This is a genomic window from Frateuria sp. GZRe14 (genome assembly GCF_051900395.1).
Lineage (GTDB): Bacteria > Pseudomonadota > Gammaproteobacteria > Xanthomonadales > Rhodanobacteraceae > Frateuria_A > Frateuria_A edaphi.
Genome location: NZ_JBHZGJ010000001.1, coordinates 333541 through 562981, shown reverse-complemented (window position 1 = coordinate 562981; position 229441 = coordinate 333541). Strand labels below are relative to the sequence as shown.

The window sequence follows — 229441 nt, the reverse complement described above, 5'->3', positions numbered from 1 at the left end:
CGTTGCCCGTGCCGGAATTGTTGTTGGCTCGCTCGATGGCCAGGCTGCCCGCACCGTTGGCGCCGCCCTGCGGAGCGGTGGTGATCACGTTGCCGCCGCTGGTGGTGTGCAGAGCCTGCACGCCCCACTTCACGCCCAACTCGCGGGTGAAGTCGTCGGTGGCCACCACGATGCGCGACTCGATCAGCACCTGCTGGACCGGCCGGTCGAGCACGCCGATCAGCTCGCGCAGCTCGCGGATCTTGTCCGGCGTTTCGTTCAGTAGCAGGGTATTGGTGCGCTCGTCGAACGACACGCTACCGCGCGGCGACAGGAAACCGTGGCTGCCGCCACCACCACCGCCGCCGCCAGCAGCGCTCTTGCTGCCAGTGGTCAGCAGCTTCGCGATGTCGGCCGCCTTGCCATAGCTGATCGGCACGTAGTCGGTGACGAGTTCGGCGGTGTCCTCGGCCTTAAGGCGCGCCTCGGCCAGGTTCTGCTCGTAATTGGCCAGTTCCTGCTGCGGAGCGATCCAGATGACGTTGCCGTCACTCCGCTTGTCCAGCCCCTTGGCACGCAGGATCACGTCCAGCGCCTGGTCCCACGGCACGTTCACCAGCCGCAGGGTGACGCTGCCACCCACGCTGTCGGCCACGACCAGGTTCTTCTTGGACATTTCCGCAATGAACTGCAGCGCGGCTCGCACCGGGATGTCCTGGAAGTTGAAAGTCACGCGGGTGCCGTTGTAGGCCGGCGGCTGGCCCTTGGCCAGCTTGCCATCGGCGGTCGCGGCATCCTTCTTGGGCGCGACCTCGACCACGTACTGGTCGGCGGTCTGGTAGGAGGAGGTCTCCACGTTGCCCTTCAGGCCGATCTCCATGTGCGCACCGCCGCCCATCCCGGCGCGGGTGGTGATCGACTGCACCGGCGTGGCGAAATCGAGCACATCCAGGCGCTGGGCCTGTTCGGCCGGCAGCTTCACGTGGCTCAGGTTGACGATGAGCTTGTCGCCCTCGCGGTGCATGTCCACATCCGCGCCAGCGCCGGTGAAGCCGACCAGCACGCGGCCTTCGCCGTTTGGACCACGACGGAAGTCGATGCCGGATACCGACGGGCCGTTCATGCTCGAAGGCAGCGCCTTGGTCGGGTCGATCGTCGAGGCGGTGGTGGTGGTCTGTGCCGCGGTGCCGTTGTCGACGGTCATCACCAGGTCGTTGCCGTCCACGCGCGTGTCATACGAGGCATCGCGCATCAGTTCGACCACCACGCGGGTGCGACCGCCGGCGGAAACCGCCGACACGCCGGAGGTCGAGCCCTTGCCGATGTCCAGATGACGCGGAGCCGCGTTGGTCGTGTCAGCGAAATCGACCGCGATGCGCGGCGGATTGCCGGTGGTGAAGATGCGCGGCTGCGGCGGCGGGCCGCCAGCGAAATTCATGTGCAGTTCGACCTTGCCCCCCGGCAACGTGTCGTAACTGATCCCCTTGAGCGTGTTGGTGGCTGCCATGGCATCGCCCGCCCATGCGGCTGCGGCCATCAGCAGGCCCGTCAACAGGCAGCGGCGTGCTTGGCGCATGGCTCGGCCCCGGACAGGTTGGATGTGGTTGCTCATTGCGTCAGCCCCTGTGTTCATTTGTCGCCGAGCCCGATGCTGGCCGAACGTTCCATCCAGCCGCCATTGCCATTGGAGACCAGTTCGACCAGGTCGACGTGGTCTTCCGCGATGTCGGTGACCCGACCGTAATTCTGTCCCATGTATTCATTGACGTGGACGCGATGGATAACGCCACCGGGGTCCTTCACCAGCGCCTCGATGCCGGCGCCGTTGCCGACCGTGCCCACCATCTTCAGGCTGTCCAGCGCGAACATCTCAAGTGGCTCTTTGGGGCGGCCCTCGTCCGGACGCGGGCCGTTGGACGGACCACTGGGCTGCGTCTCGGCGGTGCTCGCGCTGAACGGGTCGCGCTTGCCCTCGTCCGAATACTGGAAGGTTTCGAACGTCTTGATGACCGGCAAGGGGGGGATCGGCGCACCCTTCTTGCTCTTTTCCTGGGCGACCCAGTCACGCAGGTCGGACATGCCGCGGGTGCAGCCGGCCAGCAGCGCAAGCGCGGCGAGCATCAACAGCAGCCGCGCCACGCGGGCGGGCCTGACGGCATTCAAGCTGCTCATTTGCGCCCCCTCGCCTTGCCCTTGCCCTTCGTGGCCTTGCTCTCGGCGCTCTCGTTGTCTTCCAGGTAGCGGTAAGTCTTGACCGTGCCCTGCAGCACGAGCTGGCCGCCGGCCGGCGGTTCCCCGTTGGGACCGACCGGAAGCTGGGTGGACAGCGAAACGTCATGCATCGTGAGGATCACCACGCGCGGCAGCGAGGCCACGCCGCTGATGAAATTGCCGAACTGGTGGTAGGTTCCGACCATCTTCAGCTCGATCGGCTCCTCGGCGTAGAAATCCTTGGGTTTCTCGGTGCCGGGATCGAATACCTGGATCTCCAGGCCCGCCGCCAGCGCGGTCTGCGAAATGTCCACCAGCAGCTCCGGCATCTCGGTCTTGCTGGGTAGCTGGCGCAGCAGCTGGCGCAGCATGTCCTGCATCTCGTCGAGCTGCTGTTGCAACGCCTCGAGATTGACCGCCTTGGCCTGCTTCTGGGTGAATTCCTGCTTGAGCGAGACCTCCTTGGAAGCCAGGCTCGCCAGCGTGTCCTGCTGGTCGCTGACGTGCAGGTACCAGCCCAGGAACATCACGATCAGGAAGACCAGCACGGTGAAGAAGATCTTGACCGACCGGGACCAGCCGCCGATGTTGTTGCGGTCCAGGCTGCGCAATTCATCGAAGAACTTCATTTGCCAGCCCCCCCGCTGACGGCCGAAGCCGAGGATCCCCTCGAGGGCGTGCCACTGTCATCCAGCAGCACTGGCGTCTTGCCCGGCTCCTCCGCATTTGGCTGGCTCAGCTTGACGCGCAGGCCGAACGTGTACGGCATGCGCCCGGCGCGGTACTGGATCTGGGTCTTGTCCAGGTCGGCATTGCCCATCCAGGGCGAGCCATCGAGGTTGCGCATGTATTCGGCCACGCTGGCGTTGGACTGGGCCACGCCGGAGAGCACCATCGAATCCGAGTTCTGCTTCATGCTCGTCAGTCGCACACTGGCCGGGATCGTCTTCACCAGTTCGTCGAACAGGTGGACCATCTGCGAGCGGTTGGCCTGCAACTGCTCGATGATCTGCTTGCGGGCGAGCAGGCGCTGGCGGACGTTCTCCAGGTCCTTGATCTTGGCGATGCGCTCATCCAGTTGCTTGATCTCGCCCTGCAGGTAGGCGTTGCGCTCGTTCTGGTTGTCGATGCGCATGCCCATCCAGAACGACCACAGGAACAACGCCAACAGCGCCGCCCCGAAGGCCGCGCCGAGCTGCATGAAGAATTCGCGCTCGCGCTGCTTGCGCCGTTCGGCACGCCAGGGAAGGAGGTTGATGTGTGCCATCAGTCGAAACTCCTGAGCGCCAGGCCGACGGCGATCATCAGCGCGGGGGCATCCTGCGCCAGCGATTGCGCCTGCACCTTGGGCGCCAGCGACATGCGCGCCAGCGGATTGGCCACCATGCACGGCACGCCCAGCTGTTCCTCCAGCATCGGGCAGAGGCCCTCGATCGAGGCGCAACCGCCGGCCAGCACCACCTGGTCGACCTTGCTGTACTCGCTGCCGGCGAAGAAGAACTGCAGCAGGCGGCTGATCTGCTGGATCAGCGCTTCCTTGAACGGCTCCAGCGCCTCGGTCTCGTAGGACTCGGGCAGGCCGCCCTTGCGTTTGGCGCGACCGGCCTCCTCGTAGGAGAGGCCGTAGCGACGCATGATTTCGTCAGTGAGTTGCTTGCCGCCGAAGACCTGTTCGCGCGAATAGATGGTGCGCTGGTGGCGCAGCACCGACAGCGTGGTCATGGTGGCGCCGATGTCGACCACGGCGACCAGCGCATCGCGGCTGACGTTGAGCTGGTCGACCAGCATCGCGAAGGCGTTCTCCATCGCGAAGGCTTCCACGTCGATCACCTTGGCGGCGAGGCCACCCAGGTCCAGCGCGGCGACGCGCATGTCCACGTTCTCGGTGCGCGAGGCGGCCAGCAGGACGTTGTTCATGTCCGGGTTGTCGCGCACCGGCCCCATTACCTCGAAATCGAGGCTGACCTCGTCGATCGGGTAGGGAATGTACTGGTTGGCCTCGACCTGGATCTGGCCCTCGAGGTCTTCCTCGGAAAGATCCCCGGACATCGGCACGATGCGCGTGATCACGGCCGAGCCGGCCACCGCCGCCGAAGCGTGCTTGAGTTTGGAACCGGACCGCGCCAACGCCCGTCGGATCGCCTCGCCCACCGCCTCGACCTCGACGATGTTCTTCTCGACCACGGCGTTGGGGGGCAGTGGCTCGACCGCGTAGTGCTCCACGCGATAACGGCCACCGGCCTGGCTCAGCTGTAGCAGCTTGACCGCGGTCGAACTGATGTCGACGCCGATCAGCGACGGCTTCTTGGGTGTAAACAGACCCACGATTTTCCCCCTTGGCCCCTGGCGTCCGGGCCGGAAACCGGCGGATGCGCGAAGGCATTAGATCGAAAAATTAACGCTATGGCAACGGCCTACGGCAACTTTCTCAACAAAATGGCGTGATGGCCTGCACATTTGGTTGACACCGCCCCTGGTGGGCCGTTTTCGCGATCCAGCCCCGGTTCGGGCGGGCGATCGATAGTGCAACATCTATACTCGACAGTGTTTTGACTTGAGTCTCGCTCTTCCAAACCATGCAAATTTTTAAGCGTCTGCTGCGCTGGGCCTTGATCCTGGCCTTCACCGGTGTGTTCCTGGCCATCGCCGCCGTAGGAGTCGCCTACTGGCTGGTTTCCCCTCGCCTGCCTTCGGTGGCGGTGCTGAAGGACTACCACATGCAGGTGCCGCTGCGGGTGCTCAGCGCCGACGGCAAGCTGATCGCCACGTTCGGCGAGACCCGGCGCATCCCGGTCGACATCGCCAACGTGCCGGACAAGCTCAAGCACGCGGTGCTGGCGGCCGAGGATGCCGATTTCTACAACCACCCGGGCGTGGACTGGCACGGCATCGCGCGCGCCGGCTGGCACGTGATCATCTCCGGCGGCGACAAGGGTTCGGGCGGCTCGACCATCACCCAGCAGGTGGCGCGCAACTTCTTCCTGAGTCCGGAGAAGCTTTACTCGCGCAAGCTGATCGAAATCTTCATCGCGCTGCGCATGGAGAACGAGCTGACCAAGGACCAGATCCTGGAGCTCTACCTCAACAAGATGTTCCTGGGCCACCGCTCCTACGGTGTGGCGGCCGCCGCCGAGTATTACTACGGCAAGACGCTGGACCAGCTGACGATCGCCCAGTGCGCGACCATCGCCTCGACCTTCCAGTTGCCCTCGCTGGTCAATCCCATCAACAGCCCCCAGCGCATGCTGGCGCGCCGCAACTGGGTGCTCGGCCAGATGCAGGAACACCGCTACATCAGCCAGGCCGAGTACGAACAGGCGGTGGACGAGCCGAACAACGCCTTCCCGCACGAACAGCCGATCGAGGTGGATGCGCCGTACCTCGCCGAGATGGTGCGCCTGCAGGCGCTCGACCGGCTCGGCAATGACGCACTGACCGAAGGCTACGTGGTCCGCACGACCGTCACCAGCGCCCGGCAGCAGGCGGCGGTGGAAGCCATGCGCGACGGCCTGGTCGCCTACGACCGCCGCCACGGCTGGCGCGGTCCCGAGGCACACCAGGCGTTGGCGCCCGACGCAGGCAACGCCGATCTGGACCGACTGCTCTCCGGGTATACCGACATCTCCGGCATGCAGCCGGCGATCGTCACTGCCGTGGGCGACGGCAAGGCCGCGCTTTACCTGGCCAGCCGGCAAACGGTGGAACTGGGCCTCGAAGCGGTCGCGTGGGCGCGCCCCTATCGCAACGAGAACCACACTGGCGCGACGCCCAAGAGCGTCGACGATGTACTCAAGCGCGGCGACATCGTGCGCGTGGCGCGCAACGACAAGGGCGACTGGGAACTGGCCCAGCTCCCCAAGGTGCAGGGCGCGCTGGTTTCGGTGAACCCGGAAGACGGCTCGGTGCAGGCGCTGGTCGGCGGCTACAGCTTCCTGCGCAGCAAGTTCAATCGCGCGGTGATGGCTGCTCGCCAGCCCGGCTCCAGCTTCAAGCCGTACCTTTATTCGGCGGCGTTCGAGCGCGGCTTCACCCCGGCCTCGATCGTCAACGACGCGCCGCTCGCCCTGCCCGATCCTTCCAAGCCCAACGGACTGTGGACGCCGGAGAACGACGACGGCAAGTTCGACGGTCCGATGCGCCTGCGCGAGGCGCTGGTCGAGTCGAAGAACCTGGTCTCGGTGCGCCTGCTCGACGCCATCGGCGTGCGCTTCGCACGCGACTACATCACGCGCTTCGGCTTCCCGCCCGATGCGTTGCCGAAAAACCTGTCGCTGGCGCTGGGCACCGCGTCGGTCTCGCCGATGGGCATGGCGCGCGGCTACGCGGTGTTCGCCAACGGCGGCTACCTCGTCTCGCCTTACTTCATCAAGGAGATCGATGGCCGCGACGGCAAGCCGGTCTATGTCGCCAACCCGACCCGCGCCTGCCGCACTTGCCAGGAGCGCCTGCTCGACACCCGCCCGCCTGGCCCACCGCCAGCGGACATCGGCGGACACCCGGCGAACGCGATCGCCGCGGTGCCGGCCGGTGCCAGCACGGTGGCGGGCGTGGGCGATGCCGTGCTGCCGGCCGACGCCCATGGCGAGGGCGCACACCCGCCGTTGCTCGCGCCTCAGGTGATCGATGTACGCAACGACTACCTGATCACCTCGCTGATGAAGGACGTGATCCTGCGCGGCACCGGTTATGCGGCCAAGGCGCTGGGCCGCGATGACCTGGCCGGCAAGACCGGCTCGACCAACGACCACCGCGACGCCTGGTTCGTCGGCTTCAACGGCGACGTCTCGACGTCGGTGTGGGTCGGCTTCGACGATTTCAGCTCGCTCGGTCGCGCCAACGGTGTCGGCGAATTCGGCGCACAGGCCGCGCTACCGATCTGGATGGGGTACATGGGCGCGGTGCTCAAGGACATGCCGTCCAACGCCTTGCCGATGCCGCCAGGTATCGCCACCGTGCAGATCAACCGCCAGAGCGGCCTGCCCACGGCCCCCAACGATCCCAACGCGATGAGCGAGATCCTCAAGGTCGAAGACGTCGACCGCCTTCGCGCCCAGGCGGCGCAGCAGCAGCAGAACCAGGACGAGCAACACCCGTACGACATCTTCTGACGGCCATTTGCGGCGACGCACCGCTCACGCCGGATCGGCTTTGCTGCCGATCCGGCCCCACGGAGGAACGACATGGCACGCGGCGATCACCATCGCATCCATGCCCAGGACCGCCAGCAGCGCAACCGGCTGCGCGTGGCCCAGGAGGCCGCCCGGCTGATGAGCGAGCACGGCATTCGCGACTTCCACCACGCCAAGCTCAAGGCCGCCGAGCGGCTGGGCATCCATGACGCTCAGGCGTTGCCGCGCAACCAGGAAATCGAAGACGCACTGCGCGAGCGCCAGCGTCTGTTCGACGCGGACAGCCAGCCGCAGCAGCTGAAGGCACGGCGCGAAGCCGCGCTGGAGGCGATGCGCTTTCTTGGACGCTTCGACCCACGGCTGGTCGGCCCGGTGCTCGAGGGCACGGCGGACGCGCATTCGGCCGTCTGCCTTCACGTATTCAGCGATGATCCCGATGCGGTGATGCTGTTCCTGCACGAGCATGGCGTGCCGGCGGAAGTGCAGACCCGTCGGCTGCGCCTGGATCGCGAGGAGCAGGCCGACTATCCGGTGCTGTTGTTCGCCGCCGACGGACTGCCCTTCGACCTCACCGTGATGCCGCGCGATGCCTTGCGCCAGGCACCCCTGGATCGCATCGACGAGAAGCCGATGCGACGCGCTTCGTTGGGCGCGGTCCAGGAATTGCTGGCCGAGCCTACCGCCGAAGACGAGTTCGAACGCATGCTGGCCGCGGTTCGCCGCTGAGCACCTCACATCGCGGCGCAGCGCACCTGAGCGCGACCGCCACGTGCCTGTCGGCCGCGCGGTCGTGCACAGCTGGGCTCCTGCCAGTCAACGCAAACGAAAAACGCCCCGGCATGCCGGGGCGTTTCGGGTCGGCAAAACGCTTTGATCAGCGCTTGTCGAGCGCCGTGTAATCGCGCACGTCGGCGCCGGTATAGATCTGGCGCGGGCGGCCGATGCGCGAACCCGGGGTCTCGTGCTGTTCGATCCAGTGCGAGATCCAGCCGGCCGTGCGCGCGATGGCGAACATCACGGTGAACATCTCGGTCGGAATGCCCAGCGCCTTGTAGATGATGCCCGAGTAGAAGTCGACGTTCGGGTACAGCTTGCGCTCGACGAAGTAGTCGTCCTTCAGCGCCGCCTCTTCCAGCTTCATCGCCACGTCGAGCAGCGGGTCGTTGACGCCCAGCTCGGCGAGCACCTTGTGGCACATCTCGCGGATGATCTTGGCGCGGGGATCGAAGTTCTTGTAGACGCGGTGGCCGAAGCCCATCAGGCGGAAGTTGTCGTTCTTGTCCTTGGCGCGCTTGACCGCGGTGTCGACCCGATCGGGCGTGCCGATCTCCTGCAGCATCTCCAGCACCGCCTCGTTGGCGCCGCCGTGCGCGGGACCCCACAGCGCAGTGATGCCTGCTGCGATCGAAGCATAAGGATTTGCGCCGGTCGAACCGACCAGGCGGACGGTCGAGGTGGAGGCGTTCTGCTCGTGGTCGGCGTGCAGGATGAACAGCAGGTCCAGCGCCTTGGCAGCCACCGGGTTGAGCTGCAGCGGTTCGCTCGGCACCTCGAACATCATGTGCAGGAAGCGCTCGACATACTCGAGGTTGTTGCGCGGATAACGGAACGGCCAGCCGATCGAATAGCGGTAGCAGGCCGCGGCAATCGTGGGCATCTTGGCGATCAGGCGAATCGCGGCGAGCTTGCGGTCGGCCGGATCATCGACGTTGAGGTCGTCGTGGTAGAACGCCGAGAGCGATGCGACCGAGGCGGCAAGCATGGCCATCGGGTGCGCGTCGTGGTGGAAGCCCTGGAAGAAGTTCTTCAGCGACTCGTGCATCATCGTGTGATGCGTGATCTGGTGCTCGAAGGACGCGAAATCGTCCTTCTTCGGCAGTTCGCCGTTGAGCAGCAGGTAGGCCACCTCCAGGAACGTCGACTTCTCGGCCAGCTGCTCGATCGGATAGCCGCGGTACAGCAGCACACCCTTGTCGCCGTCGATGTAGGTGATCGCGCTCTTGGTGCTGGCGGTCGAACCGAAGCCCGGGTCGTACGTGAAGTGGCCGGTGTCCTTGTACAGCGTGCCAAGGTCGATGCACGAGGGCCCCAGCGTGCCGCTCAGCAGGGGCAGCTCGGCGCTGCGGTTGCTCGATTCATCGACGAGCTTGACGACCTTGGAATCGGACACGGGAACCTCCTTCTCTAAAGACGTACCGGAGGCGTCCGCGAAAAGGCACCGCCCGGCAAGGGAATGGCATCGCGCTTGGGGAAAGCGGCCGATGCAACCGGCGCATTATCGCACATCGGCCGGCGCACATCCGCCCGCGGATGGACCGTACGGACACGCAAAAGGACACGGGGCGAGCCAGTGGCCCGCCCCGTGTCCTGGAATGTCAGACCCGCCACCGCCGCGGCGGCGGGCGTGCAGCGACCTTCGCTTACTTCTGGCCGTAACGGCGGCGGAACTTGTCCACGCGGCCGCCCACGTCGAGGGTCTTCTGCTTGCCGGTGTAGAACGGGTGCGACTGGCTGGAGATATCCACCTTGACCAGCGGGTACTCGTTGCCGTCTTCCCACTTGACGGTTTCCTTGGTGGCGATCGTCGAACGCGTCAGGAACGCGAACTCGGACGACAGGTCCTGGAAAACGACCGGACGGTAGTTGGGATGGATATCGGGCTTCATGACGGGCTCAAAGCGGCGGGTGAAAAGAGCGGCATTGTAGCTGCCAGGTGACGGCACGGTCAACTTGACCCAAGGTGACGGGGAACGGCCGAATATCGCGGAGCGCTTCAGCTGGCGCCGAGCGCCCGCCGAACCATCGCCGCGAACCGATCCTGATCCAGTTCCAGCACCACGTTGGCGTTGGCCGGGCGGCCCAACCGGCCGGCCCAGTCAACCACGGTGGCGCCGCGGGTCAGCCGGCCGTCAAGTTCCACCGCTACCGCACGCCGCTCGCTGCGCACCACCACCGCCGGATCGATTGCTACGGCCATCGCCAGCGCGTCCGCGGCGATGATCCCGCGCCGGCCACGCTCGCGATTGGTCTTGCGAGCCACCTGGCAAATGTTGCCGTAAAACGCCGCGCGCCGGTCGCCGGCGGCGAGCCAGCCATCGAACGCATCCTCGTCGAAGGCGTGGCGCAGGGTCAGCTCCCAGTCGACCAAATCGAAATCCGCGAACGCTTCGAACACCACGTGCGCGGCCTCCGGATCGAAACCGATGTTGAATTCGGCCGGCACGCGACTGGTATTGCCCTGCCCGGTCACCGCGCCGCCCATCACCACCAGTCGCTTGACCCGTTGCGGCAGGGTCGGGTCCAGCCGCAGCGCCAGCGCCACGTTGGTCAGCGGCGCCAGCGCGACCAAGGTCAGTTCGCCGGGCCGCTCGCGGGTCAGCCGCAGCAGTGCCAGCGCGGCCGCCTCGTCTTCCGCAGTGGCCGCGGGCTGCGGAAAGCCCACGTCGCCGAAACCGTCGCGACCGTGCACGAAGGCGGCATCCTCTTCCGGCAGGCGCACCAGCGGCGTGGCACAGCCCGGGAACACCGGCGTCGCGGCGCCGAGCAGATCGACCAGCACGCGCGCGTTGCGCACCGTGTGGTCAAGGCCGACGTTGCCCGCCGCAATGGAGAGGCCGGCGACATCGGCGTGCGCATGAGCCATCAGGATAGCCAGCGCGTCATCCACGCCGGGGTCGGTATCGATCAGGAGTTGCGGTCGGGTCATGCGGAGCCTGCGGCAAAACCATAGCTTAGGGGATCGGGGCTTTCGATTTTTGCGGAAGCCCGCCCGCGTGGCGACACTCCTTCGCGAAGCCGATAAGCATCGCCTGCAGACCGCTCCCCCGAAGAGGCCTCAGGCGTGCGCGTAGCGCGCAGCGGCGCCAATCCACCGTTCGATCAGCCGTTCGGCCGCGCGCGGGTGCTGGCGCAACATCGCTTCGCCGACCTGCTGCACTGCCGGCAGCAGGTGTGCGTCACGCGCAAGATCGGCGATGCGGAAGGCGAGCTGGCCGGTCTGGCGCGTGCCGAGCACTTCGCCAGGGCCGCGCAACTCGAGATCCTTCTCGGCGATGCGGAAGCCGTCGCAGGTCTCGCGCATCACATTGAGGCGCTCGCGTGCGAGCTGGCCCAGCGGCGGCTGGTACAGCAACACGCAATTGGAAGCGACCGCGCCGCGGCCCACGCGCCCGCGCAGCTGGTGCAACTGGGCAAGGCCCAGGCGCTCGCTGTTCTCGATCACCATCAGGCTGGCGTTGGGCACGTCCACGCCCACCTCGATCACGGTGGTGGCGACCAGCACGGCGAGTTCGCCGGCCTTGAAGGCGTCCATCACCGCCTGTTTTTCTTTCGGCTTCATCCGCCCGTGGACCAACCCCACGCGACAGCCTTCCAGCGTCGCGGAAAGCTCCGCATGCGCCACCTCGGCCGCCTGCGCGCGCAGCTGCTCGGATTCCTCGATCAGCGTGCACACCCAGTACGCCTGTCGCCCTTCCGCGCACGCGGCGTGGATGCGTTCGATGACCTCGGCGCGGCGCGCATTGGACACCGCCACGGTCTGCACGGGCGTGCGTCCGGGCGGCAATTCGTCGATGGAGGAAACATCCAGGTCCGCGTACGCGCTCATCGCCAGCGTTCGCGGGATCGGCGTGGCGGTGAGCACCAGCTGGTGCGGGACCAGATCGCCTTCCATCCCCTTGTCGCGCAGTGCCAGCCGCTGCTGCACCCCGAAGCGATGCTGCTCGTCCACGATGACCAGGCCCAGGCGGGCGAATGCCACGCCTTCCTGCATGAGCGCGTGCGTGCCGATCACCACGGACGCGCCTGCGGCCACGCGCGCTAGTGCCTGCGCGCGAGCCTTGCCCTGCTGCTTGCCAGCGAGCCATTCCACCGCGACGCCCAGCGGCTCCAGCCAGTGCCGGAAATTGCGCAGGTGCTGCTCGGCAAGCAGTTCGGTCGGCGCCATCAGCGCCACTTGCCAGCCCGCTTCCACGGCAGCCAGCGCCGCCAGCGCGGCGACCGCGGTCTTGCCGCTGCCCACGTCGCCCTGCACCAGCCGCAGCATCGGCTTGGCGCACGCGATATCGGCAAGCACGTCGTGCGTGACGCGCTGCTGCGCGCCCGTGAGCCGGAACGGCAGGCCGCCGACAAAGCGGCCGCGCAGTTCGCCGTCCCCATCCAGCTCCGGCGCTCGCCGACGGCGTACGGCCGCGCGCATGCGCTTGAGGCTCAGGTGCTGGGACAGCAGCTCCTCGAAAGCGAGCCGCTGCTGCGCCGGGTGGCGGCCGTTGACGAGGTCCGTCAGCGGCGCATCCGGTGGAGGGCGGTGTGCATAGAGCAGCGCATCGCGCAGCGAGGTCAGCCCGTGCGTCGCGCACAGCGACGGTGGAATCAGCTCCAGCGCCGCATCCGGCGGCAGCAACGCCAGCGCCTTGTCGATCACGCCGACCAGCCGCTTCTGACCCAGCCCCTCGGTGGTGGGATAGATCGGGCTCAGTCGCTCGTCCACCGCCACGGCCTGGTCCTCGCCCACGCGCTGATACTGCGGATGCACCATCTCCAGGCCCTGGGCGCCATGGCGTACCTCGCCGTAGCACAACAGCTTCTGGCCAGGCTTGAGCTGCTCGGCCTGCGCGCGGTTGAAGTGGAAGAAGCGCAGCAGCAGGGTCTGGCGCGAATCGTCGCCGATCGCGACCTTCAACTGCGGCCGGTAGCGGAAGCCGCGCTCGACCGCTTCCACTATGCCCAGCACCTGCGCGCGTTCGCCAGGCCGCAGGTCGCCAATGGCGGTCACGCGGGTCTTGTCTTCGTAGCGCAGCGGCAGGTGGAACCAAAGGTCCTGCACACGCTCCAGCCCGAGCCTGGCAAGCGTGGCGGCCAGCGCCGGACCGACGCCCGGCAGCGCACCGACCGGCGACAGGCCGGGATCGGCGGCAGGCGGGGTGGCGACGCTGGCGCTGCGGGCGGGCATGAGTCGCTAGCCTAGCCCAGCGCCCCGCCAGGATGCAGCAGGGTGATGTCGGTGCAGGCCGCGCCGGGCGGTCAGTCCGCGGCGCAATGCGACCGATGGATCAATCCATGACCATGATCGCGTCGACTTCCACCTGCGCGCCCTTGGGCAGCGCCGACACCTCGATGGTGGAACGCGCCGGGTACGGCTGCTGGAAATACTCGGCCATCACGGCATTGACGGCGGCGAAGTTGGCAAGGTCGGTGACGTAGATACCCACCCGCACGAACTGCGACAGCGAGCCGCCGGCCGCCTTGGCTACTGCCGTGAGGTTGTCGAACACGCGGCGGGTCTGCGCGCTGATGTCGCCCTCGACCAGGTTGCCACTGGCCGGATCCAGCGGGATCTGGCCGGAAAAGTACACGGTTTTGCCGGCACGCACGGCTTGCGAATAGGGACCGATGGCGGCGGGAGCCTGGCCGGTGGAGACGATGCTGCGGGACATGGCGTGGCCTTGTAGAGGGGGAAGGCCAAGTCTAGAGCGGTGCGGGGTGGCCGGCGAGTGGGCAGGCTTCGGCCCAGCGGCCATCGCGCGAGGCGGTCGATGGGCGGAAGCCCGCCCTACGCGTTACAGCGGATAACGGTAGGCCCCGCTCACTACGCCAGTGCGCCGCACGCGACGGATCACGTCGGCCAGGTGCTTGCGGTTCTTCACTTCCATCGCGAACAGCAGGGTGGCCGCGGCAGCGTCACGCTCGACGTATTCGACGTTCTCGATGTTGGAGTCGGCCGCGGCGATGGCGGCGGCCACGGTGGCGAGCACGCCCGGGCGGTTGATGACTTCGATGCGAAGTTCCGCGCGGTAATCGCCCTGCACGTCACGATCCCATTCGATTCCCACGCAGCGCGCGGGCGACTTGCGGAACTCGGCCACGTTGGGGCATTCCACGCGATGCACGACGATGCCCTTGCCCGAAGACAGATAGCCGATGATCTCGTCGCCCGGCAGCGGGTGGCAGCAGTTGCCGAAGCTCAGCACGCCGCGCTCGGCACCGGTGATGCGTATGTTTTCGTGCGTGTGCGGCGCCTCGGTCGGGCGACCGCCACCACGCAACGCGACCAGATGATGCGCGACCTGATCGGGCATGCGGTTGCCCAGCGCGATGTCGGCCAGCAGCTCTTCCAGCCGGCGCAGCTTGGCCTCTTCAAGAAAGCGTTCGAGCACCTTGGCGGGAATCGCGTCGATGTTGGTGCCCAGTGCGTCCAGCGCGCGGTCGAGCATGCGATGGCCGAAGTCCACCGCGTCCTCGTGCTGCAGGTGCTTGAGGTACTGCCGGATCGCGGTGCGCGCCTTGCCGGTGACCACGAACTCGAGCCAGGCCGGATTGGGTACCGCCGAGGGCGCGGTGATGATTTCCACCAGTTGGCCCGACTCCAGCCGCGTGCGCAGCGGCAGCAGCTTCTTGTCCACCCGCGCGGCGACCGCGTGGTCACCGACATCGGTGTGCACGGCGTAGGCGAAGTCGAGCGCGGTGGAGTTGCGCGGCAGCGCCAGGATGTCGCCGCGCGGCGTGAACAGGTAGACCTCGTCCGGGAACAGGTCGATCTTGACGTTCTCGATGAACTCGGCCGACGAAGGCGTGTGCGCCTGGCTGTCGGCCAGCGCGGAGAGCCATTCGCGCGCGCGTGCCTGCGCGCTGTTGGCCGGGCCCGAATCGGTCTTGTAGGCCCAGTGCGCGGCCACGCCCCGCTCGGCCACCGAATCCATCTCGGCCGTGCGCACCTGCACCTCGATCGGCGCGCCAAATGGCCCCAGCAGCACGGTGTGCAGCGACTGGTAGCCGTTGGCCTTGGGGATCGCGATGAAATCCTTGAAGCGGCGGTCGACCGGGCTGTAGAGCGAATGGACCGCGCCCAGCGCCATGTAGCAGCTCATCGCGGTGTCGACCACCACGCGGAAGCCATACACGTCCATCAGCTGGGCGAAGCTCTTGTGCTCGTTGCGCATCTTCGAATAGATGCTCCACGGCGACTTGATGCGCCCCACCACTTTGGCCGGCAGGTGCTCGGCGGCCAGCCGGGTGGCGAGCGCGTGCTCGATCTTGCTCATCACTTCGCGGCGGTTGCCAAGCGCGGCGCGGATACGCTCGCTGATGACGCGGTAGCGATCCGGGTAAAGCGCGCGAAAGCCCAGGTCCTGCAGCTCCGCCTTGAACTTGTTCATGCCCAGGCGCTGGGCGATCGGCGCATAGATCTCCAGCGTCTCGCGGGCGATGCGCCGGCGCGCGGACGGCTCCTTGGCGCCGAGCGTACGCATGTTGTGCAGGCGATCGGCAAGCTTGATCAGGATCACGCGGATGTCGCGCGCCATCGCCAACAGCATCTTGCGGAAACTTTCCGCGTCGGCCTCCTGGCGACTGGAGAAACGCATCTTGTCCAGCTTGGTGACACCATCGACCAGATCGGCCACGACGTCGCCGAACTCCGCCGTGATTTCCTCGCGGCTGAGCTCGGTGTCTTCCAGCGTGTCGTGGAGGATCGCCGAAATGATGGTCTCGGCGTCCAAGCCGAGCTCCGCCAGGATGCCGGCGACCGCGACCGGATGGGTGATGTACGGCTCGCCGCTCTTGCGCTCCTGGCCGCGGTGCGCATGCGCGCCCACCTCGTAGGCGCGCAGCACGCGCGCCACCTGGGCTTCCGGGAGATAGGCAACGCGCTCCTTGAGCGCCAGCACGTAGGGGGGCAGCACGGACGGGTCCACGGGAGCGGAAGGCGTGGTCGCCGTCATGGGTTCGCGATCCCCGTTCAGACAGTGCTTCCGTGCGGGTTATGGCCAGGTGTGGCGAAGGCGCCGGCGATGCCGGCAAGGCGACTGCGCGAGCGGCAGCCGCCGGCGTGCATCAGTCGTCGCCGCCCTTGGAAAGGTCGTCGTCGACCTCGGCCGCGGCCCACTCCAGCGCCTCGCGCTCGGCGCGCTCGCGCTCGGCCTTGTCGATCTCGTCGATGGTGGCCTGGTCGATGCGGCGATCGGCGATCTCGCGCAGGGCAAGCACGGTCGGCTTGTCGTGATCCGGATGGACCGCCGGCTCGGCGCCCTTCTCCAGCTGGCGGGCGCGCTTGGTCGCCATCAGCACCAGCTCGAAGCGGTTGTCGACCACCTCGAGGCAATCTTCCACGGTAATGCGGGCCATGCGAAATCCTCAAGCACAAAGGCAACTTAGAGACCGGCAAGTGTAGCCGAGCGCCGGCTTGGCTGGCAATGCGGCATGCGCGTATCATGCGCGGTTCGATCGCCGACCGACCGGCGCCGATCCGCCTGACTGCAAAAATATAAAACCAGGCGGTACACTTTTGTGGTGCCCGTAGCGGATCCCTTCAGCCGATGCTTTCCCTGCCCCGTTTCTCGCCCAGCCGCCTGTTGCCGCTGGCTGCCCTGGCCCTGCTGGCCGGTTGCACCATTGCCAAGCCGCGTACCGACGATCCGCTGGAGAAGTTCAACCGCAAGGTCTACACGTTCAACAACACGGTGGACCAGGCGGTGATCCGCCCGGTGGCGGTGGGCTATCGCAAGGTCACGAACCCGCCGGTGCGACGTTCGGTCAGCGACTTCTTTACCAACATCCGCATGCCGATCACGGTCGCCAACGACCTTCTGCAGGCGCGGCCGAAACAGGCGCTGCAGAGCACCGGACGTTTCCTGGTCAACCTGACGCTGGGCCTGGGCGGCTTTTTCGACCCGGCCAGCCAGCTCGGCATTCCGCTGGAAGACAACGATTTCGGCGTAACCCTGGCGCGTTGGGGCGTGCCCGATGGCGATTACCTGGTGCTGCCGCTGATCGGGCCGACCACCGTGCGCGACGTGTGGCGCATGCCGGTGGACAGCTATTTCTTCGATCCGCTGTCGATCTACGCGCACAACCACGACTACAAGTACGGCCAGCAGTTCCTGCCGCAGATGATGTACCTGGTGACCCTGCGCTCGCGCGGCATCGATGCGGAGAGCTTCCTGGAGTCGGCGTACGACCCGTACGTGTTCATGCGCGACGCGTACCGCCAGCGGCGCCTGTACCAGATCTACGACGGCAACCCGCCGGCCGAGGTCATCCAGCAGATGCAGGGCCTGAACGACGACAACTTCGACCCGGAGCAGTTGCTGGACGAGCAGCACCAGTGGGAGAACAAGCATCCGGCCGACGATCAGAAGCACCCGTAACCGGCTCGACCGGTTTCGGCGCCTGGTTTGAGCGCACAAAAAGGGGCCTGCGGGCCCCTTTTTCATGCCTGCACCGCAAGCTCAGTCGACCAGTGCCTCCACCTCGCACACCTGCGCCAGCGCGCGCATGCCGGCGGGCATGTTCTCCACGACCAGCTCGCGGCCGAGCCGACGGGCCTCGGCCTGGGCCGCCAGCACGCAGGCCAGGCCCGCGCTGTCGGCGCGCTCGATGCCGGCCAGGTCCAGCCGGGTCACCGGCGCGGCCACCAGCGCCGCGCCGATCGCCTGCAGCGCGGCGGCGGCGGTGTCGAAGCTCAGCACGCCGCTGACGCCGAGCGTGCCCGGCATCTCGCGATGGAGCTGGAAGGCGGGCACGCTCACGGGGCCTTGCTGTCCTTGTCCATCGACTCCAGCGCCTTCTCGCCCTGGTTCTCGAGGTTGGCGATCAGCTTCTCGATGCCGACCTTGCGGATCTCCGCGTCGACCTGGTTGCGGTAGTTGGTGACGTAGGAGATGCCCTCGATGATCACGTCGTACGCCTTCCAGTCGCCGTTCTTGCTCTTGCGGAAGGCGTAGTCGACCGAGAGCTTCTTGCCGTCGTCCAGCACCACCTGGGTGCGCACCACGGTGCGCTTGTCGTTCAGGTCGCCATTGAACGGCAGCACCTGCACCGCGCCCTTGGTGTAGTTGAGCAGGCCTTCGGCGTAACGGTGAGTGATCGAGTTGTAGAACGCCTTGGCAAAGCGTTCGCGCTGCTCGGGCGTGGCCTCGCGGGCGTGGCGGCCAAGCACCAGGATCGAGGCGTAATCGATGTCGAAGTGCGGCAGGAAGACGTCGTCGATCACCGAGATCAACTTTTCCTTGTCGTTCTTCAGCTCGTCCCGGTGACCGGCGATGGTGGTGTCCAGCTGGTGGGCAATCTCCTGCACCACCTGCTCGGGGTTCTGCTGGGAAGCCGGCGCCTGTGCGGCCGCGTCCTGGGCGAGCACGGGCGAGGCGGCCACGGTGCCGAACGCGATGGCCATGGCGAAAGCCAGAGTGCGCAACATGGGGAAACTCCTTGTGGGATACCGGCTCATTGCTTGCCGGCGGGGGATTCGTTGGCGGCGTCCTTCTTCTCGGCGGGCGAGCCGTTGACCAGGAATTTGCCGATCAGGTCTTCCAGCTGCATCGCCGACTGGGTCAGCACCATTTCGTCGCCGTTCTTCAGGAACTCCGGCGAGCCGCCGGGCTGGATCGCAACGTACTGGGTGCCGATCAAACCGCTGGTGAACACTGCAGCGGCCGAATCGTCGGGAATCTGGTCGTACTTCTTGTCGATCGACAACTCCACTTCGGCGTCCAGTTTCACCGGATCGGCGTGCACCGCGGCCACGCTGCCGATCGCCACGCCGGCCATCTTCACCGGGGCACCGACCGAGAGCGTCCCGACGTTGCTGAAGCGCGCCTTCACCGTGTAGCTGCCGCCCAGGTTGTCTGCCACGCCGCCGGCGCCGAAGAACTTGCCGAGCATCTCCTCCAGCTGCTGCGCGGGCTTGGTGCGTGCCAGCGTGCCACCGTCGGCCAGATCCTTCGTCGAATTGCCGTACTGGATGCCCACATACTGGTCGCCGAGCAGGCCGCTGGTGAAGATCGTCGCTATCGAGTCATCCGGAATGTGGCTGTACGCCTGGTCGATGGACAGCTTGACGTCGGCGGCTTCCTGCTTCGGATCGAGCACGATCGAGCTCACCTGGCCCACGCGCACGCCGGCGATCTTCACCGGTGCGCGCTCCTTGAGCTGTCCGATGTTGGCGAAGTGCGCCTCGACGGTGTAGCTCGCGCCCTGGTGCGTATTGGCCACCGAGGTGGTCTGCGTCGCCAGGTAAGCCAGCGCGGCAAAGCCGAGCACGATGAACAGGCCGGTGCCCACGGCGTAGGAATGTCTCTGGCTCACGGCTCAGGTCCTCAGGGAATCACATCAAAAAGGCGGTCAGCACGAAGTCCAGCGCAAGGATCGCGATGGACGAGGCGACCACGGTGCGGGTAGTGGCGTAGGCCACGCCCTCGCTCGTCGGCGGCGTGGTGTAGCCCTGGTAGACGGCAATCAGCGAGACCACCGCGCCGAAGGCAAGGCTCTTGACCAGGATGCCGTTGACCACGTCCTTCCACACGTCGACGGTGGCGGTCATGTTCGACCAGAACGTGCCATTGTCGATGCCCAGCCAGGTCACGCCGACCAGGTGGCCGCCGAAGATGCCCAGCGCGCAGAACACCGCGCAAAGCAGCGGCATCGCGATCAGCCCGGCGAGGTAACGCGGTACGGCGACGTACGCGATCGGGTCGACCGCCATCATCTCCATCGCGGCCAACTGGTCGGTCGCGCGCATCAGGCCGATCTCGGCCGTGATGGAGGTGCCGGCGCGACCGGCGAACAGCAGCGCGGTGACCACCGGGCCGAGCTCGCGGTAGATCGCGATCGCCACCACCGTGCCGCTGGCCGCGGTGCCGCCGAAGATCGACAGCACGTAGTAGAGCTGCAACCCCAGCACCATGCCGACGAACAGGCCGCAGACCATGATGATGGTCAGGCTCATCGCACCGACGAACCACAGCTGGCGCACCGTCTCGCGCGCGTGCTTCATGCTGCGCGGCACCGCCGCCAGCAGGGTCAGCAGGAACAGGCCGGCTTCGCCGATCTGCGCCAGCGCGTTGAGGATCACGTTGCGTTGCGGCTGCGCGCTCATGCCTTGTCTCCGGCCAGGCCCAGCGCCTGCGCGTAGTCGCCGGCGGGGTACTGGAACGGCACCGGACCGTCGATGTCGCCGCCGAAGAACTGGCGGGTCCAGGGCGAACCATCGCCGGCGATGGTCTTGGGGTCGCCCTGCGCCACCACCTTGCCGTTGGCGATCAGATAGACCAGGTCGGCCACCTGCTTGATCGCGTCCAGCTCGTGCGCCACCAGCACGCTGGTGATGCCGAGCGTTTCGTTGAGCGTGCGGATGAGCTTGAGCACCTGGCTCAGCGCGATCGGATCCAGGCCGACGAAGGGCTCGTCGTAGAGGATCAGCATCGGATCGAACACGATCGCCCGCGCCAGCGCCACGCGCCGCGCCATGCCGCCGGAGAGCTCGGCCGGCATCAGGCCCGCGGCGCCGCGCAGGCCCACCGCCTGCAGCTTGGTCAGCACGATGTTGCGGATCAGCACTTCCGGCAGCTTCGTGTGCTGGCGCAGCGGGAAGGCGACGTTCTCGAACACGTCGAAGTCGGTCAGCAGCGCCGAGTTCTGGAACAGGTAGCCGATCTTCTCGCGCAGCCCGAACAGCTTCTCGCGCGAAAGCCCCGGCACGTTCTGTCCGTCGACCAGCACCTGGCCGCTGTCGCCGCGCATCTGTCCGGTGATGTGCTTGAGCAGCGTGGTCTTGCCGGTGCCACTGGGGCCCATGATGGCCGTCACCTTGCCGCGCGGGATGTCCATGTCCAGCGCATCGAAGATGGTCTTGCCGTTGAGCACCGTGGTCAGGCCACGGATGCGCACCAGCGGTTCGGGAAGGGCGGCGGGGGCGGTCATAAGCGGACTAAGGTAGCCGAGCGTCGGATGCAGGCCAAGCCGCGCGCCCAGCGCCCCGCTGCCTTCCGGGAAAAGGGCTGGGGTGAGGGGTCGGGCCTCGCCTGGAAGACCGTTCGCGCGATCCCGGTAATTTCCGCTCCGCGCGGCCCTGGCGCCTATTCGTTTCCCGGAGGGAGAAGGAAGCTTTCAGGCCAGCAGTTCGGCAATCAACGCCTCGTGCCGCTGCCACTGCAGCTCACTGCGATGACGCACCGCCCGCACGATCGCCCGCAGGTCGCCCAACGCCTCGTCGAACCCGTCGTTGACCACGATGTAGTCGAACTCGTGGGCGTGGGCGATCTCCTCGCGCGAGTTGTGCAGGCGCCGCTCAATCACTTCCGGCGCATCCGACCCGCGCCCGCGCAACCGCCGCTCCAGCTCGGCGCGCGAGGGCGGCAGGATGAACACGCTCACGCAGTCGGGCTTGGCGCGGCGGATCTGCGCGGCACCCTGCCAGTCGATCTCCAGCAGCACGTCGCGGCCCTGGTCCAGCAGATCCTGCACCGTCGCGACCGAGGTGCCGTAGAAATTGCCGTGCACTTCGGCATGTTCGAGGAAGGTGCCGGCGGCGATCTGCCGCTCGAACTCGCCGCGCTCGACGAAATAATAGTGGCGCCCGTACTCCTCGCCCACCCGCGGCGGCCGCGTGGTATGGGAGATCGACAGCGAGATCGTCGGCTCGCGTTCCAGCAGCGCGTTGACGAGCGTGGATTTGCCCGCACCCGACGGCGCGGCGACGATGAACAGTGTGCCGGCCATGGGCGCGCTCATTCGATGTTCTGCACCTGCTCGCGCATCTGCTCGATCAGCACCTTCAGTTCCACCGCGGCGTTGGTCGAACGCGCATCGACCGACTTGGAACCGAGCGTGTTGGCCTCCCGATTGAACTCCTGCATCAGGAAGTCCAGGCGGCGCCCGACCGGTTCCTTCAGGCCCAGCACGCGGCGGGTCTCGGCCACGTGGGTGGCCAGGCGATCGAGTTCCTCGTCGACGTCGCTGCGGGTGATCTGCATCACCAGCTCCTGCTCCAGCCGGCCGGGGTCCGCGGGCTGCTTGAGGTCGGCCAGCCGCGCCTCCAGGCGGGCGCGCAGTGCGGTGCGGATTTCCGGCATCCACTCGCGCACCTGGCCGACGATGCGGTCGATCGCATCGAGTTTGTCGCGCAGGATCGCTTCCAACTGGGCACCCTCGCGCTCGCGGGTGGCGCTGAGCGCATCGAGCGCGCGGTCGAGCACCTCGAACAGCGCCGCCTGCTGGGCCTCGGGATCGGCCTCGGTCTGGCGCAGCACGCCGGGAAAGCGCAACAGCTCGGTCAGCTGCACCTGCATGCCCGGAAAGCGTCCGGCCAGTTCCCGGTTCAGAGTCGCCAGGCGGCCGAGGGTCACTTCGTCGACCTCCAGCGACTCGCCGCGCGCCTCGTTGCCGCGCAGGCGCACGGTCAGGTCGACCTTGCCGCGCGACAGCCGCCCCGCCACGCGCTCGCGCAGTGCCGACTCGAAGCTGCGCAGCTCCTCGGGCAGGCGCGGGCTGAGTTCCAGGTAACGGTGGTTGACGGTGCGCAGCTCGCAGCTGAGCGTGCCCGCGGGGCCCTGGGTTTCGGCGCTGGCGTAGGCCGTCATGCTGCGGATCATGCGTCGAGCCCTTGCGGTCGGTGGAAAGCGGCAATGGTAAACTCTCGCCTCCCGCCTTGCCCAACCCAGGCCCCTCGCATGACCATGACCCGCCCGAGCGGCCGCGCCAGCGACCAGCTGCGTCCGGTGACCCTGCAACGCCACTACACCCGCCATGCCGAGGGCTCGGTGCTGGTGAGCTTCGGCGACACCCGCGTGCTGTGCACCGCCAGCATCGAGGACCGCGTGCCGCCGTGGCTGCGCGGCAAGGGCGAGGGCTGGGTCACCGCCGAGTACGGCATGCTGCCGCGCGCCACCGGCACGCGCACCCAGCGCGAAGCCGCGCGTGGTTCGCAGGGCGGACGCACGCTGGAGATCCAGCGGTTGATCGGCCGCTCGCTGCGTGCCTGTGTCAACCGGCAGGCGCTGGGCGAGCGCGTCATCACGCTCGACTGCGACGTGATCCAGGCCGACGGCGGCACGCGCACCGCGGCGATCACCGGCGCTTACGTAGCACTGGTCGACGCGGTCAATTTCCTGATGCGGCGCGAGAACCTCAAGCGCAGCCCGATCATCGGCGCGGTGGCCGCGGTATCGGTCGGCGTTTACCAGGGCGTGCCGGTGCTGGATCTGGACTACGCCGAGGATTCGGCTTGCGATACCGACATGAACGTGGTGATGAACGACGGCGGCGGCTTCATCGAAGTGCAGGGTACCGCCGAGGGCCACGCGTTCCGCCGTGACGAGATGGACGCCATGCTGGCGCTGGCCGAGAAGGGCATCGCCGAACTGGTCGCGGCACAGCGCGCGGCGCTGGCGGAGGGCTGATCCGTGCGGCGCCTGGTGCTCGCCAGCGGCAACCGCGGCAAGCTCGCCGAGTTCGAGGGCCTGCTCGCCGGCAGCGGTTTCGAGGTGGTGACCCAGGGCAGCCTGGGCGTGCTCGACATCGAGGAAACCGGCACCACGTTTGTCGAAAACGCGCTGTTGAAGGCGCGCCACGCTGCCCGCATCACCCGGCTGCCGGCGCTGGCCGATGACTCCGGCCTGTGCGTGGAACACCTGGACGGCGCCCCCGGCCTGTTCTCGGCGCGTTATGCAGGCAGCCATGGCGACGCCGCAGCCAACCGCGCCAAGCTGCTGCACGCGCTCGACGGCGTGCCTGCCGAGCGGCGCGGCGCCTTCTTCATCTGCGTGCTGGTGCTGCTGCGCCACGCCGACGACCCTGCTCCGCTGATCGCCGAGGGCCGCTGGCACGGCCGCGTGCTGGACGCCGAGCGTGGCGACCGCGGCTTCGGCTACGACCCGGTGTTCCTGCCGGGCGGCCAGTCGTTATCCGCGGCCGAGCTCGACCCGACGCTCAAAAACCGCCTGAGCCACCGCGGCCAGGCGCTGGCCCAGCTGCACGCCCAGCTCGACGCGCAGCATTAGCCATGCCACTGGTCGCGCCCCCGCTGGCGCTGTACGTGCACATGCCCTGGTGCGTGAAGAAGTGCCCGTACTGCGACTTCAACTCGCACGGCGTGCGCGGCGAACCGCCGCCGTATGCGGCTTATGTCGACACGCTGCTGGCGGACCTGGACGCGGACCTGGCCGATTTCGGCGCCGCCGTCGAAGGCCGCCCGATCGTCAGCGTGTTCTTCGGCGGCGGCACGCCCAGCCTGTTCGCACCCGAACACATCGCCCGTTTCCTGGAGGGGGCCCGCGCGCGGTTGCCGTTCGTGGAGGACTGCGAGATCACGCTGGAGACCAACCCCGGCACGGTCGAACACGGCCGCTTCGACGGTTACCTGGCCGCGGGCGTCAACCGGCTCTCCTTCGGGATCCAGAGCTTCGACGACGACAAGCTGAAGCGGCTGGGCCGCATCCATTCGGCGAGCGAGGCCGAGGCGGCGGTGAAGTCGGCGCAGGCCGCCGGCTACGCCAACCTCAACCTGGACCTGATGTACGCGCTGCCGCAGCAATCGCTGGAAGGCGCGCTGGCTGACGTCGAGCGCGCGATCGCGCTGGCGCCGACACACGTCTCGCACTACCAGCTCACGCTCGAACCCAACACGGCCTTCGCCGCCAGCCCGCCGCCGCTGCCCGACGACGATTCCGCCTGGGCCATGCAGGAGGCCTGCGAAGCACGCCTGGCCGAGGCCGGTTACGGTCAGTACGAGGTGTCCGCCTACGCGCGGACCGACCGCCGCTGCCGGCACAACCTCAACTACTGGGAGTTCGGCGACTACTTCGGCATCGGCGCCGGCGCGCACGGCAAGATCACCGACGCGGCCGCCGGCGCCGTCATGCGGCGCTGGAAAAGCCGCCATCCGCGCACCTATCTGGACGCCGCAGGCGGCCCCGCGCGCATCGGCGGCAGCGGGCCGGTCGAGCCGGCCGAGCTGCCTTTTGAATACATGCTCAACGCCCTGCGCCTCTACCAGGGCGTGCCGCAGGAAGCATTCGCCCAGCGGACCGGGCTGTCCGCGGATCGCATCGCCCCTGCCCTGGCCCAGGCCCAGGCCCGCGGCTGGCTGCAGGACACGCCCGGCCGGCTGCAGCCTTCCCTGCTCGGCCAGCGGTTCCTCAACGATTTGATCGAGCTTTTCCTGGCCTGATTCGCGGGTGAAACCCGGCCTATGGCGGACCGGACCGCGGGCGCATACACTGACGAACGTCAAAAATCCGAGAACTGCGTCATGGATGTCGAGCAAAGGCAGCACCCAGCGGCCATGCACGGATTGGACGGCCCGGCCACCCTGCAGCAGATGCCCATGCGCGTCCAGCGCCTGGTGGCGGCTCTGCATGGGCTCTGCAGCAGGCGCCTGGAGCCCGCGCTGGTCGATGCGCTCGACGCACTCGACGAGAGCCTCTACCAGCAGGCCGAGCGCTCACGCGGCCATCTCGAACAACAGCGCTGCTTCGACAGCCGGGCGATGGTCCGCTGCAATCGTTCGGCGTTCCTGCGTCGGATTGCCGAGCACGTCGCCGGCAGCTTCGCCCGTCTCGGCGAAGCAGACGAAACCGGCGGTACCCCCAACCCCGTGGCCTCGCTGAGCCTGCTCGGGCGCGAGGAACACGAACTCAACGCCGCGCTGGAACAACTGATTTCCCGCGGCGAAGCCCACACCGGCCCGGTGCTGGCCGAACTCTCCTATCGCATGGCCGTATTGGTCGGCGCGCCGCCGCTGGAAGGCCAGGCGCTCCCCACCTCGCCGCCGAACCTGGCGGCCGCGGTGCGCCATGCCATCCCGGCGCTGGACCTGCCGGCGGACCACCAGGTCCTGCTGGTGCAGGCGCTGGAGCGCAAGCTGGCGCCGGTCCTTCCGGCGCTCTACGAAGCTGCCAACGCGCATCTGGTGACGGACGGCATCCTGCCTCACCTGCGCGCCTTCGCCGGTGCGCGACCGGCCAACGCGCCACCGGCGCCGCCATCGATGAAGGCACCGGCATCCACACTCGAGCCCGCCAGGTCCGCGCCGGCCGCCGGCCACGAACCGATCGCCGTGCTGGAGAACCTGCGCGACCTGCTGTCGCGCCAGCGCGCCAGCGAGGCAAAGGTGGCCACCGGCCACGCCGCCAGTTCGGCGGAGCTGGAGGCGGCCCTCGGCGCCCTGCAGCAGCACCTGGCCCAGGTGACCGACCGCGCCAGTCGCGAATTGCGCAGCGCACAGCGCCTGCGCGAGGAATTGCTGGCCCACCTCAATGCGGGCAAGCCCGCCGGCGCCGCCCGCACCGGCCTGAGCCCCGAGCAGGACGACACGGTGGAACTGGTCGCGCGGCTGTTCGAGCAACTTGGCCAACAGCTTCATCCCGGCCCAGGCGCGACCGCCCTGCTGGGTGACCTGCAGGTGCCGATCCTGCGCGTGGCGATGAGCGATCGCGGCTTCTTCGAGCAGGCCGAGCATCCTGCCCGCCACCTGCTTGGCACCCTGGCCGAAGCGACCAACGACTGGGGCGACGGCAAGGACATCGATCCCGACCTCGCCACACAGCTCAGCCGGCTGGTGGCCCGCGCACAGCGCGAAGCGCCCAGCGCCGGGTTGTACACCAGCCTGCTGGCGGACATCCGCCACCATCTCGCCCAGCTCAGCCGCAAGGCGCAGGTCACCGAACGACGCCAGGTCGAAGCCATGCAGGGCCGCGAGCGCCTGCACCAGGCACGCGAGCGCGCAGCCGAAGTGCTGGCAGCACGCTTTGCCGAAACCACACCGCGCGGCCTGTTGCGAGCCCTGCTCGACCGTGCCTGGTCCGATGTGTTGGCACTGGCGTTATTGCGCCACGGGGAGGACAGCGACGCCTTCAACGAACGGCTGCGCCTGACCGACCAGCTGCTGGGCCGGCTGCCGGTGGACGACTCGCTTGGGCTGCGCCTGGCAGTGGAAGACCACCTGCAACAGATCGGCATGCAGGCCGAGGAAGCGGAGCAGGTGGCTCAACGGCTGATCGGTGGCGAGGCCGCTCCCGGCAAGTCGTTCGAACCGGCCGGCACCCCTGCTGAGGCTCCGAGCGTCGCGGACATGCCCGCGCTGGCCGCCTATGTGTTGGCCGCCGAGCCGCCCAGCGCGACCGACCTGGCCCTGCGCCTGAAGCAACGCCAGCGGCTGGGCGAACAGCGTGGGCAGGAACCGCGTCCGACGGCCCCGCAAACGCCCGAGGCCCCGCTCGGCCCGCAGGAAGCGCGCATCCACAACCGCCTGCGGCAACTGCCCTTCGGCAGCTGGTTCGAATTCATCGATCCGCAGACCGGCGCCATCGAGCGGCGCAAACTGGCCTGGTTTTCGCCCCTGTCGGGCAACACGCTGTTCGTCAACCGGCGTGGCCAGCGCGCGACCGAGATGAACCTGCGCGAGCTGGCCGCGGCCATCGCCAGCGGCCGGGTGCGTGAACAGGTAACGCCGCGCGACGGGCTGTTCGACCGCGCCTGGCGCGCCCTCACTGGCAGCCTGCAGCGCCCGACCGCACGCGCATGACCGCCCAGGTCATTCCGTTCGAGCAGCGTCGCGCGCCGCGCAAGCGCGCGGCCGCCTCGCCGCTGGTGACCGACACCATCAGCGCGCGGCCGCTGGGTCACCTGTGCAACCTGTCGGCCAGCGGCGTCCTGCTGATCGCTCCCGAACGCCCGCGCAGCGAGGCGGTGTTCCAGGTACGTCTGCCGTTGGCCGATGCACGGCAAGGTCCCGCGGCGATCGAACTCGGTCTCCAGGAGCAATGGCACCAGGCAGCCAACGCCGGCCAGGTGTGGGTCGGCTACCGCATCATCGCCATCGCCCCGGAAGACGCGCTGACGCTGGTGCATTGGCTGCAACGCGCCTGAACCGGTCACCGTGACGCGCCTGCGCCATCGGCATAGACTCGCAGGCATCGTGGTAGAGCAAGGCTTCCCATGGATGTCGAACAACCGGACCCGTCGCGTTCGAGCACAGTCGCCCCACCGGCGCACTGGCCGGCGAAAACGCGCCGTCTGGTCGACGACGTGCGCCAGCTCTGTCGCGAGTGGCTCTCCGAACCGCTGAAGCTGTGTCTGGCGGACTTCGACCGCGCCCTGCACGAGCAAGCGGCCAACACCCGCAGCCACATCGAACAGCAGCGCTACCAGGCGACCCGCCAGCGCCTGGTGCAGGAGCGCCAGGCCTTCGAGCAACGGTTCATCGAATGCATCGACCGGGCCTTGCTGGAGCTGGGTGCGCAGCCCGCCGCAACAAGCGCGCCAGCCGCGCGCCTGACCCTGAGCCTGCTCGACCCGATCGAACACGAGATGACCGCGGCACTGGACCAACTGGTCGCCCGCAGTGCGGCACGCGGCGGACCGCTGCTGGTGGAGCTCAGCTACCGCCTGGCGGTATTGATCGGCACTCCGCCGCTGGAAAGCGATGCCATGCCGCTGGGGCCGCAGGCGATCGCCAAGGCATTCCGCGATTCCAGTGCGGCGCTCGGACTGCCAGCCGAGCACCACCTGCTGTTGCTGCAAGCCGTGGAGGGCAAGCTGATCCAGGGCCTGACCCCGCTGCACGAAGTGGTCAACAACCATCTGGCCGCCGCCGGCATCCTGCCGCGGCTGCGACCGTTTCCGCTGCCGCGTTCGCCGCGACCACGCGGCCGGCCACGCCCGCTGCCGGCGGCTCCCGCCCCGGTGCCCGAGGCGCCCGACGCGCCGGCACGCCCCTCCGGCGTGCGTGAACTGCTCACCCGCCAACGTGGCCCGCGCCCGGTATCCGATCATGCACGCTTCGCCAGTGCTGGCGAGCTGGATGCCGCGCTCGCCGCCTTGTCGCGGCGGCGCGCGGACCCGGACATGCTCCGGCGCGCCCAACGCCTGCGCGAGGCGCTGGTCGACCAGCTCAATGCCGGCCAGCCGCTCGACGCGGTGCCGATCCTCCCCGGCCCGGACGCCGACGACACACTGGAGTTGATCTCGCGGCTGTTCGATGCGTTGCGTCGCCCACTGCCGCCCCCGGCGCTTGCGCACGGTCTGCTCGACCGCGCCCAGTTGCCCATGCTGCGCGCTGCCCTGGCCGACGAGAGCTTTTTCGAGCGTCGCGAACAGCCGGCCCGCCAGTTGCTGGACCACCTCATCGAAGCTGCCCGCGACTGGCTGGAAGGTGGCGACGGCGGCCTGCTCGCTCCTGTGGAACAATTGCTCGAGCGCCTGGACCGCGAGCCGCCGACGCCCGCCCTGCATGCCGAGCTGGCGGCCGAACTGGAACGCCAGGTTGCCCAGCTTCAGCGCAAGGCGCAGGTCACCGAGCGACGTCACGTCGAGGCGATGCAAGGCCGCGAGCGGCTGGAACAGGCTCGCCAGCGCGCCACCGAATTGCTCACCGGCCTGCTCGCCAAGGCGCCGCCGCGCGCCGCGCTGCGCGCGCTGCTCGAACACGCCTGGTCGGACGTGCTGGCATTGACCCTGCTGCGCCACGGCGAGCAGAGCGAAACTTTCGCGCGCCGACTGGTGATCACCGACCAGCTGCTGGGCCGGCTGCCGCCCGGCAACCTGGAAACCCTGCAGGCCGAAGTGATCGCCGGACTGCAGCAGATCGGCATGCATGGTGAGGAAGCCACCGAGATTGCCCAACGGCTGATCGGCGCCGGTGCCGTCATGCAGGAAGGCGACGGACCGGGCCTTACCGGATTGGCGATGCGCCTCAAACAGCGCCGTGGGCCCGGCGACTCGCCCGAGGCGACCCCGGCCACGCCGGCAGTACCCTCGGCCGAGGCGCTGCGCCTGCACCAGCGCCTCAGCCGGCATCCCGGCGAGTGGTTCGAGTTCGTCCAGGCCGATGGCGGCCGGGTCCGCCGCAAGCTGGCCTGGTATTCGCCGCGCGCCGCGCGCGGCCTGTTCGTGACGCGCCAGGGGCAGCGCGCCGATGAGATGAGCCTGGCCGATCTCGCCCAGGCGATCGCCGCGGGTAAAGTTCGCGAGGTACCGGCCGTTAACGAGAGCGACCTGGACCGTGCCTTGCGCGCGCTGACCGACAGCCTGCGTCAGGCGACCCCGATACCCGGAGCCCGTTCGTGACGCCCAATCCGCAGGAAAGCCGCCGCGCCCATCGCAAGCCGGTCAACATCGCCGCCGAAGTGATCGATGCGATCAGCGGTCGGCGCATGGGCCAGCTGGGCAACCTGTCGGCCAGCGGCATGCTGCTGATCGGCAGCGAGGCACCGCGCAACGAAGCGATCTACCAGCTGCGCCTGCCGCTGCCCGGGCTGGGCGAGACCACGGCGATCGAAGTCGGCGTGCAGGAGCAGTGGCACGAGGAAGCGGCCACGCCCGGGCAGTTCTGGGCCGGCTACCGCATCATCGCCATCGGCGACCAGGAGTCGGCGCAGCTCCAGCGCTGGCTCGACATGCCCGGCTGAGGTTTTTTCCACGGGTGGCCCTCGGCGGCCCACCGCGCGATCATGGGCAGCTCCCCACCGGCGGAACCGCCTCGCGCCCGCCGCCCGACGAAGGACGCCGCATGACCGAGAACCTCGCCCCGCTCTACGCCCAGCATCTGGCCACCCTGCGCGAACGCGCGGACAAGGCACTCGCGCTGGGCGGCTTCGACCGGTTGCTGATCGCCGCGGGCAAACCCCTGAACAAGTTCCTGGACGACCAGGACTTCCCGTTCGTCTCCAATCCCCACTTCCGCCACTGGCTGCCGCTGACCGACGCGCCGGGCAGCTGGATCGTTTACGCCCCCGGCACGAAGCCGAAACTGATATTCGTGCAGCCGCGCGACTACTGGCACGTGGTGCCGGCCGCCCCGAGCGGCTACTGGGTGGAGCATTTCGACATCGACGTCGTGCGCAGCCACGCCGACGCGGTCGCCGCACTGCCGAAGCAGGGCCGCAACGCCGTCATCGGCCCGGCCTGCCCGTCCATCGAAGGCGTGGGAGCGAACAACCCCGAGCCGGTGATGAACTACCTGCATTGGCATCGCAGCTACAAGACACCTTATGAACTCGCATTGATGCGCGAAGCCAGCCGCATCGGCACGCGCGCGCACCGCGCGGCGGAGGCGGCCTTCCGCAGCGGCGAGAGCGAGTTCGGCATCCACATGGCCTACCTCGCCGCCGCGCGGCAGATCGACGCCGAGCTTCCCTACTCCAGCATCGTGGGCTTGAACGAGCATGGGGCGGTGCTGCACTACACTCATTTCGACCGCCAGCCGCCGACCGTGCACCGCTCGTTCCTGATCGACGCGGGTGGAAGCTGCGCCGGCTACGCCAGCGACATCACCCGCACCTACGCCGCGGCCGGCGCGGACGAATTCCAGGCGCTGATCGACAGCATGGACGTGGCCCAGCGCGAGCTGGCCTCGAAGGTGCGCGCGGGGCAGAGTTACCCCGAACTGCACATCCACGCCCACCACCTGGTCGCCGGCGTGTTGCGCGAACACGGCATCATCCGCATGGACGCCGAGGCGGCGGTCGCCAGCGGCGTGACCTCGGCATTCTTCCCGCACGGCCTTGGCCACCCGATCGGACTGGCGGTGCACGACGTGGCCGGCTTCCAGCAGAACGAACGCGGCGGCAGCATCCCGCGGCCGGAGGGACATCCGTTCCTGCGCATGACCCGCGTGCTCGAAGCCGGGATGGTGGTGACCATCGAGCCAGGCCTGTACTTCATCGACATGCTGCTGGACGAATTGCGCGCCAACCCCGCGGCCAAGGATGTGGACTGGGCCCGTGTCGATGCCTTCCGTCCCTATGGCGGCATCCGCATCGAGGACGACGTGGTGTGTACCGACGGCGCGCCGGAGAATCTCACCCGCGACGCCTTCGCCGCCCTCTGACGCGCGCGCCGAGAGCCGACAAGCCGTTCGGGGGCGATGCTCCCGTCCCGGTCCTGGCGGGAGCATCGCTCACACGCGGGCATCTGCTGCGGCGGGCGCGCTAGTGATACCCCTCGCCCGCCAGCACCTTGCCGCGGAACACGCGGTACGAATACACCGTGTAGGCCAGCACCGCCGGGATCAGGAACGCCGCGCCGACCAGCACGAAACCCTGCGAGGAGGGCGGCGACGCGGCCTCCCAGATGCTCATGCTCGGCGGCACGATGTTCGGCCACATGCCGACCACCAGGCCGACGAAGCCCAGCGCGAAGAAGCACAACGCCAGTACGAACGGCTGCACCTCGCGGTTCTTCAGCACCGCGCGCCACAACAGGATCGCATTGAGCACGGTAAGGATCGGCACCGGCGAAAGCCAAAGCATGTGGGCGCCGGTAAACCAGCGCTCCATCAACTGCGAATCGAGGAACGGCAACCACGCGCTCACCATCAGCATGAAGCCGATCACCGCCAGCATCAGCGGCCGGGTGAGGTCGAAGGCGATGCGCTGCAATCGGCCGTCGGTCTTGAGGATCAGCCACGTTGCGCCCAGCAGCGCGTAGCCGAACACCACCGCCACGGCGGTCATCACCGCGAACGGGCTGAACCAGCCGAACGCGCCCTGCACGTACTTGCCGCCAGTCAGCGGCATGCCCTCCACCAGCGCGCCAAGGATCAGTCCCTGCGCCAATGCCGTCAGCACCGAGCCCACGCTGAAGGCCAGACCCCACAGCCAGCGCGAGCGGTGCGCCTTGAAGCGGAACTCGAACGCCACGCCGCGGAAGATCAGCGCGATCAGCATCACCAGGATCGGCAGGTACAGCGCCGAGAGCACTACCGCATAGGCCTTGGGGAAGGTCGCCATCAGGCCCGCACCGCCGAGCACCAGCCAGGTCTCGTTGCCGTCCCATATCGGCGCGGCGGTGTTCATCATGTGGTCGCGCTGGTCCTCGTCGTCGGCAAACGGCAGCAGGATGCCCAGGCCCAGCACGAAGCCATCCAGCAGCACGTACATGATCACGGCGAAGCCGATGATGAAGAACCACACCACCGGTAGCACGGTTGGCCAGTCCATCGTCAGTCTCCCATCGGGTCGTCGGGCGCCGACAGCGGACGCGCTGGCGTGCGGCGGCGGTTGCCGTGCACCGGCGTGACCGGCCGTTCGCGTTGCGGCGCCGGCAGGGGGCCGTCGCGGAACAGTTTGAACAGGTACCAGATACCGGCACCGAAGATGCCGAGGTAGACCACCACGAAGGTGATCAGCGAAGCCAGCACGCTGGAGGCCGGCACGTCCGATGCCGCCTGCGAGGTACGCATCAGTCCCTGCACCACCCATGGCTGGCGGCCCACCTCGGCCACCCACCAACCGGTGAGCAGCGCGATGAAGCCGGAGGGAATCATCACCACCCAGGCCTTCAGGTACCAGCGGTCACGGACCAGGCTGCCGCGTTTCCAGCGCCACAAGCCGAGCAACGCCAGCGCCAGCATCAACAGGCCCAGGCCTACCATGACGCGGAAGGAAAAGAACGGGATCTTCACCGGCGGCCGCTCGTCGCGGGGGAAGTCCTTCAGGCCCTTGACCTCGCCATTCCAGGAATGGGTGAGGATCAGGCTGCCCAGGTGCGGCACTTCCACCGCGTAGTGATTGGTTTCGGCCTGTTCGTCCGGCCAGGCGAACAGCGCCAGTGGCACGCTGCTCGCGGTGTCCCAGCGCGCCTCGATGGCCGCCAGCTTGGCTGGCTGGTACTCGCGCACCTTCAGGCCCGCCATGTCGCCGATGACGATCTGGATCGGGATCACGATGGCGAGGAAGGCCAGCGCCAGCTTGAGCATCGCCCCGGCGCGATCGACAAAACGTCCCTTGAGCAGGTAAACCGCCGAAACGCCGCCGACCACCATCGCCGTCGAGATGAACGCGGCCAGCACCATGTGCGGCAACCGCACCAGGAACGACGGGTTGAAGATCACCCGCCACCAGTCGGCCGGATAGAACACGCCGTCGCGAATTTCGTAGCCGGCCGGCGTCTGCATCCAGCTGTTGGCGGACATGATCCAGAACGAGGACAACAGCGTGCCCAGCGAGACCATGCAGGTGGCAAGGAAGTGCATGCGATCGCTGACCTTCTTCCAGCCGAACAGCATCACGCCCAGGAAGGTCGCTTCGAGGAAGAACGCGGTCAACACCTCGTAGTTGAGCAATGGTCCGACCACATTACCGGCGACGATCGAGAAGCCGGCCCAGTTGGTGCCGAACTGGAAGCTCATCACGATGCCCGAGACCACGCCCATGCCGAAGGCGACGGCGAAGATCTTCAGCCAGAAGAAATACAGGTCGCGCCACAGGTCGGTGCGCTTGAACAGCCACACGCCCTCGATGAACGCCAGCCACGCCGCCGTGCCGATGGTGAAGGCGGGGAACAGGATGTGGAAGGACATCACCCACGCGAACTGCAGGCGGGACAGGAACTCCGCGGTCGGCATGCTTCACTCCCGAAGGAAGGGCATCGGCGACTATAGACGTGTATCGCGTGATGGCTGCGGCATCGCGACAGGCTGCCGCGCGGCGTGGCGTCGCAGCGCGGGATTTTTCGCGCGCGCGGGCCGCGTGGAACATCCAGCCCCCGAACCGTCACCCGCGTCCTGTTGCCGCCCAGCGCGCTTCCCCGGGCGACTGGCACACGCCCGATTCAGCGCCCGCCCAGCACTCGCGCCAACTCCTCCGGGTCTCTCGGCACCGCTGCAGTGAGCACCACGTTGCCCTCCGGGCTCACCGCGACGTCGTCCTCGATGCGGATGCCGATGCCGCGCCAGCGTTCGGCCACGCCGCGCAGGTCGGGCGGCACGTAAATGCCAGGTTCCACCGTCACCACCATGCCTGGCTCGAGCAGTCGCGCTTCGCCATCGACGCGGTAATCGCCCACGTCATGCACATCCAGCCCGAGCCAGTGCCCGGTCTTGGACGGGAAGAAGGTCTTGTATGCCCCGCCTTCGATCGCCGCGTCAGCCGAGCCCTTGAGCAATCCCAGCGCACACAAGCCCTCGGCAATCACCCGCACTGCCGCGTGGTGCGCGGCATCGAACGGCCGACCGGGTTGCACCTCGTCGATTGCCGCCTGCTGCGCGGCGAGCACCACCTCGTACAGAGCGCGCTGCTCGCGCGTCCAACGGCCGTTGACCGGGAAAGTGCGCGTGATGTCCGAGGCGTAGCAGTCCACCTCGGCGCCGGCGTCGATCAGCAGCAGGTCGCCATCCTTCAGCGGCGCGCGGTTGGCCAGGTAATGCATGGTGCAGGCATTGGCCCCGCCGGCGACGATCGGCGGGAATGCCGGCACCGCGCCGCGGCTGCGCATCACCCGCAGCAGCTCGGCCTCGACCTCGTACTCCAGGCGACCGGGCAACGCGGCGGCCATTGCCGCCACGTGTGCCTCGGCGGCGATGGCCGCGGCCTGGCGCATCAGCTTGAGCTCGCCGCGCGACTTGTAGAGCCGCAGGTCGTGCAGCAGGTGTCCCAGCGCCACGAACTCCTTCGGCACCACGCCACCGCCGCGCAACTGGCGCAGGCGACGCATCCAGCCGAGCAACCGCGCGTCGAAATCCGGTTCGCGCCCGAAATGGCAATACACCCGCGCGCGCCCCTCGATCATGCCGGGCAGGATGTCGTCGATGTCCTCGATCGGGAAGGCGTCGTCCAACCCGAAAGCACTCACCGCGCGCTCGGTGCCGGTCACTTCGCCGTGCCAGCGCTCGTGCGCCGGGTCACGCTCGCGGCAGAACAGCACCGCCTCGCCGTGCGCGCGCCCGGGCAACAACGCCAGCACGGCATCCGCCTCCGGAAAGCCCGTGAGATAGTGGAAATCCGAATCCTGCCGGTACGGCCAGGCGGCATCGGCATTGCGCATGCGTTCGGGCGCCGCGGCGACCAGCAGCGCGCCATCGGCGCCGGCCATGCGCATGAGCTGGCGCCGCCGGCGCGCGAATTCGGCGATCGCGATGCTCAATGCAGAGTGTCGTTCGCCGGGCGCTGGGCGCTGTGGCATTCGGCGAACAACAGCATCGCGCCCATGCGCACGAATTCGTGCACCTCGATCAGCGCGTCCTCGTCTTCGCTTTCGTCGCCGAAATCGAAGGCGGAACTGGCGATGGTGGTGAGGTCGCGCAGGATTTCCTGTGCCTCGTCCGACAACTGCGCGTGCGCGCCGGCGCCGGCGAGGCCAAAGCCGCCGAGGAAGCCGCGGCACCACTCCACCAGCGCGTCGGCGCGCTCGGTCAGGGGGCGGTCGTCGGCCGGCAACATCGGCTCGAAGCCGAGTTCGGGATCGGCCAGCTCGCCGCGGGACTGGGTCGCCAGCCGCTCGAGCAGGGCCTGGTCGTTCGGGGCCGGCACGACCGCCTCGCCTCCCTCCAACTCCAGCGCCGCCAGCAAGGGTTGCTTGTCCAGCGAGCCACCGCCCGCCAGGTAGCCGCACAACGAGCCGTGCAGTTCGCTGGCGTCCGCGCCGATACGCATCCGCATAAGCGCGGCGTCCAGGTCTTCGTAGGCGAGCATATCGGTGGCAGTCATGGGGGCCCCTCCACGGGAATCGACCACCAAGTCTAAACCGCCCGGGCGCCGCGGGAACGCTCCTGGACGCGGCCCGCGCATACGGCTGGGCCCAAGGGCTTTCCTGCAGCCAAGTGCGGCACCTTTTCCTGCGGCAGGCTTGCTATATTTCACACCATGAGCACGCCCGATCCCGCCCAGCAGGAATTGGCCATCCTGAACCAGCAGCTGGATCGCCTGCTGGACCTCGTGCGCCGACTGCAGGAAGAAAACCGGAGCCTGCGGCACAGCCAGGAACAGCTGGCCAACGAACGGGCGGGCCTGATGGCGCGCAACGACCAGGCGCGCAGCCGCGTCGAGGCGATGATCCAACGGTTGAAAGCCCTCGAGAACAACGGCTGATGAGCAGCACGCCTCCCTCCGCCTCCGAGCCGGTCGCGCTGCGCCTGCTGGACCGCGAATTCCTGATCGCCTGCGCCCCCGAGGAACGCGAGGGCCTGCTCGAAGCGGCCACCTTCCTCGACCGCAAGATGCGCGAACTGCGCGCCAACGCCCGCACGCCCGGCTTCGACCGGCTGGCGGTGCTGGCGGCCATCAGCATCACCCATGAATACCTGGGCCTGCGCAAGCAACACGACGGTGCTGATCGCAGCGTGACTGACGGCCTCGCCGCGCTGCGCCGCAAGCTTGAAGCAGCGCTCGACGCACAAGTAAGATAGACCCCGGCGTTTTCTGCGGTGTGCGCCAGCACACTCTACATTTGCCTTGTTCCTATATACGGCCCCGGGTCGGCTTCACATGGTTGTTGTGCATGTCCGCCGCGTGCGGAAAGCCTTGAAGGCCATGTAGCCCTCCCACCTGATCCAAGTGGATCAAGGTCGTTCGGTGGGCAGCGGCATCGTGGTTGACGCCACCCCTTTTCCCCGCCTGGCCGACGTTGATACAACGCCGGCCGGGCGCGAGCGGCGCCGGTCGCGCCGTCTTCCAAGGAGACGCGCGAACGTGGACGCCACCGCCCAACGCCGCGAACTGCGCCAGCATCTCGCCGCCCGTCGTCGCGCACTGACACCGGCCCAGCGCATCGCCGCCGCACAGGGCCTGCGGCACAGCCTCGAAAAGCTCCCCGAATACCACACCGACGCGCGCGTGGCCGGCTACTGGGCCTGCGACGGCGAGCTGCCGCTCAATCTGGTGATTCCGCCATTGGCCGCGCGCGGCCAGCGCTTCCTGCTGCCCCTGCTGGGCGAGGACCGCGAACTGCGCTTCGCGCCCTGGTCGGCCGGCGAGGACGTGCAGCCCAACCGCTATGGCATCCCCGAACCGGTGGCGCCGCGCGAGTGGTTCGCGCCGTTCCAGCTCGACTTGGTGCTGGTGCCTTTGCTTGGTTTCGATCGTCGCGGCCACCGGCTCGGCTACGGTGGCGGCTGGTACGACCGCAGCTTTGCCTTCCTGAACGACCAGGCGCGCCCCACCGAGCCGTTACTGGTCGGCATCGCCTACGATTTCCAGGAACTGCCCGCGATCGCGTCCGAGCCGTGGGACGTGGCATTGGACTACGTCGCCACCGACCGCGAGCTGATCGATTGCCACCCGGAAGAAGCGCCGTGAGCGCGGCAGCTGCCGCTCCTGTGTCCGTTGCAGCTGTGCGCAACCGCCATGCCCGGATCAGCGGTTGCGCACCGGATGCGCCTCTACAACGTTGCTGCGTCCGGAGATCCCGATGAGCGAGCGGCCTTACACCCACTGGCTGATGAAGTCCGAGCCGGACACCTTCTCGATCGACGACCTCAAGCAGCGCAAGCGCGAGCCGTGGGATGGCGTGCGCAACTACCAGGCGCGAAACTTCATGCGCGACGGCATGCGCAAGGGCGACAAGGTGTTCTTCTACCACTCCAATTGCGCCGAGCCCGGCATCGCCGGAATCGCCGAGGTGGCCAGCGATGCCTATCCTGACCCCAGCCAGTTCGATCCTGCGAGCAAGTACTTCGACCCGGCCAGTTCGCGCGACAATCCGCGATGGATGCTGGTGGACGTGAAATACGTGCGCAAGCTCAAGCGCGTGATCACGCTGGACGAGCTCAAGGCGCAGCCCGCGCTCGTCGACATGGCGCTGGTGCGCAAGGGCAACCGGCTGTCCGTGATGCCGGTGGGCGCGCAGGACTGGGATTTCATCCTGGCGCTCGAATAGCTACCGATCGATGCCTGCTGCTCCAGGCCGGCGCGCACACTCCGAGGAAAACCTTTCATGAGCAACGAAAAGCGTCTGGCTGGCGAGGCTGCCATCCGCTACGTCGAGGATGGCGCCATCGTCGGTGTCGGCACCGGTTCGACCGTGGCCTACTTCATCGACGCGCTGGCCGGCATCAAGCACCGCATCCATGGCGCGGTGTCCAGTTCCGAGCACTCGACCGCGCAGCTGAAGCGGCACGGCATTCCGGTGCTCGACCTCAACGCCACCGGTCCGCTCTCGCTGTACGTCGACGGAGCCGACGAGTGCGATCCGCACAAGCGGCTGATCAAGGGCGGCGGCGCCGCGCTCACCCGCGAGAAGATCATCGCCGAGGCGAGCGCGCAGTTCGTCTGCATCATCGACGCGAGCAAGCGCGTGGACCTGCTCGGGCGCTTTCCGCTACCGATCGAGGTTATTCCGATGGCGCGCAGCTTGGTCGGGCGCGAGATCGTCAAGCGCGGCGGCCAGCCGGTATGGCGCGATGGCGTGGTCACCGACAACGGCAACTGGGTGATCGATGTGCACGGTTGGCAGATCACCGATCCGGTGGCGCTGGAGGCCGAACTGAACCAGATTCCGGGCGTGGTGACCGTCGGCCTGTTCGCGCGGCGCGCCGCCGACATCGTGCTGGTGGGCGACAAGCAGATGTAGCTCGAAGCGCGGCGCCCTCCCGTGCAAGGGAGGGCCGGGGCTAGGGCCGAAGCCGGCCCTGCGCAAACGCATCCCCGCTCAGGCCCTCCCGTCGAACGGGAGGACCTTTTTTGTGATCGCTAGGCCGTGCGCACGCCGTTCCTGCCGAAGCGAAGGTGACGGCTGGCCTGCCGAGCCTCCTGCAGGCGGCGCTTGTGCGCGCTCAGCAGGTCGCCACGGGTGATGATGCCGACCATGCGGTGCGGCGCGTCCTTGCTGACCACGATCAACCGGCCGACCTGCTCGGCGACCATGTGGTCGGCGGCTTCGCGCAACGAATGATCCTCCTTGACCATCATCGGAGGACGCGTGATGAGGTCGCCCAGCGGCAACGAGTAGGACCACTGCGGATCGAGCAGGCTGCGCCGGGTCAGCACGCCCTGCACCTGGTTGTTTTCGTCGACGACCGGATAGCCTTGGTGCTGCGCCTCGGGCAAGCCCTCGCCCAGCCAGTTGCGCACCTCTCCCAGGGTCTGGGTGGTGCGCAGGGTCACCACGTGGCGCGAGCAGGCATCGCCGGTCGCTACCTGGTCCAGGTAATCGGCCGCGTACTCGGAGGGCACGCGCACGCCACGGCGGGCGATCTTCTCGGTCATGATGGTGTTGCGCATCATCAGCGCCGAGATCAGGTAGGCCGCGGTGCAGCCACCCAACAGCGGCAGCAGGCCGGCCGGCTGGCCGGTGGTCTCGAATGCGAACACCACCGCCGTCAGCAACGCGCGCGAGGCGCCGGCGAAGATCGCCGCCATGCCCACCAGCGCCGCGATGCGCGGATCGATGCCGAACTGCGGCAGCATCGCCGCCAGGCCGAGCCCGATCAGCGCGCCCAGCGCGCCGCCGATGGTGAACAGCGGCGCCAGCGTACCGCCGGAGGTACCACTGCCCAGCGAGATCGACCAGGAGATGAACTTCATCACGCACAGGAAGAACAGCGTGTGCAGGGTGAACTGCCCGCTGACGATGCCCTCGATGTTGGTGTAGCCCACGCCGAGCGTCAGCGGTGCGAAATAGCCGACCACGCCCACCGCGATGCCACCCAGCGCCGGCCACCACATCCAGTGGATCGGCAACCGTTCGAACGCATCCTCGACGCCGTAGACGATCCGGGTGACGCCGACGCTGATCAGGCCCAGCAGCGCGCCCACGCCCACGTAACAGGCCAGCGCGACGGCACCTGGTTCGGCCAGTTCCGGCATGGCGAATACGGGCGCGGTGCCCTGGAAGGCGTAGCGCACCGAGGTGGCGGCCACGGTGGCCAGTGCCACGGGGATGAGCGAACGCGGGCGCAGCTCGAACAGCAGCAGCTCCACCGCCAGCACCACTGCCGCCACCGGCGAGGCGAACACCGCCGCCATGCCCGCGGCCGCACCGGCAGCCAGCAGCACCTTGCGCTCGCCGCCGGTGACCCGCAGGAGCTGTCCGATGAATGAACCCAGCGCGCCGCCGGTGGCGATGATCGGGCCCTCGGCGCCGAACGGGCCACCGGTGCCGATGGCGATCGCCGACGACACCGGCTTGAGGAAGGTGATCCGCGGCGGGATCTTCGACTCGTTGAGCAGGACCTGCTCCATCGCCTCGGGAATACCGTGGCCGCGAATGGCGCGCGAGCCCCAGCGCGCCATGGCGCCGACGATCAGGCCGCCGATCACCGGCACCACGATCACCCAGATGCCCAGATGGTTGCCTGCCGGCGAGGAGAAGGCGGTCGAGACACGGCCATAGAACGCCAGGTTCGTGACCAGCCCGATCAGCGAGGTCAACACTTGCGCGATGAGGGCCGCCGCAACGCCCAGCACCACCGATACCGCGGTGATGCGCAATACCCGCCGATCCACCAGCGTGGAGCGGCGCGGCATGCGCGTAGCATCGAGGCTGACACCCAACGCGGGGGAAAGGGGCAAGGCGTCCGTGCTGCCTTCCAGGCGTACGCCCGGCGGCGGCGCCGGCTTCTCGGTGGGGGAAGTCATCGAAGTACCGCAAAGTAAAACGGGGATTTTACGCCTCCTGGTCAAGGAACCGAAGAGCGGCTGCCCCTTGGCACTTGCGGCCGCATTCGCGTCGCCGCACTTCGGGAAGCCAGCGGCAGAAGGCATGCCGCTGCGACGCGGTGTCGCAAACCTGCGCGGACGCCCGCGCGGAAAGCGAGTTGCGGCGCGTCGGCGGCTGCCGCTCGGTGGCTTATCAGGCCCGGATCGCCACGTGCGCCGAAAAACTTAACGTGACGCTCAGTTTCACCATCTGTCTTCGCGAAAAACTCACTATTGCAAGGTAGAGTGCGATTGCTCAATCAGTGAGCAGTCCAACAAGGGGACATGGCTATGATCAAATTCCTGCCGCGCCGTGCACTTTTCGCCGGCCTGGTCGTCATGGGTCTTTCGGCTTCCGCCGCGGCGGCGACGAGCACGGGCCTGGGTCAAGCCTGGCCAAATGCACAGGACGTGAGCGCAAGCACGCACTGGCATGTGTACACGTTCGCCAACAATGGCGTGCAGTACTTCCAGGTGAACGACTTCTACGGCAACCTGCGCGTGGCCTTCGCCAGCGTGAACGGCCAGTTCCTGGTCCTGCCCATGGGTCGCGATGCCCAACGCCTCTCCACCCCGCAGCAGACGGCCTCGACCAGCAGCACGGCCGTGCCGTTGACCTCGTACGCCGAGACGATCTATCAGGGCAGCGACGTCCAGGTGCTGGCAACGCCCATGAGCGATGGCACGACCACGTTTACTGCGGAGCCTTCCACCACCAACGCGACGGTTGCGCCGTGCAATGATCCGGTCGAATGCAGCAGCCATTCGCCGTAAGCCCGCGGGCGGGTACTGCGACAAAAAAACCGCCCCAGGGGCGGTTTTTTTCTTCTGGACGACCGCGGGAAAAGCCGCGCTCTCCCGCGGATTGGGTCAGGCGATCTCGGGATCGAACAACATCAGGCTGATCCGGTTGCCGGTGCCGTGGGCGCGCACATGCACCTTGCCCTCGAAGATGCCGGCGCGATCCTTCAGCGCCCCCAGGCCCATGCCGCTCCCACCGAGCGCCGACTGGATGTCGTCCCAACGCACGCGGGCCAGCCGCTCGTAGTCCACGTCGCTGTCGACGCATAGCACCGCCCAGCGACGACCGCCGGAGAGGCCGCCGCGCAGGCGCAGGCGGACCTTGCTGACGTTGCGCTTGGCACAGGCCACCGCGATGGCTTCCGACGCCAGCCGGTACAGGGCCATGTGGACGCTGGTGGACAGCTGTTCGACGTCGCCCTGGATGTCGCACCAGTAGACGATGCCGCCTTCGTCGAGCGCACGGGGAATCGACCCCTCGCGCAACGCTGCCGGCAGTCCGCGGTCCCGCCAGGAAAGCGGATACAGCGAATCGGCCAGGCGATAAATCTGATGCTGCGCCACTGCCGCCTGGCGGTAGTAGGTGCGCTCGTCAGTCCCCGGCAGCAGGCAGCGCAACCGGCCGAGCAACTGGGTATAGGACGCCTGGATCGCGCCGCTCATCTGCTCCAGCGCATAGGAGGTTTGCCGCAACTGCAGTTCGCCCAGGTAGACGTTCCGCTGCGCCATGGCCAGGGCCAGGCGCGAATCCGTACGCTCCCGCTCCTCCCGCTGGTGCAGCACTGCGATCCGCGCGCCGAGCATCAACATGGTGGTGATCGTGAAGGCGATGAATGCCTGGGCCTGGACGGTTTCGTGGTCGCGCACCACCGGCATGGTCAGGATGACCGCAATGCTTGCCGCCGTGCCACCCACCGCGGCCCCACGCCAGCCGTGGCGCAACGACAGCCAGGCGACAGGCAGGAACATCGCCATCCGTGCAGCCTGGCTCGCGTCGCCAGCCACACCCGAAGCCAGCCAGACCAGCAAGGCAAGGGCCGGCAGCAACAGCGAAACGGTTTCAAGTACCAGGCGGCTTTCGGAAATACCCGCCAGGATCTGGCGGAGCGGCCGGGTGGTCAGCTCTTCGCGCACCGCCAAGGCCAGCGGCACGATGGTCAGGATGCCGATGTACGACCCCAGGAAATACCATCCGGCGGCCGTACGGAAGTCGTACTGCGGCTTGACCGTGGCCACGAGCAGTGCCGAGGTGTCGGCAACCGTCCAGACGACCGAAACCAGCAACGAGCAAAGCAGCAGGACGTTGATGCTGGTGATCGAGCGCGACGGGAACAGGCGCCGCTGTTCCCTGCAGAAACGGACGATCGGCATGGCCAGGCCGATCGGCGGCACGAGCATGATTGCCGACCACATCCAGCCGTACTGGCCCAGGCAACTGAAGCTGATGTAGCTGAGCGGGAGCAACTCTCCGAGCAGCAGTGCCGGCCAGTAGCGATAGGGCATCAACATGAGCGCGCACAGACGCAAGCCTGCGAACAGCACCCAGTGGGAGAAGGAAATCTCGCGGAGCAGAAGGTAGCTCACCGCGTAGCCGGCCGTGACCGCCAGCTGTCGAAACCAGATGTTGTCCCAGATCCTTGTCAGCATCGTCCTTCCCCCTTGGCGTGGCTGGCCTGAATCGCCCCAATCCAGCGACCGGTCCACGTCGTCATGTTATTCCGCCCATACAACAATCTATCGCGTGAAAACCGAGTGAAACCAATAACCTATCAAGCCATCGCCGACGACACTCATCGTAGCGCAAGCCGGCCCTGTGCGACGTTCGGCGACCCTGTTTCGCTGTGCCGTGCGTCGCAGGATTCGTATCCGGACACCTGCCATCGAAAATAAGCGCGCCGGCTTTCCGCCGTCGCCACAGCACATGCAAAAAAGAGGCCCGCCAATGGCGGGCCTCTTTTGTTTGGCTGGGAGACTAGGATTCGAACCTAGATAAACGGAGTCAGAGTCCGTTGTCCTACCGTTAGACGATCTCCCAAAACCCTTGGGAACGATGCGCTCTGACCGGATGCATCGCCCCTCGAAGCGGATTTTAACGCTTCGAGAACTGGGTAGCGCGGCGGGCCTTGTGCAGACCGACCTTCTTGCGCTCGACCTCGCGGGCATCGCGGGTCACGAAACCGGCCTTGCGCAGCGCCGACTTCAGGGATTCATCGTATTCGATCAGCGCGCGGGCGATGCCCAGGCGGATCGCGCCGGCCTGGCCCGTGATGCCACCACCGGCAACCGTGACCTTGATGTCGAACTTGTCGGCGCTCTGGGTCAGCTCGAGCGGCTGGCGCACGATCATGCGCGAGGTCTCGCGACCGAAGAACTGGTCGAGCGTCTTGCCGTTGACTTCGATCGCGCCATTGCCCTTGCGCAGGAACACGCGGGCGGCGGAGGTCTTGCGGCGGCCGGTGCCGTAATTCTGCTGGATAGCCATGGGTTTCCTTAGATCTCCAGCGCCTGCGGCTGCTGGGCGGTATGCGGATGTTCGGCGCCGCCGTATACCTTGAGCTTGCGGTACATCGCGCGGCCCAGCGGGTTCTTCGGCAGCATGCCCTTGACGGCGATCTCGATCACCCGCTCCGGATGCGTGGCCAGCAGGTCCTTCAAGGACATCGTCTTGAGGTTGCCGACATAGCCGGTGAAGCGGTGGTACATCTTGTCGTCCAGCTTGGCGCCGGTGACCGCGACCTTCTCGGCGTTGACCACGACGATGTAGTCGCCGGTGTCGACGTGCGGAGTGAATTCCGGCTTGTGCTTGCCGCGCAGGCGGCGGGCGATCTCGGTGGACAGACGGCCGAGCGTCTTGCCCGTCGCATCGACCACGTACCAGTCGCGCTTGACGCTTTCCGGCTTGGCGCTGAACGTTTTCATTTCAAGAATACCTGTCTGCCGCCATGAGGGCGGTTAGCGGAATCGGTGGAACAAAGGCGCGAGATGATAGCGGAGCCGTCATCGATCGCGCAAGCCTGCCGGTCGGCCGACTGTGAGCTGCCAATGATAGCATGCCGACCATGCCCCAGAACAAGTCCCAGCACATCGCCGCGCTGGCCGACCAGTGCGTGCAGTGCGGCCTGTGCCTGCCGGTGTGCCCGACCTATGCGCTGGACGGCAACGAGGCCGAGTCGCCACGCGGGCGCATCGCGATTGCCGCGGCGCTGGCCAAGGGGTTGGCGCCGGTCACCGACGAAGTACGCGAGCCGCTGGACCATTGCCTGGGTTGCCTGAACTGCGAACGGGTGTGCCCCGCCCAGGTGCGTTTCGGCGAGCTGCTGCTGGAAACCCGTGGCCTGCTCGGTCCCGCACCGCAACGTCCGCGCGTGCTGCTCGCGCTGGCCAGGCAACCCGCCCTGTTGCGCCTGACCCGGCTCGTCGGATTGCACCGCTGGCATGCCGGCCTCGCTCGCTGGCTGCCGCTGCCCTCCCGCTGGCGTACCGCCCTGGCGCTTGCGGCCTCGACGTCGGCTCCGCAACTGGCGCCATCGCTTGCAGATGCGCCGCGCGCTCGGACGCTGGCGCGCGTGGCGCTCTTCCCGGGCTGCGTGGCCAGCGTGGAAGACGCGGCGGCGCAACAGGCGGCCATCGCCCTGCTCGAGGCGGTCGGTCACCCGGTCATCCGCCTGCCGGGCCTCTGTTGTGGCGCGCTGGACGCCCACGGCGGTGACACGCAGGCGGCCGCGCGCGCGGCCCGGCGTGTACGCGATGCCTGGCAGGCCAGCGGCGCGTCCGTGCTGGTGACGGTTACCCCCGGCTGCATCGGCCAACTGCGCAATGCCCTGCCCGACGCCAGGGTGGACGATCCCTACGCGTTGCTGGCCGCCCAGGCCGAACATCTGCAGTTCCGGCCGCTCCCACGGCGCGTGGCGCTCCATCTGCCCTGCACGCAACTGAATGTCGCGCGCAGCGGCGAAGCCTTGCAGGCGCTGCTGGGGCGCGTGCCGACGCTGGAGGTCATGCCGCTGCCGGCACGCTGCTGCGGGGCGGCCGGCAGCCACCTGCTGGAATTCCCCGAACGCGCGGCAGCCTTGCGTGCACCGACGCTCGAGGCCGTCGGCGCGGTGGCGCCGCAAGCGTTGCTGTCGTCCAATATCGGATGCCGGCTGCATCTGGCCGCGGGCCTTGCCGAACAAGGCTCGACCGTACCGACCCTGCATCCACTGGTGCTGCTGGCGCAGCAACTTGCAACGGGACAACCCTCATGAACGCCCGCACGCTCTCCCCTTTCGACCGCCTGCTGACCGGCATCGAGCGCGCCCTGGAAACCGTCGCCGGGGCGCCGGAACCGGCTCGCCCGTCACCGGCCGAAGACATGGAAGACGCCCCGCTCGACGAACAGGAGCGCCGCCACGCCGCCGGCCTGATGCGCATCAACCACACCGGCGAGGTCTGCGCGCAGGCGCTGTACGACGGCCAGGCCGCGCTCGCGCGCGACGACGACACCCGCCGCCATCTGCAACACGCGGCCGACGAGGAGACCGACCACCTGGCCTGGTGCGCGCAACGGCTGCGCGAACTGGACAGCCGTCCCAGCCTGCTCAACCCGTTGTGGTACGCCGGCAGCTACGCGATCGGCGCCGCCGCCGCGCTGGTCGGCGACAAGGTCAGCCTGGGCTTCGTGGTGGAAACCGAGCGCCAGGTGGAGGCACACCTGGAAGACCACCTCCAGCGCCTGCCGCCACAGGACGAACGCTCGCGCGCAGTGCTCGCGCAGATGCAGGCCGACGAGGTGCGCCATGCCGATAACGCCAAGGCGCGCGGCGGCATTGACCTGCCCTTCCCGATCCCCGGCCTGATGCACCTGAGCTCACTGGTGATGAAGGGCGTCGCCTACCGCATCTGACGGCACTGCTTCCATGCGGGACCGCTTGCGGGGCGTGGTCCTGGCTCCCAAGCGGGCTTGGCGAGCCGCGCAACGAAAAACCCCGCCTCGCGGCGGGGTCTCGATCACATCAGGTTGCGGCCGTGGAACAGTTCCTCGATCTCGCGCTTGAGCAGCGACTCGATCCTCTGGCGCTCCTTGAACGACAGGTCGTCCGCGTGCGCCTCGAACAGGTAGGTGTCCAGGTCGAAGTCCTTGATGTGCATCTTCGTGTGGAAGATGTTTTCCTGGTAGACGTTGACGTCGAACATCTCGTACTTCTGGCGGATGTGGCGCGCCAGGTAATCCTGCACCGAATTGATCTTGTGGTCGATGAAGTGCTTCTTGCCCTTCACGTCGCGGGTGAAGCCGCGCACGCGGTAGTCGCACACCACGATGTCCGACTCGAAGCTGTCGATCAGGTAGTTCAGGGCCTTCAGCGGCGAGATCACGCCGCAGGTGGCGACATCGATGTCCGCGCGAAAAGTCGCGATGCCGTTGTGCGGGTGCGTTTCCGGATAGGTGTGGACGGTGATGTGGCTCTTGTCCATGTGCGCGACGACGGCACCGGAGATGGTGTCGCGGCCAAGCTTCTCCACCACCGGCTCCTCGGAGATGAGGATGGTGACCGAAGCGCCCTGCGGGTCGTAGTCCTGACGCGCAATGTTGAGGATGTTCGCGCCGATGATCTCCGCCACGTCGGTGAGGATCTGGGTCAGGCGATCGGCATCGTACTGTTCGTCGATGTACTCGATATAGCGCTGGCGCTGGTCTTCGGACACCGCATAGCAGATGTCGTAGATGTTGAAGCTCAGGGCCTTGGTCAGGTTGTTGAAGCCCTGCAGGCGCAGGCGCGGGAGCGGTTTCACCACGGCGACTCTCCATGGCCGGAATGCGGCCAGCAGATGAGGCGGGTTAGCAGCTTAAGGGTCCCCGCGAAAAGAAAAGGCGCGCCAGGACCCTCATCCTGCGCGACCTGTATTCCGGCCCGACATGCAGCTTGGCCGAAAGACTGCGAAGTATGCGGCAAAACGCCGGAAAACAGAACTCACGGGCGCAAGCCGCATCATCTCTTGATCAGGCGAGACGCGTGATGCATGGTAACGGCATCGCGGCAGCGCCGTGGCTCAACAGCGGATACTCTCGTGGCGCAACTCAAGTACCAACTCCAGCAGGCTTTCGAACGGTCCCAGGCGCCGCTGAGCTTTGCGCCGGACCCGGCATCGATGGAGCGCTTCCTGGCGCTGTGCCACCGCCGGCGCTATCCCGGCAAGACCGCGATCATCCGCCCGGGCGACCCGGCCAACACGCTCTACTACATCATCGAAGGCTCGCTCGCGGTCTGCACCGAAGACGAGCAGGGCCGCGAACTGATCCTGGCCTATCTCAACCGCGGCCAGTTCATCGGCGAGATGGGCCTGTTCGTCGAGCAGGCACAACGCGAGTCGATCGTGCGCAGCCGCACGCCGTGCGAGATGGCCGAGATCAGCTACGAGCGCCTGTTCCAGCTGATGGAAGGCCCGCTGCGCGAGGAATGCCCGAAGATCCTATTCGCGATCGGCTCGCAACTGACCAACCGCCTGCTGCGCACTTCGCGCCAGGTCAGCCGCATGGCCTTCATGGACGTCACCAACCGCATCTCGCGCACGCTGCTGGACCTGTGCCAGGAGCCCGACGCCATGACCCATCCTGACGGCACGCAGATCCGCATCTCGCGCCAGGAAGTCAGCCGCATCGTGGGCTGCTCGCGCGAGATGGTCGGTCGCGTGCTCAAGCAGCTTGAAGAACAGGGCATGATCAACGTGTCCGGCAAGACGATCGTGGTCAAGGGCACGCGCTGATCTTCGCCCTCGCCGCTTCGCGGCAAGGCCACCACGGCCGCGGCGTCATCAGGATTCCCGCGGCGACGTTTCCGGCCGATAGATCATGTAGACATCCGCGCGCTCGTAATGCGAGCCGGGACGTACCGACGGCTGCATCACGAATCCGGCCTTCTCGTACATCCGCAACGCGGTCTGCAGGCGGCTGTTGGACTCCAGGAACAGCGTCTGCCCGCCGCGGCGGTGGAACTCGGCGATGCAGGCCCCGAGCAGTCGCTTGCCCGCTCCCAGGCCACGGAATGTCTCGTCCACGCCCATCTTGGTCAGCTCGAACACCCCGGGCGATTCCTGCAACAGCGCACAGGTGCCGATGACCTCCTCGTCCAGTCGCGCGAAAAAGATCGCGCCGCCCGGCTGCAGGATGTAGCGCTCCGGGTCGCTCAGCACCGCGCGATCGATCTCCTCGATACGGAAGTGGCGTTCCAGCCATTGCGCGTTCAACCGGTAGAAGTGTTCGCGCAACGCCGGCTCATAGGGCACGATCCGCAACGGCGTCGCCTTGATGGCGTCATGCTCGGCGAGAATGGCGGCGGCGACGGGACGTTCTTGCAGGGACCGCTCGCACGCCGCGATGGCGTCCAGCAGCTGGGCGGCGTGCGCTTCCAGCGAGCTGCTCACTCCACGCTGCACGGCACACCAGATCGGACCCAGCCCGGCGAGTGCCGCATGCGCCTTGTCGGTGAGCGTCAGCACGCTGCGCCGTCCGTCCGCGGGGTCGCGTCGGCGCCGAACCATCCCGGCGCGCACCAGCTTGTCGGTGAGCTGGCTCACCGCCGAATGGGTCTGGCCGATGGCGTGTGCCACGTCCGTCACCGTGTTCGGGCCGGCATCCCATAGATAGCGCAGTACCGGCAGCCAGCGCGATTCGATGGGCGCACCGAGCGTCCGGTAGACCTCATCCGCGGCGCCGTAGAAGTGATCGCTGAGTGCCTTCAGCCGGCTGCCGAGCGCCAGCTTGCCAAGGGATGCCAGATACATGCGACTGCCCGCCAGACCAATACGTAAGCACTAACGTATTTAATGCGCCGATGCCTTGCAAGTCCCTTTCGGGGTAGTCGCTCCGCGTCGTCAGTGCCAGGCCACCCGTTCGATCGACCGGCCCAGCGCCCGCTCGATCCGTTTGCACAGCTTGGGCGTGCCGTTGACCAACACCGGTTCGGCCGCCGCTTTGAGCATGTGCAGGTCATGCAGCGAATCGCCGTAGGCGCGTCGCCAGGCAGGGACACCGTGCGCAGCCAGCGCCTTGAGCTTGCCCGCGCCGATATTGTGGTGCGCCACGCGCAGGCCGAACGGGCCGCGCTTGAGCCGCGAGGCGACCAGTTCCACCCCGGCGAGGCCCAGCTGGGCGAGCAGGCTCTCGACCAGCGTGTGCTCGCAGCCAGTCACCACGATCACCCGCTCGCCCGCCGCCTGGTGGCGTCGCAGTGCCCGCACGCCATCGCGGCAGAAATGGCCGGGGCGCCGAACGAGCTCGGCGGCAAAGGCATCGACGGCGGTGCCGTAGCGCTTCTCGTCCAGCCCCAGCAACGCGATGTGCACCAGCGGGCGTTGCAGCCGGCGCGTCAATGGCCACAGCAACATCAACCAGGGCAGCGCCAGCAGGGCGAACAGCTGGCGCCAGGCCGAGCGGGCGTAGCGCTCGCGCACGAACAAGGCATAGGTATCGGCGTGGGTAAGCACGCCGTCGAAGTCGAACAATACGACCGGTGGTGCGCCGGCGGCTGCGGTGTCCTGCCCGTCGTCCATCGCGTCAGGCCGCGAACAGCCGATCGAGCGCCTGGCCCGGATCCTCGGCACGCATGAATGCTTCGCCGACCAGGAAGGCGTGGATGCCTGCCTCGCGCAGGCGTGCCACGTCCTCGCGCGCGTGGATGCCGGACTCGGCCACGAGCACGCGGTCCTCGCCCGCCATGCGCGGCCGAAGCGCGAGCGAGGTATCGAGCGAGGTCTCGAAGGTGCGCAGATTGCGGTTGTTCACGCCGATCAGCGGCACCGGCAGCGCCAGCGCGCGTTCCAGCTCCTGCGCGTCGTGCACTTCGCACAACACGTCCAGGTCGAGCTCGGCGGCAACCAGCGATAGATCCAGCAGCGCCGCGTCGCCGAGCGCGGCGACGATCAGCAGGATGCAGTCGGCGCCGATCGCACGGGCCTCGTACACCTGGTAGGGATCGATGATGAAGTCCTTGCGCAGGACCGGCAGCGCACAGGCTTCGCGCGCCTGCCTGAGATACTCCTCGCTGCCCTGGAAGAAGTCCCGATCGGTCAGCACCGACAGGCAGGTCGCGCCGCCCGCGGCATAGCTGCGCGCGATCGCGGCCGGATCGAAGTCGGCGCGGATCACACCCTTGCTCGGGCTGGCCTTCTTGACCTCGGCGATCACCGCCGGCAAGCCAGCGGCAAGCCTGTCCTCGATGGCGGCGGCGAAGCCACGCGTGGGCGGCAGTTCCCCGATGCGCGAGGCGAGCTCGGCCAGCGGCAGCGCGGCGCTGCGCTCGGCGATCTCCTCCGCTTTGCGGGCGAGGATGCGTTGCAGGATATCGGTCATGGCGGAATGGATTTCCGTAGGAGCGCACTTGGGCGCGGCCGGGGCGAGCCGGCGACACGCGGTCGCGCCCGGGGGCGCTCCTACATGGGTCCGGCGAGCCTTCGCGTCGCGGCGATGAATTCCATCATTTTCGCATGCGCGGCGCCGCTGGCGATGGTATGGCGCGCCAGCGCGATTCCTTCGTCGATGTCTGCCGCCACCCCGGAGGTGTAAAGCGCCGCGCCCGCGTTTAGACAGACGATGTCGTGCGCCACGCCGTGGCGTCCGCCCAGCGCGTCCAGCAGCATGGCGCGCGATTCGTCCACGCTCTCCACCCTGAGGTTGCGGCTGGAGGCCATTGCCAGGCCGAAATCTTCCGGCTCGATCTCGTACTCGCGTACTTCGCCACCATGCAGTTCACCGACCAGCGTGGACGCGCCCAGCGAGATCTCGTCCATGCCGTCGCGGCCCCACACCACCATCGCGTGGCGCGCGCCCAGCGCCTGCAGCACGCGTACCTGGATGCCGACCAGGTCGGGGTGGAACACGCCCATCAGGATGTTCGGCGCATCGGCCGGGTTGGTCAGCGGACCCAGAATGTTGAACAAGGTGCGCACGCCCATTTCCTTGCGCACCGGCGCTACGACCTTCATCGCCGGATGGTGGTTGGGCGCGAACATGAAGCCGATGCCGGTCTCTTCCATGCACTGGGCGACCCGCGCCGGATCCAGGTCGATCACGGCGCCCAGCGCCTCGAGCACGTCGGCGCTGCCGGATTTGGACGACACGCTGCGCCCGCCGTGCTTGGCCACGCGCGCGCCGGCCGCAGCAGCGACGAACATCGAGGCGGTGGAAATGTTGAAGCTTGACGCGCCGTCGCCACCGGTGCCGACGATGTCGACGAAATGAGGATGTGCCGGCGCCTCGACCTTGGCCGACAGCTCTCGCATCACCCGCGCCGCACCGGTGATCTCGCCCACCGTCTCCTTCTTGACGCGCAGACCGGTGATGATCGCCGCGGTCATCAGGGGGCTCACCTCGCCACCCATGATCTGGCGCATCAGCGCGATCATCTCGTCGTGGAAGATCTCGCGATGTTCGATGGTCCGCTGGAGCGCTTCCTGGGGCGTGATCGAAATCCCGCGCGGACTCATGCAGCGAGCTTCCGCCGCGGCAACCCGAGGAAGTTGGCCAGCAGGTCATGGCCGTACTGGGTCAGGATCGATTCGGGATGGAACTGCACGCCCTCGACCGGCAGCGTCTTGTGGCGCAGGCCCATGATCTCGTCGATCGAGCCATCGGCGTGCTCGGTCCACGCCGTGACTTCCAGGCAATCCGGTAGCGAGCCCTGCTCGACCACCAGCGAGTGGTAGCGCGTGGCCTCGAACGGATCGGGAAGGCCGGCGAACACGCCGCGCCCGCGATGGCGCACCGGCGACGTCTTGCCATGCATGATCTGCTTGGCGTGGATCACCCTGCCGCCAAACGCCTGACCGATCGCCTGGTGCCCCAGGCACACGCCGAACACCGGGATCCCCCCCGCCAGCTCGCGCAGCACCGCCAGCGATACGCCCGCATCGTCCGGCGTGCCCGGCCCGGGCGAGATCATGATGTGCGAAGGCTCGAGCGCGCGGATGCCGGCCACGTCCAGCGCATCGTTGCGCACCACCTTCACCTCCTGCCCCAGCTCGCCCAGGTACTGCACGAGATTGAAGGTAAAACTGTCGTAGTTGTCGATCATCAGCAGCACGGGCCTGGGCCTCCGGCGGGCGGAAACTTGCCGCGTCGGTCGCCTGCCGGCGAGCGCGGGTTCGATTCCAGATGGATGCCCAAAGTGTATCCGCCCGCGCCGATCCCGTGGCAATCGCCACCCGGTTTGCCCGGGGGTTCAGGGCCGGAGGTGCCAGCCCCCGCTGACGGCGTGCACGGTCAACAGCACGCCGGCACCGACGGCGAGCAGACCGACGCCTCGGGCCACCCGCTCGCCTGCGGGCAGCAGGCGCTCCGCCGTGATCGCCAGCGTCACCGCCACCATGGCTCGCAGGTCCATCATTCCCGCGACCAGCGAGACCGCCATCAGGTTGCCGCAGCAGCAAGCGCACTCGAGCCCGAGGCGTACGCCACGGCGAAGGCCCGCAGCCATGCTGCCGGGTGACGTCGGCATGGCGCCCGGCGCCGCGCGGCAGCAGGCGAGGCGGCGCGCCTTCCATGCGGTGAACTGGAGCGCGCCGGCGAGCATTACGACCATCGGGGCCACGAACGCCACCCCGTGCGCCAGCCACCGATGGCCCATCGCCGCCTGTGCCAATGCGGCACCGAACGGATAGATCGCCGCGCCGAGCGCGGCCCAGACGAGGAAATAGCCCAGCGCGGCCGCGGACATGACCCGACCGGGTCGCCGGACGCCGGCGCATGCCAGCGCGCGGCCGTAGCGCGACAGCACCGGTCCCAGCGACGGCAGCATCATCGCCGCCGTCATGGGCATCCACATGAGCAGGAAGCCTCCGGCCGCCGCGGGCCAGCCCTGCCCGCCCATCCGCATCCAAACCATCGACGGTGTCCAGCCCCCGGGCATGGGCATGGCACCCATCGAGGCCGTGGCGTTGCCACAGAGCACCGTGACGGCCACGCTGGCGGCGAACGCCAGCGCCAGAATGCCCGGGAGCGCTCGCCGCGAAACCTTTCGCGGCGACCCCGCGGGCGCGGCGGGGCTCAGCCGCAGCATGGCGCCTCCATGCAGCGCTTCGCACCGCCGTATTCGTCGTGGCGACGCCACCAGATCCCGGTCTCATTGCGCCCCCGCGGCGCCCGGTCCAGCCACTGGTACATGTTCCACAACCCGTCCAGGCCGCGCGCATAGGTCGAATAGCTGTGATAGACCACGCCGTCTTCCAGGACGAAGGTGCTCATGCCCGGCCGGTCGCGCGCGTAGGTCGGCGCGTCGGTGCCGCAGGTGGCGGCGAACTGCTCCACCGGCGCGGGCGCGGGCACCACGTCCATGGCGTGGCCGCCACGGCGGTAGTTGTACTCGACCGTGCCGGCGCGCTGCTGCGCCTCGTCGAAGGCGACGTTGAAGTCCTCCGCGAAATCGCCGCCATGGGCGGACGCCCACGGAAACGACCAGCCCATCCGCCGGCGGTAGGCCAGCAGCTTGTCCAGCGGCGCCCGCGATACCGCCATCAGTGTCACGTCATGGTTGGCCAGGTGCACCGCGATGCCGTCGAAGCCGTCGGCGATCGCCGAGCAGGATGGGCATCCGGCGGCATAGTCGGGCCCGAACATGAAGTGATAGACCATCAGCTGCGAGCGACCCTGGAACAGCTCCGCCAGCGTGGCGCTGCCCAGCTCGGTGATGAAGCGGTACGGCTTGTCGATGCGTACCCACGGCAGGGCCTGGCGACGTCGCGCCAGTTCGTCGCTGCGCCGGGTGAGTTCCTTTTCCGCTGCCAGCAGATCGAGTCGTTCTGCCAGCCATTGCTCTCGTGTGGTGGTCTCGTGGCTTGCCATGTTTCGCGCTCCCGTGGATGGCGCGGTCGCCGTGGCGACGCGCGTGGTGGTCGTGGGCTAGATTGGCGCGGCGGCGTGGGCAGGCGGGAGTGACAACTTTGGCGGGATTGCGATGGATTCCCTGATCGTGGCCGCGGGTCGCGCGCTTGCCGCCGGCGATCCGCTCGGCGCGCTGAACCGCGTCGCGCTTCGCGAGGACGCGCCGGCGCTCGCACTGCGCGGCATCGCGATGGCGCAGCTGGGCGATCTCGCCCGGGCCCGCGCGCTGGTACGGCAGGCCGCGCGCACGTTCGGTCCGAAGGAGGCGCTGGCCCGCGCGCGCTGCGTCGTGGCCGAGGCGGAGATCGCGCTGGTCTCGCGTGACCTGGGCTGGCCCGAGAAGACGCTCGAGGCTGCACGGGAGGCGCTGGAGGAGCATGGCGACCACATCAATGCCGCCCACGCCCGCTGCCTCGCGATCCGCCGCCTCCTGCTGATCGGCCGCCTGCGCGAGGCCGAGCACGAACTCGAAGGGATCCGGCCCGCGTTGCTGCCGCCCGCCCTGCGCACGGCGCACGAACTGGCGGTCGCCGGCATCGCCATGCGGCGACTGCGGGCCGCGGTGGCGCAGGCCGCACTCGAACGCGCCCGCCACGCGGTGCGCCACGCGGGCATCCCGGCGCTGGCGGCGGAAGTGGAGAGCCTGGCGCTGGCCCTGCATGCACCCGCGGCGCGCCTGGTTTCCAGGGACGGGGAACGATCGCTGCCGCTGGCGGACGTCGAAGCACTGCTGGCCTCGGAGACGCTGGTGCTGGATGGCTGCCGCCACGCCATGCACGCCGCCGGCACGACGGTCGCGCTGGCCAGCCGCCCGGTGCTGTTCGCACTCGCCCGCAAGCTGGCGGAAGCCTGGCCCGGCGATGTACCGCGCGAAGTGCTTATCCGTCAGGCGTTCCGCGCGAAGCTGCCGGACGAAACGCATCGCGCGCGGCTGCGCGTGGAGATCGGCCGGCTGCGCGCCTTGCTCAGGCCCCTGGCCGACGTTCGCGCGACGCAGCAGGGTTTTGCGCTGATGCCACATGCGGCGCGCGACGTTGCGGTGCTGGCGCGGCCGGCCGAGGAGGCGCATGCGGCGGTGCTCGCCCTGCTTGCCGACGGCGAGTCGTGGTCCAGTTCGGCCCTCGCGCTGGCGCTCGGCGCCAGTCAGCGCACCGTGCAGCGCTCGCTCGACGCGCTCGCCGGGGCCGGCAAGGTGCAGTCACTCGGCCGCGGGCGCGCGCGCCGCTGGATGTGCCCGCCGATGCCCGGTTTCGCGACGGCCTTGTTACTCCCCGCCCCGCTACCGGGCGACTAGGATGCCCCGCATGAAACGATCCCAAGCCGACATCCTCGCCGAACTGGGTCCCTATCCGGGCGTCGACATGGTCCATGGCGTGACCTGGGACGGCCATCAGGTGTGGTTCGCCGACGGCGAAGGCCTCACCGCCGTGGACCCGGACAGCGGCAAGCCGTTGCGCTCGATCGAGGTGGCCGCGCACGCGGGCACCGCCTTCGACGGCCGGCACCTGTACCAGATCGCCGAGAACCGGATCCACAAGATCGATCCGCAGACCGGCCGCGTGCTCGCCGCCATTCCGGCCCCCGGCAGCAGCGACTCGGGCCTGGCCTGGGCCGAAGGATCGCTGTGGGTGGGCGAGTACCAGGACCGCAAGATCCACCAGCTGGACCCAGACACCGGCGCGATCCTGCGCACCATCGAATCGAACCGCTTCGTCACCGGCGTCACCTGGGTGGACGGCGAGCTCTGGCACGGCACCTGGGAAGGCGGCGAAAGCGAATTGCGCCGGATCGACCCGCGCGACGGCGCGGTGCTGGAACGCATCGACATGCCCGAGGGCACCGGTGTCTCCGGCCTGGACAGCGACGGCGAACGCTTCTTCTGCGGTGGCGGCGGCAGCGGCAAGCTGCGCGTCGTACGCCGGCCGCGGCGCGCCGCCTAGTCGTCGAACCTCCCGGCCGCTGCACCGGCCGAACGCGCCGGTGGTTCCGGGTCTATGCCCTCGCGCAACAGCTCCGTGGAGAACGCCGACGGTGCGCGCAAAATCCGTTGCACGGCGGCCTCCGAAAGCGAAGTGACTGCCTACTGCCCGGACCTCCCGGCGAAAGCCCTCACCTGGACAGGCGCGCGGGCGACAGCATCTCCGCGGTGATGCCGGCGTCGGCCAGCGGGCCCGGCAACGGCCGGCCCAGTGCCAGGTTTGCGCAGGCCTCGCCCATCGCGGCGCTGGTCTGGATGCCGTAGCCGCCCTGGGCGGCGACCCAGAAGAAGCCTCGCGCATCTGGCGCGAAGCCGCCGACCAGGTCGCCATCGGCAACGAAGGAGCGCAGGCCGGCCCAGGTGCGGGTCGGGCGGCGGATCTCGATGGTGGTGGCCTGCTCGATGCCGTGGATGCCGAGCGCGATGTCGTACTCCTCCGGCTGCACGTCGTGCGGGTCGACCGGGTCCGCATTGGCCGCCGAGCCGAGCAGCAGGCCAGCGTCGGGCTTGAAGTAGAAGGTCTCGGCGATGTCGCAGACGAACGGCCAGCGGTGCACATCCATGCCGGCCGGCGGTTCGAACACGAAGGCCGAGCGGCGCTTCGGTTGCAGGCCCAGCGGCGCGACGCCGGCCATTCGTGCGACCTGGTCGGCCCACGCGCCGGCGGCGTCGAGCAGCAGTGGCGCGCGGTAGACCGTCTCGCCCGCCTCGACTTCCCAGCCGGCGGCCGTGCGTTCGATGGCGCGAATGGCCACGTCCAGGCGCAACTGGCCGCCGCGTGCGCGCAGGCCGCGCAGGAAACCCTGGTGCAGCTCGTTGACGTCGATGTCGGCGGCACCCGGCTCATGCATGCCGATGGCGGCCGCTTCCGGTCGCAGCACCGGCACGCTCGCACGCAGGCGCGCGGCATCGTGCAGCTCGAGATCGCGCGTGTACGGCAGGATCGCCTCGTACTCCGCGCGCACCCGGTCGGCATCGGCGGCGGTGCCGATCACGGTTGAACCGCGCGGCGTGAGGATCGGCGCGCTGGCGAAACCCTCAGGTGGATGGTCGAGGAACGGCCGTGTCGCGCGGGTCAGCGCGCGCACCTGCGGCGAGCCGTAGGTTTCGCTGAACAGCGCCGCGGAACGCCCGGTGGAGTGCATGCCGGCGTAGGCCTCGCGCTCCAGCACCAGCACGCGTGCGTGCGGCGCGAGGAAATAGGCGACCGAGGCACCGGCCATGCCGGCGCCGATCACGATCACATCGGTTTCGATCGATTGCATGCTGGGACTCTCAGGGAATCCCTCCCCTGTCGCGGGGAGGCGGGGAAGTTTGTGCGCGGGTTATGCCTGGCCTGCGTCTGGCTGCGCCGGCGCGGCATCGCGCGACTGCCTTGCCACCACGCTGGTCGCGGTGACGTCGGCGGTGACGTTGCCGAGGGTGGCGAAGGCATCAGGCAGCGTGTCGACCGCCAGCATCAGGCCCAGCGGCCCGAGCGGCAGCCCCATCGACTGCGCCACCGGGAGATTCGTCGCGATGAAGGTCACCGCGCCGGGCAGGCCCACCGAGCCCAGGCTGATCACCACCGCCAGCAACGCGCCGGCAATCAGTTGGGCGGCGGACAGGTCGACGCCGTAGGCCCACGCGATGAACGCAGCCGAGGTCAGGTACTGCACCGGGCTGGTCAGGCGGCACAGCGTGACCGCCATCGGCAGCACGAGCGCGTTGACCTGCTTGGGATAGCCCAGCCGTTGCTCGGCGCTTTCCAGCATCGCCGGCAACGAGGCGAGCGAGGACTGCGTGCTGATCGCCACCGCCTGCGGCGGCAGCAGCGCGCTGGCGAAGCGGCGCAGCTTCTCGCCGCCCCAGACCACCGCCACCACGTACATCATCGCGGTCACCGCCAGGTACAACACGATCTCCGCCAGCACGTACACGCCCAGCGCGCTCAGCATGCCCAGCCCCGAGCGCGCGCACACGCCCAGGATCAGCGCGAACACGCCCAGCGGCGCGACCCACAGCACCCAGCGCACGATCACGATCATCGCGTCGGCGATCGCCTGGAAGAACTCCACCAGCATGGCCCGCCGCGCGGGCGCGATGCGGGTCAGCGCGAAGCCCAGGAACAGCGCGAACACCACCAGCGGCAGCATCGCGCTCTGCGCGGCGGCCATGATGGCGTTGCTGGGAATCATCGCGATCAGCGCCGCCGACCAACTCACCGGCGCGGCCTGCGCCGCGCTGCCCACGACCGCGTGGTCCAGCGCATCGCGCAGGGCCGGGTTGTGCGGGAAGAGCGAGAACAGCGCCGGCGCCGCCGCGGCGGTGAACAACGCACCGAGCAACAGCAACAGGATGAACACCACGATCGCGCGCCGCGCGATGCGCCCGGACGCCGCCGCGTCGGTAGCCGTATTGACGCCGACCACCACCAACGCGAGCACCAGCGGCACGACCGTCATCTGCAGGCCGTTGAGCCAGAGCTTGCCGACCGGGTACACCACGTCGGCCACTTGCGCGGCCACCAGTGGATTCCACGCCGCCAGGACCAGGCCGAGGATGGCGCCGGCGGCCAGGCCGCTCAGCACGCGCGCGGTGGGGCTCATCGTGCCGCTTCCTCCAGCGCCGGCAGATGCCATTCGGCCTGCAGCTTTTCATAGGTAGACGCGGGCAACAGCACGAACACCGGATGCTCGTCCGGACGCAGCCATGCCAGCAGGCGGTGCATCAGCGAGGGATCCATGGCGGTGCAACCGGTAGTCGCGTCGACCGGCGACTTCCACAGATGGGCAAAGATGCAGCTGCCACCCTGCGCGCGCTGCTGCGGGTTGTGCTCGATCACGAAGCCCTGCCGGTAACGCTGGTCGCCGTGCACGTGCAGGTCGCGGCGCATCGGTTCGGTGGAACCCTCTACCGCCTTCTCGCCCGCGACCTTGGCGTCGACGATGCGGTTGTACTGGGGCGCGCCGCTGACGTCGACGCAATAGTCGGTGGCGCTGAGCGCGCGGTAGGGCATCGCGGTGTCCGCCTTGGCGGCGTAGCCGAACGCCTCGCCGATGTCGAAGACGCCGGCCGGGCTGCGCAGGTCGCCCTCGCGCTTGACCGGGCCGTCGTGGCGCGGGGCGTTGAGGCCGAGCCCCCAGCCCGCGCCGGCCTTGCCGATGGTGACCGGGGCGGGCGCGCCGGCTTCCTTCCAGCCGTCGGCGGTGCGCTCGTAGGTGCGCAGGGTGCCGTGGTTGACGTTCCAGCCGGGCGTGGTGACCACGACCATCTGGCCGGCGTCGGACCAGGCGGCGGATTCGTCGGCCGCGGCGACGGCATTTCCGGCGAAGACCAACGCCAGACCCAGCAGCAGACAGTTACGCATGGGAAATCAATCTCTCGGGGTAAGCGAGCGCCTGCCCGCGTGGATGGCAAGCGCAAGAGCGAACGGCCACCTCACGGCTCCAACATCAACTGGATGCGCTCCAGGTTGGCCAAGAGCTGTGCATGGCGATCGTCGTGTTCCTCGCACAGGCGCACGAACACATTGTCCAGCAGGTGCTGCAGCGCCGACTGGTAGAGCAGCGGCTGGATGTAAGGCCGCTCGTCGTGCGCGCTCACCAGCAACTGGATGTCGGCCAGCGTGCGCAGCGGATTGGCGGTGTGCCGGGTGACGGTGATCACCTTTCCGCGCCGCTCGCGGAAGTAGCGCGCGATCTTGCACAGCGCCGGATGGTTGCCGTGCTCGGAGAACACCAGCAGCACGTCGCCGGCGCCGGCCGCCGACACGTTCGCGGTCATCCGCGCGGTGTCGAAGTTGTGCACGGTGAGAATGCCCAGCAGCGACAGCCGCAGCGCAAAGTTGCGCGCGTAGATGTCGTCCTCGCCGAGGCCGATGATGAAAACCTTGCCCGCGCGCCCGGCCTGCTCGATGGCGGTCGCGATGGCGTGGATCACTTCGGGCGGATTGATCAGCCGGCTCGCCTCCTCCGCCTCGGTTTTTTGCCGCCACAGTGCGCCCGGGCCTTCCTCCTCGCCCTCGCCTGCCCGCGCCAGCGCCGGCGCGTCGCCGTTGTCGGCGCGGGCGATCGCCTCGCTGACGGAGTACTTGAGGTCGGGGTAGCCCTTGAAGCCCAGCTTCTGGGTGAACTTGACCACGCTGGACTGGCTGATCCCCAGTGCATTGGCCAGCTGCTGCGAGGAGTAGTCGCGCAGCAGGTGCGCGTTTTCCAGGATGAAGTCGGCCACGCGCCGCTCGACCGCCGACATCTGGTCGCGTTCCGAACGGATTTTGACCAGCGGCGACATCAGTCGGCGATCCTCTCCAGGCCCCTGATCTCGCGGATGCCGAGGCCCGGGGCGTCGGTCACGGAGATTTCCGATTCATTGAAGATTACCCCACCGTCGACCGGGTTGAACTGGGCCAGCGACGGTCCGTCCAGGTCGATCTTGCTGATCGCGTCGGCGCGCGCCACCGCCACGTGCACGGCGGCCGCCACACTAATTGAAGACTCGAGCATGCAGCCGATCATGCAGTCGATGCCGTGCAGCGCGGCGATATCGGCGATCTTGATCGCGTTGGAGATGCCGCCGGTCTTCATCAGCTTGATATTGATGATGTCTGCCGCGCGCATGCGGATCAGCTCGATCACTTCCATCGGACCGAACACGCTCTCGTCGGCCATCACCGGGGTGTGCACGCGCTCGGTGACGTAGCGCATGCCTTCCAGGTCGCGCGCCTTGACCGGCTGCTCGACCAGCTCCAGCTTGATGCCGGCCTCTTCCAGCGTCTGCAGCGCGTACACCGCCTGTTTGGCGGTCCAGCCCTGGTTGGCGTCCAGGCGCAGCAGCGCGCGGCCTTCCACCGCCGCGTAGATCGCCTTGACCCGCTCGATGTCGACGCCGATGTCCTTGCCGACCTTGATCTTGAGCGACTCGAAACCGCGCTCCACCGCCGCGACCGAGTCGGCGACCATCTTGTCGATGTAGTCCACGCTGATGGTGATGTCGGTGGTGATCACGGGGTCGCCGCCACCCAGCAGCTTGTACAGCGGCGCGCCGTAGAGCTGGCCCCACAGGTCGTAGATGGCGATCTCCACCGCCGCTTTGGCGGAGGAGTTTTTTTCCATCGAGCCCTGGATCAGGTGGGTGATCCGGTTGAGGTTGGCGATTTCCTGGCCGACCAGGCGCGGGGAGATGTAATGGCGGATCGCATCGACGATCGAGCCGTGCGTGTCGCCGGTGATCACCGCGGTGGCCGGCGCCTCGCCGTAGCCGACCTGGCCGGTGTCGGTGTGCACCATCACCACGATGTCTTCCACCTGGTTGACGGTGCGCAACGCGGTCTTGAAGGGTGTCTTCAAGGGCACCCGCAGCATGCCGAACTGGATGTCTGTGATCTTCATGATGTTCTTGGTCTTCTGTTGTCCGTAGGGTGGGTTGGCGCCCACCGGCCCTTCCGCAGGAACGCTAGGGCCGCATCCGCACGTTGCTGGTCATGTGGTCGATGAAGGTCGAATCCTTGCCGTAGAGCATCGGAAGCAACGGCGTGACCGAGACGGCGTTGAGCGTCACGCGCGCGGTCGAGCCGTCGGCCTTGCGGTAGCTCATGCCCAGCACGTCGTGGATCACCCACGGCTGTCCCTGCCACTGGCCCAGCGACATCATCACGTGGCCGGGGATGTAGACCATGTCGCCGAGCTGCAGCGCGTGCGCCGCCTGCATGCGTTGTTCATGCGTGCTGGCTTCGGTGAAGGTCCGCTTTGCAAACGCAGGGCTCACGCCCTGGCTGGAAGTGTTGCGCGGCATCTGCACGCCCATCGAGCGGTAGACGTCCGAGACGAAACCGGAGCAGTCGCGCCCGTCGTAGGCATGGCCCCAGCCGTAGCGCTCGCCCAGGAACTTGAACGCCTGGGTGATCAGGTTGCGCGCGGTCAGCGGCAGGTAGTCGGCGGCGGTGTCAGCGTTCTTCTGGATCAGCGCCGGGCTGAAGGCGAGCGAGCCGTCGGCCTTGCGTACCGGCAACTCGATCACGTGCGCTGCATAGGGCGTCTGGCCGTTGACCGCCTGGTCTGCGGCCAAGTCGGTGAGCACCGGCACGCGCGTGCCCATGTCCAGCTCCACCTGCGAGACGGCCGGGGCCTCGCGGGTGTAGACGGTGTAGACCTTGGCGCCGGTGACGATGCGATACGGCGTCTTGTCGGCGTAGCCCAGCACGGCGTCCCGGCTGCCTTCGGCGATGTTCTTCGCCTCGGTCCAGGCGGCGTAGCGCGGGCTCACCACGAACAGCCAGCGGCCGTCGCGGGTGGCATGGGCGATCACCACCGGCGTGCCGGGGAACTCGGCCGTTTCCTGGAAGCGGTCGATGTCGGTGTCGCCCGGATGGCTGAACACGCGCAGCGTGGTCGGAAAGGTGCGCAGCGCGGCGCGGCGCACCACCAGCCCGAAGCGGGTCTTCTGGCTGGCGGGAATCGCATCGAGCGCACGCGCATCGACGATCTGCTTCAGCGTCGCCTGCGGCACCGGCTTGCCATCGACGTCGTAGAGCGGCTTGGCCGGCGGATGGGCAAGATCCTCGATCCAGCCACGGACCTGTGCGGCGCTCAAGGTCGCCGGCAGCTTAGCCAGTTCGTGCATGGACCTGTCCTGCGCGAACAGCTTCGCGTTCTGCGCCTCGATCTGTGCGCGGCTGAGGATCACCTTGTCAGGCTGCGATTGCAGACCGATCCAGAACGCAGGCGTCAGTTGCGCCTCGCCCACGCCCAGCACGCCCGATGGCGGCACCGGCAGGGTGGACAGCTGCTCGCGCGCATGCAGCGGCTGCGTCGCCAGCAGCAGGGCCAGCAGCGCCGAAGGAAGAAGGGTTCGCATGGTCGTGGTCCTCATGGGGTCAGGTTCCGGCCAGCGCCGACATGATCGACGCGACCAGCAGGCCGAAACCGGTGCCCAGTATGTAGCCCAGCAGCGCGAGCAGGATGCCCACCGGCACCAGCGCGCGCGAATAACTCGCCGCCAGCACCGGCGTGGCCGCGACGCCGCCGATGTGGGCCAGCGAGGAGATCCCGCACAGGTAGAGATCGAAACGGAACAGCTTGGCGAACCCGACCAGCAACACCGCGTGCAACGCGATGATGGTCACGCCGCACAGCAGATACAACGGCGCCGCGCCGATACCGTGGAAGTTGCTCTGCGAGGCGAGCACCGCCACCACGCTGATCAGCATCGCACTGGAGATGGTCCCCGCGCCGGGATAGCGCGCGAGCGGCGTGTGCGCCACCACCAGCCCCGCGCCGGTGGCGAGCAGGATCGTCCAGGTGGTGGGGCTGATCATGGTCGAGGTCGGCAGGTACCCGGCCAGCCAGGCGCTCAGCGCCGCCGCCGCCAGCGCCATGCCCAGCCACAGCAGCACCGAATCGGGGGTGGTCGGCCCGGTCGCCTTCGCCTCGGCCACCGGCAGGTCGCCGGTCGACTTGGCCCTGGTCCAACGGTTGAACGCCGGCGCCAGCCGCGCCACCGCGAACAGCACGGCCACCCAGGTCGAATAGCAGAGCGCGTCGGTCAGCAGGCTCATCGCCAGGTGCTGGTCCGACATGCCGATCGCCTGCTTCACCGCGATCATGTTCGCCGTACCACCCACCCAACTGCCCGACAGCGCCGCCAGCGGGTGCCAGGCATCGCCCGGCAACCAGCGCCGGTAGATCAGGAAGGTGGCAATGAAGGCGATGAACAGGCTTACCGAGGTGCAGGCGAACACGCCCAGCACCCGCGGCCCCAGCTTGAAGATCGCGCGCAGGTCGCAGTTGATCATCAGCAGGAACAGCAGCGCCGGCACCATGCGCGAGACCAGCATCGACTGCGCGGCGTGGATTTCGTCGTTGACCTCCCACAGCCCGGTCACCGCCAGTGCGGTCACCAGCAGGTAGGTGAAGACGATCGGCGGCAGCACGTTGAACACCCGCCAGCCGGTTCGCCGCTCCAGCGCCGGGAACAGACCGGCAGCCAGCAGCATCACGGCCAGGTACGGCCATACCGTGTGGATCACGCGCTACCCCTCATGCGTCGCGTCAGGAATATGCCATTCCTCATACGTTATCCCGAAGCATAAATTATTGACCACCTTTTGCAAGCGTGTTACACAAGGCCTTGATGCCAACTGGCGGGGGCGTTGTGCGATGACGAGGGTGCCAGCGACGCGAGGCAAACACGAACCGGCGCACCGGCGGGCACTGGCGTGCGCGGCCCTGGCGGGCCTGCTCTGCTGCGCGATCCCTGCGCTGGCCAGCCTGCCGCCGCCCGGCCCGGCCGCCATCGTGGCGCAGATCGACCAGGGCCACTTCGATGCCGCCCGCAAGGCCATCGACGCCGCGCTCGCACAGCCGGGCCTTGCGCCCGAAGCACGTGAGGCGCTCGAGTTCCAGCGCGAGCGCATGCATCGCATCCTGCTCGACTTCACGCTGACCGCCGACGAAGCCAAGGCGCGCATCCGCAAGCAGATCCCCGACCTCACCGACGCCGAGTTCGCGCGCTGGGACCAGGCCGGCCTGCTCGAACACATGGTGATCGACGGCCGCACGCTCTACTTCAACCGCGCACCGTCCAATCTGTATCGCCTGAGCGCCGAGGCACGCGATCGCCGCGCGGTGCAGACGCCGATCGCCGACGGCCCCAACGAGACGTTGAACGACCACCACCGCGCCGCCTTCCGCGAGGCGCTCGCGACCGGCAAGGCCGGCGTACTGCCGATGCGCGTGCGCGTGACCCAGACGGTCACCGTCGACGCCAACGCCGTGCCGGCCGGAGAGACGGTCAAGGCCTGGATCCCCTACCCGCGCGCCATCCCCGGCCAGCAGGACGACATCCGCTTCGTCGCCAGCCAACCGGCCGGCGCGCGTGTCGCGCCGGTGGACACGCTGCAGCGCACCGCCTACATGGAGGCGCCGGCGAAGGCCGGCCAGCCGACCGTGTTCAAGCTCACCTACGAGCTGACCCTGCGCGCGCAATCCCACCCGATCGACCCGGACAAAGTGGTGCCGGCCACGATCACGCCCGAACTGAAACCTTTCGTCGAACAACGCGCGCCGCACATCGTCTTCACCGACGACCTGCGCGCGTTCTCGCGCAAGGTGGTGGGTGGGGAAAAAAACCCTTACCGCATCGCGCAGAAACTGTTCGCGGCCGTCGACCGGGTCCCCTGGGCGGGCGCGCGCGAATACTCCACGATCAGCAACATCAGCGACTACACCCTGCACGCCGGCCACGGCGACTGCGGCGAGCAGACACTGCTGCTGCTCACCCTGCTGCGCCTGAACGGCATCCCGGCGCGCTGGCAGTCCGGCTGGATGTTCTCCGACGTCGACTACGACAACATCCACGACTGGGGCCAGCTCTATCTCGCCCCCTACGGCTGGGTGCCGGTGGACGTGACCTTCGGCCAGCTCGAACCCAAGCCCGGCGACGATCCGCGCCTGCGCTGGTTCTACCTGGGCGGCCTGGACGCCTACCGCATCGCGTTCAACGACGACTTCAGCCGCCCGTTCGTGCCGGCCAAGCAGTTCCCGCGCTCCGAAACGGTCGACTCGCAGCGCGGCGAGGTCGAGTGGCGCGGCGGCAATCTCTATTTCGACAAGTGGGATTACCACTTCGACTGGCAGTTCCTGCACGGACGCAACGACAAGTAACCAACAAGTTCATCTGACATCGACCCGGCGTCGAGGGGAGTAGGGGAAATGAGCAGCAAGGTTTGGAACATGCGCAGGACCGTGCTCGGCACGGCACTCGGACTGGCGCTCGCCGCCTTTGGCGCGCCACCGGCGCAGGCGGCCAACACCGACGGCACGGTGGCCGGCCACACCCAGGCCGGCGCCACGGTGACGGTGACCAGCCCGGACACCGGCTTGACCCGCTCGGTCATCGCCGACGACGAGGGCAACTACCGCCTGCCGTACCTGCCGGTAGGCCAGTACACCATCAGCGCGACCAGCGGCGGCCAGCAGGTCGGCCCGACCCGCAACGTGACCGTCGCGCTGGGCACCACGACCACGGTGGACCTGGGCGCGGTCGACGCGACCAGCCTGGCGACCATCAACGTCACCAGCTCGGTGCTGCCGGTGATCGACGTGAGCTCGACCGAATCGGCCACGATCGTCTCGCGCGCCGACCTGGTGCGCCTGCCGGTCGACCAGAACGTCGCCTCGGTGGCGCTGCTCGCGCCGGGCGTGGTCAAGGGCAACGCCGGCTTCGGCGGCATCTCCTTCGGCGGCTCCTCGATCGCCGAGAACGCGTTCTACGTCAACGGCCTCAACGTCACCGACTTCTACAACCGCAACGGCTTCTCCGAGGCGCCGTTCGCCTTCTACGACCAGTTCCAGGTCAAGACCGGCGGCTATTCGGTGGAGTTCGGCCGCACCACCGGCGGCGTGGTCAACGCCGTGGCGCGTTCGGGCACCAACGAGTTCAAGGCGGGCGCCGAACTCACGATGGAGCCGGGCAACTGGCATTCGGTGGCGGCGAACCACTACGACGCCAACGGCAACCGCTACATCACCGCCAGCCGCGACCGCGATTCGCTGATCAAGACCAACGTGTGGGCGTCCGGCCCGATCGTGAAGGACAAACTGTTCTTCTTCGCCATGTACGAGGCGCGCGGCGCATCGCCCCGCAATACGAACGACGAAGGCAACGCGATCACCGACAACTCCTCGGACCAGGGCTTCTGGGGCACCACGGTCGACTGGAACATCACCGACAGCAACACGCTGTCGCTTATGGCCTTCTCCGACAAGAACAAGAACGTCGGCGACGTCTACGAGTACGACTACGACACCGACACCCGCGGCACCAAGACCAACGAGGTCTACACCGACACCGGCGGCAAGAACTGGGCGCTGACCTGGACCAGTTACCTGACCAACGACCTGTCGATGAAGTTGATGTACGGCAAGAACAACCGCGAGGCCTTCACCCGCTCGCAGCTGGACCTCGAGTGCAACCCGGTCGCCATCGACGACACCACTGCCGTGCCGCCGCCCGGCCCGCAGCTGGGCTGCTCCACCAGCACGCGCGTCGAAAAGCGCAACGACGAGCGCAAGCAGGGCCGCGCCGACTTCGAGTGGACGCTGGGCGACCACCTGCTGCGCTTCGGCTACGACCACGAGGTCAACACCTCCGAATACAGCCGCTACTACCCCGGTCCCGGCGCGCTCTACTACACCGTGTATGCCGGTGCGGCGGGCGACACCATCGACAACGGCGGGGTGATCCCGGCCGGCTACACCAACTACGTCCGTGCGCGCCGCTACGAGATCGAGGGGACCTTCAAGACCATCGACTCGGCGTACTACCTGGAAGACAACTGGCAGATCACGCCCAACTTCGTGCTCAACATGGGCCTGCGCAACGACAGCTTCGACAACCAGGATTCGGCGGGCAACAGCTACATCAAGATGGACCGCCAGATCGCGCCGCGCCTGGGCTTCTCCTGGGACATGACCGGCGACGGCACCACCAAGCTGTTCGGCAACCTGGGCCGCTACTTCCTGCCGGTGGCCAACGTGATCAACATCAAGCAGGCCGGCGGCCTGCTCGACGAGCGCACCTTCTACGCGTTCGACGGCTGGGAGACGCGCGAGCTCAACGGCGTCAGCTACGTCGTGCCGCGGCTGGGTCCGCAGATCGGCCCGGTCGACACCTCGCAGGGCGACGGCACCGTCGGCGACCTGCGTTCGGAAGTCGACCACGACATGGACCCGGTCTACCAGGACGAAGCGATCCTGGGGTTCCAGCAGATGATCGGCAACAACTGGTCGTGGGGCGTCAGCGGCACCTACCGCCGCCTGCACAACGCCATCGACGACATGGAAATCAGCGCCACCGCGCAGTGCGGCGAGAATGGCTATGTCGGCTGGGTGATGGCCAACCCGGGCGAGAAGGTCACGGTCTGGGGCGACACCAACTGTGACGGCACCGCCGACGGCTACCTGACGGTCGACACTTCCAAGGAAGGCTGGGCGCTGTACGACGCCGACGGCAACTACCTGGGCCAGCGCGGCTGGGTGAAGCCCAAGCGCACCTACACCTCGCTGGAGTTCCAGCTCGACCGCGCGTGGGACGAGAAGTGGTCGTTCAACGCGTCCTACGTGCTGGCCTGGAACCGCGGCAACGCCGAAGGTCCGGTCAACTCCGACACGAACTTCGACGACACCGGCCGCACCGAGAACTTCGACGATCCGTGGGTGAACTTCGGCGGCGACGGCTACCTGCCGAACGATCGCCGCCACCAACTGAAGCTGCGCGGCGCCTATGCGATCACCCCGCACTGGCAGGTCAGCGGCGACATGGACGTCCATTCGGGCGGCCCGATCACCGGCTTCGGCGTGGGCAACCCGTATGACGCGCAGAACTACCACAGCTACTTCATCTGCGTGGAGAACTGCACGTCGCCCAATTCCGAGGATCGCGTGTACGAGCGTTCGCCCCGCGGCGCCTACGGCCGCCTGCCCTGGACCTACACGCTCAATGCCGGCATCAGCTACATCCTGCCCTTCCAGGGCGGCGGCAACCTGCGCGTGAAACTGGCCGTGTACAACCTGCTCAACCAGCAGCGCACGGTACAGGTGGACCAGGACCTGCAGACCACCATCTCCAACGACACCAGCGCCAGCTTCATGCAGCCGATCGGCTTCCAGTCGCCGCGCTTCACGCAGCTGACCGTGGCCGTGGACTTCTAAGGCCCTCCCCGCCTGGCGGCCCGCGGTCACCGCGGGCCGTCTTTTTTGGGCCTCGCTCGAATGGACCCCATGACCGTCTCCTCCCGGCACGACGACACCGCGTCCGTGCCCGACCCGCAACCGACCTTCGATGGCGTGGACCTGCAGGCGCTGGCCGCGCGACTGGGCACGCCGCTGTATGCCTACTCGGCCAACGCAATCCGCGGGCGGATCGGCGAACTCCAGTCTGCCCTGCACGGCCTGGACGCCACCATCTGCTACGCGGTCAAGGCCAACTCCAACCGCGCCATCCTCGAACTGATGGCCGCCGCCGGGCTGGGCGCGGACATCGTCTCCGCCGGCGAAATGCAGCGCGCCCTCGCCGCGGGCATCCCGGCCAACCGCATCGTGTTCTCCGGCGTCGGCAAGACCGAGGGGGAGATCGCCGCGGCGCTCGCCGCCGGCGTTGCGCGCTTCAATGTCGAATCGCTGGACGAGCTGCACGCCATCGAGCGCGTGGCCGCCGCACGACGCGTGGTGGCGAACGCCGCGGTGCGCATCAACCCGGACGTCGATGCGCTCACCCACGCCAAGATTTCCACCGGCCGCGCCGAGAACAAGTTCGGCGTGAGCATCGCCGAGGCGCGCCGCTGGTTCGCCGAACGCCGGCAACTGCCGCACGTGCGGCTGGACGGCCTGCACGTGCACATCGGCTCGCAGATCCTCGACCTGGAACCCTTCCGGCTGGCATTGAATCGCGTGGCGTCGTTCTGGCGCGAATTGCTCCATGCCGGCCACCCGATCGCCAGCATCGACGTCGGTGGCGGCCTCGGCGTGCGCTACCGCGCCGGCCACGACCGGCCCGTCGCCGCCGGCGACTACGCCAACGTGGTCCGCGAGGCACTGGCCGGCTTCGAGGGCCGCCTGCTGCTGGAGCCCGGCCGTTACCTGGTGGCGGAGGCCGGCGTGCTGCTCACCCGCGTGCTGCGCATCAAGGAAGGTACCGAGCGGTCCTTCCTGGTACTCGATGCGGCGATGAACGACCTGCAGCGGCCAAGCCTCTACGACGCCTGGCACGACATCGTGCCGGTCGCGCCCGATCCTCGGCCGCTGGCCACCTACGACGTGGTCGGCCCGGTCTGCGAGACCGGCGACACCTTCGCACGCGCACGCGTTCTGCCGGCGTGCCAACCGGGCGACCTGCTCGCCATCCAGGGCACCGGCGCGTACGGCGCGTCGATGGCTTCCACCTACAACTCGCGCCCGCTCGCCGCCGAGGTACTGCTGGACGATGGCCGCTACGCGGTCATCCGGCGCCGGCAGACCCTCGAGGAGATGGTCGCCGGCGAGCAGTCGGCGCAGGATTGGGCCACGCCATGAGGACATCCGCCGCACATGCGTAGACTCGCCCATCTTGCCCTGCTCGCCCTGCCGCTCGCCGCCGCGCTTCCCGCCCAGGCGCAGCAGGACCCGCCGATCACCATCGACACCCACGTCGATATCCCCTTCACCTACATGCGCGAGCCACGCTTCGACGTCGGCAAGGACACGCCGCTGCTGGTGGACCTTGGAAAGATGCAGCGCGGTGGGCTGGATGCCGCCTTCTTCGTGATCTGGGTGCCGCAGCACAAGCTCGATGCCGCCGGCTACGCCAGGGCGGTCGACCAGGCCGAGGAAAAGTACGAAGCGATCGGCCGCATGCTGATGATGTATCCGGACCGCATCCGCCTGGCCACCTCGCCGGAACAGGCGCTGGCCAACCGCAAGGCCGGCCTGCTCTCGGCGATGATCGGCATCGAGAACGCCTATTCGCTCGGCCACGACCTGCACCGGCTGGATGCCGCGTACGACCGCGGCGCGCGCTACGTCGGGCTGGTGCATGTGGGCAACAACGACCTGTGCACCAGCTCGCTGCCGGACAAGGACAACGGCGAGCCGGCGATGAACAGCAAGGGCGACCATGGCATGACCGACTTCGGCCGCCAGGTGGTCGCACGCGCCAACGCGCTCGGCATGATGGTCGATGTCTCGCATGCCTCGGACGCCTGCGTGCGTGACGCGCTCGCCGTATCCAGGGCGCCACTCATCGCCTCTCATTCCGGCGCCCGCGCCGTGCTCGACCACCCGCGCAACCTGCCCGACGACCTGCTGCGCGCGATCGCCGCCAAGGGCGGCGTGATCCAGGCGGTGGCCTACAAGGAGTTCCTCAAGAACGACCCGGGCCGCGAAGCGGCGGAGAAGAAGTTGCAGGCCGAGGTCGCGCACGCGGCCGGCGACAAGGAATACGACAGCGACAAGCACGATTACCTGCCGGCGATGGCCGCGGGCATGGCGAAGATCCAGCAGGAATTCCCGCTCCCCACGGTCGAGGATTACGCCAAGCAGATCCGTCACATTGCGGATGTGGCCGGCATCGATCACGTCGGCATCGCCTCGGATTTCGACGGCGGCGGCGGCATTACCGGCTGGAAGGACGCCAGCGAGACCCGCAACGTCGCCGCCGCGCTGCGCCGTGCCGGATTCACAGACGCCGACATCGCCAAGGTCTGGGGCGGCAACCTGCTGCGCGTGTGGCGCGAGGTGGAGCGCGATGCGCGGCACTGAGCGCCCTGGCGCAACGAAAAGCCCCGCTCTCGCCCTGCTCGTCACGGCCTGCCTGGCGGGCAGCGCACAGGCTGCCCCCATCCAGCCTCCGGCTCAAAGGACTTTCGACCCGATCGTCGATGCGGTCGTCGCCCGCTACCACCTCCCCGGCATCGCGGTGGGCGTGATCGAAAATGGCCAGGTCACCTACGTCGCCACCCGCGGCGAAACCGTCGCCGGCTCCGGCGAACGGATCACCCCGCGGACGCTCTTCAAGATCGCCTCCAACAGCAAGGCGATGACCACCGCGCTGCTCGGGCGGCTGGTCGACAAGGGCGAGCTCGCCTGGGACGACCCGGTCACGAAATACCTGCCCGACTTCCGCATGTCCGACCCGTGGGTCACGAAGCACATGCGCGTGGCCGACCTGCTCACCCACTCCAGCGGCCTGCCCGAAGGCGGCGGCGACCTGATGCTGTGGCCCGAGCCGAACGCCTTCACGCGCCAGGACATCATTCACGGGCTGCGCTACATCAAGCCCGGCTACAGCTTCCGCTCGCAGTACCAGTACGACAACCTGCTCTACGTGGTGGCCGGCGAAGTCGCCGCGGCCGCCGGCGGCGCGCCCTACGAGGAGCTGATGCACCGCGAGGTGTTCCAGCCGCTGGGGTTGTCCCGCTGCCAGGTCGGCACGTGGAACCGCGAGCAGGTCGGCAACGTGGCCCAGCCGCACTACCGCAAGGACGGCCAGAACCTGCCGATGCGCCAGGACGGGACGATCATCCCCGCGATCACGTCCGACCCGGCAGGAGGCATCCGCTGCGATCTCACCGACATGCTGAGCTGGGCACGGAACTGGCTGACGCCCACGCCTGCGCAGTTGAAGTGGCTTTCTTCCACCCAGCGCGAGGTGCTGCAGTCGCCGCACATGCTGATCCCGGTGTCCAACCAGCGCCGCGCCTGGGACCACAGCCACGTGATGGCCTACGGCTACGGCTGGCGCATGGCCGACGTGGACGGAACCTGGGTGGTCTGGCACACCGGCACGCTGGGCGGCATGTATTCGATGCTGGCGCTGTTGCCCGACCGCCGGAGCGGCTTCGTATTCATGATCAATGGCGAGGCCGAGGACGCACGCACCGTGCTGGGCGAAGTGCTGATCAAGCACTTCACCGCGCCCGACGACGGCCACGGCGTAGCGTGGTACGCCGACGCGCTCGACCACGACGCGGCACAGCGTCCTGCCGCCGCGCGTCCGCCCGACACCGACGCGGCCACTGCCGTGGCGCCGACCGGCTTCGCCTGGAGTGGCCGCTACCGCGACCCGTGGTTCGGCGAGATCACGCTGTGCCCGCGCGGGGATCGCGTCGAATGGGCCTCGCGCAAGTCGCCGCACATGCACGGCACGGTCAAGCACCTGGACGCGCGCTATCTGGTGCACTGGGACGACCCGGCCGTGGACCTGGATGCCTGGCTCGACCCCCATGCCGGCTCGCCGCCCACGCTCACCATGGCCAAGCTCGATCCCGAGGGCGACTTCAGCTCGGACTACGAGGATCTGCACTTCGAGCGCATCGGAGATTGCCCATGAGACGCCTCATCGCACTTGCAGGAGCGCACCCTCTGCGCGGCCGGGCAGAGCGGAATGGCCGGGTCGCGCACAGGGTGCGCTCCTGCTGTCGGATCGCACTGGCATGCGCATGGGTGCTGTCGATGCCGGCGCCTGCCAAGGACACCGTCACGCTCTCCCCCGCCCCGACCGCCGCCGCAGCCGACCTGGTCGACATCCGTACCCTTGTGCCCGACATCGCCCAGGACATCAAGTACGCCGGCCATGACAACTTCGTCGGCTCGCCGGTGGACGGCTATCTCGCGCCCAAGTGCCTGCTCAAGCGCCCCGTGGCCGAGGCGCTGGCACGCGTCGAGCATGCATTGCGCGCGACGCACCAGCGCCTGAAGCTGTGGGACTGCTACCGCCCCGCGCGGGCCGTGGCGCACTTCGTGCGCTGGGCGCACGACCTGTCCGACCAGCACACCAAGGCTGCGCACTATCCGCGGCTGGACAAGTCCGTGCTGCTGGGCGACTACATCGCGCCGGTGTCGGGACACAGTCGCGGCGGTACGGCTGACCTCACGATGGAGCAGTGTGACGACCACGGCAGCCGCTGCAAGGAACTGGACATGGGCACGCCGTTCGACTTCTTCGACGTGCGCGCGCACACCGATGCCCCGGACGTCACGCCCGCGCAGCACGCCAACCGGCTGCGCCTGCGCGCGGCGATGAAGCGCGAGGGCTTCAAGAACTATCCGCTGGAGTGGTGGCACTACACCTGGGCCAGCGAGCCTACACCGCACGTGATCTACGACGTGCCGGTGAAGTAGGTGCTCCCGCGGCACGCGGCTGAACCCCTCTGCCCTCGGGAGGGTGGTCAAGTTCAACGCACGGAGAAACGCATGCGCATCGCCCTGCTGTTCGCTTCGATCTTCTTTGCCGGCTCGGTGAACGCAACCGATGCCGTGCAGAACGCCGACCGCCTGATGCACGACTACCAGGGCGACGTCCCCGGCGCCGCCCTGCTCGTGCTCAAGGACGGCAAGCCACTCTTGCGCAAGGGCTACGGCCTGGCCGATCTCGAACAGCACGCGCAGGTCACGCCGCAAACCGACTTCCGCCTCGCCTCGGTGAGCAAGCAGTTCACCGCCGCGGCGATCCTGCTGCTGGCCGAGGACGGCAAGCTCAAGCTCGATGATTCGATCCGTCACTGGCTGCCCTCGCTGCCGGCGAGCACCGACAAGGTCACCTTGCGCCAGTTGCTCAGCCACACCGGCGGCCTGATCGACTACGAGGACCTCATGCCTCCCGATCAGACCGCCCAGCTCAACGACCAGGACGTGCTGCGGCTGCTTTCGGCCACGTCGCGCAGCTACTTCGCGCCGGGCACGGCCTATCGCTACAGCAATTCCGGTTACGTGCTGCTCGGGCTGGTGGTGGAGAAGGCCTCCGGCAAAACCCTGCAGGACTTCCTCGCGCAGCGCATCTTCCAGCCGCTGCACATGGACCACACGCTGCTCTACGTGCACGACGACAAGGCCATACCCAACCGCGCCTACGGCTACAGCTGGACCAAGGGGCGCTGGCTGCGCACCGACCAGAGCCTCACCTCCGCCACCCGCGGGGACGGCGGCATCTACTCGAACATCGACGACCTCGCCAAATGGGACGCCGCGCTCTACGACGACCGCCTGCTCAGCGACGCCTCGCGCAAGGCCGCCTTCAGCCCGCACGCCAAGGTCACCGGCGAGCCGTACGAGGCGAGCTACGGCTACGGCTGGCGCATCACCGGGGACACGTTGTGGCACTCGGGCGAGAGCATCGGCTTCCGCAACGTGATCGTGCGCTGGCCGAAGCAGCACCTCACCGTCATCCTGCTCAGCAACCGCAACGATCCGGAGCCGTACCAGACGGCGCTGAAGATCGCGCAGCCGTTCCTGGCGCACTGACGCGCAGGCACGCCCGCACGCAGGGCTACAGCAAGGCCAGCTGTTGCGGCTCGCCGCCGGACGGCACGCTCGCGAGCCGGTCGGCCAGGCCGCCGGCGCGGCGGACCGGCAATGCCAGCGCCGCGCGCAGCGTCGCCTCGCCCGCCCACAGCTCCACCACCTGCCGCGCACGCGACACGCCGGTGTAAAGCAGCTGGCGCGACAGGATGCGATGGGCGGGATCCGGCGGCAGCAGCACCGCCACGCGGGCGTATTCGGAGCCCTGCGACTTGTGGATGGTGATCGCGAACGCGCTCTCGTGCGCCGGCAACGCACCGGGGCTGAAGCTGCGCACGCCGGCCAGGCCGTCGCTGGCCGTGCTTTCGAACCACACGCGCAGCCGCCCTTCGGCGTCGGCCAGGCACAGGCCCACGTCGCCATTGAACAGCCGGCTGGCGTAGTCGTTGCGGGTGATCAGCACGGCACGCCCCGGATACCACACGCGGTCGGACGCCATGTTCCAGCGGCGCTTGAGGCGCTGCTCGATCAGCGCGCTGGCAGCGAGCGCGCCGAACTCCCCCTCGCGCAACGCGCACAGCAACTGACGCGAGCCGAGCGCGCGAAGCGCCGCGAGCGCCGTGGTCACCTGCGCGGGATCGACTGCATCGCCGTTCGCCACCGGCAGCGCCGGATGGATCGGCAATGCCGCGAGCGCATCGGCCCACGCCTCGATCGCCTGCCGCAGGGACGATCCCCCGGCCAACGGCTGCCGTATCACCTGATCGCCGAAAGTGGCCTCCAGCGCTACCGTGTCGCCGGCGCGCACGGCGCGATTGAGCGCGACCAGCGGCAGCTCCGCGCGGAAGCTGTGTTCCAGCCGCACCAGCGCGGGGGAGCGCTCCGCTTCCAGCACCGCGACCAGATCCATCAGCACCGAGCCGGCGGCGACCGACGTGAGCTGGTCGGCATCGCCGACCAGGATCAGCGTGGCGTCCGGACGCACCGCGTCGAGCAGGGCGCGCAGGAGGCCGAGATCGACCATCGATGCCTCGTCGACCACCACTACGTCGGCCGCCAGCGGATGCTCGCGGTCGCGGCCGAAGCGGTGGCTGCGCGGGCTGTAGCCGAGCAGGCGGTGCAGGGTCAGCGCCTCGGTGTCGGGAATGCGCTCCAGCAGCAGCTGCCAGTCGCCCGGCAGCGGCGCGCGTGGATGATCGAGCAGTCCCTGCTTTCCCGCGCGCAGCGACTGCAGCAGGCGCTGCGCGGCCTTGCCGGTGGGCGCGGCGACGGCCATGCGCAACGGCTGCGCCGCCCGGCGCTGGAGCATCAGCAGCATGCGCAGCACGGTGGTGGTCTTGCCCGTACCCGGTCCGCCAGTCAGCACGAACAGGCGCCGCCCGGCGACGCCGCGCACGGCCTCGCGCTGGCGCTGCACCGCGGCGCCACGCTCGCCGTGGAACAGCACGTCCAGCGCGTCGTCATCGGCCACGCCCGGCTGGCCGTCGCGCAGGCGCTGGTGGATCAGCGCGGCGACCGCCAGTTCGTCGGCATAGTTGCGCCGCAGGTACAGGCGACCGGCTCCGTCCAGCACGAAGGGAGTGACCCCGGCACCGTCGCCCACCAGCGCTTCGTCGCGCAGCGCCTCGACCTCGTCCCGCGCGGGCGGCTCCAGTCCATGACGACCGGCTTCCCCGCCCAGCAGCGGTAACGCGGTGTCGCCGGCGCCGTCGGCGAACGAGGCCCACGCCGCCAGCGCTGCCAGCCGTGGTGAGCCGCCGTGCGCGCGTACCCAGCGCCACAGCGTGCGGTCGAGCGGGCGCCAGGCCGCCTCGATGGGTTCATCGCCGCGGAGGCGGAAATCGAAGTGGGTCATGGCTGGTTCCGCCTCGCACCTAGCTCCCTCTCCCCTCCGGGGAGAGGGCGCAGGTCCCGCCGGTTTGGGTGACTGGCGCACGTCATGCCGGCTCTCCCACGCGTGCCGCCAGCACGCCGTCGACGGCGTCCAGCAGCGCATCGTCGAAACGCTGCCGCCACACGCCCGCGCCCGGGGCCAGGCCGACCGCGCGCACGAACAGGTAGATCGCTTCGCCCAGGTGCGCCTCGCGCCGATACGTCGGCAGGCGCTGGCGCAGCAGGCGGTCCAGCGCCACCGTGTAGAGCAGTGCCTGGAAGCGGTAGTAATGCGCGTCCATCGCCGCCGGCAGGCGCTCGGGTGCGTACGCATCCAGCCGCTCGCCCAGCCAGTTGCTCTTGTAGTCGAGCACGTGGAAGCGCCCGGCATGCTCGAACACCAGGTCGATCTTGCCGGTCATCAGCCCGCGCAGGGCGCCGAACGGGGCGCGCGGTACCAGCGCCGGTTCGCCATGCCGCGCGCACGCCTCGCGCAGCGCGTCCAGCGAGACCGCGTCGAGCACGTAGTGGAACGCCATCTCCGCGCGCAGCGCCGAGGCCGGAAGCGCGCCGAGCGCCAGGCCGGGCGCGAGCGGCGCATCGAGCGTCGCCTGCACCCGCGCGGCCAACCGGCGCACCAGCACCTCGGCCGGTTCCTCGCCGCGTCGCACGCCCGCTTCGTGCAGGCAGCGCGCGACCAGTGCGTGTTGGTGGATCACCGGCACGCCGACCTCGCGATGCTCGAACACCGCGTGCATCGCGTTGCCGAATTCGGCGCCTCGCCACGGCGCCAGCGCGAGCAGCGCCGGGTCGCCGGGCGCAGGCGCCGGCAAGATGTCCGCGCCATCTTCCCCGGCCAGGTCGGGCGCCTCCGTGGAGGCCGCCTCGTCGCTCGCCGACTGCTCCTCGAGTGCACCGACGGTTTCGACCCGGGCCAGCGTGGAGAAGCTGTGCAACTGCTGCATCGGACGCGCAGGCGGCGGCGCGAGGGCCTGGCGTAGATGGGTTGGCGGGGCCATGTCGGCCGGGATGGCCGGGTAGGGCCAGGGCCAGTCGTCAGGCAGCCACGCCATGTGTCTGGCAGCCGCGCCTACATTCGCGGCGAGCAGGCGCTCGACGGTGGCGTCCAGCGCGGAACGCGCCGGATCGGCCGGCGCGCGCTTCACGCTGCCGTTGGTCGGGCGCTCCGGGTCCAGCACGTACACGTGGCAGGCGAGCTCGGCACGGGTCAGCGCCACGTAGAGCACGCGGAAGCGTTCGTCCTGGTCTTCCATCGCCACTTCGCCACAGGCATCGGCCTGGCCTGGGCCGCCGAGTACCAGCTCGCGCCCGCCGGTAGCGGGGTCGTAGCGCAGCGGCAGTTTTTCCTCGCGGCCCTCCTGCGCCCACATCAGCGGCAGCAGCACCAGCGGGAACTCCAGGCCCTTGCTCGCGTGCAGCGTCATCAGGCGCACACGGCGTGCGTCGGATTCGATGCGCAGCTGCTGCTCCTCCGCCGCGTCGTCGCTTGCCGCGCCCTCGCCGCCGCGTTGCTGTGCCAGCCACGCGAGCAGCTGCTCGCGGCCGGGATGCTCGTCCTCGGCCTGCTGCAGGAGTTCGCCCAGGTGGCGAAGGTCGGTCAGTGCGCGCTCGCCCGCGGGCGTGGCCAGCAGCGCCGGCGCGGCGTGGTGGAGCAGCGACTGCACCACCGCCAGCACGCCCTCCTCGCGCCACTGCCGATGCCATTGGGCGAAGCGCTGTTCGTGGCGCAGCCAGTCCTCGGGACGATCGCGCAGCGCGGCCAGCTCGGCCAGGCCAACGCCCAGCAGGCGCGTGGCCAGCGCCGCGCGCAACGCGCCCTCGTCGCCCGGCTGGTCGACCGCGTAGAGCACGACCTGCAGCTCGCGCGCCAGCGCCGTGGCGAACACGCTGCTGCGCCCGGCGCCGACGCACGGCACGTGGCGCTCGCGCAGCCGCTCGCGCAGGCTGGCGACGTGATCGTTGGTCGGCAGCAGCACCGCGATGTCGCCCGGCCGCAGCGGCTTGTCGTCGATCTGCCAGTCGTCCGCAAGCAGTTGCGCGACGTGGTTGGCGCACGCGTCCAGGGCGAATGCGATGCGCGCGTCCTTGTTGACCGGCACCTCGGCGCACAGGTGCAGCGCGAGCGGGTGCGCAACCACCTCGCCACGATGGCGCAGCACACGTGCCGGGCGTCCCGCGCTGACCGGCTCGTAGGCGATGGCGTCCCCGGCGCGTTGCGAAAGCGCGGGCCCGGCCAGCGCATAGAGCTCGTTGAAGCCTTCCACCAGCGCTTCGGACGAGCGGAAGTTGCGATCCAGGCGCAGCTCGGCGTCGACGTCTTGCCGGGCGGACAGGTAGGCGTGGATGTCGCCGCCGCGGAAGCGGTAGATCGCCTGCTTCGGGTCGCCGATCATCACCAGCCGTCCGCGCGTGGCGCCTTCGTCGTCGCGGTAGATGCGGTCGAGGATCGCGTACTGCTGCTGGTCGGTGTCCTGGAATTCGTCCACCAGCGCCACCGGCCATTCGCGGAACAACCGGTCGGCGAGCACGCCGCCGCGGGTGGCCAGCGCATGGTGTACCTGGGCGATCAGCTCGTCGAAGGTGAGCTGGCCGCGCTCGCGCAGGTGCGCGTCGCGGCGCGCGAGCAGGTCTTCGCGATAGTGGGCAAGAGCGGCGCTACGCGCGGGCAGGTCCGGATCGGCGAGCACGGCGGCGGCACGGTGGGCGAAGGCGAGCATCTCGCTTCCTTGCGCCGCCTCCACGAAGGCCGGCTTGAGTTGCGTGTCCAGCGGCTTGCCGAGTGCATCGGACAGATCCGGCAAGGGAGTCGAGCGGTCGCCAGCCTCGAGGTATTCGGCGAGCTTGCGCAGCGCGGTCAGCAGCGCGCTGTTGCTTCGCTTGAACGGCGTGCCGTCACCGATGAAGTCGCGGATCGCCTGCGCCTGCTCCGGCTGCATCAGTTCGGCGGTCTCGCCGCCGGCTTCGACCCGCACGCGCACGCCGGGCCGCATCACCGCGCGCAGCGTGCGGCGCAGCTTGTCCAAACCCTGCCGCCACCAGGCGAGGTCACCCGGCGCGAGTTCGCCGGCGGACTGGCCGAGCCGCCGCCACAGGTCGTCGATCAGTTCGTCGTCCAGCGCGCGGCCGGGCACCAGCTCGCCCAGCCGGAAGGCGCTGCCGCATTCAAACGGGAAGTCGGTGAGGATGCGCCGGCACAGCCCGTGCAGCGTGCCGACCGGGGCGAGATCGAGGTCGGCCTGCGCCAGCCGCAGGCGCAAGGCGTCGGCGGCGGCGCGCGACGGATCGTCGGCCCAGCGCGCCTGCAGCCACGCCGCGTCCGCGCCATCGGCCGGCGCGCCGGGCGACTGCGCCAGCCGCTCCGCGGCGCGCAGCTTCGCGCGCAGGCGTTCGCGCAACTCCTGGGCTGCCGCGTCGGTAAAGGTGGTCACCACGATCTGGCGCGGGCTCAGCGACTGTTCCAGCAGCAGCCGCAGGTACAGCACCGCGATGGTCCAGGTCTTGCCGGTGCCCGCGCTCGCCTCGATCAGGCAGCGGCCACCCTGCCGCGGCGCGTGCGCCAACGGCAGCTCGCGCCAGTCGTGCACGCGCAGCGGCGCGCTCATGCGGGCACGCCCAGTTCGATCAGCCGCGACAGCCGCGCGGCTGTATCCAGCAGCGCCACGTATTCGGGCTGGCCGGGTTCGAAGCGCACGTCGCCGGCGAGCAGGCGCGCGTAGCCCGGCGCGTAGTCGCACTCGCCGTGGCTGCGGTCGTTGCCCAGCCAGGCGGTGAAGTTCGGCGGCTTGTCGCCACTCAGGCACTGCGCCACGGCCCAGCTGGTGCGCGGGAAGTAACGCGCGGGCTGGCGCTGGGCCTCGCGCCACAGGTCGAGCAACACAGCCAGACGCGATTCCAGATCCGCGCGCAGCGTGCCCTGTTCGTCGGGCGAGGCACCGACCAGCGCCGCGTCCCACGCGTTGATATGTTCCTGCCAGGGATGTTCGCCCTCGGCGAGCAGGCACAGGCGCACCGGCGTGCCGGCCGGCGTGACCAGGCGCAGCAGTGCCCATTCGATGAACAGCGGCAGGCGCTCGCGGAAACCCAGCTCGCCCTCCTTCCGGCCGACGAAGAGCTCGAACACCCAGCGCGTGCCCGCGTGCTGGTGGACACGCCCGAGCTCGCCCTCGACGCGCGCGCCGCCGACGTCCAGCTCAAGCGCGACAGGCAGGAGGGGCGGCAGGCCGTCGGCAAACAGCGGATGCTGGCGGGCCACTTCCAGCAGCGCCTGCGCGCGCTCGCGTTCGGTGGTCCACGCGGCGATCCCGCTGCGACCCGGCGGCAGCAAGCCGGTCAGGCGCAGCCATTCGGGCGGTTCGGCCGGCAGCACCAGCCCGGCCTCCAGCGCATCGAGCAGCAGGCGCCGGCCGACCCGGTCCAGTGCCTCGAACTTTGGTTCCAGCGGCTCGCTCTCGCGCAGGCGGTCCTCGTCCAGCGCATCCAGGCGGACGTCCAGACGCCCGCGCAGCAGTTGCCGGGCCGGATCGCGGTACCAGGCCAGCAGCTCGCGCAGCGGGACCGGTGCTTCCAGCGGCAGCACGTCGAGCGTGTCAGTGCCGACCAGGAAGCCGGCGCGTCGGTCGCCCGGCACCATCGCGGCGAACGCGGACTGGTAGGAAAACAGCCGCGGATCGCTGCCGTCGAAGTAACGCGCGTCGAATGGCTGCAGCGGATGGCGAACGCGCCAGGGGCGACGGACCGGCGCGGCCGGGTCTTCGGCGCGCGCCTTGTCGTCGGCATCGGCCGGCACGTCGGCCAGCCCCGCCTGCGCGTCGAGCAGGGCGAGCAGCTCGGCCAGCGGCGCGGCCGGGTTGCGCGGCTTGCCGTCGCGCACGCCCTCACCCAGGTACGACAGGTGCAGCGCATCGCGCGCGGCCATCACCGTTTCCAGGAACAGGTAGCGGTCGTCGCTGCGCACGTCGCGATCGCCCAGCCGCGGATGACGCAGCATGAGGTCCAGGCCGGCGTCGCTGGCGCTGCGCGGGAATTCGCCGTCGTTCAGGCCGACCACGGCAATCACGCGGAACGGGATCGCGCGCTGGGGCACCATGCCGCAGAAGGTGATGCCGCCGAGCAGGAAGCGCTGGCGCTCGGGCGTGGCCGCGAGCCGTTCGCGCAGCACCTCGCGCACCACGGTGAAGTCCAGCTCCGGGTCCAGGCCGCTGTCTTCGGTTTCGGCGACGGTCGCGCGGATCATGCGGCGCAGCAGGCCCATCGCCTCGTGGCCGGCATGGTCGCCCGCGTCGACCCGGAACAGCTTATCGAGCAGCGACTCCAGCCGTGTGGCCCACGCCGAGGCGCTGCGCGGCTGGGCGGCATCGCGATGCAGTGCGGCCAATTCCTGCAGCAGGCGGTCAAGCGCGCCGAGCGCAGCCGCTTGCGGACCGTGCGCGCCGGCGACCGGCGACAGCTCGCCATCGGGCAAGGCCGCGATCGCGTCCTCGCCCATCACGTAGCCGGCCAGCAGGCGGTCCATGCCCCAGGCGAAGGTGTATTCCTCGATGCCGGGCACGCCGAAGGCTTCGCGCCAGTCGCCGTCCAGGCCCCAAGCCACGCGCGCCTCGCCCAGCCACTGGCCGAGCAGGTCCACCGCGCTTTCGTCCAGGCCGAGCGCGGCGGCGATCGGCGGCGTCTGCAGGAAGTCCAGCACCTGCGGCGCGGTGAGGCGCGACTGCGGGGTGTCGAGCAGGCGATCGAATGCGGCCAGCAGCGGATGCACGCGCGCCACCGCGACGTCGGCCAGGTGGTAGGGCAGCGGCCCGTGCGCGCGGCCGGGTTCGCCGAACACCGCCGGCAGCAGCGGCACGTACGCGCCGATGTCGGGCGCCATCACCACGATGTCGGCCGGCTGCAACGTGGGGTCGCGCGCCAGGGCGTCGAGCAGCACGTCGCGCAGCACTTCCATTTCGCGCAGGCGGGTGTGGCACAGGTGCACGCGCAGCGAGCGGTCGTGCATGGCGTCGCTCTGCCCCGGCTGCAGCAGCGCCGGATCGAGGCGGCGGATGCTGTCCTGCAGGCGATGCAGTAGCGAGGGGCTTGTCGGTGCGTTTGCGTCCTCGTCCTGCCAGTGGCGCACGTCCAGGCGGATCTCGGCCTGGCCCGAGAGGGCCAGCATGAAGTGCTGGCCCAGGCGTCCCCAGTCGGCGAGCAGCGGGTGGCCCATGCGCTCGAGGAACCAGCCCTCCTCGCGTTCGCCCTCGTCCAGGCGGCGGGCGAGCTCGCGCAGCTGCGCGCGTTCGCCGCGCAGGCCGGCCCAATACTCGCGGCAGGGATCGGGCACGTAGAGCACCACCAGCCGGTGCCGTGCCACCGCGGCGAGCACGGCCAGTTCCGCCGGCGCGAGGTGGCTGATGCCGAACACGTGCAGCGGTTCGCGCGGCAGGCTGGCGGGCGCGTCGCGCTGCAGCTTCTGCAGCAGTTCGCCCAGCACTTCGGCGCGGTGCGGCTTGTCGATCGCGCGGCGCAACGCGCGCCACAGTGGCGCGAGGAAGCTGCGCTCGGGCACGTCGTCGCGGCCGGCCTGCCAGGCGCGCAGCCAGTCCGGCCGGTAGACCAGGTATTGCGAGTAGAGCCGGGCAAGGCGGTCGGCGAGCTGGTAGCGGCGGCGCGCCGGATCGCCGCCCGCAAGGTAGCCGCGCAGCTGCGCATCGTCGATCGCGTCCAGCATGGCGTGGATGCGCCAGCGCAGCCGCTCGCGGCGATACGGCGCGAGGGCCACGGCCGATTCGCCCAGCAGCATGCGCGCCAGGTCGTCCAGCCACGCGCTGGGCAGGCGGATGTCGAGGTTGGCCACGATCCCACCCGGCCCGCGGGCGCGGGCCAGCGCCGCAGAGAGCCACTGGCGCATGCCAGGATGCGCCGCGATCACCGTCTGCGGCGCCAGCACGTTGGCCGGCGGCACCGCGTCGAGCAACTGCACCAGCGGATCGAGCAGCGCTTCCAGGCGGCTGGCACGGATCACGGCCAGGCCACGGGTGAGGTCGTCGAGGGGAAGTGCTGCCATGCGCCGATGATAGCCGCCCGGGGTCGCATGCCCTGCGACCCGCGGCGGCCTGGCTGCTCAGTCGACGTCCTGTCTCGCCGCGGGCGGCGGGAAGGCGAGCACCTGTTCGGTATAGGTCTCCACCAGCGCACTGAACGGGCGGCCTTGCGCATCCTCCAGCAGGGCGCGGTGTTGCAGGAGGTGGTGCGGCGGGGCAAGCGGCTGTTCGGTGGCCGCCGGAAGGCCGTGCATCTCCCAGCCCTGCGGCAGCGGCGACCACAGCAGTTGCGCGGAAAGCGTGTGGCGGCGGAAGTGCAGCGGCGCGACCACTTTGCCGAACGGTGTGTCGCCCTGATCGAGCGCATGGTTCATCGCGGCGGTGAGGCGACCTGGCAGGTACCAGTTGTCCGCCTCGGACAGCACGCGGCCGCCGCAGGCGAGCTGCACCCGACGGTAGCGCACCGGCGTGTCCGCACCAATACCGAGTGCGCGCCGCAGGTCCTCGGGCACCGGCCTGTCCGCCTTGCGGTCGCGCCGGGCAATCACCGTCGGCGCGGCCGCCAACCGATGCGCACCGCACCAGCGTTCCAGCGTGAGGGTGGCGCTCGGATGGCTGAGCAGGTCCGCGTTGAGCGTCTGCAACAACGCCAACGCCTCGGTTCGCGCGAGTGGTGTGTCCGGCCAGTCGCCTGCCAGGGTGGCGGCCGGCATCAGCATGCCGAGCAACAGGACGGCCAGGCATCGCGTGCCCGACAGCCTGGGAACCCTGTGCCGTGGCTTGTCGCGCTGCATGTGTCTTCCCGTGAACGGCCGGACCGGAAGTGTAGCGAGACCCGCTACACCTCCAGCCGATCCTGCGGCCGCGCCACCACCGCGTACAGCGCCGGCATCAGGAACACGCTGATCAGCAGGCGCGTGAACAGACCGCTGACGATCACCAGCGCGAACGGCCGCTGCGTGTCGGTGCCCACGCCGGTGGCGAGCGCTGCCGGCAGGAGGCCCAGCGCGGCGACCAGCGCGGTCATCATGATCGGGCGCAGGCGCAGGATCGCGCCTTCGCGGACCGCCTCCGCCAGCGGCGTGCCGTTGCGCCGCAGCTCGTTGACGTAGGAGATGTACACCACCGCGGTCTGCACCGAGACGCCGAACAGCGCCAGGAAGCCGATGCCCGAGGACACCGAGAACGGCGTCCCGGTCAGCCACAGCGCGAGCAGTCCGCCGACCGGTGCCGACAGGAGCACGCCGGCCACGGTGATGAGCGGGAACTTGAAGTTGCCATAAAGGGTGAACAGCAGCAGGAAGATCAACGCCAGGGTCAGCGGCACGATCACGTTGAGCTGCGCGCGCGAGGCGGTGTACTCCGAATACTCGCCGCCCCAGTCGGCGCGGTAGCCCTGCGGCAGCTTGACCTGCCTGTTCACCTGGGCGATGGCGTCCTCCACCGCACCGTCCAGGTCGCGGCCTTCCACCGAGAACTGGACGCCGATGTAGCGCGAGTCGTTCTCGCGGTAGATGAAGGCCGCGCCGTCGGTCACCTGGATGTGCGCCAGCGTCTTGAGCGGGATCTGCTGTCCGCCTGGCGTGGCGACCAGGATGTTGCCGATCGCCTCGGGACCGTCGCGGTAGGGCTTGTCCAGCCGCACGACCAGGTCGAACTGCTTCTCGCCCTGGATCACCTGCGTGGCGGCGTCGCCGCCGATGGCGGTCTGGATCAGCCCGTTGATGTCGTCCACGTTGAGCCCGTAGCGGGCGATCGCGGCGCGGTCGACGACGATGCTCAGCGACGGTTGGCCGAGCTCCTGCACCAGCGTCACGTCATGGATCCCGCGCACATGCTCGAGCACGTGCTTGATCGCCTTGCCCTTGGTTTCCAGCGTGCCGAGGTCCGGGCCGAACACCTTCACCGCCAGCGCGCTCTTGAGGCCCGTCTCGGCCTCGTCGACCGCATCCTCGGCCGGCTGGGTGTAGTTGAAGATGATGCCGGGGAAAGCGGCCAGCTTCTTGTTGATCGCCGCCGTCAGTTCGGCCTTGGTGCGGTAGGCGCCATGCCATTGGTCGTACGGCTTGAGCGCCACGTAGAACTCGACGTTGAAGAAGCCGGTGGCGTCGGTGCCGTCATCCGGGCGTCCGAGCTCGGAAGCCACCGTGGTGACCTCGGGGAACGAGTGCAGGATGTCGCGGATCTGCGGCGTGATCTTGGCCGACTCGTCGAACGAGATGGTGTAGGGCATGGTCGCGCGCACCCACAGCGCGCCTTCGTCCAGGTGCGGCATGAACTCCGCGCCGATCGCGGGAATCAGCAACAGCGAGGCGCCCAGCAGAAGCACCGAAGCGACGATGGTGCCGCGCGCGTGCGCGAGGCAGACGTCCAGGCCTTTCGCGTAGGAGCGTTTGATCGCCTCGAAGATCGCGTTGCGCCGCTCGCGCACGCCCTTGCGCATGAACCACGAGCACAGCACCGGCAGCAGCGTCAGCGTGACGATCAGCGAGCCGGCCAGCGCGAACACCATGGTGTCGGCCATCGGCTTGAACAGCGTGCCGGAGGGACCGGACAGCACGTAGATCGGCAGGAAGCTGACCACGATCACCGCCACCGCGTAGAACAGCGGGCGGTCCACCTCGGCGGCGGCGTCGCGGATGACCTCGATGACATCGAAGTCCCCGCCCTCGCGGTCGGCGATCTGGCGGTAGATGTTCTCCACCATCACCACCGCCGCGTCGACCAGGATGCCGAAGTCCACCGCGCCGATCGACAGCAGGTTGGCCGAGGCGCCCTGCAGGTCCAGGCAGGCGAAGGCGAACAGCAGCGCCAGCGGGATGGTGGTGGCGACGATCAGGCCGGCGCGCACGTCGTAGAGGAAGAAGATCAGCACCACGACCACCAGCAGCATGCCGCGCACGAGGTTCTCGCGCACGATCTGCACGGTCAGCGCGACCAGGTCGCTGCGGTCGTAGAAGGCGTGGACCTTGATGTCCGGCGGCAGGATGCGTTCGTTGAGTTCCTTCGTCTTCGCCTCGACGCGCTCGAGCACGTCCTGGGTCTTCTCGCCGGTGCGCAGGGAGATCACGCCCTCGACCGCGTCGTCCTGGTTCTCGTAGCCGAACTCGCCCAGCCGCGGTGCGATGCCGGTGGTCACGCGGCCGACGTCCCTGACCAGCACCGGCTTGCCGTCGTGCACGGCCAGCACCACGTTGCCGATGTCCTCCAGCGAGCGCAGGCGGCCTTCGCCGCGCACGTAATAGAACTGCCCGCCCTGCGCGTAGAAGCCGCCGCCGGCGTTGGCGTTGTTGGCCGCCAGCGCGGCCTGTACCTGCGTGGCGGTCAGGCCCACGCCGGCAAGCTTCAGCGGGTCGAGCAACACCTGGTATTGCAAGGTGCCGCCGCCGAAGCCGGAATCGTCCGCCACGCCGGGCACGGCGCGGTACTGCGGCTCGACCACCCAGTCTTCGAAGGTTTTCAGTTCGGTCGGCGTGCGATCGGAGCTCTGCAGCACGTAGCGGTAGATCAGCCCCGAAGGCGAGGACATCGGCGACACCGACGGCGCGGTGCCGTCGGGCAGCTCGAGGTCGCCCAGGCGGTTGAAGACTTCCTGGCGGTCCTGCGCGTAGTCGCTGCCGCTGGCGAAATTCAGGGTGACGTCGGACAGGCCGTACAGCGAGACCGAGCGCGTGCTGGTGGTCCTGGGGATGCCGGTCATGCCGCGCTCGACCGGCACGGTGATCAGTCGCTCGACCTCTTCGGCGGTATGCCCGGGCCATTGCGTGACGATGTCGACGCTGGGCGGCGAGAGGTCCGGGTACGCATCGACCGGCAGGCGTTGCAGTGCGCGGATGCCCGCGCCGACGAGCACCAGCGCCAGCAGCGCGACCAGGAAACGCTGCGCCAGTGATGCGCCGATGAGGCGGTTCATCAGCGACGCCGAGCGCGGCGGCATCGGGGGCAGGTGCTCGTTCATTGGTTCTGCATGAACTGGACGAACAGGCCACCCTGGGCGACCACGCGGTCGCCGGCGTGGAGTCCCTCGGACACCTGGTAGCGGTCGCCGGCGCGGTAGCCAAGCGCCACGCCGCGGCGGGCGAAGCTGCCGTCGGGTTGCGCGACGTAGACGAACGGCAGGTTCTGTTCGTCGCGCAGGATCGCCGACGCCGGCACCAGCAAACCGCGTTCCGTCTGGCGCGACTGGATCTGCACGCGCACGTACATCTGCTTCTTCAGCCGGCCGCTGGCGTTCTCCACCAGCACGCGCACCGGGATCGCGCGCGTGTCCGGATCGACCACGGCGCCGATGTTGTCCACCGTGCCCTGCAGCGTGCCGGCGCCGCCGGCGTCGATGGTGGCGGGATTGCCCACGGCGACCCCGCCCGACTCGGACGGCGCCACCTGCGCCATCACCCACATGCGCGAGAGGTCGGCCACGGTGAAGCAGGCGGTGCTGCCGGCCTGCAGCAGTTGGCCGGGCGTGATGAGTTTCTCCGCCACGGTGCCCGCGACCGGCGCGCGGATCACCGCCTGGATGCGCGACAGCGGCTGGCCGGCCCGGATCGCCTCGATCGTGGGCGCATCGGCACCCAGCGCGAGCAGCGCCTGCAGCGCGGCGTCGCGGTCGGCGTCGGCGCTGGCGGCGTCGGCCTGGGCCTGCTCGAGCTCGCGTCGCGGCAGGCCTTCGTGTTCGCTCAGGTCGCGGTCCGCGTCGGCGAGACGGCGCGCGTTGCGCGCGACGACCAGCGCCTTGCCGTAGGCGCCCACGGCGGCGGCGAAGTCGGGCGAGTCGACGCGCGCCAGCGGCTGGCCCTTGGCAACGTGCTGGCCGGCGCTCACCAGCAGTTGCGTGACCGGACCGGAGAACGGCGCCAGCACGCTGGTCGCCTGGTCGTTGTCGAAGTCGACCACGCCGGTCGCCTCGACCGCCTTGTGGAAGGGTGCGAGGGCCACCGTGTCGAGCGTGATGTGCTGGCGCTGCGCGGCGGTCAGCGTGGGGTTGTGCGGCGTATCGGCGGCCGGCGGCGCGGAGTCGTGCGAGCCGCAGCCGGCGAGCAGGCCGGCCAGCGCCAGCGTCGTGACGGCAAGCCGCACGCGCGTCATCGCGCGAGCGTCAATGTTCATGGTCACCCTTGGTCAAAAGCGTGGTGGAAGCGGGAGGCGGATCGCCCTGCGTCAGGTCGGCGCGGTGCCACCAGCCGCCACCGAGCGCCTGGAACAGCGCCACGGTGTCGGCATAGCGGCTGGCTTGCGCCTGCACCAGGCCGATGCGCGCCTGCAGCGCGGCCTGTTCGGCATTGAGCACGGCGAGATAGCCGGCGTAGCCGTCCTTCCACTGCCGCTGCGAAAGATCCAGTGTCACCTTGGCCGCCTGGTCGGCCGCGGCGGCGGCCTGGAGCGCCTGCGCGTCCTGCTGCAGCGCGGTCAGCGTGTCGGCGACGTCCTCGAAGGCGGCAAGCACGGCGCCGCGGTACTGCTCGGCCGCCTGCATATAGCCGGCCTTGGCGGCTCGCTCCTGGTGCTTGAGCGAGCCGCCCTCGAACACGGGCGCGGCGAGCGCGGCGCCCAGCCCCCAGAAACCGGTGCCCGACTGGAACACGCGACCGATCGCCAGCGCCGTGCTGCCGGCATCGGCACTCAGCGTGAGGTTGGGCAGCCGGTTGGCGATGGCGATGCCGACCTGCGCACTGGCCGCGTGCAGGTTGGCCTGCGCCTGCAGCACGTCCGGCCGCTGCGCGACCAGCGCGGAGGGCAGGCTCAGCGGTAGTTCCTCGGGCAGCGTCAGGTCGGCCAGCGCGAATGCCGCGCCCACGCCCTCGCTCGGGAAACGCCCGGCCAGTACCGCCAGCCGGTGCTGCTGTTGCGCGAGCTGGGTGCGCAGGGCTGGCAGCGAGGCGTTGACCTGCGCCAGCTGGGTTTCCTGCGCGGCCACGTCGAGCCGGCCGATGTAACCCCGGGCCAGCTGGTAGCGCATGATCGAGAGCACGTGCGCGTCGATGCCGGCCAGCGCCTGCGTGGCCTGTACCTGGTCGCGCAACGACGCGGCCCGGATCGCCGTCACCGCCACGTTCGCCGCCAGCGCCATGTCGGTGGCGATCATCTCGTAGCGCGCGGCCTGTGCCTGCGCGTCGAGCGATTCGACCGTGCGCCGGTTCAGGCCGAACACGTCGGGCATGTACGAAACGCTGACCTGCGCGGACAGCAGGTTGTACAGCGAGGCGTTGGAACTGGGCACCGGCGCCAGCGCACCGGGCGGATCCTGCTGGCGGTTGGCGGAGATGCCCACGCCCACGCTCGGGTAGTACGCGCCGCGCCCGGCCAGCGCGTTTTCCCTGGCCGCCAGCAGCGCGGCCTGCGCGGCCTTGAGGTCGGGATTGTTGGCCAGCGCCTGCTTGATCAACGCATCGAGCGGCTGCGAATGGAACAGCTGCCACCACTGCGCGGGAATGTCACTGCCCCGGTCGAAGTGCTGGGAGGCGCCGCCGGGAATACCGGCGCTCGCGACCGTCGCGCTCACCGGTGCGGCGGTGTAACCGCGGACGGTCGGCGCCGCCGGACGCTGGAAGTCCGGGCCCACTGTGCATCCGGCCAACAGGAGCGAGGCCAGCACGGCAGTGGACGGCTTGATCATGCGATGCGGTTTCGGCGGGAAACGAGGGCCGAAACGATATAACGTTGCAACCGGCATCCTCCCTGCCGAAAGTCATGGGCGGGAGCGAAAGTTCTTGCGTCGTGACGCGCCCTGAGCCGCGCGGGAAAGCAGAGCATGCTTCGTTTCGACAGTCGGGCAAGCACCGGACCCTCACCCAACCCTCTCCCCCAAGGGGAGAGGGAGCTCGATCGTCGGCACGTCCGCTGGGTCGGGGACGGTGACGTGCCCTCAGAGCCCTCTGGCCGCCTGCGCCACCGCTCGGAACAGCGCACGCCCCTTGTTCATCGTCTCCTCCCACTCGGCGGCGGGATCGGAGTCGTAGACGATGCCGGCGCCGGCCTGCACGTGCAGGCGGCCGTCCTGGATCACCGCGGTGCGGATGGCGATCGCGGTGTCCGCGTCGCCCCACCAGCCGATCCAGCCGATCGCGCCGGCGTAGATGTTGCGCTTGTAGGGTTCGAGCTCCTGGATGATTTCCAACGCACGGATTTTCGGCGCGCCGGAGAGCGTGCCGGCGGGAAAGGTCGCCTTGAGCACGTCCATGTAGGACAGGCCCGGGCGTGCCGTGCCCTGCACCTGGGAGACGATGTGCATGACGTGCGAGTAGCGCTCGATCACGAACGATTCGCTCACCTCGACCGTGCCGGTGTCGCTGATGCGGCCGATGTCGTTGCGGCCCAGGTCGATCAGCATCACGTGCTCGGCGCGCTCCTTCGGATCGGCCAGCAGCTCGACCTCCAGCGCCGCGTCTTCCGCTTCCGTGGCGCCACGCTTGCGCGTGCCGGCAAGCGGCCGCACGACGACCTTGCCGTCCTTCAGGCGCGCCAGGATTTCGGGCGAGGAGCCGACGATCTGCGTGTTCCCCAGATCGACGAAATACATGTACGGCGAAGGATTCAACGCACGCAGCGCGCGGTAGACATCGACCGGCCGCGCGTTGAAGCCCACGCTCAGGCGCTGCGAAGGCACCACCTGGAAGATGTCGCCAGCGCGGATGTATTCCTTGGCCTTCTCCACCATCGCCTCGAACTCGGCCTTGGTGAAGGACGACTTGAAGTCGCTCTCGTCCAGCGCGGTGGACTGGGTCAGCTGCGGATAAGCCGCGCCGCCCTGGCGCAGGCGGTAGACCAGCGCGTCGAGCCGCCGCTGCGCCTGCGTGTAGGCCTGCGGCTGCGACGGGTCGGCATGCACGATCAGGTACAGGCGGCCCTTGAGGTTGTCGAACACTGCCACTTCCTCGGCCAGCATCAGCAGCACATCGGGCGTGCCCAGCTCGTCCGGCCGGTCCCACTGCGCCAGGCGCGGTTCGATGTAGCCGATCGTCTCGAAGCCGAAGTAGCCGACCAGGCCGCCGGTAAAGGCGGGCAGTTCGGGCAGGCGCGGCACCGAGTACTGCGCGCGCAGCGTTTCGATTTCGCCCAGCGGGTCGTCGAGGTGGCGGCGCTCGATGACCTCGCCGGCATCCTCCACTTCCAGCTCGTGCCCGCGCAGGCGGTACACGCGCCTGGCCGGCAGGCCGATGATCGAATAGCGCCCCCAGGTGGCGCCGCCCTCGACCGATTCGAACAGGAAGGTGTACGGCCCGTCGGCGAGCTTCAGGTACACCGACAGCGGGGTGTCGAGGTCGGAAAACACCTCGCGCACCAGCGGGATGCGCGTATGGCCCTGGCCGGCCAGCGCGTCGAATTGGTCTCGGGAGATCACGGGCTCAAGCATCGATATGGCGGCCCATCACGATAGCAGTCCATTCGCCGGCGGGCACCGTCGCTTGCGACCGCGCGAGACGCCCGCTAAATCTGCGCGCCGGGACAAGGGGAAAAAACATGGAACGTACCGATACGATGCCCGGGCTCATGGAGCGGGACGCCGGGCAGTGGCACAGGGAGGTGGCCGACCGCGCCGCCCTGCCGACGCCGCCCTCGCTGCACTGGGGCTGGGTGTTCCTGCTCAGCATCGTCACCCTCGGCATCTTCGCGATCGTCTGGCCGTTCATCCAGGCCAACTGGGTGCGCAAGATCGATCCGGAAAGCCGCGCGACGCCCATGCTGGGCGCCGCGCTGGCCTGCTATTTCGTCGGGTATTTCCTCGCCGCGGCCGGCGCCCCGGCCGACGAGGCATCGCCCACGACCACCATGGAGCGCCTGGGCTGGCTGCTGGAGCTGGTCTACGTGGTGCTGTTCCTCGGTGCCTATTTCGCGATGGCCGGAACGATCCGCCGGGTGATGGCGGACTACCGGGTTCCGATGCGGATCGGCGGCATCACCCTGTTCTTCTTCAACACGCTGTACCTGCAGGGCCAGCTGACCTGGCTGGCACGATGGCAGCAGACCGGCCAGACCCTGGCCAAGCCGCCCAAGGCGGTGTTCTGGGTCGTCATGGTCGTGCCGTTCGCGCTCATCGTGGCGGCCGTGGCGCTTCCCGCCTACCAGATGTACGTGGTGCGCGCGCAGGTAGCCAGCGCGCTGGCACAGGCCGAACCGCTCAAGCAGCAGGTGCTGGACGCGATCGGGCGCAACCACGCGTGGCCGCAGGACAACGGCCAGGCCGGCCTCAAGGAAGCCGGCGCCTATGCCAGCAGCAACCTGGCCGGTTTCGAAGTGCAGCCGATCGATGAAGGCACGGTGCTGGTGGCCACCTTCGCCGGCAACGCGCCCGTGGCCCTTCGCGGCAAGCAACTGGCATTGATCGCCGAAGGCCGCGATGGCGTGATCACCTGGGCCTGCGAGAGCCCGGACATCGACCCGCGCTACCTGCCGGCCGGCTGTCGCTAGCCACGCGCGTGCCGGTCAGCCGCCGCCGATCCGCTGGCGCGGCATGTTGCGCAGGCGCAGGGTGAAGGCCACCCCGCTGCCGTCGTCCAGGTTGCGGGCGCTGGCGTGGCCGCCGTGGCGTTCGGCGACCAGGCGCACCACGTAGAGGCCGAGACCCAGATGCGGTGCGTCGCCCGGGGTGGCCTTGTCGCGCAGGCTGACCAGCGAATCGAACAGGCGCGCCTGCATGGCCGCGGGCAGCGGCGGGCCCTGGTTGGCGAGGGTGATTTCGGCGCCGCCGTCGCACGAGGCGAGCACCAGGCGCAGCCAGCCATCGGCCGGGGCAAACGAGAGCGCGTTGTCGAGCAGCTTGTCCAGCGCCTGGGCGATCAGTTCGGGGGCGCAGTGCATCGGTAGCGGCGACTGCGGCAGCTCGCAGGCCAGCGTGCGGGTGCCGATCAGCGGACGGTAGGCCTCGGCGCAACCGCGCACCACTTCGCGCAAGTCGACATCCTCGGCTTCGGCAGCGGCGATCGCGCGCTCCATGCGGCTGGCCTCGCTCATCGCGCGCACCAGCGTTCCCAGCCGCGCCACGCCGTCACGGGCCCGCGCAAGGTAGGGCTTCGCTTCCGGCGGCAGCGCGGCGTGGGCCTCCAGCGCGTGCTCCAGGTTGTCTAGCGAACTCTTCACGATGGCCAGCGGCGTGTTGAGTTCGTGCGAGAGCTTGGAGGCAAGCGTCCGCAGGTAGTCGGTGTAGCCGCCGACCGCCTCGAACAGCCGCTCGAAGCTGCGCGCGAGGTCGCCGATCTCGTCCGGCGCGGCGGTGAGCGGGAAGCGGCCTTGGGCGAAAAGGCCGTCCAGACGTCCATCCGCCAGCTGCGCACGCTCGGCCGCATCGCGCAGGCGTCCCAGCCGCAGGCTCAGCCGCGTGGCGAACCACAGCAGGATGCCGCCGGCCACCAGCATCACACCGAAGCTGGTCAGCAGCAGCGTGAGCAGCGCGCGGTTGGCCAGCAGCGGCACGGTGGTGCTGGCCTGTTCGAGCAGCAGCACGCCGCGCACGTGGCCCGGCGCGCCGATCGGCACCGCGGCGGCAAGCACCACGCTGGCGCGGGTTTCGCCGTCGCGCCAGGCGATCGCCGGTTCGCCGTCGCGGGCGCGGACGATTTCCGGCAGCTCCAGGCGCGGCGCGTCCTGCGCCCAGGGTGCGGCGTCCTCGACGGGATTGGCCAGCAGCGCACGGTAGACCAGTGCGGCGAACCATCCCGGCTGAGGGCCGGCGGCCTGCAGGCGACCGCTTTGCGCCAGCAGCCAGCCGGTCGGCGCCAGCACGCGGGCGCGGGTGTCCTCCGGCGCCAGGCGCGAGAGTTCCTGCGCCAGCGTCGGCGAGTAGTGCCACAGCGGGCGCGCCTCGACCGCCAGCGGGTCGCCGCCGACCGAGGCGTCGTACAAGCCCAGGCCGAGCCGGTCCACGATCAGCGGGCGAGGCAGCCGCACTTCGAGGCGCCAGCCGCCGCCGTCCTCCTGCCACTGCCCGACCAGCCGGTCGGGCCAGTCGGCGACCGGCGGGTCGAGCAGGCGCGCAGTGAACGTACCGGGCGCGGCGCTGGCCAGCAGATAGCGCAGGCGCGTGTCGCCGCGATCGAGTTCGAGGACCAGGTGATCGGCATGCAGCGCGCCGGGGTCGTCCGCGTCGGCACGCACGCGCCGGGTGCCGCGCTGCTGCACGTAGAGGTAGAGCCCGTCCGCATCCTCGGCCAGCAGCACGCTGCCGCGCGGACCCAGCGGCTGGCTCCATGGCGTCAGCGGCGCCCAGTCGTCGCCGTAGCCGTCGATCGTGATCGGCGTAGTGGCCTGCTCGACGTACCAGCCCTGCGCCTCGCGCGGCAGCGTGGCGCCGGTCGCCACCAGGCTGCGCGCCACCGCCCGCGCGGAGGCGGCAAGCGCCTGCGCCTGGCCTTCGCGCAGCAGGGTTTCCATCTGCCGCACGTACAGCCACCCGGCCACCGGCAGGGCCAGCGTGCACAGGGCGACCAGCAGCAGCTTGCGACGCAGGTTCATCGGGCGAGCCTAGACCGATGTCACGGGCTAGCGCGACATCCCGGTTCGGTAGCGCGTGCCGACGACCACGCGCATGAACGCATCGAGCGACGCGGCACGCTGCGGATCGGCATCCTTGAAACTCATCGACCAGCTCAGGCGGACGCCCGACGCCTTGCCCGGATCGCAGAACACCACGGCATCATCGACCTGGTCGCTGCCCTGGAACACCAGCGCCTCGCACGGCATGCCGCGATGGCGCACGGCAAAGCGATCGACCTTCGCAGCCGGGTCGCGCTGCAGGTAATGCTTGCGGTCGGCGTCGAGTTCCGCGCCCAGGGTTGCCAGCTTGCGCGGCCACACGTTGAGCACCATCACGCCATAGGGCTCGCCGGTCCACTCGCCGCGGTAGATCACCTCGTCGACGCCGATGGCGCGCGCGTAGGTGCAGCAATCGGCGGTCCAGCCCGCGGGCGTGGGCGCGGCCACGGTCCAACCGGGGATGTCGCCGTCGCGCTTGCCCGTCGCGATCGCCTCGTTCGGTGCGTCGGCGGCAGCGGCGGCACCGGCGAGGACCAGCAGCAGGAGGCCGAGCAGCCGCCTCACGGCTTCCACCGGTAACCGACACCGTGCACGGTCTCGATCGCATCGAAGTCCGGCGCCACGGCGACGAACTTCTTGCGGATGCGCTTGATGTGGGAGGTGATGGTGGCATCGTCCACCACCAGCTCGGCCTCGCGCATCAGCTGGTCACGGTTCTTCACGTGGCCGGGGAAGCGCACCAGCGTGTGCACCATCCAGAACTCGGTGACGGTCAGCGGGATCTCCGCATCGTTCCAGGTGATGCGCATGCGCTCGGATTCGAGCTTGAGCGGGCCGTGCGCGATCACCGTTTCACTGGACGCGGGCGCCTTCAGCGATTCGATGCGCCGGAACAGCGCCGCGATGCGCGCCGCCAGCTGGTGCAGGCTGGTGTCCTTGGACAGGTAATCGTCGGCACCCAGGCGCAGGCCGGAGATCACGTCGAAATCCGAGTCGCGCGCGGTCAGGAAGATGATCGGCAGCGTGGCCGATTTCGCGCGCAGCTCGCGGCACAGGTCGAAACCGCCTTCGGGCTCGTCGCCCAGCCCGATGTCGATGATCACCAGCTCCGGCAACTTCATGCCGAAGGCGGTGGACGCCTCCTGCCGCGAACCATAGCCGCGCGTGTCGTAGCCGAAACGGGTGAGCGCCTCGACGTAATTGGCGCGGATGAGCGGTTCGTCCTCGACGATGGCGATGCTGCGGCCCATGGCAATGAAGTCTCCTGTGGTGGCGCGCAGCGTGCTATGCGCATCGCCACGGCGCAAGGCACACAGTGCGTCTGCCCGCGTTTTGCCCGATCCGGCCCGCGCTTCGCCCGCGCGCCGCCGCCGCGCGCGCCCGGGCGGGCGGTTCCATGGAGCCGTCACCGGAGAGATGCATGAGCAATATCACCGCCAGGCCCGACCCCAACGCCGAACTTCGCCAGTTCGAGCCACTGCGCGTAGCGCTGGCCCTGGGCGCCCTGCTGCTGGGGCTGGTGATGGGTATCCACTAGAGGAGATCAGCTCATGAACGCCGAATATGTCGACCCGTTTGCCGTGGAAGGCGTGGAAGCACCCGTCGCACAGGGAGGCGCGGCGGGTGCGGACAGGCAGCCGGATCCCGAATGGCAGCCGCTCTGACACGGCATGGCGCAACACCCTCCGTTAGCCAACCGTTCCTTCCCCCTCCTCGCGAGGGGTTTTTTTTGGGCTAGGGCCTGGCTTGGTCCCGGACCGGCGAAAGCGGCCCGACGGTGACGTGCCCCTCCAAGCCCTCGAACAGGCTTCCCGCAAAACCGTCGAGACGCTGGAGGACGAAGCTGGCGGGGGCGCCGCCGGGGCAGCCGACCGACAACTGGAAATCCGACAGTCCGTCGCCTCCGGGAAGTGCCGGAGTGCCCGAGCGCATGGGCGGCGGTATCGACACCATGTCGCGCTGGGTGAGGCCGGCGATGCAGACGCGCCGGCCGAGCGTGACGCCGCCAAGCAACTGGTCGCGCTCGTGCCGGTAGCGCCGCTCGGCGCGCCTGGCGGCGCGGGCGTCGCCATACGTGGGCAACATGGCATTCCACAACACGTTGGCCCGTGCCTGTTCACCCGGCGTGGCTTGCTGCCACGCCGAGCGCAGCACTGCCTGGTAGCTGGGATCGCGGCGCTCGGCGGCCAGCCCGAGCCAGGCCAGCCCGCGCGCCCGATCCCGGGCGACGATGTCGCCGTTGAAATAGCCCACGCCGAGCGTGAACTGCGCCGGCTTGCTGCCCCAGGCGGCCGCCAGCTTCAGCATGTCCACACCGCGGCCATCGCGATGGTTGGCCAGTTCGCGGGCGCCCACGCAGTAGTAATAGATACCGGGCAGGAAACGTTCCAGCCCAGGCGCGCAACCGAGTTTGCCGAGCTCGGCCAGGGTGATCGGCGGCGTGTCGCCCGCCCTCGCGGGCGGGTCCGTTACGCCATCGGCGTGCGCGGCCAAGGCGGCCAGTCCAAGCACCAGGAAAGCAATCACGTTCCGTCCCGACATCATCCGTGTCTCCTGCGGCTGCACCCTCCCCAGCCCAGTGTGAACGAAATGTGCGCCCGGCCCCAAGGCGCGCGGATCGAAAATATTTGCTTCGGGCGCGGAACCAACCGTCGGCGAGCCGGTCTTGCTGTAGTGGCGGGCGTCGTCCATTGCCGTGGATACGCCGCCGCCGTCCGGCGGTGGCGTCCAGGCGCCCGCTCTGGTGGACTCCTCAACGCGTCCCTTTCCGACGACGCTTTTATCCCGGTGCAGGCATGCACCGGGATTTTTCTTTGGGCTCAGCCGATCGCCTGGCGCATCGCGGCGATGACCTGCGCGTAGTCCGGCGCGCCGAAAATGGCCGAGCCCGCCACGAACGTGTCCGCTCCCGCCTGCGCGATTTCACCGATATTGGCGGCGCTGACACCGCCGTCGATCTCCAGCCGGATGGGGCGGCCGCTCTCGTCGATGCGCCGGCGCACCTCGCGCAGCTTGGCAAGCGCCTCGGGGATGAACTTCTGGCCGCCGAAGCCGGGGTTGACCGACATGATCAGCACCAAATCCAGCTTGTCGAGCACGTGGTCGAGCCAGTTGAGCGGCGTGGCGGGATTGAATACCAGGCCGGCCTGGCAGCCGGCGTCACGGATCACGCCCAGGGTGCGGTCGACGTGCTCGCTGGCCTCCGGGTGGAAGCTGATCAGGCTGGCGCCGGCCTTGGCGAAGTCCGGCGCGATCCGGTCGACCGGCTTGACCATCAGGTGCACGTCGATCGGTGCGCTGACGCCGTAGTCGCGCAACGCCTTGAGCACCATCGGGCCCATGGTCAGGTTGGGCACGTAGTGGTTGTCCATCACGTCGAAGTGCACCCAGTCGCCACCGGCGGCAAGCACCTTGGCGGTGTCTTCGCCCAGGCGGGCGAAGTCGGCAGAGAGGATGGAGGGGGCGATGATGGGAGTCTGTTTGCTCATGTGTGCCTTTCCTGCAGGAGCGCACGCCGTGCGCGACCGGAACGTGCCGCATTGCCGCTTCGTAGGATGTTCGCGCACAGCGTGCGCTCCTACGCATCGATTATTTGAAACCCTTCTCGGCCTTGATCCGCTCGTACGCGGCGTTGATCTCGCTCGCACGCGCCTCGGCGCGCTTGCGCATGTCCTCGGGCAGATCGCCCAGGCGGTCGGGGTGATGTTCGGAAATCAGCTTGCGGTAGGCGCGCTTGACGGCGCGCTCGTCGGCCGCGCGGGTGATGCCGAGCACGGTATAAGGGTCCGGGCCGTGGGTATTGCGATGCGGCGGGACGTAGCCGCCACCGCCCGGCCCGCGCCGGCGGTCGCCCGCGGCGGCGTTCCAGGCGTAGCCCTTCATCGCCATCAACGCCATCAGCTCCATGTCGCTGATGCGCAGGGCGAAGGCGAGCTGGCGCAGGATCGCCATCTTTTCCGGCGGCGGGTTGCCTTCGGCCAGCACCGTCTCGATCACCACGTCGAGCACCGGAAAGGCGTGGTCGCGACGCATGCCGACCCACTGGCGCAGGCCGTCGATGGCCGGGGTGACGTCGAACTCCGGCTGCTTGCCGCGGTTGAAACTCGCGATGGCCTGCCGGCGCTGCTCGTCGATCAGCCCCATGCGGGTCATCATCCGCTCGGCCACCGCGATCTCGGCCTCCGACACGCGCCCGTCCGACTTGGCGACCGCCCCGAGCAGCGCAAACAGCGGGCCGTACAAGCCGTCCATCTGCGGCGCCGCGCGGTACCGCTGGCTCTGGCGCAGGCTGTCGATGACGAAGCCGATCACCGCACCGACGATGGCGCCCGGCAGGCCGTGGCCGAGGATCAGGCCGACGAACGCCAGGATCAGCGTGGAAGAGAAATTCATGGCTGCACCTGCGCCGCCGGCGCCTGTGCGCTGTACCAGCGCGCCAGGGCATCCAGCTCGGCGTCGCTGACCGGACCGATCGCCGCGCGCATCACCGCCACGTCGCGACGGCCGTCGCGGTACTGCGCCAGCGCGCTGCGCAGGTAGTCCAGCCGCTGCCCCGCCAGGTTGGGCGCGCCGGACATCTGGGCGATGCCGGTTTCGCCGTGGCAGGCGGCGCACAGGCCCAGGCGGGCCGGACGGGCGGGACCGGCGGCAAAGGCTGGCAGGGCGGCGGCCATGAGCGCCGCGAACAGGACGAGTCGCATCGGCAAGGGGTGGGGCGAGATGGATTCCCGGAAGGCCCGATTCTAGCAGCGCTGCGCCGCCAGCCCTGCGCAGCCCAGGCCCGCGTTGCGACGACTCGCTAGAATAGGCCGCTTCCCCCTCTTGACGGCGGATCGCCCCGTGCCCACCACCCTGCTGCAATCGAACCTGCCCGGCCTGGACCTGATCCACCGCGGCAAGGTGCGCGACGTCTATGCGCTGTCCGACGACCGGCTGCTGATCGTCGCCACCGACCGCCTGTCCGCCTTCGACGTGGTGCTGCCCGATCCGATCCCGGGCAAGGGCGAGATGCTCACGCAGATCTCCAACTTCTGGTTCGGCAAGACCGCGCACATCATCCCCAACCACCTGCTCGACGTGCCGCTGGCCGACGTGCTGCCCGAGGGCACCGACCTCGCGCTCTACGCCGGCCGCGCGGTGGTGACGCGGCGCCTGAAACCCGTGCCGGTCGAGGCGATCGCGCGTGGCTACATCATCGGCTCGGGCTGGAAGGACTACCAGGCCACCGGCGGGATCTGCGGCATCGCGCTGCCGCCGGGCCTGAAGCAGGCGCAGCAGTTGCCCGAGCCGATCTTCACGCCCTCGACCAAGGCCGCGGTGGGCGACCACGACGAGAACGTGAGCTTCGACACGGTGGTCGATGCCGTGGGCCGCGAACTGGCCGACAAGGTGCGTGAGGCGACGCTGGCGATCTATCGCTGGGCTGCCGCCTATGCGGCCGAGCGCGGCATCATCATCGCCGACACCAAGTTCGAGTTCGGCACCGACGCCGACGGCCGGCTGTACGTGATGGACGAGATGCTCACGCCCGACTCCTCGCGCTTCTGGCCGGCCGACGAATACCGCACCGGGATCAGCCCGCCCAGCTACGACAAGCAGTTCGTGCGCGACTACCTGGAAACGCTGGACTGGAACAAGAAGGCGCCCGGACCGAACGTGCCCGCCGAGGTCATCGAGCGCACCCGCGCGAAGTATGCCGAGGCACTCGAGCGCCTTGCCGGCATCCGCCTCGGCTGACGGAGCAACGCCATGCGCAGCATGCAGAGCTGGCTCGACGGCTACAGCGCCGACCACCGCAACCCGGTCAACCAGGTGATCCACTGGATCTGCGTGCCGCCGATCGCGTGGACCGTGGTCGCGCTGCTGTGGACCGTGCCGGTGCCCAGCGCCTTCCTCAAGCCCGGCGCGTGGGCGGTGTTCGCGATGGTGCTGGCGTTCGCGTGGTACTGGAAGCACTCGCATCGGCTCGGCGGCGCACTGCTGGTCGCCTTCGTCGTGCTCGCGCTCATCACCGCGTGGTTGTTCGATCTGCTCGGGCCGGTGCGCCTGCGCTGGGTCGCCATCGCCGTGTTCGTGGTGGCCTGGATCGGCCAGTTCGTCGGCCACAAGTTCGAGGGCCATCGACCCAGTTTCCTCACCGACCTCTCCTACCTGCTGGTCGGTCCCGCCTGGCTGATGGAAAAGTTCCTGCGCCGGCTCGGCTTCAAGGCCCACGACTAGATGCAAACCCTGCTTACCCTGCTCAGCACCCTGCTCTGGTGGGTGCTGTACGGCTCGATCGTCGCCCTGTTCGCCAGCCTGATCGCCTGGCCGGTGCTGCGCTGGAGCGAGCGCACCAACGTGGTGTTCAACCGCGTGTATTTCGCCTGCCTGTTGTGGAGTCTGCTCGGCCTGTTGCTGGTCGGGCTGGTGGCGGCGCACGAAGGCAACGTGAGGCCGCCGTACGGGCCCTTGCTCGCCTCGCTGCCGCTGCGTCTGGCACTGGTCGTCGACATGCTTGTCGGCGCTTTGTTGCTATGGCGTCTCACCCCACGCGTGGATGCACGTCGCATCCGTCCCACCAGCGCCTGCATGGCGATGGCGGCAATCACCGCGGTGGTGTTCGGCATCGCCACCAGCCTGGCGTAAACGGCTTCCGCCTACGGCTTCTTGAGTGGTGGTGCGCCGGGCTCGCCGAAGTTCGGCCGACCATCAGTCGTCCAGCCGATCGGCTGGATGCGTGGCGCGCGGCGCGCGGTGCACTTCCAGTCCGGACCGCCGTTGGCGTGGTAGATGATCCAGTCGCGGCCTTGCGTGTCCTTGAAGAAGCCGTTGTGCCCCGGCGCATAGATGCCGTGCTCTGGCGAACTGGCGAACACCGGCCGCGGAGACTTGTGCCAGGCGGCCGGGTCCAGCAGATCAGCGTCGCCGTCCGCCTGCAGCAGGCCCAGCGCGTAGTCGTCCGACCAGCAGGCGCTTGCCGAGTAGCTCAGGAACACCTTGCCGTCCGGTCCCGGAAGGAACTCCGGCCCTTCGAGGATCTTGCGCCCGCCCTGCTTCTCCCACGCGTAGGTGGGTGCGGCGATGTCCACCTGCGGCGAGCCGAGCGTCCACGGGTTGACCATCGGCGCGATCACCAGGTCGCTGTGGTCGCCGACGTACGCCGAGTAGACGAAGTACCAGCGCCCGCCGTGCTTGAACACCGTGCCGTCGATGCCGGTGTGGGCGGTCTTGAGCATGCCCCGCGCGATCCAGCGTCCACGGGTCGGATCGGGCGAGGCGTTCTCCAGCACGAACACGTGGCGGTGGTCATCGTCGTTGTGGCCGGCCTCGGCGGCGGTGAAGTAGAGGTACCACTTGCCTTCGACAAAGTGCAGCTCGGGTGCCCAGACGGCGGTCGAGCCCGGCCCTTGCGCCGGCGGCCGCCACACGACCACGGGCTGGGCGTGCGCTAATTGGTGCAGGTCGCCGGTCTTGCGCAGTTCGATGCGGTTGCCGGAGGTGGCGGTGTAGTAGTAGACGCCGTCGCGCTGGACTACCCACGGATCCGGCCCCGACGGAAGGAGCGGCTTGGCATAGTCCTGGCTGCCGGCCGCCTGTGCCATGCCGGCTGCGAGCAGCAGCACCAGGCCGGTGAGCATCGAGCGAATCAAAGGCATGGAAAGTTCCGATGGCGTTGCGTGCGCGCTATCGCCAGCTATCGACCGGACGCCGGATCGAGCTGCACGTAATCAATGTCGGCCGGTCGCCGGGCGCCCTCGAGCACCACGGTGTTGTCGCCCTCACGCAGGCTGCCACTGGCAGTGGCCACGTGCCAGCCGTCGCGGTCCGTGTGGTCGGTGGTCTTCCACACCGCGCCGTTGACACGCAGTACCGGTACGGCCGGCGTGAAACCCAGGTCCTGCCAGCGGACCGTGGCCCGATAGTTGCCGCCGGTCGGCACATGCACGGGGAACGTGAGCTGACCACCAGGCGCGGAAGCCATGCGCGCCTTGGCGCCGTTCGACGCCGTCCTGTCGCCGATACGCACGGACCAGCGGCGCACCGCGTCCTCGGCCTCGTAGCGGTCGAAGCGGGCTGGTGCGTCGGCGTACATCACGACGTTCTTGCGTGCGTCCTCCGGCTCGGCCGCCGTGGACGAGGTGGTCGCATGCCATAGGCGCCCGCCCGGCATCGCGAGCAACGCCTGCGTCCAGCCCGCGTGGATGTTGCCGGTGAGTTTCTGGACCGGCGCCTCGGCTTCCCACCAGGGTCCGCGGCCGCCGTCGTTGTTCCAGTAGATGCTGCGGCCGGACGGATCGCCGTCGCCACCGGCGCGCTCGGCCACCACCGCGATCACGCCGGGGCTGTTGCCCCACGGCAGCCAGCGCACGATCGGCGAAGCGGCCGGCCACGCGCCGGCGGCGGTGCGCACCGGCGTACCGCGGTCGGCGGGATCGCCCCAGTCCAGGCCGTCGGCACTGATCTTGAGGTAGACCTGTCCGTTGTTCGGGCCGTCGATGTCCTCGTAGGTCATCACGTAGCGGCCGTCCGGCAGGCGGTCGACCACGGCCATGCCGGGACGCTCGACGCCGCCGGGAATGGCCACGTCCACCTTCTCCTCGCCCCAGGTGCGGCCGCCGTCGGTCGAGACCTTGTGCGCGAGCAGCTGGTTGAAGCCGGCGTCCTTGTGATCCTCGCTGGAGTAGTAGGCGACCAGGCGCCCGTCATCGAGGCGGTGGATGTTGGGCTCCCACACGCCGTGGTTGTCCTTGTCGCTGGGATTGCCGCCGCCTTTGACGATCGAGCCGCGGTAGCGCCAGCTGCGGCCACCGTCGGTGGAGGCGTACATCTGCAGGTCTTCGGCGACCAGGCGCCCCGTGGCATCGTCGCCGGTGGCGTTGGCGCCGAGCAGCAGCGTACCGGCCGGCAGGTCGGCGCTGGGCTTGGCCAGCTCGGACAGGTGCGGCTGCCAGCGCAGTTGCCAGCGTGGGTCCTTGCCGTGCGCCTGGTCGGTCACGTTCGACAGGAAGCGCCAGTGCGCGCCGCCGTCATCGCTCTCGTACAGCGGGATGCCGGCCATGCCGTCGCGCTCGAACACCATCAGCATGTGGCCGTTCGCGGCGGCATCGGGTTGGTGTTCGAGGCGCACCACCGACACGTAGCCCACGCCATCGCCCAGCACCTGGCCGCGCGTGCCCGGCGGCGCCGAAGCGGCGGTGGCCGTCCCCACGCAGGCCAGGGCGAACGCCAGGGAGAGGGGAAGCAAGCGCTTCATGGATGACCTCCACGTCGGTGGCACGGCAGGCACGCCGCGCCAGAGAGAAATGAGCGGGCGACGCCGGCGGGCGGGGAGCGACTGCCGGCGTCGTTGCCCTGCCCGCTCAAAGCTTGAAGCGAACGCCCAGACCCACGGTGCGGTCCTGGTAGCGGATGTCACGCGGCCGCGTGGTGCCGTCGCCCCAGTACTGGTGCAGGTCTTCGCCGGTCAGGTTGGTCGCCGACAGCACCACGGTGGTGTTGGGATTGACGTCGTAGCCGACCGACAGGTCCAGCTGGTTCGCCGGCTCGATCTCGTCGTGGTTGCCGGCCACCGTCGGCTGGGTGAAGAAGTCGATGAAGCGGCTGCGGTAGTTGTAGGCCAGTCGGGCCGAGAAGCCGTACTTCTCGTACATCAGCACGGCGTTGCCGTTGCGCTTGGACACGTTCTGCAGCGGCGAGGCCACTTCCGGGCCGCCCAGGAACTGCGGCGAGCGGGTCGAACCGTCGATGTAGGTGAAGTTGAGTTGCACGCCCAGGCCGCTCAAGGCACCCGGCAGGAAGTCGAAGAACTGCTGGTAGGCGACTTCGGCACCATCCAGGTGGCCGCTGCCGGCGCTCTGCGGCGAGGACAGCTGGTAGGCCTCGCCGTTGATCGTCACGTCGGTCACGTAGTTCTGGATGTAGCCGTTGATGTCGCGGTAGAACACCCCGCCGCTGACGTAGCCGGACGGTGCGAAGTACCACTCCAGCGACGCGTCGTAGTTGTTCGACTTGATCGGCTTGAGGTTCGGGTTGCCGCTGGCGGCCGCGCCGGCGCGGTTGATCGTGCCGGGGTTGAGCGAGATCGACGGGTTGAGCTGGCCGAAGCCCGGGTAGGTGATGGTCTTGGCCGCGACCAGGCGCAATTGCAGCGCATCGGTGAAGTGCAGGTTGAAGCTCAGGTTGGGCAGGTACACCGGCTCGTTGGTGTCCACCGACAGCGGCGAGTAGATGCCGGTGGCGGCATTGAACGAGTAGGCATCGAGGTTGCGCTTGACGCGCTCGACGCGCATGCCCATCAGGCCGTCCACCGGCAGGCCGAACAGCGTGGTGTCATACCCCGCCTGCAGGTAGCCGGCGAGGGTCTTCTCGTCGATGTTGTAGTAGCGGCCGGGGTTCACCGGCGCCGTGCCGGCCGGCAGGCCGTACAGGCCGCGGATCGCGTCGGCGTTGGTGGTGAGGTAGTTGAAGCAGCCGGTCAGCCACGACACGGGAATCGCCGAGGTGGTCGGCATCGAGCAGAAATAGCCGTCCGGGAAGCGCGCGGTGACCTGGTTGGCCGGGTTCGGGGTCTCGACGATGTTGCCGGTGCCGGCGCCGCCCGGCGGCGGGGTCGAGATTTCCACGCTGCCGGTGTACTGCGCCTTGTGGTCGGCGTAGCGCAGGCCGAAGTCGAGGTAGCTGAAGAAATCGCCGGCGATATCCAGGTTGCCGTCACCGCGCCAGGCCCACTGTTTGCCGCGCTCGGTGTGCCAGGTCTGGAACAGGCCGTTGAGGTAGTAGTTGTTCGGATCCAGTTGCTGGTTGTTGCCCAGCGACCAGTTCTGCTGGTTGCCGGCGGTGCCGTTCCACACCGTGGTCACCGGTCCCTTGAGGAAGGTGTCGACGATGAAGGTGTTGTCGTTGAACGAGGTCTGTCCGTAGGACAGGTCCGTGCTCAGGCGCAGCCGGTCGCCGTGCCATTTCACGCCGACCGCATGCTGCATGTCGTGGCCGTGCTGCACGTGCGCCTGGGTGCTGGTGGCGGCGTAGGTGTTGCCGGTCCAGGTGCCGCTGGCGGCGTCGCAGATGGTCTGGCCCTCGAACGGCGATCCGGTGAGCTGGTTGGCGTAGCAGTTGTCGGTGACGGTCAGGTTGCTCGGGCTGACCGCGCCGACCGGAAAGGAGAAGTAGAACGGCTGGTTGTAGTCGTCCGACATCCAGTCGTACAGGCCCTCGGCGTACACCTCGGTGCTGTCGTTGGGCTTCCACTGCAGCGCGTAGTTGAGTTCGGGGCGCTGGCGGTAGCCGATGTTGTAGTCGGCGCCGAAGCCGTTGGGCGCCGCGATCAGGTTGCCCGCGTCGGTGCGGATCGGCGTGCCGGTGCCGTCGGTCAGCACCTTCGGGAAATCGCCCCACACCGCGTTGTACTGGTAGTGCTGCGCCATGAAGCTGGCGTTGACCAGCGCGCCGACCTCGCCGATGCCGGTCTGCCAGCGGTCGCTGGCCAGCACGCTGAAGTTGGGATCGGTGCGGCCGCCGTACTTGCTGTGCGTGGCGGTATAGGTCGCCGCCACCTTGGCGCCGTCGAAATCGAACGGACGGTAGAGCTGCATGTCGACGACGCCGGCGATGCCGCCGTCGGGCAGGCTCGCCTCGGAGCTCTTGTAGACCGAGACCGTCTTGACCGCGGTGGCCGGCAGGTTCTGGAAGGCGAAGCCGCGCCCCACACCGCTGAAGATCTCGCGGCCGTTGAGCGTGGTGATCACGTTCGGCAGGCCGCGGATCACCACCGAGCTGGTCTCACCCTGGAACCCCTGCGCCACCTGTACGCCGGTGATGCGCTGCATGGCGTCGGCCACGCTGTTGTCCGGCAGCTTGCCGATGTCCTCGGCCACGATCGAATCGACCACCATGCGCGAGTCCTGCTTGAGCGACTGCGCGCTCTCCAGGCTCTGGCGCAACGGCGTGACGGTCACCTGCGAGAGGTTGACGACCTTCTTCTTGTCGTCGGATTGCGCGGTGCCGCTCCTGGGCTTGCCGGCCTGCGCGTTCTGGGTGGCGTCGCTGGAAGCCTGGGCGCCGGTGGCATCGGGGGCCGGCGCATCCTGCGCGTGCGCCGAAGCGAACGCCGCGGCGATCGCGGCCGCAAGAATCGTCACGGAAATGCGGTTGCGGTACATGGTGGAACCTCCGGTCAGAAGATCGCGGCGGCCGCAACCGCGGCGCCGTGCTGGGTCTGGATGCGCAGCGGGCTGAAACGCCGTGCCGCGGGAAGGACGGTGGAGAGAGGAGCGGTCATCGCGTCGTCGCCGCGGCGGACGCGGGAACCATCAGCGCCGCCTCGGGCACCACGCCGCGCGGAGCGTGGGAAAGCGCGCGCAGGATGTCGGCCTCGCGCTGGCGGTAAGGCGTGCCGTCCCCGTGCAACAGGTCGTGGAACCAGATCGTCGGCGGCTGCAGCGTGTAGGGACGCTGCCAGGAATCCCACGGCATGATGGTCTGGCTGCGCCCTTCGACGAAGCCCCAGTTGACCATGCCCACGTCGAGCTTCTTGGCCAGCGGCAGCACGCCGTCGATGGTCGATCCCGCGCCGCGCGCCATGTACTCGGTGCAGATCAGCGGACGGCCGTAACCGGCGAGCTGGCGCACGCGGCTGGCGAATTCCTCCGGCCAGCCGTAGCTGTGGAAAGTGATCACGTCGGACTGCTCGAGCTGCGTGCGCTCGACCGGGTTGAGTTTGGAAAGGTCCGACCAGTCCTCGTCATGCCACACGCCGCTGGTGAGCGGCTGCGTCGGCGCGGCGCTGCGCGCCCAGGCGAACACCTGCGGCAGCAGCTTGGCGACCAGCGCGACCTTGTCGTTGGGCTCGCGCGCGTCGTAGTTGCCGCCGCCGGGGTTGTCAGGCTCGTTCCAAACGTCCCAGGCGAGCACGCGGTTGTCCTTCGCGAAGCTGCCGACGATGTCCTTCACGTACTGCTCCAGCCGCGGGTACTGGCCGGGATCGGTCATCGCCACGCCGGGGCTCTGTACCCAGCCGGAGTTGTGCACGCCGGGGATCGGCGGATGCTGCGGACCCAGTTTCGGTTCCGGGTCCCAGCAAGAATCGAACAGCACGAAGATCGGCTTGATGCCGTGCTTGTCGGCGAGCGCCAGGAACTGGTCGATGCGGCGCCTGAAGCCTTGCGGGTCCTGCTTCCACAGCAGGTCGTGCAGGAACACGCGCATGGTGTTCATGCCCAGCTGCTGCGCCCAGCCCAGCTCCTTGTCGATGCGCGCCGGATCGAACGTCTCGGCCTGCCACATCTCCAGCTCGTTGATCGCGTTCGCCGGCACGTAGTTGCTGCCCAGCGGCCAGCGCTGGTGCTGGTACCAGGTGTGCGCCTTGGCGCTCGTCCAGCGCGCAGGGGCATCGGCGGCCGGCGCGCGCGGGGCGATGAGCGCCGCCGCGCCGAATGCCAGGGCCAACAGTGCGTGTTTCATGCGAACTCCTCGTGGCGCCGGGCGCCTTGCAGGCAAACGCTCCCCGTGGGCGCCGCTCGCGGCACCCTCGGGACGTGACGGGCCGGGTCAGCGCGCGCCGCGCGCCGGCTCGGTGGTGAAGCGATAAACGATCAGGTTGCGGTAGGTCTGCCCCGGCGCCAGCCGGGCCGAGCCGAACGCCGGCTGGTTGGGCGTGTCCGGATACAACTGCGGTTCGAGCACGAACGCATCGCCCTGGCGGTACACGTGCCCGCCGGTGCCGACCGTGGTGCCATCGAGGAAATTGCCCGAGTAGAACTGCAGGCCCGGCTGCGCCGAACTCAGCGTCAGCACGCGGCCGGACTTCGGATCCTCCACGCGCGCGACCATGCGCGGCGCGGCGGCGGCCTCTCGGCTGATCACCCAGTTGTGGTCGTAGCCGTGGCCATTGAGCAATTGCGGATCATGGGTGCGGATGTCGCGGCCGATCGGCTTGGCCTGGCGGAAATCGAACGGCGTGCCGGCAACCTTGCGGATCTCGCCGGTGGGGATGGAGCCGGCATCGACCGGCAGGTAGGCGTCGCCCGGAATGGTCAGACGCTCGTCCATCACGCTGCCCGAGCCTTCGCCCGACAGGTTCCAGTAAGCGTGATTGCTCAGGTTGACGATGGTTGGCCGGTCGGTGGTCGCGCGGTACTCGATCGAGAGCCGGTCCTTGTCGTCCAGCGTGTAGACGGCCGACACCTCGAGCTTGCCGGGATAGCCCATGTCGCCGTCGGGGCTGACGTGGGTCAGCGTGACGCTCGCCTTGTCGGTGTCGTGGTTCACGGCATCGACGGTCCAGAGCACCTTGTCGAAACCGCGGGTACCGCCGTGCAGCGAATTGGGGCCGTTGTTCACCGGCACCTGGTAGGTCTTGCCGTCGAGCGCGAAGCGGCCCTTGGCGATGCGGTTGGCATAGCGGCCCACCGTCGCGCCGAAGTACTGCGGATGGTCCAGGTAATCCTTGAACGAGGCGTAGCCGAGCGCGATGTTTGCGAAGTGCCCATCGCGATCGGGCACGCTGAGCGACTGCAGGCTCGCGCCGTACGCGATCACCCGCGCCTTGAGGCCGTGCGCGTTGGTCAGCACGACCGCCTCCACCGGCTTGCCGTCCGGCATCGTGCCGAAGGTTTCGCGCGTGGCCGTCGTGCCTGCATGCGCCGTCATCGACAGCGCCACGAGGCCGAGCATCGAACCGATCCACCCTGCACGTCGCATGTCCCCAAAGCCCCTTCCACGGTGTTCGAAGTGGAGGCATGCAAGCACATTGTATGATTATCGTGCAAGTGTTCGGACGTACGAAAATTTTCTTTGTGCAGCGCGGCATTGCGTGCGCGCAGAGCCTTCCGGTTAGGCGCTTTCGCATGGCGTAGCCACCTGCGGCGACGACATCGGTCATCCGGGCGATTGCTGGCTTTGTTGCAATTTCCGCATCGCGTCATCGACGCTTTCGCAACCCGCCGACGAAGCTCGAAAAAAATGCGCTGTCGCACCTTGGCAGGACGCGCATCCAGTGCTTATAGTCGATTTGTATGACAAACAGTCCGGGCGCCGGAAGCGCCCGCCCGCAAGCGTCGAACTATCCATCCTGGAGCCGCAGTTCATGAGGAAGACGAGCGCAGTCCGCAGCCTCTACGGGCACGTCATGCACGAGCTCGGGCAGCGCATCGTGGGCGGCAAGGTCAAGCCCGGCGAAGTGCTGCCGCGCGAGGAGACGCTCGCCGAAAGCCTGCAGGTGAGCCGCACCGCGTTGCGCGAGGCGCTCAAGGTGCTTTCGGCCAAGGGCCTGATCGAGTCGCGCACCGGCGTCGGCGCGCGCGTGCTCGACCCGCGCCACTGGAACCAGCTCGATGCGGACGTGCTCGCCTGGCGCTGCGCCTCGATGCCCACCGACGATTTCGTCGACAAGCTGGTGGAGATGCGCGAGGTGATTGAACCGGCCGCCGCCGCGGCCGCCGCGCGCCGACGCACCGCCGAGCAGCTCGCCGCGATCGATGCGGCCTTCCGCGCGATGGACGCCGCGCAGACGCTCGATGCGTGGACCGCCGCCGACCTGCAGTTCCACGACGCGGTGCTGCACGCCACCGGCAACGAACTCCTGCAGTCGCTGTTCTCGGTGATCGAGACGGCGCTGGGCACGTTCTTCACGCTATCCGCGCGCACCGCGGGCGACTTCAAGTATTCGCTGCCGCATCACCAGAAAGTGCTCGAGGCGATCCGCCGCAAGCAGCCGGAGGTGGCGCGCAAGGCGATGCACGCGATGATCGCCGACTCGCAGGCGAACCTGCAGCACAGCCGCGGCCGCGCCCGCAAAAAGGCCAAGGCGTGAGCACGCCGCTGGTCGGCCTGGACTGGGGCAGCACGCGGCTGCGCGCGTACCGCTTCGACGAGGCGGGCCAGGTGGCCGAAACGCGTGCGTTGCCCTGGGGCAGCCGACAACTGCCGGCGGGTGGTTTCGTCGAAGCCTTCGCGCAAGCGGTCGAAGGCTGGCCGCGCGCACCGGTGCTGGCCTGCGGCATGGTCGGCAGCCGCGGCGGCTGGCGCGAGGCGCCCTATCTGGATACGCCCTGCCGGCTCGATGCGCTGGCCGGCGCGCTGACCGCGGTGGGCGCACCCGACGGGCGCACCGTGCACATCGTGCCGGGCCTGCGCGATCCGGCCGGGCCGGACGTGATGCGCGGCGAGGAGACCCAGATCGCAGGCGTGCTGGCGCAGGCATCGCTGCCCATCGGGGACGTGCGGCTGCTGATGCCCGGCACGCACAGCAAGTGGGTGCACGTGAGCGATGGAGCCGTCACCGGTTTCACCACCGTGATGACCGGCGAGCTGTTCGCGCTGCTGCGCGGGCATTCCGTCCTCGGCGCCGGGCTGCCCGACGGCGGCGCGGACGAGGAGGCGTTCGCGCTCGGCGTCGCCGCCGCAAGGACGTCCGGCGCGGCCGGCGGCCTCTCGCGGTTGTTCTCCGCGCGCGCCCTGATGCTCGAAGGCGCCCTGGCGCCGGCGTCGGTCGCGGACTTCCTTTCCGGGCTGCTGATCGGCGATGAGCTGCGCATGGCGCTGGCCGCCGGCTGGGCGATGCCCGACGCGCCGGTGCAACTGGTCGGCGAGGACGCGCTCTGCGCCCGCTACCGCCAGGCCGCCCCGGCGTTCGGCCTGATTCTGCAACCCACCTCCGGCTCACTCGCCGCGGCGGGCCTCTGGCGGGTCGCGACGGCGGCCGGCCTGCTCCACGGACGCATCCACGCATGAACGACTTCAAGACCTGGCTCGAACCGCTGCCGCTGGTCGCCATCCTGCGCGGCCTGCGCCCCGACGAGGTGCCGACGGTGGGCGACGCGCTGGCCGAGGCCGGCTTCCGCATCCTGGAAGTACCGCTCAATTCGCCACAGCCGCTGGAAAGCATCCGCCGCATGGCCGAGCGCTACGGCGCCGAGCGGCTGGTCGGCGCCGGTACCGTCCTCGATCCGGCGTCGGTGCGCGACATCGCGGACGCGGGCGGACGCATCGTGGTGATGCCGCACGCCGACCTGGCGGTGATCCGCGCCGCCAAACAGGCCGGGCTCTATTGCGTGCCGGGCGTCGCCACGCCGACCGAGGCGTTTGCCGCGCTCGCCGCCGGCGCCGACGCGCTGAAACTCTTCCCCGCCGAGCAGGCCTCGCCGACCGTGCTCAAGGCCTGGCGCGCGATCCTGCCGCCGGGCACCGCGGTGCTGCCGGTCGGGGGCGTCGCGCCCGACACCATGGGTCCGTGGCTCGCAGCCGGCGCGGCCGGCTTCGGCATCGGCTCCTCGCTCTACGCGCCGGGTCGCGCGGCCGACGACGTCGGCGCGCGCGCGCGGGCCTTCGCACAGGCCTGGCGGCGCCACCTCGATTCGCAAAGGTCCAACGCATGAAGATCACCCGCCTCACCACCTTCGTCGTGCCGCCTCGCTGGCTGTTCCTGCGCATCGATACCGATGCGGGGATCTGCGGCTGGGGCGAGCCGATCGTCGAAGGCCGCGCGCACACCATCGCCGCCGCGGTGGACGAACTGTCCGACTACCTCATCGGCAAGGACCCGCGGAACATCGAAGACCTGTGGGCCGTGATGTACCGCGGCGGCTTCTACCGTGGCGGCCCGGTGCTGATGAGCGCGATCGCCGGTATCGACCAGGCGCTGTGGGATATCAAGGGCAAGCACCTGGGCCAGCCGGTGCACGCACTGCTCGGCGGGCCGGTGCGTGATCGCATCCGGGTGTATTCGTGGATCGGCGGCGACCGCCCGGCCGACACTGCGCGCGCGGCGAAGGATGCGGTGGCGCGCGGCTTCACCGCGGTCAAGATGAACGCCACCGAGGAAATGCAGTACGTCGACACCCACGACAAGGTCGAGCAGGTGCTCGCCAACGTGCAGGCGGTGCGCGACGCGGTCGGCCCGCACGTCGGCCTGGGCCTCGATTTCCACGGCCGGGTGCACAAGCCGATGGCCAAGGTGCTGATGCGCGAGCTGGCGCCGTACAAGCTGATGTTCATCGAGGAGCCGGTGTTGTCCGAGCATCTCGAGGCCCTGCCGGAACTGGCCGCGATTTCGCCCGCGCCGATCGCCCTGGGCGAGCGGCTGTACTCGCGCTACGACTTCAAGCGCGTGCTGGCGATCGGCGGCGTCGACATCCTGCAGCCCGACCCGTCGCACGCCGGCGGCATCACCGAGACGCGCAAGATCGCCTCGATGGCCGAAGCCTACGACGTGGCCATCGCGCTGCACTGTCCGCTGGGGCCCATCGCGCTGGCGGCCAACCTGCAACTGGATGCGGTTTGCCACAACGCCTTCATCCAGGAGCAGAGCCTGGGCATCCACTACAACGCGGGCAACGACCTGCTCGACTACGTCAGCGACCGCAGCGTGTTCGCCTACCAGGACGGCTTCGTCACCATTCCCGGCGGCCCCGGCCTCGGCATCGCGGTGAACGAGGACTACGTGGCCGAGCGCGCGTCGGCCGGCCATCGCTGGCGCAACCCGGTATGGCGCCACGCCGACGGCAGCGTGGCGGAGTGGTGAGCATGGCCTTCGCCACCTATCCCAGCCTGATCGACCGCACGGTATTCGTCAGCGGAGGCGCGACCGGCATCGGCGCGTCGTTCGTCGGGCACTTCGCGCGGCAGGGCAGTCGCGTCGCCTTCATCGACCTCGACCGTGCGCACGGCGAGGCGCTCTGCGAGGCGCTGGCCGATGCCCGCCACCGGCCACTGTTCCTGCCCTGCGACGTCACCGACCTGGACGCGCTCGGCGCGGCGATCGCGCAGGCGCGCGCCGCGATGGGGCCGATCGGCGTGCTGGTGAACAACGCCGCCAACGATGTGCGGCACGCATTCGGCGACACCACGGGCGAGGACTTCGACCGCAACGTGGCGGTCAACCTGCGCCACCAGTATTTCGCCACCCAGGCGGTGCGCGAGGACATGCGTCGCCTGGGCGGCGGCTCGGTGATCTGCCTGGGCTCGACCGGCTGGATGAAGAAGAACGCCGGCTACCCGATGTACGCCATGGCCAAGGCCGCGGTACGCGGGCTGGTCAACGGCCTGGCGCGCGAGCTCGGCCACGACCGCATCCGCATCAACGCGCTGGTGCCCGGCTGGGTGATCACCGAGAAGCAGCGCCGGCTCTGGCTCGACGCCGAAGGCGAGGCCGAAATCGCCCGTGTGCAGTGCCTGCCCGGCTACCTGATGGCCGACGACCTGGCCCGCGCGGCGCTGTTCCTGGCCGCCGACGACAGCCGCATGTGCACCGGACAGGACTTCATCGTGGACGGCGGCTGGGTATGAACGCGTCGGCGGTGGTCGCGCTCCACGCCGGCAACACGCTCGGCGAAGGCATCGTGTGGTGCAGCCGCGAGCAGGCGCTGTACTGGACCGACATCCAGGCGGCGACCCTCTGGCGCTTCCGGCCGCGCGATGCGCGTGCCGATCAATGGACGATGCCCGAGCGGCTGGCCTGCATCGCGCTGTGCGAGGCCGAGGGCTGGCTGCTGCTCGGGCTCGCCTCGCGGCTGGCGTTCTTCCACCCCGCCAGCGGGACGCTCGCACCGATCACGCCCGTGGAAGGCGGCCTGCCGACGCGCCTCAACGACGGCGCCTGCGACCGCCAGGGACGGTTCGTGTTCGGCACGCTGCACGAACCGCCAGCCGGAGGTGCCCGCGAGCCCGTGGGCAGCTTCTGGCGCCTGAATGCGGACCTCTCCCTTGAACGCCTTGACCTGCCCGGCGTGGCGATCAGCAACAGCGTCGCGTTCAGCCCGGACGGACGCACGCTCTACTACTGCGATTCGCCTGCCCGCGCCATCCAGTGCTGCGACTATGGCGACCGTTGCGGTTCGCCGCGCACCTTCGCGCGCCTCGATGATCCACGCGGAGAACCGGACGGTTCGGCGGTGGATGCGGCCGGCAACCTGTGGAACGCGCAGTGGGGCCTGGGCCGTGTGGCGTGCTACACGGCTGGCGGCCGCCTCGATCACTGCATCGACATACCCGCCTCGCAGCCGACCCGTCCCGCCTTCGGCGGACCGGATCTTGCGGTGCTCTACGTCACCAGCGCGCGCGAGGGCCTGGACGCCGCAGCGCTCGCCTCGCAACCGTCCGCCGGTGCGCTGTTCGCGGCACCGGCGGGCACCACCGGCCTGCCGGAACCGCGTTTCGCCGGCACGCCGCCGCGGGTATCGGTGCACCCAGGTACCGCAGCCGGCGCCCTCCACCTCGCTTCCGGGGAAGCCCACCCATGAACAGCAACGCCCTTGCCACACCTCTTGCGCAGCCCCGGACGGCGGCGCTCTTCACCTGCATTCTCGCGGCGCTGGCCGGATTGATGTTCGGCCTGGACATCGGCGTCATCTCCGGCGCGCAGCAGTTCATCCAGAGCGATTTCGGCATCAGCGACCGCGCCCTGGAATGGATCGTGAGCGCGATGATGTTCGGCGCCGCGGTGGGCGCACTGGGCGCGGGCTGGCTGTCGGTGCACCTGGGCCGCAAGCGCTCGCTGATCCTTGGCGCGGTGTTGTTCGTGATCGGATCGCTGCTGTGCGGCATGGCCTGGTCGCCGGCCACGCTGATCGCCGCGCGCGTGGTGCTGGGCCTGGCGATCGGCCTGGCCACCTTCGCCGCGCCGCTGTACCTGGCGGAGGTGGCGCCCGAGCACATCCGCGGCGCGATGATCTCGACCTACCAGCTGATGATCACCATCGGCATCCTGGTCGCGTTCCTTTCCGACACCGCCTTCAGCTACACCGGCTCGTGGCGCTGGATGCTTGGCGTGATCGCGATCCCCGGCTTCCTGTTCCTGCTCGGCGTGCTGCTGCTGCCGGACAGCCCGCGTTGGCTGATGATGCGCGGCCGTCGCGAGGAGGCCATCGGCGTGCTGAACCGGCTGCGCGGCGACGCGGCCATCGTCGAGCGCGAGGCGGCCGACATCGAGGAACAGCTCAAGACTCCGCAGCGCGGCTGGCATCTGTTCCTGGAGAACCGCAACTTCCGCCGCTCGGTCGGGCTGGGCGTGCTGCTGCAGCTGATGCAGCAGTTCACCGGCATGAACGTGGTGATGTACTACGCGCCGCGCATCTTCCAGACAATGGGCTACGACACGGCCGCGCAGATGTGGTTCACCGCGCTGGTCGGCCTGACCAACGTGCTGGCGACCTTCATCGCCATCGCGCTGATCGACCGGGTGGGCCGCAAGCCGATCCTCTACGCCGGCTTCGCGGTAATGGCGATTGGCCTGGGCGTGGTCGGCACGATGATGCACGGCGGCATCGCCACTCATGCGGCGCAGATCTTCACCGTGGCGATGCTACTGGTGTTCATCGTCGGCTTCGCGATGTCCGCCGGCCCGCTGGTGTGGACGCTTTGCTCGGAAATCCAGCCGCTCAAGGGCCGCGACTTCGGCATCGGCTGCTCCACGATCACCAACTGGGTCTGCAACATGATCGTGGGTTTCACCTTCCTCAGCCTGCTCAACGGCATCGGCAACGCGGCCACGTTCTGGCTCTACGCGGCGCTCAACGTCGTCTTTCTCGTGCTTACCGTGTGGCTGGTCCCCGAGACCAAGGGTGTCACGCTGGAGCAGATCGAGCGCAACCTGATGCATGGGAAGCGGCTGCGCGAGATCGGCCGCTAGTCGACGGAGAAACCCGACGGGGTGGCCTCCACCCCGTCGGCGCCCGCATCAATGCCGGGGCATATACCAGGCCAGCACGTCGCGGGCCTGTCTGAGGTCCAGTGGCGGGCATTGCCCGATATCGCCACCGGAAAGGATCGACTGCGCACGCATGCAGATCCGGGTCTCTTCCGGGTCCACGGGAGCGGACAGCCGTCCCCATTTGGGTTCGTTGTGGGGGGTGATCGCGAATACGGCGTTCATGCCTGGGTTCCTCCCTTGCAGGCCGATGGCCAATGGCGGAGCGGCAAGCTCCGTGCAGGCGCCCGACGCCCGTCGAGGCCGCTTGGCCGCATCCAGTATCGACCGGTGCCGTGAAGCGGCCGGCAAGCTTCCGTGGCCGCAGGCTCACCCAGGGAAACGCCGGTTCCGGGGACCCGGCGCTAGGGAGTTTTCCGCACGCTCGCGTTCGCGTTTCGCACCGTCCTCACGAAGGCGGCGAAAGGGATGTCGGTGATGCCGATCAATCCGAAGTGGGCGTTCTCGCCGTCGAGCAGGCGCCCGCTCACCGGTTCGTCAGCGTACTGGAACCAGTGCGCACCCACGATCGCCGGATCGGTGGCCGCTGCGGCCAGGAAGCGCGCATACGCCTCGCCGCGCCGGGCCTCGTTCCATACCGCCACCGGGCCTGCGCCGAAGGGGCCGCGGTCGATCGAGCCGAACGAGAACTCGCTGACCAGCACCGGCTTGTCGAGTTGGTGCAGCGCGACCAGATCCATTCCATGCTGTGGCAGGTCGGCGTAGACGTTGATGCTCACCACGTCGCACCACTGCGCGCAGGCGGCCACGGCCTCGGGCGTGCGCACCGCGAAGCGACCACCGAGAAACAGGTGGTGTGGGTCATGCCGGCGCAGTGCCTGCGCAACCGTGCGGAAGTAGCGGTCGGCATAGGCGCGCAGCCAGGCGCTGTAGTCCTGGGCGATGGCCTGGTGGGCCTCGCTTGGCAGGGGCGCCTGGAAACCGGCCTGTTCCAGCGCTTCCCAGCGGGTCACGCCGATGCCCCAGGCCACCCCTAAGCGCAGTGCATCGCCGTACTTGCGCATGAGCATGGCGATGAACGCCTGCTTCGCCGGACTGCGCGGCTCGCCGCGCAGAGTGCCCAGCGCCAGCGCCCAGCGGCCCTGCGCACCGGGGGACGCCCAGGCCAGTTCGTTGTCGGCGAAGTAGCCGAGCAGCCAGCGATCCTCGCGCACGCCTTCGGCGGCCTTGGCGACGGCTCGTTCGGTGGCCGCTGCAAAGTGCGGATCGAACGGATCGGGCATGCGGCCCCACCAGTCGTAGCCGGTGGCGACGTTGGCATAGTCGCCGGCGATGTTGATCGAGCGGGTGTAGGCCAGGCCGTGGCCGCGCGCGATGGTTTCATCGCTCCAGTCGCCCAGCGTGTTGAAGCCCCAGGCAAGCAGCCGCTGTCGCGTGCGTTCACGCCACGCTTCACGCCATCGCACGCCGTCCACGCGGTAGAGGTTGGCCGCATAGAAGTCGAACCAGCGGCCATGGTTGTAGGTAAGGCCGCCGGCCGCGCCGGTGTCGCGGCGGCTGTCGTCCTCGCCGTAGAACGCCTGCCAGGCGCCCGTGGCCGGCGGCCGGCCGGTGAACATCCACTCGCGGCCTTGCACGTAACTGCGCCCGCCATCGGGCGCTACCGCGTTCACGCCCAGCGAGAAGAACGGGTGGCCGTCAGGCGCCACCAGCTGCCAGCGGCCACGAAGCTTGCGCGTGTGGAACCAGCCAGCGGCCGAGGTTTGGCCATCCGGCGGTCCATCGCCTCGATCACCGGGCGTGCCGCCCAGCTGCGCACGTTCGCGCACATGCGCGCTGCGTAGCGCGGCATCGCTGTGGACCTTCTCCGGCCACTGTCCCCGCGTGTACTGGCCGTACCGGTCGACGATCCCGGCGTAGACGTCGTGGAGCGTGTCGCCAGCGGCCGCGCCCGGCGTACCGACGAGCAATACCTGCGCGGCCTGCGGCGCGGGAATGGAGAGCTGCACGGCGCGTATGGCCTGGAGCGACGGCGCGCCCTCCACCGTGGTGGCCAGCAGGACACGCTGGCCACCGAGTTGCACCGGCATCGGCGGGCCGGCCTGCATGCCGAAGGCGCGCGGCGAGGTCGCGTGCAAGGGAACGACGAGGGTCTGCGGCGGGCCGGCGGGCAGGCCCACCGTCGCCTTCAGGTGGGCGCCTGCCGCGCCTTCGATGTCGATCGACAGGGTGACCGCCCAGGGCATCGCGTTCTGCACGCTGACGCGCAGTTCGCCCTCGCCAGGCCAAGGGCGCGCCGGGCTGAAACGCACGTTCGGCTGCGCGGACGGCTCGAAGGTGTACCGGCGCATCGTTTCGCCGGCGACCTGCTCCTCCGCGCCGGCCCGGACATGGGACAGACCAACCTGCAAACCGGCCGCACCGGCGGGCGACTCCGCCCGGCATGCAATCGACAGGATCAGGCAGACCAGTGCAGCGCTCGTCCTCATGGCCACCAGTGTCGCTCACCGCTCCGCACGGGACGTGCAGGAGCGCTCACGCCCCGCTGCGTTCGAGCCAGCGCCAGCCGTAATAGGCGGGAATGCCGCAGGCAATGATGACCAGGCTCATGCCGGCATCGCTAGGGTTGTGGATCGCCGTGGCGCCGATCACGCACAGCACGGTCACCACGAAGATCATCGGCAGCCAAGGATAGAACGGCACGCGGTAGGGCGAGGGCTCGGTGAGGTAACGGCGGTACCAGAACAGCGTGGCGATGCTGCAGGCGTGCGCCAGCCACTCGCCGACGGTGGTGTAGTCCAGCAGCTGGTTGAAGCTGCCGGACACCGCCAGCACGATCGCCCATGCGCCCAGCGTGGCCAGCGCCACCTGCGGCGCGCGGCTCTGCGGCTCGATGCGCCCCACGGCGGAGAAGAACATGCCGTCGGCGCCCATCGTCTGCAGCACGCGCGCGCCGCCGGCGATGGCGATGTTGCAGTAGCCGAAGGTGGAGCAGGCGATGCCCAGCGCCATCAGCGTGGCGCCGCGGTCGCCGAGCAGCCGGCGCAACAGGTCGGCGGCCGGCGCGGTACTGAAGGCCAGGCCCGCATGGCCCAGGCCGGCCAGGTAGGCAAAGTTGGCCAGCACATAGGCGATCATCACGCCAGCCATGCCCAGCCCCAGCGCGATCGGCAGCGTGCGTTGCGGGTTGCGCACTTCGCCGGCCAGGTCGTTGAGGTAGTGGAATCCGCCATAAGTGAACAGCACCGGCAGCAGCGCGCCGAACAGCGCGCCCGCGGGGACGTCCCGCCCGGGATCGGCGGCGAGCGTCACGCCCAGGTGGCCATCGGCCAGCACCACGCCGGCCACGACCAGCAACGCGATGGCGGCGAGCTTGAGCACGGTGAAGATGTTCTGCACCCAGGCGCCGGCGCGGATGCCGAACAGGTTCACGCCGACGATGAAGGCGATCGCGCCGGCGGCCACGGGCTTGATGTACAGCAACGACAGGCCAAGCGCCGCGCAGAAGTACTGCGCGAAAATCGTCGCCACCGCGGCGACGCTGCCCGGGTAGTTGATCAACGCCATCGTCCAGCCGAACAGGAACGCGGGCAGCTGGCCGAACGCTTCGCGCAGGTAGATGTAGCTGCCGCCCGCCTGCGGACGCCGTGCACCGAGCTCGGCATAGCTCAGCACGCCGGTCAGGGTCAGCAGGCCGCCGACCACCCACAGCGCCAGCAACTCCCAGCCCGAACCGGTGCGCTGGGCCAGCGTGGCCGGGGTACTGAAGATGCCGGCGCCGATCACGCCGCCGATGACGATCATCGCCGCGTCCCAGGTACCCAGGCGGCGCAGGTAGGTATTCGATTCGGTGCTCATGCGTGGAGAAGGCATCGTCGGCGGCGGGAGCGGCAACGATAGCGTGAGTTGGCGTTGGGGTTCAGCCACTGGCGCACGATGCATCCCCGTTCCCGCAGGAGCGCACGGTGCGCGACCGCGAGCCACGGGCAGCGCGAAGTGGGCGCTCCGCGCGGTCGCGCACGGGTGCGCTCCTACAAGCCAGGGGGCGGAACCCGCTACCCTTGGCGACATGACGATCCCGCACCCGCGGCCCCTTGCGCATGCGCCGTAAGGTTGGGCCGATGTCCGCACTTCCCTCCCCTCTTGCCGACCCCGGTGCGCGCCGCTGGCTGCGCGGGTTGTCCTGGTTCGCGTCGGCGTTGCTGCTCGCCCTGGCGGCGTGGCTCCTGCACCGTTATCTGGGCGCGATGCGCTGGCGCGACGTGGCGGCGGCGCTGGCGCAACTGCCGCGCACGCACGTGGCAGGCGCGGTGGTGGCAACGGCGATCAGCTTCGCCATGCTGGCCACGTTCGACGTGCTGGCCGCGCGCCGCGTGGCCCCGGCGCGCGCATCGACCGGGTTGGCAGCCTTCGCGGGCTTCGCGGCGCACGCGTTGTCCAACACGCTCGGCTTCCACGCCGTGACTGGTGGCGCGGTGCGCTACCGCATCTACGCCACCGCGGGACTGGGCGCAGGCGACATTGCGCGCGTGGTCGGGCTGGCGACGCTGGGCGTGGGGCTGGGCTACGCCGTGCTGGGCGCGGCCGGCCTACTGATGGAACCGGCGATCGCCCTCGGCTGGGGGCGCACCGCTGGCGTGGTCATCGTGCTGCTGCTGGCCAGCCTGGCGTTGTGGCTCGCGCGGCCACGCAGCCTGCGCGTGGGTCGCTGGACGATCGCTCTGCCGGGCTCGGGCGCCGCGCTGCTGCAGATGCTGGTCGGTGGCGTGGAGATGAGCGCCGCGATCGGCGCGATGTACCTGCTGCTGCCTCCGGAAATCGCGCCGCCGTTCGCCGATTTCGTGCCGGTCTACCTGACCGCGTTGCTGGCCGGCATCGTCAGCCATGCCCCCGGCGGTCTGGGCGTGTTCGAAGCGATCCTGCTCGGCGCCTTCCCCGCCCAGGCGCGCGCCGACGTGCTGGCCGGCCTGCTCTGCTACCGGCTGGTCTACAACCTGCTGCCGTTCGTCGTGGCGGCGCTGTCGCTGGCCGCGTTCGAGGCGCGCCGGCGCAACGCACCCCCGACACCGCATTCCTGACCGCGGCACATGCCGCCGCCTCGGGCCCGGCCGTATCCTGCGCGCTTTCGCCGCGGAGCCGCGCCATGCCGGATGCCAGCCACCTGCTCGCTTTCGCCCTGATCGCGCTGGGCCTGGTGCTCACGCCGGGGCCGAACATGATCTACCTGATCTCGCGCTCGATCTGCCAGGGGCGCGCGGCGGGGCTGGTGTCGCTGGCGGGGGTGGGCCTGGGCTTCATCGCCTACATGCTGTGCGCGGCCTTCGGCATCACCGCGCTGGTGTTCGCGGTGCCCTACGCCTACGACGCACTGCGCATCGGCGGGGCCGTGTACCTGCTGTACCTGGCCTGGCAGGCGCTTAGGCCCGGTGGCCGCTCGCCTTTCCAGCTGCGCGAGCTGACGCCCGACAGCCCGCGTCGCCTGTTCGCGATGGGCCTGCTCACCAACCTGCTCAACCCGAAGGCGGCGATGCTCTATCTCTCGCTGCTGCCGCAGTTCGTCGTGCCCGGCCGCGGCAGCGTGCTTGCGCAGTCGGTGGCGCTCGGCTTCACGCAGATCGCCATCAGCCTCACGGTCAACGCAATGATCGTGCTGGCGGCCGGTTCGATCGCCGCATTCCTGGGCGGACGCCCGCTATGGCAGGCGCTGCAACGCTGGCTGATGGGCACGGTGCTGGCCACCTTGGCGGTGCGCATGCTGGCGCAGGGTCGCCGCTAGCGTCGCAACGTTCAGAGGCCGAACGGCCAGGTGTCGGCGGCGCCGCTGCGCGGCTCCTCGCCCAGCGGTTCGACCGCGTGGGTTTCGTCGAACCAGGTATAGCCGTCGAACTGGCGGGGCATCGAGCATTCGACGTAGTGGCTCCAGCGCTCGGTGTCCGGTCGGTAGATCACGCCGATGAAGCGCTCCAGTCGGCCGGTGGCCAGACGCCCGCACAGCTCGCGGTTCGCACCCTCGCGCAGGTCGAGCAGGCAGCGCGGCCGCCCGGCGTCATGGAACAGGCGCTCGTAGCTGTCGTTGCGCGAGGGCAGCACGCCCATCACTTTCATCGGTTCGTCCCAGTCGTCCGCCGCGGCGACCGTGCCGGTGTGCGTGCCGAAGCCCAGCAGCACCGCATCGGTGCCGAAGCGCTGGCGGCAAAGCTGCCCGAGGTTGAGTTCCTCGCGCACCTGGCCCATCTCGGTGTGGCGCGCGTCGCCGATGTGCGAGTTGTGCGCCCAGACCACCGCCTTCGACCGCGGACCGGCGGCGGCGAGCAGGTTTTCCAGCGTCTCGAACATGTGGCTGTCGCGCAGGTTCCACGACTCGGCGGAGCCGTAGTACATCGCGCGGTAGTAGGCCTCGGCGTTGCTGACCAGGCGTGCGTTCTGCGCCGCGTCCAGGAAGTGCTCGCCGTCGGCGTGGGCGTACTCCATCCGGCGGGAAAGCAGCTCGCGCAACATCTGCACCACCGCTTTCTCGCACAGCGGGTAACCGGCATTCAGGGCCATGCGGCCGTACTGTGCCGGCTCCTTGCTCCAGGGCATCAGGCAGCCGTAGCGGTGCCGCGCCACCTGCGCGGTTTCCGGGTCGACCTTGTCCAGGTAATCGATCACCGCGCGGATCGAGCTGTCCAGGCTGTACAGGTCCAGGCCGTAGAAGCCGGCCTGCCTGGCGGCGGGCTTGTCGCGGTTGTAGTCACGCAGCCAGTCGATGAAGCGGGCGACGTCCCGGTTGCGCCACATCCACGTCGGGAAGCGCTGGAAGATCGGCTCCTCGTGCGTGGCGGGACGGCCACGCACGTAGCGGTCCAGCACCGCCGCATCGGGCCAGTCGCCTTCCACCGCCACGATGGTGAAGCCGTGCGCCTCGATCAGCCGGCGGGTGATCGCCGCGCGGGCGCGGTAGAACTCGCTGGTGCCATGGCTCGCTTCGCCCAGGAGCACGACACGCGCATCGCCGTAGCGGTCGTACAGCCGTCCAAACGCCGGGTCGTCGAATTCAGGCAAGGCCTCGGCCGCGGCGCGGATCATGGCCGGCAACGTGCCGCCATCGCCCGGCGCGCGGACGGCGACGGGTTCCATCCGCGGCGGCGCGATGGCTTCCTGCTCGCTCCAGCCGTAACTGCCCACCAGCGGCACGAAACGCACTTCGTCCAGCGGCTCCTCCTCGAAGCGGTCCTCCGCCAGGCGGGTCACCTTTACCAGCCGCTGGCGGTTGAGCGTCTCACCGACCGGCATTACCAGCCGTCCGCCGATCGCCAGCTGCCGGCGCAGCACATCCGGCACCGCCGGGCCGCCGGCCGCGGCGATGATCGCGTCGAAGGGCGCCGCTTCCGGCCAGCCACCGCTGCCGTCGCCCAGGCGCAAGCGGATGTTGCGGTAGCCCAGCGTATCGAAGCGCTGTTGCGCGAGGTCGACGAGCTGGGCGTGGCGCTCGATCGCGTGCACGCGGGCGGCCAGCGCCGCCATCACCGCCGCGGCATAGCCGGAGCCCGCACCGATCTCCAGCACGCTGTCGCCCTCGTGCAGTTCGGCCGCCTGCAGCATGCGCGCGACGATGAATGGCTGCGAGATGGTCTGTCCGGCTTCGATCGGCAGCGGCGAGTCCTCGTACGCGAACTCGTGCATGCTCCCGGCCACGAACGCCTCGCGCGGGATCGTGCCCATCGCTTCGAGCACGCGCGCATCCGTGATGCCGCGCCCGGCCAGCTGGCGCTCGACCATGCGCTGGCGTTGCTCGGCGTAATCGGTCATGGCGAGCCTCCGGGATGCGACGCCACGGTAGCCCCGGCGCTATCAATCGCATGTCAAGCCGTGCAACCGCGTGGCGGGGCCGATTGCCGCGCGGTCGCGCCGGTCGCCTAGAATCGCCACCAGTCATCCCCGGTTTCCATCGTGTCCTCCACCCCGCGCAAGATCCTGCATATCGACATGGACGCGTTCTACGCGTCGGTGGAGCAGCGCGACGATCCGTCGTTGCGCGGCAGGCCCGTGGTGGTGGCGTGGCGCGGGGCGCGCTCGGTGGTCTGCGCGGCAAGCTACGAGGCGCGGGTGTTCGGCGTGCGTTCGGCGATGCCGGCGGTGCGGGCGGAACGGCTGTGCCCGCAGGCGATCTTCGTACCGCCGGATTTCACCCGCTACAAGGCAGTGTCGCGGCAGGTGCGGGCGATCTTCGCGCGGCACACCGAACTCATCGAACCGCTGTCGCTGGACGAGGCCTACCTGGACGTGACCTCCAGCAGGAACGGGCTGGCGTCTGCCACGGCGACGGCCGAGGCGATCCGCGCGGCGATCCGCGAGGAAACGAATCTGACCGCTTCGGCCGGCGTGGCGCCGAACAAGTTCCTGGCCAAGATCGCCTCGGACTGGCGCAAGCCCGATGGATTGTTCGTGATCCGTCCGCACCAGGTCGAGGCCTTCCTGGCGCCCCTCGCCGTCGGACGCCTGCCCGGGGTGGGCAAGGTCATGGAGGGCAAGCTCGCCGCGATGGGCGTGGCCACCGCCGCCGACCTTCGGCGGGTGGGCGAGGCCGGGCTCGAGCAGCGCTTCGGCCGCTGGGGCCGGCGCCTGCACCAGCTTTCGTGGGGTATCGACGAGCATCCGGTGCAGCCGGACCGGCTCACCCTGCAGGTGTCCGCCGAGGACACCTTCGAAAACGACCTCACGCTGGACGAGCTGGAACCGCACATTCGCCGCCTGGCCGAGAAAACCTGGGCCGGCCACCAGCGCGAGCAAGGGCGCATCGCGCGCACGATCGTGCTCAAGCTCAAGACCGCCGACTTCCGCACGCTGACCCGCAGCTTCTCGCCCGCCACCCTGCCCGTCACCGCGCACGAGCTGGCCGAGCTCGCCTGCGCGTTGCGCGCACGGGTCGAGCACCCCGCCGGCACCCGCTACCGGCTGGTCGGCGTGGGACTGGCCGGCTTCGTCGACCGCGACCACTTTGCCGCGCAGCGCGACTTGTTCGAAACTGCCGCGCCGCGCGACTGACCCCCAACAAGGACAACCTATGCACCTGGAACTGCCCAAGGCTCGCGTGGAATCGCTGAAGGACTTCCTCAAGCATTACCTGATGATCGTGCTGAGTATCCTCACCGCGCTGGGGCTGGAGGCGTGGATCGAGCATACGCACCATGCGCACGCGGCCGAGACGGCGCGCGCGCAGATCGAAGCCGAGATTCGCGCCAACCTGGCGGAAGTAAAGTTCTCGCTCGCCCAGGACGAGCGGCAAGCCCGGGCGCTGGCTAAGATCCGCAATGCGCTCGTGGAGGACTTCAAGGCACGGGCGCCGGACGATGCCGTAGCCCGGCACGTGCAATCGCTGGTCGCGCTGGAAGGTTTCAACCTCAACCTGCGCTGGCCCAGCCTGCGCCAGGAAGCCTGGGACGTGGCCGTAGCCAACCAGTCGGCCAGCTGGATCGACGACGCCCACATGCGCCGCTATGCGGCGGCCTATGCCGGGCAACGGGACATGGTCACGACACTGAGCGCGAACCTGGCGCTGGTGATGAACGGTCCGCGCATGGTCGATGCGATGACCGACATGCGCATCGGCACCGTGCAACCGCGTGAATTCCTGCACGTGATCGGACAGATGACCTTGATGCTGGACCAGGCCAAGAACAATCTGGTGACCTTGCAGGACCGCTTGCAGGCGGCGCTGGCCGAGGCACAGGCGCACTAGGCGATCTGCCGGTCCACCGCTTTCGAAGCAACCGACGGATGCGCCACAGGGCAAAAAAAAAGCCAGCCGCCCGGTGGCGACTGGCTTCCCGTTCGCTTGAGCGGCGCTATTTCTTCTTCGGGATGTACAGGTCCGTGATGGTGCCCTCGTAGACCTCCGCCGCCATCGCGACCGACTCGCTCAAGGTCGGGTGCGGGTGGATGGTCAGGGCGATGTCGGCCGCCTCGGCACCCATCTCGATGGCCAGGGCCAGCTCGGAGATCAGGTCGCCGGCGTGCGGGCCGACGATGCCCGCGCCGACCACGCGGTGGGTTTCCTCGTCGAACAGCAGCTTGGTGAAGCCTTCGGTGCGGTCGATGCCGATCGCGCGGCCGGAGGCGGCCCAGGGGAACTTGCCCACGCCGACCTTGAGACCCTTTTCCTTCGCCTCGCGCTCGGTCACGCCGACCCAGGCAATTTCCGGGTCGGTGTAGGCGACCGACGGGATCACGCGGGCGTCGAAATGACTCTTCATGCCGGCCACCACTTCGGCGGCGACGCGCGCCTCGTGGGTTGCCTTGTGCGCCAGCATCGGCTGGCCGACCAGGTCGCCGATGGCGAAGATGTGCGGCACGTTGGTGCGCAGCTGCGTGTCGACGTTGATGAAGCCGCGATCGGTCACCGCCACGCCCGCCTTGTCGGCACCGATCTTGTTGCCGTTGGCGGAGCGGCCCACGGCGACCAGCACGCGGTCGAACACGGTGGTGTCGGGAATGCTGTCGCCTTCGTAGCGGACTTCGATACCCTTCTTGGTGGCCTTGGCCTCGATCACCTTGGTTTTCAGGTGCACGCCCTTGAGCTTGCCGCCGAGGCGCTTGGCCAGCGGCTTGACCAGGTCCGCGTCGGCGCCGGGGATCAGCTGGTCCATGAACTCGACCACGGTCACTTCGCTGCCCAGGCCCGCATACACCGTGGCCATCTCCAGGCCGATGATGCCGCCGCCGACGACCAGCAGCTGCTTCGGTATGTCGTTCAGCTCCAGCGCGCCGGTGGAATCCATCACGCGCTCGTCGTCCCACGGGAACATCGGCAGGCGCACGGCCTGCGAGCCGGCGGCGATGATGGCGTGCTCGAATCGGATCAGCCTGGTGCCCTCGGCCGTCTTTACTTCCAGCTCGTGCGGAGAGACAAAGCTGCCCGTGCCCTGCACGGTGCGCACCTTGCGTTGTTTGGCCATGCCGGCCAGCCCGCCGGTGAGCTTGCCGACCACCTGTTCCTTGAACTTGCGCAGCTTGTCGAGCTCGATCTTGGGCTTGCCGAAGGTGACGCCGTGGGCGGCCATCGCGTCGGCCTCGTCGATCACGGCCGCGGCGTGCAGCAGTGCCTTCGACGGGATGCAACCGACGTTGAGGCAGACGCCGCCCAGGCTCGCGTAGCGTTCGACCAGCACGGTGTCGGCGCCCAGGTCCGCGGCGCGGAAGGCGGCGGTGTAGCCGCCGGGGCCGGAGCCGAGGACGACGAGCTTGCATTCGAGGTCAGGGGTTCTGGACGATGCCGCTGCCGCGTGCGGCACCTTCGCTTCCTCTCCCCGGCGGGGAGGGGATTGCGGTGAGGGGACGGGGCTTGCGGGAGCGGCGGTAGGCGCGTTCGCTTCGTTGCCGGGCTGTCGCGAGGGCGCCCCCTTACCCTGGCCCTTTTCCCCCGCCTTGTTTCCATCCGGGGCAGAGGGAGAAGCCTCGGCTTCGAGCGTGAGGATCACCGCGCCCTCGGACACCTCGTCGCCCACCTTCACCTTGACGTCCCTGACCACGCCAGCGGCGCTGGAAGGCACTTCCATCGTGGCCTTGTCCGACTCCAGCGTGATCAGGCTCTGTTCCTTCTCCACGCGGTCGCCGGCTTTCACCAGAACCTCGATCACCGGCACGTTGTCGTGGCCGATGTCGGGGACTTTCACTTCGATCGTGTTCGCCATGGCCTCGGCCTCCCGTCAGAGCAGCAGGCGGCGGATGTCGCCGAGCTGGGTGGCGAGGAAGGCGGCGAAGCGCGCGGCGAGTGCACCGTCGATCACGCGGTGGTCGTAGGAAAGCGACAGCGGCAGCATCAGCCGCGGCGCGAATTCCTTGCCGTTCCACACTGGCTTCATGGACGCCTTGGAGACACCCAGGATCGCCACCTCCGGCGCATTGACGATCGGCGTGAACGCGGTGCCGCCGATGCCGCCCAGCGAGGAGATCGAGAAGCAGCCGCCGGACATCTCGGCCGGGCCAAGCTTCTTCTCGCGCGCCTTCTTGGAGATCTCGCCCAGCTCGCGGGCCAGGTCCAGCAGGCCCTTCTGGTCGCAGTCGCGGAGCACCGGCACCACCAAGCCATCGGGCGTGTCCACCGCGATGCCGATGTGGAAGTACTTCTTGAGGATCAGCTTCTCGCCGGTCTCGTCCAGCGAGGCGTTGAACTGCGGGAACTGCTTGAGCGCCGCGACCACCGCCTTGATCTGGAATACCAGCGGGGTGACCTTCAGGTCCTTGTTCTCGTCGCCGAGCTTCTTGCGGAAGGCCTCCAGCTCGGTGATGTCCGCGTCCTCGTGCTGGGTGACGTGCGGGATCATCGCCCAGTTGCGCGAGAGGTTGGCGCCGGAAATTTTCTGGATGCGGGTGAGCGGCTTCTCCTCGACCGGGCCGAACTTGGCGAAGTCGACCTTCGGCCACGGCAGCAGGTTGAGACCGCCGCCGGCGGCCACCGGCGCGCCCTGCACCGGACGCGCGCCGGAGGCCAGCGCGTGCTTCACGTAGGCGCTGACGTCCTCGCGCTGGATGCGCCCGGCGCGGCCGGAGCCCTTGACCTGCGCGATGTCGACGCCGAGTTCGCGCGCGAAGGCGCGGATCGCCGGACTGGCATAGGGAGCATCGCCCGGCATGATCACCTGGGCGTCCATCGGCGGCCGGGCGCGGGGCGCGACGTCGCCCTCGGGCACGTTGCCCGGAAGCACGCCCCGGCCGCCGGCCGGCTGCCCGGGCGCCTTGGGGCCGCCGCTGCTGATCGGCAGGCCGGTGGCCGATTGCGCATCGGGCGAGGCTGCGGGCGATGGCGCGGCCGTTGCCGGGGCGGCGGCGCCGGTCTCGATCAGGGCGATCACCGCGCCTTCCGATACCTCGTCGCCCACCTTGAGCTTCAGTTCCTTGACCACGCCTTCGAACGGCGCCGGGACTTCCATGGTGGCCTTGTCCGATTCGAGCGTGATCAGGCTCTGGTCCTTGGCGACCGTGTCACCGACCTTCACCAGTACCTCGATCACCGGCACGTTGTCGTGACCGCCGATGTCCGGCACGCGCGCCTCGCGCACGCCGCCCGTCGCGGGGGGCGCGGCCGGTGGCGGGGTTGGCGGCGCCTCGTCGATGGCGCCCTTGCCGGTACCCGGCTCGGCCGCCCTGGCCTGCGCGCTGGAAAGCGGCGCGGCTGCGGGCGCCTTCGCCGGCGCAGGTGCGGCCCCCTCGGCCTCGATGACCGCGATCAACACGCCCTCGGACACCTCGTCGCCGACCTTGAGCTTGATCTCCTTCACCACGCCGGCAAACGGCGAGGGCACCTCCATGGTCGCCTTGTCCGATTCCAGCGTGATGAGGCTCTGTTCCTTCTCCACGCGGTCGCCGGCCTTCACCAGCACTTCGATCACCGGCACGTTGTCGTGGCCGCCGATGTCGGGGACGCGTGCTTCTTTGGGGTCGGCCATGGGGTCTCCTGCGATGGCAAGCGCGCAGCGCCCGGGGATGACGGCCGCGCAAGGCCTCCCATGATAGCGAACGGCCGCCCGCCGCACAGGGGCGGCCGGTCATGGGCCACCCGGCATGCATGACCTTGTGCCGATGTGCCCGCCGGCCCCGCTGCCTATGCTGGTTCCCGGCGCCGCGCGGGGCGGCGCGGAGTAGCCTGCATGCTTACCATCCGCCACCTGTCCAAGACCTATGCCAACGGCGTGCATGCGCTGCGCGGGATCGATCTGGACATCCCGCAGGGCATGTTCGGCCTGCTGGGACCCAACGGGGCGGGCAAGTCCTCGCTGATGCGGACGATTGCGACGCTGCAGGACCCGGACCAGGGCAGCATCGAGCTCGACGGCATGGACCTGCTGGCGGACAAGCCGGCCACCCGCCGCCTGCTCGGCTACCTGCCGCAGGAATTCGGCGTGTACCCGAAAGTATCGGCCGAGGCCATGCTGGAGCACTTCGCCGTGCTCAAGGGCGTCACCGCCCGCGGCGAGCGGCGCGACCTCATCGAGGCGCTGCTGCGCCAGGTCAACCTGTGGGACGTGCGCAAGCGCAAGCTCGGCAGCTTTTCCGGCGGCATGCGCCAGCGCTTCGGCATCGCCCAGGCGCTGATCGGCAACCCGAAGCTGGTGATCGTGGACGAACCGACCGCGGGCCTGGATCCGGAGGAGCGCAACCGCTTCCTCAACCTGCTGGCGGAGATCGGCGAGAAGGTGGTGGTGATCCTCTCCACCCACATCGTGGCCGACGTGACCGACCTGTGCCCGCGCATGGCGATCATCGGCCAGGGCCAGGTGTTGTTGACCGGCGAGCCGCGCGAAGCGATCCGCAGCCTGGACGGGCGCGTGTGGCGGCGCACGATCGACAAGGCGGAGCTGGACAACTACCGCGCCCGCATGACCATCCTGTCCACCCGCCTGGCCGGCGGGCGCACGCTGCTGCACGTGCTGGCCGACGCATTGCCGGAACCCGGTTTCGAGGCGGTGTCGCCGGACCTGGAGGACGTCTATTTCGGCCACCTGCGCGCCCAGGCCACGGCGCGGGCAGCCTGACGCCATGCTGGGGGAAGTCTTTCGCTTCGAATGGCGCCAGCAATGGCGCGCGCCGCTGTTCTGGATCATGGCGCTGGCCTTCGGCGGGCTCGCCTTCGCGGTGGCCAGCACCGACGCGGTCGTGATGGGCGGCGCCAGCGGCAACGTGCTGCGCAACGCGCCGATGGTGATCGTGCGGCTGGTCAGTGCCTTCACGATCTTCGGCATGCTGGCCGGCGGCGTGTTCGTCGCGGGCGCCGCGCTGCGCGATTTCGACCACGACACCGCCGAACTGGTGTTCGCCACGCCGGTCAGCCGCGGCGCCTACCTCGGCGGCCGGCTGGCCGCCGGCTACGCGGCGGCGGTGGCGATCATGCTGGCGGTGGCGCTGGGCGTGGCGCTGGGCGGGGCGATGCCGTGGGTCGACCCGACGCGGCTGGGTCCGCCCGGATGGCACGGCTACGCCTGGGCATTCGGCGTGATGGTGTTGCCGGACATGCTGTTCGTGACCTCGCTGCTGTTCCTGCTGGCGACGGTGACCCGCTCGCTGCTGGCCACCTACATCGGCATCATCGCCTTCATCGTGCTGCTGTCGCTGTCGGGACTGCTGACCCGGGACGTCAACCATCACATCGTGGCGGCCATGCTCGATCCCTTCGGGGGCCGCACGCTGGGCATCGTCACGCGCTACTGGTCCGCCGACGAGCTCAACCATCGCCTGCCGCCGCTGGAAGGGCTGCTGCTGTGGAACCGGCTGCTCTGGCTGGGCGTCTCGGTGCTGTTGGCCGGCACCGCGTTCGCGCTCTTCCGTACCGACCGCGAGGGGCTGCGCATGCCCGGGCGCAAGCCCCGCGCCGAGCCGCCGCTGCTGCGCCCGATGCCCGGCGCGGTGCGCAGCGGCCTGCCGGCCGTGCGGCTAGCGCACGACCTGCGCGCCCATCTCGCACAGCTGCGTGAGCTGCTGGCGTTCGACGTCGGGCAGGTGCTGCGCGGCGTGCCGTTCCTGGTCATGCTGGTGTTCGGGCTGGTCAACCTGCTGTTCGCGCTGGCCTTCGCCGGCGACTTCTACGGCACACCGGTCTACCCGGTCACGCACACGGTGCTGGAGACGATCCAGGGCAGCTTCCAGTGGCTGCTGGCGATCATCGTGACCTTCTACGCGGGCGAGCTGGTCTGGCGCGAGCGCGACCGGCGCACCGCCGAGGTGGTCGATGCGTTCCCGCTGCCGGACTGGTTGCCGCTCACCGCGCGCCTGCTCGCACTGGTCGCCGTGGTGCTGGTGTACCTGCTGGTCGGCGACCTGGTCGGCATCGCCTGGCAACTCGCCCACGGCTACACGCGACTGGAACCGGGCCTGTACCTGGCCATGCTGGGGCTGGATGCGGCACCGTTCGTGCTGCTGTCAGTGCTGATGCTGCTGTTCCAGACGCTGGCCGGCAGCAAGTTCATGGGCTACCTGCTGGGCATCGTGTGGCTGGTCGCCTCGCTGATCGGCTTCCCGCTGCTGCACTGGGAGCACAACCTGTACGTTTTCGGCCATGCTTCGTCGGTGCCGTATTCGGACATGAACGGCTTCGGCCATTTCCTGGCCGCCGCCTTGTGGTTCGACCTCTACTGGGGTTTTGCGGCGGCGGCGATGCTGGTGGTCGCGGCACTGTTCAACGTGCGCGGCACCGGCACCACCTGGCGCGAACGTCTGCAGGAGGCCCGCGCGCGGCTGCGCCGCCCGGCCGCGGTCGCGCTGGGGTTGGCGCTGGCCGGCTTCGTCGCGACCGGCGCCTGGATTTTCTACAACACGAACGTGCTCAACCACTACTCGAGCAGCGACGACGAGACGCGCCAGCGCGCCGATTACGAGAAGAAGTACTCGAAATACGACGGCCTGCCACAGCCGCGCATCACGGCGGTCAAGACCGACGTGGACATCTATCCCTACCAGCGGCGGCTCGAAATCCGCGGGCACTACACACTGGTCAACCGAAGCGGCAGGCCGATCGACAGGCTGCACGTGAACTTCGATACCCACTTCGCCTTGAAGTCGCTCAAGTTCGCGCCGCACGAGACGATCAGCCACGACACGCGCCTGGGCTACGCGATCTACCGCCTGGAGCGGCCGCTGCCGCCGGGTGCCTCGATGGATTTCGATTTCGACATCGAGTACGCCCCGCGCGGTTTCACCAACGAGCCATCCGGCCAGTTCCTGGTCGCCAACGGCAGCTTCTTCAACAGCCAGGTGCTGCCGCGCTTCGGCTACCAGAGCGAGGCGCAGCTGACCGACCGCGGCGATCGGCGCAAGTACGGCCTGCCGCCCGACGTGCCGCGCATGCCGAAGCTGGGCGACACTAGGGCCCTGGGCGACAATTACGTCAGCAACGACGCCGACTGGATCGACTTCGAGACCACCGTCTCCACCGCCGCCGACCAGATCGCGCTGGCGCCGGGCTACCTCACCCGAAGCTGGACCGCCAACGGCCGCCGCTATTTCACCTATGCCGCCGACCGGCCGATGCTGGACTTCTTCGCTTGGCTGTCCGCGCGCTACGCAGTGAAGAAGGCCAGCTACGACGGCGTCGCCATCGAGGTCTACTACAACCCCGCACACGGCTGGAACGTGGAGCGCATGATCCAGGCGACCCGGGACGCGCTGGCCTACTACCAGGCCCATTTCACACCCTACCAATACCGCCAGGTGCGGATCCTGGAGTCCCCCAACTACGCGCACTTCGCACAGTCCTTCGCCAACACGATTCCCTATTCCGAAGGCGTGGGTTTCATCGCCGACCTGCGCGACCGGTCCAAGGTCGACTACGTCTACTACGTGACCGCGCACGAGGTCGCTCACCAGTGGTGGGCCCACCAGGTGATCGGCGCGCACATGCAGGGTTCGACCATGCTCAGCGAGTCGCTGGCGCAGTACTCGGCGTTGATGGTGATGAAGCACAGGTACGGCGCCGACCAGATGCGCAAGTTCCTCAAGTACGAGCTGGACAGGTATCTGATGAGCCGCGCCACCGAGAAGGTCGCCGAGGAGCCGCTGGCAAAGGTCGAGAACCAGCAGTACATCCACTACAACAAGGGCTCGCTGGTGTTCTACGCGCTGCAGGACTATGTCGGCGAGGACGTGTTCGACCGGGCGCTGAAACAGTTCCTGCTCGACTGGCAGTTCCGCGGCCCGCCCTACCCCAGCTCGCAGGATTTCATGGACACGCTCGTCCGGGCGCTGGACCCGAAGTGTAAGGGGCTGCTGGACGACCTGTTCTGGAAGATCACGCTGTTCGACAACCGCATCGGCGAGGCCACCGCGAAAAAGCTGCCCGACGGTCGCTACGCGGTGACCCTGAAGGTGCACGCGGGCAAGGTCCACGTCGACGGTACCGGCAAGGAGACCCCGGCCGAACCGGACGTGCCTGTGGACATCGGCGTGTTCGCCGCCTCGCCGGTCAGGGGCCGCGACGGCAAGCCGCTGTACCTGCAGAAACGCCTGCTGCCGGCGGGCGACAGCACGATCACCGTGACCGTGGACGGGACGCCCGCCGAGGCGGGCATCGACCCGTTCAACGAATTGATCGACCGCGTGTCAGGCGACAACCGGCGGCCGGTGACGGTGCAATAAGCATCACAGGATGGGCTTCAGCCCACCGCATGCTTGCGCGGACGTGCGGTGGGCTGGAGCCCACCTACGGCCGCTCAACCTGCCTTCCTGTTCCCGTCCGGCAACGTGCCCTGCACCACGGTCAGCTCGCGCTGCGGGAACGGGATGCTGATGCCCGCCTCGTCGAAACGCTCCTTGATCTTGCGCAAGAGCTCGGTCTGCGCAGCCCACAGGTCCGTGCTGCGCGTGTAGGCGCGGATGATGAGCTCCACCGAGCTTTCGGCCAGCATGCCGGTCACCACGCTCGGCGGCGGTTCCTTGAGGATGCGCAGGTCGGCGGCGAACAGCTTGTCGATCTCCCCGATCGCCTGGCCGATGTCGTCCTTGTAGCCGATGCCCACCTTCAGCTCGAACCGGCGCGTACCCCGCCGGTTGGCGTTGATGATCGCGTCGCCGCCGATCTTGGCGTTGGGCACGATCGCCTCGCGGTTGTCCGGCAGCACCAGTTGCGTGTACATCAGGTTGACCGTTTCCACCGTGCCTTCCACGCCACCGGCATGGATGAAGTCGCCTGCGCGAAACGGCCGGAAGACGATCAGCAGCACGCCCCAGGCCAGGTTGCTGAGCGAGCCCTGCAAGGCCAGCCCGATGGCCAGGCCGCTGGCGCCCAGCGCGGCGACCAGCGGCGCGGAAGGCACGCCCGCGGTGATCAGCGCGCTGACCACGAGCACCGCCACCAGCACGCCATAGATCAGGTTGCGCAGGAAGCCGATCAGGGTCTCGTCCACGCTCGCCCGGTGCATCGCCCGCTGGACGAGGTTGGCGACGCGCGCCGCCAACCAGCTGCCGATCAGCAGGATCAGCAGGGCGATGAGGATGTTGATCCCCAGCTGCGTGGCGTTCTCGGAAAAATGGATCCGGGCAAGCAGGTCGGGCATGGCGTCACTCCGGTACGAACCAGCCGTGAAGCCTAGCAGGGGCATTCGAGACGATGCTTCTGCAAAAGCCCGCCTGGAGGTGATGCCGGTTGCCCTGGTCACGACGACGGGCATGGCCACAGGTGGGCTCGCGCGAGTCGTGAGAGCAAAAAAAAAAACACCGCGCCGGTCTGGGGAAACCGGCGCGGCGGATGGCCGCACTTGGGGTGTGGTGTGGAGGAGCGGCCGGCCCGCAGGCCGTGGGACGGCTAGCGGGTCTGGGGCTTCGTCTTGGCGGAAGCCTCGTTGTCATGCTCCGGCTGATGGTCGACCAGCGCCAGGCGCGAGCCGTCCTTCAGGCGGAATTCGAACTGCTGCTGCAACTCATCGAGCCGGGCCATGCGCGGACAGAGCGCCTCGGCGCGTTCGCTGAGCTTGTCCGCACGTGCATCCACCTGCTGGTCGATGGTTCGGTCCAGCGAGTCGGCGCGCGCTTCCAGCGCGGCCACCTGGCTCTGGTCGCCGCTCAGCGCGGCTTTCACCGCCTTGGCGGTGACCGTGCTGACCAGCGACTCGACCGCATGGCCGACCTGGTTTTCCATCAGGTCCTCGACGCTGTGCTGGCGCCACTCGCCATGACCCAGGCCGCTGTCGATCTTGGTCAGGGCCTGCCTGTGCTGCTCGTTGAGCTCGGTCGTCAGCCGCGTGCGCTCGGCCGGGTCGTCGGCGAAGCTGGCGACCACCGTGGTGAGCGCGTCGAAGCCGATGTCCACGCCCTCGCGGGCGATCGAGGTGACTTCGGGCAACAGGCTGCGCACCTGGCTTTCGTACTCGCGCAGGCGGCTCGCGTCGGCGGCCGACACGGCCACGTCACGACCGTCGATGCGCAGTGCGCCCTCATGCATGAACACGCTGCCGGGCTTGCCATCCTGGCGCTCGAAGGTGATGCCCTCGGGCTTGACCAGCACGTCGTAGTCGGTGCCGAAGCTGCATTGTTCGTGGTTGACGTGCAGGCCGCCCGCCTGCGCCGGCGCGCCCAGCACCAGGCCGGTGGCGATTGCGAGGGAAAGGATCAGCGTGCGCATGGGACGGCTCCCCGGTGACGATGGCGCCAGCTTCCCGCGGCACCGAGCCGCAGACATGGGCCAGGCGTCATGCCGTGCCATCGGTCATGCCCGAAAGCTCACGGATGCTGCTCGATGTCAGACACCACACCGTCGACCAGCGTCACGGTGATCTCGCGCCCATCGTCGCGATAGACCCAGCTTTCGCTGGCGGGCGTCACGACCACGACGCCGCGGCCGTGGCGTCGCGCGCGCTGGTGGGTCACCCGTGCGGGCCGGCCCAGCAGTTCGCGCACCTGCGTGGCACTGTCGCCGGCGACCAGCAGGTGGCTGCCCACGCGCAAGGTGTCGGACGCGGTTGCGGCAAAGGCGAGCAGCCACAGGCTGCCGATCAGGGTGGTGCGCATGTCGTTCCCTCCGTGGAATCGACGACGCACGCTAGAAGCCGCCACCCTCCGCGAGATAAGCCTCTTCGTCCGGCGTGCTGGGCCGGTCCAGCAACGCATTGCGATGCGGGAAGCGGCCATAGCGCGTGACCACTTCGCAGTGCCGGCGCGCGTAGTCAAGGAAATTCTCATATTGCCCGCGCGCGTTGGGCGAGGCCTGTAGGGCGAGCGCGCGGAACAGCGTCACCGAACGCCACTGCAACGCGAGATCCTCGGCGTGCTCGAGCGGCAGATAGGCGAACACGCGCTCGAGCGGCGCCAGCGCTTCATCGTCGCGCCGTTCCAGGCCTTCCAGCGCCAGTGACTGGGCCCGGTTGTCCTGGGCGAAGGCGCGCGCGTCGCCGCGATGGATGTTGCGGCTGAATTGATCGAGCACGATCAGCAGTGCGAGCCAGCCGTGCGGGGTGATGGCCCACAGGTCCAGCGCGCCCGTGGTGGCCGCTTCCCACGTGGGACCGAAGCGTGCACGGACGACCTCGTCGAACCCGGGATCGCGCACGAACCAGCGCACCGTATTCTCGTCGGCGAACCAGAAATCCAGTACATCCTGCGCGGTTGCGGTCATGCCGATTCTCCCTGGGCCCGCCCCGGGTGGGCGGAGCTTAGCAGCGCCGGGCGCGGGCCAGGCTATGCATGTCCAGGTGGATGCCCTGCAGCCGCGGCAGCTGGCGGCGCAGCACCAGCGCGGCCTCCGGCGTGGCGCGCTGCAGGCCTTCTTCGAAGGCGTGCACGAGGGCGGCTTCGCCGTGCGCCAGCCGGGCGATCCAGGCGGTATCGCGGCGCGGCGTGTCCGGCAGCAGCCATTCGATCAACTGGCGCCGCGCGGATCCCCCCAGCCGACCGCGCCGGGCCGGCGTACCGCCCAGGTGGCTGACCTGGCCCTGCAGGTCGGCGATCACCTGGTCCAGCGCGCTCGCGTTCTCGCCCAGCACCACGCGCAGGCCCGGCTCGCTGGCCTGGTCCGAAGCGTCGCGGTACATCGCGCGCAGGTCGATGCCCTGGCGGATCAGCGCGTTGAACAGCGTTTGGGGGCGTGGGGCCACGGCGAGCGGCTCCTTGGGGTATCGAGGTGGGCGACCATGGTCGGCCTTGCGCACTTAGCCGCGGATTAACTCGCGCCGTCGGCGGGGCTCGCTGTGCATCGCCCGTCAGGCGGCGTTCGGGTTCACGCCTGCGCACGGGCCGCACCCCTGCAGGGAACGCCTCGGGGCGGGGCTAGGGTCCGACCCGCACCAGGTTCAGCGGCTGCCCATCGGCTCCGCGCACGCCCTGCTGCAGATCGGCCAGCCGCTGGATCGAAGGACACAGCGCCTGGACCTGCGGGCGCAAGGCCTGCATGCGACGCTGCAGCCGCGGCTGCAGCTGCGTGGTCAGGTCCGCCGCCTCGTCGCGCAGGCGCGCGGCCTCGGCCAGATCGCCGTTCATGGCGGCGGCCAGGGCTTGCTGGCCGAGGTCGGCGGCAACCAGCGGCGCCAGGTCGCCGACGATGCGGTCGGCAAGCTGTTGGGCGGCATCGCCCTGCCAGTCGTGGGTGCTGTTGCTCTGGGCGATGCGCTGCTTGAGCTGCGTCGCATGCGCGGCCAATCGCCGGTCGAGCTCGGCCAGGGTGGCGGGCGCCAGTTGCATGCCGGCGGCCTCCTCGTGCACGGCGCGCACCGCCAGGTCCACACCCGAATCGGCCACCGCCCGCACGCGCGGGACCAGCGCGCGCAGCTCGCGCTCGAACAACACCAGCCGGTCCTGCGCTTCGGCATGCAGGCGTACCGGCTGGCCGTCGGTGCTCAGGACACCATCGGCGACCTGCACGTGGAAAGGCGCCGGCTGCGCGCGATCGAACAGCAGGCTGTCCGGCTTCACCGTCAGGTCGTAACTGCTGCTGGCGTGGCAGGTATCGCCCAGGTCCTGCGCGTGCAGGACCGGCAGGGCGGTGGCGAGGATCAAGCTGGCAAACAGGAGCCGCAGGCGCATCGGTGTCGTCCCGGAAAGGGACCTCAGCGATACCCGCTCGTGCGTCAACGGCGCCTGAACTGGCCGCTCAGCCCCGATCCAGTGGCGTGAGCAGCGACAGGCTCGACGCACCGAAGACGCCGTCGTCAGGCAACGCATCCACGCCGCCGGTGAGCATGCGGTCGGCATCGCTCCACGGCACCGGCTCGAGCGGTCCGGGGACGTAGGTCTGCCATTGGCCGTACTTCGATTCGGGGCTGGGTGCGGTCGGGGCGGGACCGACGTGCAGTTCGTAGGCCACCGGCACCGTGACGTCGCGGTAGGGCGCGTGGTCGGAGGGATCGGCCGGACTGAACGTCCATAGCCGCGCTGCGTTCAAGGTGGCCTTGGCGAACACCTCGCGCCAGTGCTTCATCTCGTTGTCGCTGGCGATCACGCGGAGGTTGACCTGTTCGGCGGCGACGTCGGACACCCGGCCCTCGCGATCCAGGCGCAAGGCGACGTAGACCGTCCCTTCGACCCGACCACGGATGGCCTGCATCGGGTAGCGCGGCGGCGTGCCCTTGTCCTTGCTGATGCCCCGGCCCGGATCGCCGAACCACGCGCTGCGCACGCCGACCCGGAACTTGCCGTCACCGATCGGCTGGGCGACCACGCGCAGGCTCATGCTGGCCTTGGCGGCCACCGGCTTGCCGTCGCGCAGCACCGGCTGGAAGGTCCAGCCTGGAACCGCCTTGCCGATCAGGTCGGCGACCAGCGGCGGCAGCTTTTCCGGATGGTCGAGCGTGTAACCAAGGACAGTTCCCTGCGGCGTCACGCCGATCGAGCCGGTGACCACCATGCTGGCTTCGACCTTCTCGCGGGTCGCACGCGGCCCAGCGGCCAACGCCATGCCGGCCAGCAGCAAACCCGCCATCCCCAACAGCAAGCGCTTCATCCCCAAGCCTCCCCAGGTCGGTCCGTGGAAGTCTGCGCCCGACCTCAGCGGGGCGCAACGAACTGCGCACGCACCGATGGCCGGCCCAGGTGCCAGGCCATCCACAGCAACAGCGGAACCAGCAGCGCCTTGAACACCAAGCCCAGCAGGAAGCTGCGGCGCGCCTGCTCGATCACCAGCAACAGCAGTTCGGATTGCGCCTGGGTCATGGCGTGCGCGCGGGCAGCATCGAACTGGCCCCACTGCGCCAGCATCAGGCCGCCGGTGACCAACGCCCACAGCGCCAGCAGCAAGGCCACGATGCGCATCGCCTGGCGGGCCCAGGGCTGGCGCAGGATCGCGCCGGCGCAGACCACGATCACGACAAGGGATCCGGCCAGGTAAGGCCAATCGCCACGACGCAGGTACTGCACGCCGCCGAAGGCGGCCAGCAGCAGCACGATCCAGACGGCCACCCGCCAGAGGCCGAAGCGCGACACGGGCGCGGCGCCGACGGCCATCAGGAGGAAGCCCCCGCGTGGCGGGCGGGCGAGATCGACGGGTGGCGCATGGCGGACTCCAGGGAAAAAGGCATCCGCCGAAGTCTACGCGCTGGGCTGCACACGGTGGTCTCCAGCCCCCCGCTCCGCGGGGAGCCGGAGGGCTGAAGCCCACCTGCGCGATCCGGCTTACGGGCGCGAGATGGTGAACTTGCCCACCGATACGCCGAGGTTGATGCCCTGGCCGGTGCCCGACAACGCCAGCGACGTGGTGCCCTTGGTCAGCACCTGCGCCTGGGCGCTCTTGACCACGCCCGCTTCGGCGCCGGCCTGCACGTAGTCGCCGAACACTTCGGCGATGCCGGACACCTTGCTGATCTCGCCCTTGCCTTCGGTGACGCGGAACTTGCCCGCGGTGAGGCCGCCGCCGACCACGCTGATCTTCACCGGCGCGCTCTCGCCGTTGTTGCAGGTCACCGTGCCGGCGCCTTCGGCATGCTTGTAGATGATCGACCAGCCCTCCAGGTTGTAGCTGAGCTCGCACTTGACCATGGGTTCGGAAGCCCGGGCAGGCGCGACGGGCCAGGCGGCCAGCGTCATCGTGCCGGCCACGAGCAGGCTCGCCAGTGCAGTGGTACGCAGATTCATCGCAGGTCTCCTTCCCCGTGCGGGGCGTGTTGGGGCTGCGGTCGAGTCTGCCCCCGGGCGGGTGAAGGAAGCGCCAGCAGGAACGGCGGCGCGCGTTCACGATCGCCGCGCAGAGGCCTCGCCATGCTTGGCCTGCTCGCAGGTTCAGGAGACACCTCAATGCGCTCGTTGTGGCAATCGACCGTGGAGATCGTCAAGCGCACCGCCAAGGGTGCGGCCGCGGACGACCTGATGACGCACGCGGCGGCGGTGGCGTTCTACTCGGCGCTGTCCTTCGCGCCGATGCTGGTGCTGTTGCTGTGGCTGGTCGCCTCGCTCCAGCCAGCCTGGCAGGAGCAGTTGGTGGGTTCGATCAACAACCTGGTCGGTGCACGCGCTTCCGACGCGGTGAAGCTGGTGATCAACAATGCCGAGGACCGCCCCCAGCTGGGACACTGGGCCGGCATCATCGGCATGGCGGTGACGCTGATCGGCGCCTCGACCGTGTTCGCGCAGCTGCAACTGGCGATCAACCGCGTGTGGAACCTCAAGGCGGCGCCGCGCAACGCGCTTTTCAGCTGGGTGCTGACCCGCATGCATGCGTTCGGGCTTCTGCTGACGCTGGCCTTCCTGCTGATCGTGTCGCTGGTGGCAAGCACCGCGATCGCGCTGTTCGCACGCGGCGACACGGCGGTGTGGGACGCGCTGGAAGCGATCGTGGCGCTGCTGCTGTTCGGGTTGGTGTTCGCCTCCATCTACAAGGTCCTGCCCGATGCGCAGATCGACTGGCGGGACACGCTCCTGGGCGGCGCCTTCACGGCGATCCTCTTTGCCATCGGCAAGTTCGGCATCAGCCTCTATCTCGCGCACAGCGACGTGGGCGGCGCCTATGGCCCGGCCGGCAGCGTGGTGGTGCTGCTGGTGTGGGTGTACTACTCGGTGCTGATCCTGCTGCTGGGCGCCGAGCTCACCCAGAACGTGGCCGAGGTCCGCGGGGTGCCGATCCGGCCCAATGAACATGCCGAGGTGGTAGCACCGTGCGACCAGTGACGCCCACGGCATAATCGGAACCACACGCACGGAGACGCGCCATGTTCAGGTACTCGCTGGTCGGCTACGACGGTTCGCCCTCCTCGCAACGTGCCTTCCAGACCGCGGTCGCGCTGGCGCGATGCGGCCAGGGCCGGGTGCGGGTGGTGTCGGTGCTGCAGGTGACCGAGGGCGGCGCCGACGCGTGCGCGCTGATGATGGCCGACTCCAGCGCCCAGCGCGCGCAGGAACTGCTCGACGAGCTGGTGGCGATGGCGCCGGATGCGCGCGACATGATCGACGTGGAAGTCACCCACGGCAGCCCCGGTGACGTGCTGCTCGGCCAGGTCGAGCAGCGGGGCGTCGACCACATCGTGATCGGCCACACCGAGCGCGGCGCGCTGGCGCGCTGGCTGCTCGGTTCGGTCTCCAGCGACGTGCTGGCGCGCGCGCACGTGCCGGTGACGGTAGTGCCGTAGCAGCCGACGTTCGCGGGGTGGGGCTGGGTTAATCCGCCCGCGTCACGAGTCCGTATGCTGTGTGTCATTCGCCCGTCACGCGCGCTCCAAGCCGCGCCCTCACAGGACACCCGCGTGAGCTATGCCCCTGCCCTGCCCTGGACGCTGGAAAGCCTCGACCTGTCGTGCATCGACCGCACGCGCGTCCGCCACAACGAGGAATTGTTCTTCCTGCTGTGCAGTTCGTCCTTCGTCGAGAGCGGTTCGGACCTCTACACGCACAACCTGGTCGCCCACTTCAACGGCGACGAGGAGCTGCAGACCTGGCTAAGCCAACACTGGGAACACGAGGAACTGCAGCACGGCCGCGCGCTGGCCGCCTACGTGCGCGCGGTATGGCCGGAGTTCGACTGGGACAAGGGCTTCGCCGCCTTCTGGACCGAATACGGCGCGGTCTGCACCGCCGAGGAACTGGAGGACAGCCGCGGATTGGAGCTGGCCGCGCGCTGCGTGGTCGAGACCGGCACCGCCAGCCTGTACCGCGCGCTGCACGAGATCACCGACGAGCCGGTGCTCAAGCAGCTGACCGGCCACATCAAGAGCGACGAGGTGCGGCACTTCAAGTACTTCTACCAGCACTTCCGCCGCTACCGCGAGAACGAGGGGCTGGGTCGCTACAAGGTCTTCCGCGCGGTGCTCAAGCGCGTCAACGAGATCCGCAGCGAGGACAGCGACATCGCGCTGCGCCACGTGTTCGAGCAGTGCTATCCGCAGCACAAGGGCGACCGCGAGGCTTTTCGCCGGATCGCCGGCAAGGCGCAGGATTTGCTGCGCCGGCATATCCCAGCGGAGATGACGGTGAAGATGCTGCTCAAGCCGCTGGATTTTCCGCCGCGGCTGCAGGGCGCGCTGGAGAAGCCGCTGGCGAAGTTGGCGGAGAGGTTGTTCCTCAACTGACGCCCGGCCACTTAGGGCTTCAGCCACCTACGCGAACATCTCAGGACCGGCGCGGCTCCGGCGTGACTTGTCGCTGCTCCTGCTGCAACGCCTTGAGCTTGCCCACGTCGACCGGACGGATCTGGTGGATCGCGCAGGGCAACTGGTTGCGCCCCGTGATCACCTTGTCGAAGTTGATCGTCACCTGGTTGAGGTTGGACGTGATCCCGATCGTGTTGGCGAACGGCAACTCGGTGCAGCCAGGCACGTCGAGCAGCCAGGCTTCCTTCGGCTTGGTGTAGATCACCACCTGGTCGCTGCCCAAAGATTCCCACGACCACATCGGCATGAAGAAGCGAAAGCTCCTGACCGGCGCGCCGGCGGCCGCCGCATAGGCGGCCTGGCGTTGCGCGTAGGGAATGCTGGAACAGCCGGCCAGGGCCACCATCGCGGCACCGGCCAGCAGGATAGGTTTCAATGACATGGCGCTGCTCCTTTCGGGTCGACCCGCCTGACCGATAACGCATCGGCGGCGGGCCGGTGCACGCTCATTTCTTTTTCGGCAGCGCCTTCCACTTGGCCGGGTCGAAGCCGCCTACCTCGTAGACCAGGGTTTCCTTTTTCTCGCCGTCGACCAGGGTCACGTCCATGGTGATCTTCCTCGCCTTCTTCATCCTAGCGATGAAGTCGTCGTCGTCGCGGATCATCAGCGCTGGCTCGCCGGTGGACGGCGCGAACGCCCTGATGCCGTGTTCCTTGCCGTCGAAGGTGGCGTGGATGGTGCAGTTGCCGCGGCAGACGAAGCCGTGCCCGCCGCCGTACAGGAACACGTTCTGGCCCCAGTCGGTGTGCCGGCGCAGCACCAGCCGCACGCGATCGTTGCCGGCGCCCTGACTGGAGTACGTGGTCGCGGTGGACTGCGTGCCGCCCTGCATCGGCGAGACCTGGTACTGCCACAGCGCGTCGAGCCGGCGCTTCTCGCTTTCTTCCTTCCAGCGCTTCTCGATGCCGGGCAGAGTCTGCTGCACTTCCTTGGCCGCGGCGCTGTCGGGATAACGGTCGAGGATGTCGTGGCCCATGGTCACCGTCATCTCGTCGTTGTGGATGCGCACGAGCTGGCGGTAAGTGTCGAGCTTGCGCGCGGCGTCATCGTTCTGCGCCGAGGCCGCCGGCGCGCTGGCCGCCTGCTCCTGGTCCTGCGAATTGCAGCCGGCCAGGGCCAGCACGCCGCACAGCACGGCCACGGATGGATGGAACGGCAGCTTCATCAGGCGCTCTCCGGGCAAGGGGAAGGCCCTAGCGTGGGACGCGCAGGCGGACGGTGCAAGCGCAGGCCGTCGTTGCAGGCACCCGCAGCGAGCCCGCTAGACCGCAGCCGCCTCGCCAAAGCGCTCGCGCAGCTGCGCGCGGTAGCGCCGGCTGCAGGGGATGATCGCGCCGTCGCGCAACTTCAGCCGCGCATCGCCAGTGTCCAGCGGCTCGATCTCGGCCAGGAAGTCGAGGTTGGCCACGTAGCTGCGATGCACGCGCACGAAGCGCGTGGGGTCGAGCCGCTCCTCGATCGCCGCCATGGTGGAGCGCAGCGGATAGTCGCGCCCGCGCACGCGCAGGTTCACGTAGTTGCCGGCGGCCTGCAGCCATTCGATCTCGCGCGCGTTGACCAGGAACTCCCTGCCCAGCTTGCGCACCAGGAAGCGCTCGGGCCGCTCCACCGGCTCCACCGGCGGGCCCTCGTCGGGCGCCGCCAGCAGCCGCGCCTCGCCCTGCCAGCGCACCAGCCACAACCGCGACAGGCTGATCAGGGCAATGATGATGAAGTAGGTCCGGAAGTCCTTCAGGTACTCGTAGCCGAAGCCCGGCTCCCAGCGGCCGAAGTCGTAGCGGACGCCCGCCACGCGGTAGGCCAGCACGCGCAGCGCCACCATGCCGGTCACATGCACCAGGCTGAACGGCACGGTGGCGAGCAGGTGCCAGGGCAGGCTGGTGCGCCAGGTGTCGAAGCGGAACGGCCAGCGCCGCTCCGCCGCCAGGATGGCGGGTACCAGTACCAGGATCACCAGCGAGCTGGTCCACTCCCATACCCACGGTTCCCAGGCCGCGACGCGGGCGTGGTCGATCTGCGCCACCATGCTGTTGAACACGGTGTTGAGGATCGCCAGGCCTACCCAGAAGGCGACCTCGGCCGGACGGCGCCAGCGGTGGAAGTCGCGGTATTCGAGGGTGGGAGTGGGAGGCATCGGGCGATTCTAGTGGGGCGCGGGCGAGCGTGACCGACACCCGTGCTCGTACCGGCCCTCCCCTTCAAGGCAGGTTGCGCCGCGACGGGTGTTGGGCGCCCCGCGACTCGTCCCGCGACCCCGCCACTCATCCCAACCCACCCGCCGCCGGGCACCTGGCCCACGCCACCGGCGGCACCGTGGCGTAAGTTGCACCGACCGCCACGGAGGACCGCCCATGAAACGACGCGAACTGCTCAAGGCTGCGCTGGCCCTGCCGCTGCTGCCCGCCCTGCTGCGCAACGCCCAGGCGCTGCCCGCCGCGCTGGCCGGCGCCGTGCGCGCGCGGCTGCGCCCCGGCCAGCCGGGCTGGCCAGCGCCGGCCGAGTGGGAGGCGCTCAAGCGGGCCGTGGGCGGCCGCCTGCTCAAGCCGGTATCGCCGTTCGCCGGCGGCCCGGGCACGGCCGCCTATGCCGAGGCGGTCCGGCAACTGAAGAACCCGTTCGCGCTGGGCGACGATCCGGCGCTCACCCAGACCAGCGGCTGGGCCGACGCCTGGACCTCGCGGCCCAGCGCCTACGCGGTGGCGGCCGAGTCGGCCGCCGACGTGGCGACGGCGGTGACCTTCGCGCGGCGGCATCGGTTGCGACTGGTGGTCAAGGGCGGCGGGCACAGCTACCAGGGCACCTCCGAGGCGCCCGACTCGCTGCTGGTCTGGCCGCGGCGCATGAACAAGGTCACCCTGCACGAGGGCTTCGTGCCCAGCGGCGGCGAAGGCAAGGTGGCGCCGCTGCCGGCGGTCAGCGTGGGGGCCGGCGCGATGTGGATCGACGTGTATCACGCGGTGACCACGCTCGGCGGGCGCTACGTGCAGGGTGGCGGCTGCACCACCGTCGGCGTGGCCGGGCTGGTGCAGAGCGGCGGCTTCGGCAGTTTCTCCAAGGGCTTCGGCACGGCCGCGTCCAACCTGCTGGAAGCCGAGGTGGTCACGGCCGACGGCGCGGTGCTGACCGTCAGCGAGCATGCGCATCCGGAATTGTTCTGGGGCCTCAAGGGCGGCGGTGGCGGCAGCCTGGGCGTGGTGACCCGGCTGACCCTGCGCACGTTCGAGCTGCCGCCATTCTTCGGCGCGGTGTTCGGCACCATCCAGGCGTCCTCCGACGAGGCCTACCGGGCACTGCTGGCGCGGGCGATCACGTTCTATCGCGAGGCGCTGTTCAACCGGCACTGGGGCGAGCAGATGACTTTCGCGCCGGACAACACCCTGTCGATCAACATGGTGTTCCAGGGCTTGACGCAGGCGCAGGCCGAACAGGCGTGGAAGCCCTTCTTCGACTGGGTGCGAGCGCACGACGAATACAGCTTCGCCGAGGCACCGCGCACGCTGGCGTTGCCCGCGCAGCACTTCTGGGACGCGGACTTCTTCCGCCAGCACGCGCCGCAGCTGATGGTGAACGACGACCGCCCCGGCACGCCGTCCTACCACATGGTCTGGGCCGGCGATCGCGGCCAGGTCGGCTGGTTCATCCACGCCTATCAGTCGGCATGGCTGCCGGCTGCGCTGCTTGCCCCCGGGCGGCAGTCGGCGCTGGCCGATGCCTTGTTCGCCGCTTCGCGCCGGCACGACTTCGCGCTGCATTTCAACAAGGGCATGGCCGGTGGCGAGCCCTCGGCGATCGCGCGTACGCGCGATACCGCCATGAACCCCCAGGTGGCCGACGCCTTTGCCCTGGCGATCTGCGCCGATGGCAGCGGCCCGGCCTTTCCGGGGTTGCGCGAAGCGGACCTGGGCCAGGCGCGCGGCGACGCGGCGGCGGTCGCGGGTGCGATGGAGGCACTGCGCAGGGTCGCACCGCACGCCGGCTCGTACGTGTCCGAGAGCGACTACTTCCTGCGAGACTGGCAGCGCGGCTTCTGGGGATCGAACTATGCGCGGCTGCTGCGCGCCAAGCACCGCTACGATCCCGATGGGTTGTTCGTCGTGCACCACGGCGTGGGAAGCGAGGGCTGGAGCGCGGACGGGTTCACGCGCGTCGGATAGATTCCCGCAGGGGCGCGCACCTGTGCGCGACCGCCCTGTCTTCGGGTCGCGCCCTGAGGCCTTCCCAAGGAGCCGCGTCAGGCGCGCAGTTGCGCGTCGGAATCCAGGTGTTCGATGCGCTCGATCTGGTCGAACCAGATGTAGCGTTTCCATTCGGACGTGCCCAGCTGTTCCAGGTGCACGACGCCGTTGCTGCCCTCGTTGCCGTCGCCGTCGTAGAACTCCTGCACGGTCGGGCGGGCGGCGACCACGCCGTCGCAGGTGCTGCCGTCGGCCAGGTGCAGGCGCACGCGGGCACCGTTCTGCAGGTGCTCGACCATGCCATTGAAGCGGGCGATGGTGGGCTGGTCGGTGTAGACGTGTTCGGCCTGGCGGCCCATGGCCGGTCTCCTGCTGCGGCGATGGGGCGAGGCTAGGGCGGGCATGGGCAAGTGCTCGTGAAGTCTGCGGCAGGGGCGCCCTATCCGCCTGCCGTCACCTTCCCGGCCCGGCGGGGAAGGCTCGATACCAGCGCCGCGCACCGATCCTTCCCCCATTCCTTGGGAAGGCGCCGGCAGGGCGGATGGTCGCGCTCGTGCGAATGGCCACCCGAGGCGATAATTCCACTGTTCAAGCCCCTGGACTCCCCATGCCCACCGACTCACTGCTCCAGCATCGCGCCTTCGTGCAGTTCTGGTTCGCCCGCATCGCCTCGGGCTTCGGTTTCCAGATGCTCTCGGTGGCGGTGGCGTGGCAGATCTACGCGATCACCGGCCGCGCCCTGGACCTGGGGTTGATCGGCCTGGTGCAGTTCTTCCCCTCGGTGCTGCTGGCGCTGCCGGCCGGCCACGTCGCCGACCAGTTCGAGCGTCGGCGCGTGGTGCTGATCGGGCAGATCGTGGAATGGTGCGCGATCGCCGCGCTGGCGGTATTGAGCTTCACCGGGCGCATCCACGAGGCCGGCATCCTGGCGCTGGTGTTCGTGATCAGCACGGCCAAGGCGTTCGAGTCACCCTCGATGTCCTCGCTGCTGCCGGCGCTGGTGCCGCCGGCGATCCTGCCGCGCGCGGTGGCGGTCAGCGGCTCGGCCTTCCAGATGGCCATGGTGCTGGGTCCGGCGGTAGGCGGCCTGCTCTACGTGGCCGGGCCGGGCGTCGTCTATGCGACGGCGGCGGGCCTGTACCTGATCGCCGCCACGCTGATGGCGCAGCTTCGCTACGAGCAGACGCCGCCCAGGCGCGAGCCGGCGACGCTGAAATCGCTGTTCGCCGGCGTGCACTTCATCCGCGAGCGCAAGGACGTGCTCGGGGTGATCTCGCTGGACCTGTTCGCCGTGCTGTTCGGCGGCGCCACCGCGCTGCTGCCCATCTTCGCCAAGGACATCCTGCACACCGGCCCCTGGGGTTTGGGCCTGCTGCGCGCGGCGCCGGCGGTGGGCGCACTGCTGATGTCCTTCTGGCTGGCCCGGCACGACCTGACGCGGCGGGTGGGCATGATCATGTTCGGCTCGGTAGCAGGCTTCGGCGTGGCGACGCTGGTGTTCGCGCTGTCCTCGTGGATGTGGCTGTCGTTGATTGCGCTGTTCGCAGGCGGCGCGTTCGACATGGTGAGCATGGTGATCCGCGGCTCGATGGTGCAGCTGGACACGCCCGATGCGATGCGCGGGCGGGTCAACGCGGTCAACTCGATCTTCATCAACACCTCCAACCAGCTGGGCGAGTTCGAGTCCGGCCTGGTCGCGGCCTGGCTGGGCGCGGTGGGCGCAGCGGTGCTGGGCGGCGTCGGCACGCTGGCGGTGGTGGGGCTGTGGATGGCGATGTTCCCCGGCCTGCGCCGCCGCCAGAAGCTGCACCTGGAGCCGGAGGCGATCGAGGTGGCCGAGGAGGCCGGCGCCAAGACCATTTGAGCGGCGGGCGCTTACCATGGCGTGTCCCTGAGGAGCCCAAGCCGTGATCGTCACTTCGCCCGCCGCCTTCCTCGACGCCTTCGCGGCCTTGCCGCCGCTCCCCCATGCCCAGGCCACCGCGCGCGCGGCGTTCCTGCTCGCCCCGGCGGAATTCGCGCTGGCCGAAGAGTCGGCCAGCGACAACCGCTACATGGACATGGAGCTTGCGGTCGATCCGCTGCGCGCGCTGGCCCAGCACGCGGCGCTGGCGCAAGCGCTGCGCGCCGACTGCCCGGTGGTCACCTTCCCCGGCGATGCCAGCACCCCGGATGCGGTGTTCCCCAACAACGTGTTCGCGACCGCGCCGGGGCGACTGATCGTCGGGCGCATGCGCCACGCGGTGCGCCAGCGCGAGGCCGGGCGGCGGGATGTACGCGACTTCTTCGCCCAGGTGCTCGGCTATGAGGAGATCGACTTGTCCTGCCGCACCGACTGCGTGGCCGAACTGACCGGTGCGCTGGTGATCGACCGCGCCCGCGGTGTGGGCTATTGCGGCCTGTCCGAACGCTGCGACGAGGCCGGCGCGTGGGCGATGCACGAGGCGTTCGGACTGCGGCTCACGTTCTGCTTCCCGCTTGCCGCGGGCGAATACCACACCAACGTGGTGCTGGCATTGCTAGCCAGTCGCGCCGCGATCGTGGCGCCGGACGGCTTCGCCGATCCGGCCGTGCCCGCGGCGATCGCCCGGGCGTACGGCGAGCGTGCGCTGTGGCTCACGCCGGCGCAGAAACAGGCCTTCGCCGGCAACGCGATCGCGCTGTCGGACGAGCGGGTGTGGATGAGCGGCGCGGCCGCCGCCGCGCTCACCGACGCGCAGCGCCAGGCGCTGTCCGGCTGGGGCTTCCGCATCGGCGCGGTGGCGCTGGACGAGATCGAGAAGGCCGGTGGCAGTTTGCGGTGTTGCGTGGCGGAGATTTTCTGACGGCGAGCCCGTTTGCGATGCCTGCAGGAATTTTGGAGATTCGGCAGGTCGCGAACGGGACGCTGGCAGCGGGCAGTGTGAAGCGCGCCAGCCAACCGCTACGATCGCCGGCATGACCACGCCCCTCGCCCTCCTGCGCCTTGCCGGCGCCGCCCTCCTCGTCCTGGCCACCCTGCCTGCCGCGCAGGCGGCGGACGGCCCGCGCATCCAGGTCAGCTTCAGCGCCAAGGCGCACGCGCAACCGATCACCGGGCGCGTCTATGTCGCGGTCAGCCGCAGCAACGAAACCGCGCCGATCGAGCAGACCGACATCACCGGCGTGCCGCTGTTCGGCCACGACGTCACGGCGCTCGCGCCCGGCCAGGCGGCGATCATCGATGCCGACGACTTCGGCGCGCCGTTGACCAGCCTGCGCCAGCTTCCCGCCGGCGACTACTGGATGCAGCCCTTCGTCAACGTCTACACCGAATTCAAGCGCGCGGACGGCCATACCGTTTGGCTGCACATGGACCAGTGGGAAGGCCAGGACTTCAAGCACTCGCCCGGCAACCTCTACGGCAAGCCGGTGAAGGTGCACTACGACCCCGCCGCGCCGACGCCGGTGACGCTGGTGGCCGACCAGGTGATCCCACCGATCGCGTTCCCGAAGGACACGCCCTACGTCAAGCGCTTCCGCATCAAGAGCAAGCTCCTGAGCGACTGGTGGGGCCAGCCGATCTATCTGGGCGCCACGGTGCTGCTGCCGAAGGACTACGACAAACACCCGGACGTGCGCTACCCGGTGATCTACGAGCAAGGCCACTTCTCCACCCGCGCGCCCGGCGGCTTCGACCATCCGAAGTCGGGCTTTCGCGATTACTGGCTGGCCGACGGCACGCCGCGCTACATCATGATCAGCCTGCAGCATCCCTCGCCCTACTACGACGACTCCTACGCGGTGAACTCGGCCAACGAGGGCCCGTACGACGACGCCATCCACCAGGAGCTGCTGCCGGACATCCAGAAGCGCTTCCGCACCATCGACGCACCGTGGGCGCGCATCCTGGAAGGCGGTTCCACCGGCGGCTGGATCGCGATGGCGCAGATGCTCTTCCACCCGGACTACTACGGCGCCACCTTCGCCTCCTGCCCGGACGCGCTGGACTTCCGCCATCACCAGGTGGTGAACATCTACGACGACGCCAACGCGTACTGGCTCGACAAGGGCTGGGTGAAGGTCGAGCGCGTGGACACGCGCCAGCCCGACGGCAACGTCGACGCCATGATGAAGGACGAGAACTGGTACGAGCTGGCCGTGGGCGACCACAGCCGTTCCGGTGGCCAGTGGGACATCTGGGAGGCGGCGTTCGGTCCGGTTGGTGCGGACGGCTATCCGGAGCGGCTCTGGGACAAGCGCACGGGCGTGATCGACCACGACGTCGCACAGTACTGGAAGGCGCACTTCGACCTGCGCCACCTGCTTCAGTCGCAATGGGCCACGCTGGGGCCGAAGGTGACCGACAAGATCCACATCTACGTGGGCGACGCCGACACCTACAACCTCAACATGGGCGTGCGAGCGATGGATGCGTTCCTCAAGAGTGCGCGCAACCCGTCCTTCCGCGGCAGCGTGACCTACCAGCCGATGGCGCCGCACTGCTGGGGTCCTCGCGGCAAAGAGCTGATCGAGACGGTCACGCGATACATCGACGGTCATGCGCCCGCCGACGCGGATCGCATGGGCTGGCGCTACTGAGCCGGCGATCGCCGTCCACCACCTCGACAGTTCACGCGCCGAGCGTCTTCTGGCCGTTGGACGAACTGGCCAGGATTAACGCGCCGAGCGCTTTGGTGCGCCGGCGAGGAGTCCGGCGCCGACATCGCGATGCGCTTACCGCCGGAAGCGGCCAGCGCGCGGTGGCCTCGATGCGCGGCGTCCCCTTTTGTGGACATGGCCCGAGCGCTTCGACGCGCGGTCCGTTCGAACGCGCTGGCGAGTACCGACCCGGCTAAGGCCAGCCTGAACCGGGGGGAGCAGTTTCGACGCCCCTCTCACGCCGCGGCGGTCAGGCTGGGGCCTCGACGCACAGGAGGCCTCAATGAACCGAACCCACGATATCGAGCAGCGTCTCGACGGCGCCAGCGAACGCGTCCGCGACCGGGTGCGCCAGTACGCATCCGGCACCGCCGACACGGCCAGCAACCTGGTCGAGCGTGGCCGCCGCCTGACCACGCGCCTTGGCCGCCACAGCGCCGGCTACGGCAAGCAGATCTCGCACATGGCCGAGGACCTGGCCGACGAAGCGAGCTACCAGTACCGCCGCGCGCGCCGCCACGCCAGCCGCCACCCCGTGGCGACCGTGGCCGTGGTCGCCGGCACCATCGGCGCATTCTTCCTGCTGCGTAAATTGCTGCGCAGCGACGAGGACTGACGCGCCCTCGCGCCCCCCCGCCAGGGAGGGCGCCGCGGGGGTGCGCGATCACAGAGCCGATCAACCGCGCATGCGCGGCTCAGGGACCGACGGGGTGTGCGGGTCGATCGGTGGCACCTCCGGCTGCTGCGGCCGGCCCGGATCGATCGGGTCGTTCGGGCGCTGCGGCGGTGGGTCCTGCTGCGGATGCTCGGGCTCGCCGGGTGGACCGCCAAGCGACCAGCCCGTCCGCCCGCGATGCGAGGGAGAGATCGGCGCGACCGCGGCGCCGTGCATGTACTCGATCATGGGATCCTGCATATGGCTGCCTGTGCGGCGAGTATCGGCAACCCGCCGTGCGGGCTGCGCGAAAGGACTGTTCACTTTGCGCATGGCCGCGCTCGCGAGCCTTGACGCCCCCCGGAGAGCCGCGGACATCCCGCGGGGCTGCGGCATCCCGGCAGGGTAAGCTTGGCCGTCCCTCGCTACCCCTGCCCGCATGCCCCACAAGAGCGTCACCTTCCACCACCCGATCGCCTTCTGGGCCGGTTGCCTTTGCGTGATTGCCGGCGTGCTGGCGCACCTGCCGATGTTGGCGATGGCCGCGCCGATGCATTACCGGCTGGCCGGCATGCCGATGGACAACCTGATGCTGATCGGCATGGGGCTGGTCCCGCTGGGCGTTCTGTTGTCCGGCTACGGCCTGATGCCGCGACTGGCGCAGATGCGCCGCACGCTGCATGCCGACGCCAGCCCGCTGCCGTTCCACGTGGCCGACCACGTGCCGCTCAACCGCGAACACTGGAAGCTGGTGGCCGTGCTGACCATGGCGCTGGCGGTGGACGTGATGAAGCCGGCGACGATCGGTTTCGTGATGCCGGGCATGTCCTCCGAATACGGCATCAGCGCGGCCACCGGCGGCCTGCTGGCGCTCTCGGCGCTGATCGGCACCACGGTCGGTTCGGTCGTGTGGGGGCGCCTGGGCGACCTGTTCGGACGGCGCGCCACCATCCTGCTCTCGGCGCTGATGTTCATGGGCACCTCGATCTGCGGCGCGATGCCCTCGTTCGGCTGGAACCTGGTGATGTGCTTCATGATGGGCGCTGCCGCCGGCGGCATGCTGCCGATCACCTTCACGCTGATGGCCGAAACCATTCCGACCGCGCACCGTGGCTGGCTGCTGGTGGCGCTCGGTGGCGTCGGCACCTCGGCCGGCTATCTGCTCGCCTCCGGCGCGGCAACGCTGTTCGAGCCGACCTACAGCTGGCGCGCGTTATGGCTGCTCAACCTGCCCACGGGCGCCCTGATCGTGCTGCTCAACCGCTACATCCCCGAGTCGCCGCGCTTCCTCGCGCTGGCCGGGCTGGAGGAGCAGGCGCGCGCGGTGCTGCTGAAGTTTTCCGGCAACCAGCCGCCGGCCCGCGAGGTCGCGCCGCTGCCGGCGGAAACCCACGCGCACGGCGTCGAACGCATCGGCATGCGCCAGTTGTTGCGCGGCCGGCATGCGGCGATCACCTGGGGCCTGATGGTGTGCGCGGTGGCGTGGGGGCTGGCCAACTTCGGCTTCCTGCTGTGGCTGCCGGCGAACCTGGTCAAGCTGGGCATCGATGCGCAGGCGAGCGCCGCGCTGCTGGCGCGCTCGGCAGTGCTCGCGTTGCCGGGTATCGCCGTGGTGGTGGCCTGTTACCAGCGCTGGAGCAGCATCCGCACGCTGGTGCTGTTCATCGCATTGACGGCGGCGTCGCTGCTGCTGTTCTTCGCGATCGGAATGGTGGAGCTGCGCTCCAATGCGCTGACCACGGCCGCCACGGTGGCGCTGCTGCTCAGCATCAGCGGCGTGATCGCGACGCTGATTCCCTATGCGGCGGAGATCTACCCCGTGCACCTGCGCAGCACCGGCGCCGGGCTGATCGCCGGCGGCTCCAAGCTCGGCGGCATCCTCGGCGCGCTGCTGGGCGTGCTCGGGCTGTTCGAGCACTTCATGCTGTCGGCGCTGCTGATCGCGCTGCCGATGGGGCTGGCGGCGTGGCTGCTGGTGCGACGCGGGATCGAGACGCGTGGGCACGGGCTGGAGGCGATCCAGCAGGTGTTGTCCGAGTAGGCCTCGGCAGGCGCATTGCCTGCGCTCGGTACGAGCGAATTCGCGGGCTGAAGCTGTGTGCCGAAAGCGCCTCGCGCACGAAGCAGTACTTGCCCATGCTTGCATAGCCTCCTGCGACTTGGGCTCGCCTGCGGCGGGCTTCCGATCGCCTGACGGCGCTCGGGTTACTTTTCTTTGCTGGCCCAAAGAAAAGTAACCAAAAGAAATGGCCTCGCTGGGCACGGACCGAGTAAAGAGCTAGGTGCCGCCTCGCCTTGTCGAGTGGGTCCCTTGCTCTCAGAGGAGCTGCCGCCGCTTTACCGCGGGCGCTCGGGAGCTGGGGCAAGTGAGGGTCACCCGCAGTGCGATCCACCGGGGAGGTACAACCGATCACATCGACGTTTGCGTAAGGTGTCCGTGGGTGGCCTTCAGCCCTTCCCGGGGAGGACGTCGAACAGCGCAATGGCCCGACCCTCTCCCCGGCGGGGAGAGGGAGCTATGAGGCGGGCGGTCAGACCGTCTGCGGGTTCGGCTTGTCCGGGTCGAGCTTGTACTCCTTGATCGCGCGCGCCACGTCCTTGGCATTGATCAGGCCGTCCTTCGCCAGCGCGGCCAGCGCGGCGTGGGCGATCCAGTAGCGGTCGACCTCGAAGAAGTCACGCAGGTGCTCGCGCGTGTCCGAGCGGCCGTAGCCATCGGTGCCCAGCACGGTGTAGCGCATGCCGTCGGGCATGAAGGCGCGGATCTGGTCGGCGTACTCGCGCACGTAGTCGGTCGCCGCGATGGCCGGGCCCGAGCGGCCCTGCAGCAGTTGGGTGACGTACGGCAGGCGCTGCTCGGCTTCCGGGTGCAGGCGGTTCCAGCGCTCGGCATCGAAACCGTCGCGGCGCAGCTCGGCGAAGCTGGGGCAGGACCAGATGTCGGCGGCCACGCCGAAGTCCTTCTGCAGCAACTCGGCCGCCGCGATCACTTCGCGCAGGATGGTGCCCGAGCCGAGCAGCTGCACGCACGGCGCCTTGGTCTTGGACTTGCCCTTGCCGCTGTTGGCCGTACCCGAATCGCGGAACAGGTACATGCCCTTGATGATGCCCTCCTCGCAACCCTTGGGCAGATCCGGGTGCTCGTAGTTCTCGTTCATCACGGTGATGTAGTAGTACACGTCCTCCTGCTCCTGCAGCATGCGGCGGGTGCCGTCCTGCAGGATCACCGCGACCTCGTAGGAGAAGGTCGGGTCGTACGACTTCACGTTGGGGATCACGCCGGACATCAGGTGCGACTGGCCGTCCTCGTGTTGCAGGCCTTCGCCGTTCAACGTGGTGCGGCCGGAGGTGCCGCCGATCAGGAAGCCGCGCGCGCGCATGTCGCCGGCGGCCCAGGCCAGGTCGCCGATGCGCTGGAAGCCGAACATCGAGTAGTAGATGAAGAACGGCAGCATCGGCTGGTTGCTGATCGAGTAGCTCGACGCCGCGGCCATCCAGGCGGCCATGCCGCCGGCCTCGCTGATGCCTTCCTGCAGCACCTGGCCCTTCTGGTCCTCGCGGTAGTACAGCAGCTGGTCCGCATCCTGCGGGCGGTACTTCTGGCCGAACGGCGCGTAGATGCCGATCTGCCGGAACATGCCTTCCATGCCGAAGGTGCGCGCCTCGTCGGCCACGATCGGCACCACGCGCGGGCCGATCGCCTTGTCGCGCAGCAAGAGGTTCATGCCGCGCACCAGCGCCATGGTGGTGGAGATCTCGCGCTCGCCGGTGCCCTTGGTGATCTGCTCGAACGCGGACAGTTCGGGCGCCTTCAGCGCCACGTCGGTCTTGCGGCGGCGCTGCGGCAGGAAGCCGCCCAGCGCGCGGCGGCGCTCGAGCATGTATTCGACTTCCGGCGAATCCTTGCCCGGGTGGTAGTACGGCACTTCGTCCAGCTTGTCGTCCGGCACCGGGATGTTGAAGCGGTCGCGGAACGTCCGGATCGAATCGGTATCGAGCTTCTTCTGCTGGTGGGTCGGATTCTGCGATTCGCCCGAGCCCAGGCCCATGCCGTAGCCCTTGACCGTCTTGGCCAGGATCACCGTCGGCATGCCCTTGGTGTTCACCGCCGCGTGGTAGGCGGCGTAGACCTTGTGCGGATCATGGCCGCCACGGTTCAGGCGCCAGATGTCGTCGTCGGACAGGTTGGCGACCATCTCGCGGGTCTGCGGGTACTTGCCGAAGAAATGCTCGCGCGTGTAGGCGCCACCGAAGGCCTTGCAGGCCTGGTATTCGCCGTCGAGCGTTTCCATCATCAGCTTGCGCAGCACGCCGTCGTTGTCGCGCGCCAGGAGCGGATCCCAGTAGGAACCCCAGATCACCTTGATCGCGTTCCAGCCGGCGCCGCGGAAGACGCCTTCCAGTTCCTGGATGATCTTGCCGTTGCCGCGCACCGGACCGTCCAGGCGCTGCAGGTTGCAGTTGATCACGAACACCAGGTTGTCCAGGCCCTCGCGGCCGGCCAGCGAGATGGCGCCGAGCGACTCCGGCTCGTCGCACTCGCCGTCGCCCATGAAGCACCAGATCTTGCGGTCGGTCTTCGGGATCAGGCCGCGGTGCTCGAGGTACTTCCAGAACTGCGCCTGGTAGATCGCCTGGATGGGACCTAAGCCCATCGACACCGTCGGCACCTGCCAGTAGTCGGGCATCAGCCACGGATGCGGGTAGGAGGACAGGCCACGGCCCTTGCCCACCACCTCCATGCGGAACAGGTCCAGCTGCTCCTCGCCGATGCGCCCTTCCAGGTACGAGCGGGCGTACACGCCCGGGCTCGAGTGGCCCTGGTGGAACACGAGGTCACCGGGGTGCTCGGCGCTCGGAGCGCGCCAGAAATGGTTGAAGCCCACGTCGTAGAGCGTGGCGGAGGACGCGAAGCTCGCGATGTGGCCGCCGAGCTCGCCGGGCTTGCGGTTGGCGCGCACCACCATCGCCATCGCGTTCCAGCGGATCAGCGAGCGGATGCGCCATTCCATCGCCGCGTCGCCGGGGCTCTTGGCCTCCTGGCTGGCCGCGACGGTGTTGACGTACTCGGTGGTCGGATCGAACGGCAGGTAGCCGCCGGAGCGCCGCGTGGAATCGACCATGCGCTCGAGCAGGTAATGCGCGCGCTCGGTGCCGTCGTGCTGGATGACCGCATTGAGCGATTCGACCCACTCGCGGGTTTCGGTGGGGTCGATATCCTGGTTCAGGATGTCATCGAACTGATCCATGAAGCTTCTCCGCGGCGCGCTGGGCGCCTGATGTATTCGACGTGTGGGGAGCCCCCGATTCTAGCTTTCGGGGTGCGGGGGTGCCACATGAGACCGGCATACCGCAGGAGCGCACCCTTTCGCCGCTCGATGTCGCGCGCGCGGCGACGGCCCGGCCGCAGGCCGCGGTCGCGCACAGGGGCTCTTGGGAACCGGCGGGCTAGCGGCCGTACAGGCCGAACCAGCGCCGAGGCACGAACAGTTTGAGCGCGCGCTCGGCACTCTTGCGGCGCAGGCCCAGGTGCATCAGGCCACGGCCGATCGGCTTGAGCCAGTGGTGGCGGGCCTTGTGCAGCAGTGCCTCGCGTGCATCGGCCTCGATCCGGTACATCGCGACGATGTCCCGCGCCAGTCCGCGCCGGCGCGGCGGCAGTTCCGGCATCTGCGCCAGGCAATGTTCCAGGTCGTCGGCGGTGCCGCGGTAGAAGTGGATGGTGCGTTCGTAGCGGCGCTGCATGCGCAGCATCGGCGGTTCGTGCCGGGCGAACACGCCGGCGCTGACGCTGTTGGCGTGCTGGCGGTACTGGATGAGCGGCTGGCGCAGGTTCATGCATTCGCCAAGCAGCGCGCCGCGCAGGCTGAGCGCATTGTCCTCGATCGGTCCCAGCAGCGGGCCGAAGCGTTCGAACACCTCGCGCCGGAACGCCATGGCCGCGCCCAGCAGGCCGATCAGCCGTCCGATGCTCACGTAGTAGTCCAGCCCGAACACTTCCGGCCGCTGCCGGAACGACACCTCGCGCGCGTGGCCGTTCTCGTCGATGCCGTCGAAGTCGCTGCCCAGCACGGTCGCCCGCGGCCGGCGCCGGAATGCATCCAGGATCGTCGCCACGCGGTGCGGGTAGGAGATGTCGTCGCCCGCCATCATCACCACGATGTCGCCATGGGTCAGCGGCACCGCGGCATTGACGTGCGCGGCCACGCCCAGGTTGTGTTCGTTGCGGCGCACGCTGACGCGGTGCGGGCCACGGTAGTTGGCGACCATCTCCTGCGCCAGCTCGAAGGTGCCGTCGTCCGAGCAGTCGTTGGATACGATGATCTCGCACGGCACCGTCTGCGCCAGCGCCGATTCCAGCGCAGCACGGATGTAGGGCGCATCCCGGTAGCAGAGCAGCAGGATGCTGGCGGAAAGTGCGGTTTCAGACATGAGTCACCCGACCCCAAGGATGCCTTGCGTTTCCGAAGCCGCTCCATGGCCGGGTATCCGCCGTTCAGTTGCCGGACGGCCTGGTATCTGCGCAAAGGCCTGCACCCAGACAACGCTGGGCGCAGATGCGCCATCCTGCCGTCATGCCTCCGGATCCCTGCGCGCGCTCGTCCTGTCCTCTGGATGACGGGCGGACGCCCCCGCGTCCGCCCCGGGAACCGGCGCGCGAGCGCAGCATACGCCGTACCGGCCGCCGTTGCGTTAGCGCATGCTCCGCCAGGCTTCCGCGCCGGTCGTGCGGCCCGAACCGCGCAGCTGCGCGTCCACTGCCGCGAGCGCCGTCATGTTGACCACACGGCGCACGGTCGAGGCCGGGGTGAGGATGTGCGCGCTCTTGTCCACGCCCATCAGGATCGGGCCGATCGCCACGCCACCAGTCATCACCTTGACCATGTTGTAGACGATGTTGGCTGCGTCGAGGTTGGGCAGCACGAACAGGTTCGCGCGACCGGTGAGCGTGCTGTTGGGGAAGATGCGCTGGCGCAGCGCCTCATCCCAGGCGGTGTCGGCCTGCATCTCGCCATCGATCTCCAGCCGCGGCGCATGCTCGCGGATCAGCTGGTAGGCCTTGCGCATCTTGGCGGCGCTGGGGTTGTCGTGGCTGCCGAAATTGGAGTGCGAGAGCAGCGCCACCTTCGGCGCGATGCCGAACAGCTTGAGGCGATAGCTCGCCTGCAGCGTGGCCTCGGCGATCTGCTCGGCGGTGGGGTCGACCTGCACGTGGGTATCGACGAAGAACCAGGCGCCCAGGTCGTTGATCACGCCGCTCATCGCCGAGGTGCACTGCACGTTCGGGTCCAGGCCGAACACGCTGCGCAGGTAGCCGAGCTTCTTGTGGTAGCGACCGACCAGGCCGCAGATCATCGCGTCGGCCTCGCCACGCTCGACCATCAGCGCGGCGATCAGCGTGGGCCGCGAGCGCAGCAGGTTCTTGGCGGCCGCGGGGGTGACACCGCGCCGCTCGGTCAGCGCGTGGTACTGCTGCCAGTAGTCGTTGAAGCGCGGGTCGTCGTTGATGTTGGTGAGCTCGAAATCCACGCCCTCGCGAATGCGCAGGCCGAGCCGCTCGATGCGCTGGGCAATCACGTCCGGCCGGCCGATCAGGATCGGGAAGGCGAGCTTCTCGTCGATCACCGTCTGCACGGCGCGCAACACGGTTTCTTCCTCGCCCTCGGCATAGACCACGCGCTTGAGGTCCGTGCGGGCGCGCTCGTACACCGGCTTCATCAGCAGGCTGGTGCGGTAGATGAACTGGCCGAGCTTCTCGCGGTAGGCGTCCATGTCCTCGATCGGTCGCGCGGCGACACCCGAATCCATCGCCGCCTGCGCCACCGCCGGCGCCAGCATCACCAGCAGGCGCGGGTCGAACGGACGCGGGATCAGGTATTCGGCGCCGAACGAGGGCACCTCGCCGCCGTAGGCGCCGGCAAGATCCGAAGCCTCCATCCGCGCCAGGGCGGCGATCGCGCGCACGCAGGCGAGCTTCATCGCCTCGTTGATCCCGGTGGCGCCCACGTCCAGCGCGCCGCGGAAGATGTACGGGAAGCACAACGCGTTGTTGACCTGGTTCGGGTAATCCGAGCGGCCGGTAGCGATGATGCAGTCCGGCCGCACGCGCTTGGCGTCTTCGGGCAGGATTTCGGGGTTGGGATTGGCGAGCGCGAGGATCACCGGGCGCTCGGCCATGGTCGCGACCATTTCCGGCTTGAGGATGCCGCCGGCGGAGAGGCCCAGGAACACGTCCGCGCCCGCCACGATGTCGGCCAGCGAGCGTTTGTCGGTATCGCGCGCGTAGCGTGCCTTGTCCGGATCCAGGCCCGGGCGCCCGGTATGGATCACGCCCTCGCGATCGAACGCCAGAATGTTCTGCGGCTTCACGCCGAGCGCCACCAGCATGTCCAGGCAGGCGATGCCAGCCGCGCCGGCGCCCGTGGTGGCGAGTTTGACGTCCTCGATCCTCTTGCCGACCACTTCCAGCGCATTGAGCACGGCAGCGCCAACGATGATCGCGGTGCCGTGCTGGTCGTCGTGGAACACCGGGATGTTCATCCGCTCACGCAGCTTGCGCTCGACGATGAAGCACTCCGGCGCCTTGATGTCTTCGAGGTTGATGCCGCCGAAGGTCGGTTCCATCGCGGCGATGATGTCGACCAGCTTGTCGGGGTCGCGCTCGTTCAACTCGATGTCGAACACGTCGATGCCGGCGAACTTCTGGAACAGCACGCCCTTGCCTTCCATCACCGGCTTGCCGGCCAGCGGACCGATGTCGCCCAGGCCGAGCACCGCGGTGCCGTTGGTGATCACCGCGACCAGGTTCCCGCGCGCGGTCATCTGGCTGGCCGCCTGCGGGTCCTCGACGATCGCCTCGCAGGCGTAGGCCACGCCGGGCGAGTAGGCCAGCGCCAGGTCGCGCTGCGTCACCATCGCCTTGGTCGCGGTGACCTTGATCTTGCCTGGGCGGGGATGGCGGTGGTACTCGAGCGCGGCGTGGCGCAGGTCGTCGGGATGGGCCATGGGTGGCGGCTTTTTTCTGCGAGGGGAAGCGGTCTCACATGGTAGCAGGCAGGTCGCCTGCGAGCCTTCCGGCGCCTGCAGGAGCCACGCCAGGCCGTCTGGCGCGGCAATGGCGCTCAGAGCCGCAGATTCAGCTCGTCCGCCTGCACCTGCCCCATGTGGATGCCGTTGACGAACAGGGAGAAGGCCAGCTTGCCGGCCAGGCCATGCACGCGCTGCATCCACGGTGGCAGCCAACGCGGGGGCAGCAGGGTGCCGGCCTCGAAATGCGGCTGCAGGGTGATCACGTCGTGCAGCGCCAGCTTGCCGGCGAACAGGTAGCGCAGCAGGTCCATGCGCTGCTGCTTGAACGCCCAGCGGAAGAAGGTGTGCACGGTGAGCAGGCCGGACAGGTACACGTTGTCCTTGGCGAACACCGCGCCGCCGGTCAGCGGCACGCCGCGGAACACCCGCTGCGCGGAGTGGAAACTGTCGGCCGTGCCCTGCCCGCAATGGCGGAAATATTTGTAGACCTCGACGAAGTCGGCCCCGTTGAGCGCCATGTCGATGGCCAGGATGCGCAGGCTGATGCGTTTGAGCCGCGCGATGTCGATGGCGCCGGAAATCAGCTCGGCGAACACTGCCAGCCCTTCCTGCGTGGCGGTGACGCGCGGCGAGGTGCGCGCCAGCGAGCCGAGCAGGGGCTGCTCGCGGCCGTTGAGCGCGGTGAGCGAATGCACGAACGCCTCGTGCGCGAGCAGCTGGTGGCGGTCGTATTCGCTGAAGTGGGCGCCGCCGCGCAGGCGGATGCGCGTGGCGCCGGCGGCGGCCTTGGCGGTGAGTTCGGGGTCGACTTCCACCGCGATGCGTCCGGGGCCGAAAAAGCCGTCCAGCACCTGGCTGAGGTCAGCGCACAGTTCCTCGGCCGAAAGATTCATGCTCACCGTGTCGGAGAGCAGGTCAGCGCCAAGCTCGTCCGAGAGCTCGACGAAGTAGCGCGCCGCGTCCAGGTTGCTCTTGTCACTGCCCGGGATCGCATCGCCCGGCCGCCCGTACAGGGCGATCGACGGGGCGGTGACGCCGGCGCTGCCGACCGCTTCGAGCATCTCCGCTGCCACCCGCCAGGAGGTGGCGGTGCGGCACAGGAAATCGCCGATCGGGTCGCCGACCAGCAGCACCTCGGCTTCGCGTTCGATCGCCGCCAGCTCGGCGCGCACCGCGGCCAGGTCCGGCCGGACGTAATGCACCTCCGGCAACGCGAAATCGCCCTTGTCGTAGGCAGCGATCATGCGCCGCTCCAGCGAGGCCGGCCAGCTCACCGTGGGCAGGATGTTGATGGCGCGGGTGGCGGCGAGCAGGCGCTGGTCGAGCGCGGCGTAGTGCCGGCGGGCGGATGCGTCGACGTTCATCGCGGCCTCGGCGCACACGCGGTGCGGGGACGGCCCGGATTCGCGCAGCTGCCGTGCATGCCGCGCCTTACTCCCGCTCGCGCCGGCCGCGATGTCCGTGCGGACGGTCCGGCGGACGCCCGCCGCGCTGGCGGCGCAGGCGCGCCTCCAGCGTCGCCGCCTGCTCCTCGCGCTCGTCGCGCAGCTTGAGGTAATTGCGCCAGCGCTCGGCGGTCAGGTCGCCCGAGTCCAGTGCCGATTGCACCGCGCAGCCGGGCTCGCTGCCGTGGCCGCAATCGGCGAAGCGGCAGGTTTCGGCCAGCGCCTCGATGTCGGCGAACAGGTCGAGGTTTTCCTCGCCGGTGAGCTTCAGTTCGCGCATGCCGGGCGTGTCGATCAGGCAACCGCCGGTGGGCAGCATCAGCAGCGCGCGGTGGGTGGTGGTGTGGCGACCGCGGCTGTCGTGCTCGCGCACCGCGCCGGTGGCCATGCGTTCGGTGCCGAGCAGGGTGTTGGTCAGGGTGGACTTGCCGGCGCCGGACGATCCGACCAGCACCGCGCTGTCGCCGGGCCCCAGGTATCGCGCGAGAAGCTCGGCGCTGGCCGGGTCCTTGCCGTTGACGGCGTGGATCGGCGTGGTATCCGGCAGGCGCTCGCGCAGCGCGGCCAGGCGCGCATCGCCATCGGCCTGCAGGTCGAGCTTGCTCAGCAGCACCACCGGTTGCGCGCCGGAATCCTCGATCAGCGACAGGTAGCGCTCGATGCGCGCCGGGTTGAAATCGTTGTCCAGCCCGGTGAGCACCAGCACGTAGTCGATGTTGGTGGCGATGATCTGCCGCTCGTAGCGCTCGCCCGCGGCGGCGCGCGAAAGCACGCTGCGCCGTGGCAGCACGCTGAGAATGTGCGGCGGCCGGCCCTCCTCCACCTCGACGAAATCGCCTACCGCGGGGCGGTCGGCCGGATCGAGGGTGCGCTTGAGGAAATGTCCGGCCGGCTGCGCGCCGAACAGTGCCTGGCCGTCGTGCAGTTCGTAGCCGGCGCGATGCTGCGCCACCACGCGGGCGATGCGGTGTCCACCGGGTGGCAGGTCGCCCCGCCAACCGATGTGGCGCAGGCGTTCGATGGTCGCGGCATCGCTCATAGGTTCCCGATTATGCCTCGCCGAGGCGGTGTCCGCCGCGCACCCCGCACTGCTAGCATCGGCGGCTTTACAAGGCCCCGCAGAGGACCCCGTGCCGGTTCCGTCCCTTTCCGCGTCGATCACCCCCAGCCCCCACCTCGCCGACGTGCGCTACGAGATCCGCGGCGCGCTTACCCGCCGCGCCCGCGAACTGGAGTCGGCCGGCCACGCCATCGTCAAGCTCAACATCGGCAACCCGGCCCGCTACGGTTTCGAGACGCCGGGCCACCTGCGCCAGGCGATCGCCGCACACCTGGCCGACAGCGAGGGCTACGGCCACGAACAGGGGCTGGAAGAGGCGCGCGAGGCAATCGCCGCGCAGCAACGCGCGCGCGGCGCGCAGGGCGTGGCGGTGGAGCGCATCTTCGTCGGCAACGGCGTCAGCGAGCTGATCGACCTGTCGTTGCGCGCGCTGCTGCAGCCGGGCGACGAGGTGCTGCTGCCCAGCCCCGACTATCCGCTGTGGAGCGCGGCGACCATCCTGAACGGCGGAAGCCCGCGCTATTACCGCTGCCTGGCGCAGAACGCGCACCTGCCCGATCCGGAAGAACTCGAGTCGCTGATCACTTCGCGCACCCGCGCGCTGGTGTTGATCAACCCGAACAACCCCACCGGCGCGGTGTATCCGCGCGCGCTGCTGGAACAGCTGGTGGCAATCGCGCAGCGCCACGACCTGCTGCTGTTCGCCGACGAGATCTACGACGAGATCCTCTACGACGACGCGCCCTTCCAGCCACTGGCCGAGGTCGCCGGCACGCACCCGTGCCTGAGCTTCGGCGGGCTGTCGAAGGTGCACCGCGCCTGCGGCTACCGCGTCGGCTGGCTGAGCCTGTCCGGCGATCCGGCGCGCACCGGCGCCTACCGCGATGCGCTGCAGCTGCTGGCCGCGCTGCGCCTGTGCGCCAACGTCACCGCGCAGTGGGCGGTCGAGCCGGCGCTGACCGGTCGCGCCACGATCGCCGCGCTCACCGCCCCCGGCGGGCGCCTGCACGAGGCACGTCGCGCGGTGCTGGAAGGCGTGGCATCGAGCGGGTTTCTCGACCTGGTCGCTCCCGCGGGCGCGTTGTATGCGTTCCCGCAGGTACGGGCCGAGCGCCTGCCGCGGTTCGACGACAACGTGTTTGCGCTGCGCCTGCTGGAGGAGGAAGCGGTGCTGGTCGTGCCCGGGTCCAGCTTCAACGTGCCGCACAGCCGCCACTTCCGCCTGACCCTGCTGCCGCCGCCGGACCAGTTGGCCGAGGTGTTCGTGCGGGTCGAGCGGGTGCTCTCGCGGATGGCGCAGGAGCAGGCGTGCGAGTCGGCCATCGCCTGATCCAAGGCCCCTCCCCCGCGGGACTGGGGTTTGGGCGCGTGGTTGCCGCCAGCGCTTCGACTTCACCCTGGGGGCTATGCCCAGCGCGAACGGTTTCCCGGGCGGCCAACATATCCTTTCGGCCCGAGCCTGGATGTCCGGCGCCGGAGTCGAAGGACCACCCACCGGAGCGCTGCCATGCCCCTGCACTACCTCGCCCTGGGCGATTCCTACACCATCGGTGAAGCCGTTCCCGCGACCGGCCGCTGGCCCGTGCAACTGGTGCACCAGCTGCGCGCGCGTGGCGTGGCCATCGACGACCCGCAGATCATCGCCGTGACCGGCTGGACCACCGACGAGCTTTCCGCCGCGATGGACGCGGCCACGTTCACGCCGCCCTACGACCTGGTCACCCTGCTGATCGGCGTCAACAACCAGTACCGGGGCCGCGCGGCCGGTGAGTACCGCTCCCAGTTCAGCGGCCTGCTTCGACGGGCGATCGCACTGGCGGGCGACCGGGCCGCGCATGTGGTGGTCGTCTCGATTCCCGACTGGGGCGTCACCCGTTTCGCCCGCGAGCAGGATCGCGACCCGGCGCAGATCGCCCGCGCCCTGGACGTCTACAACGCGATCGCCCGCGACGAGGCCGGCCGCGCGGGCACGCGCTGGGTGGACATCACGCCGATCTCGCGCCGACATCCGGACCTGGTAGCCGACGACGGTCTGCACCCCGGCGCCGCGCAGTACACGCTGTGGACCGACGCGATCCTGCCGGCCGCCGCCACTGCGGTGAAATAGCGCGGCGATTGGGATCGCCTGGCACCGCCCCCATCTGCGGGGCGTATCATTGGCCCTCTTTGCCGGAGCTTTCCCATGTCCCTCGACCCTGCCACCCGCGAACGCATCGAAACCCTGCTCAAGGACCACCGCGTGGTGCTGTTCATGAAGGGCGACCGTCGCCAGCCGATGTGCGGTTTCTCCGCGGCCGCGACCAACACGCTCAACGAGCTGTTGCCCGAATACCACACGGTCAATGTGCTGGACGATCCGGAAATCCGTGAGGGCATCAAGGTGTTCGGGGACTGGCCGACGATCCCGCAGCTGTACGTCGAGGGCGAGCTGGTCGGCGGCGCCGACATCATCCGCCAGATGTACGCCAGCGGCGAACTGCATTCGCTGTTCGGCGCCACCCCGCCGGACCGCACGCCGCCGGAGATCACGATCACCGACAAGGCGGCCGAGGCCATCCGCAACGGCATCGCCAACGCACAGGGACTGGCGCTGCACCTGGAGATCGGCCCCGACCACAGCGCCGGCTTCCAGCTGGCGCCGGCCGGCGACCACGACATCGTGGTGACCGCCAACGGCATCGAGGTGCATTTCGACCCGGGCAGCGCGCAGCGCGCCAAGGGCATCGTGATCGATTGGGTCTCCACCGTGCAGGGCGAAGGCCTGAGCCTGAAGTTCCCCGGCGCGCAGGAAATCAAGTCGCTCAGCGTGCAGGAACTGAAGGCACGCCTGGCCGACGGCAGCGTGCTGCTGGTCGACGTGCGCCCGGCCGCTGGCCGCGCCCTGGCCCCGTCGCTGGCGCAGGCGCGTGTGCTGGAGGAGGAGGGCTACGACGCCTTGGCCGCGCTGCCGAAGGACACGGCGATCGCCTTCATCTGCCACCACGGCAACTCCAGCCGCGGCGTGGCGGAGCGCTTCGCGGCGCACGGGTTCACCGACGTCTTCAACGTCGAGGGCGGCATGGATGCGTGGTCACGCGAGATCGATTCCTCGGTGCCGCGCTACTGATGGCGCAGGGTGGGCCTGGGCCCACCCTGGCGCACCTCGGCGGTAGGCCGAACCCACCGGCCTACACATGCCCCGCCCGGCGCGGGCCACGGCTTCCCGCCCACAACAGTGCCCCGGCCGCCAGCACGCCGGCGGCGAGCAGGCCGCGGTGCGTCGTGGCCCACAACTGCAGGCTGTACGCCTTGGAGCGGGCATCGAAGCGGCCGTGCGTGCCGTAATCCTCGCGCACCGCTTCGTAAAGGTTGTCCGGCCGGTCTTCCGGCAGCGGCAGCTGGCCCATCTGGCCGGCGTAGCCGAGCTTGACCAGGCGGCGGTCGCCCAGCTTCGGGAACAGCTTGTTGCCGAGGATCGCCTTGACCGCGGGAAAACCCACGTTGAGCTCGCGCCGCCGGTGATGCGCGGCCCAGTGGATGCCCCTGGCCGCGACCTCCGGCTGGAAGATCGGCGGCACCGGCTGCGGCCGGCGCGGCAGCTTGGTGCGGCCCCATTGGAACTGCGGCGTGTTGAAGGCGGACAGCTGCACCATCGTGATGTGGATGTCGCTCCGCTCGTGCATCAGCTCCACGCGCAGCGCGTCGGTGAAGCCGCGGATGGCGAACTTCGCGCCGCAGTAGGGCGCCTGCAGCGGTATCGCCCGATACGCCAGCGCCGACCCCACCTGCACGATGGTGCCGCGGCCGCGCTCGCGCATGCGCTTGAGCGCCGCCATGGTGCCGTACACGGTGCCCAGGTAAGTGACCTCGGTGGCTCGGCGGAACTCCGCCGGGCTGATCTGGTGGACCGGCGCGAAGATGGTCGCCATGGCATCGTTGATCCAGATGTCGATCGGGCCGAGCTCCCGCTCGACGCGCTCGGCCGCGGCCTCGACCGCGTCGGCGTCGGACACGTCCAGCGGGATCGGCAACGCCTCGCCACCCAACCGCCGCACTTCCTCGGCGGCGACTTCCAGGCCATCGCTGCCGCGCGCGATCAGGGCGATGCGCGCGCCGTCGCGGGCGAAGCGATGGGCGGTGGCGCGGCCGACGCCGGCGGAGGCGCCGGTGATGACGACGACTTCGGGTTTCTTCATGGTGCGGCTCCTTCGGTGCCTGCAGGATCAGCTGTAGGCGATGGTGGAAAGCAGCGCGAGCGCGGCCTGGCGCGAATCCAGCCGCGTGTGCTGCACCACGATCGGCACGTCCGACTCGATCACGCTCGAATAATCGGTGTCGCGCGGGATCGGCTCGGGATCGGTCAGGTCGTTGAAGCGCAGGTGCAGCGTGCGCCGCGCCGGCACGGTGACGCGGTAGGGACCGGCCGGGTCGCGATCCTTGAAGTAGATGGTGAGGGTCACCTGCGCGTCCTGCGCGTTGGTGTTGAGCAGGCAGGCGGTTTCGTGGCTCAGGAAACGCGGATCGTCCGCATGCGTGCCGCCGGGCGGGATGTAGCCCTCGGCGATGGCCCAGCGGCGCTGGCCGATCGGTTCTGGCGTGGTCATGGCAGCTCCTTGTCGAGGTGGATCAATGCAAGACCCGAGACCGGGTCGTGGCGGCGGCGCAGGTGCGCGGGCGCCTCGGTGACGATCACTTCCAGCGTGGGCCGCACGTGGCCCTCCAGCAGGTGGCCGCCCAGCGCGCGGGCGTCGGACCGGCCCAGCACCGCGTGCATGTGCAGCCGGGGTTCGTCGTCCTTGAGCGCCACGTCGCCGATCAGCGAGACCACTTCCACCTGTTCGTCGACGGGGTTGCGCTTGTAGTCCCTGGCGTCCCAGTCGAAATAGCCCAGCACCGCGCGCTGGAAGGCGCCGATGGCGGTCAGGTGCGCGGCCGACAGCTGCTGCGCCCTGGCAAAGGCGAGCAGGCAGGCGTTGGCCTCGTCGCCGGTCTCGAGCACGACGGCCCAGGTGCGCGTGTCGCCCTGGTGGATCAGTTGGTAATGCATGGATTGGCGCTCCTGCGTGGTGGCCGGCCAGGTGGAGCAGGATCGAAGGGCGTCGGGTCCACCCTCACCTTGCGTGCCCTCCCCACCCCTCGCCCCCGCGCCCGGGCTCCGGCCGCGCCGAGGGCAGCGGCGCTTCGCGCTCGCGGCGGGGAATCGGGTCGAGGTTGGACGTGCCCTGCGCCAGCGCCATCGCCAGCACCTGCGACACGTCCAGCGCGGTGCGGCCGGTGCATTGCCCTATCTGCTGGCGGCAGGAAAAGCCGTTGGTGATGATCAGCGTGTCCGGATCGGCCGCGCGGATGGCCGGCAGCAGTTCCAGCTCGCCGATCGCGAGGGAGACGTCGACTTTCTTCGCGTCGAAGCCGAACGAGCCTGCCATGCCGCAACAGCCGGCATCGAGCAGTTCGAAGTCCAGCCCTGCCTTGGCGAGCAGCCGCTTCTCCGCATCGGTGCCGATCACCGCGTGGTGGTGGCAGTGCGCGTGCACCAGCGCCTTGCGCTTGAGCTGCGGCGGCGCGTAGCCGACACGGTCGAGGTACTCGCTGAAGAGGAAGGTGTTGCGCGAGAGCCAGTGCGCGCGTTCGTCGCCCGGGAACAGATTGGGCAGCTCGTCGCGGAACGCCGCGACGCAGGAGGGCTCGAGCCCGACCACCGGCACGCTGCGGTCGATGTGCGGCGAGAGCGCATCGAGGATGTCCGACAGCTGCGCGCGGGCCTTGTCCAGCATGCCCTCGGCATACAGCGGACGCCCGCAGCACAGCGTCGCCTGCGGGACCACCACGCGGTAGCCGGCCGCCTCCAGCACGCCGACCGCGTCCTTGAGTGGATCAGGATGCAGGTAGTTGTTGAACGTGTCCGGCCACAGCAGCACTTCCGGGCCGCGCATGCGGGATTTTTCGCGCGCGGCGAACCAGTCGCGGAAGGTCTCGCTGGCGAACCGCGGCATCGTGCGTTGCTGGGCGATGCCGCCGATCGCCTTGGCCAGGTGCGAGAGTCCGGGCGTCTGCAGGATCGCGTTGGCCAGCCACGGCACGTGCGACGCGACGCGGGCGATGTCGAAGATGCGCCCCATCGCATAGGCCGCGCGCGGGCGCAGGCGGCCTTCGTAGTGGTGATGCATGAACTCGGCCTTGTAGGTAGCCATGTCCACGTTGACCGGGCAGTCGCTCTTGCAGCCCTTGCAGGCCAGGCACATGTCCAGCGCGTCACGCACCGCCTCGCTGCGCCAGCCGTCTTTCAACGGGTCGCCTTCGAGCATCTCGAACAACAGGTGCGAGCGCCCGCGCGTGCTCCACTTCTCCTCGTGGGTGGCGCGGTAGCTCGGGCACATCACGTTCTTGTGCTTGTTGCGGCAATTGCCCACGCCGACGCAGCGGCGCGCCGCCTGCGCGAAGCTCATGCCGTCGGCCGGAAAGGCGAATGCGGTCTTGAGCTTGGGCGGCTGGTAGCCCGGACCATCGCGCAGGTCGGCGTCCATCGGGTTGGGATCGACCACCTTGCCGGGGTTCATGCGCCCGCGCGGGTCCCACAGCGCCTTGAACTCGCCGAAGGCCTGGACCAGCTCGTCGCCGAACATCTTGGGCAGGAACGAGGCGCGCACCTGGCCGTCGCCATGCTCGCCGGAGAGCGAGCCTCCGTAGGACAACACCAGGTCGGAGGCCTCGTCCATGAAGGCGCGCCACTGCGCCACCGCCTCGGGCGTGGACAGGTCGAACGCGATGCGGCAGTGGATGCAGCCGTCGCCGAAGTGGCCGTACAGTGCGCAGGTGTAGGTGTACTTGGCCAGCAGCTTGCGGAAGTCGCGCAGGTACGGACCGACCTTGTCCGGCGGTACGGCGGCGTCCTCCCAGCCGGGATGGCCGTCCGGCTGGCCGGGAACGCGCGCGGTGGCGCCAAGGCCCGACTCGCGGATCGTCCACAGCATGCCTTCCTCGGCCGGGTCGTCGAACAGCTTCATGCTCGGCGGGTGGTCCTCGGCCTTGAGCGTCTGCATCAGCTTGCGGGCCTTGCCGTCGGCTTCGTCCTTGGAGTCGCCGCCGAACTCGACCATCAGCCAGCCGCCGCCCGGCGGCAGCAGGGCGCGGTCCTTCGGGTGCATGTCCTTGCGCTTCATGTCGGCGATCAGCGCGTCGTCGATGCCTTCCAGGCCGGTCGGGCCGAAGGCGAGGATCTGCGGCACGTGGTCGCCGGCCTCGAAAACGTCCGGGTACCCGAGCACCAGCAGCGAGCGCACCGGCGGGCTGGGCACCAGCCGCACCTCGGCCTCCAGGATGGTCACGCAGGTGCCTTCCGTGCCGACCAGCGCCCGCGCCACGTTGAAGCCGTTCTCGGGCAGCAATTCGTCCAGGTTGTAGCCGGAGACGCGGCGCGGGATCTTCGGATAGCGCGCGCGGACCAGGTCGGCGTAGCGATCGCGGATGGATTTGAGGCCGGCGTAGATCTCGCCGCGCCGCCCGCCCTCGCGGATGATCTGTTCCAGCTCCTCTTCGCTGGTCGGCCCGACGCGCATGCGCAGGCCGTCGTAGGTGACGATCTCCAGCGCGTGCACGTTGTCGGCAGTGCGCCCGGCCATCACCGAGTGCACGCCGCAGGAGTTGTTGCCGATCATGCCGCCCAGCGTGTTGTGCGCGTGGGTCGACGGATCCGGGCCGAAGGTGAGGTGGTGCTTCTCCGCCTGGTCGCGCAGGTCGTCCAGCACGCAGCCCGGTTCGATGCGCGCACGACGTTGCTCCGGATCGATCGCGACGATCTGGTTGAGGTGGTAGGAGAAATCCATCACCACCGCGGTGTTGCAGCACTGGCCGGCCAGGCTGGTGCCGCCGCCGCGCGAGAGCACCGGCGCGTCGTGTTCGCGGCAGATGCGCAGCGTTTCGATCACGTCGCGGGCGTGGCGCGGCTTGACCACGCCGATCGGCACCTGGCGATAGATCGAGCCGTCGGTGGCGTAGAGCGCACGGCTGCCGTCGTCGAAGCAGACCTCGCCTTCCAGCGCCGCGGCGAGGTCCTGCGCCAGCACGGCGGCGGCGGCACTGGAAAAGGCCAAGCGGTTGCTGTGCGAGTGGCGCACGCGCGGCGGCGCCAGCGGCAGTACCGCGGCATCGCGGTGGCTGTCCTGGCGGCCGCGGCCATCGGTGGACGATGCGGCCGCCTCGGCGCCGGAAGCGTCGGGTTTGCGGGGGAACGAAGGGACGGAGCCGTGCTCCCGCTGCTTGGTCATGATGTCGCCCCTCCCCGCAAGTGACCCGCTGATTCTCCTGTCGGAGCGCAGCCTGTGCGCGACCGTGGGCATGCCGCTTCGGGCGGTCGCGCACCCGGTGCGCTCCTGCTGGGAGGCCGGCCGACCTCGAGGGAGCGGCCTGTTTGGCCATGGCGTGTTCTGGCGGTCATGTCAGGAGTCCTTCCGGAGCGATGCGGTAACGCTCCGCGTCGCGCTGCTTGAACGTCAGGCCCAGCCCGGGCGCGTCCGCATCGACCACCAGCGCACCATCGCGCAGCGCCGGCAGGCCGTCGAAGAACATCGACTCGATGCGTGCGTGGTCGTGGAAATACTCCACGTGCTTGAGGTGCCCGATTGCGCTGCACACGTGCGCGTGCAGGTGTGGCGCGCAGTGCGCCGAGACCGGGATGCCGAAGCCGCGCGCCAGCGCGGCCGCTTGCAGGAAGCCGGTGAAGCCGCCGCAGCGGGTAGCGTCGACCTGCAGCACGTCGACCGCGCCGGCCCGAAGCATGCGGCGGAAGTACCAGGCATCCCAGCCGTACTCGCCGGCGGCGATATCCATGCCGGCTGGCGCGCGGTCGCGCAGCAGGCGCAGCCCTTCGAGATCGTCGGAGGACACTGGCTCCTCGAACCAGCCCACGCTGTCGCGGGCGTAACCACTAGCCAGCGCCAGCGCCTGTTTGCGTTCGTAGGCGCCGTTGCCATCGACCATCAGTTCGACCGCCGGGCCGATCGCCTCGCGCGCGGCGTGCACGCGCGACGGATCGTCATCCGGGTGCGTGCCGACCTTCATCTTGACCCGCGTCATGCCCTCACCGGCCCACCCGGCGAGCTGTTCCTGCAGACGGCCGATCGAATAGGAGGTGAAACCACCGCTGCCGTACACCGGCACCGCCTCGCGCGCACGGCCCATCAGGCGCACCACCGAAGTGCCGTGCAGGCGTGCCTTCAGGTCCCACAGCGCCACGTCGACGGCGGCGATCGCCATCAGGCCCACGCCGGGCCGCCCGATGTTGCGCAAGGCGCGGTTCATCGAGGCCCACGCGCGGGGAATGTCGTCGATGTCCTGGTTCAGCAGCACGTCGCGCAGCGGGTCGGCGATCACCGCACCCGCCGCGGCATGGGCGTAGGTCCAGCCAAGGCCGGTATGCCCACCGGCCGACACCCGCGCCAGCACCATGGTGGTCGCATCCCAGGCGATGGTGCCGTCGGCCTCCGGCGCATCGGTGGGAATGCGATAGGCATCCACTTCGATGCGGGCGATGCGGCGCGTTGCGGGAACGGTCGCGACAGGCGCGGGCCGTGCGTCGTTCATCGTGAATTGTTCGGCAGGATGCCGGCGAGCACCTGGCGCAGGCTCTGCTTGATGATGCCGCCCTCGTCCGGATCGCCCTTGGCCAGTGCGGTCATGTAGTCCCTGGCCTGCTTCCAGGTGATGTGCGGCGGCAGCGGCGGCACGTCCGGGTCGCTGATGATGTCCAGCAGCACCGGCCGGTCGGCGGCGAAGGCCTGCTCCCACGCGGTGGCCAGGTCCTCGGGCCGGTCGACGCGGATCGCCTTGAAGCCGAGCAGCTCGGCGTATTTGGCGTAGGAGAACTCCTCCACGTCCTGCGATTCGGAGAACTTCGGGTCGCCACCCAGCGCGCGCTGCTCCCAGGTCACCTGGTTGAGGTCGTCGTTGTGCAGCACCATCACCACGAAACAGGGGTTGGACCACTTCTTCCAGTACTGCTTGACGGTGATCAGCTCGGCGTTGCCGTTCATTTGCATGGCGCCGTCGCCGACGATCGCCAGCACCGGGCGTTCCGGGTAGGCGAACTTGGCCGCGATCGCATAGGGCATGCCGCTGCCCATGGTGGCCAGCTTGCCCGAGAGCGAGGCCATCATGCCCTTGCGGATCTTCACGTCGCGCGCGTACCAGTTGGTGTGCGAGCCGCAGTCGCCGCAGATGATGGTGTTGTCGGGCAGGCGCGGCGAGAGCTCCCAGAAGATGCGCTGCGGATTGATCGGGTTGGCCGGCTGCATCGCCTTGGCTTCGAGGTCGCGCCACCACTTGCGCACGTTGAGTTCGATGCGCTCGCGCCAGTCCGGGTTTTCCTTCGGGCGCAGCAGCGGCAGCAGGCGTTCGAGCACCTGCGCGCTGTCGCCGATGAGGTTCACTTCGGTCGGATAGCGCATCGACACGTTGCGCGGGTCGATGTCGATCTGCACTGCGCGTGCCTGGCCTTCCTCGGGCAGGAACTCGGAGTACGGGAAGGTGGTGCCGACCATCAGCAGGGTGTCGCAATCGTTCATCATGTCCCAGCTCGGCTTGGTGCCGAGCAGGCCGATCGAGCCGGTGACGAAGGGCAGGTCGTCCGGCAGCGCGGCCTTGCCGAGCAGTGCCTTGGCGATGCCGGCATCGAGCCGGTTGGCCACCGCGACCACCTGGTCGCCCGCATGCATGGCGCCGGCGCCGATCAGGATCGCCACCTTGCGGCCGTCGTTGAGGATGTCGGCGGCGCGCTTGATGTCTTCGTCGCCCGGCACGGGGCAAGGGTTGGCGTAGCCCACGCCGGTGTAGACGTCGTTGTGCTTGCGCGGCGGATGCCTGACCGCCGGCAGTTCCTGGATGTCGTTGGGCACGATCACGCAGGTGACCGTGCGCCGAGCGGCGGCGATGCGAATCGCCCGGTCCATCACCTGGCGCACCTGCATCGGCGACAGCACGGTTTCGACGTAGCCGCAGACGTCCTGGAACAGCACCTGCAGGTCGACTTCCTGCTGGTAGTCGCTGCCGATCGCGCTGCGCGCGGACTGGCCGACGATCGCCAGCACCGGCATGTGGTCCATCTGTGCGTCGTACAGACCATTCAGCAGATGGATCGCGCCGGGGCCGGAGGTGGCCATGCACACGCCGATCTCGCCGGTGAACTTGGCATGCGCGCCGGCCATGAAGGCGGCCATTTCCTCGTGGCGCACGCGCACGTAGTCGAAACGCTCCGCCGCGCGGCCCATCGCGCCCATGATCCCGTTGATGCCATCACCCGGGAAACCGAAGATGCGCCGGATGCCCCAGTCGGTGAGGCGCTGCAGGATGAAATCGCCGACGGTTTCGCTCATGGGTTGCTGGCTCCTTGCGGGCGCGGGGCGCCGCGGGACGGGCGCAAGGGTTCGCCTCGCGCGGGGAGCGCGTGCCTGTCAGAGCGGTGGGGGTCTGGCAAGGATCGGCGGAACGGACGAACGTCGACGCCGACACGCGCTGGGGATCGGACTCCCCCACCTTGCCGCGCGGGCGGTCATCTGCGGGTGAAAGCGGCGCGATGCGGACGCAATCCGCGGCGCAGATTCTTGCGCGCCCCTGGCCTCTCCCCCGAAGGGGAGGGCTTCAAGGCATCAGTCGCCTTCCATCTCGTCCTCGAAGCGCAGGTGCTTGACGCTGCGCCCGTTGCGGCGGACCAGCTTGAGCGCCTCGATGCCGATGCGGATGTGCGCCTCGACGTACTTCTCGGTCACGCTGCGGTCGCTGGCTTCGGTCTTGACGCCCTCGGGGACCATCGGCTGGTCGGACACCAGCAGCAGCGCGCCGCAGGGAATCTTGTTGGCGAAGCCCGCCGCGAAGATGGTCGCCGTCTCCATGTCCACCGCCATGCAGCGGGTGCGGCGCAGGTAGTCCTTGAACGCCTCGTCGTGTTCCCACACGCGCCGGTTGGTGGTGTAGACGGTCCCGGTCCAGTAGTCGTGGCCGAGGTCGCGGATCATGGTGGAAACCGCGCGCTGCAGCTGGAACGCCGGCAGGGCCGGCACCTCGGGCAGGAGGTAGTCACCGGAGGTGCCTTCACCGCGGATCGCGGCGATCGGCAACACCAGGTCGCCAAGCTGGTTCTTTTTCTTGAGGCCGCCGCACTTGCCCAGGAACAGCGCCGCATGCGGCTGCACCGCGCTGAGCAGGTCCATCACCGTGGCGGCGTTGGGACTGCCCATGCCGAAGTTGATCAGGGTGATGCCGTCGGCGGTGGCGTTGGGCATCGGCCGGTCACGGCCCTGCACTTCCACGCCATGCCACTGCGCGAACAGGTCCACGTACAGGCCGAAATTGGTCAGCAGGATGTGCTGGCCGAACTGTTCCAGCGGCGTGCCGGTATACCGCGGCAGCCAGTTGGAGACGATCGCTTGCTTGTCTTTCATGGTGTATCCGAAGGGAAACGCACCGCGATCGCGATGCGCGCGCCGGCGACGCCACGCCGGCAGGAGCCATTCGAGTGCGCGCATTCTACGGTGCGTGCCCCGAATCGTCACTCAAGCGCTCGCGCAAGCAGCCGATAACCCAAGTGGAAACCGCGCACCATGACCCAAGTCGCAATATTGACGTGCGTGTTATGTTCAACGCGTCATTGACCAGGGGGAATGACACATGCGGATGGGGCTGGCTATCGACGCGTCCTGCGACCTTCCGCAGGCGTTCCTCGAGCAACACGGCATCGCGGTGATGCCGATCATCGTGAAGCTCGACGGAAGCGTGTTCAAGGACGACCGCAACCAGGAGGAGATCGACCGCTTCCTGTACATGAAGCTGGCCGGCACCCACGCGGCCGAGACCGAACCGTGCTCGGTCGAGGACGTACAGCGGATGTTCCTGGACAAGCTGGTGCTGGAGCAGGACTGCGTGTTCTGCCTGACCATCACCGCCACGCGCAGCCCGATCCACGAGCACGTGCTCAAGGCCAGTTTCGCGATCCTCAAGAACTACCGCGAGGTGCGCGAGCGCGCCGGCGTGCCGGGCCCGTTCCTGATGCGCGTGGTCGACACGCGCAACGTGTTCGCCGGTGAGGGCCCCGCGGTGTTCGAGGCGACGCGGCTGATCCAGGCCGGCGAAGCGCCGCCGGCGATCCGCGAGCGCCTGGGCGTGGTCGCCAACCATACCTACGGTTACATGCTGCCGCGCGACCTGCACCACCTGCGCAGCCGCACCCGCAAGCGTGGCGACCGCAGCGTCAGCCTGTTCAGCGCGGTGGTCGGCACGGCGCTGGACATCAAGCCGCTGCTGCGCTGCTTCCGCGGCGAGACCGGCCCGGTCGGCAAGGTGCGCGGTTTCGAGCACGGCGCCGAGATGCTGTTCGGCTATGCCACCCGGCGCGTGCGCGCCGGCCTGATGGTGCCGGTGGTCTGCGTCAGCTACGGCGGCAACCTGGCCGAACTGGCCAAGCTGCCCGGCTACGACGCCCTGCGCCAGGCGTGCGAGGAAACCGGCGTGTCACTGCTCGAAGCGCCGATGAGCATCACCGGCATGGTCAACGTGGGCGAGGGCGCGGTGACGCTGGGCTTCGCCGCCGAGGAACACGAGCCCGATTTCTAGCCTCAGACTGCGCCCGCGCCTGATCCCGCATCCTTTTCAAATGGGAGGCTGGCGCGGGAGGTCGGGCTCGCGGGAGACGACGGGACAAGGCGATCGGCGGCCGCCTCCCTCCGGCGCGACCGCACAGGGGATTTTCAGCCGCCCGGTTCACTCGTCCGGTCCTACAATCGCCCCATGCGCTGCCCGCCTCTTTCCATTTTGCTGGGCCTCGGCCTGCTCTTCGCCGGACTGGCGTGGTGCGGCAACGCAGCGGCCACCACGATCTACGAGTGCACCACCGCCGACGGCCGGGTGATCTACCAGGACACCCCCTGCGGCGCCGGCCAGCAGCAACGCACGATGCAGGTCGCCGATGCCCCCGCGGCGCCGCGGCCAGCCGCCCCGCCGACCTCCGGGGCGCCGCCGGAACCCGCCGCTCCGCCACCGGCTCGCGCCCCTTCCGCGCCCCTGCCGCTGTTGTACACCTGCGTGCGCGCCACCGACGGCAAGACCTACCTGAGCGACAACGGCAACCCGCCGCCCTACCAGGCGCCCTACGGCGTGCTCGGAGCCGAACAATTGCCACTGTCGGAGGTGTACGGCCCAGACCGTGGCGCGGCGGGCATCTCCGCGCCGGAAGCCAACCGCGGGCGCGTCACCTCCGGCATGGTCGCCAACGACTACGTCTGGGTGCAGGACCAGTGCCGCGAGATGGACGTCGAGGAGACCTGCCAGGCCCTGCAGGACGCCTACGACCAGAACGAGCACACGCTCGGCAACGCCTTCAAGAGCCAGCGCCCGCCGCTGGAGAAACGCGAGGCGCAGCTGCAGGCGCAACTGACCAACTGCGGCGACTGACGGCCTTTGCAGGGTTGGCTTCAGCCGACCGCTCCTCGCGGCTGCGCGCCTGACGGGCCGAAGCCCACCATGCGGAAGTCAGAAGCCGAAGCTCAGAAACCCGCCATCCACCGCCAGCACCTGGCCGGTGATGTAGCCGGCCGCGGGCAGGCACAGGAAGGCCACCGCGGCGGCCACTTCCTCCGGCTCGCCGATGCGCTTGAGTGGCGTGCGATCGAGCACTTCCTCCAGGTAATCCGCGTCGGCCAGCGCCGGCTCCGAGCGTTGCGTGCGGATGTACCAGGGTGCCACCGCGTTTACGCGGATGCCGTCCACCGCCCATTCCACTGCCAGGTTGCGGGTGAGCTGGTGCAGCGCGGCCTTGGCCATGCCGTAGGGCGAGCCGGTGCGTACATGCACCACGCCGGAAACGGAACCGACGTTCACGATCGCCGCGTTGCCGTGCTCGGCCAGGTGCGGATGCGCCAACCGGCACATCTCGAAGGCGCTGAACAGGTTCTGCTCGAAGATCGCGCGGTAGTCGGCGCTGTCGTAGGCGAGCGTAGCGTCGGGCGCATTCCCGCCGGCGTTGTTGACCAGCAGCGAGACCGGCGCGTCCAGGTCGGCGATCCAGTCGAACACCGCCAGCCGTTCCTCTTCCTCGGTCAGGTCGGCGCCGAAGGCCAGCACCTCGCGCCCGGGCAGGTCCTCGGCCAGTTCGGCGCGTACCTGCTCCAGGTGGACGTCGTCGCGGGCCACCAACAGCAGGTCCGCGCCCAGCCCACCGAGCTCGCGCGCGACGGCCAGGCCGATGCCCTTGCTGGCGCCGGTGATCAGGGCGGTGTGGCCGGTGAGCTGCCAGGCGTCGGTGCGCGGGTTCATGGGCGCAGAGCTTAGCCGATGCGCTTGCCGCCATCGCGCGGCGGCGGGACACTGAAGGCCGGTCGACAAGGGGAACCACCATGAAGCTATTGCTGCCACTCGCCTGCCTGCTTGCGTTGGCCGGCTGCTCGAACAAGGCGCCGGAACCGCAGGCCACCGCTGCATCCAAGCGCGTGGCCACGCCGTGGGACGACATGAAGAAGGACGAGCAGAAGGCAAAGGACGTGCAGAAGCTGGTCGACGATCGCGCCAAGGAGCAGCAGAAGGCGCTGGACGACGCGGAGCAGTGACCGCGCAGGGTGCACCATGGCTGAAGCCCACCCTGCGCGCTCCAGCTGGCCAGGATGGGCCTTCCGCAAGGCCTTCCCCATTTCCGCCTCTGGGCGCCTTTCTCCGTAACCGGGAAGGATCAGGGCGGCGTCAGCGCGGGGCGCAGAAGCAATAGGCGTAGACGTTCGGTCGGCCGGCCTGCGCGTGGCGCAGCAGCTTGAGTTCGGGGGCCAGTTGCCGCAGCTCGGCCAGCCATGACGGCAGGCGCAGGCCATAGCCCTGCGCCACCTGCACCATCGCGCTCTGGTTCATGCCGACCAGGAACTGCTCGAAGCCGCCTAGCGGCGCCTCGACGTAGTGCACGTGGTAACCCTTGCCTAGCTTCGCCAGCGCCGCGGCCTGGTCGAGCGCGGCGTCGAGGCCGCCAAGCTGGTCGACCAGCCCGCGCTCGAGTGCCTGGCGGCCGGTCCACACGCGACCCTGCGCGATCGCATCGATCGCCTCGAAGTTCTTGCCGCGTGCCTGGGCGACCTTGCCCACGAAGTCGCGATAACCCTTGTTGATGATCGCCTGGATCACCTGGCCCGCCTGCGGATCGAGCGGCCGGGTGATGTCGAACGCGCCGGCCATCGGGCCGGTACCCACGCCGTCGCTGTGGATGCCGATCTTTTCCAGCGTGCCCGGCACCGCGTAGTACATGCCGAAGATGCCGATCGAACCGGTGATGGTGTTCGGGTCGGCATAGATGCGATCGGCATTCATCGCGATCCAGTAGCCGCCGCTGGCGGCCACGTTGCCCATCGAGACCACCACCGGGATGCCGGCCTTGCGGGTCAGCTCGACCTCGCGGCGGATCTGCTCGGCGGCATAGACCTCGCCGCCGGGGGAATTGATCCGGAGCACCAGCGCCTTGGTGCGCCGGTCCTGCCGCGCCGCGCGGATCAGCGCGGCGGTGGACTCGCCGCCGACGCTGCCTTGCGGTTGCCGGCCGCCGACGATCTCGCCTTCGGCCACCACCACGGCCACGCCCGAGGCGAACGGGCTGTCATGTTCGAGGTTGGCGACGTAGCGCGCCAGGCTCACCTGGCGGAAGCCCTCCTGCGGCTTGTCGCCGGCCGGCACGCCGGCCTTGCGCATCATCGCGTCGAGTTGCGCGCGGGTGGCGGTGCCATCGACCAGATGCTCGTCCTGCGCCAGCTGGGCGAGGTCGCCGCCGGTGCGCTCGATCGCCTGGGGCAGGTTGTCGATGTCGGCGCGGAAGGTGGCCGGATCGAGCCGGCGCAGCCTGGCCACCTCGTCGATGTATTCGTCCCAGAGCCCGCTCATCCAGAAGCGGTCGGCCGCCTTGGAATCGTCCGAGGCGTGGTCGAGGATGTAGGGCTCCGCGGCGCTCTTGTACCGGCCGACGCGGAACAGGTGCACGTCCACGCCGAGCTTGTCGAGCAGGTCCTTGTAGAACAGCCGGTAGCTCGCCAGGCCGGTGATCATCACTCCGCCCTGCGGGTCGAGCAGGATGCGGTCGGCGTGCGCGGCCAAGTAGTACTGGCCCTGGTCGAGATTCACGCCCCACACGATCACCGGCTTGCCGGCGGCGCGGAAACGGTCCAGCGCCGCGCCCACCTCGCGCAGCGCGGCGAAGCCGCCGCCCTTGAGTTCGTCCGGCAGCAGCAGGATGCGGCTGATCCGCTTGTCCGTGGCCGCCGCGTCGATGGCGCCGACCAGGTCGCGCATCTGCAACTGCTTGGGCGGCTCGCCGGAGAGACTCTCCAGCGCGCGCTGCAGGGGCTCGATGCTGTACTGCTCGACCAGCTCGCCCCTGGGCTGGAGCACCAGCACGCTTGAGTCCTTGATGGTGTGCGCCATGCGGCTGCCCGCCACGCCGCCGAGTAGCAGCAGCAGCACGACGAACAGCAGCACGAAGAACACCAGATTGAGGATCACCAGCCGCACCACGTTGAAACCGCGGCCGATCACGCAGAGGAAGGCCCAGAATCCGTTCGGGCGGCGCAGGGGCGGCGGGGTGCTCATGGGTCGTTGTCGCTGATGCTAGAGATGATCGTTGAGCGTAACCGCTTGGGAACGCACCGTCATGGTGTCTTCCGGGGGGGTCGCCAGCCAGCGGTGCCGCCAGGCGCTGCGCCAGAAGCGCGCGAACAGCAGCACCGCCGCCACGCTGAGGCCCGCGATCAGCCCCATCCACATGCCGCGCGCGCCCAGCCCGTGCCGGAACGCCAGCCACCAGCCCACCGGCATGCCCACGCCCCAGTACGCGAACAGGGTGATCGCCATCGGCACGCGGGTGTCCTTCAGGCCCCTGAGCGCACCGTTGGAAGCGACCTGGATGCCGTCGGAAAACTGGAACAGTCCCGCCAGCACCAGCAACTGTGCGGCCAGGTCGATCACCGTCGCGCTGCGCGTATACAGCGAGGCGATCGCATGCGGCAGGCCCAGCATCACCGCGGCCGAGAGCAGCTGGGTGAGCAGGGCCAGGCTGATGCCGCAGAAGCCGGCGTAGCGCACCCCGCGCGCGTCGTCGCGACCCACCGCGTTGCCGACCCGCACGGTGATCGCCATGGCCAACCCCAGCGGGATCATGAAGAACACCGAGGCGACGTTGATCGCCACCTGGTGGCTGGCCACCACGTTCTCGCCCATGGTGCCGATCAGGAGCGCGGTCGCCACGAACAACCCCGCCTCGGCCAGCAACGTCACCGCCATCGGCAGGCCGATGTGCAGCAGCGCGCCGATGCGCTTCCAGTGCGGCCATTCGAAATGCTCGAACAGGTTGAGCCCGCGGTAGTTGCGATGGCACAGCACGTAGACGAGAAAGCCCAGCATCTCCAGCCACAACACCAGGGCCGTGGCGATGCCGCAGCCGCGCGCGCCCTGCGGCGGCAGCCCGAGCTTGCCGAACATGAACACGTAACCCAGCGGCGCCAGGACGGCCAGGCCGCCAAGGCTGAACATCATCGACGGGCGCGTCAGCGACAGCCCCTCGGACAGCCCGCGCAGGGTGAAGTAGCAGGCCAGCGCCGGCGCGCCCCAGCTGATCGCGTGCAGGAATTCGTTGACGTCGTGGCGCAGGCCCGGCGTAACGCCGATCAGGTTGACCAGCGGTTCGGCATGGCGCACGCCGAACCACAGCAGCACGCCCAGGATCACCGCCAGCCAGAGCGCCTGGCGGAACACCGCGCCGACCTCCGATCGCCGGTTGGCTCCATCGAGCTGCGCGACCGACGGCGGCACCGCCATCATCACGCCGATGCCGCTGACGATCGCCAGCGTCCACACGCTGGTGCCCACTGCCACCGCGCCCAGCACATGCGCACTGAGATGCCCGGACAGCAGCGCATCGACCACGTTGGTGCCCACCGCGGCTAGCTGCGCGAGCACCAGCGGCAGGGCCAGGCGCACGGTGGCGCCGACCTCGTGCACGACGCGCGCGCGGTCGATGGTCTTCATGGGTTCGGCATCCAGGGATGGCGCGCCATTCTAGCCCAGTCGCCGGGGCTGCCCCGGCAGGCGCGCTGTGCCAAGATCGCACGCTTTCCCAGGGGCGGCCTCCCGATGAACGAGCTGATCGAAGCCGGCAAACTGCACTGCGCCAACTGCGCCACGCCACTGGAGGGCGAGTTCTGCCACCACTGTGGCCAGTCCATGCACAGCGTGCTCAAGCCGGTGCATCACATGCTCGAAGACGGCATGGACATGTTCCTGCACGTGGACGGACGCATCCTGCACACGGTGCCGCCGCTGCTCACCAGGCCCGGCTTCCTCACCATGGAGTACTTCGCCGGCCGGCGGCAGCGCTACGTGGCGCCGTTCCGGCTGATGTTCGTGCTGTGCCTGCTGGCTTTTTTCGCCGTGCACTTGGCGGTCAATGCCGTCGTGAACAAGAGTCTCGCCACGGCGGTACAGACCGACTCCACCGCCAGCAACCCGTTCGCCGACGCGCGTACCCCACAGGAAGTGCAGGCCGCTTTGGCCAAGCAGATCGGTGGGCTGGAAGCGGCCCGCAAGAGCGCCCCAGCGGTTGCCGGCGCCGGGATCGATGTGGCCGAGAACCGGTTGCGCGATGCGGCCAGCAAGCGCGAGGCCGAACTGGGCGCCACGCCGGCGCGCGCATCCAGCGCACGCAAGCCCGGGGCAGCGCAACTGGATCGCCCGGTACACCTGAGCAGCAAGTTGGACGGGCAGACCTTCCATGTCGGCTGGTTGCCGCAGTTCATGAACGACCGCGTGGACGTGTATCTGCACCGCACGAAGGCGAACTTCAAAGAGGCCTTCGGCAGCGAGGACCCCGACGCCCGCCAACTGGCCCGGGAGCGGTTGATCACCGGCGTTTTCGCGGTACTGCCCCAGGCAATGGTGGTGATGGTGCCGCTGTTCGCGCTGCTGCTGAAGCTGTTTTATGTCTTCAGGCGACGGCTTTACATGGAGCATCTCATCGTCGCCCTGCACAGCCACGCCTTCCTGTTCCTCGCACTCCTGCTGGCCACGCTTCTGGGCATGTTCGCCGGCTGGCTTCGACCGCACGCGGGTTGGGCCGGCCGTGGTGTGGACTACCTGCAGACCGCGATCCTGCTGTGGATGCCCGCCTATCTGCTGATGATGCAGAAGCGTGTCTACCGCCAGGGCTGGCCGATGACCCTGCTCAAGTACTGGTGCGTAGGCTGGTGCTACTTCTGGCTCTTGGGGGGCGTCCTGCTGGTGGCTGCGGTCATGGGCGCGGGCCACTGAGCGACCGGCGTCCGGAAATGCCTGTCGAGGCGGTTTTGCACAGCGTCGTGGAACTGTCAAGGCCGCTTAGGGGACCATGAGCAGAACGTGAACACCATCACACGCCATACCGCAAGTCATTGATTTCAAAAACCTAAATTTGCTGGTTATTTTTTGCCCAGCACGTGCCCGAGGGCCACTGTGACAGGGCTTTGACAGCACTCTCCCCGGCCCGTCCACAGACTTATCCACAGCCTTTGTGGATAAGGGAAATTTCCGTCGGGGGAGAGTCACTTAGGAAAGATTCCTAGATGACCGGGCAGCACTCCCCCGGCCGGCCGCAGGAGACCGCGGGCGAGCCGCTACACTGGGCTGCCCACGAGGTGTCCATGCCCGCCGTCGTCCGCGTTGCCCTGCCGGTTCCGCTCGCCCGCCTGTTCGACTATCTGCCGCCCGCCGGCGGCGTGGCGGTCGGCAGCCGCGTGCTGGTGCCGTTCGGACGCAAGAAGATGGTGGGCGTGGTCGTGGCCGCCGACGTCGAGGCGGCCGTGGACGGGGTGCGGCTCAAGTCCGTGCTGGCGGTGCTGGACGGGGGCCCGTTGCTCGATGCCGAACTGATGCACACCCTTGCCTGGGCGGCCGACTATTGGCTTGCGGCGCCGGGCGAGGCCTACGCCAACGCGTTGCCGCTGGCGCTGCGCGAACCGCGACCGCTGCCGAAAACCACCGAGCCCTGCTACACGCTCACCGTGGCCGGGCAGAGCGCGCGCGATGCGGGCAGCCGGCGCGGCTCCAGCCGGGCGCTGCTCGACCTGCTCGCGGCGGCGCCGCTGGGCGCCGCCGAGCTGGATCTCGCCCTGCCGGGCTGGCGCCCCGCCGCGCGACGCCTGCTGGAGGCGGCATTGGTCGAGCAGCGTGAACCCGAAGCGGCGGAGCCGGCGCCCTCACCCGCCCCGCCGCTGAGCGCCGAACAGGAGGCCGCCGTGGCGGCGGTCGCCGGCGCCGCCGGCCGCTTCCAGCCGTTCCTGCTCGATGGCGTCACCGGCAGCGGCAAGACCGAGGTCTACCTGGCGCTGATCGCCCAGGCATTGGCGGCGGGCAGGCAGGCCCTGTTGCTGGTGCCGGAAATCGGCCTGGCACCACAGACCGTCCGGCGCCTGCGCGAGCGGCTGGGCGTGCCGGTGGAAGTGATCCATTCCAACCTGGCCGAGGGCGAACGCGCGCGCGCCTGGCTGCGCGCTCGCAACGGCGAGGCGCGCGTGGTGCTGGGCACCCGCTCGGCGGTGTTCACGCCACTGCCGCAGGCCGGCCTGATCGTGGTCGATGAGGAACACGACGGCGCCTACAAACAGCAGGAAGGCTTCCGCTACCACGCCCGCGACCTGGCGCTGGTGCGCGGCCGCGCGCTAGGCGTCCCGGTGCTGCTGGGCTCGGCCACGCCGTCGCTGGAGACGCTCGCCAACGTCGAGGCCGGCCGCTACCGCTCCCTGCACCTGCGCGCGCGGCCGGGCGCGGTGCGCCCGCCGCAGGTGCAGATCGTGGACATGCGCGCGCAGCGGCTGGACCACGGCCTGTCGCCCGCGCTGCTGGCGGCGGTGGCCGAGGCGGTCGGCCGCGGCGAACAGGCGCTGGTGTTCCGCAACCGTCGCGGTTATGCGCCGGTGCTGCTGTGCCACGCCTGCGGTTGGCATGCCGAATGCCCGCGCTGCGAGCGCCCGATGACCCTGCACGCGCAACGCCGCACGCTGGTCTGCCACCACTGCGACCGCCATGCGGGCGTGCCACCGGCCTGCCCTGCCTGCGGCGGTGCCGAGCTCAAGCCCCAGGGCCAAGGCACCGAGCGGCTGGAGGAAGCGCTCACCGCGCGCTTTCCCGACGTGCCGGTGCTGCGCATCGACCGCGAGACCACGCGCCGCCGAGATGCGTTCGAGCAGCTGCTGGACGGGCTGCAGGACGACGCGCCCGCGATCCTGGTCGGCACGCAGATGCTGGCCAAGGGGCACGACCTGCCCAACCTCACCCTGGTCGCCATCGTCGGCGTGGACGAGGGTCTGCACAGCATCGATTTCCGCGCGGGCGAGCGACTCACCCAACTGGTGGTGCAGGTGGCCGGCCGCGCCGGGCGCGCGCGCAAGCCTGGCCGCGTGCTGCTGCAGACCCATCATCCCGAACACCCGCTGCTGCGCGGCCTGCTCGCGCACGGCTACGCCGCGGCCGCGCGCGAACTGCTGGCCGAACGTCGCGATGCGCTGCTGCCGCCTTACAGCCACCAGGCCCTGCTGCGCGTGGAGGCGCACCAGCGCGCGGCGGTCGACGCTTTTCTCGCCGAGGCGCACGCGGCGCTGCCGGACGATCCGGCGCTGCGCATCGCCGGACCCATGCCCGCGCCGATGCCGCTGCGCGCCGGGCGCCATCGCGGGCAGCTGCTGGTCGAGGCCGACACCCGCGGTCCGCTGCATGCCGCGCTGCGGCCATGGCAGCACGCGCTGGCGGCGCTGCCATCGGCGCGCAAGGTGCGTTGGTCGATCGACGTCGATCCGATCGACCTTTACTGACGGTGCCCTGATCCGAGCGCGAGCGCACCTGTGCGCGACCGCGCGGTGGATCGCGCATGGCGGCACATTCGGCTTCCGCACCTCGAGGTGGGACAATGGGCGGACGCATCCTTGCATGAGGCAAAGCCCATGGACGATGGCCCGACGCTTCCCCACGTCGTGATCCTCGGCGGCGGCTTCGGCGGCCTCGCCACCGCCCGCGGCCTCGCCGGTGCGCCCGTGCGCGTCACCCTGGTCGATCGGCGCAACCACCATCTGTTCCAGCCGCTGCTCTACCAGGTCGCCACCGCGGGGCTCTCGGCGCCCTCGATCGCGGCGCCCTTGCGGCAGATCCTGCGCAAGCAGGACAACGTGACCGTACTGCTGGACGAGGCGCTGGACGTGGACCTCACGGCGCGCCGCGTGCGCTTCGTCCACGAGACGCTGGACTACGACTTCCTGGTCGTCGCCACCGGCGCCACCCACGCCTATTTCGGCCACGACGCGTGGGCGCGCTGGGCACCCGGCCTGAAGACGCTGGACGATGCCTTCGCGATCCGCCGCCGCGTGTTGCTCGCCTTCGAGCGGGCCGAACGCGAGGACGACCTGGCCGAGCGCCGCGCCTGGCTGAACTTCGTCGTGGTCGGCGGCGGCCCGACCGGCGTGGAGCTGGCCGGCACGCTGGCCGAGATCGCCCGCCACACGCTGCCGCGCGAGTTCCGCCGCAGCACGCCGCACAGTGCGCGCGTTGTGCTGGTCGAGGCCGGTCCGCGGTTGCTGGCCGCGTTCGATCCGGCACTGTCGGCCAAGGCGCACCACCAGCTTGAGCGCCTTGGCGTGGAAGTGCGCACCGGCACCGCGGTGACCGCCATCGACGGCGCCGGCGTGTGCCTGCAGGACACGCCGCTGGCCGCCCGTACCGTGCTGTGGGCGGCCGGCGTGGCCGCCTCGCCGCTGGGCCGCCGCCTTGGCACCCCCGTCGATCGCGCCGGCCGCGTACGCGTCGCGGCCGACCTCAGCCTGCCCTCCCATCCGGACGTATTCGTGATCGGCGACCTGGCCTGTGTCGAGCGCGCGGACGGTTCGCTGGTGCCGGGCGTGGCACCGGCAGCCAAGCAGATGGGCCACCACGTGGCGCGGTGCATCCGCGCGCGCGTCGACGCCGAGTCGACGCCCGCTCCGTTTCACTACCGTGACCAGGGTGCGCTCGCCACCATCGGGCGCATGGCCGCGGTGGCACAATTCGGACGGGTGCGGCTCTCCGGCCCGCCGGCGTGGTGGGTCTGGCTCGTCGCCCACATCTACTTCCTGATCGGCTTCCGCAACCGGCTGGTGGTGCTGCTGGACTGGGCCTGGGCCTACTGGACCTACGAGCGCCACGCCCGCATCGTTACCGGTGCCGACGCGGACGACGTGCCCACCGCGGACGAACGCCCCTCCGACATCCCCTGACACCCGGACCCCATCGTGCCCTCCCAACTCGAACAACTGCGCCAATACACCACCGTCGTCGCCGACACCGGCGATATCGATGCGATCGCCCGGTGGCGTCCGGTCGACGCCACCACCAACCCGTCGCTGCTGCTCAAGGTGGTCACGCAGAGCAGTTTCGCCCCACTGCTGGAGGAGTCGCTGGCATGGGCGCGGGCCAAAAGCCATTCGCGCGAACAGCAGCTGGTCGATGCCGGCGACCACCTCGCGGTGGCGGTCGGGCGCAAGATCCTGGAGCTGGTCCCCGGCCGTGTCTCCACTGAAGTGGATGCGCGGCTGTCGTTCGACACCGACGCCAGCATCGCCAAGGCCGAGCGGCTGATCGGGCTGTACGAGGACGCCGGCATCAAGCGCGACCGCGTGCTGATCAAGCTGGCCTCGACCTGGGAGGGCGTGCGCGCCGCGCGCGAACTGGAGCGGCGCGGCATCCAGTGCAACATGACCCTGCTGTTCGCGTTCGAACAGGCGGTGGCCAGTGCGGAGGTGGGCGTGTTCCTGATCTCGCCGTTCGTGGGCCGCATCATGGACTGGTACGTGGCCAACACCGGGGTCAAGCAGTACGCGCCGGACGAAGACCCGGGCGTGCAGTCGGTGCGGCGCATCTACCACTACTACAAGACCCACGGCTACGAGACCGTGGTGATGGGCGCGAGCTTCCGCAACGTCGGCCAGATCCAGGCCCTGGCCGGCTGCGACCGCCTGACCATCAGTCCCGACCTGATGGCGGAACTCGATGGATCGGATGAGCCGCTGCCGCGCCGCATGGCCGACGATGGCACCCGCACGGAACGTCCCCCGCCCATCGACGAGGCGCGCTTCCGCTGGGGCATGAACGAGGATGCGATGGCCAGCGACAAACTGGCCGAAGGCATTCGCAAGTTCGCGGCCGACCAGCGGCAGCTGGAAAAGCTGTTGGCCGAGCGGCTCTGACGCGCCTTGCTCCCTCTCCCGCCAAGGAGGGGAGCAAGGGGCCGGGACTCGCAGGGATCCCGGCAAGAACGCCATCCTGCTTGTCGCCGTTGCGGGACCCCGCCGCGACCTGGCTCCGGTGCGGGCTTCCGATCGCCGGCCGGCACTCGGGTCACTTCAAGAAACAGCCTGGCCTTGCTTGGTCAGTCGTTCCCAGCCCCGTCGCTGATGGCCGGCTGTGCAGGAACGCAAAAAGAAAAAGCGGCCACGAGGGCCGCTTTTTCGTTTGCCGTGACGGCACTTGTCAGAACAGGGCGCGCATCTTCTTCATCGCATTCGCCTCGACCTGGCGGATGCGCTCGGCGGACACACCGTACTCGTCGGCCAGATCCTGCAGCGTGGCCTTGTCCTCGTTGAGCCAGCGCCGCTGGATGATGTCGCGCGAGCGCTCGTCGAGTTTCGAAAGCGCGCTGGAAAGCGTCTCCAGCTGGTTGTCGGCCTGGTCGGCGTCGGACACGTTGTCGTACGGGTCGGCGCCATCGTCGACCAGGAAAGCCGCCGGCGCCGGCTTGGCGTCGTCGTCCGCGTCGGCAGGCGCCTCGAAGCCGATGTCGCGACCGGACAGGCGCGATTCCATCTCGCGCACGGTCGCTTCCGGCACGCCCAGGTCCTTGGCCACGATGCGCACTTCCTCGGCGTTCATCCAGCCCAGGCGCTTCTTGCTCTTGCGCAGGTTGAAGAACAGCTTGCGCTGCGCCTTGGTGGTGGCGACCTTGACGATGCGCCAGTTGCGCAGGATGAACTCGTGCATCTCGGCGCGAATCCAGTGCACCGCGAAGCTGACAAGGCGCACGCCCTGGTCCGGGTCGAAGCGCTTGACCGCCTTCATCAGGCCGATGTTGCCTTCCTGGATCAGGTCGCCCAGCTGCAGGCCGTAGCCCGAGTAGCCACGGGCCACGTGCACCACGAAACGCAGGTGCGACATCACCAGCTTCCTGGCCGAACCCAGGTCGTCTTCTTCGTTGAAGCGGCGCGCCAGCGCCTGCTCCTCGTCATGGCTGAGCACCGGGATGCGGTGCACGGCGGAAATATAGGCGTCCAGACTGCCAACGACGCTGGGGATCGGCAGGTTGGCGGTCACCAAGGCTTGGGACATGTGGAACCTCCGGCAAGTAAATCGCAGCTTAGCACTCCGGTATTGAGAGTGCTAAAGGGCTGAAAAGTTCGCTGCGAGATTTAATGTACCGAATCGTACAGCAATGCGGGCGGCATCGCCAGCCCTCGTCGTCCGGCCATCGGGCCATTGTTCACATGGGCGATCTAACGCTTGTGAACCGGCGGCGTCGGCGTGGCGCCAGAGGAATCCGCCCGGAGGTAGGACTGTGGCGGCGCCATTCGACCGCGGGGTTCCAGGAATGTCGAGGTCAGCCGCCGCTCCCCGGAAGACGCGTACCACGCATACGTCTGCCGCGTGATCCGGTTGTCCGCGTACGCGTACTGGCTGAAATGCATTCGCATGTCCTGCAGGCCGTCGGGGAGCTCCGAACGGCTGAGCACGCCGTCGTGGTTGGCATCGACCTGCTCGAACGACGGAAGTTGCAGGCGAGAGCCGACCTCATCGGCTGCCGCACTGGCCACCGGCATCGCAGCGGCCGCGAAAATCACCAGGAAACCGATCGGCTTGCACATGACGTACTCCTTGTCGTGTCACTTCGATCGACACTTCCACGCCAGTCCTACAACGTCAAGCAGCGAGCCGTGAACGCGGCGGCAGCGACCAATCGACCGGAGCCTGGCCGCGGCTTTCCAGGTAACGGTTGGCCGCCGAGAAATGGCCGTTGCCGATGAAGCCACGATGGGCCGACAGCGGCGAGGGATGCACCGAGCTCAGCACCAGGTGGCGACTCGGGTCGACCAGTCGGCCCTTGCGCTGGGCATAGGCACCCCAGAGCATGAACACCAGCCCCTCGCGTTCGCGGTCGAGCGCCGCGATGGCGGCATCGGTGAAGCCTTCCCAGCCCTTGTTCTGGTGCGCGCCGGCGCGGCCCTGCTCGACCGTCATCACGCTGTTGAGCAGCAGCACGCCCTGGTCGGCCCACGGCGTAAGGCAGCCGTGGTCGGGGCGCGGGATGCCAAGGTCGCGCGCAATCTCGGCAAAGATGTTGTTGAGCGAAGGCGGCACCGGCACGCCGGGCCGCACCGAGAAACACAATCCATGTGCCTGGCCGGGGCCGTGGTAGGGATCCTGGCCCAGGATCACCACGCGCACTTTGTCGAAGGGCGTATGCGCGAAGGCGTTGAAGATCTCCGGCCCGGGCGGATAGAGCACCTTGCCGGCTCGCTTTTCGGTGCGCAGGAAATCCGCCAGCGCGCGCATGTCCGGTCGTTTCAGGTAATCGCCCAGGCGCGCCTTCCAGGAAGGCTCCAGGCGGACGCGTTCGGCTTCTTCGGTGTCGCTCACGCGCCTTGGGTTCGCTGGCGCAGGTGCCGGGCCACCCGCAACTGGAACAACAGCTTGGTGACCAGCAGCTTTTCCTCGACCGGCTTCTCGACCAGGTCGTTGGCGCCAGCCTTGAGCAACGCGGCCTGGTTGGCCGGGTTTTCGTCGCCGGTCATGACCAGCACCGGCAGCGCGCCCTTGCCGTAGCCGAACAGGCTGCGGATGCGTTCGAGCAGGTCGCCGCCGGTGAGCTCGCCCTTCAGGCTGACGTCGGTGAGCACCACGTCGGCGCCGATCCGGCCTTGCGCGCGATCGGTCTCCAGCATGGCCAGGGCGTCCTCCACGCTGACCACGTGGCGCACGGTCAGGCCGATCTTCTCGAGCATGCGGCGGGTGGCCAGCGCCACGACGCGGCTGTCCTCCACGTACAGCACGGTGCCCTCGGCGGTCGCTTCCGGCCGCACGTAGCCGCGGATGAAATCGGCCAGAGCCTGGAAGCCCAGCGACTTGTCGAAATAATCGGTGACGTCGCCCAGCTCGCGCTTGTGCAGGCGCGCGTCGACATCGCCGGAAACCACCACGATCGGCACATAGGCCTGGGCCGATTCGCGCACGTGGCGCGCCAGTTCCAGGCCATCCATGTCGGGCAGGCGCAATGCGATGGTGATGAAGTCGAACGGGCCCCGCTCGATCAGTTCGCGCGCGTCGGCGCCGCTACCGCAATCGACCAGTTCGGCTTCCGGCAATTCGGCCTTGAGCACGCGCGTGATCAGCTGGCGCACCACCTTGGAGCCGTCCACCACCAGCACCCGCGGAGCGGTGCCGGCGCTGCGGCTGCCAACGTCTGCATTCATGCCCCACCCATCCACATCCGAACCCCGTGTACGCCCCGCGCGCACCCGGGGCTATCTTGCACCATCACGCCTCGCACGGGTTGCGAAGGCGGTCACTAAGGGAACCTAGGCGGCCTTGCGCAACTGCCGCGCGCTGACCAGCCGTGCGCCGATCCAGCCCAGCACGGCAGACGCCAGCGGTACGGCCAGCAGCAGCCACCACGGCAGCGCGCCAAGGCTGAGGCTGCCCCCGTAGGCGCGGTCCAGTTCCGCCGCCGGGCCAGCCAGCGCCAGTTCGATCGCCAGCGCCAGCAACGAGGCCAGCACGCCGCCGAACAGGCCATACCAGATACCCGCGTACAGATACGGCCGGCGCACGAAGGCGCGGCTGGCGCCCAGCAGCATCTGCACGCCGATCTCCTCGCGCCGGCCGGCGATGTCGGTGCGGACGGTGTTGCCGACCACCAGCAGCGCGGCCAGCGCGAGCAAGGCGGCCAGCACGAGCACCACGCGATGGCCGACGTCCAGCAGCGCATCGAGCCGCTGCCGCCACTGGCCGCTGTCCTGCACCAGGTCGACCGCGCGTTCACCGCGCAGCGCTTCGACCAGCGCGCCCACCGCGGCCGCGTCGAGCCCGGCCTTGGGCTGCACCACCAGCACCCACGGCAGCGGATTGGCCTCGTCGAGCGCGTGCACGGCGCCGGAAAAACCCTGCAGGGTGGCCAGTTCGTCCAGGCCCTGCTGCGGCGACTTGACGGTCACTGCCGTCACGTCGGGGCGGCCGCGCAGTTCACCGGCCAGCAGATTGGCCTGCGCACCGGCCTGGTCGGTCTTCAGGAACACGCTGATCGCCGGGTTCTGGCCCAGCGCGCCGCCCATCGATTGCACGTTGGCCAGCAGCAGGTAGAACGCGAGCGGCAGTGCCAGCGCCAGGCCCAGCACGGCTACGGTCATCAGCGTGCCGAGCGGGCGGCCACCGAGCCGGCGCAGGCTCGCCGCCGCGCTCCAGCCGTGGTGCTCGCGCCAGCCGGCGAAACGGCGGGACTGGCTGCGTTCGCTGCGCGGCGCGGCCTTTTCCGTAGCGGCAGGGGCGTTCACAGCACCTCCTCGCCCGGGATGTCGGCCACCAGCCGGCCGTGGTCGAGCACCACCACGCGCTTGTGCATGCGCTTGATCAGCGGAAGGTCGTGGCTGGCGATCAGCACGGTGGTGCCGATGTCCTGGAATTCGGCGAACAGGCCCATGATCTCCACCGCCAGTTGGGGGTCGAGGTTGCCGGTCGGTTCGTCGGCGATCAGCACCGCCGGGCGCGCCACGATGGCGCGGGCGATGCCTACGCGCTGCTGTTCGCCGGTGGAGAGCGAGTCGGGCAGCTGCCGCTCGTAGGAAAGCAGGCCGACCTTTTCCAGTGCGGCGCGCACGCGGCGGGTGCGTTCGGCGGGCGCGATGCCGCCGATGAGCAGCGGCAGCTCCACGTTGGCGAACACCGTGCGGTCCATCAGCAGGCGATGGTCCTGGAACACCATGCCCAGCCGGCGCCGCAACTTCGGGATGCCACCGCGACCGACCTTGGCCAGGGCCTGGCCGTCGACCACGATCTGCCCGTGAGAGGGCCGCTCGATCAGCGCGATCAGCTTGAGCAGCGTGCTCTTGCCGGCGCCGGAATGGCCGGTGACGAAGGCCATCTCGCCGGCCGCCACCTCGAAGGACAGTTGCGAGAGCGCCTCATGGCCGCCCTCGTAGCGCTTGCTCACCTGGTCGAAGCGGATCACCGCGTGTGGTTCCTTGTCCCGCACCAGGGGCAAAGGATACGGGATGCGCGGGCCGGAAAGGCGGCCCACGAAATGCCCGGGTCCATCGTGGACGATGCCTTTGAAAGCATCGCCCACAAGGGGCCCTGCAGACCCGGCAGGTTCGGTGCGCTCAGCGCCCGGTGAATAGGCGCGTCAGGCGGCGGAAGAAGCTCGGCTTCTTGGAGGCCGCATCGCCCACGCCCGACTGCACCGTCACCTGGCGCGACGGCCGTGACGGGCCCGCGCCACGCTCGCGCGGCGGTTTGCGCTCGCCGTGCGGCGCGCGATTCTCCGCCGCAGCCTGCGGCTGGGTCGCAGCATTCTCGCCGCCCTCGCGGCGGCGGCCGCGTCCACCGCGGCGACGCCGACGCTTGCGCGCGCCCTCCCCATCCACGGCGGGCGCGACGTCCGGTGCCACCGGATCCGCTGCCACCACGCCCGGTTGCGGCTCGGTCGCGAGGGCGACCTCACCTTCGGCGCGCGGCGGACGCGGCGCGCGCGGCGGACGGCCGTCGCGCGAACCACGCTCGCCACCGCGACCACCCTGGCGCGAGCGACCGCCGGACGACTTGCGTTCATCGCCGCGCGGCTCGACCTTGTCGCCGAATTGCGCGCTGTCGGCGGCTGCGTCGGCGGCGAATTGCGGGTCGATCTCACGCGGCCTGGGCATCACCAGCATGTCCGGCTCGACCGTCGCCACCGGAATCTTCTGCCCGATGTAGGTCTCGATATCCGGCAGGCTCATCGCGTACAGGTCGCAGGCGAAGCTGACCGCGTCGCCCTCGGCACCCAGGCGCGCGGTGCGGCCGATGCGGTGCACGTAGTCCTCGGCGTCCTGGGGCAGGTCGTAGTTGAAAACGTGGCTGACCGCCGGGATGTGCAGGCCGCGCGCAGCGACGTCGGTGCACACCAGCATGTCGAGCTGGCCTTCCTGGAAGCGTTGCAGCAGTTTCTGGCGCTTGAGCTGCGGCACGTCCCCGGACAGCGCGCCGACGCGGTAGCCCTGGCGCTTGACCCGCTCGGTGATGCGTTCGGCGGCGGCCTTGGTGTTGACGAAGACGATGCTGCGGCTGGGCTTCTCGCGCTCCAGCAGGTTGAGCAGCAGCGGCATCTTCTCTTCCTTGGCCGGGAAGTAGACGACCTGGCGCACCTTGTCGGCGGTGACGTTGTCGGTCTCCACCACGAGCTTCTCCGCCTCGTGCATGTGCTCATAGGCCAGTTCAAGCACGCGGTGGCTCAAGGTGGCCGAGTACAGGAGCACCTGGCGCTGCTCGCGCGCCGGCAGGCGGCGGAAGATGAAGCGCACGTCCTTGATGAAGCCGAGGTCGAACATGCGATCGGCCTCGTCGATCACCATCACCTCGACGCCGTTGAAGCCGAACACCTGCTGCTTGTAGTAGTCGAGCAGGCGGCCGGGCGTGGCGATGATGATGTCGCAGCCGTCCTTGAGCTGCTGGCGCTGCTTGTCGTAGTCGACGCCGCCGTAGATCAGCGCGGTCTTGAGGCCCGTGTGGCGGCCGATGCTGCGCGCGTCCTTGTCGATCTGGATCGCGAGCTCGCGGGTCGGCGCGATGATCAGCGCGCGCGGATCGGAATCCTTGCGCTCGGCCACGGCCGGACGGGTCAGCAGGCGGTTCATCAGCGCGACCAGGAAGGCGCAGGTCTTGCCGGTGCCGGTCTGGGCCTGGCCGGCGACGTCGCGGCCGGTCAGCGCGAGCGGCAGGGTCAGCGCCTGGATCGGCGTGCAGCGAGTGAACCCGGCCTCGGCGAGGCCCTGCTGCAGCAGCGGGTGAAGGTCGAAATTGGCGAAAAAGGTGTCGGTCAGTACGGTTTCGGACATGGGTCACTGAGTGGGATGCGGGCGGCGCGAGGCTGGCCCGGCTCCGCCGCCGTGCGGCGCGGAGCGGTTGAAGTTGCGGGGCGGGGCGACCTCGCGTGCATCCTGCCGGTCGCCTCTGTGGGGCCGGTGTGGGCGTGCAACGTCGCTGATCTCCGCCAGTGGAGGGCTTATGACCGACGGCTCCGCTGGCATAGGCGAACGGGCTGGCTTCACAGCCCTCTCGCCTATGACAACGGAACCCTCCGTCGCCGCCCTTGAATCGCTTGAATCGCGACCCGAGTTACGCTGGAATGGAGGCCTGCCGCAATGGCAATCCCGCAGTCTTCCCGTTGGAACCCGCGCAACATGGGCGCCCCAGTGTAGCCGATGCCGGCCGCGCGGTCCTAAAACCCCTTTTTCCACGCAACCACGGAGATCCTGGTGAGCGACCTGATTACCCACGTCAACGACGATGCCTTCCAGAAGGACGTCCTGGAATCCGACACCCCGGTGCTGCTCGACTTCTGGGCCGAATGGTGCGGTCCATGCAAGGCCATCGCGCCGATGCTGGACGAGCTGGCCAGGCAGTACGAAGGCAAGCTGCGCGTCGTCAAGCTCAACATCGACGAGAACCAGAAGACCCCCCGCACCTATGGCGTGCGCGGCATCCCGACCCTGATGGTGTTCAAGCACGGAAAGGTCGAGGCGACCCAGATCGGCGCGGTCAGCAAGGGCCAGCTGTCGCAGATGATCGACAAGGCGCTCTGATCCGCCTTTCCCGCCGCGCGCGCTTTACGGCGCCGCGCGGCGGATGCTAGATTGGCTTTCACGGCCGAAAGGGGCGGTCCGCTTCGCCCCTCCCGCGCGCTCCGCGCGACGCCCGTCCTCCCTCCTGTTTCTTCCAACGGCGCCCCCACGAGGTTTGCCCGTGTCCGATATCGAAACCCAAGACCCTTCCGACGCCAAGCGCGCCGAACCCAAGAGCGCGGACGCGCCGCGCACCCGTGCGCCGCGCAAATCCGCCGCCGAGAAGGCCGCCGCTCCGGCGTCCAGTCCGGCGCCGGCCCAGGCTGCGGCCCCTGCCTCTGCCCCTGCCCCTGCCCCCGCTCCGGCACCTTCGCCCGCTCCGGCGCCCGCACCCGCCCAGGCCAGCCTGCCGATGGACGCTGGCGACAATGCCCAGCGCCCGCCGCAGGAAGCGCGCGAAGGCGGCCAGGGTGGCAACGGCCAGGCCGGCGGCAATGGCAGCAACGAGCGCCGCAACGACCGGAACGAGCGCGACGGCCGCGGTCGCCGCCGCCGCCATGAGCGCGGCCAGCGCCCCCAGGGTGCGCAAGGTGGCGGGCAGAGCGGGGGCCAGGGCGGCAACCAGGGCCAGCCCAACCGTCACAACCCGCGCGGCCTCCCCGAGGACGACGAGAACGCCGACATCGGCAGCAACGACCGGCTGATCAACCTCACCGAGCTCAAGCGCAAGAACGCGATCCAGCTGCTGGAATTCGCCGAGTCGCTGGGCATCCAGGAAGGCGTCGCGCGCGCGCGCAAGCAGGACGTCATCTTCAACATCCTCAAGGCCCACGCCCGCTCCGGCGGCGGCATCTGGGCCGAGGGCGTGCTGGAAATCCTGCAGGACGGCTTCGGTTTCCTGCGCTCGGCCGACGAGTCCTATCTCGCCGGGCCGGACGACATCTACGTCAGTCCGAGCCAGATCCGCCGCTTCAACCTGCGCACCGGCGACTACATCACCGGGCGCGTGCGCCATCCGAAGGAAGGCGAGCGTTACTTCGCGATGCTCAAGGTCGACGACATCAACGGCGATCCGCCGGAGGCGTCGAAGAACAAGATGCTGTTCGAGAACCTGACGCCGCTGTTCCCGCGCAAGGCGTTCCACCTCGAGCGCGGCAACGGCTCCAGCGAGGACATCACCGGCCGCATCCTCGACCTGATCGCACCGATCGGCAAGGGCCAGCGCGGCTTGATCGTCTCCCAGCCGAAGTCGGGCAAGACGATGATGCTGCAGAACATCGCCCAGGCGATCCAGTACAACCACCCCGAATCGCACCTGATCATCCTGCTGGTCGACGAGCGCCCGGAGGAAGTGACCGAGATCGCCCGCACCGTCCGCGCCGAAGTGATCAGCTCGACCTTCGACGAGCCGGCCGCGCGCCACGTGCAGGTCGCCGAGATGGTGATCGAGCGCGCCAAGCGCCTGGTCGAGCACAAGAAGGACGTGATCATCCTGCTCGACTCGATCACCCGCCTGGCCCGCGCCTACAACACCGTGGTGCCGAGCTCCGGCAAGGTACTCACCGGCGGTGTCGATGCCAACGCGCTGCAGCGCCCGAAGCGCTTCTTCGGCGCCGCGCGCAACGTCGAGGAAGGCGGCTCGCTGACCATCATCGCGACCGCGCTGATCGATACCGGCTCGAAGATGGACGAGGTGATCTACGAGGAGTTCAAGGGCACCGGCAACATGGAAGTGCACCTGTCCCGCCGCATCTCCGAGAAGCGCGTGTACCCGGCCATCGACATCAACCGCTCCGGCACCCGCCGCGAGGACCTGCTGATCGACCCGGACCTGCTCGCCAAGATCTGGATCCTGCGCAAGCTCCTGCATCCGATGGACGAGCTCGCGGCGATGGAGTTCATGCTCGACAAGATGAAGAACACCAAGACCAACGACGAGTTCTTCAATTCGATGAAGCGCTGAGAAAGCGCGTCATCCCAAAGGCCGGCCTCAGGGCCGGCTTTTTTTTGCAGGCGTGCGCGAACCATTGCCCGGGTACGCCGCTGCGACGATTTCGCCACGGCTAATTCCCGTGCGGCGAGGCGCGGGTTCTCCATGCAGAATCGAGCGGACGCTACCTTTCACGGCGGTTATCCAGAACCTGGACGTACACTATTTCGACGTCGACCCCTTTTGGGGGCCGGGCGCAAACCCCATAGTGGCCGCTCCTCCCCGCAAGGCATCGCCCGTGTCCATCCCCAGTGCCGTAAAGAGCACCCCGATCGAAAGCCGCCAGCAGCTGGCCGACTACCTCGCCGCTGGCGAGAAGCCCCGCGAGGACTGGCGGATCGGCACCGAGCACGAGAAGTTCGGCTTCCGCACGGACGACTTGATGCCGCCGACCTTCGAGGGCGAACGAGGCATCCGCGCGTTGCTGGAGGGACTGGCCTCGCGCTACGGCTGGGACATCGCCCGTGAGGGCGAAACGCCGGTGGCCCTCACGCGGGGCAAGGCCAACATCACGCTGGAACCCGCCGGGCAGTTGGAGCTTTCCGGCGCTCCGGTGGAGAACATCCACCAGACCTGTTGCGAGGTGAACGCGCACCTGGAGGAAGTCCGCTCGGTCGCTGACAGGCTGGGCCTGGGCTTCCTCGGGATGGGCTTCCAGCCCAAGTGGCGCCGCGACCAGATGCCCTGGATGCCCAAGGGTCGCTACAAGATCATGCGCGAGTACATGCCCAAGGTCGGCAGCCTGGGCCTGGACATGATGACGCGCACCTGCACGGTGCAGGTCAACCTGGATTTTTCCAGCGAAGCGGACATGGTCAAGAAGTTCCGCGCGAGCCTGGCGCTGCAGCCGATCGCCACCGCGCTGTTCGCCGATTCGCCGTTCACCGAGGGCAAGCCCAACGGCTTCCTCTCCTACCGCTCGCAGGTGTGGACCGACACCGATCCGAACCGCACTGGCATGCTCGACTTCGTGTTCGAGGAAGGCTTCGGCTACGAGCGCTACGTCGACTACATCCTCGGCGTGCCGATGTACTTCAGCTACCAGGACGGGCGCTACATCGACCTGGCCGGACAGGACTTCCGCCGCTTTCTCGATGGTCGCCTGGACGCGGTTCCGGGCACGCGCGCGACGATGAAGGATTGGGCCGACCACCTCACTACCGCATTCCCCGAAGTGCGCCTGAAGCAGTACCTGGAAATGCGCGGTGCCGACGGTGGTCCATGGAACCGCCTGTGCGCGCTGCCCGCGCTATGGGTTGGCCTGCTCTACGACGACGAGGCGCTGGACGCAGCCTGGGACTTGGTGAAGGACTTCACCATGGAAGAACGCCACGCCCTGCGCGACGGCGTGCCGAGGCAGGCACTGAAGCTGCCGTTCCGCGGCGGCAGCGTGCGGGACCTCGCCGCCGAAACGCTGAAGATCGCCACGCACGGACTCAAGCGCCGCGCGCGGAAGAACCGCAACGGCGCCGACGAGAGCATCTTCCTCGAACCGATGATCGAGATCGTCGAGGCGAACCAGACGCCGGCCGAGCGAAAGCTCGAGCTGTTCCATGGACCGTGGGGCGGCAGCGTGGACCCGGTGTTCCGCGAGTTCGCTTACTGAGACGAGCTCAACTCCCTCTCTCCGGTAGGAACAGGGAGCCGGAAACGGAAGGGCCGGCTTGCGCCGGCCCTTTTTCTTACTTCTCGTTGCCCTCGGGCGCATCCTTCAACCCGCGGTCGATCAGCATCGGTTCCACGCTGGGCTCCTTGCCGCGCCATGCCTTGTACATCTGGGCGAGGTCTTCGGTGTTGCCGCGCGAGAGCACCATCTTGCGGAAGCGATCGCCGTTGGCGCGGGTCATGCCGCCGTTTTCCTTGAACCACTCGAAGCCGTCGTCGGCGAGCATCTGCGTCCACAGGTAAGCGTAGTAACCGGCGGCGTAGCCATTGCCCCAGATGTGCTGGAAGTAGCTGGAGCGGTAGCGCGGCGGCACGTAGGACAGGTTGATCTTGTCCTTGGTCAGCACGTCCATCTCGAACTTGTCGGCGTCCTTCTTCGGTGCATCGGCCGGCAGGGTGTGCCAGCCCATGTCCAGCAACGCCGCGGCGACCAGCTCGGTCATGTCATAGCCGCTGTTGAAGTGGCGCGCCTGCTTGATCTTGTCGACCAGGGCCTGCGGCATCGGCTCGTGGGTCTTGTAGTTGATCGCGTAGTGCGCGAACACCTTCGGGTTGGTCGCCCAGTGCTCGTTGAACTGCGAGGGGAACTCGACGAAGTCGCGCGCGGTGTTGGCGCCGGACAGCGACGGGTACTTGGTATCGGCGAACATGCCGTGCAGCGCGTGGCCGAACTCGTGGAACATGGTGATCACGTCGTCGAAGGACAGCAACGCGGGCTGCCCCGGCGCCGGCTTGGTGAAGTTGGCGACGTTGTAGACCACCGGCTTGGTGCCCAGCAGCGTCGACTGCTCGACCAGGTTGCTCATCCAGGCGCCGCCGCCCTTGTTGTCGCGCTTGAAGTAGTCGCAATAGAACAGCGCCATCGATGTGCCGTCCTTGTCGAACACCTCGAACACGCGCACGTCCGGCTGCCACACCGGGATGTCGTGGCGCTCCTTGAAGGTCAGGCCGTAGAGCTGGTTGGCGGCGTAGAACACGCCGTTCTGCAGCACGTTGTCCAGTTCGAAGTACGGCTTGATCTGGTTCTCGTCCAGGTCGTACTTGGCCTTGCGCACCTGCTCGGCGTAGTGCTGCCAGTCCCACGCGGCGAGCTTGAAGCCGCCGTGCTGCTGGTCGATCACCTGCTGGATGTCGGCCGCTTCCTTGCCGGCGCGGGCGGTGGCCGCCGGCACCAGGTTCTGCATGAAGCCGATGGCGCGCTCGGGCGTCTTGGCCATCTGGTCTTCGAGCTTCCACGCGGCAAAGGTCGGATAGCCCAGCAGCTTGGCCTGCTCGGCGCGGATCTGCGCGATGCGCTCGATGGTGGCGCGGGTGTCGTTGTCGCCGCCGTGCTCGGCACGGTCCCAGGAAGCCTTGAACAGCGCTTCGCGGGTGGCGCGGTCGTCCAGGTCCTTCAGCGCCGGCTGTTGGGTGGTGTTCTGCAACGACAGCGTCCACTTGCCATCCAGCTTGCGGTCCTTGGCCGCCTGCGCGGCGGCGGCGAGGTCGCCCTCGGACAGGCCCTTCAGCTTGGCGGCGTCATCGACGGTGAGCGCGCCGGCCTTGGTGGCGGCCAGCAACTTGTTGGTGAACTGCGTGCTGAGGGTGGACTCTTCCTTGTTGAGCTCCTTCAGCCTGGCCTTGTCATCGGCCGAGAGTTTGGCGCCGTTGTGCACGAAGTCCTTGTAGGTGACCTCGACCAGGCGCAGCGACTCCGGATCCAGCTTCAGCGTGTCGCGCTGGTTGTAGATCGTCTCCACGCGCTGGAACAGCTTGTCGTTGAGGTAGATCGCGTCGCGGTGCGCGGCGAGCTTGGGGGCCTCCGTTTCCTGCACCTTCTGCAACGCGTCGGAGGTATTGGCGCCGGTGACCGTGTCGAAGGCCAGCATCGCGCGGTCGAGCAGCGCGCCGGACTTCTCCATCGCGACGAACGTGTTGTCGAAGGTCGCCGGCTCGGGGTTGTTGGCGATCTTCTCGATCTCGGCCAGGTGCTGGCGCATGCCCTCTTCGATCGCAGGCTGATAGTCGCCCTCGTGGATCTTGTCGAACGGCGGCGCCTGGAACGGCAGCGTGCTGGCGGCGAAGAACGGATTGGCCTGCGCCGTGCTCGCGCTGGCCGCCGGCGCGCTCGCGGTGGGCGCGGGCGTGGACGGGTTGTCGTTGGACGATTGCGAGCAGGCGGCCATGGCGATCGAGGTAGCGATCACGAGCAGGCGAAGACGAGGCATCGGTATTCCCCAGGGGTGGTGTCCGCGACGCGGAACGGGCGGGTCAAGCGTTCGACTCTAACCACACTGGGGCACGACTTCCAAGGGCCGGAAGTGCCTCGGGCCTCGCCTGCGGCCTCAGGCGGCGCGCATGTCGCGCAGCTGCCAGCTCGAACCGATCAGCCAGCCGAGCCGCGCGCGCACCACGCGCATCGGCAGGTCGGTGACCAGATCGATGTCCACATGCAGGTCGGCGACCTTGGCGCTGGCGGTGGCCTGCGGATCGGTCGCGGCCAGGCTCGTGTCGACCTCGTCCGGATCCGGCTGCGTGGCGCGCCAGCGCTCGAACAGCCCGGCGCCGCGCAGCGATTCCTGCAATGCGGCGGCAAGGTCGTCCGGACTGGAGCCCTGCCACGACAGCGCCGGATCGGCGCCGCGCGCGCGGCGGATGTCCTCGACGGAGAGATAGAAGTGATTGCGGTTGCTCATGCGCGCTCCTGCGTTTGGGCTGGGATGAATCGAAGCATGCGGGGCGTGAAGCGGTTGCCACGCGAAAACGGCCCCCTTGGTCGGAGCGCACTCCTGCACGACCGCCGTGCGGACAGCCGGACATGGCGGTCGCGCACAGATGCGCTCGTATACGAATGCTGGCTAATCCATGGCGCGCGGGTCGAGCAACGGCGCCAGGTCCAGCCGTTCGGCGGCCTGGACCGGATCGAGGCCATGCGGCAGCACGCCCAGGCAGGGCGCGGGCAACATCTCGCGTAGGGTTTCCAGGTTGTCCGCCACCGCCGCCATCGCCGGATCGATGCGGTTGCCGATCCAGCCGGCCAGGCGGCAGCCATCGGCCTGAATCGCCCGTGCGCTCAGCAACGCGTGGTTGAGGCAGCCCAGCCGCAACCCGACCACCAGCACTACCGGGAGGTCCCAGTCCCGCGGGATCGCGGAGGCAAGCAGGCTGGGGGCGAGCGGCACCATCCAGCCGCCCACGCCCTCGACCACCACCGCTTCGTGCGTGGCGCGCAGCCGGTCGAATGCGGCGCGCAGCGGCGCCATAGCCACCGTCACTTGTTCGAGCCGCGCGGCCAGGTGCGGCGAAAGCGGTTCGCGCAGCGCGATCGGATTGATCGATTCATAGGCGAGCGGCTCGCTGCCGGCCGCCTGCAGCGCCAGCGCATCCTCGTTGCGTCGCCCATCCGGCGTTTCCAGGCACCCGCTGGCGACCGGCTTCATGCCGCACGTGGCGAGCCTGCGCGCGCGCAACGCATGGATCAGCGTAGCGGCGGCGTGGGTCTTGCCGATGCCGGTGTCGGTGCCGGCGACGAACAGCGCGAGGCCCGCCTTCGGTTCGTTCTGCATTGCAGTCCCTGATTGAGCCGTGCGAACCGGGCATGTTCCCCGCCGTGCCGGGCGCGGGCAAGCGCCTGGCGTCTCGGGGGAGCCCATGGCGACGACGGAAGCGCGTGGTGAGCGGTCCGATCAGGAACATCAACGCGTGCACCACTCGCCGCCGATCGCCCGCAGGGTGCGCGTGAAGGCGAACGCGCCATCCACACCTCGAATGCCCTCGCGCTGCCCGATCGGGCTCTTCGAGGGTCTCCTCACCTGGGTGTCGGCGCATAATACGGGCTTTGCCGCCGGGTACGCGCCGATGTTCCACCTCGCCGAAACCACCTACGCCAGCAAGCGCGAACACTACGCGGACCTCGCCAGCCAGGCGCGCGGCCTGCTCGCCGACGAGCGCGACCTGATCGCCAACGCGGCCAACTTCAGCGCGCTGGTGTTCAACAGCCTGCCCGATCTCAACTGGGCCGGTTTCTACCTGTTCGACGGTACCGAGCTGGTGGTCGGCCCGTTCCAGGGCAAGCCCGCCTGCGTGCGCATCGCGCTGGGTCGCGGCGTCTGTGGCGCCGCGGCGCGCACGCGCCAGATCCAGCTCGTGCACGACGTCAACGCGTTCGAGGGGCACATCGCCTGCGACGCGGCCTCGCAGTCGGAGATCGTGGTGCCGCTGGTCAGGCCCGATGGCTCGCTGCTGGGCGTGTGGGACGTGGACAGTCCGCACGTGGGCCGTTTCGATGAAGACGATCGCGAAGGCATGGCGGCGCTGTGCGAGGTGTTCATGGCGTCGCTGGGTCGCTGAGCGCTCTGCGGGAGGACGCTTGTCCTCAGGGCTAGCCGCGCGGCGTGCGCAGCAGCGCCAGCACCGCCTCGCGCGCCGGCTCCACACCGGTGCCGTCGGCGGAGGAAAACACTTGCGCGCTGGCCTGTACCCCATCGGCGAATCCCTTGCGCACCGCCGCCAGCGACTGCATCGCCTGGTTGCGCGAGAGCTTGTCCGCCTTGGTCAGCAGCAGGTGGCAGGGCAGGTTCGTCTCGAAGCAGAAGTCGAGCATCATCCGGTCGAATTCCTTCAGCGGATGGCGGATGTCGGCGATCAGCACGACGCCGCGAAGGCTGCGCCGGCGATGCAGGTAGGCGTCGATCTCCAGCTTCCAGTGCTCGCGCAGTTCCTCCGGCACCTTGGCGTAGCCGTAGCCGGGGAGGTCGATCAGGCGCGCCTCCAGCGGCGCCTCGCCCTCGCCCTGCGCGAGCGGCGGCAGCGAGAAGGCGACCATCTGCTGCGTGCGCCCGGGCGTCTTGGAGGTGCGCGCCAGCCCCTTGTGCCCGGTCAGCGCATTGAGTGCGCTGGACTTGCCGGCGTTGGAACGTCCGGCGAACGCCACTTCGGCGCCTTGGTCGGCGGGCAACTGGCTGATGCGGTGGGCGGCCAGCACGAACTGCGCGCCGTTGAGCGGATTGGGCATGGGAACGGTTTGACCCGGATGCTGTGGGGCGGGGATAATTCGGCGGTTTCTGCCTGCCGCAAGCCATGTTGGCAGCGGTCCGCGGCGGATCAAGCCGTCTTTCGGGAGACAAGTGTATGAGTTTTCGGTCCGCCGGTTTCCGGCCCGCTGCCCTCGGCGGCATGATCGCCCTGGTGTTCGCGCTGTCCGCCAGCGCGGTCGTCGCGCAGGACGCCAAGCCCGCGACTAGCGCGCCGGCCGCCACCAGCACCGCGCCGTCGCCGACGGCCAACGGTCAGCAGGCCGCCGCCACGCCGACCGCCGCCGCTTCCGCCGCGCAGACGGCCGCGCCGGCCGAAGTCGCCGCCGTGGCCAAGCCCGGTGACGCGACCGCCGGCCAGGGCAAGGCCGCCGCCTGCGGCGCCTGCCACGGCATGGATGGCAACTCCAGCGACGCGCAGTACCCGAAGCTGGCCGGCCAGCATGAGGCGTACATCGTCCGCCAGCTGACCCACTTCAAGGCGGGCCAGCGCCAGAACCCGATCATGATGGGCATGGCCGCGCCGCTGTCCGAGCAGGACATGCATGACCTGGGCGCCTATTTCTCGACCAAGCAGTCGCTGCCTGGCGTGGCCGATGCCGCGCTGGTCCAGCAGGGCGAAACACTGTTCCGCCAGGGTGACCTCGAACGCGGCATCCCCGCCTGCATGGCCTGCCACAGCATCGATGGCCGCGGTAACCCCGGTGCGGCCTATCCGCAGCTGACCAGCCAGCACGCGCAGTACATCGAGAAGACCCTCAAGTCCTGGCGCGACGGCACCACCTGGGGCGACGATGCGCAGGCCAAGATCATGCCGGCGATCGCCAAGAAGCTCGACGACAAGGACATCGCGGCGTTGTCCAGCTATGTCGAAGGCCTGCACGTGAACGACGCGGCGGGCCCGAACAAGCCGGCCACGCCCTGATCGAACCACACGCCGGCCCCATGCCGGCGTGTCCGTTTCCAGCCCTTGGGATGCCCACGCGCATCCCCGGCCCCAAGCCCCGAGGTTTCCATGCTCAAGCGCCTGCCGATCCTGTGTGCCGCCCTGCTCGCCCTCGCCGCGTGCAGCCATGACAGCGATACCGGCAACGCGCCCGCGACACCGAGCCCAAGCACCACCGCGGCAACTGCCCCGGCCGCCAACACGGCGCCGGCCGCGAGCGGCACGAGCGCCACCCCGGGCACCGGCGCCAGCGCACCGGCCAGCGCGGCCACTATTGCCACTACCGCCACGGCCCCGGCCAGCGCGCCGACTGCGCCGCCGGCCGAGCCGTTCGTCGACGACGGCAAGTGGGTCGAGGGCAAGAACTACTTCCGCATCGAGCCGGCCCAGTCCAAGGCCACCTCCACCGACAAGATCGAGGTGACCGAGGTGTTCTCCTACGGCTGCCCGGCCTGCAACCAGTTCCATCCGGTGGTCGGCCAGCTCGCCGCGAGCCTGCCGTCCAACGCCGTGATGGCCTACCTGCCGGCCTCGTTCATCCCGCAGGAGAACTGGCCGATGCTGCAGCGCGCCTACTTCACCGCCAAGGCGCTGGGCGTGGCCGAGAAGTGCAACGACGCGATGTACGACGCGGTGTGGAAGAGCGGCGAGCTGTCCGCTATGAACCAGGCGGGCAACGGCCTCAAGCCGCATGATGCGCTGCCGACCATCGCCGACGCCGCCAAGGTCTATGCCAAGTGCGGCGCCGATCCGAAGGAATTCGTCGCGGTCGCCAACTCCTTCAGCATCAACACGCAGATGAAGCGCGCCGACGACCTGATCAAGGCCTACGGCGTCACCGGCACGCCGACCGTGATCGTCAACGGCAAGTACCGCTTCGACGTGAGCGAAGCCGGCGGCTACCCGCAGACCATCGAGCTGGCCAAATGGCTGGTGGCGAAGGAAGCGGCCGGGAAATAAACGGCCCTGCCCGCCACATCCGTGCGGGTCGCTCTCGAAGCACTGTCGCGCGAGCACCTGGGTGAGCTTGCGCAAGGCCGCATCCCGGCCGGGCTGGCCGCACGCGCCCTGGCCGGCGCCTTGCCACCGGCCAAGGTCGCGTCCCGGGCGCTGGCTCGCCGGGACGCCGGCCACGCGCAGCCGTGGTGCGAGGTCTTCGCCGTCGCGAGGGCGTCGGATGGCACCATCGTGGGCGGCTGCGGTTTCAAGGGCGACCCGGTGGACGGTCGCGCCGGCATCTTCTACGGCGTAGCGCCCGCGCAGCGCGGCCAGGGGATCGCCACGGCTGCCGTCAGGCAGTTGGTGGCGCGCGCTTTCGCCCAGGGCACGCAGGGCGTCCTGGCGGAAATCCTGCCGGGGAACATTGCGTCCGAACGCACGGTCCAGGCTTGCGGATTCGTGCGCCTTGGCGAGCACGTCGCCGAGGATGGCGAAGTGGTGGTTCAATGGTTGGCTCGCGAAACACATCCGCTCTTCATGCATCCGGTTCCAGGGAGTAATCCATGATCAAGCACCTCGCCCGCCTGCGCTTGCTGACCCTGCTCGGCGGCCTGCTGTTGGCCACCGCCTGCAGTGCCTCGCCGGAAACCCCGGTGCCGTTCACCGAGGGCGAGCAGTACGTGACGCTGCCGGGGCCGCACCAGCGGCTGAGCCCCGAAGGCAAGGTCGAAGTGGTCGAGGTGTTCTCCTACGGCTGCGTCCATTGCGCGCACTTCGCGCCGACCGCCGAGGAACTGCGCAAGTCGCTACCCAAGGGCGTGGTGTTCAAGCTGCTGCCGGCGCCGTTCAACGATGCCTGGATGCCCTATGCCCGTGCTTACTACGCGGCCAGGCAACTGGGCGTGGTCGATCGCACCCACCTGGCCCTGTTCAAGGCCAAGTTCGAGGATCACTACCCGATCGGCACCCTGGACGAGCTGGCCGATTTCTACGCGCGCCAGGGCGTGGACCGCGCGAAGTTCCTGCGGATCGCCAACTCCGACGCGGCGACGGCGCAGATGAAGAAGGACTTCGACCTGCTGCAGAAGTGGCAGATCGACGGCACCCCGACCATCGTGGTGGACGGCAAGTACCGTAGCGCGCAGGTGAAGACGCTGGACGAACTGGTCAAGCTCACCCGCTGGCTGGTCGACCGCGAGCTGGCCGGCAAGTAACGCGGCGCGCTTCGCGTTCACGCACGGCAGGCGATCCTCGTCGCGACCGCTCGCCCCGTCCCGACTGCCTATCGCCCTCAATGACCAGCGCCGCAAAAGCTTCCCCTGACAAGGCTCCCGCCGAGCGCCGCCTGCGGCTGCTCAGCTGCAACATCCTGGCCGGCGCCAGCGTGCAGCGTTATCACGAATACGTGACCCGCAGCATCAACGCGGTGTTGCCCGGCCGCAGCAAGCTGGACAACCTCGACCGGTTGGCCGAGGTACTGCCGCAATTCGACGTGATCGGCCTGCAGGAGGCCGATGCCGGCAGCCTGCGCTCGGGCTTTCTCAACCAGACCCGCTACCTGGCCGAGGCCTCGGGCCTGCCGTTCTGGAGCCACCAGCCGAACCGGCCGATGGCGCGGCTGGCGCATTCGGCCAATGGCCTGATCAGCCGGATGGAGCCGCACAGCGTCTACGACTACCCGCTGCCCAGCCGCATTCCCGGGCGCGGCGCCTTGCTGGTGCGCTACGGCGACGAGGCGCAGGCGCTGACCGTGATGATCGCCCACCTCTCGCTATCGGCGCAGGCGCGCGCGCGCCAGCTCGCCTTCATCGCCGAGGTGCTGCACGGCTATCCCAACGTGGTGCTGATGGGCGATCTCAACACCGAGGCGCACAGCGCCGAGATGCGCCACCTGTTCGCGCGCTGCAGCCTGCAGCCGCCGGAGCAACCGACGCCCACCTTCCCGAGCTGGAAGCCGCGGCGGGCGCTGGATCACATCCTGCTCTCCGAGTCGCTCACCCTGGAACGCGTGTGGGCGCTGCCCCAGGCGTTCTCCGATCACCTGCCGCTGGCGGCGGAAATCCGCCTGCCCGCCCCACTGGCGCCACGCGCCCAACGGTTGCGCCGATGACCCGCACGCTGCGCCTGGTCGTGCCCTGGTTCACCCTCGCGCTGGTGGCGCTCGCCGCCTCGGCATTGCGCTACGGCGTGATCGAGCCGCCGGCGGTGGCCAACCTCTGCACCGCCGGCGGTGGTCCGGGCTGGTGCGCCTGGCGGGAGTGGGCCGTGCTCGGCTTCCTGGGCTACGCCTACGGCTATGCGGCGCTCACCGCCGCCTTCATCGCGCTGTTCTGGCGCCACCCGCTCGCCGCGTGGCTGGCGGCTGCGCTGGGCGTGGCCGCGCTGGTCCTGTATTGCTTCGAGGCTGGCGCGTTCGCGCTGCTGGTCGGGGCGCTACGGCTGCTGCGGGTGCAGGCGGATGCGTTGCCTCCACGCAGCCAGTACCGGGATGGCGAGCGCAAGGTTCAGCCCCAGCCATAGCCAGGCCGTGAGGTTCAGTCCTACCTCTTGCACCACCACCAGCGTCCCGAGCGCCGGCAGCAGCCCGGCCAGCAGGCGGTGCTCCAGCGGCGGGCGCGCCGGCTGCGGATCGAGCCAGGCAACGAGCGCGTAGCCCAGGCAGGGCAGCGCGTACAGGCCGAGCGGGAAGTCGCGGTAGCGGCCGTCGAACACCAGCAGCAGGTCGTACCAGGCCAAGGCGAACAGCCAGCCCAGCGACAGCCACGCCGGTGGTGCCGAGCCTGGCTCCCGGCCGCTCAGACGACGCGCCAGCCCACGCGCGAGCCAAAGCGTCGTCGCCAGTGCCGCCACGCAGGCGGCGACGGATACGCCCGATTCGAGCAGGTCGCGGCAGGCATAGACCATCTGCCGACCCTGCCAAGCCAGCGCGGCGCCACTGGCGAAACCGGCCAGCACCAGGCCGCCGGCACCGCGCCACGAGCGCGTCCCGCCGGCCAAGCCGAACAGCAGCGCCCCGAGCGCCCCGGCGATCCAGCCCCACCACCAGCGCGGCTCCTCCACCACCGGCCCGGTCATCGCAAACTTCGGCCGTGCATCCACGTCGAAGATGCCCCAGTAGCCGCCGACGGTGCCTTCCTGCACGCGCTTCCACGGCTGGTCGAACGCCTCGATCACGTTGTAGGGCATGTGCACCTTCGCCGCGTGGCCGAGGAACTCGCGCAGGTAGCGCGCCTCGTTGACCAGCGTCGCGCGGGCCGCGCGGCGCGGGCGACCCGCGCTGGGCCAGCCGGTCTCGCCGATCATCACCCGTTTGCCGGGAAACGCGCGCTGCATCTGCGCGTAGACCTGCGCCACGTGGCGCACGGCATGCTCGGGCGGCACCGGCTCGTCTTCCCAGTACGGCAGGATGTGGATAGTCAGGTAGTCGACCGCCTCGACCATCCGCGGATAGCGCAACCAGAACTCCCACACGTCGGCATAGGTCACCGGCACCGACGCCGGGACCGCGGCGCGCACCTGTCGCACGTAGCCGGCCAGTGTTTCCGGCGCGAGCTCGCCGCGCAGCAGCACCTCATTGCCGACGATGACCCCGCGCAGCACGTCGGCATTGGCGTTGGCCGTGGCGATGCCCTTGGCGATTTCCTGCGCGTTGGCGGTCGGGTCGCGGCCCAGCCAGATGCCCATCAGCACCTGCATGCCGTAGCGCCGGGCGATCGACGGCACCGCCGCCAGGCCTTGGCCCTGCGAGTAGGTACGCACGCAGTCGAAGCGTTGCGACAGCGCGCGCAGGTCGGCGTCGATGCGCTCGGGGGTGATGAAGGTGGCCGGGTCGTAGGGTGTCTCGCCCGGCCGGCGATACGGCGCATACGACACGCAGGCGATGCGCGAGGACGGCGCATCCGGCAGCGCCACCGGGCGCCCCATCCACCACCAGCCGATCACGCCGGCCAGGGCCGCCAGCACGAGCGCGACCCACACGGGCCAGTGCGGGCGGGAGCGGGACGCAGAAGCTACGGCCATGGGTGTGCGCGGTCCAACCAAAACGACGAGCTTACTGGCAGGAGCCCTGCAGGGCACGGGCGATGCCATTAACGCTGCGCTTACCGGCCCTTACTACACTTGTGACGATGACCCCGAACGCCTCCCCGGCCGCGCGCGCGCGGCGCCCCTTGTCGTACCTCCTGTTCGCCCTGACCGCCTGGTGTCTCCTCGCGGCGACGGCGCATGCCACGCCCTCGCTGGCCGAGCAGCGCATCGCCTTCCGGCAGGCCTGGGCCGTGGCGCAACAGGGTGGCGATGGCTGGCGCAGCTGGGCCAAGGGACTGACCGATTACCCGCTTTACCCCTATCTGGAGGAAGCGGCGCTGGAACGCGATGTGGACACGCTCGACCGTGCCACCGTCGCCGGCTTCCTCGATCGCTACCCCGACCTGCTGCCGGCCGCCGACCTGCGCCGCGCGTGGCTGCGCAGCCAGGCGCGCGCGCAGCACTGGGATGATTTCCTGGCGCTGTACCAGCCCGGCCTCGGCGACACGCTGACCTGCGATGCGCTGCAGGCAAAGCTGGCGCAGGGCGGCACGCTGGACTTCGAACGCGACCTCGCCGCGCTGTGGAGCAAGCCCAGCCTGCCCAACGCCTGCGACCCGGTGCTCGACGCCGCGCACGATGCCGGTCTGCTCACCAACGCACGTCTGTGGACGCGCCTCGACCGCGCGCTCGACGCCGGCCAGGGCGGTACCGTCGCCGCGCTGGCGGCCTGGCTGTCGGGCGACGAAGGAAAGGCCGCCGCGCGCCTGGCCCAGGCGCTGCGCGACCCCGCCGCCGCCGTCGCCGATGCACTGAACTGGCCCGACACGCCGCGCCACCGCCAGGCTGCCGCGCTGGCGCTGAAGCGTCTGGCCCGGCGCGACACCGACGCCGCCGATGCCGGCTGGCAGCGCCTCGCGCCGCGCTTCAGCTTCACCCCCACCCAGCGCGATGGCGTGCTCTACGCGCTGGCGCTGTTCCACGCCACCGACTTCGACGAGCACGCGCTGGTCCGCCTGGCCAGCCTTCCCGCCGACGTCCAGACCGACACCAGCCGCGAATGGCGCGCTCGCGTGGCGCTGGCGCGGCAGGACTGGCCCGCCGTGCTGGCCGCCATCGACGCGATGCCCGCTGGCCAGCAGGACGAGGACGAGTGGCGCTATTTCCGGGCCCGCGCGCTGGCGGCGAGCGGCCAGGCCGACCAGGCCAACGCGCTTTACGCAAAGCTGGCGCAGGAGCCGACGTACTACGGCTTTCTCGCCGCCGACCGCGTGCAGGACGACTACGCGATCTGCCCGCTCGATCCGCCCGACGACGGGCAGCGCGAGCAGGCCCTGCTGGCCAGGCCCGGCCTGCAACGGGCCTTCGAACTGTTCGCCGTGGACCTGCCGCAGCTGGCGCGGCGCGAGTGGTCGCGCGCGCTCGCCGACGCCGATGCCACCACGTTGCGGGTCGCCGCGCGGCTGGCTTACGAACGCGGCTGGTATGACCGCGCCGTGTTCACCTATTCCAGCGGCGACGCCCTGCGTTACTACGACCAACGCTTCCCGCTGGCCAGCCAGGACGGCGTGGTGCCACAAGCGCAGCAGGCCGGCATCGACCCGTCGTGGGCCTACGCGATCGCCCGCGCCGAAAGTGCCTGGATGAGCGACGCGCACTCGGGCGCCGACGCGCGCGGCCTGATGCAGCTCGTGCCGGCCACCGCGGCGCAGGTCGCCAGGAAGAACGGGCTGGCCTGGGGCGGCGGCGAGTCGCTGTACGACCCGGCCGTCAACATCATGCTCGGCACACGTTACCTGGCGCAGATGGCCGCGCGTTTCAACGGCGCGCCGTGGCTGGCCAGCGCCGCCTACAACGCCGGTCCCAACAAGGTCGACCAGTGGCTGGGCGAACGCGGCAGCTTGCCGCCGGACCTGTTCGTGGCGACCATTCCCTACCATGAGACCCGCGACTACGTGGCCCGCGTGATGGCCTTTGCCGTGATCTACGACTGGCGCCTGTCCGGCAAGGCCCTGCCGCTGGCCTCACGGATGCCGGCGATCGGCCAGCCGTATAACCTTCCGGACGCCCATGCGCCGCGCAAGGACGTGACCTGCCCCGCAATGGCATCGGCCGCCCCGGATGCTGCCACCGGCGCGACGCACTGACATGCGCCGCTACCTGGTCGGCGGTGCGGTGCGCGACCGGCTGCTGGATCGCCCGGTCGTCGACCACGACCACGTGGTCGTGGGCGCCACCCCCGACGACATGCTGGCCCGGGGCTTCAGGCCGGTAGGCAAGGATTTCCCGGTCTTCCTGCACCCGGACACGGGCGAGGAGTACGCGCTGGCGCGCACCGAGCGCAAGACCGGACGCGGCTACCACGGCTTCGCCTTCCACGCCGATCCGGGCGTGACACTGGAAGAGGACCTGGCCCGGCGCGACCTCACCATCAACGCCATCGCGCAGGACGAGGACGGCACGCTGGTCGATCCCTTCCACGGCCAGCGCGACATCGGGCAGCGCGTGCTGCGGCACGTCTCGCCGGCGTTCGTGGAGGATCCGGTGCGCCTGCTGCGCGTGGCGCGTTTCGCCGCGCGCTTCGCGCCACTGGGTTTCCACGTGGCCGGGGAGACCATGGCGCTGATGCGCGCAATGGTCGCCGACGGCGAGGTCGACCATCTGGTGCCCGAGCGTGTGTGGGCCGAAACCCGTCGCGCGCTTGCCGAAGCGCAACCGTCGGCATTCGTGCGCGTGCTCCGCGAAGCGGGCGCGCTGGCGGTGCTGTTTCCGGAAGTCGACGCGCTCTATGGCGTGCCGCAACGGGCCGAATACCATCCGGAGGTCGATACCGGCGTGCACCTTGAACTGGTGCTGGACATGGCCGCGCGCCTGGCGCCCGGTGACGACCTGGTCGGTTTCTGCGCGTTGTGCCACGACCTGGGCAAGGCATGCACGCCGGCGGACGTCCTGCCCAGCCACATCGGCCATGAACACGCCGGCGTGGCGCCGCTGCGCGCGCTGGCCGCGCGACTGAAGGTGCCTGCAGAGCATGCCGCGCTGGCCGAACTGGTCTGCCGCGAACACCTCAACGCGCATCGCGCGCTGGAGTTGAAACCGGCCACCGTGCTGCGGCTGCTGACCAGGCTCGACGCCCTGCGCCGACCGCAGCGGCTGGAGACGTTCCTCACCGTCTGCGAGGCCGACAAGCGCGGGCGACTGGGGCAGGCGGAAGCGGCGTACCCACAAGCGGGATTCCTGCGTGCGGCGCGGGAGGCGGCGGGCGCCGTGGGCGCGAACGAATTCGTGGAACGCGGCCTCACCGGTCCGGCGATCGGCGAAGCGATGGAGAAGGCGCGCATAGTGGCGATCGCCGCCGTCCCCAAGCCCGCCGCCGGTTGAGCGCCTCTCCGCTGCCCGGGGAGGGCCGGGGTGAGGAGTCGAGGCATGCGGAGCAGTGCAGACGAAGCCCCGCGTGCGCCTGCTTCCGGCGAAAAAAGAACTGTCGTGCCACGGCGGTTCGGACGTGCCCCGCCCCTGCTCCAACTCTCTCCCGGGAGGGAAGAAGGGGCCGGGAGTTTCCGCGCGCCCGCGGCCTGCTAAGCGCCGGCCAAGCCCGACGCTGTATAAAGACCCGTTGCATTCCGGACCCGACCAAGCCATGTCCTTGACCGCCATGCCCGACCGCCCGCTCCGCCAGCGCTTTCGTCCGCTGTGGTGGCTCGGCGTCACTTACCTGTTGATCGGTGCCGTCACCCGCATCGTGCTGCTGGCGATGACCGGCCCCGGCGTTCCGCACAATCCCTTGTACTGGCTCTACGCCTTCGGCATCGGCGCCTGCTACGACCTGGTCACGCTGCTCTACGTGGCCTGGCCGCTGCTGCTGTTCCTGTGGCTGGTGCCGCGGCGGACGTATGTGTCGCGCGCGGGGCAGTGGGCGCTCTATCTGCTGGCGTTGCTGCTGGTGTACTGGCTGCTGTTCGTGGCCGCCTCGGAATTCGTCTTCTGGGGCGAGTTCGGCGTGCGCTTCAACTTCATCGCGGTCGATTACCTGGTCTATACCACCGAGGTGATCGGCAACATCCGCGAGTCCTATCCGATCGGCCTCTGGATGAGCCTGATCGGCCTGCTGGCGCTCGCGATCGTCTGGCTGAGCCGCCGCTGGCTGCGTACGGTCGACGCGGGCAGCCGCTTCCTGGGCCGTGGCAAGGTGGTGCTGGGCTGGCTGGTGCTCACCATCGTTTCGGTGCTGGCGGTCAACGGCACCATGAAGGACCGCAGCGACAACACTTACGTCAACGAGCTGGCCGGCAACGGCATCTACCAGTTCTTCAACGCCTTCCGCAGCAGCCACCTGGACTACTCGCGCTTCTACCGCACGTTGCCCGATCAGGCGGCGTTCGAACGCGTGCGCAAGGGCCTGCAGACGCCCGACGCCACCTACGTCAGCAACGACCCGCACGACCTCACCCGCGCGATCCGCAACCCGGGCCCGGAGCAGCACCTGAACGTGGTGCTGATCAGCGTGGAAAGCCTGTCGGCCGATTTCCTCAAGACCTTCGGCGCCAGCCACGGCGAGATCACCCCGCACCTGGACGCGCTGGCCGGCAACAGCCTGTTCTTCGACAACGTCTACGCCAACGGCACGCGCACGGTGCGCGGGCTGGAGGCGCTGTCGCTGTCGATCCCGCCGACGCCAGGCGACTCGGTGCTGAAGATGCACCACAACGAGAACCTGTTCTCGCTGGCCGACATCTTCAACGATCGCGGCTACGTGTCGGAGTTCCTCTACGGTGGCTACGGCTACTTCGACAACATGAACTACTTCTTCGGCCACAACGGATACATTCCGGTGGACCGCAAGGACATCCCCAAGGACGCCGTCATCCACAGCGAGAATGTCTGGGGCGTGGCCGACGAGGATCTGTACACGCTGGCGTTGGGCCAGATGGACAAGATCCATGGCCAGGGCAAGCCGTTCTTCCTGCACGTCATGACCACCTCCAACCACCGCCCGTTCACCTTCCCGGAGGGACGGGTGAAGGAGCGCAACGGCACGCGCGAGGGCGCGGTGGCCTATACCGACTGGTCGATCGCGGACTTCATCGAACGCGCGCGCAAGAAGCCCTACTTCGACGACACCGTGTTCGTGATCACCGCCGACCACGATTCGTCCAGCGCCGGCAAGACCAGCCTGCCGGTTAACCGCTACCACATCCCGTTGTGGATCTACGCGCCAGGACACATCGCGCCGCGACGGGTGGATCGGTTCATGAGCCAGATCGACATCGCGCCGACGCTGCTCGGACTGCTGCACTTCAGCTACCGCAGCCGCTTCTTCGGCTACGACATCTTCCAGTTGCCGCCAGGGCGCGAGCGGGCGTTCCCGGCCACCTACGAGAAGCTGGGCTACCTGCGCCAGGGGTTGCTGACGATCCTGGAGCCCCAGAAGAAGATCGAACAGTTCCGACCCGATTTCGAGACCGGCGACGCGGCGCCGGCGCATCCGCGCAACCCGGAAGACAGCGACGACGCGACCGCGTACTACCAGGTCGCCGCCGAGCTGTTCAAACAGGGCAAGCTGGTGCGCCGACCCGAGGACAGCACGCCGGTGCAACCGCTGCCAGCGGCGGCGAGCAGCAGCGCATCGCCCTGAGCCTCGCTTCCTCTTCCCGCTGGAAGGGGAGCGATGTCGGCGCGGCAAGCACGGCGCGGCTTTCGCAGGAGGTCCCGTCGTGGCCGATGCTCCATCAATGCCCCTGACACCGCCTGTCGCTTTCCAGGCCCAACATCACGCAAGCCCTGGCTCCCTCTCCCCGACGGGAGAGGGAGCCGGTTCGCGTCAGCCCGAGATCGCCAGCCGCTCGGAGCGATAGAGCTGCATGGTCACCAGCGCGGCGATCAGCGCGGCCAGCGAGGTGCCCGCCAGGCACAGCACCAGCGGCAGGGCTCCGACGCCGTCGCCGCGCACCAAGTCGATGATGCCCAGGTGCTGGCCGAGCAGCGGCACGGCGTACATCCAGTCCTGCGGCTTGAGCGGCATCACCATCAGGAAGATGCTCGGCAGGATCGGCACCATCATCAGCAGCGACAGGTAGGTCTGCGCCTCGCGGTAGCTCTTGGCAAACGCGGCGACCAGCGATTGCAGCGCGCCCAGCAGCACGATCAGCGGCAGCTGCAGCAGCAGCACGTGCAGGGCAAAGGACGCTCCCAGATGGACTTCCATGCCGAGCTTCTCGGTCGGAATGAAGCGCCCGACGACCGAGAACGCGATCAGGCAGATCACCAGGCTTGCGGTGGAGAACGCGCAGATCGCCGCCAGCTTGCCCAGGAACACCTTCCAGCGCGGCACCGGGTTGGCGAACAGCGGCTCCAGCGACTGCCGCTCACGCTCGCCGGCGGTGAGGTCGATCGCCAGATACATGCCGCCGATGAAGATGGTCAGCACGAACAGGTACGGCAGCATGTTGAACACCAGCACCGCGCGCGACTGCGCCGTGGCCTGGTCGCGCTTGGCCACGATGACCGGCGAGGCCAGCGCCGGCGAGAGGCCCCGCGCCACCAGGCGCATGGCGCCCTGTTGGCGGGAATAGCCCTCCACCAGCTTGGTCACGCGCTCGACCGGCGTGTTGGCATCGCGCTGGGAGGAGTCGTAGATCACCTCCACCTGCACCGGTTCGCCCTTGCGCCACGCTTTCGCATAGTCCGGCGAGATGCGCAGCACCAGGTCGGCCTGCTGGTCGCGCACGGCCTGCTCTGGGTTGGCCAGCGCCGGTTGCGGCAGCACGCCGCCGGCCTTCAGCGCGCCGACCAGGTTGGGTGCGTACTGCGCGCCGATCACCGGCACGTTGAGCGGCTGTTCGGCCTTGTCCAGTTCGCGGTTGACCGTGAAGCTGATCAGCATCGTGAACAGCAGGGGCGTCAGCAGCGGACCGGTGAGGAAGGCGCTGGTGAGCGTGCGCCGGTCGCGCAGGTTCTCGCGCACTTCTTTGAGGAACACCGTGACGAACGCGCGGCTGCGGCGCAGCGGGTGGGTCTCCATCTTGTTCATGCGGCCAGTCCCTCATCGGTGCCGATCAGTTTCACGAAGGCTTCTTCCAGGTTCGCCTCGCCGGTCTGCGCGCGCAGCGCGTCGGGGGTCTCGTCCGCCACCACGCGGCCGTGCGCGATCACCACGATGCGATCGCAGAGCGCGGCCACCTCCTGCATGATGTGGCTGGAGAACAGCACGCAACGCCCCTCGGCCTTGAGCTTCAGCATGAACTGGCGCAGTGCGCGGGTGGCCATCACGTCCAGGCCGTTGGTCGGTTCGTCCAGGATCACGTTGCGCGGGTCGTGCACCAGCGCGCGCGCGATCGCGGTCTTCACCCGCTGGCCCTGCGAGAAGCCCTCGGTGCGGCGGTCGGCGATGTCGGCCATGTCCAGCGCCTCGATCAATGCTTCGCGGCGGCTGCGCACCTCCTCGTCCGGCAAGCCCTGCAGGTGCGCGAAGTAGTCGATGTTCTCGCGCGCGGTCAGGCGCTTGTACAGGCCGCGCGCATCGGGCAGCACGCCCAGGTGGCGGCGCACGGTGAGCGCGTCGGTGGCCGCGTCCGCGCCGTCGACCAGCACCTGGCCGCGGTCGGGCTTCATCAGCGTGTAGAGCATGCGCAGCGTGGTGGTCTTGCCGGCGCCGTTGGGGCCGAGCAGGCCGGTGATCTCGCCGTCGCGGGCGGTGAAGCTGACGCCGTCGACGGCTTTCACCGAGCCGAACGCCTTGTGCAGGTCCTTGACCTCGATCATGGGGTCGCTCCGTTGAAATCGATGAACAGCGGGGTCGGTTGCAGGCGGTCCAGGCAGCTCGCATCGAGCTTCTTCGGATCGAGCTTCTCGACGAAGTTCTTCACCAGCGTGGGCATGCAGCCAGCGGCGATCACGTTATGGCCCTGGCCGTTGAGTACCAGGTGGCGACCGTTGGAGAGGCCCTCGAGCACCTCCTCGCCGTAGCGCGGCGGCGTCACCGGGTCGAACTGGCCCGACAGGAGCAGCGTGGGGATCGCGGTCTTCAGCGGCTGGTGGAAGTCGGCCGGGCGCGTGCCGCGCGGCCACACCGAGCAGACCGCCTGCAAGGTGTCGATCATGCGCGTGCCCAGGATCGTGTTGGCGTCCTGCGGGCGCGGCTTGAGCAGGTCGGCATCCTCGCTGCAGATCACCGATGACTGCATGCCGCCGTTCATGCTGTCGGCCATGTCGCCGCTGATCAGCTTGGCCTGGCCCAGCAGCGGGCCGACGTCGCCGTGGGCAGCCGCATCGATCGACAGCGGCAGCAGCGCCGTGGTGACCGGCGAATAGGCGAACAGGCGCACCACGCTGGCCAGCGCGTCGTCGCTCAGCGTGCGCTCGACCGTCTGGTAGTTCTGCGGGTCGCGGAAGCTGACCTTGTGTGGGTTGGCGCGCAACGCATCGCGCAGCTGGTAGAGCGTCTGGTACGAGTCGCCGAAGCGTGCCTTGCACGAAGGCTCGGCGGTGCAGCGGGCGAACTGCGCCTTGAGCGCGTCCTCCAGGTTGCGTGCGAAGTCCTCCCCCAGTACCAGCTGGTTGGGCACCACGCCGTCGAGCAGGATGCTGCGCACGGTGTCAGGGTGATGCATGGCGTACTGCTGCGCCACGCGCGTGCCATAGGACACGCCGACCAGGTCGAAGCTCGGCGCGCCCAGCGCCTGGCGGGCGTCCTCCAGGTCGGCCACCGCGGCGGTGGTGGTGTAGAAGCGCGGGTCGGCCTTGGCCTGTACTTCCTTCAGGCAGGTCACGACCTGGGCGCGCAGGCGCTCGGCGTCGAACCCGGCGACCGCACCGGTCTTGTCGTTCTTGTCCGCCGCCTTGCAGTCCAGCGGGTTGGACTGGCCGGTGCCGCGTTGATCGATCAGCAGCACGTCGCGGTGCGCCAGCAGCGGCTCGAATGCCGGCGCGATCATCGGCCAGGTTTCGGTCGCCGCCTGGCCGGGGCCGCCGGCGAGGAACACCAGCATGTCCTTGGCCGGCACCTGCGCGTCGGAGCGGATCACCGCTAGGTTCAACTTGATCTTGCGGCTGTGCGGATCGTCGCGGTTCTCCGGCACCTCGAACGGCACGCACCACGCGGCCGTGGTCAGCCCGCTGTCGGGGCGGCCCAGTTCGCAGGCCGTCAGCGTGAGTCGACCCCGCTTCCAGGTCGCCGGCCTGGCCGCGGCCTGCGATTTGGCTGGCGCCGTCTCGGCGACCGCATCGGCGGCGTCCGTCGCCAGTGCATGCGGATGGAACTGCTTCCACGCGAGCAGGCCGAGCCCGCCGGCGATCACCACGATGCGCAACACCGTGCGCGATTTCAAAGCCATGTCCTCAACTCCCTTCACATCCCACAGATGATTCCCAGCCGCACCACTGGATCGGCGCGGGCTCCCATTTGACGTGCAGGCCGATGCGTCCGTCGCGCGATTGCCTTTTCGTCGTGACGCTTGTTCCGTTCAATCCGGCTCGAAGATGTTCTCGATCGGTCGCCCGAAGAGACGCGCGATCTTGAAGGCGAGCGGCAGGCTGGGGTCGTATTTGCCGGTCTCGATGGCATTGACGGTCTGGCGCGAAACGTCCAGCCGCTCGGCCAGGTCCGCCTGCGACCATCCCTGCCCGCCGCGCAGGTCGCGCACCTGGTTCTTCATCGGCGGCGCAGCCTTACCACCAGCACGAGCTTGGCCAACCCGAAGATCCAGAAGAAGCAAGGCAGCACCAGCAGGGCGACCAGTGCGGCCGGCACGCCTTGCAGCACGCCTGCGCTGAGCAACAGCCCGAAGCTCAGGAACCCGCACGAGGTCAGCACGGCTGCCGCGGCCAGCGCCTGCAGGTCGAGCTGCCGCTCCAGCTCGTCCTGTTCGCGGATGACCAGCGCCACGGCACGCATCGCCATCATCACCGGCAGCATGGGCAGCAACGCCAGCAGCGTGCGCAGGCCGACGCTTCCGGTACGCGGCACAAGCCAGCCGTACAGGCCGATCAGCGCACAGTAGCCGGCCATGGCGGGCACGAACCGCGCGAGGTATCGCCTGTGCACCAAGCGCATGGCCACGGCTCAATCCTCGCCGGGCCGACGACGCAGGCGGCGCCATAACAGGACCGCAAGCACGATCAGCACACCGGGAAGCAGGCCGACCAGCAGGCCCGCCTCGAAATCGTCCAGTCGCCCCCGCCACCAGGCCACGCCCAACACCATCAGCACCAATACGGCCAGCAACACGAGCCGCCAGCCCATCGAGCCCCCCTCGCAAGTGGCGCTGCCACCGTAATGGCGAACCAGCAGCCACCAGCGGGCGATGCCGTAACCGATCATCGTCACCGGGAACACCCAGATCAGGATGCTGCCGTCGAGCCGCAGCACGCCGGCTGCCGCCAGAAACCCCCCGACGAGGCTGAGCGCGCCGAGCAAGGCGGTCGAAGCGCCCAGCGCCACCAGGTGCACGCGCTGCTCGAACTCGTCGCTGGTGCCGATCCGCCGCGCCAACAGGCCGATCACGAAAAGCATCGGCAGCACCGGAACCACCGCCAGCATCACCTTCAGCGGCACGCTGGCGGCGGTACGGCTGAGCGGCCAGACCAGCAGCATGGCGGCCATGTACGCCACCATCGCGACCGACAGCTGGCTGCGGTAACGGCTCTCATTGAAACGCGGCATCTCCGGCTCCCCTGCCGACGGCGCGCCACCTCGGCGGCCTGTCAAGCAAACTTGACATGAAGCCTAGGCGGCGCCGTCTGGGATGTCAAGCACCCTTTACACGGTTCGCATATCGGCCTTGCCTTGCGTCACTTGAGTGCTCAAAATGTGATTGTGATCACAATGTGAAGCATGTGACGCAGAGGGGCAAATCCGGGACTGGGGAGTCCACCGGCAGCCGATAGCCGCACACGGCAAAAAACCGACACTCGTTCGCGACAGGCCTTTGCTGCCAACAACTTGGCGCCAGCGTGCGCCAGTTGGCACAGGATTTGCGAACTGCGTCACAGCCAGGCAGGCCAGCGCTTGCTGGTCGCGCCGCAGGGGCAACTGGGAAATTCTGCCGGGCCTGCACTGCACCGGAACACATTAGTCAGCCGCATCAATCATTTAGAGGAATCAGCATGTCCAAGCGTCTTCTCTCTACCGCGCTGGTCGCCGTTCTGGCCGCCGCCGGCTTCGCCTCGTCCGCCCAGGCCGCCACCGGCACCATCAACATCTCCGGCAAGGTGCTCGCGGACACCTGCACGATCGCCGTGAACGGCGGCAGCACCGTCACCCTGCCTTCGGTGATGAAGACGTCCTTCACCGCGGTGGGTTCCGTGGCCGGCGCCACCACCTTCGCCGTGGCGCTGACCGGCTGCGACACCAACGCCACCAGTGCGACCATGCAGTTCTCGGGCAGCGGCATCGACACCACCACGGGCAACCTCAAGAACACCGCCGCAGGCGGCTCGAACGTGCAGGTCCAGCTGCTCAACGCGGCGAGCTCGGACGCGGTCATCAATACCAACACCCAGGCCAACGCACCGGTCATCGCCATCAACAGCGCCACCGGCGCGGGCACGGCCTCGCTCAAGGCGCAGTACATCGCGACCAACGCAGCGACCACCGCGGGCCTGGTGACCTCCTCGGTCAGCTTCACGCTCACTTACCTGTAAGCGGAACTTCGCGCGCAGCAGCCGCCACCTGGCTGCTGCGCGCCCCGCCGGACGGCGCGGCACGTCGGTTTCGCACGGACTATCTCGATGAAAACCCCGCTTCGCGCGCTTGGCGCAGCCCTGATTGCGCTTTCCACAATCACCGGTGCGGCCGACGCCAGCGTCGTGATCGCCGGTACGCGCGTCGTATTCCCGGCCGCCAGCGGAGAGGTGACCGTCCGCCTCAGCAACGAAGGCGACCAGCCGGCCTTGATCGAGGCCTGGATCGACAACGGTGATCCCGCCTCCACGCCCGACACGGCCAACGTGCCTTTCCTGGTTACGCCTCCCCTGGTAAGGATGAACGCAGGCAAGGGGCAGAGCCTGCGCATCGTCTATACCGGCCAGCAACTGCCGGCCGATCGCGAGTCGCTGTTCTGGCTCAACGTGCTGGAAATCCCGCCCAAGCCGGGTTCCAAGACGGGCGAGGAACAGAACACGCTGCAGTTCGCCGTGCGCTCCCGGCTGAAGCTTTTCTTCCGGCCGGCCAACCTGCCTGGCGATCTGCCGACCGCGGCCCAGCAGGTCACCTGGACAGCTGTCCGCGACGGCAATGGGTATGCATTGACGGCCCATAATGCCTCGCCCTACCACATCACCTTCAGCAAGCTGTCGCTGAGCGTCGGCGGCACTGCCTATCCCGCCGCGGGCGGCATGGTCGGCCCGCAGGCGTCGCTGCGCTTGCCGGTCAAGGACCTCGCGCGGCAGCCGACGGCCGGAACCGTGGTGGACTACACCGTGATCAACGACTTCGGTGCGGCCACCTCCTACAAAGGCACCATCGGGCAGTGAAGCAAGCGCGCGCCAGCGCCGGGGCGACAGCGTCGCGCGGGCTGGCGGCGCGCCGCCATCTACTGCCCGCGCTGATCGGCATGCTCTTGTGCAGTTGGGGCGGGAAGGCCGTCGCGGCGGTCACCGCGGGCCCCGGTGCGGCCGACGCGGACGCCGTCGATGCGAGCTTCGACCGCAGCATGCTTTCGGGTGCCGGCCAGAACACCACTGATCTTTCGCGCTTCGAGCGCGGCGACTTCGTTCCCCCGGGCGACTATCGCGTCGACGTCTACCTCAACGACCGCCTGATCGGTCGCAGCGACGTGCGCTTCGCGGCGGCCTCGCCGGATGCCAGCGCGACCCCCTGCGTGACGCGTGAGCTGCTCGACATGCTGGGCCTGCATCCGGCGGACCTTTCGGCCCAGGCCACGGCCGACCTCGCCAGCGGAACCGCCTGCGTCGACTTCGGCGAGATCATTCCCGGCGCCAGCATGAGCCTGGACATGGCCGACCTGCGCCTGGACGCCACGGTGCCGCAGGCCTTTCTGGGCCAGATGGCGCGCGGCTATGTCGACCCGGCGTATTGGGACTCGGGCGTCACCGCGGGGCTGCTCAATTACAACTTCAACAGCTATCGCACCACCAGCCAGGGCCTGGCACAGACTTCCGCCTACCTCGGCTTGAATGCAGGGCTCAATCTCGGGCGGTGGCACCTGCGGCAGGATTCCGCGCTTACCTGGCAGTCCGCGGTCGGCGATGCACGCGCCAGGCGCCACTGGCAGAACACCGCCACCTACGCACAGCGCGATCTTCCGGCCATCCGGGCGCAGCTGACCGTGGGCGACTCGTGGACCAGCGGCGACGTATTCGACAGCCTCGGCGTGCGCGGCATCCAGGTCGCGACCGACGATCGCATGCTCCCGCAATCGCTGCGCGGCTATGCACCCACCGTGCGCGGCGTGGCCGACAGCAACGCCAGGGTGACCGTGCGCCAGAACGGCATGGTGATCTACGAAACCACGGTGTCGCCGGGCCCGTTCGTCATCAACGATCTCTATTCGACCGGATACGGCGGCGACCTGCAGGTCACGGTGGCCGAGGCGAATGGGCGCGTGCATGCCTTCTCGGTGCCCTACGCCTCGGTGCCGCAATTGCTCCGTCCGGGAGTGACCCGCTTCAGCGTGGTGGCGGGCGAGCTTCGCGACCGCTCGATCCAGGACGACGCGAACGTGTTGCAGGCCACGCTGCAGCACGGCTTCAGCAACCTGCTGACCGGCTACGCCGGCGTGGCGGGATCGCAGGGGTATGCCGCAGCCTTGCTGGGCGGCGCGTTGAATACCCACTACGGCGCGTTCGCCATGGACGTGACGGGCGCCCACACGCGCATCCCCGGCATGGACACCCTGTCGGGCCAGAGCGTGCGCCTGAGCTACAGCAAGATCATGGCGCAGACAGGCACGGCGCTGACCGTGGCCGCCTACCGTTACTCGACCGGCGGCTTCCTGGCCTTGGGCGACGCCGCGCGGGCGCGCGACTATGCGCGCCGCGGGCTGCCGGTCTTCGCATCGGGCGAGTCCCCGACCGCGACGAACGCCGGCGTGCCGCCCGGCGATCTGCTGACACCGGAACAGCAGGCGGCGCTGGTGGGCAGCGGTTTCATCGATGCGGCGGCAACCATTGGCGTGGATCGCCAACGCAGCAACTTCAGCGTCACGCTCAACCAGCAATTGGGAACGCGCGGCGGTTCGCTTTACGTCAATGGCTCGGTACGCGACTACTGGAACCGGCGGGGCACCGACACGCAATTCCAGCTGGGCTACAACAACGCGATCGGTCCGATGACGTACAACGTCTCGGCCAGTCGCGAGCGCGACCTGCTGGGCCGCAGCGAGAACCGCTATACGCTTTCCCTGACGCTCCCCCTGGGCGACAGTACGCATGCCCCGATCCTCACCGGCGCGTTGACCCGCGACAGCGGGGGCGGCATGCAGGAACAGGCCACCGTCAGCGGCACCGCCGGGCGCGACGACCAGTTCAGCTACGGCGCCACTGCCGCCCACGACAACACGGTTCTCTCCGGCAGCACGGGCAGCATCAATGGCGGCTACCACGGCACGCACGTACAGCTCAACGGCGGCATCGGCGTGGGCAGCGGCTATTCGCAGTCCTCGCTGAGCGTCGCCGGCGGCATCGTGGCCCATCCGGGCGGCGTCACCTTCGGCCAGCCGCTGGGCGATACCGTGGCGATCGTCGAGGCCTCCGGTGCCGAAGGGGCACGCGTCGGCAATGCCGCCGGCCTCCGGGTGGACCGGCATGGCTACGCGCTGGTGCCTTACCTCACGCCCTACGTGCTCAACACGGTAACCCTGGATCCGGCCGGCCTGTCGCTCGACGTCCAGCTGGACAACACCAGCGCCCAGGTCGCCCCGCGCGCCGGCGCCGTGGTGATGGTCAAGTTCAAGGCCGATACCGGGCGGTTCATGCTGATCAAGGCCCGCCTCGCGGATGGCCGTACCCTGCCCTTCGGTGCGCAGGTGGAAGACGAGAAGGGCCAGGTCATCGGCGTCGTCGGCCAGGCCGGCCGCGTCATGATGCGGGTCAGCCACGAAACCGGCCGCACCAGCGTGCGATGGCAGGATGCGGGCCACGAGAGCCGCTGCAGCTTCTCCTACCGCGTTCCTGTCACTCCGGCCGGCGCGGGCGCCTCGCCGTATGCCGAGCAGAGCGCCGTCTGCAGCATGCCGCCTGCCGTCGCGGCACCCGATTCCAAGAGCACCTGATCATCATGCGCAGCGCAAGACACGACCTTTCCATGGCAATGGCACGCGGCTACCGGCGCGGCGCACTGCTGCTGGTCGTCCTGTTGCTGGCGACCGTCCCCGGCCGGGCCTGGTCCAAGTGTTCGTTCGATGCTCGCAATTCGCAGGGCACCTATTCGGTCGCCGTGCCGTCGACCATCGTCAACGATCCGGCCATCCCGCAAGGCAGCGTGCTGTATACGTCCTCGCCCACGTCCATCAACCAGCGGGTGAATTTCACCTGCAACAACAGCGGCAACAACGGCTGGGGTCTGGTGAACGACGCCGGGACCACGCCCCCGACCACGGAGAACCTTTTCCCCATCGGCACCACGGGCGTCAGCTACCGGATCAGCCAGAGCGGGAACTACATCTACCCCTACCCGTTTTTCGATCTGGGCAACGGTTCCTGGTACGAAGCGGACGCGGTGACGCTCGAACTCGTCAAGACCGGCCCGATCGCCGACGGCAGCTCACTTCAGGGGCAACTGGCGAGCTTCAAGGCGGGTACCCCGGGCAACTACATTTTCGACGCCGTGATCACGCTCGCCAACCAGCTGACCTTCACGGCCCCCTCCTGTACCGCCAACGCCAGCGTGATCAACGTGACCCTGCCCACGGTGACCAACCAGGCGTTCAGCGGGGTCGGATCGGTCACCGGCGCCACGCCGTTCCAGATCGCACTGACCTGCTCCGGCGGCGCAACCGTGCGGATCACGCTGGACACCACCACGCCGGTGGCGGGCAAGCCGGGTGTCATCGCGCCCTCGAGCGGGAGCACCAGCGGCATCGGTGTGCAACTTCTGGATTCCTCCGGCGTGACGCCCGTGAGTTTCGGCGTTCCCACGGTCATCGGGGCAACCCCCAACGGCGCGCTCAACGTGAACTACGTCGCCCGCTACTACCAGACCGGGGCCACGGTCGGCGCGGGATCGCTCGGCGCCACGGCAACGT

At 68.9% G+C, this 229441-nt stretch carries 197 protein-coding genes, 1 tRNA gene and 1 other RNA gene (2 of these 199 running past the window's edge); 83 read left to right on the top strand and 116 right to left on the bottom strand.

Annotated elements, in window-relative coordinates:
* The 5 genes in view from pilQ to ACFWZ1_RS02515 are tightly spaced (at most 53 nt apart) and all read right to left on the bottom strand, a layout consistent with a single transcriptional unit that may run on beyond the window.
* Positions 1-1555, bottom strand: partial view of a type IV pilus secretin PilQ gene (gene pilQ / locus ACFWZ1_RS02535; protein WP_439665338.1) — the 5' portion only. The gene continues 647 nt to the left of window position 1, outside the view; only the first 1555 of its 2202 coding nucleotides appear in the window; its start codon is at positions 1553-1555; its stop codon lies beyond the left edge, outside the window.
* Between the two features lie 53 nt (positions 1556-1608).
* Complete coding sequence (locus ACFWZ1_RS02530) at positions 1609-2151, bottom strand: pilus assembly protein PilP (RefSeq protein ID WP_231323372.1); 543 nt, start codon at positions 2149-2151, stop codon at positions 1609-1611.
* The gene (locus tag ACFWZ1_RS02525) at positions 2148-2819 is read right to left on the bottom strand and encodes a type 4a pilus biogenesis protein PilO (protein ID WP_231323371.1); all 672 of its coding nucleotides are present in this window, start codon (positions 2817-2819) and stop codon (positions 2148-2150) included. Before ACFWZ1_RS02525 ends, ACFWZ1_RS02530 begins: the two co-directional genes overlap by 4 nt.
* Positions 2816-3457 carry a PilN domain-containing protein gene (locus tag ACFWZ1_RS02520; RefSeq protein WP_231323369.1) on the bottom strand — a complete coding sequence of 214 codons (642 nt, stop codon included), beginning with the start codon at positions 3455-3457 and terminating at the stop codon, positions 2816-2818. The genes ACFWZ1_RS02525 and ACFWZ1_RS02520 overlap by 4 nt, the downstream gene beginning before the upstream one ends.
* On the bottom strand, positions 3457-4515 hold the full coding sequence (locus ACFWZ1_RS02515; protein ID WP_275045769.1) for a pilus assembly protein PilM: 1059 nt from the start codon (positions 4513-4515) through the stop codon (positions 3457-3459). The genes ACFWZ1_RS02520 and ACFWZ1_RS02515 overlap by 1 nt, the downstream gene beginning before the upstream one ends.
* 251 nt (positions 4516-4766) lie before the next feature.
* Here ACFWZ1_RS02515 and ACFWZ1_RS02510 point away from each other — a divergent pair, with 251 nt between their 5' ends.
* Together ACFWZ1_RS02510 and ACFWZ1_RS02505 are read left to right on the top strand one after the other, a co-directional pair.
* Positions 4767-7298, top strand: coding sequence for a penicillin-binding protein 1A (locus ACFWZ1_RS02510; RefSeq protein ID WP_439665337.1), 2532 nt, complete (start codon positions 4767-4769; stop codon positions 7296-7298).
* A 72-nt stretch (positions 7299-7370) separates the two neighbouring features.
* Complete coding sequence (locus tag ACFWZ1_RS02505; protein ID WP_439665336.1) at positions 7371-8045, top strand: hypothetical protein; 675 nt, start codon at positions 7371-7373, stop codon at positions 8043-8045.
* Between the two features lie 148 nt (positions 8046-8193).
* On the opposite strand, the gene ACFWZ1_RS02500 is transcribed toward ACFWZ1_RS02505, so the two are convergent.
* The 7 genes from ACFWZ1_RS02500 to rpoZ form a co-directional block, all read right to left on the bottom strand.
* Positions 8194-9489: a citrate synthase gene (locus ACFWZ1_RS02500; RefSeq protein ID WP_231323363.1), complete on the bottom strand. Its 1296-nt coding sequence runs from the start codon at positions 9487-9489 to the stop codon at positions 8194-8196.
* A 250-nt stretch (positions 9490-9739) separates the two neighbouring features.
* The gene (locus ACFWZ1_RS02495) at positions 9740-9985 is read right to left on the bottom strand and encodes a type B 50S ribosomal protein L31 (protein WP_231323361.1); all 246 of its coding nucleotides are present in this window, start codon (positions 9983-9985) and stop codon (positions 9740-9742) included.
* Positions 9986-10092: 107 nt separating this feature from the next.
* Positions 10093-11025: a nucleoside hydrolase gene (locus ACFWZ1_RS02490; protein ID WP_439665335.1), complete on the bottom strand. Its 933-nt coding sequence runs from the start codon at positions 11023-11025 to the stop codon at positions 10093-10095.
* Positions 11026-11154: 129 nt separating this feature from the next.
* A complete protein-coding gene (recG, locus tag ACFWZ1_RS02485; protein ID WP_439665334.1) occupies positions 11155-13269 on the bottom strand; it encodes an ATP-dependent DNA helicase RecG in 2115 nt (704 codons plus the stop codon).
* Between the two features lie 100 nt (positions 13270-13369).
* Complete coding sequence (locus ACFWZ1_RS02480; RefSeq protein WP_439665333.1) at positions 13370-13753, bottom strand: RidA family protein; 384 nt, start codon at positions 13751-13753, stop codon at positions 13370-13372.
* 123 nt (positions 13754-13876) lie between these two features.
* Positions 13877-16036, bottom strand: coding sequence for a RelA/SpoT family protein (locus ACFWZ1_RS02475; protein ID WP_439665332.1), 2160 nt, complete (start codon positions 16034-16036; stop codon positions 13877-13879).
* Positions 16037-16148: 112 nt separating this feature from the next.
* Positions 16149-16439: a DNA-directed RNA polymerase subunit omega gene (rpoZ, locus tag ACFWZ1_RS02470; protein WP_231323352.1), complete on the bottom strand. Its 291-nt coding sequence runs from the start codon at positions 16437-16439 to the stop codon at positions 16149-16151.
* A 191-nt stretch (positions 16440-16630) separates the two neighbouring features.
* Here rpoZ and ACFWZ1_RS02465 point away from each other — a divergent pair, with 191 nt between their 5' ends.
* Positions 16631-17461 carry an MlaA family lipoprotein gene (locus ACFWZ1_RS02465; protein ID WP_439665331.1) on the top strand — a complete coding sequence of 277 codons (831 nt, stop codon included), beginning with the start codon at positions 16631-16633 and terminating at the stop codon, positions 17459-17461.
* Positions 17462-17542: 81 nt separating this feature from the next.
* Here the strand turns inward: ACFWZ1_RS02465 and ACFWZ1_RS02460 are convergent, their stop codons facing one another.
* The 7 genes from ACFWZ1_RS02460 to ACFWZ1_RS02430 all read right to left on the bottom strand — a co-directional run bounded on the left by ACFWZ1_RS02460 (position 17543) and on the right by ACFWZ1_RS02430 (position 22681).
* Positions 17543-17842: an STAS domain-containing protein gene (locus ACFWZ1_RS02460; RefSeq protein ID WP_439665330.1), complete on the bottom strand. Its 300-nt coding sequence runs from the start codon at positions 17840-17842 to the stop codon at positions 17543-17545.
* Positions 17839-18510 carry an MlaC/ttg2D family ABC transporter substrate-binding protein gene (locus tag ACFWZ1_RS02455; protein ID WP_231323348.1) on the bottom strand — a complete coding sequence of 224 codons (672 nt, stop codon included), beginning with the start codon at positions 18508-18510 and terminating at the stop codon, positions 17839-17841. Before ACFWZ1_RS02455 ends, ACFWZ1_RS02460 begins: the two co-directional genes overlap by 4 nt.
* A 26-nt stretch (positions 18511-18536) precedes the next feature.
* Positions 18537-19397, bottom strand: coding sequence for an outer membrane lipid asymmetry maintenance protein MlaD (gene mlaD / locus ACFWZ1_RS02450; RefSeq protein WP_439665329.1), 861 nt, complete (start codon positions 19395-19397; stop codon positions 18537-18539).
* Between the two features lie 19 nt (positions 19398-19416).
* A complete protein-coding gene (gene mlaE, locus ACFWZ1_RS02445; RefSeq protein ID WP_231323344.1) occupies positions 19417-20187 on the bottom strand; it encodes a lipid asymmetry maintenance ABC transporter permease subunit MlaE in 771 nt (256 codons plus the stop codon).
* The gene (locus tag ACFWZ1_RS02440) at positions 20184-21011 is read right to left on the bottom strand and encodes an ABC transporter ATP-binding protein (protein ID WP_231323342.1); all 828 of its coding nucleotides are present in this window, start codon (positions 21009-21011) and stop codon (positions 20184-20186) included. Before ACFWZ1_RS02440 ends, mlaE begins: the two co-directional genes overlap by 4 nt.
* A gap of 186 nt (positions 21012-21197) precedes the next feature.
* Positions 21198-21821, bottom strand: coding sequence for a guanylate kinase (gene gmk / locus ACFWZ1_RS02435; RefSeq protein ID WP_439665328.1), 624 nt, complete (start codon positions 21819-21821; stop codon positions 21198-21200).
* Positions 21818-22681 carry a YicC/YloC family endoribonuclease gene (locus ACFWZ1_RS02430; RefSeq protein ID WP_231323338.1) on the bottom strand — a complete coding sequence of 288 codons (864 nt, stop codon included), beginning with the start codon at positions 22679-22681 and terminating at the stop codon, positions 21818-21820. Before ACFWZ1_RS02430 ends, gmk begins: the two co-directional genes overlap by 4 nt.
* Before the next feature lie 78 nt (positions 22682-22759).
* Here ACFWZ1_RS02430 and rph point away from each other — a divergent pair, with 78 nt between their 5' ends.
* The 8 genes from rph to pepQ all read left to right on the top strand — a co-directional run bounded on the left by rph (position 22760) and on the right by pepQ (position 31917).
* Complete coding sequence (gene rph / locus ACFWZ1_RS02425) at positions 22760-23488, top strand: ribonuclease PH (RefSeq protein ID WP_231323336.1); 729 nt, start codon at positions 22760-22762, stop codon at positions 23486-23488.
* A 3-nt stretch (positions 23489-23491) separates the two neighbouring features.
* Complete coding sequence (rdgB, locus tag ACFWZ1_RS02420) at positions 23492-24088, top strand: RdgB/HAM1 family non-canonical purine NTP pyrophosphatase (protein WP_439665327.1); 597 nt, start codon at positions 23492-23494, stop codon at positions 24086-24088.
* Positions 24089-24090: 2 nt separating this feature from the next.
* Positions 24091-25257, top strand: coding sequence for a radical SAM family heme chaperone HemW (gene hemW, locus ACFWZ1_RS02415; RefSeq protein WP_439665326.1), 1167 nt, complete (start codon positions 24091-24093; stop codon positions 25255-25257).
* Between the two features lie 114 nt (positions 25258-25371).
* The gene (locus ACFWZ1_RS02410) at positions 25372-27612 is read left to right on the top strand and encodes a DUF1631 family protein (protein WP_439665325.1); all 2241 of its coding nucleotides are present in this window, start codon (positions 25372-25374) and stop codon (positions 27610-27612) included.
* Positions 27609-27956, top strand: a complete 348-nt coding sequence (locus tag ACFWZ1_RS02405; RefSeq protein ID WP_231323329.1) for a PilZ domain-containing protein — start codon at positions 27609-27611, stop codon at positions 27954-27956. Before ACFWZ1_RS02410 ends, ACFWZ1_RS02405 begins: the two co-directional genes overlap by 4 nt.
* Before the next feature lie 69 nt (positions 27957-28025).
* Positions 28026-30155, top strand: coding sequence for a DUF1631 family protein (locus tag ACFWZ1_RS02400; RefSeq protein WP_439665324.1), 2130 nt, complete (start codon positions 28026-28028; stop codon positions 30153-30155).
* On the top strand, positions 30152-30496 hold the full coding sequence (locus ACFWZ1_RS02395) for a PilZ domain-containing protein (RefSeq protein WP_231323325.1): 345 nt from the start codon (positions 30152-30154) through the stop codon (positions 30494-30496). Before ACFWZ1_RS02400 ends, ACFWZ1_RS02395 begins: the two co-directional genes overlap by 4 nt.
* A gap of 101 nt (positions 30497-30597) precedes the next feature.
* Positions 30598-31917, top strand: a complete 1320-nt coding sequence (gene pepQ, locus ACFWZ1_RS02390) for a Xaa-Pro dipeptidase (RefSeq protein WP_439665323.1) — start codon at positions 30598-30600, stop codon at positions 31915-31917.
* Between the two features lie 100 nt (positions 31918-32017).
* On the opposite strand, the gene cydB is transcribed toward pepQ, so the two are convergent.
* From cydB to ACFWZ1_RS02370, 4 genes are all read right to left on the bottom strand, one after another.
* On the bottom strand, positions 32018-33028 hold the full coding sequence (gene cydB, locus ACFWZ1_RS02385) for a cytochrome d ubiquinol oxidase subunit II (protein ID WP_231323322.1): 1011 nt from the start codon (positions 33026-33028) through the stop codon (positions 32018-32020).
* Between the two features lie 2 nt (positions 33029-33030).
* Positions 33031-34434, bottom strand: a complete 1404-nt coding sequence (locus ACFWZ1_RS02380) for a cytochrome ubiquinol oxidase subunit I (protein ID WP_439665322.1) — start codon at positions 34432-34434, stop codon at positions 33031-33033.
* A 206-nt stretch (positions 34435-34640) separates the two neighbouring features.
* Positions 34641-35990, bottom strand: coding sequence for an aminopeptidase P N-terminal domain-containing protein (locus tag ACFWZ1_RS02375; protein ID WP_439665321.1), 1350 nt, complete (start codon positions 35988-35990; stop codon positions 34641-34643).
* The gene (locus ACFWZ1_RS02370; protein ID WP_231323317.1) at positions 35948-36514 is read right to left on the bottom strand and encodes a UPF0149 family protein; all 567 of its coding nucleotides are present in this window, start codon (positions 36512-36514) and stop codon (positions 35948-35950) included. The genes ACFWZ1_RS02375 and ACFWZ1_RS02370 overlap by 43 nt, the downstream gene beginning before the upstream one ends.
* A gap of 156 nt (positions 36515-36670) precedes the next feature.
* Here ACFWZ1_RS02370 and ACFWZ1_RS02365 point away from each other — a divergent pair, with 156 nt between their 5' ends.
* The 6 genes from ACFWZ1_RS02365 to rpiA all read left to right on the top strand — a co-directional run bounded on the left by ACFWZ1_RS02365 (position 36671) and on the right by rpiA (position 39374).
* Complete coding sequence (locus ACFWZ1_RS02365) at positions 36671-36895, top strand: TIGR02449 family protein (RefSeq protein ID WP_231323315.1); 225 nt, start codon at positions 36671-36673, stop codon at positions 36893-36895.
* On the top strand, positions 36895-37212 hold the full coding sequence (locus ACFWZ1_RS02360) for a cell division protein ZapA (protein WP_231323313.1): 318 nt from the start codon (positions 36895-36897) through the stop codon (positions 37210-37212). Before ACFWZ1_RS02365 ends, ACFWZ1_RS02360 begins: the two co-directional genes overlap by 1 nt.
* A gap of 7 nt (positions 37213-37219) precedes the next feature.
* Positions 37220-37404, top strand: a non-coding RNA gene (gene ssrS / locus ACFWZ1_RS02355) — 6S RNA.
* A 91-nt stretch (positions 37405-37495) separates the two neighbouring features.
* Entirely contained in the window at positions 37496-38101 is a 606-nt protein-coding gene (locus tag ACFWZ1_RS02350; RefSeq protein ID WP_231323311.1) for a 5-formyltetrahydrofolate cyclo-ligase, read from the top strand.
* Positions 38102-38213: 112 nt separating this feature from the next.
* Positions 38214-38681 (top strand): EVE domain-containing protein, encoded by a 468-nt coding sequence (locus ACFWZ1_RS02345; RefSeq protein ID WP_439665320.1) that lies wholly within the window; start codon positions 38214-38216, stop codon positions 38679-38681.
* Positions 38682-38738: 57 nt separating this feature from the next.
* Positions 38739-39374, top strand: a complete 636-nt coding sequence (gene rpiA, locus ACFWZ1_RS02340) for a ribose-5-phosphate isomerase RpiA (RefSeq protein WP_439665319.1) — start codon at positions 38739-38741, stop codon at positions 39372-39374.
* Between the two features lie 119 nt (positions 39375-39493).
* Here rpiA and ACFWZ1_RS02335 read toward each other — a convergent pair whose 3' ends face one another.
* Positions 39494-41380, bottom strand: a complete 1887-nt coding sequence (locus ACFWZ1_RS02335) for a chloride channel protein (protein ID WP_231323305.1) — start codon at positions 41378-41380, stop codon at positions 39494-39496.
* 345 nt (positions 41381-41725) lie between these two features.
* On the opposite strand from ACFWZ1_RS02335, the gene ACFWZ1_RS02330 reads away from it, so the two are divergent.
* A complete protein-coding gene (locus ACFWZ1_RS02330; RefSeq protein WP_439665318.1) occupies positions 41726-42214 on the top strand; it encodes a hypothetical protein in 489 nt (162 codons plus the stop codon).
* A 96-nt stretch (positions 42215-42310) separates the two neighbouring features.
* Here ACFWZ1_RS02330 and ACFWZ1_RS02325 read toward each other — a convergent pair whose 3' ends face one another.
* The 4 genes from ACFWZ1_RS02325 to rplM form a co-directional block, all read right to left on the bottom strand.
* Positions 42311-43888 (bottom strand): MASE1 domain-containing protein, encoded by a 1578-nt coding sequence (locus ACFWZ1_RS02325; RefSeq protein WP_231323301.1) that lies wholly within the window; start codon positions 43886-43888, stop codon positions 42311-42313.
* A gap of 314 nt (positions 43889-44202) precedes the next feature.
* A tRNA-Gln gene (locus ACFWZ1_RS02320) sits at positions 44203-44276 on the bottom strand.
* A gap of 54 nt (positions 44277-44330) precedes the next feature.
* Positions 44331-44723 carry a 30S ribosomal protein S9 gene (rpsI, locus tag ACFWZ1_RS02315; protein ID WP_231323299.1) on the bottom strand — a complete coding sequence of 131 codons (393 nt, stop codon included), beginning with the start codon at positions 44721-44723 and terminating at the stop codon, positions 44331-44333.
* Between the two features lie 8 nt (positions 44724-44731).
* Entirely contained in the window at positions 44732-45160 is a 429-nt protein-coding gene (gene rplM, locus ACFWZ1_RS02310) for a 50S ribosomal protein L13 (RefSeq protein WP_231323297.1), read from the bottom strand.
* 140 nt (positions 45161-45300) lie between these two features.
* On the opposite strand from rplM, the gene ACFWZ1_RS02305 reads away from it, so the two are divergent.
* Together ACFWZ1_RS02305 and coq7 are read left to right on the top strand one after the other, a co-directional pair.
* Positions 45301-46488, top strand: a complete 1188-nt coding sequence (locus tag ACFWZ1_RS02305) for a (Fe-S)-binding protein (protein ID WP_439665317.1) — start codon at positions 45301-45303, stop codon at positions 46486-46488.
* Complete coding sequence (coq7, locus tag ACFWZ1_RS02300) at positions 46485-47126, top strand: 2-polyprenyl-3-methyl-6-methoxy-1,4-benzoquinone monooxygenase (protein ID WP_231323293.1); 642 nt, start codon at positions 46485-46487, stop codon at positions 47124-47126. Before ACFWZ1_RS02305 ends, coq7 begins: the two co-directional genes overlap by 4 nt.
* Positions 47127-47230: 104 nt before the next feature.
* On the opposite strand, the gene speD is transcribed toward coq7, so the two are convergent.
* Positions 47231-48016, bottom strand: a complete 786-nt coding sequence (gene speD / locus ACFWZ1_RS02295; protein WP_091334588.1) for an adenosylmethionine decarboxylase — start codon at positions 48014-48016, stop codon at positions 47231-47233.
* A 225-nt stretch (positions 48017-48241) separates the two neighbouring features.
* On the opposite strand from speD, the gene crp reads away from it, so the two are divergent.
* Positions 48242-48985, top strand: coding sequence for a cAMP-activated global transcriptional regulator CRP (gene crp / locus ACFWZ1_RS02290; protein ID WP_425600818.1), 744 nt, complete (start codon positions 48242-48244; stop codon positions 48983-48985).
* A 48-nt stretch (positions 48986-49033) separates the two neighbouring features.
* On the opposite strand, the gene ACFWZ1_RS02285 is transcribed toward crp, so the two are convergent.
* From ACFWZ1_RS02285 to ACFWZ1_RS02255, 7 genes are all read right to left on the bottom strand, one after another.
* Positions 49034-50002, bottom strand: coding sequence for a bifunctional helix-turn-helix transcriptional regulator/GNAT family N-acetyltransferase (locus ACFWZ1_RS02285; protein WP_439665316.1), 969 nt, complete (start codon positions 50000-50002; stop codon positions 49034-49036).
* Between the two features lie 90 nt (positions 50003-50092).
* On the bottom strand, positions 50093-50770 hold the full coding sequence (locus ACFWZ1_RS02280) for a haloacid dehalogenase-like hydrolase (RefSeq protein ID WP_439665315.1): 678 nt from the start codon (positions 50768-50770) through the stop codon (positions 50093-50095).
* A 4-nt stretch (positions 50771-50774) separates the two neighbouring features.
* Entirely contained in the window at positions 50775-51569 is a 795-nt protein-coding gene (gene trpC / locus ACFWZ1_RS02275; RefSeq protein ID WP_439665314.1) for an indole-3-glycerol phosphate synthase TrpC, read from the bottom strand.
* Positions 51570-51649: 80 nt separating this feature from the next.
* Positions 51650-52702 (bottom strand): anthranilate phosphoribosyltransferase, encoded by a 1053-nt coding sequence (gene trpD / locus ACFWZ1_RS02270; RefSeq protein ID WP_231323283.1) that lies wholly within the window; start codon positions 52700-52702, stop codon positions 51650-51652.
* On the bottom strand, positions 52699-53298 hold the full coding sequence (locus ACFWZ1_RS02265; RefSeq protein ID WP_439665313.1) for an anthranilate synthase component II: 600 nt from the start codon (positions 53296-53298) through the stop codon (positions 52699-52701). The genes trpD and ACFWZ1_RS02265 overlap by 4 nt, the downstream gene beginning before the upstream one ends.
* 138 nt (positions 53299-53436) lie before the next feature.
* Positions 53437-54273, bottom strand: coding sequence for a DUF2182 domain-containing protein (locus tag ACFWZ1_RS02260; RefSeq protein WP_439665312.1), 837 nt, complete (start codon positions 54271-54273; stop codon positions 53437-53439).
* Complete coding sequence (locus ACFWZ1_RS02255) at positions 54261-55055, bottom strand: DUF899 domain-containing protein (protein WP_439665311.1); 795 nt, start codon at positions 55053-55055, stop codon at positions 54261-54263. The genes ACFWZ1_RS02260 and ACFWZ1_RS02255 overlap by 13 nt, the downstream gene beginning before the upstream one ends.
* Before the next feature lie 112 nt (positions 55056-55167).
* Here ACFWZ1_RS02255 and ACFWZ1_RS02250 point away from each other — a divergent pair, with 112 nt between their 5' ends.
* Positions 55168-56388 (top strand): helix-turn-helix domain-containing protein, encoded by a 1221-nt coding sequence (locus ACFWZ1_RS02250; protein ID WP_439665310.1) that lies wholly within the window; start codon positions 55168-55170, stop codon positions 56386-56388.
* Between the two features lie 10 nt (positions 56389-56398).
* A complete protein-coding gene (locus tag ACFWZ1_RS02245) occupies positions 56399-57034 on the top strand; it encodes a Vgb family protein (protein WP_439665309.1) in 636 nt (211 codons plus the stop codon).
* Between the two features lie 169 nt (positions 57035-57203).
* On the opposite strand, the gene ACFWZ1_RS02240 is transcribed toward ACFWZ1_RS02245, so the two are convergent.
* The 7 genes from ACFWZ1_RS02240 to ACFWZ1_RS02210 form a co-directional block, all read right to left on the bottom strand.
* Positions 57204-58337: an NAD(P)/FAD-dependent oxidoreductase gene (locus tag ACFWZ1_RS02240; protein WP_439665308.1), complete on the bottom strand. Its 1134-nt coding sequence runs from the start codon at positions 58335-58337 to the stop codon at positions 57204-57206.
* Positions 58338-58397: 60 nt separating this feature from the next.
* Positions 58398-59660, bottom strand: coding sequence for a dicarboxylate/amino acid:cation symporter (locus ACFWZ1_RS02235; RefSeq protein ID WP_439665307.1), 1263 nt, complete (start codon positions 59658-59660; stop codon positions 58398-58400).
* Positions 59657-60421 (bottom strand): L,D-transpeptidase family protein, encoded by a 765-nt coding sequence (locus ACFWZ1_RS02230; RefSeq protein ID WP_439665306.1) that lies wholly within the window; start codon positions 60419-60421, stop codon positions 59657-59659. The genes ACFWZ1_RS02235 and ACFWZ1_RS02230 overlap by 4 nt, the downstream gene beginning before the upstream one ends.
* 71 nt (positions 60422-60492) lie before the next feature.
* The gene (locus tag ACFWZ1_RS02225) at positions 60493-61344 is read right to left on the bottom strand and encodes a MurR/RpiR family transcriptional regulator (protein WP_439665305.1); all 852 of its coding nucleotides are present in this window, start codon (positions 61342-61344) and stop codon (positions 60493-60495) included.
* Positions 61344-62441, bottom strand: coding sequence for a dipeptide epimerase (locus tag ACFWZ1_RS02220; protein WP_439665304.1), 1098 nt, complete (start codon positions 62439-62441; stop codon positions 61344-61346). The genes ACFWZ1_RS02225 and ACFWZ1_RS02220 overlap by 1 nt, the downstream gene beginning before the upstream one ends.
* A gap of 64 nt (positions 62442-62505) precedes the next feature.
* Positions 62506-63906: a C40 family peptidase gene (locus ACFWZ1_RS02215; protein ID WP_439665303.1), complete on the bottom strand. Its 1401-nt coding sequence runs from the start codon at positions 63904-63906 to the stop codon at positions 62506-62508.
* A gap of 19 nt (positions 63907-63925) precedes the next feature.
* Positions 63926-65077, bottom strand: a complete 1152-nt coding sequence (locus tag ACFWZ1_RS02210) for a DUF819 family protein (protein ID WP_439665302.1) — start codon at positions 65075-65077, stop codon at positions 63926-63928.
* A 139-nt stretch (positions 65078-65216) separates the two neighbouring features.
* Between ACFWZ1_RS02210 and ACFWZ1_RS02205 the strand changes: the two genes are divergently transcribed.
* The 7 genes from ACFWZ1_RS02205 to ACFWZ1_RS02175 all read left to right on the top strand — a co-directional run bounded on the left by ACFWZ1_RS02205 (position 65217) and on the right by ACFWZ1_RS02175 (position 75824).
* The gene (locus ACFWZ1_RS02205; RefSeq protein ID WP_439665301.1) at positions 65217-66713 is read left to right on the top strand and encodes a transglutaminase-like domain-containing protein; all 1497 of its coding nucleotides are present in this window, start codon (positions 65217-65219) and stop codon (positions 66711-66713) included.
* Between the two features lie 48 nt (positions 66714-66761).
* The gene (locus tag ACFWZ1_RS02200) at positions 66762-69761 is read left to right on the top strand and encodes a TonB-dependent receptor (protein ID WP_439665300.1); all 3000 of its coding nucleotides are present in this window, start codon (positions 66762-66764) and stop codon (positions 69759-69761) included.
* Between the two features lie 69 nt (positions 69762-69830).
* Positions 69831-71120 carry a diaminopimelate decarboxylase gene (gene lysA, locus ACFWZ1_RS02195; RefSeq protein WP_439665299.1) on the top strand — a complete coding sequence of 430 codons (1290 nt, stop codon included), beginning with the start codon at positions 69831-69833 and terminating at the stop codon, positions 71118-71120.
* A 15-nt stretch (positions 71121-71135) separates the two neighbouring features.
* Positions 71136-72344: a dipeptidase gene (locus ACFWZ1_RS02190; RefSeq protein WP_439665298.1), complete on the top strand. Its 1209-nt coding sequence runs from the start codon at positions 71136-71138 to the stop codon at positions 72342-72344.
* A complete protein-coding gene (locus ACFWZ1_RS02185; protein ID WP_439665297.1) occupies positions 72331-73914 on the top strand; it encodes a serine hydrolase domain-containing protein in 1584 nt (527 codons plus the stop codon). Before ACFWZ1_RS02190 ends, ACFWZ1_RS02185 begins: the two co-directional genes overlap by 14 nt.
* Before the next feature lie 122 nt (positions 73915-74036).
* Positions 74037-74705 carry a M15 family metallopeptidase gene (locus tag ACFWZ1_RS02180; protein ID WP_439665296.1) on the top strand — a complete coding sequence of 223 codons (669 nt, stop codon included), beginning with the start codon at positions 74037-74039 and terminating at the stop codon, positions 74703-74705.
* 72 nt (positions 74706-74777) lie between these two features.
* Positions 74778-75824, top strand: coding sequence for a serine hydrolase domain-containing protein (locus ACFWZ1_RS02175; RefSeq protein WP_439665295.1), 1047 nt, complete (start codon positions 74778-74780; stop codon positions 75822-75824).
* Positions 75825-75849: 25 nt separating this feature from the next.
* Here ACFWZ1_RS02175 and recD read toward each other — a convergent pair whose 3' ends face one another.
* The 8 genes from recD to trpE all read right to left on the bottom strand — a co-directional run bounded on the left by recD (position 75850) and on the right by trpE (position 93080).
* Positions 75850-77676: an exodeoxyribonuclease V subunit alpha gene (gene recD / locus ACFWZ1_RS02170; protein ID WP_439665294.1), complete on the bottom strand. Its 1827-nt coding sequence runs from the start codon at positions 77674-77676 to the stop codon at positions 75850-75852.
* An 82-nt stretch (positions 77677-77758) separates the two neighbouring features.
* On the bottom strand, positions 77759-81316 hold the full coding sequence (locus tag ACFWZ1_RS02165; protein ID WP_439665293.1) for a UvrD-helicase domain-containing protein: 3558 nt from the start codon (positions 81314-81316) through the stop codon (positions 77759-77761).
* Positions 81313-84753 carry an exodeoxyribonuclease V subunit gamma gene (gene recC / locus ACFWZ1_RS02160; protein WP_439665292.1) on the bottom strand — a complete coding sequence of 1147 codons (3441 nt, stop codon included), beginning with the start codon at positions 84751-84753 and terminating at the stop codon, positions 81313-81315. The genes ACFWZ1_RS02165 and recC overlap by 4 nt, the downstream gene beginning before the upstream one ends.
* A 57-nt stretch (positions 84754-84810) precedes the next feature.
* Positions 84811-85524 (bottom strand): hypothetical protein, encoded by a 714-nt coding sequence (locus tag ACFWZ1_RS02155; RefSeq protein WP_439665291.1) that lies wholly within the window; start codon positions 85522-85524, stop codon positions 84811-84813.
* A 44-nt stretch (positions 85525-85568) separates the two neighbouring features.
* Positions 85569-88688: an efflux RND transporter permease subunit gene (locus ACFWZ1_RS02150; protein ID WP_439665290.1), complete on the bottom strand. Its 3120-nt coding sequence runs from the start codon at positions 88686-88688 to the stop codon at positions 85569-85571.
* The gene (locus ACFWZ1_RS02145) at positions 88685-89836 is read right to left on the bottom strand and encodes an efflux RND transporter periplasmic adaptor subunit (protein ID WP_439665289.1); all 1152 of its coding nucleotides are present in this window, start codon (positions 89834-89836) and stop codon (positions 88685-88687) included. Before ACFWZ1_RS02145 ends, ACFWZ1_RS02150 begins: the two co-directional genes overlap by 4 nt.
* A complete protein-coding gene (locus tag ACFWZ1_RS02140; RefSeq protein ID WP_439665288.1) occupies positions 89826-91343 on the bottom strand; it encodes an efflux transporter outer membrane subunit in 1518 nt (505 codons plus the stop codon). The genes ACFWZ1_RS02145 and ACFWZ1_RS02140 overlap by 11 nt, the downstream gene beginning before the upstream one ends.
* A 249-nt stretch (positions 91344-91592) precedes the next feature.
* On the bottom strand, positions 91593-93080 hold the full coding sequence (gene trpE / locus ACFWZ1_RS02135) for an anthranilate synthase component I (RefSeq protein ID WP_439665287.1): 1488 nt from the start codon (positions 93078-93080) through the stop codon (positions 91593-91595).
* A 107-nt stretch (positions 93081-93187) separates the two neighbouring features.
* Between trpE and ACFWZ1_RS02130 the strand changes: the two genes are divergently transcribed.
* Positions 93188-94135 carry a pilin gene (locus tag ACFWZ1_RS02130; RefSeq protein WP_439665286.1) on the top strand — a complete coding sequence of 316 codons (948 nt, stop codon included), beginning with the start codon at positions 93188-93190 and terminating at the stop codon, positions 94133-94135.
* Positions 94136-94150: 15 nt separating this feature from the next.
* Here the strand turns inward: ACFWZ1_RS02130 and ACFWZ1_RS02125 are convergent, their stop codons facing one another.
* The 7 genes from ACFWZ1_RS02125 to ACFWZ1_RS02095 all read right to left on the bottom strand — a co-directional run bounded on the left by ACFWZ1_RS02125 (position 94151) and on the right by ACFWZ1_RS02095 (position 100896).
* Positions 94151-96175, bottom strand: a complete 2025-nt coding sequence (locus ACFWZ1_RS02125) for an ATP-binding protein (protein WP_439665285.1) — start codon at positions 96173-96175, stop codon at positions 94151-94153.
* 27 nt (positions 96176-96202) lie between these two features.
* A complete protein-coding gene (locus ACFWZ1_RS02120; RefSeq protein WP_439665284.1) occupies positions 96203-96760 on the bottom strand; it encodes a hypothetical protein in 558 nt (185 codons plus the stop codon).
* The gene (gene pdsR / locus ACFWZ1_RS02115) at positions 96757-97446 is read right to left on the bottom strand and encodes a proteobacterial dedicated sortase system response regulator (RefSeq protein WP_231323229.1); all 690 of its coding nucleotides are present in this window, start codon (positions 97444-97446) and stop codon (positions 96757-96759) included. Before pdsR ends, ACFWZ1_RS02120 begins: the two co-directional genes overlap by 4 nt.
* Before the next feature lie 484 nt (positions 97447-97930).
* Entirely contained in the window at positions 97931-98887 is a 957-nt protein-coding gene (locus ACFWZ1_RS02110) for a hypothetical protein (protein ID WP_439665283.1), read from the bottom strand.
* Positions 98888-99015: 128 nt separating this feature from the next.
* Complete coding sequence (rpe, locus tag ACFWZ1_RS02105; protein WP_231323226.1) at positions 99016-99684, bottom strand: ribulose-phosphate 3-epimerase; 669 nt, start codon at positions 99682-99684, stop codon at positions 99016-99018.
* 100 nt (positions 99685-99784) lie between these two features.
* Positions 99785-100588 carry a co-chaperone DjlA gene (gene djlA, locus ACFWZ1_RS02100; protein ID WP_231323224.1) on the bottom strand — a complete coding sequence of 268 codons (804 nt, stop codon included), beginning with the start codon at positions 100586-100588 and terminating at the stop codon, positions 99785-99787.
* Positions 100585-100896, bottom strand: a complete 312-nt coding sequence (locus ACFWZ1_RS02095) for a c-type cytochrome (protein WP_231323222.1) — start codon at positions 100894-100896, stop codon at positions 100585-100587. Before ACFWZ1_RS02095 ends, djlA begins: the two co-directional genes overlap by 4 nt.
* Before the next feature lie 139 nt (positions 100897-101035).
* Between ACFWZ1_RS02095 and ACFWZ1_RS02090 the strand changes: the two genes are divergently transcribed.
* The 3 genes from ACFWZ1_RS02090 to ACFWZ1_RS02080 are packed head-to-tail and all read left to right on the top strand — an operon-like array spanning position 101036 to position 102823.
* The gene (locus tag ACFWZ1_RS02090) at positions 101036-101932 is read left to right on the top strand and encodes a phosphoribosylaminoimidazolesuccinocarboxamide synthase (protein ID WP_231323220.1); all 897 of its coding nucleotides are present in this window, start codon (positions 101036-101038) and stop codon (positions 101930-101932) included.
* 12 nt (positions 101933-101944) lie between these two features.
* Entirely contained in the window at positions 101945-102415 is a 471-nt protein-coding gene (locus tag ACFWZ1_RS02085) for a DUF962 domain-containing protein (RefSeq protein ID WP_439665282.1), read from the top strand.
* Positions 102416-102823 (top strand): hypothetical protein, encoded by a 408-nt coding sequence (locus ACFWZ1_RS02080; RefSeq protein ID WP_231323216.1) that lies wholly within the window; start codon positions 102416-102418, stop codon positions 102821-102823.
* A gap of 11 nt (positions 102824-102834) precedes the next feature.
* Here the strand turns inward: ACFWZ1_RS02080 and ACFWZ1_RS02075 are convergent, their stop codons facing one another.
* The 5 genes from ACFWZ1_RS02075 to ACFWZ1_RS02055 all read right to left on the bottom strand — a co-directional run bounded on the left by ACFWZ1_RS02075 (position 102835) and on the right by ACFWZ1_RS02055 (position 110875).
* Positions 102835-103833: a glycoside hydrolase family 43 protein gene (locus ACFWZ1_RS02075; RefSeq protein WP_439665281.1), complete on the bottom strand. Its 999-nt coding sequence runs from the start codon at positions 103831-103833 to the stop codon at positions 102835-102837.
* A 38-nt stretch (positions 103834-103871) separates the two neighbouring features.
* The gene (locus tag ACFWZ1_RS02070; protein WP_439665280.1) at positions 103872-105431 is read right to left on the bottom strand and encodes a sialidase family protein; all 1560 of its coding nucleotides are present in this window, start codon (positions 105429-105431) and stop codon (positions 103872-103874) included.
* Between the two features lie 106 nt (positions 105432-105537).
* A complete protein-coding gene (locus ACFWZ1_RS02065; protein ID WP_439665279.1) occupies positions 105538-108336 on the bottom strand; it encodes a TonB-dependent receptor in 2799 nt (932 codons plus the stop codon).
* 115 nt (positions 108337-108451) lie between these two features.
* On the bottom strand, positions 108452-109636 hold the full coding sequence (locus tag ACFWZ1_RS02060; protein WP_439665278.1) for a cellulase family glycosylhydrolase: 1185 nt from the start codon (positions 109634-109636) through the stop codon (positions 108452-108454).
* An 87-nt stretch (positions 109637-109723) separates the two neighbouring features.
* Positions 109724-110875, bottom strand: coding sequence for an aldose epimerase family protein (locus ACFWZ1_RS02055; protein WP_439665277.1), 1152 nt, complete (start codon positions 110873-110875; stop codon positions 109724-109726).
* Between the two features lie 385 nt (positions 110876-111260).
* Here ACFWZ1_RS02055 and ACFWZ1_RS02050 point away from each other — a divergent pair, with 385 nt between their 5' ends.
* From ACFWZ1_RS02050 to ACFWZ1_RS02020, 7 genes are read left to right on the top strand one after another with little or no spacing between them, the layout of a single operon-like run.
* Positions 111261-111986: a FadR/GntR family transcriptional regulator gene (locus ACFWZ1_RS02050; protein WP_231323204.1), complete on the top strand. Its 726-nt coding sequence runs from the start codon at positions 111261-111263 to the stop codon at positions 111984-111986.
* Positions 111983-112906: a 2-dehydro-3-deoxygalactonokinase gene (locus ACFWZ1_RS02045; protein ID WP_439665276.1), complete on the top strand. Its 924-nt coding sequence runs from the start codon at positions 111983-111985 to the stop codon at positions 112904-112906. The genes ACFWZ1_RS02050 and ACFWZ1_RS02045 overlap by 4 nt, the downstream gene beginning before the upstream one ends.
* Positions 112903-113550 carry a 2-dehydro-3-deoxy-6-phosphogalactonate aldolase gene (locus tag ACFWZ1_RS02040; protein WP_439665275.1) on the top strand — a complete coding sequence of 216 codons (648 nt, stop codon included), beginning with the start codon at positions 112903-112905 and terminating at the stop codon, positions 113548-113550. The genes ACFWZ1_RS02045 and ACFWZ1_RS02040 overlap by 4 nt, the downstream gene beginning before the upstream one ends.
* A complete protein-coding gene (gene dgoD, locus ACFWZ1_RS02035; RefSeq protein WP_439665274.1) occupies positions 113547-114695 on the top strand; it encodes a galactonate dehydratase in 1149 nt (382 codons plus the stop codon). Before ACFWZ1_RS02040 ends, dgoD begins: the two co-directional genes overlap by 4 nt.
* Positions 114696-114697: 2 nt before the next feature.
* Positions 114698-115459, top strand: a complete 762-nt coding sequence (locus ACFWZ1_RS02030; protein ID WP_439665273.1) for an SDR family NAD(P)-dependent oxidoreductase — start codon at positions 114698-114700, stop codon at positions 115457-115459.
* Positions 115456-116412, top strand: coding sequence for an SMP-30/gluconolactonase/LRE family protein (locus ACFWZ1_RS02025; protein WP_439665272.1), 957 nt, complete (start codon positions 115456-115458; stop codon positions 116410-116412). The genes ACFWZ1_RS02030 and ACFWZ1_RS02025 overlap by 4 nt, the downstream gene beginning before the upstream one ends.
* The gene (locus ACFWZ1_RS02020) at positions 116409-117800 is read left to right on the top strand and encodes a sugar porter family MFS transporter (protein ID WP_231323194.1); all 1392 of its coding nucleotides are present in this window, start codon (positions 116409-116411) and stop codon (positions 117798-117800) included. The genes ACFWZ1_RS02025 and ACFWZ1_RS02020 overlap by 4 nt, the downstream gene beginning before the upstream one ends.
* Before the next feature lie 48 nt (positions 117801-117848).
* Here the strand turns inward: ACFWZ1_RS02020 and ACFWZ1_RS02015 are convergent, their stop codons facing one another.
* From ACFWZ1_RS02015 to ACFWZ1_RS02005, 3 genes are all read right to left on the bottom strand, one after another.
* The gene (locus ACFWZ1_RS02015; protein WP_439665271.1) at positions 117849-118043 is read right to left on the bottom strand and encodes a hypothetical protein; all 195 of its coding nucleotides are present in this window, start codon (positions 118041-118043) and stop codon (positions 117849-117851) included.
* Between the two features lie 179 nt (positions 118044-118222).
* Entirely contained in the window at positions 118223-120307 is a 2085-nt protein-coding gene (locus ACFWZ1_RS02010) for a beta-agarase (protein ID WP_439665270.1), read from the bottom strand.
* Between the two features lie 46 nt (positions 120308-120353).
* Positions 120354-121676, bottom strand: coding sequence for an APC family permease (locus ACFWZ1_RS02005; RefSeq protein WP_231323190.1), 1323 nt, complete (start codon positions 121674-121676; stop codon positions 120354-120356).
* A 263-nt stretch (positions 121677-121939) separates the two neighbouring features.
* On the opposite strand from ACFWZ1_RS02005, the gene ACFWZ1_RS02000 reads away from it, so the two are divergent.
* Positions 121940-122896 (top strand): UPF0104 family protein, encoded by a 957-nt coding sequence (locus ACFWZ1_RS02000; RefSeq protein ID WP_439665269.1) that lies wholly within the window; start codon positions 121940-121942, stop codon positions 122894-122896.
* Between the two features lie 65 nt (positions 122897-122961).
* Positions 122962-123594, top strand: a complete 633-nt coding sequence (locus ACFWZ1_RS01995; RefSeq protein WP_439665268.1) for a LysE family translocator — start codon at positions 122962-122964, stop codon at positions 123592-123594.
* Between the two features lie 11 nt (positions 123595-123605).
* Here the strand turns inward: ACFWZ1_RS01995 and ACFWZ1_RS01990 are convergent, their stop codons facing one another.
* Complete coding sequence (locus tag ACFWZ1_RS01990; protein WP_439665267.1) at positions 123606-125609, bottom strand: protein-L-isoaspartate(D-aspartate) O-methyltransferase; 2004 nt, start codon at positions 125607-125609, stop codon at positions 123606-123608.
* A 141-nt stretch (positions 125610-125750) separates the two neighbouring features.
* Here ACFWZ1_RS01990 and dinB point away from each other — a divergent pair, with 141 nt between their 5' ends.
* Together dinB and ACFWZ1_RS01980 are read left to right on the top strand one after the other, a co-directional pair.
* Positions 125751-126845 carry a DNA polymerase IV gene (gene dinB / locus ACFWZ1_RS01985; RefSeq protein WP_439665266.1) on the top strand — a complete coding sequence of 365 codons (1095 nt, stop codon included), beginning with the start codon at positions 125751-125753 and terminating at the stop codon, positions 126843-126845.
* A gap of 19 nt (positions 126846-126864) precedes the next feature.
* On the top strand, positions 126865-127539 hold the full coding sequence (locus ACFWZ1_RS01980; RefSeq protein ID WP_439665265.1) for a hypothetical protein: 675 nt from the start codon (positions 126865-126867) through the stop codon (positions 127537-127539).
* Between the two features lie 106 nt (positions 127540-127645).
* Here ACFWZ1_RS01980 and lpdA read toward each other — a convergent pair whose 3' ends face one another.
* Both lpdA and aceF read right to left on the bottom strand, forming a co-directional pair.
* A complete protein-coding gene (lpdA, locus tag ACFWZ1_RS01975) occupies positions 127646-129490 on the bottom strand; it encodes a dihydrolipoyl dehydrogenase (RefSeq protein WP_439665264.1) in 1845 nt (614 codons plus the stop codon).
* Positions 129491-129505: 15 nt separating this feature from the next.
* Positions 129506-131245, bottom strand: a complete 1740-nt coding sequence (gene aceF, locus ACFWZ1_RS01970; protein ID WP_439665263.1) for a dihydrolipoyllysine-residue acetyltransferase — start codon at positions 131243-131245, stop codon at positions 129506-129508.
* Positions 131246-131446: 201 nt separating this feature from the next.
* On the opposite strand from aceF, the gene ACFWZ1_RS01965 reads away from it, so the two are divergent.
* Together ACFWZ1_RS01965 and ACFWZ1_RS01960 are read left to right on the top strand one after the other, a co-directional pair.
* Entirely contained in the window at positions 131447-132331 is an 885-nt protein-coding gene (locus ACFWZ1_RS01965; protein ID WP_231323176.1) for an ABC transporter ATP-binding protein, read from the top strand.
* A gap of 4 nt (positions 132332-132335) precedes the next feature.
* A complete protein-coding gene (locus ACFWZ1_RS01960) occupies positions 132336-135923 on the top strand; it encodes a M1 family aminopeptidase (RefSeq protein WP_439665262.1) in 3588 nt (1195 codons plus the stop codon).
* A 74-nt stretch (positions 135924-135997) separates the two neighbouring features.
* Here the strand turns inward: ACFWZ1_RS01960 and ACFWZ1_RS01955 are convergent, their stop codons facing one another.
* From ACFWZ1_RS01955 to ACFWZ1_RS01915, 9 genes are all read right to left on the bottom strand, one after another.
* A complete protein-coding gene (locus ACFWZ1_RS01955) occupies positions 135998-136840 on the bottom strand; it encodes a mechanosensitive ion channel family protein (RefSeq protein ID WP_439665261.1) in 843 nt (280 codons plus the stop codon).
* A 248-nt stretch (positions 136841-137088) separates the two neighbouring features.
* Positions 137089-137904: a DUF2884 family protein gene (locus tag ACFWZ1_RS01950; RefSeq protein WP_439665260.1), complete on the bottom strand. Its 816-nt coding sequence runs from the start codon at positions 137902-137904 to the stop codon at positions 137089-137091.
* A 98-nt stretch (positions 137905-138002) separates the two neighbouring features.
* The gene (locus ACFWZ1_RS01945; RefSeq protein WP_439665259.1) at positions 138003-138290 is read right to left on the bottom strand and encodes a DUF2845 domain-containing protein; all 288 of its coding nucleotides are present in this window, start codon (positions 138288-138290) and stop codon (positions 138003-138005) included.
* A gap of 31 nt (positions 138291-138321) precedes the next feature.
* Positions 138322-138894 carry a DUF924 family protein gene (locus tag ACFWZ1_RS01940; RefSeq protein ID WP_231323168.1) on the bottom strand — a complete coding sequence of 191 codons (573 nt, stop codon included), beginning with the start codon at positions 138892-138894 and terminating at the stop codon, positions 138322-138324.
* Positions 138895-138931: 37 nt separating this feature from the next.
* Entirely contained in the window at positions 138932-139372 is a 441-nt protein-coding gene (locus ACFWZ1_RS01935; protein WP_231323166.1) for a PA2169 family four-helix-bundle protein, read from the bottom strand.
* A 172-nt stretch (positions 139373-139544) separates the two neighbouring features.
* Entirely contained in the window at positions 139545-140297 is a 753-nt protein-coding gene (locus tag ACFWZ1_RS01930; RefSeq protein WP_439665258.1) for a DUF2884 family protein, read from the bottom strand.
* Positions 140298-140364: 67 nt separating this feature from the next.
* A complete protein-coding gene (locus ACFWZ1_RS01925; protein WP_439665257.1) occupies positions 140365-141213 on the bottom strand; it encodes an energy transducer TonB in 849 nt (282 codons plus the stop codon).
* A gap of 44 nt (positions 141214-141257) precedes the next feature.
* The gene (locus tag ACFWZ1_RS01920) at positions 141258-141713 is read right to left on the bottom strand and encodes a hypothetical protein (RefSeq protein ID WP_439665256.1); all 456 of its coding nucleotides are present in this window, start codon (positions 141711-141713) and stop codon (positions 141258-141260) included.
* Positions 141714-141881: 168 nt separating this feature from the next.
* Positions 141882-142340: a hypothetical protein gene (locus tag ACFWZ1_RS01915; protein ID WP_439665255.1), complete on the bottom strand. Its 459-nt coding sequence runs from the start codon at positions 142338-142340 to the stop codon at positions 141882-141884.
* Between the two features lie 159 nt (positions 142341-142499).
* Here ACFWZ1_RS01915 and ACFWZ1_RS01910 point away from each other — a divergent pair, with 159 nt between their 5' ends.
* The 3 genes from ACFWZ1_RS01910 to ACFWZ1_RS01900 all read left to right on the top strand — a co-directional run bounded on the left by ACFWZ1_RS01910 (position 142500) and on the right by ACFWZ1_RS01900 (position 144763).
* Positions 142500-143369 carry a YihY/virulence factor BrkB family protein gene (locus ACFWZ1_RS01910; protein ID WP_231323156.1) on the top strand — a complete coding sequence of 290 codons (870 nt, stop codon included), beginning with the start codon at positions 142500-142502 and terminating at the stop codon, positions 143367-143369.
* Positions 143370-143410: 41 nt separating this feature from the next.
* Positions 143411-143827 carry a universal stress protein gene (locus tag ACFWZ1_RS01905; protein ID WP_231323154.1) on the top strand — a complete coding sequence of 139 codons (417 nt, stop codon included), beginning with the start codon at positions 143411-143413 and terminating at the stop codon, positions 143825-143827.
* Positions 143828-143941: 114 nt separating this feature from the next.
* Positions 143942-144763: a ferritin-like domain-containing protein gene (locus tag ACFWZ1_RS01900; RefSeq protein ID WP_231323152.1), complete on the top strand. Its 822-nt coding sequence runs from the start codon at positions 143942-143944 to the stop codon at positions 144761-144763.
* A 40-nt stretch (positions 144764-144803) separates the two neighbouring features.
* On the opposite strand, the gene ACFWZ1_RS01895 is transcribed toward ACFWZ1_RS01900, so the two are convergent.
* The 3 genes from ACFWZ1_RS01895 to ACFWZ1_RS01885 form a co-directional block, all read right to left on the bottom strand.
* A complete protein-coding gene (locus ACFWZ1_RS01895) occupies positions 144804-145226 on the bottom strand; it encodes a DUF6491 family protein (RefSeq protein WP_231323150.1) in 423 nt (140 codons plus the stop codon).
* A gap of 64 nt (positions 145227-145290) precedes the next feature.
* On the bottom strand, positions 145291-146010 hold the full coding sequence (locus ACFWZ1_RS01890; protein WP_439665254.1) for a hypothetical protein: 720 nt from the start codon (positions 146008-146010) through the stop codon (positions 145291-145293).
* 96 nt (positions 146011-146106) lie between these two features.
* The gene (locus ACFWZ1_RS01885) at positions 146107-146979 is read right to left on the bottom strand and encodes a LytTR family DNA-binding domain-containing protein (protein ID WP_439665253.1); all 873 of its coding nucleotides are present in this window, start codon (positions 146977-146979) and stop codon (positions 146107-146109) included.
* Between the two features lie 217 nt (positions 146980-147196).
* On the opposite strand from ACFWZ1_RS01885, the gene ACFWZ1_RS01880 reads away from it, so the two are divergent.
* Complete coding sequence (locus tag ACFWZ1_RS01880; RefSeq protein WP_439665252.1) at positions 147197-148999, top strand: FAD-dependent oxidoreductase; 1803 nt, start codon at positions 147197-147199, stop codon at positions 148997-148999.
* A 77-nt stretch (positions 149000-149076) separates the two neighbouring features.
* Here ACFWZ1_RS01880 and ACFWZ1_RS01875 read toward each other — a convergent pair whose 3' ends face one another.
* Positions 149077-149379 carry a DUF3247 family protein gene (locus ACFWZ1_RS01875; protein ID WP_439665251.1) on the bottom strand — a complete coding sequence of 101 codons (303 nt, stop codon included), beginning with the start codon at positions 149377-149379 and terminating at the stop codon, positions 149077-149079.
* Positions 149380-149627: 248 nt separating this feature from the next.
* On the opposite strand from ACFWZ1_RS01875, the gene ACFWZ1_RS01870 reads away from it, so the two are divergent.
* The 4 genes from ACFWZ1_RS01870 to ACFWZ1_RS01855 all read left to right on the top strand — a co-directional run bounded on the left by ACFWZ1_RS01870 (position 149628) and on the right by ACFWZ1_RS01855 (position 154256).
* Complete coding sequence (locus ACFWZ1_RS01870) at positions 149628-150884, top strand: MFS transporter (RefSeq protein ID WP_439665250.1); 1257 nt, start codon at positions 149628-149630, stop codon at positions 150882-150884.
* Positions 150885-150927: 43 nt separating this feature from the next.
* Positions 150928-151845, top strand: coding sequence for an arginine deiminase-related protein (locus tag ACFWZ1_RS01865; protein WP_439665249.1), 918 nt, complete (start codon positions 150928-150930; stop codon positions 151843-151845).
* A 112-nt stretch (positions 151846-151957) separates the two neighbouring features.
* Complete coding sequence (locus ACFWZ1_RS01860; RefSeq protein ID WP_439665248.1) at positions 151958-153580, top strand: alpha/beta hydrolase-fold protein; 1623 nt, start codon at positions 151958-151960, stop codon at positions 153578-153580.
* 343 nt (positions 153581-153923) lie between these two features.
* Positions 153924-154256, top strand: coding sequence for a hypothetical protein (locus ACFWZ1_RS01855; protein ID WP_439665247.1), 333 nt, complete (start codon positions 153924-153926; stop codon positions 154254-154256).
* Between the two features lie 60 nt (positions 154257-154316).
* Here the strand turns inward: ACFWZ1_RS01855 and ACFWZ1_RS01850 are convergent, their stop codons facing one another.
* Positions 154317-154556 carry a hypothetical protein gene (locus tag ACFWZ1_RS01850; RefSeq protein ID WP_439665246.1) on the bottom strand — a complete coding sequence of 80 codons (240 nt, stop codon included), beginning with the start codon at positions 154554-154556 and terminating at the stop codon, positions 154317-154319.
* Between the two features lie 178 nt (positions 154557-154734).
* On the opposite strand from ACFWZ1_RS01850, the gene ACFWZ1_RS01845 reads away from it, so the two are divergent.
* Complete coding sequence (locus ACFWZ1_RS01845; RefSeq protein ID WP_439665245.1) at positions 154735-156336, top strand: MFS transporter; 1602 nt, start codon at positions 154735-154737, stop codon at positions 156334-156336.
* A 490-nt stretch (positions 156337-156826) separates the two neighbouring features.
* Here ACFWZ1_RS01845 and aceE read toward each other — a convergent pair whose 3' ends face one another.
* The 5 genes from aceE to rsgA form a co-directional block, all read right to left on the bottom strand.
* Entirely contained in the window at positions 156827-159544 is a 2718-nt protein-coding gene (aceE, locus tag ACFWZ1_RS01840) for a pyruvate dehydrogenase (acetyl-transferring), homodimeric type (RefSeq protein WP_439665244.1), read from the bottom strand.
* A 199-nt stretch (positions 159545-159743) separates the two neighbouring features.
* The gene (locus tag ACFWZ1_RS01835) at positions 159744-160727 is read right to left on the bottom strand and encodes a glycosyltransferase (RefSeq protein ID WP_231323128.1); all 984 of its coding nucleotides are present in this window, start codon (positions 160725-160727) and stop codon (positions 159744-159746) included.
* 261 nt (positions 160728-160988) lie between these two features.
* Entirely contained in the window at positions 160989-163301 is a 2313-nt protein-coding gene (locus ACFWZ1_RS01830; RefSeq protein ID WP_231323126.1) for an NADP-dependent malic enzyme, read from the bottom strand.
* A gap of 116 nt (positions 163302-163417) precedes the next feature.
* Complete coding sequence (locus ACFWZ1_RS01825) at positions 163418-164689, bottom strand: flavohemoglobin expression-modulating QEGLA motif protein (RefSeq protein WP_231323124.1); 1272 nt, start codon at positions 164687-164689, stop codon at positions 163418-163420.
* A gap of 67 nt (positions 164690-164756) precedes the next feature.
* Complete coding sequence (rsgA, locus tag ACFWZ1_RS01820; RefSeq protein ID WP_439665243.1) at positions 164757-165809, bottom strand: ribosome small subunit-dependent GTPase A; 1053 nt, start codon at positions 165807-165809, stop codon at positions 164757-164759.
* 91 nt (positions 165810-165900) lie between these two features.
* Here rsgA and ACFWZ1_RS01815 point away from each other — a divergent pair, with 91 nt between their 5' ends.
* From ACFWZ1_RS01815 to grxD, 3 genes are all read left to right on the top strand, one after another.
* Positions 165901-167160: an aminotransferase class I/II-fold pyridoxal phosphate-dependent enzyme gene (locus ACFWZ1_RS01815; protein WP_439665242.1), complete on the top strand. Its 1260-nt coding sequence runs from the start codon at positions 165901-165903 to the stop codon at positions 167158-167160.
* A gap of 177 nt (positions 167161-167337) precedes the next feature.
* Positions 167338-167937 (top strand): SGNH/GDSL hydrolase family protein, encoded by a 600-nt coding sequence (locus tag ACFWZ1_RS01810; protein WP_439665241.1) that lies wholly within the window; start codon positions 167338-167340, stop codon positions 167935-167937.
* 75 nt (positions 167938-168012) lie between these two features.
* Positions 168013-168936: a Grx4 family monothiol glutaredoxin gene (grxD, locus tag ACFWZ1_RS01805; protein WP_439665240.1), complete on the top strand. Its 924-nt coding sequence runs from the start codon at positions 168013-168015 to the stop codon at positions 168934-168936.
* Between the two features lie 61 nt (positions 168937-168997).
* Here the strand turns inward: grxD and ACFWZ1_RS01800 are convergent, their stop codons facing one another.
* From ACFWZ1_RS01800 to ACFWZ1_RS01770, 7 genes are all read right to left on the bottom strand, one after another.
* Positions 168998-170005, bottom strand: coding sequence for an SDR family oxidoreductase (locus tag ACFWZ1_RS01800; RefSeq protein WP_439665239.1), 1008 nt, complete (start codon positions 170003-170005; stop codon positions 168998-169000).
* A 27-nt stretch (positions 170006-170032) separates the two neighbouring features.
* The gene (locus ACFWZ1_RS01795) at positions 170033-170413 is read right to left on the bottom strand and encodes a sensory rhodopsin transducer (protein ID WP_231323112.1); all 381 of its coding nucleotides are present in this window, start codon (positions 170411-170413) and stop codon (positions 170033-170035) included.
* The gene (locus ACFWZ1_RS01790) at positions 170410-170856 is read right to left on the bottom strand and encodes a PPC domain-containing DNA-binding protein (RefSeq protein WP_231323110.1); all 447 of its coding nucleotides are present in this window, start codon (positions 170854-170856) and stop codon (positions 170410-170412) included. Before ACFWZ1_RS01790 ends, ACFWZ1_RS01795 begins: the two co-directional genes overlap by 4 nt.
* 64 nt (positions 170857-170920) lie before the next feature.
* Positions 170921-174073, bottom strand: a complete 3153-nt coding sequence (locus ACFWZ1_RS01785; RefSeq protein ID WP_439665238.1) for an FAD-binding and (Fe-S)-binding domain-containing protein — start codon at positions 174071-174073, stop codon at positions 170921-170923.
* Positions 174074-174239: 166 nt separating this feature from the next.
* Positions 174240-175388 carry an enolase C-terminal domain-like protein gene (locus ACFWZ1_RS01780; protein WP_439665237.1) on the bottom strand — a complete coding sequence of 383 codons (1149 nt, stop codon included), beginning with the start codon at positions 175386-175388 and terminating at the stop codon, positions 174240-174242.
* On the bottom strand, positions 175385-177175 hold the full coding sequence (locus ACFWZ1_RS01775; protein WP_439665236.1) for a thiamine pyrophosphate-requiring protein: 1791 nt from the start codon (positions 177173-177175) through the stop codon (positions 175385-175387). The genes ACFWZ1_RS01780 and ACFWZ1_RS01775 overlap by 4 nt, the downstream gene beginning before the upstream one ends.
* Before the next feature lie 273 nt (positions 177176-177448).
* A complete protein-coding gene (locus tag ACFWZ1_RS01770; RefSeq protein ID WP_231323102.1) occupies positions 177449-178240 on the bottom strand; it encodes an AMP nucleosidase in 792 nt (263 codons plus the stop codon).
* A 226-nt stretch (positions 178241-178466) separates the two neighbouring features.
* On the opposite strand from ACFWZ1_RS01770, the gene ACFWZ1_RS01765 reads away from it, so the two are divergent.
* Positions 178467-179408, top strand: a complete 942-nt coding sequence (locus ACFWZ1_RS01765; protein ID WP_439665235.1) for a DegV family protein — start codon at positions 178467-178469, stop codon at positions 179406-179408.
* A gap of 174 nt (positions 179409-179582) precedes the next feature.
* On the top strand, positions 179583-180245 hold the full coding sequence (locus ACFWZ1_RS01760; protein WP_439665234.1) for a DUF4124 domain-containing protein: 663 nt from the start codon (positions 179583-179585) through the stop codon (positions 180243-180245).
* A gap of 78 nt (positions 180246-180323) precedes the next feature.
* Here ACFWZ1_RS01760 and ACFWZ1_RS01755 read toward each other — a convergent pair whose 3' ends face one another.
* Positions 180324-181106: an SDR family oxidoreductase gene (locus ACFWZ1_RS01755; protein WP_439665233.1), complete on the bottom strand. Its 783-nt coding sequence runs from the start codon at positions 181104-181106 to the stop codon at positions 180324-180326.
* Positions 181107-181186: 80 nt separating this feature from the next.
* Between ACFWZ1_RS01755 and ACFWZ1_RS01750 the strand changes: the two genes are divergently transcribed.
* The gene (locus ACFWZ1_RS01750; RefSeq protein WP_439665232.1) at positions 181187-181396 is read left to right on the top strand and encodes a hypothetical protein; all 210 of its coding nucleotides are present in this window, start codon (positions 181187-181189) and stop codon (positions 181394-181396) included.
* Between the two features lie 130 nt (positions 181397-181526).
* Here ACFWZ1_RS01750 and sppA read toward each other — a convergent pair whose 3' ends face one another.
* Both sppA and ACFWZ1_RS01740 read right to left on the bottom strand, forming a co-directional pair.
* The gene (gene sppA, locus ACFWZ1_RS01745) at positions 181527-183404 is read right to left on the bottom strand and encodes a signal peptide peptidase SppA (protein WP_439665231.1); all 1878 of its coding nucleotides are present in this window, start codon (positions 183402-183404) and stop codon (positions 181527-181529) included.
* 18 nt (positions 183405-183422) lie between these two features.
* Entirely contained in the window at positions 183423-184838 is a 1416-nt protein-coding gene (locus ACFWZ1_RS01740; protein WP_439665230.1) for an MATE family efflux transporter, read from the bottom strand.
* Between the two features lie 105 nt (positions 184839-184943).
* Here ACFWZ1_RS01740 and ACFWZ1_RS01735 point away from each other — a divergent pair, with 105 nt between their 5' ends.
* The 4 genes from ACFWZ1_RS01735 to tal all read left to right on the top strand — a co-directional run bounded on the left by ACFWZ1_RS01735 (position 184944) and on the right by tal (position 191050).
* Entirely contained in the window at positions 184944-186116 is a 1173-nt protein-coding gene (locus ACFWZ1_RS01735) for a DUF3667 domain-containing protein (protein ID WP_439665229.1), read from the top strand.
* A 368-nt stretch (positions 186117-186484) separates the two neighbouring features.
* Positions 186485-188650 (top strand): primosomal protein N', encoded by a 2166-nt coding sequence (locus ACFWZ1_RS01730; RefSeq protein ID WP_439665228.1) that lies wholly within the window; start codon positions 186485-186487, stop codon positions 188648-188650.
* A gap of 129 nt (positions 188651-188779) precedes the next feature.
* Positions 188780-190081, top strand: coding sequence for an NAD(P)/FAD-dependent oxidoreductase (locus tag ACFWZ1_RS01725; protein ID WP_439665227.1), 1302 nt, complete (start codon positions 188780-188782; stop codon positions 190079-190081).
* A gap of 15 nt (positions 190082-190096) precedes the next feature.
* Positions 190097-191050 (top strand): transaldolase, encoded by a 954-nt coding sequence (tal, locus tag ACFWZ1_RS01720; RefSeq protein ID WP_439665226.1) that lies wholly within the window; start codon positions 190097-190099, stop codon positions 191048-191050.
* Between the two features lie 283 nt (positions 191051-191333).
* Here the strand turns inward: tal and rpoH are convergent, their stop codons facing one another.
* The 7 genes from rpoH to ACFWZ1_RS01685 form a co-directional block, all read right to left on the bottom strand.
* The gene (gene rpoH / locus ACFWZ1_RS01715) at positions 191334-192185 is read right to left on the bottom strand and encodes an RNA polymerase sigma factor RpoH (RefSeq protein WP_439665225.1); all 852 of its coding nucleotides are present in this window, start codon (positions 192183-192185) and stop codon (positions 191334-191336) included.
* A gap of 164 nt (positions 192186-192349) precedes the next feature.
* Positions 192350-192718, bottom strand: a complete 369-nt coding sequence (locus ACFWZ1_RS01710; RefSeq protein ID WP_439665224.1) for an EF-hand domain-containing protein — start codon at positions 192716-192718, stop codon at positions 192350-192352.
* A gap of 55 nt (positions 192719-192773) precedes the next feature.
* Positions 192774-193490 carry a uracil-DNA glycosylase gene (ung, locus tag ACFWZ1_RS01705; protein ID WP_439665223.1) on the bottom strand — a complete coding sequence of 239 codons (717 nt, stop codon included), beginning with the start codon at positions 193488-193490 and terminating at the stop codon, positions 192774-192776.
* Positions 193487-194323: a response regulator gene (locus tag ACFWZ1_RS01700; RefSeq protein WP_439665222.1), complete on the bottom strand. Its 837-nt coding sequence runs from the start codon at positions 194321-194323 to the stop codon at positions 193487-193489. The genes ung and ACFWZ1_RS01700 overlap by 4 nt, the downstream gene beginning before the upstream one ends.
* Positions 194324-194428: 105 nt before the next feature.
* On the bottom strand, positions 194429-195400 hold the full coding sequence (ftsX, locus tag ACFWZ1_RS01695) for a permease-like cell division protein FtsX (protein ID WP_439665221.1): 972 nt from the start codon (positions 195398-195400) through the stop codon (positions 194429-194431).
* The gene (gene ftsE, locus ACFWZ1_RS01690) at positions 195397-196074 is read right to left on the bottom strand and encodes a cell division ATP-binding protein FtsE (RefSeq protein ID WP_439665220.1); all 678 of its coding nucleotides are present in this window, start codon (positions 196072-196074) and stop codon (positions 195397-195399) included. Before ftsE ends, ftsX begins: the two co-directional genes overlap by 4 nt.
* Positions 196075-196225: 151 nt before the next feature.
* Positions 196226-197935, bottom strand: a complete 1710-nt coding sequence (locus tag ACFWZ1_RS01685) for a DEAD/DEAH box helicase (RefSeq protein ID WP_439665219.1) — start codon at positions 197933-197935, stop codon at positions 196226-196228.
* A gap of 420 nt (positions 197936-198355) precedes the next feature.
* Between ACFWZ1_RS01685 and trxA the strand changes: the two genes are divergently transcribed.
* The 3 genes from trxA to ACFWZ1_RS01670 all read left to right on the top strand — a co-directional run bounded on the left by trxA (position 198356) and on the right by ACFWZ1_RS01670 (position 202257).
* Positions 198356-198682, top strand: a complete 327-nt coding sequence (trxA, locus tag ACFWZ1_RS01680) for a thioredoxin TrxA (RefSeq protein ID WP_231323066.1) — start codon at positions 198356-198358, stop codon at positions 198680-198682.
* 160 nt (positions 198683-198842) lie between these two features.
* Positions 198843-200624 (top strand): transcription termination factor Rho, encoded by a 1782-nt coding sequence (gene rho, locus ACFWZ1_RS01675; RefSeq protein ID WP_439665218.1) that lies wholly within the window; start codon positions 198843-198845, stop codon positions 200622-200624.
* 265 nt (positions 200625-200889) lie between these two features.
* Positions 200890-202257 (top strand): glutamate--cysteine ligase, encoded by a 1368-nt coding sequence (locus ACFWZ1_RS01670; protein ID WP_439665217.1) that lies wholly within the window; start codon positions 200890-200892, stop codon positions 202255-202257.
* A gap of 76 nt (positions 202258-202333) precedes the next feature.
* Here the strand turns inward: ACFWZ1_RS01670 and dcp are convergent, their stop codons facing one another.
* The 3 genes from dcp to bioD all read right to left on the bottom strand — a co-directional run bounded on the left by dcp (position 202334) and on the right by bioD (position 205861).
* Positions 202334-204523, bottom strand: a complete 2190-nt coding sequence (gene dcp / locus ACFWZ1_RS01665) for a peptidyl-dipeptidase Dcp (RefSeq protein ID WP_439665216.1) — start codon at positions 204521-204523, stop codon at positions 202334-202336.
* A 117-nt stretch (positions 204524-204640) separates the two neighbouring features.
* The gene (locus tag ACFWZ1_RS01660; protein WP_439665215.1) at positions 204641-204991 is read right to left on the bottom strand and encodes a hypothetical protein; all 351 of its coding nucleotides are present in this window, start codon (positions 204989-204991) and stop codon (positions 204641-204643) included.
* A 162-nt stretch (positions 204992-205153) separates the two neighbouring features.
* Positions 205154-205861: a dethiobiotin synthase gene (gene bioD, locus ACFWZ1_RS01655; RefSeq protein ID WP_439665214.1), complete on the bottom strand. Its 708-nt coding sequence runs from the start codon at positions 205859-205861 to the stop codon at positions 205154-205156.
* 292 nt (positions 205862-206153) lie between these two features.
* Here bioD and ACFWZ1_RS01650 point away from each other — a divergent pair, with 292 nt between their 5' ends.
* Positions 206154-206645 carry a GAF domain-containing protein gene (locus ACFWZ1_RS01650; RefSeq protein WP_439666857.1) on the top strand — a complete coding sequence of 164 codons (492 nt, stop codon included), beginning with the start codon at positions 206154-206156 and terminating at the stop codon, positions 206643-206645.
* A 31-nt stretch (positions 206646-206676) separates the two neighbouring features.
* On the opposite strand, the gene yihA is transcribed toward ACFWZ1_RS01650, so the two are convergent.
* Positions 206677-207309 (bottom strand): ribosome biogenesis GTP-binding protein YihA/YsxC, encoded by a 633-nt coding sequence (gene yihA / locus ACFWZ1_RS01645; RefSeq protein WP_231323052.1) that lies wholly within the window; start codon positions 207307-207309, stop codon positions 206677-206679.
* Positions 207310-207425: 116 nt separating this feature from the next.
* Here yihA and ACFWZ1_RS01640 point away from each other — a divergent pair, with 116 nt between their 5' ends.
* The 6 genes from ACFWZ1_RS01640 to ACFWZ1_RS01615 all read left to right on the top strand — a co-directional run bounded on the left by ACFWZ1_RS01640 (position 207426) and on the right by ACFWZ1_RS01615 (position 211733).
* Entirely contained in the window at positions 207426-208253 is an 828-nt protein-coding gene (locus tag ACFWZ1_RS01640) for a c-type cytochrome (RefSeq protein WP_439665213.1), read from the top strand.
* Positions 208254-208343: 90 nt separating this feature from the next.
* Entirely contained in the window at positions 208344-209234 is an 891-nt protein-coding gene (locus ACFWZ1_RS01635) for a thiol:disulfide interchange protein DsbA/DsbL (protein ID WP_439665212.1), read from the top strand.
* 21 nt (positions 209235-209255) lie between these two features.
* Positions 209256-209780: a GNAT family N-acetyltransferase gene (locus ACFWZ1_RS01630; protein WP_439665211.1), complete on the top strand. Its 525-nt coding sequence runs from the start codon at positions 209256-209258 to the stop codon at positions 209778-209780.
* The gene (locus ACFWZ1_RS01625) at positions 209777-210427 is read left to right on the top strand and encodes a thiol:disulfide interchange protein DsbA/DsbL (protein WP_439665210.1); all 651 of its coding nucleotides are present in this window, start codon (positions 209777-209779) and stop codon (positions 210425-210427) included. Before ACFWZ1_RS01630 ends, ACFWZ1_RS01625 begins: the two co-directional genes overlap by 4 nt.
* Positions 210428-210507: 80 nt before the next feature.
* A complete protein-coding gene (locus ACFWZ1_RS01620; protein ID WP_231323043.1) occupies positions 210508-211323 on the top strand; it encodes an endonuclease/exonuclease/phosphatase family protein in 816 nt (271 codons plus the stop codon).
* On the top strand, positions 211320-211733 hold the full coding sequence (locus ACFWZ1_RS01615; RefSeq protein ID WP_231323041.1) for a hypothetical protein: 414 nt from the start codon (positions 211320-211322) through the stop codon (positions 211731-211733). The genes ACFWZ1_RS01620 and ACFWZ1_RS01615 overlap by 4 nt, the downstream gene beginning before the upstream one ends.
* On the opposite strand, the gene ACFWZ1_RS01610 is transcribed toward ACFWZ1_RS01615, so the two are convergent.
* Entirely contained in the window at positions 211647-213191 is a 1545-nt protein-coding gene (locus tag ACFWZ1_RS01610; RefSeq protein WP_439665209.1) for a glycoside hydrolase family 17, read from the bottom strand. The genes ACFWZ1_RS01615 and ACFWZ1_RS01610 overlap by 87 nt on opposite strands.
* 149 nt (positions 213192-213340) lie before the next feature.
* Here ACFWZ1_RS01610 and ACFWZ1_RS01605 point away from each other — a divergent pair, with 149 nt between their 5' ends.
* From ACFWZ1_RS01605 to ACFWZ1_RS01595, 3 genes are all read left to right on the top strand, one after another.
* Positions 213341-215386 (top strand): transglycosylase SLT domain-containing protein, encoded by a 2046-nt coding sequence (locus tag ACFWZ1_RS01605; protein ID WP_439665208.1) that lies wholly within the window; start codon positions 213341-213343, stop codon positions 215384-215386.
* Position 215387: 1 nt separating this feature from the next.
* Positions 215388-216620 (top strand): multifunctional CCA addition/repair protein, encoded by a 1233-nt coding sequence (locus tag ACFWZ1_RS01600; RefSeq protein ID WP_439665207.1) that lies wholly within the window; start codon positions 215388-215390, stop codon positions 216618-216620.
* A gap of 259 nt (positions 216621-216879) precedes the next feature.
* The gene (locus ACFWZ1_RS01595) at positions 216880-218874 is read left to right on the top strand and encodes an LTA synthase family protein (RefSeq protein WP_439665206.1); all 1995 of its coding nucleotides are present in this window, start codon (positions 216880-216882) and stop codon (positions 218872-218874) included.
* A 186-nt stretch (positions 218875-219060) separates the two neighbouring features.
* Here the strand turns inward: ACFWZ1_RS01595 and ACFWZ1_RS01590 are convergent, their stop codons facing one another.
* The 6 genes from ACFWZ1_RS01590 to ACFWZ1_RS01565 form a co-directional block, all read right to left on the bottom strand.
* Entirely contained in the window at positions 219061-220269 is a 1209-nt protein-coding gene (locus ACFWZ1_RS01590; RefSeq protein WP_439665205.1) for an ABC transporter permease, read from the bottom strand.
* The gene (locus tag ACFWZ1_RS01585; protein ID WP_231323031.1) at positions 220266-221000 is read right to left on the bottom strand and encodes an ABC transporter ATP-binding protein; all 735 of its coding nucleotides are present in this window, start codon (positions 220998-221000) and stop codon (positions 220266-220268) included. The genes ACFWZ1_RS01590 and ACFWZ1_RS01585 overlap by 4 nt, the downstream gene beginning before the upstream one ends.
* Positions 220997-222571, bottom strand: a complete 1575-nt coding sequence (locus ACFWZ1_RS01580; protein WP_439665204.1) for an alpha/beta hydrolase — start codon at positions 222569-222571, stop codon at positions 220997-220999. Before ACFWZ1_RS01580 ends, ACFWZ1_RS01585 begins: the two co-directional genes overlap by 4 nt.
* Before the next feature lie 129 nt (positions 222572-222700).
* A complete protein-coding gene (locus ACFWZ1_RS01575) occupies positions 222701-222892 on the bottom strand; it encodes a helix-turn-helix transcriptional regulator (protein ID WP_231323027.1) in 192 nt (63 codons plus the stop codon).
* Positions 222889-223290 carry a hypothetical protein gene (locus ACFWZ1_RS01570; protein WP_439666856.1) on the bottom strand — a complete coding sequence of 134 codons (402 nt, stop codon included), beginning with the start codon at positions 223288-223290 and terminating at the stop codon, positions 222889-222891. Before ACFWZ1_RS01570 ends, ACFWZ1_RS01575 begins: the two co-directional genes overlap by 4 nt.
* 9 nt (positions 223291-223299) lie before the next feature.
* The gene (locus tag ACFWZ1_RS01565) at positions 223300-223899 is read right to left on the bottom strand and encodes a hypothetical protein (RefSeq protein ID WP_439665203.1); all 600 of its coding nucleotides are present in this window, start codon (positions 223897-223899) and stop codon (positions 223300-223302) included.
* Positions 223900-224342: 443 nt separating this feature from the next.
* On the opposite strand from ACFWZ1_RS01565, the gene ACFWZ1_RS01560 reads away from it, so the two are divergent.
* The 4 genes from ACFWZ1_RS01560 to ACFWZ1_RS01545 all read left to right on the top strand — a co-directional run.
* Positions 224343-224879 carry a fimbrial protein gene (locus ACFWZ1_RS01560; protein ID WP_439665202.1) on the top strand — a complete coding sequence of 179 codons (537 nt, stop codon included), beginning with the start codon at positions 224343-224345 and terminating at the stop codon, positions 224877-224879.
* 87 nt (positions 224880-224966) lie between these two features.
* Entirely contained in the window at positions 224967-225710 is a 744-nt protein-coding gene (locus ACFWZ1_RS01555; RefSeq protein ID WP_439665201.1) for a fimbrial biogenesis chaperone, read from the top strand.
* Positions 225707-228469, top strand: coding sequence for a fimbria/pilus outer membrane usher protein (locus tag ACFWZ1_RS01550; protein WP_439665200.1), 2763 nt, complete (start codon positions 225707-225709; stop codon positions 228467-228469). The genes ACFWZ1_RS01555 and ACFWZ1_RS01550 overlap by 4 nt, the downstream gene beginning before the upstream one ends.
* A 32-nt stretch (positions 228470-228501) precedes the next feature.
* Positions 228502-229441, top strand: the 5' portion of a protein-coding gene (locus ACFWZ1_RS01545; RefSeq protein ID WP_439665199.1) for a fimbrial protein. The gene runs 20 nt beyond the window's last position; 940 of the gene's 960 nt are visible here — the first part of the coding sequence; its start codon is at positions 228502-228504; its stop codon lies beyond the right edge, outside the window.

Coding starts and splice junctions, on each gene's coding strand:
- ACFWZ1_RS02490 (WP_439665335.1), bottom strand. CDS start 11,025: ATGACCCGACCGCAACTCCTGATCGATACCGACCCCGGCGTGGATGAC.
- ACFWZ1_RS02065 (WP_439665279.1), bottom strand. CDS start 108,336: ATGTACCGCAACCGCATTTCCGTGACGATTCTTGCGGCCGCGATCGCC.
- rsgA (WP_439665243.1), bottom strand. CDS start 165,809: ATGAGCGATGCCGCGACCATCGAACGCCTGCGCCACATCGGTTGGCGG.
- ACFWZ1_RS01725 (WP_439665227.1), top strand. CDS start 188,780: ATGGACGATGGCCCGACGCTTCCCCACGTCGTGATCCTCGGCGGCGGC.
- ACFWZ1_RS01860 (WP_439665248.1), top strand. CDS start 151,958: ATGACCACGCCCCTCGCCCTCCTGCGCCTTGCCGGCGCCGCCCTCCTC.
- ACFWZ1_RS01980 (WP_439665265.1), top strand. CDS start 126,865: ATGCACCTGGAACTGCCCAAGGCTCGCGTGGAATCGCTGAAGGACTTC.
- ACFWZ1_RS02405 (WP_231323329.1), top strand. CDS start 27,609: ATGACCGCCCAGGTCATTCCGTTCGAGCAGCGTCGCGCGCCGCGCAAG.
- ACFWZ1_RS02180 (WP_439665296.1), top strand. CDS start 74,037: ATGCCGGCGCCTGCCAAGGACACCGTCACGCTCTCCCCCGCCCCGACC.
- ACFWZ1_RS01875 (WP_439665251.1), bottom strand. CDS start 149,379: ATGGGCCGCCAGGCCGAACACGTCTACACCGACCAGCCCACCATCGCC.
- ACFWZ1_RS02250 (WP_439665310.1), top strand. CDS start 55,168: ATGGATTCCCTGATCGTGGCCGCGGGTCGCGCGCTTGCCGCCGGCGAT.
- ACFWZ1_RS02475 (WP_439665332.1), bottom strand. CDS start 16,036: ATGACGGCGACCACGCCTTCCGCTCCCGTGGACCCGTCCGTGCTGCCC.
- ACFWZ1_RS02000 (WP_439665269.1), top strand. CDS start 121,940: ATGTCCGCACTTCCCTCCCCTCTTGCCGACCCCGGTGCGCGCCGCTGG.
- ACFWZ1_RS02155 (WP_439665291.1), bottom strand. CDS start 85,524: ATGCAGCGCGACAAGCCACGGCACAGGGTTCCCAGGCTGTCGGGCACG.
- ACFWZ1_RS01965 (WP_231323176.1), top strand. CDS start 131,447: ATGCTTACCATCCGCCACCTGTCCAAGACCTATGCCAACGGCGTGCAT.
- ACFWZ1_RS02375 (WP_439665321.1), bottom strand. CDS start 35,990: ATGCCACAGCGCCCAGCGCCCGGCGAACGACACTCTGCATTGAGCATC.
- ACFWZ1_RS01880 (WP_439665252.1), top strand. CDS start 147,197: ATGAAACGACGCGAACTGCTCAAGGCTGCGCTGGCCCTGCCGCTGCTG.
- ACFWZ1_RS02440 (WP_231323342.1), bottom strand. CDS start 21,011: ATGACCGCCCCCGCCGCCCTTCCCGAACCGCTGGTGCGCATCCGTGGC.
- cydB (WP_231323322.1), bottom strand. CDS start 33,028: ATGGACTGGCCAACCGTGCTACCGGTGGTGTGGTTCTTCATCATCGGC.
- ACFWZ1_RS01620 (WP_231323043.1), top strand. CDS start 210,508: ATGACCAGCGCCGCAAAAGCTTCCCCTGACAAGGCTCCCGCCGAGCGC.
- rpoZ (WP_231323352.1), bottom strand. CDS start 16,439: ATGGCCCGCATTACCGTGGAAGATTGCCTCGAGGTGGTCGACAACCGC.
- ACFWZ1_RS01640 (WP_439665213.1), top strand. CDS start 207,426: ATGAGTTTTCGGTCCGCCGGTTTCCGGCCCGCTGCCCTCGGCGGCATG.
- ACFWZ1_RS01685 (WP_439665219.1), bottom strand. CDS start 197,935: ATGTCCGAAACCGTACTGACCGACACCTTTTTCGCCAATTTCGACCTT.
- rpsI (WP_231323299.1), bottom strand. CDS start 44,723: ATGGCTATCCAGCAGAATTACGGCACCGGCCGCCGCAAGACCTCCGCC.
- ACFWZ1_RS02410 (WP_439665325.1), top strand. CDS start 25,372: ATGCACGGATTGGACGGCCCGGCCACCCTGCAGCAGATGCCCATGCGC.
- ACFWZ1_RS02505 (WP_439665336.1), top strand. CDS start 7,371: ATGGCACGCGGCGATCACCATCGCATCCATGCCCAGGACCGCCAGCAG.
- ACFWZ1_RS01905 (WP_231323154.1), top strand. CDS start 143,411: ATGTTCAGGTACTCGCTGGTCGGCTACGACGGTTCGCCCTCCTCGCAA.
- trpC (WP_439665314.1), bottom strand. CDS start 51,569: ATGACCGATATCCTGCAACGCATCCTCGCCCGCAAAGCGGAGGAGATC.
- ACFWZ1_RS02190 (WP_439665298.1), top strand. CDS start 71,136: ATGCGTAGACTCGCCCATCTTGCCCTGCTCGCCCTGCCGCTCGCCGCC.
- ACFWZ1_RS02225 (WP_439665305.1), bottom strand. CDS start 61,344: ATGTCGCCGCTGGTCAAAATCCGTTCGGAACGCGACCAGATGTCGGCG.
- ACFWZ1_RS02050 (WP_231323204.1), top strand. CDS start 111,261: ATGAGGAAGACGAGCGCAGTCCGCAGCCTCTACGGGCACGTCATGCAC.
- ACFWZ1_RS01735 (WP_439665229.1), top strand. CDS start 184,944: ATGAACGAGCTGATCGAAGCCGGCAAACTGCACTGCGCCAACTGCGCC.
- ACFWZ1_RS02060 (WP_439665278.1), bottom strand. CDS start 109,636: ATGAAACACGCACTGTTGGCCCTGGCATTCGGCGCGGCGGCGCTCATC.
- ACFWZ1_RS01955 (WP_439665261.1), bottom strand. CDS start 136,840: ATGCCCGACCTGCTTGCCCGGATCCATTTTTCCGAGAACGCCACGCAG.
- ACFWZ1_RS02380 (WP_439665322.1), bottom strand. CDS start 34,434: ATGCCGACCGCGGAGTTCCTGTCCCGCCTGCAGTTCGCGTGGGTGATG.
- ACFWZ1_RS01885 (WP_439665253.1), bottom strand. CDS start 146,979: ATGCCTCCCACTCCCACCCTCGAATACCGCGACTTCCACCGCTGGCGC.
- ACFWZ1_RS02430 (WP_231323338.1), bottom strand. CDS start 22,681: ATGATCCGCAGCATGACGGCCTACGCCAGCGCCGAAACCCAGGGCCCC.
- ACFWZ1_RS01780 (WP_439665237.1), bottom strand. CDS start 175,388: ATGAACGACGCACGGCCCGCGCCTGTCGCGACCGTTCCCGCAACGCGC.
- ACFWZ1_RS01895 (WP_231323150.1), bottom strand. CDS start 145,226: ATGTCATTGAAACCTATCCTGCTGGCCGGTGCCGCGATGGTGGCCCTG.
- ACFWZ1_RS01555 (WP_439665201.1), top strand. CDS start 224,967: ATGAAAACCCCGCTTCGCGCGCTTGGCGCAGCCCTGATTGCGCTTTCC.
- crp (WP_425600818.1), top strand. CDS start 48,242: ATGGTAACGGCATCGCGGCAGCGCCGTGGCTCAACAGCGGATACTCTC.
- pepQ (WP_439665323.1), top strand. CDS start 30,598: ATGACCGAGAACCTCGCCCCGCTCTACGCCCAGCATCTGGCCACCCTG.
- ACFWZ1_RS01590 (WP_439665205.1), bottom strand. CDS start 220,269: ATGAACAAGATGGAGACCCACCCGCTGCGCCGCAGCCGCGCGTTCGTC.
- ACFWZ1_RS01600 (WP_439665207.1), top strand. CDS start 215,388: ATGCGCCGCTACCTGGTCGGCGGTGCGGTGCGCGACCGGCTGCTGGAT.
- ACFWZ1_RS02140 (WP_439665288.1), bottom strand. CDS start 91,343: ATGATCAAGCCGTCCACTGCCGTGCTGGCCTCGCTCCTGTTGGCCGGA.
- ACFWZ1_RS01995 (WP_439665268.1), top strand. CDS start 122,962: ATGCCGGATGCCAGCCACCTGCTCGCTTTCGCCCTGATCGCGCTGGGC.
- ACFWZ1_RS01850 (WP_439665246.1), bottom strand. CDS start 154,556: ATGCAGGATCCCATGATCGAGTACATGCACGGCGCCGCGGTCGCGCCG.
- ACFWZ1_RS02345 (WP_439665320.1), top strand. CDS start 38,214: ATGAGCGAGCGGCCTTACACCCACTGGCTGATGAAGTCCGAGCCGGAC.
- lysA (WP_439665299.1), top strand. CDS start 69,831: ATGACCGTCTCCTCCCGGCACGACGACACCGCGTCCGTGCCCGACCCG.
- ACFWZ1_RS01915 (WP_439665255.1), bottom strand. CDS start 142,340: ATGAATCTGCGTACCACTGCACTGGCGAGCCTGCTCGTGGCCGGCACG.
- rplM (WP_231323297.1), bottom strand. CDS start 45,160: ATGAAAACGTTCAGCGCCAAGCCGGAAAGCGTCAAGCGCGACTGGTAC.
- ACFWZ1_RS02305 (WP_439665317.1), top strand. CDS start 45,301: ATGCCCCAGAACAAGTCCCAGCACATCGCCGCGCTGGCCGACCAGTGC.
- ACFWZ1_RS02335 (WP_231323305.1), bottom strand. CDS start 41,380: ATGACTTCCCCCACCGAGAAGCCGGCGCCGCCGCCGGGCGTACGCCTG.
- ACFWZ1_RS02215 (WP_439665303.1), bottom strand. CDS start 63,906: ATGCGAACCCTTCTTCCTTCGGCGCTGCTGGCCCTGCTGCTGGCGACG.
- ACFWZ1_RS02530 (WP_231323372.1), bottom strand. CDS start 2,151: ATGAGCAGCTTGAATGCCGTCAGGCCCGCCCGCGTGGCGCGGCTGCTG.
- yihA (WP_231323052.1), bottom strand. CDS start 207,309: ATGCCCAATCCGCTCAACGGCGCGCAGTTCGTGCTGGCCGCCCACCGC.
- ACFWZ1_RS01890 (WP_439665254.1), bottom strand. CDS start 146,010: ATGAAGCTGCCGTTCCATCCATCCGTGGCCGTGCTGTGCGGCGTGCTG.
- ACFWZ1_RS02200 (WP_439665300.1), top strand. CDS start 66,762: ATGAGCAGCAAGGTTTGGAACATGCGCAGGACCGTGCTCGGCACGGCA.
- ACFWZ1_RS01925 (WP_439665257.1), bottom strand. CDS start 141,213: ATGAAGCGCTTGCTGTTGGGGATGGCGGGTTTGCTGCTGGCCGGCATG.
- ACFWZ1_RS02525 (WP_231323371.1), bottom strand. CDS start 2,819: ATGAAGTTCTTCGATGAATTGCGCAGCCTGGACCGCAACAACATCGGC.
- rpiA (WP_439665319.1), top strand. CDS start 38,739: ATGAGCAACGAAAAGCGTCTGGCTGGCGAGGCTGCCATCCGCTACGTC.
- gmk (WP_439665328.1), bottom strand. CDS start 21,821: ATGAGCGCGCCCATGGCCGGCACACTGTTCATCGTCGCCGCGCCGTCG.
- lpdA (WP_439665264.1), bottom strand. CDS start 129,490: ATGGCGAACACGATCGAAGTGAAAGTCCCCGACATCGGCCACGACAAC.
- ACFWZ1_RS02520 (WP_231323369.1), bottom strand. CDS start 3,457: ATGGCACACATCAACCTCCTTCCCTGGCGTGCCGAACGGCGCAAGCAG.
- ACFWZ1_RS01960 (WP_439665262.1), top strand. CDS start 132,336: ATGCTGGGGGAAGTCTTTCGCTTCGAATGGCGCCAGCAATGGCGCGCG.
- mlaE (WP_231323344.1), bottom strand. CDS start 20,187: ATGAGCGCGCAGCCGCAACGCAACGTGATCCTCAACGCGCTGGCGCAG.
- bioD (WP_439665214.1), bottom strand. CDS start 205,861: ATGCAGAACGAACCGAAGGCGGGCCTCGCGCTGTTCGTCGCCGGCACC.
- ACFWZ1_RS01650 (WP_439666857.1), top strand. CDS start 206,154: ATGTTCCACCTCGCCGAAACCACCTACGCCAGCAAGCGCGAACACTAC.
- ACFWZ1_RS02025 (WP_439665272.1), top strand. CDS start 115,456: ATGAACGCGTCGGCGGTGGTCGCGCTCCACGCCGGCAACACGCTCGGC.
- ACFWZ1_RS02070 (WP_439665280.1), bottom strand. CDS start 105,431: ATGAAGCGCTTGCTTCCCCTCTCCCTGGCGTTCGCCCTGGCCTGCGTG.
- ACFWZ1_RS01635 (WP_439665212.1), top strand. CDS start 208,344: ATGCTCAAGCGCCTGCCGATCCTGTGTGCCGCCCTGCTCGCCCTCGCC.
- ACFWZ1_RS02110 (WP_439665283.1), bottom strand. CDS start 98,887: ATGGACGACGCCCGCCACTACAGCAAGACCGGCTCGCCGACGGTTGGT.
- ACFWZ1_RS01730 (WP_439665228.1), top strand. CDS start 186,485: ATGCCCGCCGTCGTCCGCGTTGCCCTGCCGGTTCCGCTCGCCCGCCTG.
- ACFWZ1_RS01595 (WP_439665206.1), top strand. CDS start 216,880: ATGTCCTTGACCGCCATGCCCGACCGCCCGCTCCGCCAGCGCTTTCGT.
- ACFWZ1_RS02080 (WP_231323216.1), top strand. CDS start 102,416: ATGCAAACCCTGCTTACCCTGCTCAGCACCCTGCTCTGGTGGGTGCTG.
- rph (WP_231323336.1), top strand. CDS start 22,760: ATGACCATGACCCGCCCGAGCGGCCGCGCCAGCGACCAGCTGCGTCCG.
- ACFWZ1_RS02005 (WP_231323190.1), bottom strand. CDS start 121,676: ATGAGCACCGAATCGAATACCTACCTGCGCCGCCTGGGTACCTGGGAC.
- ACFWZ1_RS02085 (WP_439665282.1), top strand. CDS start 101,945: ATGCGCAGCATGCAGAGCTGGCTCGACGGCTACAGCGCCGACCACCGC.
- ACFWZ1_RS02235 (WP_439665307.1), bottom strand. CDS start 59,660: ATGAGCCCCACCGCGCGCGTGCTGAGCGGCCTGGCCGCCGGCGCCATC.
- ACFWZ1_RS01945 (WP_439665259.1), bottom strand. CDS start 138,290: ATGCGCACCACCCTGATCGGCAGCCTGTGGCTGCTCGCCTTTGCCGCA.
- djlA (WP_231323224.1), bottom strand. CDS start 100,588: ATGAATTTCTCTTCCACGCTGATCCTGGCGTTCGTCGGCCTGATCCTC.
- rpe (WP_231323226.1), bottom strand. CDS start 99,684: ATGAGCAAACAGACTCCCATCATCGCCCCCTCCATCCTCTCTGCCGAC.
- ACFWZ1_RS01700 (WP_439665222.1), bottom strand. CDS start 194,323: ATGAATGCAGACGTTGGCAGCCGCAGCGCCGGCACCGCTCCGCGGGTG.
- ACFWZ1_RS02240 (WP_439665308.1), bottom strand. CDS start 58,337: ATGCAATCGATCGAAACCGATGTGATCGTGATCGGCGCCGGCATGGCC.
- ACFWZ1_RS02330 (WP_439665318.1), top strand. CDS start 41,726: ATGGCTATGATCAAATTCCTGCCGCGCCGTGCACTTTTCGCCGGCCTG.
- ACFWZ1_RS01800 (WP_439665239.1), bottom strand. CDS start 170,005: ATGAAGAAACCCGAAGTCGTCGTCATCACCGGCGCCTCCGCCGGCGTC.
- ACFWZ1_RS02015 (WP_439665271.1), bottom strand. CDS start 118,043: ATGAACGCCGTATTCGCGATCACCCCCCACAACGAACCCAAATGGGGA.
- ACFWZ1_RS02285 (WP_439665316.1), bottom strand. CDS start 50,002: ATGTATCTGGCATCCCTTGGCAAGCTGGCGCTCGGCAGCCGGCTGAAG.
- ACFWZ1_RS01785 (WP_439665238.1), bottom strand. CDS start 174,073: ATGACCAAGCAGCGGGAGCACGGCTCCGTCCCTTCGTTCCCCCGCAAA.
- ACFWZ1_RS01565 (WP_439665203.1), bottom strand. CDS start 223,899: ATGCCGCGTTTCAATGAGAGCCGTTACCGCAGCCAGCTGTCGGTCGCG.
- ACFWZ1_RS01990 (WP_439665267.1), bottom strand. CDS start 125,609: ATGACCGATTACGCCGAGCAACGCCAGCGCATGGTCGAGCGCCAGCTG.
- ACFWZ1_RS02360 (WP_231323313.1), top strand. CDS start 36,895: ATGAGCAGCACGCCTCCCTCCGCCTCCGAGCCGGTCGCGCTGCGCCTG.
- ACFWZ1_RS02220 (WP_439665304.1), bottom strand. CDS start 62,441: ATGAAGATCACAGACATCCAGTTCGGCATGCTGCGGGTGCCCTTGAAG.
- coq7 (WP_231323293.1), top strand. CDS start 46,485: ATGAACGCCCGCACGCTCTCCCCTTTCGACCGCCTGCTGACCGGCATC.
- ACFWZ1_RS01585 (WP_231323031.1), bottom strand. CDS start 221,000: ATGATCGAGGTCAAGGACCTGCACAAGGCGTTCGGCTCGGTGAAAGCC.
- ACFWZ1_RS02480 (WP_439665333.1), bottom strand. CDS start 13,753: ATGTCCCGCAGCATCGTCTCCACCGGCCAGGCTCCCGCCGCCATCGGT.
- ACFWZ1_RS01830 (WP_231323126.1), bottom strand. CDS start 163,301: ATGGCCCATCCCGACGACCTGCGCCACGCCGCGCTCGAGTACCACCGC.
- ACFWZ1_RS02245 (WP_439665309.1), top strand. CDS start 56,399: ATGAAACGATCCCAAGCCGACATCCTCGCCGAACTGGGTCCCTATCCG.
- ACFWZ1_RS02260 (WP_439665312.1), bottom strand. CDS start 54,273: ATGCTGCGGCTGAGCCCCGCCGCGCCCGCGGGGTCGCCGCGAAAGGTT.
- pdsR (WP_231323229.1), bottom strand. CDS start 97,446: ATGGGCCGCAGCATCGCCATCGTCGAGGACGAACCGCTCATCCGCGCC.
- ACFWZ1_RS02175 (WP_439665295.1), top strand. CDS start 74,778: ATGCGCATCGCCCTGCTGTTCGCTTCGATCTTCTTTGCCGGCTCGGTG.
- ACFWZ1_RS02455 (WP_231323348.1), bottom strand. CDS start 18,510: ATGTTGCGCACTCTGGCTTTCGCCATGGCCATCGCGTTCGGCACCGTG.
- ACFWZ1_RS02280 (WP_439665315.1), bottom strand. CDS start 50,770: ATGGACGACGGGCAGGACACCGCAGCCGCCGGCGCACCACCGGTCGTA.
- ACFWZ1_RS01825 (WP_231323124.1), bottom strand. CDS start 164,689: ATGAACGTCGACGCATCCGCCCGCCGGCACTACGCCGCGCTCGACCAG.
- ACFWZ1_RS02020 (WP_231323194.1), top strand. CDS start 116,409: ATGAACAGCAACGCCCTTGCCACACCTCTTGCGCAGCCCCGGACGGCG.
- ACFWZ1_RS01560 (WP_439665202.1), top strand. CDS start 224,343: ATGTCCAAGCGTCTTCTCTCTACCGCGCTGGTCGCCGTTCTGGCCGCC.
- ACFWZ1_RS02010 (WP_439665270.1), bottom strand. CDS start 120,307: ATGAGGACGAGCGCTGCACTGGTCTGCCTGATCCTGTCGATTGCATGC.
- ACFWZ1_RS01570 (WP_439666856.1), bottom strand. CDS start 223,290: ATGCGCTTGGTGCACAGGCGATACCTCGCGCGGTTCGTGCCCGCCATG.
- ACFWZ1_RS02145 (WP_439665289.1), bottom strand. CDS start 89,836: ATGAACATTGACGCTCGCGCGATGACGCGCGTGCGGCTTGCCGTCACG.
- ACFWZ1_RS02230 (WP_439665306.1), bottom strand. CDS start 60,421: ATGCGTAACTGTCTGCTGCTGGGTCTGGCGTTGGTCTTCGCCGGAAAT.
- ACFWZ1_RS01910 (WP_231323156.1), top strand. CDS start 142,500: ATGCGCTCGTTGTGGCAATCGACCGTGGAGATCGTCAAGCGCACCGCC.
- ACFWZ1_RS01870 (WP_439665250.1), top strand. CDS start 149,628: ATGCCCACCGACTCACTGCTCCAGCATCGCGCCTTCGTGCAGTTCTGG.
- ACFWZ1_RS01625 (WP_439665210.1), top strand. CDS start 209,777: ATGATCAAGCACCTCGCCCGCCTGCGCTTGCTGACCCTGCTCGGCGGC.
- recC (WP_439665292.1), bottom strand. CDS start 84,753: ATGGCAGCACTTCCCCTCGACGACCTCACCCGTGGCCTGGCCGTGATC.
- ACFWZ1_RS01575 (WP_231323027.1), bottom strand. CDS start 222,892: ATGAAGAACCAGGTGCGCGACCTGCGCGGCGGGCAGGGATGGTCGCAG.
- ACFWZ1_RS01835 (WP_231323128.1), bottom strand. CDS start 160,727: ATGTCTGAAACCGCACTTTCCGCCAGCATCCTGCTGCTCTGCTACCGG.
- trpD (WP_231323283.1), bottom strand. CDS start 52,702: ATGAGTCCGCGCGGGATTTCGATCACGCCCCAGGAAGCGCTCCAGCGG.
- recD (WP_439665294.1), bottom strand. CDS start 77,676: ATGACCCACTTCGATTTCCGCCTCCGCGGCGATGAACCCATCGAGGCG.
- ACFWZ1_RS01810 (WP_439665241.1), top strand. CDS start 167,338: ATGCCCCTGCACTACCTCGCCCTGGGCGATTCCTACACCATCGGTGAA.
- ACFWZ1_RS02495 (WP_231323361.1), bottom strand. CDS start 9,985: ATGAAGCCCGATATCCATCCCAACTACCGTCCGGTCGTTTTCCAGGAC.
- dcp (WP_439665216.1), bottom strand. CDS start 204,523: ATGCCTCGTCTTCGCCTGCTCGTGATCGCTACCTCGATCGCCATGGCC.
- trpE (WP_439665287.1), bottom strand. CDS start 93,080: ATGCTTGAGCCCGTGATCTCCCGAGACCAATTCGACGCGCTGGCCGGC.
- ACFWZ1_RS01770 (WP_231323102.1), bottom strand. CDS start 178,240: ATGAAAGACAAGCAAGCGATCGTCTCCAACTGGCTGCCGCGGTATACC.
- ACFWZ1_RS01930 (WP_439665258.1), bottom strand. CDS start 140,297: ATGCGCCTGCGGCTCCTGTTTGCCAGCTTGATCCTCGCCACCGCCCTG.
- sppA (WP_439665231.1), bottom strand. CDS start 183,404: ATGAGCACCCCGCCGCCCCTGCGCCGCCCGAACGGATTCTGGGCCTTC.
- ACFWZ1_RS02510 (WP_439665337.1), top strand. CDS start 4,767: ATGCAAATTTTTAAGCGTCTGCTGCGCTGGGCCTTGATCCTGGCCTTC.
- ACFWZ1_RS02370 (WP_231323317.1), bottom strand. CDS start 36,514: ATGACTGCCACCGATATGCTCGCCTACGAAGACCTGGACGCCGCGCTT.
- ACFWZ1_RS01950 (WP_439665260.1), bottom strand. CDS start 137,904: ATGCGCACGCTGATCCTTTCCCTCGCAATCGCCACCGGCCTGGTGCTG.
- ACFWZ1_RS02095 (WP_231323222.1), bottom strand. CDS start 100,896: ATGCGACTCGTCCTGTTCGCGGCGCTCATGGCCGCCGCCCTGCCAGCC.
- ACFWZ1_RS01795 (WP_231323112.1), bottom strand. CDS start 170,413: ATGACCACGCCAGAACCGATCGGCCAGCGCCGCTGGGCCATCGCCGAG.
- recG (WP_439665334.1), bottom strand. CDS start 13,269: ATGCCCGCCCGCAGCGCCAGCGTCGCCACCCCGCCTGCCGCCGATCCC.
- ACFWZ1_RS01920 (WP_439665256.1), bottom strand. CDS start 141,713: ATGGCCGTCGGCGCCGCGCCCGTGTCGCGCTTCGGCCTCTGGCGGGTG.
- ACFWZ1_RS01755 (WP_439665233.1), bottom strand. CDS start 181,106: ATGAACCCGCGCACCGACGCCTGGCAGCTCACCGGCCACACCGCCCTG.
- ACFWZ1_RS02075 (WP_439665281.1), bottom strand. CDS start 103,833: ATGCCTTTGATTCGCTCGATGCTCACCGGCCTGGTGCTGCTGCTCGCA.
- ACFWZ1_RS01845 (WP_439665245.1), top strand. CDS start 154,735: ATGCCCCACAAGAGCGTCACCTTCCACCACCCGATCGCCTTCTGGGCC.
- ACFWZ1_RS02150 (WP_439665290.1), bottom strand. CDS start 88,688: ATGAACGAGCACCTGCCCCCGATGCCGCCGCGCTCGGCGTCGCTGATG.
- ACFWZ1_RS02400 (WP_439665324.1), top strand. CDS start 28,026: ATGGATGTCGAACAACCGGACCCGTCGCGTTCGAGCACAGTCGCCCCA.
- ACFWZ1_RS01760 (WP_439665234.1), top strand. CDS start 179,583: ATGCGCTGCCCGCCTCTTTCCATTTTGCTGGGCCTCGGCCTGCTCTTC.
- ACFWZ1_RS01750 (WP_439665232.1), top strand. CDS start 181,187: ATGAAGCTATTGCTGCCACTCGCCTGCCTGCTTGCGTTGGCCGGCTGC.
- ACFWZ1_RS02255 (WP_439665311.1), bottom strand. CDS start 55,055: ATGGCAAGCCACGAGACCACCACACGAGAGCAATGGCTGGCAGAACGA.
- ACFWZ1_RS01765 (WP_439665235.1), top strand. CDS start 178,467: ATGCGGATGGGGCTGGCTATCGACGCGTCCTGCGACCTTCCGCAGGCG.
- ACFWZ1_RS01855 (WP_439665247.1), top strand. CDS start 153,924: ATGAACCGAACCCACGATATCGAGCAGCGTCTCGACGGCGCCAGCGAA.
- ACFWZ1_RS02185 (WP_439665297.1), top strand. CDS start 72,331: ATGCGCGGCACTGAGCGCCCTGGCGCAACGAAAAGCCCCGCTCTCGCC.
- ACFWZ1_RS02030 (WP_439665273.1), top strand. CDS start 114,698: ATGGCCTTCGCCACCTATCCCAGCCTGATCGACCGCACGGTATTCGTC.
- ACFWZ1_RS02325 (WP_231323301.1), bottom strand. CDS start 43,888: ATGCTGACAAGGATCTGGGACAACATCTGGTTTCGACAGCTGGCGGTC.
- ACFWZ1_RS02165 (WP_439665293.1), bottom strand. CDS start 81,316: ATGAGCGCGCCGCTGCGCGTGCACGACTGGCGCGAGCTGCCGTTGGCG.
- ACFWZ1_RS01660 (WP_439665215.1), bottom strand. CDS start 204,991: ATGAGCAACCGCAATCACTTCTATCTCTCCGTCGAGGACATCCGCCGC.
- aceE (WP_439665244.1), bottom strand. CDS start 159,544: ATGGATCAGTTCGATGACATCCTGAACCAGGATATCGACCCCACCGAA.
- ACFWZ1_RS01580 (WP_439665204.1), bottom strand. CDS start 222,571: ATGGCTTTGAAATCGCGCACGGTGTTGCGCATCGTGGTGATCGCCGGC.
- ACFWZ1_RS02125 (WP_439665285.1), bottom strand. CDS start 96,175: ATGAACCTGCGTCGCAAGCTGCTGCTGGTCGCCCTGTGCACGCTGGCC.
- ACFWZ1_RS02130 (WP_439665286.1), top strand. CDS start 93,188: ATGGAACGTACCGATACGATGCCCGGGCTCATGGAGCGGGACGCCGGG.
- dgoD (WP_439665274.1), top strand. CDS start 113,547: ATGAAGATCACCCGCCTCACCACCTTCGTCGTGCCGCCTCGCTGGCTG.
- ACFWZ1_RS01940 (WP_231323168.1), bottom strand. CDS start 138,894: ATGACCGCAACCGCGCAGGATGTACTGGATTTCTGGTTCGCCGACGAG.
- rpoH (WP_439665225.1), bottom strand. CDS start 192,185: ATGTCCCAAGCCTTGGTGACCGCCAACCTGCCGATCCCCAGCGTCGTT.
- aceF (WP_439665263.1), bottom strand. CDS start 131,245: ATGGCCGACCCCAAAGAAGCACGCGTCCCCGACATCGGCGGCCACGAC.
- ACFWZ1_RS01605 (WP_439665208.1), top strand. CDS start 213,341: ATGACCCCGAACGCCTCCCCGGCCGCGCGCGCGCGGCGCCCCTTGTCG.
- ACFWZ1_RS01775 (WP_439665236.1), bottom strand. CDS start 177,175: ATGAGCGAAACCGTCGGCGATTTCATCCTGCAGCGCCTCACCGACTGG.
- ACFWZ1_RS01740 (WP_439665230.1), bottom strand. CDS start 184,838: ATGAAGACCATCGACCGCGCGCGCGTCGTGCACGAGGTCGGCGCCACC.
- ACFWZ1_RS01710 (WP_439665224.1), bottom strand. CDS start 192,718: ATGTGCAAGCCGATCGGTTTCCTGGTGATTTTCGCGGCCGCTGCGATG.
- hemW (WP_439665326.1), top strand. CDS start 24,091: ATGCCACTGGTCGCGCCCCCGCTGGCGCTGTACGTGCACATGCCCTGG.
- ACFWZ1_RS02465 (WP_439665331.1), top strand. CDS start 16,631: ATGCTTTCCCTGCCCCGTTTCTCGCCCAGCCGCCTGTTGCCGCTGGCT.
- ACFWZ1_RS01790 (WP_231323110.1), bottom strand. CDS start 170,856: ATGCATTACCAACTGATCCACCAGGGCGACACGCGCACCTGGGCCGTC.
- ACFWZ1_RS02055 (WP_439665277.1), bottom strand. CDS start 110,875: ATGCGACGTGCAGGGTGGATCGGTTCGATGCTCGGCCTCGTGGCGCTG.
- ACFWZ1_RS02365 (WP_231323315.1), top strand. CDS start 36,671: ATGAGCACGCCCGATCCCGCCCAGCAGGAATTGGCCATCCTGAACCAG.
- ACFWZ1_RS01615 (WP_231323041.1), top strand. CDS start 211,320: ATGACCCGCACGCTGCGCCTGGTCGTGCCCTGGTTCACCCTCGCGCTG.
- grxD (WP_439665240.1), top strand. CDS start 168,013: ATGTCCCTCGACCCTGCCACCCGCGAACGCATCGAAACCCTGCTCAAG.
- ACFWZ1_RS02040 (WP_439665275.1), top strand. CDS start 112,903: ATGAACGACTTCAAGACCTGGCTCGAACCGCTGCCGCTGGTCGCCATC.